General features: G+C 44.9%; 140 protein-coding genes, 4 tRNA genes, 57 pseudogenes and 2 riboswitches (1 of these 203 only partly in view). Of the genes and pseudogenes, 87 read left to right on the plus strand and 114 right to left on the minus strand.

Annotated elements, in window-relative coordinates:
• Positions 1-405 precede the first annotated feature (405 nt).
• The 8 genes and pseudogenes from AC0L66_RS11930 to AC0L66_RS11965 all read right to left on the minus strand — a co-directional run bounded on the left by AC0L66_RS11930 (position 406) and on the right by AC0L66_RS11965 (position 8273).
• Entirely contained in the window at positions 406-969 is a 564-nt protein-coding gene (locus AC0L66_RS11930) for a DUF3987 domain-containing protein (RefSeq protein WP_473569250.1), read from the minus strand.
• Positions 882-1868 carry a DUF3987 domain-containing protein gene (locus AC0L66_RS11935; RefSeq protein WP_473567467.1) on the minus strand — a complete coding sequence of 329 codons (987 nt, stop codon included), beginning with the start codon at positions 1866-1868 and terminating at the stop codon, positions 882-884. The genes AC0L66_RS11930 and AC0L66_RS11935 overlap by 88 nt, the downstream gene beginning before the upstream one ends.
• A gap of 75 nt (positions 1869-1943) precedes the next feature.
• Positions 1944-2159, minus strand: coding sequence for an AlpA family phage regulatory protein (locus tag AC0L66_RS11940; RefSeq protein WP_473567469.1), 216 nt, complete (start codon positions 2157-2159; stop codon positions 1944-1946).
• A gap of 126 nt (positions 2160-2285) precedes the next feature.
• Positions 2286-3356 (minus strand): hypothetical protein, encoded by a 1071-nt coding sequence (locus AC0L66_RS11945; protein WP_473567471.1) that lies wholly within the window; start codon positions 3354-3356, stop codon positions 2286-2288.
• A gap of 134 nt (positions 3357-3490) precedes the next feature.
• A pseudogene (locus AC0L66_RS11950) lies at positions 3491-4731 on the minus strand (integrase domain-containing protein).
• 208 nt (positions 4732-4939) lie between these two features.
• A tRNA-Ser gene (locus tag AC0L66_RS11955) sits at positions 4940-5027 on the minus strand.
• A gap of 139 nt (positions 5028-5166) precedes the next feature.
• Complete coding sequence (locus AC0L66_RS11960) at positions 5167-5616, minus strand: L-alanine exporter AlaE (RefSeq protein ID WP_265675100.1); 450 nt, start codon at positions 5614-5616, stop codon at positions 5167-5169.
• 461 nt (positions 5617-6077) lie between these two features.
• The gene (locus tag AC0L66_RS11965; RefSeq protein ID WP_473567474.1) at positions 6078-8273 is read right to left on the minus strand and encodes a hybrid sensor histidine kinase/response regulator; all 2196 of its coding nucleotides are present in this window, start codon (positions 8271-8273) and stop codon (positions 6078-6080) included.
• A 197-nt stretch (positions 8274-8470) separates the two neighbouring features.
• Between AC0L66_RS11965 and AC0L66_RS11970 the strand changes: the two genes are divergently transcribed.
• The gene (locus tag AC0L66_RS11970) at positions 8471-9040 is read left to right on the plus strand and encodes a UPF0149 family protein (protein ID WP_265675099.1); all 570 of its coding nucleotides are present in this window, start codon (positions 8471-8473) and stop codon (positions 9038-9040) included.
• An 88-nt stretch (positions 9041-9128) separates the two neighbouring features.
• On the opposite strand, the gene AC0L66_RS11975 is transcribed toward AC0L66_RS11970, so the two are convergent.
• The 20 genes and pseudogenes from AC0L66_RS11975 to aspS form a co-directional block, all read right to left on the minus strand.
• Complete coding sequence (locus tag AC0L66_RS11975; protein ID WP_473567476.1) at positions 9129-9728, minus strand: hypothetical protein; 600 nt, start codon at positions 9726-9728, stop codon at positions 9129-9131.
• Positions 9729-10377: 649 nt separating this feature from the next.
• Positions 10378-11679 (minus strand): BamA/TamA family outer membrane protein, encoded by a 1302-nt coding sequence (locus tag AC0L66_RS11980; protein WP_473567478.1) that lies wholly within the window; start codon positions 11677-11679, stop codon positions 10378-10380.
• 337 nt (positions 11680-12016) lie between these two features.
• Complete coding sequence (locus AC0L66_RS11985; RefSeq protein WP_265675096.1) at positions 12017-13051, minus strand: potassium channel family protein; 1035 nt, start codon at positions 13049-13051, stop codon at positions 12017-12019.
• 188 nt (positions 13052-13239) lie between these two features.
• Positions 13240-14301 carry a quinolinate synthase NadA gene (gene nadA / locus AC0L66_RS11990; protein ID WP_265675095.1) on the minus strand — a complete coding sequence of 354 codons (1062 nt, stop codon included), beginning with the start codon at positions 14299-14301 and terminating at the stop codon, positions 13240-13242.
• 340 nt (positions 14302-14641) lie between these two features.
• Positions 14642-15429, minus strand: a pseudogene (ybgF, locus tag AC0L66_RS11995) (tol-pal system protein YbgF).
• Between the two features lie 29 nt (positions 15430-15458).
• A complete protein-coding gene (pal, locus tag AC0L66_RS12000; protein WP_265675093.1) occupies positions 15459-15980 on the minus strand; it encodes a peptidoglycan-associated lipoprotein Pal in 522 nt (173 codons plus the stop codon).
• Between the two features lie 30 nt (positions 15981-16010).
• Positions 16011-17340, minus strand: a pseudogene (gene tolB / locus AC0L66_RS12005) (Tol-Pal system beta propeller repeat protein TolB).
• A 36-nt stretch (positions 17341-17376) separates the two neighbouring features.
• A pseudogene (tolA, locus tag AC0L66_RS12010) lies at positions 17377-18403 on the minus strand (cell envelope integrity protein TolA).
• Positions 18404-18416: 13 nt separating this feature from the next.
• Positions 18417-18860, minus strand: coding sequence for a protein TolR (gene tolR / locus AC0L66_RS12015; protein WP_250617072.1), 444 nt, complete (start codon positions 18858-18860; stop codon positions 18417-18419).
• A pseudogene (gene tolQ, locus AC0L66_RS12020) lies at positions 18860-19547 on the minus strand (protein TolQ). The gene tolR and the pseudogene tolQ overlap by 1 nt, the downstream one beginning before the upstream one ends.
• A complete protein-coding gene (ybgC, locus tag AC0L66_RS12025) occupies positions 19537-19953 on the minus strand; it encodes a tol-pal system-associated acyl-CoA thioesterase (protein ID WP_279348259.1) in 417 nt (138 codons plus the stop codon). Before ybgC ends, tolQ begins: the two are co-directional and overlap by 11 nt.
• Before the next feature lie 315 nt (positions 19954-20268).
• Positions 20269-20571 (minus strand): cyd operon protein YbgE, encoded by a 303-nt coding sequence (gene ybgE / locus AC0L66_RS12030; RefSeq protein ID WP_265675089.1) that lies wholly within the window; start codon positions 20569-20571, stop codon positions 20269-20271.
• A gap of 52 nt (positions 20572-20623) precedes the next feature.
• Positions 20624-20722, minus strand: a pseudogene (cydX, locus tag AC0L66_RS12035) (cytochrome bd-I oxidase subunit CydX); the annotation flags it as partial.
• Between the two features lie 12 nt (positions 20723-20734).
• Positions 20735-21873 (minus strand): annotated as a pseudogene (cydB, locus tag AC0L66_RS12040) (cytochrome d ubiquinol oxidase subunit II).
• Positions 21874-21888: 15 nt separating this feature from the next.
• Positions 21889-23478 (minus strand): annotated as a pseudogene (cydA, locus tag AC0L66_RS12045) (cytochrome ubiquinol oxidase subunit I).
• 508 nt (positions 23479-23986) lie between these two features.
• Positions 23987-24996: pseudogene (gene ruvB, locus AC0L66_RS12050) on the minus strand (Holliday junction branch migration DNA helicase RuvB).
• A 30-nt stretch (positions 24997-25026) separates the two neighbouring features.
• Positions 25027-25647, minus strand: coding sequence for a Holliday junction branch migration protein RuvA (ruvA, locus tag AC0L66_RS12055; protein WP_265675085.1), 621 nt, complete (start codon positions 25645-25647; stop codon positions 25027-25029).
• A gap of 113 nt (positions 25648-25760) precedes the next feature.
• Positions 25761-27203, minus strand: a complete 1443-nt coding sequence (locus AC0L66_RS12060; protein ID WP_473567480.1) for a methyl-accepting chemotaxis protein — start codon at positions 27201-27203, stop codon at positions 25761-25763.
• A 195-nt stretch (positions 27204-27398) separates the two neighbouring features.
• Positions 27399-27920, minus strand: a complete 522-nt coding sequence (gene ruvC, locus AC0L66_RS12065) for a crossover junction endodeoxyribonuclease RuvC (protein WP_250617064.1) — start codon at positions 27918-27920, stop codon at positions 27399-27401.
• 204 nt (positions 27921-28124) lie between these two features.
• Positions 28125-29900, minus strand: a complete 1776-nt coding sequence (gene aspS / locus AC0L66_RS12070; RefSeq protein WP_265675083.1) for an aspartate--tRNA ligase — start codon at positions 29898-29900, stop codon at positions 28125-28127.
• 222 nt (positions 29901-30122) lie between these two features.
• On the opposite strand from aspS, the pseudogene AC0L66_RS12075 reads away from it, so the two are divergent.
• From AC0L66_RS12075 to AC0L66_RS12110, 8 genes and pseudogenes are all read left to right on the plus strand, one after another.
• Positions 30123-31037, plus strand: a pseudogene (locus AC0L66_RS12075) (DUF72 domain-containing protein).
• Between the two features lie 171 nt (positions 31038-31208).
• The gene (cmoA, locus tag AC0L66_RS12080) at positions 31209-31937 is read left to right on the plus strand and encodes a carboxy-S-adenosyl-L-methionine synthase CmoA (protein ID WP_265675081.1); all 729 of its coding nucleotides are present in this window, start codon (positions 31209-31211) and stop codon (positions 31935-31937) included.
• Positions 31938-31957: 20 nt separating this feature from the next.
• On the plus strand, positions 31958-32935 hold the full coding sequence (cmoB, locus tag AC0L66_RS12085; RefSeq protein WP_265675080.1) for a tRNA 5-methoxyuridine(34)/uridine 5-oxyacetic acid(34) synthase CmoB: 978 nt from the start codon (positions 31958-31960) through the stop codon (positions 32933-32935).
• Between the two features lie 149 nt (positions 32936-33084).
• The gene (locus tag AC0L66_RS12090; RefSeq protein WP_265675079.1) at positions 33085-33819 is read left to right on the plus strand and encodes an ATP-dependent zinc protease family protein; all 735 of its coding nucleotides are present in this window, start codon (positions 33085-33087) and stop codon (positions 33817-33819) included.
• A gap of 54 nt (positions 33820-33873) precedes the next feature.
• On the plus strand, positions 33874-35379 hold the full coding sequence (locus AC0L66_RS12095) for an inactive transglutaminase family protein (RefSeq protein WP_265675078.1): 1506 nt from the start codon (positions 33874-33876) through the stop codon (positions 35377-35379).
• A gap of 3 nt (positions 35380-35382) precedes the next feature.
• Complete coding sequence (locus AC0L66_RS12100; protein WP_265675077.1) at positions 35383-36354, plus strand: alpha-L-glutamate ligase-like protein; 972 nt, start codon at positions 35383-35385, stop codon at positions 36352-36354.
• 557 nt (positions 36355-36911) lie between these two features.
• A complete protein-coding gene (locus AC0L66_RS12105; protein ID WP_473567484.1) occupies positions 36912-38030 on the plus strand; it encodes an efflux RND transporter periplasmic adaptor subunit in 1119 nt (372 codons plus the stop codon).
• 5 nt (positions 38031-38035) lie between these two features.
• On the plus strand, positions 38036-41110 hold the full coding sequence (locus AC0L66_RS12110; RefSeq protein ID WP_473567486.1) for an efflux RND transporter permease subunit: 3075 nt from the start codon (positions 38036-38038) through the stop codon (positions 41108-41110).
• A 141-nt stretch (positions 41111-41251) separates the two neighbouring features.
• Here the strand turns inward: AC0L66_RS12110 and AC0L66_RS12115 are convergent, their stop codons facing one another.
• From AC0L66_RS12115 to cmoM, 5 genes and pseudogenes are all read right to left on the minus strand, one after another.
• Positions 41252-42277 carry an alpha/beta hydrolase gene (locus AC0L66_RS12115; RefSeq protein ID WP_265675074.1) on the minus strand — a complete coding sequence of 342 codons (1026 nt, stop codon included), beginning with the start codon at positions 42275-42277 and terminating at the stop codon, positions 41252-41254.
• Positions 42278-42431: 154 nt separating this feature from the next.
• Entirely contained in the window at positions 42432-46880 is a 4449-nt protein-coding gene (mukB, locus tag AC0L66_RS12120) for a chromosome partition protein MukB (protein ID WP_473567487.1), read from the minus strand.
• Complete coding sequence (gene mukE, locus AC0L66_RS12125; protein ID WP_265675072.1) at positions 46877-47623, minus strand: chromosome partition protein MukE; 747 nt, start codon at positions 47621-47623, stop codon at positions 46877-46879. The genes mukB and mukE overlap by 4 nt, the downstream gene beginning before the upstream one ends.
• Positions 47604-48943: pseudogene (gene mukF, locus AC0L66_RS12130) on the minus strand (chromosome partition protein MukF). The gene mukE and the pseudogene mukF overlap by 20 nt, the downstream one beginning before the upstream one ends.
• Positions 48936-49736, minus strand: a complete 801-nt coding sequence (cmoM, locus tag AC0L66_RS12135) for a tRNA uridine 5-oxyacetic acid(34) methyltransferase CmoM (protein ID WP_473567488.1) — start codon at positions 49734-49736, stop codon at positions 48936-48938. Before cmoM ends, mukF begins: the two are co-directional and overlap by 8 nt.
• A 114-nt stretch (positions 49737-49850) precedes the next feature.
• Between cmoM and elyC the strand changes: the two genes are divergently transcribed.
• Positions 49851-50741 (plus strand): envelope biogenesis factor ElyC, encoded by an 891-nt coding sequence (gene elyC, locus AC0L66_RS12140; protein ID WP_473567490.1) that lies wholly within the window; start codon positions 49851-49853, stop codon positions 50739-50741.
• A gap of 74 nt (positions 50742-50815) precedes the next feature.
• Here elyC and AC0L66_RS12145 read toward each other — a convergent pair whose 3' ends face one another.
• Both AC0L66_RS12145 and torR read right to left on the minus strand, forming a co-directional pair.
• Positions 50816-53404: an Ig-like domain-containing protein gene (locus AC0L66_RS12145; protein WP_473567491.1), complete on the minus strand. Its 2589-nt coding sequence runs from the start codon at positions 53402-53404 to the stop codon at positions 50816-50818.
• Positions 53405-53730: 326 nt separating this feature from the next.
• Positions 53731-54441 (minus strand): two-component system response regulator TorR, encoded by a 711-nt coding sequence (gene torR, locus AC0L66_RS12150; protein ID WP_265675067.1) that lies wholly within the window; start codon positions 54439-54441, stop codon positions 53731-53733.
• 305 nt (positions 54442-54746) lie between these two features.
• On the opposite strand from torR, the gene torD reads away from it, so the two are divergent.
• The 5 genes and pseudogenes from torD (at position 54747) to AC0L66_RS12175 (ending at position 58802) form a co-directional block, all read left to right on the plus strand.
• Positions 54747-55394 (plus strand): molecular chaperone TorD, encoded by a 648-nt coding sequence (gene torD / locus AC0L66_RS12155; protein WP_473567493.1) that lies wholly within the window; start codon positions 54747-54749, stop codon positions 55392-55394.
• A 320-nt stretch (positions 55395-55714) separates the two neighbouring features.
• Positions 55715-56723: pseudogene (purR, locus tag AC0L66_RS12160) on the plus strand (HTH-type transcriptional repressor PurR).
• A 174-nt stretch (positions 56724-56897) separates the two neighbouring features.
• A riboswitch (cyclic di-GMP riboswitch) is annotated at positions 56898-56981 on the plus strand.
• A 110-nt stretch (positions 56982-57091) separates the two neighbouring features.
• Positions 57092-57682 carry a TfoX/Sxy family DNA transformation protein gene (locus AC0L66_RS12165; protein ID WP_265675064.1) on the plus strand — a complete coding sequence of 197 codons (591 nt, stop codon included), beginning with the start codon at positions 57092-57094 and terminating at the stop codon, positions 57680-57682.
• 117 nt (positions 57683-57799) lie between these two features.
• Positions 57800-58488, plus strand: a pseudogene (locus AC0L66_RS12170) (TVP38/TMEM64 family protein).
• Positions 58485-58802, plus strand: a complete 318-nt coding sequence (locus AC0L66_RS12175) for a DUF2007 domain-containing protein (RefSeq protein WP_265675062.1) — start codon at positions 58485-58487, stop codon at positions 58800-58802. Before AC0L66_RS12170 ends, AC0L66_RS12175 begins: the two are co-directional and overlap by 4 nt.
• Before the next feature lie 47 nt (positions 58803-58849).
• Here the strand turns inward: AC0L66_RS12175 and AC0L66_RS12180 are convergent.
• The 4 genes and pseudogenes from AC0L66_RS12180 to topA all read right to left on the minus strand — a co-directional run bounded on the left by AC0L66_RS12180 (position 58850) and on the right by topA (position 65648).
• Positions 58850-59643: pseudogene (locus tag AC0L66_RS12180) on the minus strand (alpha/beta fold hydrolase).
• Positions 59644-59818: 175 nt separating this feature from the next.
• Positions 59819-61274, minus strand: a pseudogene (gene glgA / locus AC0L66_RS12185) (glycogen synthase GlgA).
• A gap of 1 nt (position 61275) precedes the next feature.
• Positions 61276-62496: pseudogene (glgC, locus tag AC0L66_RS12190) on the minus strand (glucose-1-phosphate adenylyltransferase).
• Positions 62497-63020: 524 nt separating this feature from the next.
• Entirely contained in the window at positions 63021-65648 is a 2628-nt protein-coding gene (gene topA, locus AC0L66_RS12195) for a type I DNA topoisomerase (RefSeq protein ID WP_265675059.1), read from the minus strand.
• Positions 65649-65981: 333 nt separating this feature from the next.
• Here topA and AC0L66_RS12200 point away from each other — a divergent pair, with 333 nt between their 5' ends.
• A complete protein-coding gene (locus tag AC0L66_RS12200; RefSeq protein WP_265675113.1) occupies positions 65982-66227 on the plus strand; it encodes a YciN family protein in 246 nt (81 codons plus the stop codon).
• A 107-nt stretch (positions 66228-66334) separates the two neighbouring features.
• Here AC0L66_RS12200 and aroA read toward each other — a convergent pair.
• Positions 66335-67616 (minus strand): annotated as a pseudogene (gene aroA, locus AC0L66_RS12205) (3-phosphoshikimate 1-carboxyvinyltransferase).
• Between the two features lie 223 nt (positions 67617-67839).
• Here aroA and aat point away from each other — a divergent pair.
• The 3 genes and pseudogenes from aat (at position 67840) to infA (ending at position 69564) form a co-directional block, all read left to right on the plus strand.
• Positions 67840-68568 (plus strand): leucyl/phenylalanyl-tRNA--protein transferase, encoded by a 729-nt coding sequence (gene aat, locus AC0L66_RS12210; RefSeq protein ID WP_473567495.1) that lies wholly within the window; start codon positions 67840-67842, stop codon positions 68566-68568.
• Positions 68565-69264 (plus strand): annotated as a pseudogene (locus AC0L66_RS12215) (arginyltransferase). Before aat ends, AC0L66_RS12215 begins: the two are co-directional and overlap by 4 nt.
• Before the next feature lie 81 nt (positions 69265-69345).
• On the plus strand, positions 69346-69564 hold the full coding sequence (infA, locus tag AC0L66_RS12220) for a translation initiation factor IF-1 (RefSeq protein ID WP_005600159.1): 219 nt from the start codon (positions 69346-69348) through the stop codon (positions 69562-69564).
• A 344-nt stretch (positions 69565-69908) separates the two neighbouring features.
• Here infA and clpA read toward each other — a convergent pair whose 3' ends face one another.
• Together clpA and clpS are read right to left on the minus strand one after the other, a co-directional pair.
• A complete protein-coding gene (gene clpA, locus AC0L66_RS12225) occupies positions 69909-72185 on the minus strand; it encodes an ATP-dependent Clp protease ATP-binding subunit ClpA (protein WP_473567498.1) in 2277 nt (758 codons plus the stop codon).
• 41 nt (positions 72186-72226) lie between these two features.
• Positions 72227-72547 (minus strand): ATP-dependent Clp protease adapter ClpS, encoded by a 321-nt coding sequence (clpS, locus tag AC0L66_RS12230; protein WP_265675054.1) that lies wholly within the window; start codon positions 72545-72547, stop codon positions 72227-72229.
• A 536-nt stretch (positions 72548-73083) separates the two neighbouring features.
• Here clpS and cspD point away from each other — a divergent pair.
• Entirely contained in the window at positions 73084-73305 is a 222-nt protein-coding gene (gene cspD / locus AC0L66_RS12235; protein WP_265675053.1) for a cold shock domain-containing protein CspD, read from the plus strand.
• A gap of 215 nt (positions 73306-73520) precedes the next feature.
• Here the strand turns inward: cspD and hisIE are convergent, their stop codons facing one another.
• The 4 genes from hisIE to AC0L66_RS12255 all read right to left on the minus strand — a co-directional run bounded on the left by hisIE (position 73521) and on the right by AC0L66_RS12255 (position 76789).
• Positions 73521-74147 (minus strand): bifunctional phosphoribosyl-AMP cyclohydrolase/phosphoribosyl-ATP diphosphatase HisIE, encoded by a 627-nt coding sequence (gene hisIE, locus AC0L66_RS12240; RefSeq protein WP_265675052.1) that lies wholly within the window; start codon positions 74145-74147, stop codon positions 73521-73523.
• Positions 74144-74917 (minus strand): imidazole glycerol phosphate synthase subunit HisF, encoded by a 774-nt coding sequence (hisF, locus tag AC0L66_RS12245; RefSeq protein ID WP_265675051.1) that lies wholly within the window; start codon positions 74915-74917, stop codon positions 74144-74146. Before hisF ends, hisIE begins: the two co-directional genes overlap by 4 nt.
• Positions 74918-75257: 340 nt before the next feature.
• Complete coding sequence (locus AC0L66_RS12250) at positions 75258-75917, minus strand: hypothetical protein (RefSeq protein WP_473567501.1); 660 nt, start codon at positions 75915-75917, stop codon at positions 75258-75260.
• 47 nt (positions 75918-75964) lie between these two features.
• Positions 75965-76789 carry a hypothetical protein gene (locus AC0L66_RS12255; RefSeq protein WP_473567503.1) on the minus strand — a complete coding sequence of 275 codons (825 nt, stop codon included), beginning with the start codon at positions 76787-76789 and terminating at the stop codon, positions 75965-75967.
• A 398-nt stretch (positions 76790-77187) separates the two neighbouring features.
• Here AC0L66_RS12255 and AC0L66_RS12260 point away from each other — a divergent pair.
• From AC0L66_RS12260 to AC0L66_RS12270, 3 genes and pseudogenes are all read left to right on the plus strand, one after another.
• Positions 77188-78739, plus strand: a pseudogene (locus AC0L66_RS12260) (DUF3360 family protein).
• Between the two features lie 265 nt (positions 78740-79004).
• Positions 79005-81281: a formate C-acetyltransferase gene (gene pflB, locus AC0L66_RS12265; RefSeq protein WP_265675048.1), complete on the plus strand. Its 2277-nt coding sequence runs from the start codon at positions 79005-79007 to the stop codon at positions 81279-81281.
• Between the two features lie 271 nt (positions 81282-81552).
• A pseudogene (locus AC0L66_RS12270) lies at positions 81553-82559 on the plus strand (lipid A deacylase LpxR family protein).
• Between the two features lie 78 nt (positions 82560-82637).
• Here AC0L66_RS12270 and AC0L66_RS12275 read toward each other — a convergent pair.
• Positions 82638-84518: a methyl-accepting chemotaxis protein gene (locus AC0L66_RS12275; RefSeq protein ID WP_473567505.1), complete on the minus strand. Its 1881-nt coding sequence runs from the start codon at positions 84516-84518 to the stop codon at positions 82638-82640.
• Between the two features lie 258 nt (positions 84519-84776).
• Between AC0L66_RS12275 and pflA the strand changes: the two genes are divergently transcribed.
• The 5 genes from pflA (at position 84777) to AC0L66_RS12300 (ending at position 91308) form a co-directional block, all read left to right on the plus strand.
• The gene (gene pflA, locus AC0L66_RS12280) at positions 84777-85517 is read left to right on the plus strand and encodes a pyruvate formate lyase 1-activating protein (RefSeq protein ID WP_265675046.1); all 741 of its coding nucleotides are present in this window, start codon (positions 84777-84779) and stop codon (positions 85515-85517) included.
• Between the two features lie 183 nt (positions 85518-85700).
• Positions 85701-86201, plus strand: coding sequence for a YfbU family protein (locus tag AC0L66_RS12285; protein ID WP_265675045.1), 501 nt, complete (start codon positions 85701-85703; stop codon positions 86199-86201).
• 276 nt (positions 86202-86477) lie between these two features.
• A complete protein-coding gene (locus tag AC0L66_RS12290; RefSeq protein WP_265675044.1) occupies positions 86478-88412 on the plus strand; it encodes a PrkA family serine protein kinase in 1935 nt (644 codons plus the stop codon).
• Positions 88413-88491: 79 nt separating this feature from the next.
• Entirely contained in the window at positions 88492-89763 is a 1272-nt protein-coding gene (locus tag AC0L66_RS12295) for a YeaH/YhbH family protein (protein ID WP_265675043.1), read from the plus strand.
• 12 nt (positions 89764-89775) lie between these two features.
• Positions 89776-91308, plus strand: coding sequence for a SpoVR family protein (locus tag AC0L66_RS12300; RefSeq protein WP_265675042.1), 1533 nt, complete (start codon positions 89776-89778; stop codon positions 91306-91308).
• A 98-nt stretch (positions 91309-91406) separates the two neighbouring features.
• On the opposite strand, the gene AC0L66_RS12305 is transcribed toward AC0L66_RS12300, so the two are convergent.
• Positions 91407-93629, minus strand: a complete 2223-nt coding sequence (locus AC0L66_RS12305; protein ID WP_473567508.1) for an NADP-dependent isocitrate dehydrogenase — start codon at positions 93627-93629, stop codon at positions 91407-91409.
• 309 nt (positions 93630-93938) lie between these two features.
• Between AC0L66_RS12305 and AC0L66_RS12310 the strand changes: the two are divergent.
• Positions 93939-94654 (plus strand): annotated as a pseudogene (locus AC0L66_RS12310) (pseudouridine synthase).
• Positions 94655-94697: 43 nt separating this feature from the next.
• On the opposite strand, the gene kdsB reads toward AC0L66_RS12310, so the two are convergent.
• From kdsB to AC0L66_RS12345, 7 genes and pseudogenes are all read right to left on the minus strand, one after another.
• A complete protein-coding gene (kdsB, locus tag AC0L66_RS12315) occupies positions 94698-95471 on the minus strand; it encodes a 3-deoxy-manno-octulosonate cytidylyltransferase (RefSeq protein WP_265675039.1) in 774 nt (257 codons plus the stop codon).
• Entirely contained in the window at positions 95471-95650 is a 180-nt protein-coding gene (locus AC0L66_RS12320) for a Trm112 family protein (RefSeq protein WP_250617016.1), read from the minus strand. The genes kdsB and AC0L66_RS12320 overlap by 1 nt, the downstream gene beginning before the upstream one ends.
• On the minus strand, positions 95640-96641 hold the full coding sequence (lpxK, locus tag AC0L66_RS12325; protein ID WP_473567510.1) for a tetraacyldisaccharide 4'-kinase: 1002 nt from the start codon (positions 96639-96641) through the stop codon (positions 95640-95642). The genes AC0L66_RS12320 and lpxK overlap by 11 nt, the downstream gene beginning before the upstream one ends.
• Positions 96638-98394, minus strand: a pseudogene (gene msbA / locus AC0L66_RS12330) (lipid A ABC transporter ATP-binding protein/permease MsbA). The gene lpxK and the pseudogene msbA overlap by 4 nt, the downstream one beginning before the upstream one ends.
• A 32-nt stretch (positions 98395-98426) precedes the next feature.
• Positions 98427-98801: a ComEC/Rec2 family competence protein gene (locus AC0L66_RS12335; RefSeq protein ID WP_473567512.1), complete on the minus strand. Its 375-nt coding sequence runs from the start codon at positions 98799-98801 to the stop codon at positions 98427-98429.
• Positions 98773-99198, minus strand: a complete 426-nt coding sequence (locus AC0L66_RS12340) for an MBL fold metallo-hydrolase (protein ID WP_473567514.1) — start codon at positions 99196-99198, stop codon at positions 98773-98775. The genes AC0L66_RS12335 and AC0L66_RS12340 overlap by 29 nt, the downstream gene beginning before the upstream one ends.
• Positions 99149-100708 (minus strand): ComEC/Rec2 family competence protein, encoded by a 1560-nt coding sequence (locus tag AC0L66_RS12345; RefSeq protein ID WP_473567515.1) that lies wholly within the window; start codon positions 100706-100708, stop codon positions 99149-99151. The genes AC0L66_RS12340 and AC0L66_RS12345 overlap by 50 nt, the downstream gene beginning before the upstream one ends.
• Before the next feature lie 83 nt (positions 100709-100791).
• Between AC0L66_RS12345 and AC0L66_RS12350 the strand changes: the two genes are divergently transcribed.
• Positions 100792-101301 carry a DUF2062 domain-containing protein gene (locus tag AC0L66_RS12350; protein ID WP_428753637.1) on the plus strand — a complete coding sequence of 170 codons (510 nt, stop codon included), beginning with the start codon at positions 100792-100794 and terminating at the stop codon, positions 101299-101301.
• 167 nt (positions 101302-101468) lie between these two features.
• Here AC0L66_RS12350 and lolE read toward each other — a convergent pair whose 3' ends face one another.
• The 3 genes from lolE to lolC are packed head-to-tail and all read right to left on the minus strand — an operon-like array spanning position 101469 to position 104607.
• Positions 101469-102713 carry a lipoprotein-releasing ABC transporter permease subunit LolE gene (gene lolE, locus AC0L66_RS12355; RefSeq protein ID WP_265675110.1) on the minus strand — a complete coding sequence of 415 codons (1245 nt, stop codon included), beginning with the start codon at positions 102711-102713 and terminating at the stop codon, positions 101469-101471.
• A 3-nt stretch (positions 102714-102716) separates the two neighbouring features.
• The gene (gene lolD / locus AC0L66_RS12360; RefSeq protein ID WP_265675034.1) at positions 102717-103406 is read right to left on the minus strand and encodes a lipoprotein-releasing ABC transporter ATP-binding protein LolD; all 690 of its coding nucleotides are present in this window, start codon (positions 103404-103406) and stop codon (positions 102717-102719) included.
• Positions 103399-104607 carry a lipoprotein-releasing ABC transporter permease subunit LolC gene (gene lolC, locus AC0L66_RS12365; protein WP_473567518.1) on the minus strand — a complete coding sequence of 403 codons (1209 nt, stop codon included), beginning with the start codon at positions 104605-104607 and terminating at the stop codon, positions 103399-103401. Before lolC ends, lolD begins: the two co-directional genes overlap by 8 nt.
• Before the next feature lie 173 nt (positions 104608-104780).
• On the opposite strand from lolC, the gene AC0L66_RS12370 reads away from it, so the two are divergent.
• The 4 genes and pseudogenes from AC0L66_RS12370 (at position 104781) to AC0L66_RS12385 (ending at position 110445) form a co-directional block, all read left to right on the plus strand.
• Complete coding sequence (locus AC0L66_RS12370; RefSeq protein WP_265675032.1) at positions 104781-105365, plus strand: PilZ domain-containing protein; 585 nt, start codon at positions 104781-104783, stop codon at positions 105363-105365.
• Positions 105366-105370: 5 nt separating this feature from the next.
• Positions 105371-108879, plus strand: a pseudogene (gene mfd, locus AC0L66_RS12375) (transcription-repair coupling factor).
• Positions 108880-108979: 100 nt separating this feature from the next.
• Positions 108980-109822 (plus strand): peptidoglycan binding protein CsiV, encoded by an 843-nt coding sequence (locus AC0L66_RS12380; RefSeq protein ID WP_265675030.1) that lies wholly within the window; start codon positions 108980-108982, stop codon positions 109820-109822.
• 53 nt (positions 109823-109875) lie between these two features.
• Positions 109876-110445, plus strand: a complete 570-nt coding sequence (locus tag AC0L66_RS12385) for a GNAT family N-acetyltransferase (RefSeq protein WP_473567520.1) — start codon at positions 109876-109878, stop codon at positions 110443-110445.
• Positions 110446-110523: 78 nt separating this feature from the next.
• Here AC0L66_RS12385 and AC0L66_RS12390 read toward each other — a convergent pair.
• The 7 genes and pseudogenes from AC0L66_RS12390 to hinT all read right to left on the minus strand — a co-directional run bounded on the left by AC0L66_RS12390 (position 110524) and on the right by hinT (position 116768).
• Positions 110524-111815 (minus strand): annotated as a pseudogene (locus AC0L66_RS12390) (NAD(P)/FAD-dependent oxidoreductase).
• 456 nt (positions 111816-112271) lie between these two features.
• Complete coding sequence (gene ycfP / locus AC0L66_RS12395; RefSeq protein WP_265675027.1) at positions 112272-112811, minus strand: alpha/beta hydrolase YcfP; 540 nt, start codon at positions 112809-112811, stop codon at positions 112272-112274.
• 97 nt (positions 112812-112908) lie between these two features.
• Positions 112909-113709 (minus strand): annotated as a pseudogene (locus tag AC0L66_RS12400) (phosphotransferase); the annotation flags it as partial.
• Positions 113710-113822: 113 nt separating this feature from the next.
• Positions 113823-114414, minus strand: a pseudogene (gene lpoB, locus AC0L66_RS12405) (penicillin-binding protein activator LpoB).
• A 123-nt stretch (positions 114415-114537) separates the two neighbouring features.
• Positions 114538-114930 (minus strand): YcfL family putative periplasmic lipoprotein, encoded by a 393-nt coding sequence (locus AC0L66_RS12410; protein WP_265675026.1) that lies wholly within the window; start codon positions 114928-114930, stop codon positions 114538-114540.
• Positions 114930-116327 carry a COG3014 family protein gene (locus AC0L66_RS12415; protein WP_473569251.1) on the minus strand — a complete coding sequence of 466 codons (1398 nt, stop codon included), beginning with the start codon at positions 116325-116327 and terminating at the stop codon, positions 114930-114932. The genes AC0L66_RS12410 and AC0L66_RS12415 overlap by 1 nt, the downstream gene beginning before the upstream one ends.
• 91 nt (positions 116328-116418) lie before the next feature.
• Positions 116419-116768, minus strand: a pseudogene (gene hinT / locus AC0L66_RS12420) (purine nucleoside phosphoramidase).
• Between the two features lie 389 nt (positions 116769-117157).
• Between hinT and AC0L66_RS12425 the strand changes: the two are divergent.
• Positions 117158-119148, plus strand: a pseudogene (locus AC0L66_RS12425) (methyl-accepting chemotaxis protein).
• 262 nt (positions 119149-119410) lie between these two features.
• Positions 119411-120583: a DUF1887 family protein gene (locus tag AC0L66_RS12430; protein WP_265675022.1), complete on the plus strand. Its 1173-nt coding sequence runs from the start codon at positions 119411-119413 to the stop codon at positions 120581-120583.
• A gap of 111 nt (positions 120584-120694) precedes the next feature.
• Here AC0L66_RS12430 and AC0L66_RS12435 read toward each other — a convergent pair whose 3' ends face one another.
• Together AC0L66_RS12435 and AC0L66_RS12440 are read right to left on the minus strand one after the other, a co-directional pair.
• Entirely contained in the window at positions 120695-121927 is a 1233-nt protein-coding gene (locus AC0L66_RS12435) for an MFS transporter (protein WP_265675021.1), read from the minus strand.
• 387 nt (positions 121928-122314) lie between these two features.
• Positions 122315-123568: an MFS transporter gene (locus tag AC0L66_RS12440; protein ID WP_473567523.1), complete on the minus strand. Its 1254-nt coding sequence runs from the start codon at positions 123566-123568 to the stop codon at positions 122315-122317.
• A 346-nt stretch (positions 123569-123914) separates the two neighbouring features.
• On the opposite strand from AC0L66_RS12440, the gene AC0L66_RS12445 reads away from it, so the two are divergent.
• Positions 123915-124730, plus strand: coding sequence for a LysR family transcriptional regulator (locus tag AC0L66_RS12445; RefSeq protein ID WP_473567525.1), 816 nt, complete (start codon positions 123915-123917; stop codon positions 124728-124730).
• Between the two features lie 209 nt (positions 124731-124939).
• On the opposite strand, the gene AC0L66_RS12450 is transcribed toward AC0L66_RS12445, so the two are convergent.
• The 4 genes from AC0L66_RS12450 to AC0L66_RS12465 all read right to left on the minus strand — a co-directional run bounded on the left by AC0L66_RS12450 (position 124940) and on the right by AC0L66_RS12465 (position 128489).
• On the minus strand, positions 124940-126316 hold the full coding sequence (locus tag AC0L66_RS12450) for an aldehyde dehydrogenase (RefSeq protein ID WP_265675018.1): 1377 nt from the start codon (positions 126314-126316) through the stop codon (positions 124940-124942).
• A gap of 133 nt (positions 126317-126449) precedes the next feature.
• Entirely contained in the window at positions 126450-127514 is a 1065-nt protein-coding gene (gene buk, locus AC0L66_RS12455) for a butyrate kinase (protein ID WP_265675017.1), read from the minus strand.
• A gap of 38 nt (positions 127515-127552) precedes the next feature.
• Positions 127553-127795, minus strand: a complete 243-nt coding sequence (locus tag AC0L66_RS12460) for a phosphate acyltransferase (RefSeq protein ID WP_473567526.1) — start codon at positions 127793-127795, stop codon at positions 127553-127555.
• Complete coding sequence (locus AC0L66_RS12465) at positions 127773-128489, minus strand: phosphate acyltransferase (protein WP_473567528.1); 717 nt, start codon at positions 128487-128489, stop codon at positions 127773-127775. Before AC0L66_RS12465 ends, AC0L66_RS12460 begins: the two co-directional genes overlap by 23 nt.
• Before the next feature lie 709 nt (positions 128490-129198).
• Here AC0L66_RS12465 and AC0L66_RS12470 point away from each other — a divergent pair.
• Positions 129199-130740, plus strand: a complete 1542-nt coding sequence (locus AC0L66_RS12470; RefSeq protein WP_473567530.1) for a diaminopimelate decarboxylase family protein — start codon at positions 129199-129201, stop codon at positions 130738-130740.
• Between the two features lie 107 nt (positions 130741-130847).
• Here the strand turns inward: AC0L66_RS12470 and udp are convergent, their stop codons facing one another.
• The 4 genes and pseudogenes from udp to AC0L66_RS12490 form a co-directional block, all read right to left on the minus strand.
• Entirely contained in the window at positions 130848-131606 is a 759-nt protein-coding gene (gene udp / locus AC0L66_RS12475; protein WP_265675225.1) for a uridine phosphorylase, read from the minus strand.
• Between the two features lie 216 nt (positions 131607-131822).
• Positions 131823-134160 (minus strand): annotated as a pseudogene (locus AC0L66_RS12480) (zinc/cadmium/mercury/lead-transporting ATPase).
• An 81-nt stretch (positions 134161-134241) separates the two neighbouring features.
• Positions 134242-135705: an MATE family efflux transporter gene (locus AC0L66_RS12485; protein ID WP_473567532.1), complete on the minus strand. Its 1464-nt coding sequence runs from the start codon at positions 135703-135705 to the stop codon at positions 134242-134244.
• A gap of 83 nt (positions 135706-135788) precedes the next feature.
• The gene (locus AC0L66_RS12490; protein WP_265675230.1) at positions 135789-136205 is read right to left on the minus strand and encodes a CBS domain-containing protein; all 417 of its coding nucleotides are present in this window, start codon (positions 136203-136205) and stop codon (positions 135789-135791) included.
• Between the two features lie 237 nt (positions 136206-136442).
• Between AC0L66_RS12490 and AC0L66_RS12495 the strand changes: the two genes are divergently transcribed.
• Positions 136443-136700: a hypothetical protein gene (locus tag AC0L66_RS12495; RefSeq protein ID WP_265675231.1), complete on the plus strand. Its 258-nt coding sequence runs from the start codon at positions 136443-136445 to the stop codon at positions 136698-136700.
• A 45-nt stretch (positions 136701-136745) separates the two neighbouring features.
• On the opposite strand, the gene AC0L66_RS12500 is transcribed toward AC0L66_RS12495, so the two are convergent.
• The 5 genes and pseudogenes from AC0L66_RS12500 to cobA form a co-directional block, all read right to left on the minus strand.
• Complete coding sequence (locus tag AC0L66_RS12500) at positions 136746-138518, minus strand: bifunctional protein-serine/threonine kinase/phosphatase (RefSeq protein ID WP_473567534.1); 1773 nt, start codon at positions 138516-138518, stop codon at positions 136746-136748.
• A 175-nt stretch (positions 138519-138693) separates the two neighbouring features.
• The gene (locus tag AC0L66_RS12505; RefSeq protein WP_265675233.1) at positions 138694-140163 is read right to left on the minus strand and encodes a NarK family nitrate/nitrite MFS transporter; all 1470 of its coding nucleotides are present in this window, start codon (positions 140161-140163) and stop codon (positions 138694-138696) included.
• Positions 140164-140344: 181 nt separating this feature from the next.
• Positions 140345-140685: pseudogene (gene nirD / locus AC0L66_RS12510) on the minus strand (nitrite reductase small subunit NirD).
• 52 nt (positions 140686-140737) lie between these two features.
• Positions 140738-143295, minus strand: a pseudogene (gene nirB, locus AC0L66_RS12515) (nitrite reductase large subunit NirB).
• A 67-nt stretch (positions 143296-143362) separates the two neighbouring features.
• Complete coding sequence (cobA, locus tag AC0L66_RS12520) at positions 143363-144139, minus strand: uroporphyrinogen-III C-methyltransferase (RefSeq protein WP_473567536.1); 777 nt, start codon at positions 144137-144139, stop codon at positions 143363-143365.
• Between the two features lie 416 nt (positions 144140-144555).
• Here cobA and AC0L66_RS12525 point away from each other — a divergent pair, with 416 nt between their 5' ends.
• A complete protein-coding gene (locus AC0L66_RS12525; protein WP_473567538.1) occupies positions 144556-147069 on the plus strand; it encodes a molybdopterin oxidoreductase family protein in 2514 nt (837 codons plus the stop codon).
• A 620-nt stretch (positions 147070-147689) separates the two neighbouring features.
• Here AC0L66_RS12525 and AC0L66_RS12530 read toward each other — a convergent pair.
• Positions 147690-148626: pseudogene (locus tag AC0L66_RS12530) on the minus strand (reverse transcriptase N-terminal domain-containing protein); the annotation flags it as partial.
• Positions 148627-149358: 732 nt separating this feature from the next.
• Positions 149359-150843 (minus strand): ricin-type beta-trefoil lectin domain protein, encoded by a 1485-nt coding sequence (locus AC0L66_RS12535; protein ID WP_473567540.1) that lies wholly within the window; start codon positions 150841-150843, stop codon positions 149359-149361.
• A 297-nt stretch (positions 150844-151140) separates the two neighbouring features.
• Here AC0L66_RS12535 and AC0L66_RS12540 point away from each other — a divergent pair, with 297 nt between their 5' ends.
• From AC0L66_RS12540 to AC0L66_RS12575, 8 genes are all read left to right on the plus strand, one after another.
• Positions 151141-152361, plus strand: coding sequence for an extracellular solute-binding protein (locus tag AC0L66_RS12540; RefSeq protein WP_473567542.1), 1221 nt, complete (start codon positions 151141-151143; stop codon positions 152359-152361).
• 69 nt (positions 152362-152430) lie between these two features.
• Entirely contained in the window at positions 152431-153297 is an 867-nt protein-coding gene (locus AC0L66_RS12545) for a carbohydrate ABC transporter permease (protein ID WP_473567544.1), read from the plus strand.
• A gap of 69 nt (positions 153298-153366) precedes the next feature.
• Complete coding sequence (locus AC0L66_RS12550; RefSeq protein ID WP_473567545.1) at positions 153367-154110, plus strand: carbohydrate ABC transporter permease; 744 nt, start codon at positions 153367-153369, stop codon at positions 154108-154110.
• Positions 154111-154120: 10 nt separating this feature from the next.
• Positions 154121-155161 carry an ABC transporter ATP-binding protein gene (locus AC0L66_RS12555; RefSeq protein WP_473567547.1) on the plus strand — a complete coding sequence of 347 codons (1041 nt, stop codon included), beginning with the start codon at positions 154121-154123 and terminating at the stop codon, positions 155159-155161.
• Positions 155151-155915 carry an MBL fold metallo-hydrolase gene (locus tag AC0L66_RS12560; RefSeq protein WP_473567549.1) on the plus strand — a complete coding sequence of 255 codons (765 nt, stop codon included), beginning with the start codon at positions 155151-155153 and terminating at the stop codon, positions 155913-155915. The genes AC0L66_RS12555 and AC0L66_RS12560 overlap by 11 nt, the downstream gene beginning before the upstream one ends.
• Positions 155905-156744, plus strand: coding sequence for an inositol monophosphatase family protein (locus AC0L66_RS12565; RefSeq protein ID WP_473567551.1), 840 nt, complete (start codon positions 155905-155907; stop codon positions 156742-156744). Before AC0L66_RS12560 ends, AC0L66_RS12565 begins: the two co-directional genes overlap by 11 nt.
• Positions 156745-156771: 27 nt before the next feature.
• Positions 156772-156984: a LacI family DNA-binding transcriptional regulator gene (locus AC0L66_RS12570; protein ID WP_473569253.1), complete on the plus strand. Its 213-nt coding sequence runs from the start codon at positions 156772-156774 to the stop codon at positions 156982-156984.
• A 44-nt stretch (positions 156985-157028) separates the two neighbouring features.
• Positions 157029-157784: a substrate-binding domain-containing protein gene (locus AC0L66_RS12575; protein ID WP_473567553.1), complete on the plus strand. Its 756-nt coding sequence runs from the start codon at positions 157029-157031 to the stop codon at positions 157782-157784.
• Positions 157785-157830: 46 nt separating this feature from the next.
• Here AC0L66_RS12575 and AC0L66_RS12580 read toward each other — a convergent pair.
• From AC0L66_RS12580 to AC0L66_RS12590, 3 genes and pseudogenes are all read right to left on the minus strand, one after another.
• Positions 157831-158045: pseudogene (locus AC0L66_RS12580) on the minus strand (CcdB family protein); the annotation flags it as partial.
• Positions 158046-158207: 162 nt separating this feature from the next.
• The gene (locus AC0L66_RS12585; protein ID WP_473567555.1) at positions 158208-158633 is read right to left on the minus strand and encodes a GNAT family N-acetyltransferase; all 426 of its coding nucleotides are present in this window, start codon (positions 158631-158633) and stop codon (positions 158208-158210) included.
• 154 nt (positions 158634-158787) lie between these two features.
• Positions 158788-159798: a glycosyl transferase family protein gene (locus AC0L66_RS12590; protein ID WP_265675238.1), complete on the minus strand. Its 1011-nt coding sequence runs from the start codon at positions 159796-159798 to the stop codon at positions 158788-158790.
• A gap of 307 nt (positions 159799-160105) precedes the next feature.
• On the opposite strand from AC0L66_RS12590, the gene AC0L66_RS12595 reads away from it, so the two are divergent.
• From AC0L66_RS12595 to AC0L66_RS12605, 3 genes are all read left to right on the plus strand, one after another.
• Positions 160106-160432 (plus strand): LamG domain-containing protein, encoded by a 327-nt coding sequence (locus tag AC0L66_RS12595; protein ID WP_473567557.1) that lies wholly within the window; start codon positions 160106-160108, stop codon positions 160430-160432.
• A complete protein-coding gene (locus AC0L66_RS12600) occupies positions 160401-160847 on the plus strand; it encodes a family 16 glycosylhydrolase (protein WP_473567558.1) in 447 nt (148 codons plus the stop codon). The genes AC0L66_RS12595 and AC0L66_RS12600 overlap by 32 nt, the downstream gene beginning before the upstream one ends.
• Positions 160848-160930: 83 nt before the next feature.
• The gene (locus tag AC0L66_RS12605) at positions 160931-161737 is read left to right on the plus strand and encodes a Cof-type HAD-IIB family hydrolase (RefSeq protein ID WP_265675240.1); all 807 of its coding nucleotides are present in this window, start codon (positions 160931-160933) and stop codon (positions 161735-161737) included.
• A 137-nt stretch (positions 161738-161874) separates the two neighbouring features.
• Here the strand turns inward: AC0L66_RS12605 and moaE are convergent, their stop codons facing one another.
• From moaE to moaA, 5 genes and pseudogenes are all read right to left on the minus strand, one after another.
• Entirely contained in the window at positions 161875-162336 is a 462-nt protein-coding gene (gene moaE / locus AC0L66_RS12610) for a molybdopterin synthase catalytic subunit MoaE (protein WP_265675241.1), read from the minus strand.
• Position 162337: 1 nt separating this feature from the next.
• Positions 162338-162582 (minus strand): annotated as a pseudogene (gene moaD, locus AC0L66_RS12615) (molybdopterin synthase sulfur carrier subunit).
• Positions 162579-163059 (minus strand): annotated as a pseudogene (gene moaC / locus AC0L66_RS12620) (cyclic pyranopterin monophosphate synthase MoaC). Before moaC ends, moaD begins: the two co-directional pseudogenes overlap by 4 nt.
• 10 nt (positions 163060-163069) lie before the next feature.
• Complete coding sequence (gene moaB / locus AC0L66_RS12625; RefSeq protein ID WP_250616973.1) at positions 163070-163582, minus strand: molybdenum cofactor biosynthesis protein B; 513 nt, start codon at positions 163580-163582, stop codon at positions 163070-163072.
• 51 nt (positions 163583-163633) lie between these two features.
• Positions 163634-164628, minus strand: a pseudogene (gene moaA / locus AC0L66_RS12630) (GTP 3',8-cyclase MoaA).
• Positions 164617-164765: riboswitch (molybdenum cofactor riboswitch) on the minus strand. It overlaps the preceding pseudogene by 12 nt.
• 173 nt (positions 164766-164938) lie before the next feature.
• On the opposite strand from moaA, the pseudogene yvcK reads away from it, so the two are divergent.
• Positions 164939-165871, plus strand: a pseudogene (yvcK, locus tag AC0L66_RS12635) (uridine diphosphate-N-acetylglucosamine-binding protein YvcK).
• 43 nt (positions 165872-165914) lie between these two features.
• Here the strand turns inward: yvcK and AC0L66_RS12640 are convergent.
• From AC0L66_RS12640 to uvrB, 3 genes and pseudogenes are all read right to left on the minus strand, one after another.
• Entirely contained in the window at positions 165915-166262 is a 348-nt protein-coding gene (locus AC0L66_RS12640) for an Hpt domain-containing protein (protein WP_473567561.1), read from the minus strand.
• A pseudogene (gene luxO, locus AC0L66_RS12645) lies at positions 166259-167658 on the minus strand (quorum-sensing sigma-54 dependent transcriptional regulator LuxO). The gene AC0L66_RS12640 and the pseudogene luxO overlap by 4 nt, the downstream one beginning before the upstream one ends.
• Positions 167659-167782: 124 nt before the next feature.
• Positions 167783-169803, minus strand: a pseudogene (gene uvrB / locus AC0L66_RS12650) (excinuclease ABC subunit UvrB).
• A 485-nt stretch (positions 169804-170288) separates the two neighbouring features.
• On the opposite strand from uvrB, the gene AC0L66_RS12655 reads away from it, so the two are divergent.
• The 9 genes and pseudogenes from AC0L66_RS12655 to gloA all read left to right on the plus strand — a co-directional run bounded on the left by AC0L66_RS12655 (position 170289) and on the right by gloA (position 178119).
• Positions 170289-170364: transfer RNA gene (locus tag AC0L66_RS12655), tRNA-Asn, on the plus strand.
• Positions 170365-170678: 314 nt separating this feature from the next.
• Positions 170679-171262 (plus strand): annotated as a pseudogene (gene rsxA, locus AC0L66_RS12660) (electron transport complex subunit RsxA).
• Positions 171262-171845 (plus strand): annotated as a pseudogene (rsxB, locus tag AC0L66_RS12665) (electron transport complex subunit RsxB). Before rsxA ends, rsxB begins: the two co-directional pseudogenes overlap by 1 nt.
• Before the next feature lie 7 nt (positions 171846-171852).
• Positions 171853-174477, plus strand: a pseudogene (gene rsxC / locus AC0L66_RS12670) (electron transport complex subunit RsxC).
• A pseudogene (gene rsxD / locus AC0L66_RS12675) lies at positions 174477-175523 on the plus strand (electron transport complex subunit RsxD). Before rsxC ends, rsxD begins: the two co-directional pseudogenes overlap by 1 nt.
• Before the next feature lie 5 nt (positions 175524-175528).
• Entirely contained in the window at positions 175529-176161 is a 633-nt protein-coding gene (rsxG, locus tag AC0L66_RS12680) for an electron transport complex subunit RsxG (protein WP_473569255.1), read from the plus strand.
• On the plus strand, positions 176158-176847 hold the full coding sequence (locus AC0L66_RS12685) for an electron transport complex subunit E (RefSeq protein WP_250616963.1): 690 nt from the start codon (positions 176158-176160) through the stop codon (positions 176845-176847). The genes rsxG and AC0L66_RS12685 overlap by 4 nt, the downstream gene beginning before the upstream one ends.
• A 145-nt stretch (positions 176848-176992) precedes the next feature.
• Complete coding sequence (gene nth / locus AC0L66_RS12690; protein WP_473567563.1) at positions 176993-177628, plus strand: endonuclease III; 636 nt, start codon at positions 176993-176995, stop codon at positions 177626-177628.
• 74 nt (positions 177629-177702) lie between these two features.
• Positions 177703-178119 (plus strand): lactoylglutathione lyase, encoded by a 417-nt coding sequence (gene gloA / locus AC0L66_RS12695; RefSeq protein WP_265675252.1) that lies wholly within the window; start codon positions 177703-177705, stop codon positions 178117-178119.
• Between the two features lie 102 nt (positions 178120-178221).
• Here gloA and motY read toward each other — a convergent pair whose 3' ends face one another.
• A complete protein-coding gene (motY, locus tag AC0L66_RS12700; RefSeq protein WP_265675253.1) occupies positions 178222-179106 on the minus strand; it encodes a flagellar protein MotY in 885 nt (294 codons plus the stop codon).
• Positions 179107-179448: 342 nt separating this feature from the next.
• Here motY and rnt point away from each other — a divergent pair, with 342 nt between their 5' ends.
• Positions 179449-180099, plus strand: a complete 651-nt coding sequence (gene rnt / locus AC0L66_RS12705) for a ribonuclease T (RefSeq protein ID WP_265675254.1) — start codon at positions 179449-179451, stop codon at positions 180097-180099.
• Positions 180100-180125: 26 nt separating this feature from the next.
• A pseudogene (locus AC0L66_RS12710) lies at positions 180126-181452 on the plus strand (Na+/H+ antiporter family protein).
• A 138-nt stretch (positions 181453-181590) separates the two neighbouring features.
• Here the strand turns inward: AC0L66_RS12710 and AC0L66_RS12715 are convergent.
• Complete coding sequence (locus AC0L66_RS12715; RefSeq protein ID WP_265675256.1) at positions 181591-181926, minus strand: Grx4 family monothiol glutaredoxin; 336 nt, start codon at positions 181924-181926, stop codon at positions 181591-181593.
• Positions 181927-182239: 313 nt separating this feature from the next.
• Here AC0L66_RS12715 and sodB point away from each other — a divergent pair, with 313 nt between their 5' ends.
• The 3 genes from sodB (at position 182240) to AC0L66_RS12730 (ending at position 184350) form a co-directional block, all read left to right on the plus strand.
• Positions 182240-182824 (plus strand): superoxide dismutase [Fe], encoded by a 585-nt coding sequence (gene sodB / locus AC0L66_RS12720; RefSeq protein WP_265675257.1) that lies wholly within the window; start codon positions 182240-182242, stop codon positions 182822-182824.
• A 141-nt stretch (positions 182825-182965) separates the two neighbouring features.
• Positions 182966-183469 (plus strand): VC2046/SO_2500 family protein, encoded by a 504-nt coding sequence (locus tag AC0L66_RS12725; protein WP_265675258.1) that lies wholly within the window; start codon positions 182966-182968, stop codon positions 183467-183469.
• Between the two features lie 263 nt (positions 183470-183732).
• Complete coding sequence (locus AC0L66_RS12730; protein ID WP_473567565.1) at positions 183733-184350, plus strand: SDR family oxidoreductase; 618 nt, start codon at positions 183733-183735, stop codon at positions 184348-184350.
• Positions 184351-184532: 182 nt separating this feature from the next.
• On the opposite strand, the gene adhE is transcribed toward AC0L66_RS12730, so the two are convergent.
• Positions 184533-187235, minus strand: a complete 2703-nt coding sequence (adhE, locus tag AC0L66_RS12735) for a bifunctional acetaldehyde-CoA/alcohol dehydrogenase (RefSeq protein WP_265675260.1) — start codon at positions 187233-187235, stop codon at positions 184533-184535.
• Between the two features lie 661 nt (positions 187236-187896).
• Here adhE and AC0L66_RS12740 point away from each other — a divergent pair.
• Both AC0L66_RS12740 and AC0L66_RS12745 read left to right on the plus strand, forming a co-directional pair.
• Positions 187897-188535, plus strand: coding sequence for a YchE family NAAT transporter (locus AC0L66_RS12740; RefSeq protein ID WP_473567568.1), 639 nt, complete (start codon positions 187897-187899; stop codon positions 188533-188535).
• 102 nt (positions 188536-188637) lie between these two features.
• A pseudogene (locus AC0L66_RS12745) lies at positions 188638-189479 on the plus strand (ion transporter).
• Positions 189480-189558: 79 nt separating this feature from the next.
• Here the strand turns inward: AC0L66_RS12745 and asd are convergent.
• From asd to yejK, 4 genes and pseudogenes are all read right to left on the minus strand, one after another.
• Positions 189559-190671, minus strand: a complete 1113-nt coding sequence (asd, locus tag AC0L66_RS12750; RefSeq protein WP_473567570.1) for an aspartate-semialdehyde dehydrogenase — start codon at positions 190669-190671, stop codon at positions 189559-189561.
• Between the two features lie 193 nt (positions 190672-190864).
• Positions 190865-192068 (minus strand): annotated as a pseudogene (locus AC0L66_RS12755) (chemotaxis protein).
• A gap of 117 nt (positions 192069-192185) precedes the next feature.
• Positions 192186-193673 carry an Hpt domain-containing protein gene (locus AC0L66_RS12760; RefSeq protein WP_265675265.1) on the minus strand — a complete coding sequence of 496 codons (1488 nt, stop codon included), beginning with the start codon at positions 193671-193673 and terminating at the stop codon, positions 192186-192188.
• 77 nt (positions 193674-193750) lie between these two features.
• Positions 193751-194751, minus strand: a pseudogene (gene yejK / locus AC0L66_RS12765) (nucleoid-associated protein YejK).
• Positions 194752-194835: 84 nt separating this feature from the next.
• On the opposite strand from yejK, the gene AC0L66_RS12770 reads away from it, so the two are divergent.
• The 4 genes from AC0L66_RS12770 (at position 194836) to AC0L66_RS12785 (ending at position 197310) form a co-directional block, all read left to right on the plus strand.
• Complete coding sequence (locus AC0L66_RS12770; RefSeq protein ID WP_250616947.1) at positions 194836-195051, plus strand: YejL family protein; 216 nt, start codon at positions 194836-194838, stop codon at positions 195049-195051.
• Between the two features lie 38 nt (positions 195052-195089).
• Positions 195090-196913 carry a DUF3413 domain-containing protein gene (locus tag AC0L66_RS12775; protein WP_473567572.1) on the plus strand — a complete coding sequence of 608 codons (1824 nt, stop codon included), beginning with the start codon at positions 195090-195092 and terminating at the stop codon, positions 196911-196913.
• A gap of 64 nt (positions 196914-196977) precedes the next feature.
• Positions 196978-197054, plus strand: a tRNA-Pro gene (locus AC0L66_RS12780).
• A 160-nt stretch (positions 197055-197214) separates the two neighbouring features.
• Positions 197215-197310: transfer RNA gene (locus tag AC0L66_RS12785), tRNA-Ser, on the plus strand.
• A gap of 94 nt (positions 197311-197404) precedes the next feature.
• On the opposite strand, the gene AC0L66_RS12790 is transcribed toward AC0L66_RS12785, so the two are convergent.
• Both AC0L66_RS12790 and AC0L66_RS12795 read right to left on the minus strand, forming a co-directional pair.
• Complete coding sequence (locus tag AC0L66_RS12790) at positions 197405-198394, minus strand: PKD domain-containing protein (RefSeq protein WP_473567574.1); 990 nt, start codon at positions 198392-198394, stop codon at positions 197405-197407.
• 7 nt (positions 198395-198401) lie between these two features.
• Positions 198402-199085, minus strand: coding sequence for a hypothetical protein (locus tag AC0L66_RS12795; RefSeq protein ID WP_473567576.1), 684 nt, complete (start codon positions 199083-199085; stop codon positions 198402-198404).
• A 213-nt stretch (positions 199086-199298) separates the two neighbouring features.
• On the opposite strand from AC0L66_RS12795, the gene AC0L66_RS12800 reads away from it, so the two are divergent.
• Genes AC0L66_RS12800 through AC0L66_RS12810 form a run of 3 tightly spaced genes read left to right on the plus strand, consistent with a single transcriptional unit; the run spans position 199299 to position 200210 of the window.
• Positions 199299-199556: a hypothetical protein gene (locus AC0L66_RS12800; RefSeq protein WP_473567577.1), complete on the plus strand. Its 258-nt coding sequence runs from the start codon at positions 199299-199301 to the stop codon at positions 199554-199556.
• Between the two features lie 11 nt (positions 199557-199567).
• On the plus strand, positions 199568-199969 hold the full coding sequence (locus AC0L66_RS12805) for a hypothetical protein (protein WP_473567579.1): 402 nt from the start codon (positions 199568-199570) through the stop codon (positions 199967-199969).
• Between the two features lie 4 nt (positions 199970-199973).
• Positions 199974-200210, plus strand: coding sequence for a hypothetical protein (locus AC0L66_RS12810; RefSeq protein WP_473567581.1), 237 nt, complete (start codon positions 199974-199976; stop codon positions 200208-200210).
• A 244-nt stretch (positions 200211-200454) separates the two neighbouring features.
• Here AC0L66_RS12810 and AC0L66_RS12815 read toward each other — a convergent pair whose 3' ends face one another.
• From AC0L66_RS12815 to AC0L66_RS12825, 3 genes and pseudogenes are all read right to left on the minus strand, one after another.
• Complete coding sequence (locus tag AC0L66_RS12815) at positions 200455-200682, minus strand: DUF2986 domain-containing protein (protein ID WP_265675270.1); 228 nt, start codon at positions 200680-200682, stop codon at positions 200455-200457.
• Between the two features lie 56 nt (positions 200683-200738).
• Positions 200739-201227 carry an NUDIX domain-containing protein gene (locus AC0L66_RS12820; RefSeq protein ID WP_265675271.1) on the minus strand — a complete coding sequence of 163 codons (489 nt, stop codon included), beginning with the start codon at positions 201225-201227 and terminating at the stop codon, positions 200739-200741.
• A pseudogene (locus tag AC0L66_RS12825) lies at positions 201224-202148 on the minus strand (histone deacetylase family protein). The gene AC0L66_RS12820 and the pseudogene AC0L66_RS12825 overlap by 4 nt, the downstream one beginning before the upstream one ends.
• Before the next feature lie 59 nt (positions 202149-202207).
• On the opposite strand from AC0L66_RS12825, the pseudogene AC0L66_RS12830 reads away from it, so the two are divergent.
• Positions 202208-202908, plus strand: a pseudogene (locus AC0L66_RS12830) (SDR family oxidoreductase).
• A gap of 30 nt (positions 202909-202938) precedes the next feature.
• On the opposite strand, the pseudogene AC0L66_RS12835 reads toward AC0L66_RS12830, so the two are convergent.
• The 3 pseudogenes from AC0L66_RS12835 to AC0L66_RS12845 form a co-directional block, all read right to left on the minus strand.
• Positions 202939-204911: pseudogene (locus AC0L66_RS12835) on the minus strand (DNA topoisomerase III).
• A gap of 80 nt (positions 204912-204991) precedes the next feature.
• Positions 204992-205542: pseudogene (locus AC0L66_RS12840) on the minus strand (NAD(P)H nitroreductase).
• 101 nt (positions 205543-205643) lie between these two features.
• Positions 205644-207647, minus strand: a pseudogene (locus AC0L66_RS12845) (2,4-dienoyl-CoA reductase FMN-binding domain-containing protein).
• Between the two features lie 294 nt (positions 207648-207941).
• Between AC0L66_RS12845 and sppA the strand changes: the two are divergent.
• Complete coding sequence (gene sppA, locus AC0L66_RS12850; RefSeq protein WP_473569256.1) at positions 207942-209792, plus strand: signal peptide peptidase SppA; 1851 nt, start codon at positions 207942-207944, stop codon at positions 209790-209792.
• A 120-nt stretch (positions 209793-209912) separates the two neighbouring features.
• A pseudogene (gene ansA, locus AC0L66_RS12855) lies at positions 209913-210927 on the plus strand (asparaginase).
• Between the two features lie 140 nt (positions 210928-211067).
• Here the strand turns inward: ansA and AC0L66_RS12860 are convergent.
• Complete coding sequence (locus tag AC0L66_RS12860; RefSeq protein WP_473567583.1) at positions 211068-211526, minus strand: low molecular weight protein-tyrosine-phosphatase; 459 nt, start codon at positions 211524-211526, stop codon at positions 211068-211070.
• A 419-nt stretch (positions 211527-211945) separates the two neighbouring features.
• On the opposite strand from AC0L66_RS12860, the pseudogene AC0L66_RS12865 reads away from it, so the two are divergent.
• The 5 genes and pseudogenes from AC0L66_RS12865 (at position 211946) to AC0L66_RS12885 (ending at position 218655) form a co-directional block, all read left to right on the plus strand.
• Positions 211946-214607: pseudogene (locus AC0L66_RS12865) on the plus strand (beta-N-acetylhexosaminidase).
• 73 nt (positions 214608-214680) lie between these two features.
• Positions 214681-215829 (plus strand): porin, encoded by a 1149-nt coding sequence (locus AC0L66_RS12870; protein ID WP_265675279.1) that lies wholly within the window; start codon positions 214681-214683, stop codon positions 215827-215829.
• A gap of 46 nt (positions 215830-215875) precedes the next feature.
• The gene (locus tag AC0L66_RS12875; RefSeq protein WP_265675280.1) at positions 215876-216355 is read left to right on the plus strand and encodes a DUF2057 family protein; all 480 of its coding nucleotides are present in this window, start codon (positions 215876-215878) and stop codon (positions 216353-216355) included.
• A gap of 173 nt (positions 216356-216528) precedes the next feature.
• Positions 216529-217137, plus strand: coding sequence for a cob(I)yrinic acid a,c-diamide adenosyltransferase (gene cobO / locus AC0L66_RS12880; RefSeq protein ID WP_265675281.1), 609 nt, complete (start codon positions 216529-216531; stop codon positions 217135-217137).
• Between the two features lie 304 nt (positions 217138-217441).
• Positions 217442-218655 (plus strand): annotated as a pseudogene (locus tag AC0L66_RS12885) (NupC/NupG family nucleoside CNT transporter).
• A 112-nt stretch (positions 218656-218767) separates the two neighbouring features.
• Here the strand turns inward: AC0L66_RS12885 and AC0L66_RS12890 are convergent.
• From AC0L66_RS12890 to apbC, 3 genes and pseudogenes are all read right to left on the minus strand, one after another.
• Positions 218768-220887: pseudogene (locus AC0L66_RS12890) on the minus strand (AsmA family protein).
• A gap of 158 nt (positions 220888-221045) precedes the next feature.
• Positions 221046-221687: a uridine kinase gene (udk, locus tag AC0L66_RS12895; protein ID WP_265675284.1), complete on the minus strand. Its 642-nt coding sequence runs from the start codon at positions 221685-221687 to the stop codon at positions 221046-221048.
• A 178-nt stretch (positions 221688-221865) separates the two neighbouring features.
• Positions 221866-222942: an iron-sulfur cluster carrier protein ApbC gene (gene apbC / locus AC0L66_RS12900; RefSeq protein ID WP_473567586.1), complete on the minus strand. Its 1077-nt coding sequence runs from the start codon at positions 222940-222942 to the stop codon at positions 221866-221868.
• 165 nt (positions 222943-223107) lie between these two features.
• Here apbC and metG point away from each other — a divergent pair, with 165 nt between their 5' ends.
• Together metG and AC0L66_RS12910 are read left to right on the plus strand one after the other, a co-directional pair.
• The gene (gene metG / locus AC0L66_RS12905) at positions 223108-225183 is read left to right on the plus strand and encodes a methionine--tRNA ligase (RefSeq protein ID WP_265675286.1); all 2076 of its coding nucleotides are present in this window, start codon (positions 223108-223110) and stop codon (positions 225181-225183) included.
• A 216-nt stretch (positions 225184-225399) separates the two neighbouring features.
• Positions 225400-226209: a hypothetical protein gene (locus tag AC0L66_RS12910; RefSeq protein WP_473567588.1), complete on the plus strand. Its 810-nt coding sequence runs from the start codon at positions 225400-225402 to the stop codon at positions 226207-226209.
• A 93-nt stretch (positions 226210-226302) separates the two neighbouring features.
• Here AC0L66_RS12910 and fadR read toward each other — a convergent pair.
• Positions 226303-227145 (minus strand): annotated as a pseudogene (fadR, locus tag AC0L66_RS12915) (fatty acid metabolism transcriptional regulator FadR).
• Positions 227146-227823: 678 nt separating this feature from the next.
• Here fadR and nhaB point away from each other — a divergent pair.
• Positions 227824-229416 (plus strand): Na(+)/H(+) antiporter NhaB, encoded by a 1593-nt coding sequence (nhaB, locus tag AC0L66_RS12920; protein ID WP_265675289.1) that lies wholly within the window; start codon positions 227824-227826, stop codon positions 229414-229416.
• Between the two features lie 78 nt (positions 229417-229494).
• Positions 229495-230037 carry a disulfide bond formation protein DsbB gene (gene dsbB / locus AC0L66_RS12925; RefSeq protein ID WP_265675290.1) on the plus strand — a complete coding sequence of 181 codons (543 nt, stop codon included), beginning with the start codon at positions 229495-229497 and terminating at the stop codon, positions 230035-230037.
• A gap of 79 nt (positions 230038-230116) precedes the next feature.
• On the opposite strand, the gene AC0L66_RS12930 is transcribed toward dsbB, so the two are convergent.
• Positions 230117-230686: the 3' portion of an SEC-C metal-binding domain-containing protein gene (locus AC0L66_RS12930; RefSeq protein ID WP_265675291.1), read on the minus strand. The gene runs 36 nt beyond the window's last position; only the last 570 of its 606 coding nucleotides appear in the window; its start codon lies off the right edge, out of view — the gene reads right to left on this strand; its stop codon occupies positions 230117-230119.

The raw sequence follows: 230686 nt of genomic DNA on the forward strand, positions 1-230686 counted from the left end.
TTAGTTCATTCGCCATTAATATTCTTTGTATTAATGGACCATGTTTATATATCACACGGTAACCATTGAACACTCCTATTTTAATTAAATTCATTTCAACTTAACACCTATTATTTAAAACAAGCAATAACAACATCTACTTCACTTCATTCTTAAGGAATGAATAATAAAACATCCATAATAACAAAAGATATATATATTACTATAACCGACAAGAAAATCTGGCTTAACCAACAGCTAAACTAGGGAATAGATAGATACCTATTTATTGTTTTTAGGTTTAACTTAGTGGTTTTTACTAACTTATTACTCTGGACTTATGCAAAAACTGCCCTACTTATATTTCTATATTTTTCACTTATTAACCCGGCATTATTACGTCGGTAATTAGCAAGATAATGTAAATCAAGAATATGATTTCAATCCCAAATCAAGAATAAGTTTAGCCTCATCATATTGATAGTTAGGAAAGAGATCGACGACCCTTGTCTTTGGTTTAATCATAATTTCACTTAATATATAATTGGGTTTTAGATACTCTAATGCTTGTTCTAGATTTTTTTTGTTTCTTGTCCCATATGGCCCAAATTGAAAAATATCATTTCGTTTAATATATCTAATACCTGAATTTGAAAGCGTCATAAACCATTGCATTAAATTATGGGCATCTACTGCACACTTCGGAGGCGCAGAAAAAACTTTCACAAACTGACCAGAGAAATAACTTATTAAATTAATTGATTCGATGAGTGTCGTCGAAGAAATTTCATCATTTAAGTCGCCATCAAAGCAATGAATTAAAGCCGCTAACCTTGCAATATTTTCTGGTAACTTTGAGGCATGATCTGCAACTTGCTGAAAGATACCGTTAGGTCTCATCTTTACTTCAATATCGTTGTAAACATCCTGCCATATTTTTTTAGCTTCATTGGAGAATCGAACGATTTTTCTATTGGTGTAATCAGAAATATCTTGGGATTCCGATAGCCAATGATAAAGCTTATCGTTAGAAAGCCTGTATACGCATACCGTGAGTAACCTATCCCTGTAGACTGTCTAAAGCCGATATTGGATGATGGCGCACAAACAAGAAGACGAGCCAAGAATCCGTTACCACGCACACTATCCTTTGATTTTTTTATAAAGCGATCTAGCGCACTTGATTGAGTCATTATATGAACGGTTAACCGAGCGCTTTCTACCGTATATGATCCTGTTGTTTTCCTATTGACAGTAACATCATCACCACTCCAAATTGCATTTAGGCTAGCCGTTTGCGACATCGCTCGGCTGTTAAGTAACACTCCCCCTTCACTAGACCCAAGAAAAGCATTCGGAACATTCTCACTGAGACCACTCAGCAATGCTTCAATAGTACTATCTTCATATGTGAGCAAATTGAGTTTTGGTTTAATTGGTTTTTTTTCTTCAAGTTCGAGTAACTGCTTTGCCATTGACTCACATTCAAGTTCATCATCTAAATTGACTAACTTTTTTATACGAGCGACTTTTTTTTCATGTAACTCAAGTTGAATCTGGTACCTATCTAATTGTGTTTGGTAACATTCAATATTTTCTTTTTGAAACGATTTGATTCCTTTTGTGAATAGATTCTCTACCGATGATTTACGCTCTCCTGATTCTGCAATCGTTAACCCCATTAGTGAGACAGGGCTTATTTTCCCCGTTGGTATTTCTACATCAATAACGCCTTGCAATGCAAGTGACACGGAACTGATAGCTGTCATATAGACAATCGAATCAGGCGCTTGCGTGATAAATTTAGCCTCCATATAGGCTTTAGTGATTAATGATGACGGAGAAACAATGGGAAAGATCTCCGACGAAATTGGAAATTGATTTAACATGCACACTCCTATCGATAACGACATTAAATGATCAAATATTGATACCCGCCTCTCTAATCACGCCCTGCGATAGAGTTATTTCTCATCAAATTTAACCAAGTTTGCATATCCCATCAACCAACCTACCGCTCTTGCGCCTAGTTTGATTTTCTGAGGAAATGAAGGGTCAAAACGTTTTGATGAAGGGTTTTGTTTGTCATAGATAGTCGATCGCGAAAGGCCCGTCATCAACATGACATCTTTGAGTCGAAGAATTTGGTTTGAACGAAGTTCTGAGTGAGTAGATAACATTTATAGCTCCTTAGCTGATTTAAGGTGCCATTAAACATTAAGGGACGAAGTTACCAAAAGGAGTGGCGTTGAATTTTGAGCATAAAAACTCATCCTAGCCCTTTATACAAAAGGGCTGTGACTCTTTTAACATTTTACATGTTTGTACTTATCTGGCCTGATAATCAATTCTATTGAACGAATATACGCGTCATTTGTTTCAATAGCGTCATGTAGTTCGTCTAAAACATTTTCCGTTATTGCTTTTACTTTTGCCTTGCTTAGCTTAGTTTCTGGTAGCCAGTGGTGGCTATAAACTTCTTTTACACGATTAAAGTTCTTCCCGTCTCTGTCTTTAATCAAAAAGGCACCAGCCTCATACCATCCTTTCGCTTTAAAGCTTTTGGAATGGCCTGATAGATAGCTTGCACGACCTCCTGAACCAGCGGGTAAGTTTTTAACACACAGATCATACCCACACCTCGACAGTTCTAATAGTGCGGTAGATGCATGATATTCTGGTTCCAGGTGATATGCACTTAGTTGGTAATCTTCCTCGTTGAACACCAGCGTTGAAGCGTCACTTTCTCTAATAACGACTTCTAACACGCTCACTGATAAATCGAGTTCACTTCCTATTGGAAAGTTAAAATCATTGTTACTACGTGTTGCTTTATCACAAAGTACAAAATGCGAATTACTCATCCTACTTTTGATTTTCTGCATTATGGGATGATCATTATTGTTCCCAAGCTTAAAGTCATAAGGAGGAACAGGTATTGACTCATTTAAGGCAAAGTGTTGCTCTTTTTCATCAAAAGCAACTACACCTTTGAATTGATCAGTCGTAATATTTTCAGAAGCTAAAAGCTTTTTCGTATCGCTTTCTGTTACTTGTAGATATTCAACACCGTCAACTAATGTCGATGCACCTAAAAGAAGTGTATTAATTTTGGGTTGATTTACGCGCGAGAGATATTCACCTTCCAAAAGATGATGCATGAGCATGATTTTTCTAGAGTAATCACTTTCGCTTAAAACAACATCTTGCCTTGTCAGTCTATCCAGTTCCTTGTCGATGGCCCATACGTTGTAACCATCAGGTACTTTAACTAACAGCGGAATACCAATATCAAGACACTTTTGCAGCTTAACTTTCATTGACACTTTTGTGTCAATGTCACTTAACTTATAGAAAATTTTGTTGCTCAATCTCAAACCATCATCCTTGTGAGCTAGCGATAAAGAGGGCTATTAATGCTATTAATAGCAAAAATAGCAGGGTAAATAACCCAACATTTGAACATGACTCATTCCACCCTATCTATCAAGTTAAACTTTCTCGCTGCAAACTAACCTAGATTGATAATGTTATTGGTAATGCTCAAACTACCTTTGGATGCATTCTCTATATGATTCGACCACCAGGTCATCAGTTCTGATCGATGTTTTAGGTACTCTGATCGGTTATACGCTTTACGTACAGCATTTTTGTCAACATGGGCTAATGCAGCTTCAATAACATCTGGATTAAATTCTTGTTCATTAAGCGTTGTACTTGCTAATGCTCTAAAGCCGTGAGCAACCAACTTATTTTGATACCCAATACGGCGAAGTACTTTATTTACAGTCTCAGTATGAATATGTTTTTTGGGATCGCGATTGGAAGGGAATAAATATGTGCTATAAGGTCGTTTAAATCGTTCTAAGATGCTCAGTATCGCGAATGACTGCTCTGTAAGTGGAACTGTATGTTCACGTTTCATTTTCATACGCTCTGCTGGAATAACCCATAGTTTTTTATCTAGATCAATCTCAGACCATTCAGCTTTAGCCGCTTCATTTGAACGTGTCATCGTATGTAATTGCCATTCAATTAAAGCACGTGTCACTACTTGTAAGTTGGAAGCATTCAATGTGCGCATCAGCTCGGGTAGTTCATCAGGCTTTATAGTCGCCATATGTTTAACTACAGGCTTTTCAAATGCTGCTCTAATACCACTCAATGGGTTTGCATGAATAAGACTTAGGTATTGACCGCAAAAGTCATGACTTCATTTAAACGCTGGGCTAAACGCCTAACTGTCTCTAGATTTCCTGATTTTGCGACATTTTTCAAAACTGCAATTACGATTGGTGCTGTCAGGCTAGATATTGGATACTTACCTAGTGAAGGAAAGATATGTAGATTTAAAGATCTCCAGATGTCCTTAGCGTAACCCTCCGTGATCGATGACTTCTTGATAGTAAACCAATTTTCAGTCACAGCCTGTAGAGTGTTACTGTATTGATCTTGTTGTTTAAGCCTTTGTTCATCTTTATAAACTTTGGGGTCAACGTGTTGCGCAAGTAGCTCTCTGGCTTGTTTTCTTTTCTCTCTTGCTTGAGCCAAAGAAACTTCAGGATAAACACCAAAACCAAGGTTTGTACGATTCTTCGTGAAAGGCTTAATGTATTTAAAGACCCACGTTTTCGAACCAGAGGGCTTGATTTTAAGCTGTAAGCCATCACCATCAGATAAAGTATATTCTTTCTCTGAAGCCTTAGCCTGCTTGACTTGAGTGTTAGTTAAGGGTGCTATTTTCTTTGCCATGATGTACCACCGAAAAAGCCAGCCGTGGCACAAGCCGATGTACCACTGATTCATTAATGGTACATTAGAAAAGACTGGTGGTACATTAGGTAGTACAAAAAGTGTCGGATGAAAAAGAGCGATATTGGACTTTAAAACACCCTAACTCATTGATTTCCTATATTTCAGATAAGAAAAAGACGCTCTAGAGCGTCTTTAAACTTGAATGTGGCGGTGAGTGAGAGATTCGAACTCTCGGTACGTTGCCGTACACACACTTTCCAGGCGTGCTCCTTCAGCCACTCGGACAACTCACCGTTTTGTTTGTCAGCCTTGCTGGCCAACGAGCGCTAATTTAATGATTATCCGTGCCTTGGTCAACCCTAAACTTGGAAAAAAGCGCTCTTTTTTAATTGTTTGCCTACTTTCTGTTTAATTCGATCAAATGTTCGGCGATTACGCGCCGTGGTAGTAACCCGGTACGCGGAACCAACGTCGGCAGTAATCTAAGAAGTAACCGTACAGTACGCCCATTCCACAAGACACCAACGCATTACTCGATACCGCGGTAATGATTTGCTCGGTGGATGCGCCAACTGTCAACAAAATCGCGGCGTACACTGGCGATTGGAATGCCACGTAAGCGATAAGGTCAGCGGTGGCTTTCATAAAGCCTGAATTCGATACTTTGGCACCTTGCTTTAATGCCCAATCGCGAAACAAGCCGTATGGCATGGCGATGGCAATATTAACGGGGATAGACAGTAAACGCGATGCTAGCGATTGTTCAAACGTCATACCCGACACAAGCACTTCAATAAGCATGCCCGACACAAAACAAAATACAACCATAGCAAACGTATCTGCTGCTGCGTTGCGAAGACAAAATGGAGCTTTAGGTTTCACCGCTTCTTTCCTACAGAATAATTACCTAATAAATTCAGGCACAACCAAACCAATAAACTAGACATAAATAGCATACTAGCAATTCACGCTATTAAACCACCAATTTATTAGTTTTACATTCCGTATTTAAAGTTAAATGGTAAATTAATCACCAATAACTAAGGGTTAGTCAGATTAAAGCACTAGATTACGTAATTTTACTACATAATAGTGGTTTCCAACCTACAATCAGGCAGTTGGCGCGATGGTTTGGTAACTTAAATACCAGAAAGGGCGTTGCTTCCCGTATGATATTTGTGTGTTATCTCGTCATCAGCGGCTAGCAGCACGTCATTTATGTTTATGACGCGTTATCTATAAAAAGAGAAAGGAATAGCAAGCGCACATATAAGCCTAGGAGCACCGCTAGAGGTTCGCCCTCTAGCGGATAATGGTTAGTTTGAAGTTTGGGAGGTTTGAGTTCAGGAGGCTGGTGAGTGCGTCGTGCTCTGGTATTGAAATAGCTTACCAGCGTACTGATACAGCGCATCATCTAATACGCGCTCGTCGATAGGTTTTGCCACGATAAAGTCTGCGCCTGCCGCTAACATGCGCTCTCGGGTTTCTTTAAAGACGTCTGCGGTACAGCCAAAGATGGGTATGTCTTTTTCTGGGCCATCCATATGGCGGATCTCAGAAATAGAGGCCACACCATCCATTACTGGCATGTGGTTATCCATTAACACTAAATCATACTGGCGTTCGGTAATGGCCGACAGTGCCAGCTCTCCGTTCTCTACGCTATGGGTGGTAAAGCCTTTTCTGCGCATGAAAGTCTCGATAATGATGGTATTGGTGCGGTTGTCTTCCACTATCAACACATTCAACCCGCGGTAATCGAGCTTTCTTTCAACATGAATGGCTGAAGCTTGTGGCTCGCAGCAATCCAGCTGCAAGGTAATATCAAATTGTGTTCCCTGCCCCTCTTGGCTGGTGAGGACGATATCACCATCCATACCGCCAACAATTTCCCGAACAATTGCCAGCCCAAGCCCTGTACCACCAAATCGGCGTGTCGTACTGGATTCTGCTTGTTCAAAGGGTTTGAATATTCGCGATTGCGCGTGATCTGAAATACCAATGCCTGTATCTTTGACTCTAATTTTGAGTTGGTTTTTGTCGTTTTTAGTCACTTCACTAAAGTACACGTCCACCTGGCCTTCGGATGTAAACTTCACAGCATTATTTAAAAGGTTAAACAGCACTTGTCTTAAGCGCGCTTTATCACCTTCATACCAACGTGATTCATCGACGTCAGAATGTACATTAAATATCAGCCCTTTTTCATTACACAAGGTGTGGTACACACTGTGAATGCTGCCAATGATAGAACTAAGCGGAAACGGGCTTTTCTCTAGCTCAAGATGGCCTTGTTCAATTTTGGAGTAGTCGAGTATTTCATTCAGCAGCGCCATCATATGCTCGCCAGAGCCATAAAGTGTTTTTAAGTGCTTACGTTGTTCTATGGTGAGATCGGATTTAAGTAGCAGCTGAGCGGTGCCCAGTACGCCATTCATTGGCGTGCGAATTTCATGTGATAGAGTCGCAAGAAACGCGGTTTTCGCTTTGGTAGATGCTTGGGCTTTAATACGCTCTTGTTCAAGATAGACCGTCTTTTGGTTAAAGGAATCAATCAGGTAGCGAATTTCATCCGGGCTGTCATATTGCATGTCTATATTGCCGCCTTGACGTGATGCATCGGCTTTTTTGGCGATAATGGCGATAGGCTTTATTAAGTACTGATTAATTAGGTAATAGCCAAACATGACACAAATCAGTAGCACCGGAATGATGCCGCGTTCTACGCCCATTACGATATCAAACACTTGATCTGCCACTAGGCGGCGAGCGTTAACAACTTCCAAGTGCCAATTAAAATCCCCAAAACTACGTGAGCTGGTGTAGACGTCTCGGCTAACACGAAAGTTATATTCGGTAATGACCTGGTTGCTGGCGTCTCGCACCACAATGCCGAGATCTTGCTCTTGGGCCTTCCGTTTCACAAAGCGAATTAGATTATTTAAGGAGAGATCAACGGTGGCTACCCCAGCAAAGCTGCCATCAACATAGTACGGGGAAGAGGCCGTAATCATTTGCACATGCGTGTAGGGGTCAATGTACACTTCAGACCACGCTACGGTGTTGACTGGCTTTCCAGAAACCGAGGTGTACCACGGTTCTATATGGTAACCCTGCGCCTCGGGATTGTTCCAAAGGTCGATTTTATCCACATCACCATTGGCCGTTCGGTTATAAAATAAACTGGAGAAGCGCTCGTTCGCGCTAACAGAGAAAGGTTCTGGCCACAAACCGCCACTGACAACAATACCATCATTAAGCTTGAAAATTTGCCGCAGAGACGAATCTAAAGCGCGGGTATCTTGAATGGCCTGCCCTAACCCAACCACACTTTTGAGCACCCCAACCGAACTGTGCATCGGAGCAGACATTTCAGATGCAAGGAGCTCGTTTTTAAGATCGAGATTTTCTTCCAGCTTCTGTCTTACTGGCGACTCTACTACCCAATAAGTAATGCTACCGAAGACAGCAATAAAGATGGCCAGATAGATCGTTAGCGCAATGATGCTTTTCTTCTTCAACGATTTTCGGATCAACATAACGAGCGAAACAGTCCTTTGTTGTAGAGCGGGCGAGTAACAGTTAACAACGTCGATCACCAACGGATGGGTAGGTCTGTGCGTCTTGGTTATGCTGTTACCACTAATAATATGACGATCACGATATTGACCTATAGCTTTATCAACCGATAGCTTGTTACTATTAACTATCATTTACATCTTAACGGTAAATCATTTTGGCATTAAAAGACATCCTTTCCCTTCCTGAACTCGATGGAAAACTATTGAACGAAGCACAAACTCAAGGTTTTGTCGCATCTATGGCTTCTGCCCCTCATACCTTACCTCCAGAAGAATGGCTACCGTTCTTGTGGGGCGGTGAAGAAGTGGCGCCGTTCACGTCTGGTGAACAGCTGGAAAGCTACGCGCACGCCGTCATTGCGTTGTGGAACACGTACCGCCCTGCACTGCTTGATGGCGAGTGGGTTTGGCCAGAAGGCTGCCAATTAGACGAAGCAGAGATTGTGTCTCAACAGACGAAAGATTTCTGTGAAGGAGTATTGCAAGGCTGGCAGTTAGCGCGTGATGACTGGGAAACGCTAATGCCAGAGAACAGCGAAGACAATGCGCTATTGGGCGGTGTTTTGTTGTCACTGAGTATGCTGTTTGATCCTGAAACCTCCATTGCCACGCTTCAAGCCCAAGGTATTGAAGGGTTAGAGCAGTTCGAAGAGATCTTTAATGCCATGCCTATCATGCTGTGTGGCATCACGCAGAAAGGCGCGGTCTTGGCAGAGCAACAATAGTCTCGCTGCCGCAGCTTTAATCAAAAATAAGCGCGTAATATAACGCGCTTGTTTTATTTACGACATTCTACGCCCTAGAAGCCACACTCTAAAACCGATACCCTACTGCCACAATCAGCTGATTCCAATTGAGAAAGCTGTATTCCGCCATTAAATTCCATTCTTTTTCATAGCCAAAATCATACACCGCCGCCAGTGACATATTGGAGGTTTCTTTGCTTTTTAAGTCCACGTCGAACTGCAATTCATCGGCAAGGTTAATCCCGCCGACTTGCAAGTTGGTTAAGCTACCCGTCACGTTTTGCTCGATACTTTGATACTGATAACCCAATAACAATGCCAGTTTTCCATACGGGACATCATAACGTTGTCCAACTCGCAGCGAACCAATTTTAGTCAAAATAGTACTGTCGGTAGTGGTTGTCCAAGCGTTTGTCACTGCGCCCGCTGCGGTGATAATAATGGGGTTGATGCCCTCAATTACGTCGATTTGTGTGGCAATTACGGCACCAATACCAAGGTTGTAGGCTTGATATTCGATATTAATTGGAATCGTCGCGGGCACGCCAAACGGTTTGCCATTGCGAGTCGCGTTCGATAAGTCAGCACTGATCTCTTTATTGCCTTCTGTATAACCCGCCAAGCCATATATGTTGAGAAATGGAAATACCCAAGCATCGGCTCGCAATTGAACGCTCTTATCGGTTCCTTTGATAGCAACATCATCAGTGCCAGCACCACGTAATGAGCAGGCTTACCAAAGCCGCCCAGCACGCCACCTGTCGCGTCAATTTTAAAGTCATCGGTCGCGATGTATTCCACATCCTGCGAGTTCATGTACACGCCAAAACCAACAGGAATAGGTAACTCATAGCCCATTTCACGAACTTGCTCCCCCCAAATCGGTAAGCCGCTCCAATGCGCTTGGTTTTTTTCTCTTTCGACTTATTCTATTAACTCACTGCCTGCGGCCTTAACGGTATTAAATACGGTATGAGCACAAAGCACTATCATAATGGTTAGTAATCTAATCAAAATAGGTGTTCCAGTTTTAGGGGTTAAATATTGGTGGTAAGAAGCCATAAGCACTTCACTTAACGAAGGGCTTGATTGGCAATCATTGTAAATTAATTAGGTATGTACATGAGTAAGGCACTTAAACGAATAAAAGAGTAAGTGCCCCTATCATGCTTAACAACTCATTAGGCATGACTCATGAGCGGTTTAAACGCATCTGTAACGTTAAGACGCTTCCGTAACGTTAAGATGCTTCCGTAACGTTAAAACGCTTCTGTAAAGTTAAAACGCTTCCGTAACGTTAAAACGCTTCTGTAAAGTTAAAACGCTTCTGTAAAGTTAAAATAAAATGCCGCGCCATGCTTACCCATACCTAAGTCGAGTCGGATGTTCATTCTAGGTTGCAGCTCGTAACGATAGCCTGCACCGTAAGATAGAATGGCGTGCCCGGCTAAGTCTTCCGCAGAATTACCCACCGCACCTACCCCACTCCACAGCGTCATACCATGAGCAGACAAGCCGCCGCCACTGCGACGGAAGGTATGGCGATACTCAGCGGTAACTTCGGCCGTCACACGGTCACGATACTGGCCTTGATGGTAGCCACGCATAGAGCTAGCGCCACCAAGCTCTGGCATATCATAGTAAGGTACATCACCAAAAGCCTGCTGGTATTGGCTGAGAAGGGCGATCACACGACCTTCTTCAACGCTATAGAAATGTCGAAATTCCAAGTCCAACTTTTGATAGTCCGCCTGGCTACCCAAGGCTTCGCTGTATGTCAGTGCCTCAGTACGGAAAAGTGACCCACTCCACGCATTCACAGCCACATCGCGACTGTCATATTGCAAGGTGGCGCCCACCCCCCAAGTAAATGGCTTGTCTTTAAACTCGGCAAAATTTTCATCAAGCAGCGCCGAATCGGGCACGGTTGTAGGGTTGAAGTAGTTGACTCGCAGTGCGGGCCCAGCAAACCAGTTATCATGCACTCGGAACGTTAAGGTCCCTTCATAGTTGGTCACAGTGGCTTTGTACTGGGTCACATCACCAGATTCAAAGTTTTGCGCCGCATCATAGCCAACACCCCAATAGTGCTTACTTTGTGTCCCCGCATTCCACGCCCCTTCGAACTGGATATCGTTGTTGTTCCAAAACAAAGAGTGTTTGGCACGAAGTCCATAACCGACTTCTGAATCGACATAATTGCCAATGACAAACATGGAGACACTTGAACGTTGCAACTGCTCTTGCTCACGAGTGGTTTTGAAAGAGTACAATCCCCCAGCGGCAACCAACAACCCCTGCTCGGGTGTATAAGCCGGGCCACCCAAAAAGCTAAACATCGGCATACCATTGATTTCTTGATAATGTTTTTTGCCGTATTTTAAATCGGTGATAGTGTCGTCATAGCGGTCACTGTCTGGTTCGTCCTTTAGGCGATCCACGGCTTGATCATAAGATTCGACGGTTTTCTCAGCGGTCGCGAGATCCGGTTCAAACTCCATCGACGCTTTATCGATAGCCAGTTGTGCATAAGAAGGAATGGCGACTGTCTCTTCTGCCTGGGCGGAAATTGCGCCAGTAAGCAAAGTAACAGAAACAATCGAAGAAAGTACGCGCATAGATTTAATGATTCCAGAAGCAAATGAATGAACGTTCATTCATTATTAAAAACGGGCGCATAATAAACAGAATGGGTATTTGTATCAAGTTATATTTTGGGTTTTTACATTGGCCATGGTTATCACTATCATGCAATGAGGGTTTATGATTAGTGCATATATTCCACCTTTTTCACTCCGCCGTCTATCCAACGCCCTGCTTCGAAATTGTCGCTTCCTGCGAAAAGAATACCAAAGAAAAATAACGGCTACCTTCACAGGCTGCCCCACCGCCAATTACGAGTAGAATTGGAAAGGGCTAAGGGGTGAAACCACAATTCAAAGCAGGCTCTTAGCGTCAGCGAATCGACGACCAAGAAAAGTCCTCAATACGTTCGTCGGCAATATAAAATAGCTTGCAACCTGCGTGTACTGCTTGAGTAAGGTCGGGGTTTAACGCAATTCCGGCGCCGTCATCAATGGCAATCAATGTGGCTTGGTAGTCTCGCTTCATCCATTGGAACAGCACTTCTACACTGGTTTCTGTAGCGCTGTCTGGGTAGCGGGTGGAATACTGTGTCATACCGCGAGTCGAGCTCAACAGTTCTTGATGTAATGCACTTGAGCCGGGATCAACAGCAGCCTTTGCTAACATCTCCGCCCCCACAGCCGGGATACATTCAGAATTAGGACAATGCTGGCTAAGTAGCTCGCTCAGCGCTTCATCTTTAAAGTACACCAATAAATGCGCGGTTGGGTTGCGATTGGCGCAATACAACGCCGCAGACAACGTGATGTCGTCTTCCGGGTTGTCAATCAAAATGCAGCTCGCCTGCTCAATGTTAGTCTTCTCCATTTCGCGACCGTCGGTATAGCTATTTACTTTAACAAACTCTATCTCTCCGGGTAACGGGTTCTCTATATCAGAACGACTACACAAGACAATGGGCCTGCGTCCCGTCTCTTCGTGTTGAAGCATTCGAATAAGGTGCATGGTCCGCTGTCCATTCCAGCCCAAAATTAAAATGTGTTGATCCACTTTTACTGTCCTTCTACCGAGTTGTCCTGAGCGCCAATAATCAAGCCCTAATGCCGCTAATCGTCCGAGTAAAGCGGCGAACAAGCTAAGACCACCAGGGATAATAAAAAGGACGGTTACCCAGCGACCAGGCTCGGTACTTGGCGACAGATCGCCGTACCCCACTGTCGAGGCCGTCACAATCATAAAATATACAAACTGGGAAATAGGTACGGTGAGGTCGGTTTCTCCACTCAACCACAACAGCCCCCAGGAAAGCAGCACATACAGCCCTAATAGGGTCGCAAGGCTTCTCAGCTTGAGTTCAAATAAATGAGAATGAAACCATTTTCTTAGTTGCAACCAAATGACCACAGTGTTCCTTACTTGTGTCGGAAAGCTATTCTTAACGTAACCGTTATTAATGTACTTCTATTAACTTAACTGCGATTAAACTCGCCATTAGCATAACCATGCTGAATGGCGTTCTTATAAGCATATATGAAAAAACCAGCCAAATGGCTGGTTTATTTAAAATTCGATCACAAATTACTGATGAAAGGCTACGCGTTGCCTTTCACCTGCAATTGCAGCTGCTCTGCAAAATCAAGCATGCGGTTAAGCGGGATCAGTGATTTCACGCGAACGGCTTCATCAACAAAGATTTCGTGTTCTTCGCCGCCTTCGGTTAATGCACTTTCAATCGCTTTTAAGCCATTCATTGCCATCCAAGGGCAATGCGCACAGCTGCGACACGTGGCGCCAGCGCCAGCGGTTGGTGCTTCAATCAGCTCTTTCTCTGGCACCAATTGTTGCATCTTAAAGAAAATGCCTTTATCAGTCGCGACGATCAGTTGCTTATTGGGTAGCGCTTTTGCCGCTTTAATTAACTGGCTGGTAGAGCCTACACAATCCGCAAGTTCAACCACGCTGGCTGGTGATTCTGGGTGCACCAAAATTGCCGCTTCTGGGTAAACCGACTTCATGTCTTTTAGTGCTTTTGCCGAGAATTCATCGTGAACAATACACTCGCCTTGCCACAACAGCATATCCGCACCGGTTTGGTTGGCGATGTAAGAGCCTAGGTGACGGTCTGGTCCCCAAATGATTGGCTTGTCTTCCGCGTCTAGGTGCTCAACAATTTCCAAAGCAATACTGGATGTGACAACCCAATCTGCGCGAGCTTTTACCGCAGCGGAGGTATTGGCATAAACCACAACCGTATGGTCTGGGTGCGCGTCACAAAACGCAGAAAACTTGTCTTCAGGACAACCTAAATCTAATGAACATTCCGCTTCTAAGGTCGGCATTAGAATGCGTTTTTCTGGGGTGAGAATTTTTGCAGATTCGCCCATAAAACGAACGCCAGCAATAATCAGCGTAGAGGCTGAATGGCGGTTGCCAAACTTGGCCATTTCTAGAGAGTCACCCACAAATCCGCCTGTTTCCTCAGCTAACGCTTGGATTTCCGGATCGGTATAGTAGTGGGCAATAAGGACAGCATCCTTTTCCTGCAACAACGTTTTAATTGTTGCAATATGCTGTGCTTTCTCCTTGTCCGTCAATACAACAGGCTTTGGAGGGAATGGGTAGATTGTATCAATTGAGTCTAAGATGTGGCTCATAGCGGGTGCTCTATGCTACTTGCAAATAATCCGAGTATTGTACACGGATATGCGCCAGAGGACAAAATTATGCTAGGAATATCAATGGTGGCTTCGATAGTTCACAAAGCGTTCAACGCATTTCTAAGATAGATGCAAAAAGAGAGCCCAGTTGAGCTCTCTTTTTCGTTCCTAACGGCACCAATTGACTTAATCGTGCCCATAGACTCAGTGATACCGATTAACTCAGTGATACCTATTAACTTAGTAATACCTATTAACTTAGTAATACCTATTAACTCAGTAATACCCATTAACTTAGTACTCCCCATTAACTTAGAGGCACTAAGGCAGGCAGCGTCTATTTCAAATTAGACTTGGCGACTTTAGCTGAAGAGCTGGCTGGATATTCATCCACTACCTGTTGGTAGTATTGTTTCGCTTGTGTGGCATTGTTGCCGCGCTTGGCTAAATCACCTAACTTCACTAACGCATCTGCACGCTTGTTGGAGTCCTTAAACGCCAGTACGGCTTTAAAACTCGCTTCAGCTTCGCTGTCTTGGCGCTTGGCAAAATACAGCTGGCCTAGCCAGTAATGGGTATTAGGTGCGAAGGTAGACTCAGGATAGTCTTTTTGAAACTGTTTGAAAGCGGCAATCGCGCCCGCGTAGTCGCGTTTTTTCAAAATCAGATCAACCGCGTTTTGGTAAGCCGTTTGCTCATCAACATTGGTACTAAATTTACCCGTTGATTCTGCCGCCTTAGCCGCAGGTGCGACCGCAGCTACGCTCGCTTGGGAACGAAGTTTATCAATTTCGATAAACAGCTCTCGCTGACGCTGAACCATTTGGTCCATATTGTAGCTGTTTCGTTCCAATTCACCGCGAAGTGTGGAGATCTCTTGTGTCATTTCATCGAGTTGCTGCTGCATTTGCGCCTGCACTCGATTTCGGTTTTGAAGCAAACGCTCCAAACGTTGAATATCGGTTTCGTTGGTCGCCGCGTGTGCTGATGCAACAGACGCAACCGTCGCTGAAGATGATGTTGCAGTGCTCAAGTCGGTAACCGGTGCTTTCGCAGCGAGCACTGAGCTCGCTGCGCCGTCATTAGTAACGTAAGCGTAACTGCTCGCTTAATGTTACTTGTCATAAAGGTGAATACCTCTGTGGCCGTTTAAATTAGTAAACTAGAACAGCGCGACGGTTTTTCGCGTAAGCGTCGTCAGACTGACCTAGAACTAATGGTTTCTCTTCGCCGTAGCTCACGATAGAGATTTGATCTGCTTGAACACCCAGTGCTTGGATGTATTTAGCAACCGCTTGTGCACGACGCTCGCCAAGTGCGATGTTGTACTCTGGAGTACCGCGCTCGTCAGCGTGACCTTCGATAGTCACTTTAAGTGCTGCGTCTTTGCTTAGGTATGCGGCGTGTGCTGCAAGCATATCTTCGTAGTCACCTGCGATTGTTGAGTTATCAAACGCAAAGTAAATAGTTTGGTTTTCACGCAACGCTTTCTCTTTCATTTCTTGCTCAGAAAGTTGTGCGTTTTGATCAATTGGAGTCACAACGGTTGTTTCTTGTTGTTGATTCGTTGTTTCTGCGCCAGTTGAAGATGCTGCGTCGTCACTTGAACTACAAGCTGTCATAGCAAGAACTGGTAGTGCGATTAGCAAACCCTTAAAAACTTTGTTTAGTTGCATTGTTTTTTCCTTAACCTAAAATTTTAGTTGCTACAAAAACGGGGACCATGCAGGCGCTCGAACACGCCCGTTTGTTGCTAGTAGTCTAGCTTTAAATCGTCCATCAATAGAAACCATTGAAAGAACGTTAGTCTTGTTATAGATAGAGCTATATATCACCATGCCACCATTTGGTGCGATGCTTGGTGACTCATCCAGCAGTGTTTTCGTGAGGATCTGTACCGATCCTGTCTCTAAGTCTTGTTTTGCAAGATTAAATCCAGAATTAGAACGATTAACCATCACTAGGTAACGACCATCGGGGGTGATCTGCCCACCAAGGTTCTGACTACCCTGCCATGTGATTCGTTTTGTTTTGCCGTCAGACAAATTTACTTCATAAATCTGAGGGTTACCACCCCTATCCGACGTAAAAATAAGGGAATTTCCACCTGGTTTCCAGTACGGTTCTGTATTATTTGACCGACCACTAGTTATTTGGCGTAATTTTCTTGTTTCAAGATTCAGTGTATATACATGCAGTTGCCCAGTCTTCGACAGAGTGATTGCAAGAGATTTTCCGTCAGGGGAGAATCTTGGCGCACCATTGTGACGAGGGAATGACGTAATCTTTTCACGTTTACTCGGTGTAGATATTCATGATGAAGATTTCAGCTTGACCGTTTTGGAAGCTCACGTAAGCAAGACGCTTTCCATCCGGTGACCACGCTGGAGACATAAGCGGCTGCTTTGAGCGAAGCACAAGCTTTTCATTATAGCCGTCATAGTCGGCGATACGCATTTGGTACGGATACTGATCTTTATCGTTCACGACCACATAGGCAATGCGAGTTAAAAATGCACCACGCTCACCCGTCAGCTCTTCATACACCAGATCAGAGATTCGGTGCGCATACTCACGAAGGCGATTCGCAGGAACCGTCGCTTTCTTCTTAAAGAGCACATGGTCGTTAGACAACACTAACTGGCCATCATCGCTAAGTGCTTTTGATTGACCACCGGTTAACTGACCGCGTACCACATCCACTAATTGATAGCTAATTTCGTAGTTACCATCGGCTTTCTTCACAATGGTGCCCGTCAGCAATGAATCCACACCAATCGGTGTCCACGATTCAAAATCGATATCTGCTGCGTCATAGGGCGTTTGTGGCATTTTACTGGTGGCGACGGGGCTAAATTTACCACTGCGCTGGAGGTCAGAAGATATAACCGCAGAGACATCTTGTGGCAACTTCCCCTCACCCGTCCATTTAAACGGCACAATGGCGATTGGGCGTGCTGAATCAATACCGTCAGTAATGACCAGTTCTAAAGCGGCATTCGCGGTTTGCGTCGTAACGCTAAACAAAAATGCCATTCCTATTAATATTCGCTTAATCACAAGCTCTTCCTTTTACTCTGGAACTACAGTCAAATTAATGTTTTTTAATTTCGCGTTTACGTCGGCTTCTTTTGTCAGCGGGAAAGTACCCACTTGTGTAATCGCTCGTCTCGTTGCAGCGCACAACCTAGCTATCACCATCGAGCACTTTTACCTCACCAGCAATCGCACCATTGCCAGCTGGAATTAAGCGTAAATTAACTCGACATTGCTTTCCCCGAAAACTGTCCTCTAGCAACAGTTTTTGTTGAATCAACTGGGTGTAAATTGCCCCCATTCGCTGCAGCTCAGACGTCACATGGTTAGAACGCGCCGATGTATTTTGCTCCGACTCACTTTCCAACCCGGCAAAAATGTCATTCATCGCCGCTTCTTGCTCTTGTCTTTCACGCTCAAGCTGCTTTAAGCGCTCTTGCTCTTTGCGTGCTTTCTCTGCTGCTGCTTTCGCGGCTTGTTCTTTCTCTATGCGCTGGCGCTCGGCCTTTTCAGCCGCTTCTTTTTCAAGACGCGCTTTTTCTTGCGCTGCCTTCGCGGCTTTCTCTCGTTCAACGCGCTCTTGCTCAGCTTTTACAATCGCCGCTTCTTTCACTAAGCGCTCTTGTTCGGCTTTACGTACTGCGGCTTCTTGAGTTTTTCGTTCCGCTTCCGCTTTTGCCGCGCGTTCTTTTTCACGTTTCGCTCGTTTTTCCGCTTCTCGTGTTGCTTGAGCCTCTTTGGCTTGCTGCACTTTAAGCTTACGAATTCGTTCCTCTTCCGCTTTACGGTTTCGCTCTAATTGCTCACTCTCACGGCGCAGTTTGTCCAATCGGTCTTGCTCTTTTTTCGCCGCAGTTTCGCGCTGTTTTCTAATTTCTTGCGCTTGTTGGCGAACGCGAGCAGGATCAATAACAACAGCCTGAACCATACCTGTTGGTTCAGCCTCTTTCATGGTGAAATCCGTGCCCCAGAGCAAAGCCACGATCAACACCACGTGTGCCAATAAAGAAATGGTTATTGGCTTTCCGTAGCGCGCGGCTTGCTTTTTATTATTTTTCTTCATACTGCTGCGATGACTATTCCCTGATATCGGTCAGTAGGCCAACTTTTGGTATCCCTGCCTGACTCAATTCATCTAATAATAAAACCACTTCTGCATAGGGTGTTGCGGCATCGCCGCCCACAGCTACAGGTGAATTAGGGTTAATGGAAAGCTCGGCGCGTACTCTGACAATAATGTCTTGTAGGCTTAACCCACGTTGAACATCTTCGTTGTTCACACTCAGTCCAAAATTCCCATCGCGATCGACTTCAACGATGATAAAGCTGGATTCTGTATCTCCAGCTAAATCAGAAGCAGGCTTCGCGGTTGACGTTTTCGGTAATTCAACATCAACCCCTTGTGTCACAAAAGGTGACGTCACCATAAAGATGATCAGCAGCACCAACATCACATCGATGTATGGCACTACGTTTATCTCTGCGGTCAGCTTTCTCTTTTTAGGTTGATAGCCTGCCATTACTGTTCCTTACAGGCCATTGCTTGGCGGTGCAGGATAGAGTGGAACTCTTCAGAGAATGTGGCGTAGTTATGCTCTAATTTACCCACTTTCGTGCTGAGTCGGTTATACGCCATTACCGCTGGAATCGCAGCAAATAGACCCATCGCCGTTGCAATCAACGCTTCGGCAATACCAGGGGCGACCATGGCTAGTGTCGCTTGCTTCACTTCACCGAGTGCGATAAAGGCATGCATAATACCCCATACCGTACCGAACAAGCCGATATATGGACTGATAGAGCCCACGGTCGCTAAGAATGGCAGGTTCACTTCCAAATCATCGACTTCACGCGCAACGGCAACGCGCATAGAACGCCCTGTTCCTTCCATGATAAACGCAGGGGAGTCAGCATTCGATTTACGTAGACGTAAAAACTCCGTAAAGCCGCTGTAGAAAATCTCTTCCGTACCAGAGAGGTCATCTTTGCGCTTCTTTTACATCTTGGTAAATAACAGAAAGATCGGCACCTGACCAAAATCGGTCTTCAAAGCTATCCGAGTCTTTCGTTGCCTGAGTCAACACCTTGCTACGCTTAATGATCATTGCCCATGATACGACTGACATACCAAGCAAAATCAGCATGACGAGCTTAACAAGCAAACTCGCTTGTAGAAAAAGGTCCAGAAACGAAATTTCAGCGTTCACGTTTTAACTCCAATAAGATTGACGAAGGTATGCCCTTCGGCTTCATTTTTACATTATCAATACATGCCACTTTAACCAGTGCTTTCGCGAATGTCACACCTTCCGCGTCGACTATTTCTTGTTGAAAGGTTAATGAAGCACGCTTAAATTCCGAAACGGCGGTTTTTACCGTGAGATGAGCATCTAGCCGAGCACCTTGAACAAAGTCGATATCCATATGGCGCACAACAAATCCGGTATGCTCAGCTAACAGCAAATTCTGGCTAACTCCAACGCTGCGAAGTAACTCTGTCCGAGCACGCTCAAAAAACTTAAGGTAGTTGGAATGGTAAACCACGCCCCCCGCATCGGTATCTTCGTAATACACGGTGACAGGGAACTCAAAATAAGAAGGTAAGTCAATCAAACTAATAATTTCCTAGAAACAACAACGCCCTACTATAGCGTAAGTGCCTTAATATAGCGCAAGTGCCTAAATATAACGTAAGTGCCTTAATATAACGTAAGAAGATCGAATTGTTATTACTGCTGACAATAATTTTTGAATAAAGTGCGAAAATTTACACTTAACTGAAGAAGTTGTGAGTAGATTTGTCGTTTCACTTGCGTTTATAAAATAAAACTGCCCTATTCGAAAGTACCGCAAGGGGAAAACATCCATTACTTACTTAAGTGAGCTTCCATTCACGCAAAAGCCCGAGCATTAGCTCGGGCTTTATCTTTATAAGACGTACATTACCGTTAAGTAACTCAGCACAGTTAACGAGATGTAAGGGCTAAATAGAATTTGCCAGACCCAAAGCCTTGGCTTAAACCCTACGCCGTACACCATGCTCGAACATAAGGACAGGACAAAAGCCAGCCCAAGGAGTGGCGTGAAGCCACCAATTTGTTCTGCATAGGCGTCCGGCCGCCACATAAATAGTCCAACATGTGCAAATCCCATTAGCAATGCTATGGCCTTTAACCACGTTTTATCTAGCCACTTATGTGCATTCGTAAACGTCTCGTTGAGATTACTCACTGTCTTTGTCCGTATCTTTCTTTATCTGTTTACCATTTTGGTCGACAGCTTCATCTTCATCCATCATTTCGCGATGTTCTAACCACAAAGCGTTGATGATGCCAAAAGCACACGCGAGAAGCACACCTAAAATCCAAGCAAAATACCACATTCTATGTGCTCCTTAATAAAGTGAGTTTTTGTTTTCTTCGATGAACTTGTCATCAAGACGACCAAACATTTTGTAGTAAGTCCAAGCTGTGTAGCTAAGGATCACTGGCACCATAACAAACGCAACACCCGTCATCAGGTTCAACGTCAATTCACTTGATGTTGAATCCCACATAGTCAGGCTTTGATTTGGGTTTAGGCTGCTTGGCATAACAAATGGGAACATAGCAAAACCTGCAGTAAAAATAATACCGCCGTTCGCTAGGCTCGATGAAACAAACGCTAATGCACATTTTTCAAAACGTGACGCAAGCACCGCAAGCAGTGGCATCACAATACCCAGAGCTGGAGCGATCCAAAGCAGCGGGTAAGTTTCGAAGTTGTTCATCCAAGCGCCCGCTTCACGGATCACTTCTTTATTAAGAGGGTTCGACGCCGCTGCAGTGTCGATAGCACTGACAATAACGTAACCTTCAAGGGTTTGAATCCAGAAGCCTGCGGCAACAAACGCTGCAACAACCAATAGACCCATCATTTGAGCCACATTACGCGCTCGCATGTGAACATCATCAGAGTGGTTTTCATTTGCAACCATGTTGAGCCTTGCAAAATGATCATAAACACACTGACCAAGCCACAAAGCAACGCAAACGGGTTGAGCAATCCAAAGAACGAACCATGATAGGTAGACATCATGAAGTCGTTAAGTTGGAACGGCACCCCTTGTAGCAAGTTACCAAACGCCACACCAAAGATAAGCGGAGGAACGAAGCCGCTAATTGAGATCGCGATGTCCCAAGTGTTACGCCAGCGTGGATCTTCAATTTTTGAACGGTAATCAAGACCCAGTGGGCGCAGCCATAACGCCGCTAGCGTTAAGATCATTGCCAAGTAGAAACCTGAAAATGACGTTGCGTAAACAAGAGGCCAAGCAGCAAATAGAGCGCCACCAGCGGTAATTAGCCAAACTTGGTTGCCGTCCCAGTGTGGTGCAATAGAGTTAATCATGACACGACGCTGTGTATCCGTTTTACCGATCACAGGTACTAGGGCACCCACACCCATATCGAAACCATCGGTGATAGCAAAACCAGCAAATAACACGCCAATTAATACCCACCAGATAAATCGTAAGATTTCGTAATCAAACATTCTTTTTCTCCCTGCTTACGCTTCTACTTGACGGCTAACTTTATCTTCAACCGAATTTGCATTCTGTTCGAAGTGGTAACGACCCGTCTTTAAGCTACTTGGTCCTTTACGAGCGAATTTCACCATTAGATAAACTTCGGCAATTAAGAACACGGTGTAGAGCGCGATAATGGCAAACAATGATGTCCATAGTTGGCTCATGGTTAACGCGGAAGCGGCAACATGAGTAGGCAGTATTTCACCCACCGCCCATGGCTGACGACCGTATTCGGCGACAAACCAACCAGCTTCAATAGCAATCCAAGGTAGTGGCATACCAAATAACGCGGCTTTAAGAAGCCATGGTTTTTGGTTGATTTTCTGACGGCAAGTTTGAACAAACGCAGCACCGAAGATGAATAGCATGATGAAACCACACGCTACCATGATACGGAACGACCAGAATAGTGGCCAAACTGTCGGGATTGAGTCATCAGCCGCCGCTTGAATTTGATCTTCAGTGGCATCAACAACATTGTCGGTATAGCGCTTAAGCAATAAGCCGTAACCGAGGTCTTGTTTCACTTCATCAAATGCTGCAAGGTTTTCGTCAGAACGATCAACAAGCACGAAGTTTTTCAAGTAGGTCGTAGGCGTACATGCTAGGTACGAATGCGGTCGACGTGCTCTTCACGGAGATCACGTAGGCCTGTTACTTCCGTATCAATAGAACGCGTCGCAATAATACCCATCACGTAGGGGATCTTAACGGCAAAGTCGGTGTGCATTTTTTCTTGGTTTGGTAGTCCAAACAAGGTGAATACCGCTAGGTGCTGGTTCAGTGTGCCATTCCGCTTCAATTGCAGCCAATTTCACTTTTTGAACATCACCAAGCTCGTAGCCAGACTCATCACCCAGTACGATTACAGACAAAATTGAAGCCATACCAAAAGAGGCAGCAATGGCAAAAGAACGACGAGCGAATGCCATGTCGCGACCTTTTAGCATGTAGTATGAACTGATACCAAGGACGAACATTGCGCCTGCGGTATAACCCGATGCAACGGTATGAACAAACTTCACTTGCGCAACTGGGTTAAGAACCACTTCTGCGAAGCTAACCATTTCCATACGCATGGTTTCAAAGTTAAACTCTGCGCCAACAGGGTGTTGCATCCAGCCATTAGCGACCAGAATCCACAATGCAGAAAAGTTTGAACCCAACGCCACTAGCCAAGTTACTGCTAAGTGTTGACGTTTAGATAGCCTATCCCAGCCAAAGAAGAAAAGACCGACAAAAGTGGACTCTAGGAAGAAGGCAACCAGTGCTTCTATGGCAAGTGGCGCACCGAAGATATCCCCCACATAGTGAGAATAGTACGACCAGTTTGTTCCAAATTGGAACTCCATGGTTAAGCCGGTGGCAACACCAAGTGCAAAGTTAATACCGAATAGCTTACCCCAGAACTTTGTCATGTCCTTGTAGATTTGCTTGTCGGTCATTACATAAAGAGACTCCATTATAGCGAGAAGAAACGCCATACCGAGTGTCAATGGAACGAATAAGAAGTGATACATCGCCGTGAGTGCAAATTGCAATCGCGACAGCTCCACTACATCTATCATGGTAACTCCTTTTGTGTCGGCTGAAAGACACGTTTTATATTAAGCGGCAAGGATGACTGTTTAATTCACATTAAACTTGTTGAGACTTGGCATCATCCTTGTTGCGAATATGTACCCTAATGGTTAGTTATTTGTTAAGCTTGCGCTAATATAGCTGCCGCTAATATTACTGCTAAATTAAATCAGTTTCAAAAGGTTTATTTAGTAACGTGCTTTGATTTACATCAATAAAGACAAGGAGTTGATTGTACAATCTTTAATCACAATGACACAGATCAATTTTGGTCGGCATTTGTAACGAGATTGGGGAGCAGCGAGAAAGCGCAGATTACGAGAAGCAACCCTTTAGTAGTAAGGGGTTATAGTAAAATCAATAGAGCAAGATGATGGTAGGTAGCGCACCTATAATGCGCCATTAGCATGCAGTGTTATATTAACTGCATGCTAATGAGTAGTAACAAAAACAAAAAATGATTTTGTAATTATCGATTGTTGCAATGAATGAGCGTTATGGCTTATCGATACCAAAATGCAGATACGCGCGATCTGACGCAATTCTTCCACGTGGAGTACGCTGCAAGTAGCCTTGTTGAATGAGATAAGGCTCAATGACATCTTCAATGGTGTCTTTTTCTTCACCAATCGCCGCGGCAAGGTTGTCTAAACCAACCTGGTCCCCAGAAAACTTCTCCATAATGGCGAGCAATAGCTTACGGTCCATATAGTCAAAGCCTTGGTGATCGACATCCAGCATGTTAAGGGCTTTATCAGCAATATCCGAACAAATGTGCCCATCACCTTTTACTTCGGCGTAGTCTCTAACTCGGCGAAGCAATAGGATTAGCGATACGAGGCGTACCACGCGCACGACGTGCTATTTCTAACGCGCCTTCCGGCTCCATTGATAAGTTAAGACAAGCGGCGCTTCTTTGCACGATGCGCTGCAAATCGGCAATTTTGTAGTACTCAAGACGCTGCACAATACCAAAACGGTCACGTAACGGTGACGTTAGGGACCCTGCTCGGGTCGTCGCGCCGATGAGAGTAAAAGGTGGGAGATCAATTTTAATCGAACGCGCCGCAGGACCTTCGCCTATCATGATGTCTAGCTGATAGTCTTCCATCGCTGGGTACAAGATCTCTTCAACCATTGGGCTTAATCGATGTATTTCATCAATAAATAACACATCATTTTCTTCAAGGTTGGTCAACAACGCGGCCAAGTCACATAGCTTTTTCTAACACCGGACCAGACGTGGTGCGAATATTAACGTCCATCTCATTGGCAACGATATTAGCAAGAGTTGTTTTACCCAAACCCGGCGGACCAAAGATCAATAAGTGATCCAACGGTTCATTTCGCAGCTGCGCTGCTTTAATGAAGATCTCCATTTGGTCACTAACATGCTGCTGACCTTCGTAGTCGGCTAACTTTTTTGGTCTAATTGCCCTATCAATGACATCCTCGTCTTTAAAAACGGGATTTTCTGGGGCTATAAGGCGATCGGCTTCAATCATATTTTTATCTCTATTGAATCGCTACTAAGCTTACACCATTGAGCGCAATGCATCACGAATAAGCGCTTCACTGCTCATTCCTGGTTTCGCTACTTGCGAGACAACTTTTGTTGCTTGTGCTGACTTGTAGCCAAGAGCAAGCAAAGCGCCGACTGCTTCATCTTCTGCGCTGTTTGCTGAGCGCAACGACTCCATCCCATCCATTGGTGCAGCATCGGTTGCAGGCGTAAACAGATCCCCTGCGCCCCACCCTTTCAAACGGTCCTTCATTTCAACCACTAAACGTTCTGCGGTCTTTTTACCGACACCAGGAAGCTTCACTAGCGTAGAAATGTCTTCACGTTCAACACAAGAAACAAACTGGCTCGCTGACATGCCAGACAGAATACCTAAACCAAGTTTAGGGCCCACGCCATTGGCTTTAATCACTTCTCTAAATAGGGCTCTTTCGCTGACAGAATTAAAACCGTATAGCAACTGAGCATCTTCACGAACAACAAAATGTGTGTAAATGATGGCTTCTTCGCCGACTTCTGGTAATTCATAAAAACAGCTCATTGGCATTTGAATTTCATAGCCTACGCCCCCGACTTCAATTAAGAGCTCAGGTGGCTGCTTTTCTACTAGAATTCCGCGTAATCGTCCTATCACAGTTTAATTTCTCATGCTATTTGTAATAGGACTTAGGATATAGAATAACTGGATGGGTATCCAGTTATTTTAGAAGGGAGCTGATGAGCCAATAACAGTATTTTTGTTGGTGTTTAAGCGAGTACCGTACGTAACCGCTCTGACAATTCTGTTCCTTCATTAATCTGCTGATTGAGCTGCTCGGTAATAATTTGAATATCATCGGCAACCGACTTGCTGTCCGCCACCGAATGAGCCACTTCACTGCTTGCTTGATCCAGTTCGCCAATGGCCTGATTCTGCTGGCTGACCAGTTGACTCAGGTCGCTTATTTCCGTTGAGATCACTTGCACCTGTTGGATCATTTGACTCAATTCCGTCACTGTCGTTTGGATCGTCTGCTGACCAGAATTAATCTCACGCTGGCTATCCCCAATTAACGCACGAATTTCTTCTACTGAATTACTGGTTTTAGAAGACAGTTCCCTCACTTGTTCGGCAACCACGGCAAAGCCCCGGCCGTGCTCCCCCGCTCGCGCAGCTTCAATTGCGGCATTTAACGCGAGTAGATTGGTTTGATCCGCCACGGTCGTAATAAGCTCCATCACCGAGACGACTTTTTGGTTACTTTTATCGATATTAGTGATCGCTTGCGTTGATGCGTTGAGCATTTCGCTGCTGCTTTCCGCTTGCGTTTTTATCGCTTCGGTTTGTTGCATGACTTGCGACATGAACACCACCGAGTCTTGCGTAAAGGCTGAGAGTTGTTCTAGCTGTTGGCTCATCTCTTCTGCCGCACTTGCTTGCGAGGCACTGTTTAGCCCGAGTGACTGCACGTTGTCTTTAAGCTGAGACGATTGCGTGTTTACGTGGTGTATCACGCCATCGAGCTCTTCTACGCTTTCATTAACAACCACGAAGGTAGCATCTAATTTCGCTTGTCCTTGCGTGGCTTTCTCTCCTTGTAACTCACTATTTTGTAGCGCTTTTTCTGCACGAGTAATGGCGCTTTCTTTCTGTTTTGAGGTAAAGCTTTGTGCAAAACAAATCACCAATAACGGTAGAATCATCCCTGACCAGATTTCAATGTTGTGCTTGCTGGCAGAAAGTTGTATTTGCGGGAAGCTATAACCGCTAGTGTGCAGATACGTCAACGTGCTTATGATCAATACAATCCCTACGCTCCAAGTTAACGCCATAATGCGTGATGCGGACAGGTAAAAAGCAACAATAAGCAACGGTGCCCAAAATGCTTGGGTAGAATCAACAATGCCACCGCTCTGATAAATGATGTTGAGTGCATGGCTTGTCATACCGAGAAAACCCACATTCAGCGCTATGGTGATTCCGTGAGTCCAACGAAGCAACGCTAGTGACACACACTCGAGGAAAATTAATAGCAAAGATGTGGCAAACAACGCAGCATGACCATTGCCATGCCATTTAATCGCGCTATATAGGCCAACGACCAGTGCAACAATGGCAAATACCGCGGTGATCTCTGCTTTTCTGAGTTGAATATGCGCTAGGCGATCAGAATCTAAAATAAAGTAGTGCCATATGACGTTGTTTTTCATTGTTATTTGGTCCTTTGACTTAACTCATCGGACCAATTATAGAAGTTAACAATAATTTAACAATGGCTTTTTCTGATTTGACGCGAAACTGTGGGCTAGCTATCGTTAAGCTTGTTAATATCAGCGATGCAAATGCTAAGGTTAGAATAATGGCTACCGCCAGAGTGATAGCTAACGCTAACCATCGTACGCTGACTAACGATAACGCCCTCGTTTGGCTCCGGTGGCTTTGCCCGCTAATGCAATCAGTGTTTTGTTAGTGTTCGCATGACAAATCGCCACTCCCAGCGCATCTGCCGCATCCGCTTGGGGTTTTGCTGCCAACTTTAACATGCTCATCACCATATGCTGAACTTGTACCTTGTCGGCACCACCCGAGCCCGTCACCGCTTGTTTAATCAGTCGAGCGGCGTATTCGTGAACTGGCAAATCGTGATTAACGGCAGCAACAATTGCGCTGCCTCTCGCCTGCCCAAGTTTGAGTGCTGAGTCGGCGTTTTTCGACATGAACACTTGTTCAATCGCAAATACGTCCGGCTGGAACTGAGTGATAATTTCACTCACCCCTGCGTAAATTTGTTTCAAGCGTCCGGGCAGCTCTTTTTCGGACATACGAATGCAGCCACTGCCAAGATAATACAAGTGTCGGCCCTGTTGCCGAATAACACCATAGCCCGTAATACGCGATCCGGGATCAATACCAAGAATAATTGACATAAATTACAACGCTGTCGCTCCTAAGCTTTGTTTCACTATACCTAAACTTCATTTTACTATCCGTAAATCAGATAAAAAAATCCCGCCTTAGCGGGATCTTTTTACTCACTATCATCGATGTTGCCAAAAGAGCAACAGACGAAAGTCAGTCATCAAAAGCGAGCAACCTTGGTCATGTTCGTTTACCAACGTTGCTAAGACTTTCTATTCTGCGTCTTTCTTTGCTGCTTTCACTGCAATCGCCAGTTCATCTAACGATGCTGGGTTAGCCAGGCTAGGTGCGTCCGTTAATAGACACGCCGCCGCGGTTGTTTTAGGGAAAGCAATCACATCACGGATGTTTTCTGTGCCACATAACAGCATCACTAGACGGTCTAGACCGAATGCAAGACCGGCATGAGGTGGTGTACCGTACTTAAGCGCATCAAGTAAGAAACCAAATTTCTCACGTTGCTCAACATCGTCAATACCTAAGATACCAAATACCGCTGACTGCATCTCTGCATTGTGAATACGGACAGAACCGCCACCCACTTCGTAGCCATTGATAACCATATCGTAAGCATTTGAATTTGCCGCCGCTGGATTTGCTTTTAGCTCTTCCGCTGTCATGCCTAGAGGCGATGTGAATGGGTGGTGCATCGCGTGCAGATTCCCTTCATCATCTTCTTCAAACATTGGGAAGTCGATAACCCAAAGTGGTTTCCACGCTGCGTTGTCGGTTAGCTCTAGATCTTTACCAAGCTTAAGACGTAGTGCACCCATGGCTTCTGCCACGATGTTTGCTTTGTCTGCGCCAAACAAGATGATGTCACCAGATTCTGCACCAGTGCGCTCTAGAATACCGTTGATTACATCTTCGCTTAGGAATTTAGCCACTGGCGATTGAACCCCTTCTGCGCCCGCAGCACGATCGTTCACTTTCATCCACGCTAGGCCTTTCGCGCCGTAGATGCCAACAAACTCACCGTAGCCATCAATGAGCTTACGAGTCAGTGATGCGCCACCTGGTACACGGATAACCGCAACACGGCCTTTCTCGTCATTTGCTGGACCAGAGAAGACTTTAAATTCAACATCTTTTACTAGATCTGCAATATCAACAAGTTCAAGCGGGTTACGCAAATCAGGCTTATCTGAACCAAAACGACGAATCGCTTCAGAGAACGGCATGATAGGGAAATCACCTAGGTCAACGTTAAGCAGCTCTTGCCACATGTCGCGAACCATTTTTTCTGTTGTCTCACGAACTTGCTCAGCCGACATGAATGAGGTTTCGATATCGATTTGAGTAAATTCAGGTTGACGGTCAGCACGCAAGTCTTCATCACGGAAACACTTAACGATTTGGTAGTAACGGTCAAAACCAGACATCATTAGCAGCTGTTTGAACAACTGTGGTGATTGCGGTAATGCGTAGAATGACCCTTTATGAACACGACTTGGTACTAGGTAATCACGTGCGCCTTCTGGCGTCGCTTTGGTCAGTACTGGTGTTTCGATATCAAGGAAGCCATTTTCATCTAGGAAACGACGAACAAAGCTTGATGCCTTAGCACGTAACTTAATACGGTCACTCATCTCTGGGCGACGAAGATCGATATAACGGTACTTAAGACGCTGTTCTTCTGTATTCGTTTGGTTGAAATCAAGAGGTAGCACGTCAGAACGGTTGATGATTTCTAGGCCAGACGCCAAAATTTCAACTTCACCCGTTGCCATGTCTTTATTCACTTGGCTGTCTGGACGAACGCGAACTTCGCCCGTTAGCTTGATGCAGAATTCGTTACGAAGTTGGCTTGCCAATTCGAACACATCCGCCATATCTGGATCGACAACTACCTGAACGATACCTTCACGATCTCGCATATCAATAAAGATAAGACCGCCTAAATCACGGCGACGATTAACCCAGCCGCACAAATCTACAGTTTGTCCTGCAAGGGACTTGTTCAGGTGACCACAGTAATGGCTACGCATAATGAATTTCCCAATTTCCAATTATTAATTAAAATCAAATTGTACGAGAAGCGGCGATGGAAACAACCACAATACCCACATACAAAATTAAAGGTTCATTTATACTCGGAAAATCGTCTAAAATCGACCTAATTTGACAGTTTTATTGTGTTTAATTGCCGTCAGACTTAGTCTGATTAGTTAAACGGACAAAATATCAACAAAAGCGCAGTAGAAGGTAATATGAGTGAGCTAAGTTTACGGTTGGGCCTGACGATGTGGTCACATAATGATTGGCTTCATTCGTTTTATGGCTCTGGCACGAAATCGAGCCAAAGGCTCGAGCGTTACGCGTCGGTATTCCATACTGTAGAAGGCAACACGACATTCTATGCGACCCCAAGCGACAACACGGTGAATAATTGGAATAAAGCGACACCCGAACACTTTCGCTTTACGTTTAAACTGCCAAAATCCATTACCCATGAGCAACAACTAAGACATTGCCAAGCGCCACTCCACGATTTTTAGCCACGATGTCACCGCTAAGAGAAAAGCTGGGCATGCTGACCATTCAGCTCCCACGCCGCTTTGGCCCTAACGATCTCCCTGCTCTGCAATCATTTTGCCAGTATTTCCCTAACGATATGCCATTAGGTGTGGAAGTTCGCCACCCGGCCTTTTTTCAAAAGGGCCCGCACGAGAAAGCGCTCAATCAATGGCTACTTGAGCATGGCATTGATCGAATCATCATGGATAGCCGCCCAGTATTTGCCGCTGAACCCAACTCACCAGCAGTGATAGACGCTCACAATAACAAGCCCAAAGTACTAGGTTCATGCCATTTCTACTGGGCAACACCCCATGATTCGGTTTATTGGTCATCCCGATCTCGAAGCAAACAATCCATTTTTCAAACCCTGGCTGAGCAAACTGCCAGAATGGATTGCCCAAGGCAAACAGCCCTATCTCATGATTCACACTCCGGATAATCAGTACGCTCCAGAATTGGCGCTGCAATTATATACGCAGTTACAACAGCATATAGGACAAGTACCTGGTATCAATCAAGTACCTGGTGCCAATCACCCGATATCTTTGCCCTCTTTAGCGTCTTTTCCTCCTAACGCTGATGAACATCAGATTGCGATGTTTTAAGTACTCATTGCGATGTCATAAGTACTAACGGTTACCTTTATCGATAAGAGCAACCTACTCACACCACCTGTAGCCACGGTGAGTAAAGAATGGCTTCATATAATGACAAGTACACTTGAATAGCGTAAAATGCGCGCCTTTTTATTACGTCTACAGAATGAGAGAGACGACATGGAAAACAAAGATACGATATTCTCTGCCCCTATCGCGAAAATTGGCGATTTTACGTTTGATGAAAGGGTGGCTGAAGTCTTCCCAGACATGATTCAACGTTCCGTACCGGGCTATAGCAATATCATTTCTGCTATCGGTATGTTGGCGGAGCGTTTTGCCAAACCTCATTCTGTTGTCTACGATCTTGGCTGCTCTCTTGGTGCCGCAACGCTTTCTATGCGTCGCCATATCCAGCAAGAAGGCTGCAAAATTATTGCCGTCGACAACTCTTCAGCAATGGTCGAGCGCTGCAAGTTGCACATTAACGCCTATCGTTCCGATACGCCTGTCGATGTGATTGAGGCGGATATCCGCAACATCGAGATTAAGAATGCATCGGTGGTTGTACTCAATTTTACTTTGCAATTCTTATCGCCTGAAGACAGGCAGACCCTACTAGAAAAGATTTATGAAGGTCTGCGCCCGGGTGGCATTCTAATTTTGTCAGAAAAGTACATCTTTGAAGATGACACCGCGCATGAGTTATTAATCGACCTTCACCATGACTTCAAACGAGCCAACGGTTATAGCGAGCTCGAAATCAGTCAAAAGCGCAGCGCTATTGAAAACGTGATGCGCCCTGATTCTATCGCCACGCATAAGCAACGCTTTAATGACATTGGTTTTAGTAGCTCTGAAGTCTGGTTCCAGTGTTTCAATTTTGGTTCTATGTTCGCCATCAAATAAGTCAATATATCGAGAGTCCCATGTTTAACTTTGCAAATTTTTATCAACTCATTGCCCAAGACACGCGTTTACAACCATGGCTAACGGTTCTTCCTCAACAATTGACAGACTGGCAAAATGCCCAACATGGCGATTTCGACCGCTGGCTACGAGCTTTGGCGAAAATCCAAACGGGTACTCCGGATAACATTGACCTAAAAACCAGCGTCACGCTTTCCAATTCAGACGCACTGCCCGTCGGTGAAATGAAGAAGCTAGAAAGCCTACTTCGTACATTCCACCCTTGGCGCAAAGGGCCTTATACTGTCCATGATATTCACATTGACACTGAGTGGCGCTCAGATTGGAAATGGGATCGTGTATTACCCCACATCACGCCACTCAAAGATCGCTCAGTTTTAGATGTTGGCTGTGGTAATGGCTACCATATGTGGCGCATGCTAGGCGAAGGTGCACGCCTTTGTGTGGGTATCGACCCATCGCACCTGTTTCTGGTCCAGTTTGAAGCCATTCGCAAGCTGATGGGCGATGACCAGCGAGCGCACTTATTGCCGTTAGGAATTGAGCAGCTACCAGAGCTTGAAGCCTTTGATACGGTTTTTAGCATGGGTGTGCTCTATCACCGTCGCTCTCCACTTGACCACCTGATCCAGCTCAAAAACCAGTTAGTTCCCGGTGGCGAGTTAATTCTTGAGACTCTCGTGATTGATGGCGATGAAAACGCCGTACTTGTCCCGTTTGACCGTTATGCACAAATGCGCAACGTTTACTTCTTCCCATCTGCGCCTGCGCTAAAAGTGTGGTTAGAAAAAGTAGGCTTTGAGAATGTACGCATTGTGGACGAAAACGTGACGTCAGTCGGCGAGCAACGCACGACTGAGTGGATGACGCATAACTCTTTACCTGATTATCTGGATCCCAATGATCCAACAAAGACGATTGAAGGCTACCCAGCCCCACGAAGAGCGATCCTCGTCGCTGACAATCCAAGCAACTAAATTCACTTGGCTTCTCATTTCTTATGATATTTACCAAAGGCTTATAAGTCTGACGCAGCTCTGACAATAGGGAGTATCGCACTCCCTATTCGATGCGTTAAAATCCGCCTCAATTCATTCCAATTTACCACAACTGTTTAGGATTTAAGATGTACAAACGCTTGGTACCGCTTGTCGCCATCACTCTTCTCGCTGGCTGCGCTTCTGTAAACCACCAAGAACTTCACCAAAGTACCTTAAATGCGATCAAGAACTCCGAACAACACCTTGATAATCGCCTTACGAATTTGGATCTACAACTAAGCAATCAAAGCGACTATATTGATAGCCTTGAATCTGAAGTGATTGCGCTGACTAAGCGCATCGAAACACTGCAAAACAACCAAGACTCAGCCGTAGAAAAGTTGGCTGAGCCGAAAAAACAAACCACCCCTGCTCGCAATATAAGTCCATCTAAGCCTGTCGTTTTAGGTTCGGTTGAAAAGGTCGACCTTGATATTCTTAATCGCCGATTCGATGCTCGCGTTGATACGGGTGCTGTCACCTCATCTCTTAATGCTATCGACATTCAAGTTTTTGAGCGCGATGGCAAACAGTGGGTAAAATTCCACCTCCTCGATGACAAAGCGAAAACACAAGACAAGCGTTGGATTGAGGCGCCCGTTATTCGTTATGTTAAAATTCGTCAATCTACGAATGAAAAGGCCGAACGTCGCGCCGTTATCGAATTGTGGATCCGTGTTGGAAATATCCATGAAAAAGCGCAATTTACACTGGCAGATCGCTCTCAAATGACCCACCCTATATTACTAGGAAGAGAATTCATCAAAGATATTGCTTTAGTTGACGTTAGTCAGCAATATATACTTTCTTCTAACGAATGAATCTCTTTTGAATAACACTCTCAGGGACAGTAAATTACAATAATAAGGTTGTTTATGACTTCACGTATTCCATTTTTTCTATCAGTTGGTGTGCTGATTGCAATAGGTATCGCGCTTAGTGTCCTTCGACATGAAACCTACGGCGTACCTTGGACCCCAGGCGAAGCTCGTCAAGTTTGGGACATTGAATCCCGAGTCGAGTTTAACGCGACTGGCCAACCCGCTAAAGTCTCTTTAGCCGCGCCATACACGCAAGAAGGCTTTACACTCATTAGTGAGTCGGCGTCTTCGCCAGGTTACGGCATTTCTTACGTTGAAACAGACGCAGGTCGACGAGCAGAATGGTCTATTCGTGAAGCTCATGGACCGCAAACTATCTACTACAAAACTCAATTCCTTGTCGATGACCAAGCCGTCGCCAACTCAGAACCACCAACGGGTGACATCGTTATTCCAACATTCGATGGGCCTGAAGAAGCCGCTGCAACCGCGCTTATCGAGCGAGCAAACAGTCGTTCATCGGACAACATCACGTTTACCCGTGAGCTCATCAAAACCCTCAATGACGTAGATAGTCAAAACTCTGCCCTCATTCTTAATACGATGAACAAGACTCAAGCAGCGGCAAAATTGTTAGCGTACGCTGAGATTCCTAGCAAAGTGGTTGGTGTCATCGAGCTGGAAGATGGTCGCCGTCGTCAATCCATCCAACAAATGATCCAAGTCTGGGATGGCGCTAAGTGGCAGATTTTCGCACCAGAAGCCAATGAAGGCGAGAAGAAGAAAAACCTTCTCGTCTGGGATGAGTCTAACGTTTCATTACTTGATGTGGTCGGTGGTAAAGACAGTAAAGTACACTTTACGATGATTGCTCAAGAAGTCAGTGCTCAAGAAGCCACCGACAGTAAGGTCGATTCTGACAACCTACTTAACTTCTCGATTCACAGCCTACCGCTGGAAGAGCAAGCAATGTTTAAGACCATCATGCTTATCCCAATTGGTGCGCTTATCGTTGTTTTGTTGCGAGTGTTGGTTGGCTTGAAAACATCAGGCACCTTTATGCCGGTATTGATTGCGGTGGCGTTTGTACAAACACAACTGGTCACGGGTATTGTCGGTTTCTTGCTTATTGTTGGTACTGGCTTGGTGATTCGAAGTTACCTGTCCAAACTTAACTTGCTGCTCGTTGCCCGAATATCGGCGGTAATCATCACCGTTATATTGATTATCTCCGTCTTTACTGTAGTGGCCTTTAAGATCGGCCTTACCGAAGGGCTATCCATTACCTTCTTCCCTATGATTATCCTTTCTTGGACAATCGAACGTATGTCTATTTTGTGGGAAGAAGAAGGCGTAAAAGAGGTTGTGCTACAAGGTGGCGGTTCTCTGCTAACGGCAGTGATGGTTTATGTTGCGATGACCAATCCATACATTCAGCATCTCACGTTCAACTTTATCGGGCTGCAACTGGTTATCCTTGGCACCATTCTTTTGGTCGGTACTTACACTGGTTACCGTCTAACAGAGCTACGTCGATTCAAACCTCTGACGGAGGACTAATCTATGTTGAATAAGATTACCAGTCCGTTCAAGCTACGCGAACGTGGCATTATGGGAATGAACAAGCGCAATCATAGCTACATTAGTAAGTACAATGATCGCTCTAAGTATCCGCTGGTTGATGACAAGCTGCAAACGAAGATCATCGCTGAAAAAGCAGGCGCAACAACGCCTGCCCTTATCGGCGTCATTCGTAGCCAAGCTGAAGTTAAAAAAGTTCACAAGATGGTGAAAGACTGGCCTGGCTTTGTGATTAAGCCCGCTCAAGGTAGTGGTGGTAAAGGCATATTGGTCGTCACTGAGCACAAAGATGGTGTTTACACTAAACCCTCTGGTGCAACGATTAACGAAGTCGATGTAGAGCGCCACATCAGTAACGCTCTTGCTGGTTTGTTCTCTCTTGGTGGCAAGAACGACGTAGCCGTCGTTGAAAACCTTATCAAATTTGATGACTGTTTTGACGGCTTCAGTTATGAGGGTGTGCCTGATGTACGAATCATTGTATTCCAAGGCTACCCCGTTATGGCCATGATGCGACTCTCTACCTCAATGTCTGACGGTAAAGCCAACTTGCACCAAGGCGCGGTAGGGGTAGGTATTGACATCGCAACCGGTAAAGCGGTTCGTGCGGTGCAATATGACCAACCCGTGACATTGCATCCTGATACCGGTAAAGAACTGGCAACGTTGGTGGTGCCTCACTGGAAGCGTCTGCTGACACTTGCCTCTAGCGCGTATGAAATGACAACGCTTGGTTACATGGGTACCGATATGGTGCTTGACCGTGAAGAAGGTCCGATGGTATTAGAGCTTAACGCACGTCCTGGCTTAGCCATTCAGATTGCTAACGGGTGTGGCTTACTCCCTCGCCTACAGCATATTGAATCACTTGGGACACCAAACCCGTTTGACTACCCAACACCGGAAGAACGTGTTGAGTATGCGGCAAAAATGTTTGGCCACCATAACGAGTAGCCAGTAAAACAGAACAAAAACGGTGGGTTATTGCCCACCGTTTTTTTGATAAAAGTACTGGCAAACCGATTACACCACATCATGTTTGCGCTAGATCTCACTTTTCGATTTCTTTCCTCTAGAATCATTAAAAAATCACACATCAAGTAAATTATTAAGTATCAGTCACTTATCTGCAAAACATCAAAAATACCAAACCATTTAGCATTCACCCAGACAATAGCACGCCATCCATAACCTTCCTGGCAATCAAGCATTAATCTATCAAAACAATCCGTTAGCGTGTTAACAACCCTCACCCCACGAGCTCAAACCCTTAACACCACACTAAAAGCCTGATCTATAGGTAAATTTATATTTGCATTAATTCACTGCGCCTTCGACTTCTCACCCTTTATATTTGCCGCGCCTAATAATGTGCGACCAACACTGCGTTTCTTAGCATGAACAGTCTCACAGCTCGTCGTCAATCACGACCCTGAAATATTAGGTCTACACATATAAAGTAATGGTAATTGCTTTAATGACTCTTTGGATTTTGTGGCTTGGAGATTTAAATGACCAAATCCGTTCTATATGCAGCCTTAACATTTTCGTTAACCTTTCTCTTTGGCTGTGATACTGACAACGCAACTGTTGCTTCTGTGTCTCCTGTCAGCGTGAATACTATCGCCGTATCACAAAGTGACACTTTCCCCATCACCGAATATGTCGGTCGAACTCGTGCTCCCGAAGATGTGCAAATTAGACCACTGGTATCCGGGCGCCTTATTCACAAAGCGGTGTCTGAAGGCGCGGATGTGGAAAAAGGCGAGCTATTGTATGAGCTGGATCCAAAGCCATTTCAGGTTAGATTGAACGCCGCTAAAGCCGAGCGAGCCAAAACCAAGGCACAACTCGCCCAAGCCAAGCGTACCCTGACAAGAGCAAGCAAACTTCACAGTGAAGGCTCATTAAGCCCACTAGAGTTCGAAGAAATTCAACTTGAGCACACCACCGCGTTGGCCAGTTATGAAATCGCGAATTCTGAATTTGATAAAGCCCAGCTCGAGCTCGACTGGACACAAATCACTAGCCCAATTAAGGGCCGCGTGAGTAACTCTGAATACAGCTTAGGTGACATCGTCACACCTGAAGGACAGCCGCTAACAACCGTGGTCAAACTCGACACCACTTGGGTCAATATTTCGGTCAATGAAACCTCTGGATTAGCCGAATTTCAAAAAGCAATGATCTTGAATCAAAGCCATGCCAGCGACTTTGATGTCAATCTAAAATTAGCGAACGGAATTCGCTACCCTCACGCAGGCCAAGTCGGTTTTGTCGATAACCGCGTGGATGTTGAAACGGGTACGATCACCGTTCGTCTTAACTTCCCTAACCCACAGCTCCTTTTATTACCGGGACAATATGTCACCGTTGAAGTGGTTGATGATTCCATTGCTTCTTTGTCAGTACCGAGCAAAGCCGTTCAATATGATCAAGGTGGACACTTTGTCTATGCCGTGGATTCGCAAGCCACCGTGCAAAAAAAGTACTTTAAGTGGTATCAGCAATTGAGCGATATCTTTTTAGTTGAGTCAGGCCTGACGCTGGGCGAACATATTGTTGTCGATGGGCTGCAAAAGGTGAAACCGGGAACCATCGTGTATGCTGCCATGACGGAAGAAGGATAACTCAAATGGTTGAATTTTTTATCCGTCGTCCCAAGTTCTCCATCGTACTGAGTATCTTGATGACCATCATCGGTCTGGTTGCACTACTTAATGCCCCCGTCGAACAGTACCCAAATGTCGCGCCACCTGAAATTGAAGTGACCACGGAATTTACTGGCGCAAACGCCGAAGTGCTGCGAGATACCGTTGCAACCGAAATAGAGAAAGAGGTTAACGGTGTCGAAGGCATGATTTACATGAAATCTAAATCCGCTGGCGACGGCAACTACTTGCTGACCGTAGCCTTTGAAGTCGGTTTTGATGCTGACAAGGCACAAATATTAGTACAAAACCGAGTCAACCGTGCAATGGCGAAGTTACCTGAAGAAGTGAAACGTTCAGGAGTCAAAGTTGAAAAGACCGCGTCCAACATTATGATGGCCGTTTTGGTGCACTCGCCAGATCAAAGCCAAGACGGGCTATTTCTCAACAACTACGCCAACATGAACATTAAAGACGAGCTCGCGCGGGTGGCTGGGGTTTCAAAGGTACGTAATATCGGCGACATGGAATACGCGATGCGTATTTGGCTTGATCCGCTCAAAATGGCAAGCCTTGGTATTGTACCTGAAGATGTGGCTGCCGCCATTGGCGAGCAGAATGTCATCCGCCCTGCTGGTATGGTGGGTGCTGCGCCCTATGCTGAGCAATCTTCACCGTTTCAAATGGTGGTACGCACTGAAGGACGATTAAGTAACGCCGAACAGTTTGACGACATCGTGGTCAAATCTGACAAGCAAGGTAAATTAGTTCGCATTTCGGACGTGGGCAAGGTGGAGCTAGGTTCTCAACAGTACATCGTCAAAGCGATGTATAACCAATCAGATGCCGCGTTACTTGCGATTTACCAAGCGCCAGGAGCCAACGCGTTGGATATATCCTCTGGCATTGATAACAAAATGGAAGAGCTCAAGTCACGCTTTCCGCAAGGTATTGACTACTCAATTCCATACAACCAGACCGAGTTTGTTAAAGTCTCTATCGCAGAGGTGTTCGAAACCCTCATCATTGCGGTTCTACTCGTCACGGCGGTAACGTACGTTTTCCTTCAAGATTGGCGCACCACCATCATTCCGGTGATTGCGATTCCTGTCTCTGTCATTGCCACTTTTTCTGCCATGAAAGTGATGGGGATGTCGATGAACATGCTGACACTGCTTGGTCTCGTATTGTCGATTGGCGCTGTTGTCGACGCCGCTATTATTGTGGTTGAGAACGTTGAACGTTTAATGGCAGAAGAGCATCTTTCACCAATGGATGCCACACTAAAAGCCATGCGAGAAGTGACCGCGCCTATTCTTGCTTCTGCTTTAGTGCTGTTTGCAGTATTTGGTCCCGTTACCATGATGCCCGGACTGACAGGTCAGCTGTATCAGCAATTTGGTATTACGCTATCGGTTTCTATCGCCATTTCAACGATAAATGCCTTAACCCTTACCCCTGCCCTTGCCGCCATTTTAATGCGCCCCGGCGGCCCTAAGCCCGGCAAATGGTTGCAAGCATTCAATCACGGATTAGAAAAAGCCACAACAGGGCTTGGCGTGACGGTATCGCTGATGATCAGACGCTTGGCGCTAAGCATAGCGTGCTTTGGCGTCATGATTGCGGCCATCGTAATGATGGGCTATCACATGCCAAGTGGCTTCCTACCCGATGAAGATTCTGGCAGCTTTTTCATTAACGTAGAACTGCCACAAGCGGCGTCGCTTGCACGTACCGAGCAGATTACCCGTGATGCAATTGACATTGTGCAATCGGAAGAAGGGGTGTCCAGTGTCGTGTCGGCTCCCGGTTTTAGCTTACTTGGTAATGCCGCTGCTTCTAACTCTGCAATGATGATTGTTAACCTTGACCATTGGCAACAGCGTAAAGACACAACCATGCACATGAAAGCCATCATGGAGCGCGTTCAAACCAAACTTGATTCCATCAAGCATGCTGAGATCATTAGCTTCTTTTCTCCCGCTATTCCTGCGCTTGGAATGAACTCAGGGTTTGAAATGCGCCTTGAAGATACCATGGGACGCTCATCTCAATCATTAGCTGAAGTCGGCGACAATTTGATGCAACAAGCGATGGCGCATCCAGCCATTGACTTGGCTTACACCATGTTTCGCGCCAATACACCTCAAGTAGAAGTAAAGCTCAATAGAGACAAAATCAAAGCCACTAATGTAAGCCTTGAGTCTGTCTATATGACATTGCAAACCTACCTCGGCGGTCTTTATGTCAATGACTTCACAGAGTTTGGTCGAAACTACAAAGTATTCTTGCAGTCCGAATGCGGCAGTCGCGCCAAAAGCAGCGACATTTCAAGTTTTTACGTTCGTTCTCTTGATGGAAAGATGGTGCCTCTTAACTCACTGATTACAGTAAATAATACGCTGGGCCCAGAAGCGGTTGAACGCTTTAATCTGTATAGTTCACTGATGATTAATGGTGTCGCAGCTCCGGGATACAGCTCAGGAGAAGCGGTAGCAGCCATGGCAAAAATCGCCGATGAAAGCTTACCTGCAGGCTACAAATACGATTGGTCAGGGCTAACCTACCAAGAGCAAAAAGCAGGCAATGCGGCACCGATTATGTTCGCCATGGCTATGTTGTTTACCTTTTTGTTCCTTGTGGCGCAGTACGAATCTTGGGTGACACCACTGGCGATTATTATGTGTGTGCCAACGGCCATTTTCGGTGCCCTGCTCCACACTTGGCTAATGGATGGCGATATTAATATCTACACGCAAGTGGGCTTGGTATTGATGGTCGGAATGGCAAGTCGTAATGCCATACTCATTGTCGAATTTGCCAAAGAGTTACGTGAAACTAAAGGGCTGTCAATTGTCGATGCTGCTATTGCGGCAACAAAATTGCGCTTTAGAGCCGTATTAATGACTGCGTTCTCCTTTATCCTAGGTGTCATTCCGCTCGTCATTGCCACAGGTGCTGGTGACGGTGCCCGACGCGCGGTTGGTTATAGTACGTTCGGCGGCATGCTCGCCGCAACCGTGCTGGGGTGTTTAATCGTGCCTAGGTTATCTGGGTGATGCTACAACGCCTAAGGGAGCGCCATGGTAAAGCCGCACCTCTTACTGTTAATTCCGAAGTTCGCTAGTACTGAAGCGCTTGCATAGCAAATCACGTCAAAGCGTCCAAAAGGGTTGACTATCAAGTCAACCCTTTTTCCATTAGGTTTGCTTGGGTTTAGCCGCGCCATTGAGAAGCGCTGCAACAATCGATTTCTCTGGTATTTGGTATTGCCCAGCACAATACGTCATATGACCATACCCTTCCGCCTCATGCTTATAGTCTGCTGACAAATGTGTGGCTAACCATTTACCTTGTTCAAATGGAATCGCAGAATCATCATCAGAATGCCATACGCACGCATTAGTACATTGGAGATTCTTAACATCAAAACCCCAGTCAAAGCAGGTGTCTTGCGCTGATTCCCATGTCGCCCCGGTTGTTCCCCTTACAACAGAACGACGCATCGAACTTTCAAAGCGTTCAATAAGCGCTTTATCGGCGTTAACTTTAGGGAACCCCTTACGAATTGGCATACTGGCGAGGCTGGCTGGTAGCACACCAAACACAATGCGGAACACTGAAAAATACCAGCCCATCGTCACCTGTTTTAACTTTGACGATGTTGGCGTCCCTCCCGTTCCTATGGTCGCCCCTGTGCCAAGTTCTTCACAAAGTACCGTGGGTAATAGTGGTGCATTAAGGCCTAAACCAATACAACGCTCCTGAAAATGTAAAGCCGCCGCCATCGCATGAGGCGTCCCTTGCGAATGACCCGTAATATGAAACTCACCAATACGTTCCGCGGTTAACACCGCGTCTAAATCTTCAGCAGGCCAATCTACCACTCTGCGACCGGGTTTTTCGTCACTAAACCCGCAACCGGGTAAGCTTATCGCGATCCCTCGACACTCTAGCGCCTCACAAACCGCCTCATACGTTGCTCGCTCAAAACCCGCTTCTAACCCGGAACCGTGCATATTAATAACAACTGGCGCGTTTGGGTCATCACTGCCGTAAACACAATAAGCGACCTGACGACCGTCCTGTGTTATCACAATGCGTTGTTGAGCGGCTTCGAACTTATCTCTTGGAATGGGTTGCATACCTTGATGACGAATTCTGACGCCCCAAAAATTGAATAACACCACCAAGACGATGAGTGACACTATACTAAATACGACCATACAGACTCCTACATGCTAACGCCGATAACATACTGTAGATAATGATATTTTATTCAAATACGAAACCATTCAAGATACAAGGTGGCTATCAAAAAAAGAGCGTGACCCTTACCGTGTCACGCCTCTTTCTAGCTCTATTTTATCCGATTAGATCTTAGCCTAATATCTGCTCTTCAAGCTCTTTTATCTGTTCTGCTTGTTTCGTCTCACCAAAACCGCGTAGACCAACGACGTGTACATGCTCGTGGTCTTTAAACACTTTACGTACAAGCTTATACGTGGTGCCTTTTTCTGGGCTGATGTTTTCTGGCGCGGCAATTAATAGCTGCATTCCTTGGCGATCACAAAGCTCGAACAGCGTCGCAATAGATTTCGCATCCAAACGGGCCGCTTCATCTAAGAACAGGAGACGACATGGCACAATATCTTTACTGCGTAATCGTCTTGATTCCTCTTCCCAGCTCTGAACCACCATCAATAAGATAGATTGACCCGTACCGATCGCTTCACCTGTGGAGAGCGCACCAGACTCGGCTTGTAACCAACCATCAGAGCCACGGTTCACTTCTACGCTAAGCTCTAGGTAATTACGATAATCAAGTAGCTCTTCGCCTAATACTTGTGGTGAGCGTTGCCCCATATCAATATGTGGGTTAACGCGTTGGAACAACTTCGCCATCGCTTCAGAGAAGGTGTAGCGCATGGTTTCAAACAAGTCCGAGTGCTCTCTCGTCAGCGCTTCAAGAAGCTGCTCATGACTTTCACGAACTTTAACGTTAAGACGTACGCCTTTCACCTGTCCAAAGTGGATATTAGACAACCCTTGGTTGAGCATGCGGATGCGGTTCTGCTCACGTTGAATGGTCTTTTTAATGATGCTTGAAACAGACTCAGAACTTAATGCAAGGCGGTTTTCACGCTGCGTCAGCTCTTCGGTTAAACGAGCCAGCTCCACTTCCATTTCTTCGATAGCTTCAACCGGATCATCGGTACGAATAATATCTTGGCGAATACGCTCTCGAAGGTGTTGGTATACGGCAATATAGAACAATACCTTGCGCTCAGGTTTGGCATTGTCTTCCGATAAACGTAATGCATCACGAAGATTCTCATTATCCGCGACAGCTAAACGCAGCGCCCCTAATGATTTATCCGACATTGAACGCAGCTCATTGGCGCTTAAATACGCCAGCTCACGACGATGCAATCGACGCTCTACGTCATTTTCTTTTGCCAAACGCAGGACACTACACCAGTAGGCTTTCGCAGCCACCACATAGGTACGCAATTCTACGTACTCTTTTTGAGCTTTTTTCAGACGCTTAGCGAGCCCCTTCATCTCCAGCTCTGTGGCGGTAATGGTTTTCTCGTATTCGCTCTTACGAGTACGAGACGTTTGCAATGCTAAATGCAGCTCATCACGGCGCTTTTCAGCACGTTCAAAGGCGGTGTCATCGGCAACAACACCGTAGTCTTGCAATTCAATCTTAAACTCTTGAACCGTCTCTAATTTCGCTTGATATGAACTCTTAAGCGATGCCATAACTTGGTTGTACTGGTTTGATTGCTCTTGAGCTTGTTTCAAGCCATCACGTAAACGACGACGAGCGTCTTCAGCTTGCACCAACTTGGTCTTTAATTGCTCACTCAGCTCACTGCTTTTACTCAGCATCTCAACAGAGTCGGCATAAGCAAAGTGCGGACGACGCTCGGCTAAATCAGCCACAGCAAAGATTTGTCCTTTTAGCGACTGTAAAGCGCTATCCAACGATTGATATTCACTTTCCAGCGCTTCAAATTGCTCTGGATCGCTCTCTAGCGCGTTAGCAACATTGCTTAATTGCGTCACAGTTTGACCGTGCGCTGAAATAAACTGCTTCGCGGTATTTAACTCTTCGATGCGCGTACGTAATGCATCGAATCGTTCTGTCAGAGTCTCATCAAACAAAATGCTCGCCGACATCATCAGGCGATCTAACAAAACCACCGTCTGCTTTGCTTGCTTAAACTGTGAGGCAACCTGCTGCTCTTGTTGTTTAAAATCATTCAGCTGGCGATTACATACACTTAACTGCTCTCGAGATTGAGCAATAGCTTGCTCAGGATCCGCGTCAAATGCCAACTGCATGTGCTCGGCAACAAAGGCATTAAATGCTTGATACAAACGTTGCAGCTTTTGTGCATCAAATGCCGCTTTCGCGTGCTGTTCAACGGTCTCTTCTTTTTGGTCTCGAAGCAGCTCTAAACGTTGCTCACGAGCGGCACGCCCGAACAATGGAATGGTTGGGAAGCGAGAATAACGCAACTGACGATCATTTAACTGAACGCATACTGCGCCGCCTAGCTCATCGGCATCAAAGGTGCTGTCATCAAACGCGTCTATGTCGCCTTCAATGATGTACAAATCTTCTGGGCAGTCATCAAGCTCAACCAGTTTCTCTTTAATACCATCGAGGTTAGAAACGACGATCGCATGACGAGCCGGACCATACATTGCACTGAAATACGGCGCATCATCCAACGTGATGTCATCGTAGATTTCAGACAACAATACGCCGCCTAAGGTATCCGCTAACCCTTTTAAACGAGGATCATTAGAGCCGCCAGGCGATGCAAGGCGCTCAATTTCACGCTCTAGTTCATCACGCTTAATGGCTAGCGTATCTCTTGTTGTCGCGGTTTGGCGCTCAGACTCATTGATATGTTGCATTGAGGCAATCACATCCGCACGATCTACTAACTCAAGTGCTGATTGCTCACGCAATGCTTCTAAAGCGTTGAATGAACGTATCCATTGTGGCGCGTGAGCTTCCAAACGAGCGATGTCAGCATTGTGTCCTTGCGCTTGCTGTTTAACATCACGCTGCTGCTCTTTTAACGTTTCTAACTTAAGCTCGGTTTCGAGTACACGTTCACGCTGACTTTCTGCTTCTAGCTCAATATCCATTTCAGTCTTGATTTGGATACCTTGCTGCTCGATGTCAGTGCGAAGTTGTTGCGCCTGCGCTTGTCGCTCAAGTGCTTTTTCTACATCTCGATATTGAGCGCGCAGCTGAGTCTCATCGTTCAGTACTTGTTGGTACGCCTGAGCATTATTCAGCAGATCTTTCGCCACATCGGATGCTTGGTCACGACGGACGTCACCGACCACTTTTTTCACCAGTGATAGTGCAAGTTCAAACTGTTTTGCCGCTGCCGAAGACATGTCAACGCGGTGTTTAAGCTCTAGCAATTTCGTGGTGCTTGTCGCTTCTTGCGTTTTAAGACGGTTAAGTTGCGCCGCTGCGTTACTTTCATCCAGCTCGTTGCTGCCTAATAACTGGCGAGCCTTTTCTAATGCTTGTACCGCTTGTTGATACTGAAGCGTTCGCGTTTGTTGTACATCCAACGCCTGTTGATAATCAGCCAGTTGTGTTTTGAGGCTATCCACTTCTTCTTCAGATTGCGATGCCTGCTCTTCAGCAATGAATTTACGCTCTTGTGCTTCTTCAACCACCATCACTTGTTCTTCTAGACGCTCATTCAGCTCTTCTAGATCTTCTTGGTAGCGGGCGATTTTTTCTTGTTGGCGCAGGGCATTTTGCACCAACTGCAAATGATCTTGTGCCGCTTGATGATCTTGCTCTAAACCCGCTTCACTTTCCACCAGCATGGACAGTGACTGCTGGACATTATTCAGCAGATCATTTTGTGATATTAAGCTCTGACGAGAGCCAAACAACTCACCACGCAAGGCTAATGTCTGCTCTAGCTTATTGCGCCTTTCGTTGGCATGACGCATGTAATCCGCGGCAACGTAGTGGGTTGATTCGGTGATCAAATGCTTGAATAGATCACGATCTGCTTGCGTTGTTTTGATGGCTTCCAATGTCATGCGGTTTTCGCGCAGCGCCGATTCCATATCTTGGAAGGCTTTTTTCACTCCGCCGTTTTGCGGTAACAAGTAGTCACGCAATGAACGGGTAATCGCACTAGAAATACCGCCGTATAATGATGCTTCGATCAAACGGTAGAATTTAGAACGATCGCTGTTATTACGCAGCTTCTTCGGTAATACACCAAATTCAAACATCTGTGAATGGTATTCAACAATCGAGCTGAAGGCTTTAAATTGCACTCCTTCCATATCGCCGATGACATCTTTGACTTCGTTGATCTGACGAACACGGGCATGGTTGTCTGACACATTTTCAATTAAGACATCTGTCGGTTTAACATGACTTGGTAAACCTTGAATAATGAAAGGTTTAATGTCGACTTTTTTGTCGCGACCCGCCACCTGCTGCAATTTAACCACAAACAAAATGCGTTGGTTACGAGAGTTGACCACATCAAGCGCAGAGTAACAGGTACCCGGTTGTAACTTACCGTACAAGCCTTTATCACGCGATGCTTGCGAACTACCCGCTTCGGTGGTGTTTCTAAAGTGCAGTAGACTCTGATCTGGAATTAGAGCCGTGATAAATGACGCCATTGCTGTCGATTTGCCCGCACCATTACCGCCAGACAAGGTGGTTACCAGACCATCAATATCAAAGGTACGCGCAAAGAAGCCGTTCCAGTTGATCATGGTCATTGATTGATACTTACCTCTTTCAATCATAAGTCTGCCTCGTCTTTTCCTTGCTCTGTTTCAGTGCTTGTTGGTCGTTCTGCTGTTGGCGTTTCTTCTGCTGGAATTAGGCTTTGTTGTTCTGGTTCTTTAGCATGAACCACTACCGCTTCCCCATCTCGTATCAAACGAAGTTGAGCGTCGCGCATATCATCGCCAAGTCTAACGTCCGCACCGAAGCGAAATACTGCTTCGCTGATGCGAAATTTACCAGTATCGCCGATCGAAATGGTCATACCTAAACGACGTAGTCTTCTGAGTGAGGTTTTCACCTTATCAAACAACTTTTCTTTATCAAGATCAGAACCTGTTGCTCGGTTGGTGACTAAGCGCATCAGCTTAGACTCATCCGCTAATGACAACAGTTCTTCATAAAGCTCTTGATTGGTAAAAATGCCTTCATGGGCTAAACGCTCAGGACTCAGGTAAAGAAAACACAACACTTTACCGACGAGCATATCAAGTTCAGATAATACGCTACGTCCAATTAACGTGGTTGAACGTGGTCGCAGGTAAAAGAAGCCTTCAGCAGCTTTGACAAGTTCGGTATTGTAACGTTGATAGAATGAAGCAAGCTCCACCTCAAAGTCGCACAATAACGCATGATTATCCAAATCTTCAGACGAGATATGGCGACCTGCACGAAGCGCGCTGTCTAGCGCCGGAAATAATGGGTTTGTAATTGCTTTTGCCAGTTTTTCTGACATGTATTCGTCAATATTTGTCGATGACATTTGCTTGTACCTTTGCGCCAAAATCGTTAATCGCTTGCCAATCGGGTTGGATGGCAGAGTAGTCAGACTGGGAATAGCCCAACCTCACCGCTTGGTCGACAACAATTCTTGCTAAATCAAAATGATGAGTCTGAGGGTGTGAGCTTAGGTAATCGCGTAGGACTTGCCCTAAGTCGATCGCCGCTCCGCGCTCTTTATGCGCTTTCAGCATGTCTGCAATGCGCTCGGCAAGTTCATCATTCACTTGCTCGAATTCTTCATACTCTACGTCCAGTGGCACGGCGCCCGTCACTTCTTCATTACGAAGGACCAAAGCGTCATCACGCAAGTCGGACAACTTCTCTGCATCGGCGTAGGTTAAATACCAAGGTGCATCAAAGTAGTCTGTGACCGACTGACGCAGCCTTTGGCTGAAGGCACGGTTTTGGTCCATATCAATGGCGGTACGTATGAATTTGTGGACATGGCGATCGTAGCCAATCCAGAGATCGATAGCTTGCTGGCCCCAACTGATAATGCGATCCAGCTTCATCTGCAGTCCAAATAGTGCTTCACCAACAAATTCAAGCTCATCATCACCATAAACGATTTCTTGTATATCTAGGATCTGAGTTTGCAATTCATCATACGCATGGCTTGCAAGGTATCTTGCAGCTCACGCAAATTAGCCGACGTCTCTGATAACAAGGATTCACAGTTATTGATGGCTTCACGCCAATCTTTATTCAGTAGCTCGGCGATTTGTTGCTTCACTAACTGTTGCTGCTCGTCCATGACTCGTTGGTTAAGATCGATTTGATCAAATATCTCTCCCACCGAATATTTAAGTACACCAAAGACGTTTTTACGCCAATGCCCCACCGTTCCGCCGTCTCTAGCCGCAACGATCGCTTTCGCCATTTCGTCAGCAACCATAGACAGTTGAATCGATAAACGCAGTTTTGAAAACTCGCGGTGCCTAACGTAGTAATCTGTAATGCCTATTGCTAATGGACTTAAGCGATAAATACTCGCACCATCGGTCACTTCACTGGTAAATCGGCTCATGAGCTTCTGTTTTACCAGTTCGTTGATGGCGTTGTTTGCTCGAAACGCGGATGCGTCTCCTGTTTCATCAAATTGCTGGGTTACGATCTTGAACGCGTCGTGCAGTTCGCCTTCGCCCAGTTCTTCATCAAATCTTTCATTACTCAGAACTGCAATAGAAATGAGAAATGCCAACCGTTCTGTTGACAGGTTTAATGAAAAGTCATGCTGTTTCACCCATCCGACAAGTTCGTCGATAGGTTGCTCTCCAGCAGGCAGAGTGTTCTCACTCATTATCTTTCCTGTTCTTCTTTTTTTGTGCCCATACGTGAATGTATCGACCCATTGAGAGATAGGGCTCTTGGCGGCACAGCTGTTGTTCCAGTTTCAGAACCTCTTCAGCTGTGTAGTCTCCCATATATTGCATGTTGCCGATGTAATCACTGAATGAGCGAATCCCGGATTTGCCTTGTATCACAAATCCTGCTTCTTCAATCCACTGATACACCTCTTCTGGCTTAAGTCCCTGTTGGGGCTGAAGCTTGAATCTTTTACGATGCGGCATTCCATTAAGTACATGCGGAATATTGCCACAAATGACGTTCTTAAACACCAATCCATGATGGTTATAAAACATAATCGATGCGATACCACCCGGCTTGATTTGCCTTAACACGGTTTCTAATGCAGATTTAGGGTCAGCCAACCATTCCATTACCGCGTGGAACAACGCCAAATCAACAGGCTGTGGTAAATGGTCATCGATTTGTTGAATCGCGCTATGGATCCAGCGATATTGCGAAAGTAGTCCCTTTTTTTCAACATCAGATTTCGCTAGCTTGAGCATCTCTGAAGAGAGGTCACAAAGTGTGACGTTATGTCCTCTTGCTGCAATCCTTTGGGAAACTTGTCCCAATCCGCCACCTGCATCTAATATTTCTAGTGTTTTTCTAGTATCATCCAGTACGGCAAGTGCTTGAGTTAAGTCTTCCCAAACAATAGTTTGGCGGATTTCACCCTTCTCTGAGCCGTAAATATTTTTTGCAAATTTGTGGGCGATATCGTCGAAATTACGGTCTTGCATCACAGTTTATTGAGTTAAGATAGCCAATCGGACTGCTATTCTGTCATATAAGTGACAGGAATAAAGGGGCAAGCCTCTTTTTTAGCGTTAAGTGGTGTTTTTTCGGACTATTAGTTTATGTTTGAGCTGAAAAAAATCGTGTCATCCCTACTAATGCCTTTACCAGCCATGCTGATCTTAGGTTTTCTCGGGCTAGCACTTATTATGTTTACTGCTAGGCGCAGAATCGGATGCATGGTTATTCTTGTATCACTGTGTGGGATTTTTCTCATCGCCTTCCAGCCTCTGTCTAGCCGCTTACTGATGCCATTAGAGCGTCAGTACAAACCTTTTTTACCCGTAAACGAGACCATTGACTATGTCATGGTGCTGGGCAGTGGTCACGTGGTCGACAGCGATCTCCCGCCAACGTCAGAGCTTAGCCGAACGGCCCTAGTACGCCTTAGTGAAGGCATTCGCGTGATGCGCATGTACCCAGGGGCGAAGCTGATATTGTCTGGCTACAATGGCGGCACTGACGTGAGTCAAGCTCGTATGATGGCAAAAGTCGCGTTAGCGCTAGGCGTCTCTAAACCCGACATTATTTTACTTGAAAGCGCCAAGGACACATGGGAAGAGGCAAGACAGGCAACGTCATTCGTTAAAAATAAAAAAATGGTGCTTGTTACGTCAGCCAGTCACATGCAACGTGCTATGTACGAGTTTGAGTCTGCGGGATTAGTTCCCTATCCTGCCCCGACTAACTTTTTGGCGCAAAAAAATATTGAGCAAGCGTGGCAAAAATACACGCCAAAAGCGCAATATCTTGAGCAAACAGAACGCTATTGGCATGAGACGATGGGGCTAACGTGGCAGCGTCTTCGTGATTGGGCTGCAAACGAGGGTACACCATCTGCCGATCCCACCGTCTTAGAATCTGATGCTGTAGACGATGCTCTTGCTGTCGAAGACGAGACTCACTCTGAAGTAGATAATGCGCCTAAAACCGAACAAGCCAACGGTAAATAAGCGACGGCGTAATCCTTAGTAAGATAAAAAAAGACCTCATCATAACGATGAGGTCTTTTTGTTTTCGAGAGCGTTTATCTATTATTTAACTGGTTAAGCTTGGCTTTCACCGGAGCGGAGAAGTTGAAGCCATCATGTTGATCCCAGTTGATAGACCATGTCATTACTCCACCAAAATTAGGCGATAACTTCGTTGGTTGCACGCTACCACATCGCTGCAGTAAAACCATACAATCAAGCGCTGCTTCAATATTGGCGATGGGCGCTTGCCCAGAGTTCGCTGAACTAGGACCCGATGGAAGCCCTATAGCCACTTGGTCACCTCTCAATGGCTGGAACATCGACCCATCCGCGAGTTCAAACCCTTCGGTAAGCATTTTGGATGCGGCAACCATCATGTCAACCGATCCTTCTGCCGCCGCTCCTGTCGTGTAAGGGTTGGCGAGGCCGCCATTGTTATACAACTGGACATGGAGCAAATTCAGCATGTCCCTTACCTGATCGATAACAGGAATATACGCGCCCCAAATACCCGAGTAAGCGACCATTCCCCCTTGCACATATGGATGCTCCGGTGCCATGGTTAGGTACATGTCTCGACCCATATTTTGTTGAATTTTTCGCAACGCCGTTGGCAATCGAGCTTGAATTTGACTACCGTGAACAAGATTCGAGCCACTTTCTAGATCGATATCTAAACCATCAAAGCCCCATTCTTGAATAATAGCCGTTAAGCTACTAACAAAGGCCGCTTCATCCGCTGCTGTATTCAAGGTGATAGTGCCTTCTGCACCACCCAACGATAATACAAAAACTTTACCCTCTGATTGCAGCGAGGCAAGATCTTGCTTAAATTTCACCGGGTCAATCGGTAGACAGTCAGAGCGGATGTCACCGTTATAAAGGTTAAAATGTACGGTGCCATTACTGTTACGATCGTTATCAGCGAAGGCAATATCGATAATGTTCCAATCTTTTGACATCTCACTCAATGGCATTGGACAACCGGAGCCATTAACAAAGTTGTGCCAATAGCCGATCAATTTATGCTTAGGCAACGTGATGGATTTCGCTTCGATCGAGACACTGTTCGACACCACCTGATTACCTTGAGTATCGGATACTAAGGCCGTTAACTGATAGCCTCCGATAGCTGCTGGCTGCCATGAAAACTCATAAGGTGCTGCGCTATCTGTTGCCACTAACTGTCCGTTGACATAGAGCTCTGCTTTAGCAATGTCACTTTGCAGGGATTGCGCCGACACTGTTACATATACCGGTTTATCTAACGGGACAATACTACCAGACGTAGGCTGTATGATTTCGCTGGTTAGCACTTGGTCAGTAACATTAACGGTTGTTGAAGCCAGAGTTTCACGCTGCTGATCATCCGTCGCAACAATGCTGATTGTCGCTGACGTTAACGTGTTCACGTTCCACAACCAGGTATAAGGTGCTTGTGTCAGCGCACCTAACGACATGCCATCCACACTGGCCTCTACAGAGACGACGCTGCCATCGCTATCCGTTGCGTCGGCTTGAATGGTAACATCACTACCCAGTAAGACCGCTTGTCCTGCCGACGGTGACAAAATACTGACGACGGGAGACGATCCGCAACTGCCTAAACTATCCCACGCGTCTTGCCAATATTGACCGACACCCGGTTCATATGCCCATGCAGAACTTGATGAACACCAGCCTGCCACTTTACACTGGTATACTTCATCATTATTTTTAACTTGCTCATTACTCGAGTATTGACTGCCCGCCACATAACTCGGCAGTGTCGTACATTGCCCGCCAGATGTTGCACTCGAAACGTTAATATCAATAAGTTGTGACTGAGTACTTAGCCCACCATCATCAGTAGCAATAGCTTGTATCGCAAACTGACCCACAGCCGCTGGCGTCCAAGTCGTTGTCCATGGTGGTGTGGTTAATGTGCTGAGCGTAACGCCATCCACGACATAACGAACACTGGTTACGCTACCATCAACATCATCTGCGGCCGCTGAGAGTGTCACTGGCTGATCAACCGTCACTGATAGCGAGTCTGCCGATAAGGTGATGGATGGCGGTTGATTTTCTGTCACCGAAACTGAAAACAATCTCGACTGCGTGGCTTTCGCGCCGCGCTCATCCGTGGCAATAACGTCAAGGGTGTAGCTCCCAACCGTAGCAAGCCAATCTACGCTATAAGGCGGTGACGTTACTGTTGCTACAACTTGACCATTGACAACAAAAGCGACAGTGGCAATCGCATCATCAACATCGCTTGCATCAGCCTGAAAAGTAATCGTATTACCAGACGCTATATTGGCACCTTCTACAGGGGAAAGAATTGATAGCGTCGGTAATTGGTTTCCTCCACTCGCGTCACACGCCCCGAGCAGTGTCCACTCTTGGAAACTACCCGATTTTTCGCTTGGATTTGCATTTTGGCTCCACCAGTTCGCTTGATAAGCATTCGATTGGAATTTTACCTCAGCACCGCCGTTATACGCTGTCTCTGCATTCCATACCGGTAAGTTGTCACACTGATAAGCGAATGCGGTGGGCGAAAATAAAACAAGTAGCGATAATGAAGTTGCAGTGTAGTGATTCAACGCTGCCTTTGGAGACAGTAATTTATTTTGGGCTATCGGGTTCGTCCTATCCATTTACTTGTCCTTGTATTAAATGAACTTAACTATGATAAATCGCTGTTAATCGTTAGTTTTTCTCTTTTAATACCCAACCTGGGCGACTAAATTTTTCATAACAGCCTATTCAAGCTAGCGCACTCACGAGCGAGTAAATGAATCTGTAGGCATTCCAGAACCTGATTACGAGTCACTTAACAAAAGTAATACTTGTGTTGCATATCAATTTCATCATTTATCTAGATTACTCGCATTAAAAAGCCCGGACGAAATACAACGTCCGGGCCTACATAAGGAATACTTGATAAGTCAGCGCATCTGTAGCGCTTAATCAGCTGCAGTGTCTAATCACCAGCAAACATGTAACCTTCACCGTGAACGGTAATGAAAATCTGTGGATTCTTAGGATCCATTTCCATTTTCGTTCGCATGCGGCGAATTAACACATCAATGGTACGATCATTTGGTGCGTCAACGCGGTGACTGATCATGTTAAGGATACGTTCTCGACTTAGCACCTGATTAGGGTACGTCGATAAGGCGACCAATAGTTCATATTCCGCTTTTGTCAGTTTTACTGGCTCGCCACTGCACGTTAACGAGCGTCGCTGTTTATCAAACAACCAATCGCCGAAATGCACGATATGTTCATTTTCAACACTTTGAGGCTCTTGTGGTGGCTTTCTTGCTTGGGAAATTCGCCACAGTAAGTTCTTAACTCTAACTAGCAGCTCTCTTAACTCAAACGGTTTGGTGACGTAGTCATCGGCTCCCATCTCTAAGCCAACTATTTTATCAATGCTGTCAGTGCGTCCGGTCACCAGTATAATACCAATGTCAGATTGACTGCGTAATTCACGAGTCAGCATGAGTCCATCTTCACCCGGTAAGTTGATATCAAGCATCACAAGATCGACACTGGATGATTGCAGCACTTGGCGCATCTCTTCCCCGCTTTCCGCTTCGCTTACTAAGTAGCCTTCACTTTCAAAGTAACCAGACAACTTGCTACGTGTAACGATATCGTCTTCAACGACTAATACGTGATAACTCATAGGCACCGTTTCTTTTGTTAATGTGTTATGACCAAGACCATTCTATTCATAATTAGTCACAATTCTAGTCGACATCATCTTAAATTGTCGAAAGTCGTGTTTTTATTGATTAAAGACAAGAACTATTCTCGATTAAGATATGCAACGCCACTAATCGAGTCGCCTTTGGGCTAAAAACCAATTTTCTCGTGCCACAATCGACACATTCATTTATCTTCACAAGTTCCTATATTTTTTCACCAATTAGCTTACTGCTGTTCATTTTTATTGGCTAAAATGAGGATAAGACTTTTGGAGACTATAAAATGCAAGAAATCAAAGCATTTAACGAACAACGTGCTGAAATTTATTGGTGGCTATCAAGCCTATTTGCTAAAGAGCTAACACAAGAAGAGCTAGAAAAATATCACAGTGTAGAGATACGCGCTTTCCTTGCTGGATTGGGTGAGAATGCGTCTTTAACCACGGCTATTGCCAATCTGGTCGACACGCTCAATCGTTTACAAACCCGCGAAGATGCTCAACTTGAGCTCTCTGCTGACTTTTGTGATCTGTTTTTAAAAACAGATAAACATGGTGCGCTCCCCTACGCGTCGATGTATATCGGTGAATCCGGTTTACTAAATGACACGCCTGCACATGATATGGCAGCTCTTCTCAAACAACATAATATCGGCGTGTCCGAAAACCTGAATGAACCTGCCGATCACTTAGCGATAGAATTGGATTTTCTCGGCAATCTCATTATTCGCTCCAATGAGCTTGAGTCTGATGCACACATCAATAGCGCTCTGCTTGAGCAAGCTGACTTTATTGACCAGCATCTAATGACGTGGCTACCTAAATTTGAATTACGATGTAAAGAATTCGATGAATTTGGCTTTTATGCGTCTGTTGCCCATTTACTCGTCGCATTTTGTCAGCTAGACCTCACATATTTGCGTATTGAGTAATCACCGTTACTGCGCGCTAAAGTAGTAATAATCAACAAGCCAAATATAAATTTGGCTTTTATAGACAAAATTGTCGGTTCAGACGTTGCTAGGGTCTGCCACTAAGACTACAATTCGCCGTTTAAATGCGAAAGCTAGGCTTTAGTACGATGTGGTTTCCACTTAAATGTACTGATTGAAACCTCCATTTCACAAAGTGTATTGGTGTCCGGTACGCATTCGTTACAACAAAGCGCTTATTTTTCGTAAATAATGCTTCATGACCGCAACGACTTTTATGCAATTAAAACCACGAAAGCCGTTACTAACAGGAAAAAGCTATGGCAACAATTAAAGACGTCGCCCGCCTAGCTGGCGTTTCGACTACCACCGTATCTCACGTCATCAACAAAACGCGTTTTGTTGCCGAGGCCACACAAGAAAAAGTTAATGCTGCAGTTGAAGAGCTCAATTACGCGCCAAGTGCGGTGGCAAGAAGCTTAAAGTGTAACTCGACAAAGACAATTGGTATGTTGGTCACTCAATCAACCAACCTCTTTTTCTCTGAGGTGATTGATGGGGTTGAGAGTTATTGCTATCGACAAGGTTATACCTTGATACTGTGTAACACTAGGTGGCGTGTATGAAAAACAACGCGACTACATCCGTATGCTGGCAGAAAAACGTGTAGATGGCATCTTAGTGATGTGTTCAGACCTAACTGAAGAACTTCTTACTATGCTTGACCGCCACGCAGATATCCCGAAAGTGATTATGGACTGGGGTCCGGAAAGCTCGCAAGCAGATAAGATTATCGACAACTCGGAAGAAGGTGGTTACCTAGCGACAAAATACCTTATCGAGAAAGGGCATACTGATATTGCCTGCTTAAGCGGTCACTTAGAAAAAGCGGTTTGCCAAGAGCGCATTGTCGGTTATCAACGCGCTTTAACAGAAGCAGGCTTAACGATGAAAGAAGACCGTATTTTTGAAGGTAACTTCGAATGTGATACTGCTGTCATCGCTGCAAACCGAATCGCAGCGATGGAGGATCGCCCAAGCGCTGTTTTCTGTTTTAACGATACCATGGCGTTAGGCTTAATGAGTCGCTTACAGCAGCTTGGATTAAACGTCCCTGGCGATATATCTGTAATTGGTTACGACAATATCGAACTGGCCGAGTACTTTTCACCGCCATTGACCACCGTTCACCAACCAAAACGTCGTGTTGGTAAGAATGCATTTGAGATTCTACTTGAACGAATCAAAGATAAAGGTCACGACAAGCGTATATTCGAGATGCACCCAGAGATAATCGAACGCAGCTCTGTCAAAGACATGACAGAATGATGACAAAAGCGCTCTATTGAGCGCTTTTTTTGATCTTCTTCCCATAAATTCCAATCTGCATTGTTACTTCGTGCTACTTCACAAGCACAAATACCCCTCTAATTTTTGAAGCAACATCACACTTCAACCAATAACCCATGCAGGTTAATGGTTTTTTTCTTTATGCTATTTGAGTCACGCACAGGGCAAACCATCTGAAAAGGTGGGACGCAAAGCCTCCGGCCTAAACCAAACTTGGTAGGTAGCGGGGTTACCGATGGCAAAGGTATTAAATCTTGTTATTGACCTAACAAGGATTTGACACCTGTTTGCTATACTCTCGGACCTGATTTTGGTGACACAATCAATAACACCGAGAAAAGATAAGCATGGACAATCCAGTATTAAAAAATTCAATGCAATTGTTCGCTCAACTAGGAAAAGTAAAATCTCGCTCCATGTTCGGTGGATTTGGGATCTTTGTTGACGAAACAATGTTTGCATTAGCAGTGAACAACAAATTACACATCCGAACCAACCCAAAAACAGTCGCGTCTTTTAAACAGTTGGGCTATACACCCTATGTATATAAAAAACGTGGATTCCCTGTCGTTACTAAGTACTTTGCACTTCCAGAAGATTGCTGGGACGATACAGATGTTATTCTGTCATACGCCCGTGCAGCCTTGGATTTTGCCAAAGATGAGAAAGTAAAGCAGTCTGATACTAAACCAAATCGCTTAAAGGACCTACCGAACCTCCGCCTTGCTACAGAGCGTATGCTCAAGAAAGCTGGTATCGAATCGGTTAATTCGCTACAAGAGCATGGCTCTGTGGAAGCCTTCAAAGCTATCCAGAAAACGCATTCAACGAGTGTTGGCCTAGAGTTACTTTGGGCGTTAGAAGGGGCGATTAACGGTACGCATTGGTCTGTTATTCCACAAGCAAAACGAGACGAACTCGCTAACCACATCAACTAGCGTTATTAGACTTATAAATAAAATCAGCTTAACGCTGATTTTTTTATAAGTCTTTGAAAGTAAATTCGCTCTACTCCTGTCTTATACTAAAGATGCATTGTTTACATGGAGTAAGTCATGAGTAAAAAATTATTATTGGGATTCGCCTTCGTTGCCATCATTCTATTCTTAGGGTCGCAATTCGGTCAGTACTTAACATTAGAAAACGCGAAGGCACAGCAAGCTGAGCTCGCGAGTTACATTGACGCGAATTTCGTCGCAGCTGCGCTCACCTATTTCTTCCTATACATTGCGATTACAGCATTTTCAGTGCCCGGCGCTGCGGTTGTCACACTTTTAGGCGCTGCGTTATTTGGATTTTGGAGCAGCCTTTTGCTCGTGTCCTTTGCAAGTACTATCGGGGCAACGCTAGCCTTCCTTAGCAGTCGGTTTCTATTACGAGATTGGGTTCAACGCCAGTTCGGTGCAAAGCTTACGACGATTAATGATGGCGTCGAGAAAGATGGGGCATTCTACCTTTTCTCTTTGCGGCTTATCCCTGTATTTCCATTCTTTTTAATCAACCTACTCATGGGTTTAACCCCTATTCGTGTCTCCAAGTACTACTTGGTCAGTCAGCTAGGGATGCTACCAGGCACCGCCGTATATTTAAATGCTTAGATACGCAACTTGCGAATATTGATAGCTTGTCTGGAATTGTGTCCCCTACCGTCCTTGCTTCATTTGCTTTGTTAGGGCTGTTTCCACTTATCGCAAAGTGGTTCATGGCAAAATTAAACAAAACGCCCCAGGTAGAGACTAAATGAAGATTTATGTCGGCAACACCCCAACCGAAACACACATTATTCAACAGCAACTTTCTGCTGAAGGTGTTCAATGTGAAGTGAGAGGTGAAGGCGTCTTTGGATTAAGAGGTGAGATCCCATTTGATGAAAGCTCATTGCCCTTTATTTGGTTGATGGATCTAACGCAAGAGTCTCAAGCTAAGCTCCTCATAGACGCCTTACAACAAGCCAGCAAACACGTGGGGGCAAGCTGGCTCTGTCCAACCTGCCATGAACTTAATGAGGCTCAATTCGGCTCTTGTTGGAATTGCCAGCACCTAGCACCTAGCACCTAGCACCTAGCACCTAGCACCTAGCACCTAGCACCTAGCAGGAGAAATTATTAACTGACCGATTGAATAAAGGCAATGGAATGCTTATTAAACTCGTCGGGTTTTTCTACGTTACAAACATGTCCACAGTCTGCAATCTCTAATAAACGACTCGATTTATGCTCTGCCACCATCTCTTTGACCGGGTGGATAAACATATAATCTTTGTCCCCCATTAAGTAGAGCGTGGGAATTGGCAGTTCTTTGTCTTTAAAATAACGATGTAAAGGATTCACTTCCGTCGTTAGGGTATACCAGCGCTTAAATTCTTTTTGGCATAATTTTTTGGCTTCACGAACAAACAGATGACGAGACTCTTTTTGTCCACGCTGTGGCATCACAATATAGGCAAACAAGCGATATAACCACATGTACGGGATAATGTGCTTGCTCCAGTTACCTATGTTGACCAACAGCTGCGAACGCGTGTTAAAACGCGTTACAGCGCCTCCTAGTACCATAGAGCGAACTCGATGTGCAGATAACTCCGCGATATTTCGAACAATGATAGTTCCTAGAGACATGCCAACAAAGTGCGCGGATTGGATTTTAAGATGATCCAGCACTTTGAGTATATCGACGGTGACGCTTTTAAAAGTGTAACCGCTCGCCATGATTCCTTTGATTAGCTGATTTGATTTACCGTGACCACGTAGGTCGACAAAAAGTAGGTTGAAATGTTCTTTGTAGGCTCGAATTTGTTTAAACCAAATTGACGAGCTTCCCCTGCACCATGCACAAACACTACCCACTCTTTACTGGTGGGATGCGGATACGTTTTATGAAAAAGTAGATTCTCAGACATAGGCTCTTAGAGGGTGATATTAGTGTGCGTTACGTTACCACAATTCTTGTAAATGCAGGTAAAAAGTCCGCACTTTTTCATTTAAAATCATTTCCAAGTGTTAACTCATCATCGATTTCTATCATTAAAAAAGGCGACATAACGTCGCCTTTTTACATTTAAGTAATTGTAATAATTAACCTTGATTCAACGCAATATCATACATTTTGCTGTAATCCTTTGCAGACTCAAGCCAACTAAAATCACGCCCCATTGCACGTAGTTGCATCTTATGCATCTCTTCTGGTTGCTGCAAATAGAACAATAATGCTCTTTGCAACGTAATCAACAATGCATCATGGCACGGTTCATCGAAACCAAAGCCTGTGGCTTCTGACGGATTATCGTCAAAATCAATCACCGTGTCTTTTAGTCCACCCACTTTACGAATAATCGGCAACGTTCCGTAAGCCATACTATAAAGCTGATTAAGGCCACAAGCTTCAAACTCTGATGGCATTAAGAAGAACTCCGAGCCCGCTTCGACTAAGTGAGCAAAACGGTTGCTATAAGCCTCTACAAATGCCAATTTATCCGGATGCGCTAATGCTACATCACGTAGGTGGGCGGCTATTTGAGATTCGCCTGTTCCAATAATGACTATTTGCACATCATTCTTAAGAAACTTCTCTAAAATTGGCAAAATGTAATGAAAGCCTTTTTGGTGTGTCAGACGACATACCATCCCCACCATTGGCGTATCAACTTGTGGTAGGTTCAACTCTTGTTGCAACAACGTTTTAGACGCTAACTTTCCTTTTAACATACTAGAAAGCTTCGCTTCATAACGCTCAGGCAAAAATTCATCGTTTCGTGGATCCCACTCAGAGTAATCACAACCGTTAACGATACCGTGTAGATCTTTCGCACGATGCACAAAGTCATCAACTAACCCATGCGATCCCAACGGCGTCACCAGCTCCGCGGCATAATTCGGACTTACCGCATTGATCTTGTCAGCAAAAGCGATACCCGCTCGCAACATGCTCACCCAGCCTTCACCATACTGCAAGAATTCCATTCCAGACAGGTTTAGCTCAGGGATAATTTCAAGCTGACTATAAGAGAAAATACCCTTAAAGATCGCGTTGTGTACCGTTAGGACAGATTTTACATCACGAAAGCGCTCATCATCCCCGTAGCGAGTTTTCAGCAAAAACGGGACTAAGCTCGTGTGCCAATCATTCGCATGTACTACGGCGGGTTTAATGCCAAGCTTTGGTAAAACATCTAAGCTAGCAGCCGCAAAAACCAAACCGCTCGCCGTTATCGGCATACGCTCGGTTGTGCTCAGCATAAAGTTCAGGTCGGTCAAAGTATTTATCACACTCGATAACGTAAACATCCACACCATCAAGTTCGGTTTTTTTAACTTGGTAAGCCGTATGTGGCCAGTGTTCTAGCTCTGTAGAGAGGATACACTCGTAATCGTGTTTATTCGGTAAGGTTTGGTAGCCAGGTAATGTAATTGCTACCGATTTTCCGAGCTCTTGCAATGCTTTAGGCAGAGCCTTGGCAACATCTGCCAAGCCTCCACTTTTTACAAGTCCTTGAGCTTCTGAAACTGGAAACCATACATCTATGTTTCTCATTTTAGAATCCAACTTTTGTCCCTTTTTTGATGACTACTACGCCACCTGGAGAAACATGAAAACGCTTCGCGTCCAACTCTAAATCTTCACCGATCACTGTTCCAGGGGCAATTTCTACATTTTTGTCAATAATCGTACGCTTGATAGTACAACCCGCACCAATTTTAACATCGCCTAGGATAACAGATTCGCTGACAATAGAACCAGCAGCAATGTTACTCCTGAAGCCGAGTACTGACTCGATAAATAGATGAACCTCGGACATAACTACCACCTGCCACTAGGCTATCGGTAATTTTAATTTTTTGATGCTCAGCATCAACAAACGTTGCTGGCGGCAGTGGCGGGTAATAGGTGTGTAACGGCCATGTACGGTTGTACAATGAAAACTGAGCGTCCTCTTGTAGCAAGTCCATATGTGCCGCCCAATAAGAGTCAATCGTACCCACATCACGCCAATACGTGGTGTCTTTTTCAGCTAGTAATCTTGTTCGTGGAGAAATCGTAGACATACACGTCCCCTTCAGGGAACATTTTAGGGATAATATCTTTACCAAAGTCGTGGCTTGATGCTTCATTCTCCGCATCAATACGTAACTCATGGTATAGACTCTGAGCTTCAAAGATGTAGTTACCCATTGATACCAAGGCCATGTCTGGATGACCAGGAATCGATTTTGGATTTTCTGGCTTTTCTTCAAAGCCAATCATTTTGCCGTTTTCATCCACTTCAATCACACCAAACTCAGAAGCTTCAGCTAAAGGCATGCGCAAAGCCGAGACCGTTAACTTAGCTTCAGTGCGCTTGTGGAAGTCTAACATCTGACGAATGTCCATTTTGTAAATATGGTCAGAACCAAAAATACAAACATGCTCAGGATTTGCCAACTCGATAAAACGAACATTCTGATAAATGGCATCCGCCGTCCCTTCATACCACCGCTTACCATCACGCATTTGCGCTGGGATAGGGTCAATAAATCGGTCGGTGATGCTCGGTTAGGTTCCATCCCTTTCTCATATGTTGGTACAGGGATTGAGATTTAAACTGTGTCAGTACATAAACACGCATTAAGTCTGCATTGATAAAGTTGTTAAGGGCGAAATCGATAAGACGATAACTCCCTCCAAAAGGCACTGCAGGCTTACTGCGAGACTCAGTTAAAGGACGAAGGCGAGACCCTTCGCCACCAGCAAGAATCATTCCTAATACACCAGCCATTATATTCTCCGTTTTTACAGCTTTGTCATTATTGTCAGGCTTTTCTTTGTTATTCAGCCTGACGTCATTATTAACGGATGACGATGTCGATGTTGGCATCAGACAATCAAACGTTGAATATCGTATATAAAGTGAAATACCATTTATAAATAAGTAATTCGCACCACCAATATTCCTTAGAACGGGGCACGGTTCGACCATAATCTTCGTATGGTTTTCATCTAAATTATCGTGTTGAAAAAAGATTACAACTAGTAAGATCTCAATATCGGTCATTGTACGGTATTGCATTGCAACTCGTGGCGTACATCACAACTATCCATAGCGGCGCAACATTAAAATCACACTTAACTAACACTTCAGTCACCCAGACACCAACCGATTGTGATCTAAATCGTATTAACACTTTCTACATAGATGCTTTACAAATACATAAAAGTTATAAAACGTTTTGTGATACCGCTCTTTTCAGGCAAAAAAAACAGCACCTAATAGGTGCTGTTTTCAATCCGTAAGATGAGAAGCTATTTCTTTGGCTTTTTACGCTTATCGGTAATTTCCCATTTACCATCAACAAACATACCCGTCCAACCTGAAGGCTTACCTTCTACTTCTGAACGAACATAATTCTCTTTGGTCTTACGGCTAAAACGAACCACTGTTGGACGACCATCTGGGTCTTCTACTGGTGCATCAGCCAAGTAATGAAACTTAGGTGAAATTCGCTCTTTATATTTCGCGAGTTCACTCACCAATGGAGCACGTGTTTCACGTGATTTAGGGAAGTTACTCGCTGCCATAAACAGACCAGACGCACCGTCCCGAAGCACAAAGTAGGCATCTGAGTTTTCGCACGGTAATTCAGGGAAGTGAACTGGATCTTCTTTAGGCGGCGCTATTTCGCCGTTCTTAAGGATCTTACGAGTATTCTTACATTCCTCGTTAGTACAACCCATGTACTTTCCAAAACGGCCATTTTTTAGCACCATTTCAGCGTTACATTTATCACATTCAACCGTTGGGCCGTCATAACCTTTAACTTTAAACTCGCCATGCTCAACAACGTAGCCTTCACAGTTCGGGTTATTACCACAAACGTGAAGCTTGCGCTTATCGTCGATAAGATACGCGTCCATTGCTGTTTCACAGATAGGACAACGTTTTTTGGCACGTAACGCTGCCGTTTCAACATCCTCTTCTAAGACATTGATTATGCCTTCTTCATCACCAAGGTTGATGGTCGTTTTACAACGTTCTTTCGGTGGTAAAGCGTAACCTGAACAACCTAAGAATACGCCTGTTGATGCCGTACGGATACCCATTGTACGAGAACATGTCGGGCACTCAATATTGGTCTCAACGATATGGTTCGGCTTCATGCCTCCTGTCTCTTCGTCGAGTTCGGCTTTTTCTAGGTCCGTGGTAAATTCGTTGAAGAAGTCGTTAAGAACGCCTTTCCAATTCGTTTCACCTTCCGCTATTTGATCGAGCTTTTGCTCCATACGAGCGGTGAAGTCATAGTTCATCAGGTCGTCAAAGCTATAGTTGAGACGGTCAGTAACGATCTCACCCATTTTTTCAGCGTAGAAACGACGCTGTTCTACTTTCACGTAGCCACGGTCTTGGATTGTCGAAATGATAGAGGCATACGTCGACGGTCGGCCAATACCCTTCTTCTCAAGTTCCTTAACCAGTGCCGCTTCTGTAAAACGTGCTGGCGGTTTCGTAAAGTGTTGCTTTGGATCTAAAGCGACTAAATCCAATGTGTCACCAACTTGTACCGCAGGCAAAATTGCATCTTCGTTTTTGCCCATAGGGCGTTGAACGCGAGTCCAACCATCAAACTTAAGAATGCGACCTTTTGCTTTTAGCGTAAAGTCATCCGCTTTAACACTCACCGTCGTTGAATCATATTTAGCTGGTGTCATTTGACACGCAACGAACTGATTCCAAATCAATGAGTACAGTTTATGGGCGTCCGCTTCCATACCCTGTAAGTCATCAACTTTAACGGTGACGTCAGAAGGTCGAATCGCTTCGTGCGCTTCTTGTGCACCCTCTTTGCTGCCGTAACGCAGTGGATTTTCAGGCAGATACTCACCGCCAAACTCACTATCAATATAGCTTCGCACTGTCTCTACCGCTTCCGAGCTTAAGTTCGTCGAATCGGTACGCATATAGGTAATGTAGCCGCCTTCATAAAGACGCTGGGCCAACATCATTGTCTTTTTAACACCGTAACCAAGACGAGTACTCGCAGCTTGTTGCAGTGTTGACGTGATATACGGCGCTGATGGCTTGCTCTGCGTCGGTCTGTCTTCACGCTTGCACACTTCATACGTGGCGTTGGCTAGAACTGCTGTCGCTGAGCTTGCTTCTGTTTCGTTGGTTGGTTTGAATGCCTTACCGCCCTTTTGAGCGACAAGCAATCTGAAGTCTGTCTTATTGGCGGTTTTAGTATCGGCATGAATATCCCAAAACTCTTCTGGAATAAACGCGTTAATTTCACGCTCCCTTTCTACCAATAACTTAACCGCAACCGACTGTACACGGCCTGCAGACAAGCCACGTGCGACTTTCTTCCACAGTAATGGCGATACCATAAAGCCAACAACACGGTCGAGGAAACGACGCGCCTGTTGTGCATTAACACCATCCATGTTCAGCTCTCCAGGTGCCTCAAAGGCCTGCTGGATAGCATTTTTAGTAATCTCGTTAAAGACGACTCGTTTATATCGCTCTTCATCGCCACCGATGATCTCACGAAGGTGCCATGCGATAGCCTCTCCCTCGCGGTCCAAATCGGTTGCGAGGTAGACGTAATCGGCGTCTTTCGCTAATTTCTGTAGTTCTGCAACGACCTTTTCTTTTCCAGGTAGGATCTGATAATTAGCATCCCAGTCGCTGTATGGGTCGATGCCCATCTTTTTAATCAGTGCTTTTTGGTCTTTTGCTTTTTTAATTCGTGCTTTTTCTTCAACACTTAAACCTTTGGTCGAGACTGCCGCTGCTTTTTTACCAGTACTTTGACCTGCAGTTGGTAAATCACGTACGTGACCCACACTCGACTTCACGACGAAGTCTTTACCCAGGTATTTGTTGATGGTTTTAGCCTTAGCGGGTGACTCCACTATAACCAGTGACTTTCCCATAATGACACTAACGTCCTATATCACATTGCGAGTGTTAATCGCACGATGTTCGAAATTTATGCTTCTTTTTACTATTGAGCGAGAACAAAAGAAGATCAACCTGTTTTTTGCAATTACATTCTAATCGCTCGACAAATGTCCGATCTCACTTCGTCTACCCATTGAAACGAAGGCGCCATAGTAAACGTCAAACCCTTATTGTGCCTAGCTTTGATAATCAAAATTTGTTTCTTATCACAAAACATCCGCCATTGTAGGCAACAACTTAGCACTTGCAAACCCGCTGCGCGTCCATACACTATCGGAAATTGCCTAATGATTGAGAGCATTGATATGTCAGAAAAACAACGTATTTCCGAATTTGATTTATTGCTAATTGCAAACCAAATAATTCAAGAGCATGACGACTATTTAGACGGTATGCGTGCAGACAGTGTAGATGAAAAAGATGAAGTGCTCGTTTTTAAAGGAAATTATTTTCTCGACGAACAAGGCTTACCGACTGCCAATACGACAGCAGTATTTAACATGTTCAAGTATCTTGCCCATCACCTTTCTAAAGAATTCACGCTAAAATAATCATTAGCTCAAATCATCGTTAACCTAGATCATCGTTAACACTAAATCATCGTTAACACTAAACGTTATTAAGCGCCCTTCAGGGCGCTTAATAACGTTTCAATCTACTATTGGCTTAATTCTGCCAGCTTATCAAAATAATCCGGGAACGTTTTTGAGGTACATTTAGGATCATTAATTGTCACTGGGGTGTCGCTTAACGCGACAAGTGAGAAACACATAGCCATTCGATGATCGTCATAAGTATCAATCTCAGCATGAGTTAATTTCGAAACCGTACTCGACAATGATATAGTCTTCCCCTTCTTCGACTTTTGCGCCCACTTTTTTAAGCTCTGTCGCCATGGCTGCCAGACGGTCCGTTTCTTTGACACGCCAGTTATACACATTGCGGATCACCGTTTTGCCCGTTGCAAATAATGCGGTTGTTGCAATGGTCATCGCAGCATCAGGAATATGATTGTAATCCATATCGATGCCAACTAGTTCACCTTTGCGACACGTAATATAGTCCTCGCCCCACTCTATCTCTGCGCCCATTTTTTCTAACGCGTCAGCAAAGTGGATATCACCTTGTATACTGTTTTTTCCAATCCCCGTAACCTTGATTTCTCCGCCCTTTATCGCTGCAGCGGCAAGGAAATAGGAAGCCGATGAAGCGTCACCTTCAACTAAAAATTGGCCTGGCGATTGGTACTGCTGTCCACAACGAATGATAAAGGTTTGGTAGTTGTCGTTTTCAACCACGACGCCAAACTGTTTCATGATGTGAAGCGTAATGTCTATGTAAGGTTTCGAGACCAACTCCCCCACAATTTCAATCGTCACATCAGATTTTGCAAATGGCGCTGACATTAAAAATGCCGTCAAGAACTGGCTAGAAATAGACCCATCAATGGTGACTTTTCCGCCTTCTAAGCCTGTGCCATAGATTTTCAGAGGAGGGTAATTGACGTTTTCAAGGTATTCGACCTTTGCACCGACTTGTGCGAGCGCATCAACAAGATGACCGATTGGACGCTCTTTCATTCTTGGTTCGCCAGTCAGTAGGTATTCACCTTGACCAAGGCACAGCGCTGCTGCCAAAGGACGCATTGCTGTCCCTGCATTTCCCAAGAATAGCTCCGTCATTTGATCAACCGAAAAAGGACGACCTAAGCCTTGCACTACGCATTGTTTTTTATCTTCTGACAAGTCATAGCTCACCCCTAACGCTGTTAAGGCATTGAGCATATGCTTAATGTCATCACTATCAAGAAGGTTAGTGAGTGTCGTTGTCCCTTGTGCTAAAGCCGCTAAAAGTAGCGCGCGGTTTGAAACACTTTTAGAACCTGGAAGGTTAACCGTTCCGGAGACTTTTTTGATGGGTTGGAGTGTTAAGCTTTCCATTAATTGAATCTAATCCTTTACTGGCATCCACTGTCCTACAACGAATGCCATTGCTATTCTTCGTAAAAGCAGCCTAACCAAATTATGCCTCAAACACCAGCTTTTATCCGTGAGTTTTGCTTACCTTTTATGCAATCAGTACTAGCAAGCTAGTACTGATTCAATCGGCATATTCATCCTTAAATAGCGTATAATTAACGCAAGAACGGCTAAGCTAATTATCATGACTATTTATTTACCAGAACTCAGTAGCACTAACTTTGATTTCCCCTCTCCTTTTGAGGCCCTCGATGATCCTAACGGTTTGCTCGCTTTTGGTGGCGATCTTAACCCTGAAAGGATCTTAAATGGCTATCATCATGGCGTCTTTCCTTGGTTTGGACCTAATGAGCCCCTACTATGGTGGAGCCCGGCCCCTAGGGCAGTTTTTATCCCTGAACGATTTAAACCTTCACGTAGCTTAAGAAAATACCAGAATAAAGCGCAATATCGGGTGACTCTGAATAGGGCGACTGATCAAGTCATTAAATATTGCTCGAATACTCGTCCCGCACAGGAAACCTGGCTCAATCAAGACATGTGCGATGCTTACATTGCCCTATCTGAACGAGGATACTGCCACTCCGTCGAAGTATGGCAAGACGATACATTAATTGGTGGGCTGTATGGGTTGTCTATTGGTACTGTGTTTTGCGGTGAGTCTATGTTTTCATTGCAGCCCAATGCGTCAAAAATCGCGTTATGGTATTTTTGCCAGCATTTTGTCGAACACGGGGGGACACTGATTGATTGTCAAGTCATGAACCCACATTTGGAATCACTTGGTGCGATAGAGTTAACTCGCGAGGAATTTATCGATAGTTTGCATCAACGCAGAGAAGCGTCCATGCTTAAGGAATGTTACGCACAACAGGACATTACGCTAAATAGAGCCAAGGTGACCAACAGATGAACATGGCCTCACAACAAATTCGAATTGGCTTGACCACCAATCAGCCATGCAGCTACATCAAAGAACAAGAAGAGCGAGTTGCCATTGTTCTAGAAAAGTACTGCCATGACGAAGAACACTTTGAGATGCTGCTTGCCAACGGCTTTCGACGCAGTGGCGACGTTATTTATAAACCACAATGCGATCATTGTCAGTCATGTCAGGCACTCAGAATTGCGATCCCCGAATTTAAAACCAGTCGTAGTCAAAAGCGCCTTTTATCAAAATCTACGCATATTTCGTGGACGATCAAAACCGAACTTGATGACGGATGGTTTGAGCTTTACGCTAAGTATATCAACGCACGTCATACAACCAGGTAGTATGTACCCGCCTAAAAAGGAGCAATTTTTTGATTTTGCTAAATGTGGCTGGATGACCATGCACTTTCTCCATATTTATGATGGCGAAACCCTCATTGGCATTGCAATTACTGACATCTTAGAAAATAGTGCCAGTGCGTTTTACACTTTTTTTGACCCAGACGTCCCCTTATCTTTGGGAACACTGGCGGTGCTTTTTCAAGCGCAATATTGCCAACTTTACCGCAAACAATGGTTATATTTAGGCTATCAAATCGACCAATGCTCTGCTATGAACTATAAAACACGCTTCCAACGTCATCAAAGGCTAGTAAATCAGCGGTGGCAAGGGTAGAATACGCGACAACTTTACTTATAAAGATTTTAACGGCACAATGCAGACCGTTAAAAGCGCCACATTTCGAAAGAGGATTCAATGGCTAAAGAAGACGTAATTGAGCTACAAGGCACTGTTCTTGATACTCTACCAAACACAATGTTCCGTGTTGAACTAGAAAACGGTCACGTAGTTACAGCCCACATCTCTGGTAAGATGCGTAAAAACTACATCCGTATCCTTACTGGTGACAAAGTAACTGTAGAGATGACTCCATACGACCTATCTAAAGGTCGCATCGTCTTCCGTGCTCGTTAATCTCTACGTTTAACAGAACACAAAAAAACGGAGCTTAGGCTCCGTTTTTTGTGGCTATTTGCTTGCCAATAGTGACATCAAAACCAACATTTCGGCCACGTTATACCTCACGCACATTTATCACTCGCGAGCTACTGCATAAGCCTTAACACCCGCAGAGAAGTCAGCTTATGCCTCCTTACCGCTGTCACAACTACCACTGTCTTCGGTATTATTGCTCACCATAGACCACCACTTTAAATAATCACTAATCGCTATCCGTAGGCAATAAAAAAGCGTGCGAGAAATCGCACGCTTTATCACTACAGTTTCATCCTATATCAGGAAGAATCAGTACCTTATGGCTAATGAAGCACTTCTTCCTTAGAGCCAATATACTCGAACGTTAGGTCGTCATCTTTCAAGCCAACCTTAACCGTACCACCATCAACCAGTGAACCAAAGAGCAATTCATTTGCTAACGGTTTCTTCAGCTTGTCTTGGACAACACGGCCCATTGGACGTGCGCCCATTGTCTTGTCGTAACCTTTCAGCGCAAGCCAATCACGAGCCTCAGCGGAGACTTCTAACGATACGCCACGAGAATCAAGCTGCGCTTGAAGCTCAACAATGAACTTGTCGACGACTTGGTGAATCACGGTATCATCCAAGCTATTGAACCAGATAATGCCATCAAGACGGTTTCGGAACTCCGGCGTAAAGACGCGTTTGATAGCGCCCATCGCATCTGGTTTGTGATCTTGCTGAATCAAACCAATGGATTTCTTTTCAGTCTCAGAGACACCGACATTACTGGTCATAACCAAAATGACATTACGGAAGTCGGCTTTACGACCATTGTTATCGGTCAGCGTACCATTATCCATAACCTGTAATAGCAAGTTAAAAATATCTGGATGGGCTTTTTCAATCTCATCAAGCAAGACAACCGAATGTGGGTGCTTAATCACCGCATCCGTCAATAGCCCGCCTTGATCATAGCCCACGTAACCTGGAGGGGCTCCGATTAAGCGACTCACAGAATGGCGCTCGCCGTATTCTGACATATCAAATCTAAGTAATTCAATGCCTAGAAGTTTAGACAACTGCACCGTGACTTCTGTTTTACCGACCCCTGTCGGACCAGCAAACAAGAAAGAACCGACAGGCCGTTCATCGTTCCCCAATCCAGCACGCGTCATCTTAATGGCTTCTGACAATACATCGATGGCTTTATCTTGACCAAATACCAGCATCTTCATTTTTTCATCAAGGTTTTGCAGAATATCTTTGTCTGACGATGACACGGATTTTTCCGGAATACGCGCCATTTTAGCAACCATCGACTCAATATCAGCAACGCCAACCGTTTTCTTACGGCGGCTCGCAGGGACAAGTCGGCTACGGGCACCAGCCTCATCGATAACATCAATGGCTTTATCTGGTAAATGACGTTCATTAATGTATTTCGCCGAAAGTTCTACCGCCGCGCGAAGCGCCTTATTGGTATAACGAACTTCGTGGTGGGCTTCATACTTAGGTTTCAAACCAATAAGAATTTTAGTGGTGTCGTCTAGAGAAGGCTCAACCACATCAATTTTTTGGAAGCGACGGGACAAGGCACGCTCTTTATCAAAAATATTGCTGTACTCTTGGTACGTCGTTGACCCAATACAACGCAATTTTCCGCTGCTCAGCAACGGCTTAATCAGGTTAGCCGCGTCAACTTGACCGCCCGACGCAGCGCCAGCACCAATGATAGTATGAATTTCATCGATAAAGAGAATGGCGTCGTCTTCTTTTTCAAGCTGTTTCAAAATGGCTTTAAAACGCTTTTCAAAATCACCACGATATTTCGTGCCCGCCAATAATGAACCGATATCGAGCGAGTAAATCACACAGTTTTCAATAACATCCGGCACCAGACCTTCAACAATGCGCCATGCAAGGCCTTCTGCAATAGCGGTTTTACCTACTCCGGCCTCACCTACAAGTAATGGGTTGTTCTTACGACGACGACAAAGTACTTGAACGGTACGTTCTAGCTCTTTATCACGACCAATAAGAGGATCGATGTTGCCGTCTTTGGCAACTTGATTCAAATTAGTTGCAAAATTTTCTAGGCGATCTTCGCCATTTGCATCTTCAACAGGCTCACTTCCACCACCTAATGAACCGCTTGATGGTTCATTGTCTGAAGCGCCAGAATTTTTAGTAATGCCGTGAGAAATGAAGTTAACGATATCTAGGCGACTGATATCATTTTTCTTCAATAAATAGGCGGCGTGAGATTCTTGCTCACTAAAAATAGCGACTAATACGTTTGCCCCTGTTACTTCGCTGCGACCAGAAGACTGAACGTGAAAGACTGCGCGCTGTAATACCCTCTGGAAACTCAATGTTGGTTGAGTTTCACGAGTATCGTCGTTGTCAGGGATGAGTGGCGTTGTTTGGTCAATGAATGCGTCAAGCTCTTCACGCAAGGTATCAAGATTTGCGCTGCAAGCCGTTAAAGCCTCTTTAGCCGAGTCATTTTCCAACAAAGCTAAAAGGAGATGCTCTACGGTCATGAATTCATGTCTTTTATCACGGGCACGAGCAAATGCGCCGTTGAGACTCGATTCTAATTCTTTGTTAAGCATAAGTACCTCCTAAGGAATGACAGCTGCCATTCATTCGAAAATTAGGCTTTTTCCATGGTACACAAAAGTGGATGTTCATTTTCCCTTGAATACATGGTCACTTGAGCAACTTTCGTTTCGGCGACTTCGGATGTATACGTTCCACAGACGGCCTTACCGTCATAATGTACCTGTAACATCACCTGCGTCGCTTTATCTTCGTTGAGTGAAAAAAAGCGTTCCAAGATTTCTACAACAAAGTCCATCGGGGTGTAATCATCGTTATTAAGTACAACATGGTACATACCCGGTGGCTTAACCTTAGTTTTTTCTTTCTCCAGTAAGTCTGAGTCTGGAGTCACCCATTCAAAATTTTTACTCATGGCCAGAATGTTTGAGAGTTTTCGTTAATATTCAAAAGACTGTATAAACCCAAAATTACCCAGTATCGTTAAGGCGTTTTATGCTTACACTCGAAAAGCATCTCTATATTAGAGACTAATGCACCAATTGTATCGCTGCAAACAAAACAATGCTATTAATGTGTGTCACATATGAGCCAAGTAGCAAAAACAATTCCTCCTCTATTAAGAATACAGCATCAAAATCTAAACAAAAGCACCAGTTTGCGAGATTGTTAAAACCAAAGTGCATATGTTTAGAATATGTGGTTATTTATGCGACATTCTTATTGACTAAGTTTAATGATTGACTAAAGTGGTTAATTAGTGACTAAAATTTAACAAGTTTGTCTCGTCTCAACCTTGCTCATAGGAAAAGGCTTACAGGGTTTTATAACCGCCTAGAGCAAGATTTGTGGATGAGGAAGGATTTGGGTCACATACAAAGAAGCGTCGACGGTGAAGTGGTGAACCGTGTCTTCGAATGACTTCAGTAAAATGCATGAGGGATGTATAGCATGGCTACAGGTACAGTAAAATGGTTTAACAATGCCAAGGGATTTGGATTCATTTGTCCAGAAGGCGGCGACAACGATATATTTGCACACTATTCAACGATTCACATGGACGGGTACCGAACCCTTAAAGCAGGACAACAAGTCACCTACGAAGTAGAAGAAGGCCCAAAGGGCTATCACGCCAGTTCCGTCACTCCTGTAGACGGTGACGTGGCAAAATAGCGCACTAGACGCGCCGACATTAATTTCTCGAAGACACATACACACCACCCCCCTTCTTATAAGGTATAGCGACTGATATTCATTCTTCTGGATGAAACTAGCTAAGACGCAACGTAACCCATTAAAAAAGCCCTCTTCAGAGGGCTTTTTTAATGGGTTACGTTGCTAATGATATTGACTCGCCCATCACGACTTATTGAGAAACATCACACCTGTTACTTATGTCGTTCTTTTAACTTATTAATAACATCGTTCATTGATAGGCCTTGGTCTTGAAGCAGAACCATTAGATGATAAATCAAATCCGCAGATTCACAGACTAACTCCGCCTTGTCACCCGACGTTGCCGCAAGCGCGACTTCAACGCCTTCTTCGCCAACTTTTTGCGAAATACGCTTGGTACCACTAGCATAGAGGCTTGCGGTATAAGAGGAGTCAGGATCGGCATGTTTTCGTTCAGCGAGCAACTGCTCAAGTTGATGAAGCCACACCATTTGTGACTCTTCTTGCTGATCAGCATCGAAACACGTTGTGGTTCCTGTATGACAAGTGGGACCGATAGGATCAACTTTCACCAATAAGGTGTCATTGTCACAGTCTAAAGACATCGATTTGAGCTGTAATACGTTACCCGACGTTTCACCTTTAGTCCAAAGACGAGACTTGGTGCGCGAGAAAAAGGTTACCTGTTGCGTTTGTAGCGTTTTATCCAATGCCTCTGGGTTCATATAACCCATCATCAATACCTGACTTGACTGAAAATCCTGAACAATCGCAGGTACCATTCCGTCGATCTTTTCCCAGTCAATACGCTCGTTTAGCGTGGCTGTTGTTTCGCTCATAATCGGATCTCCACACCTTGGCCAACTAAATACTGTTTTAGCTCACCAATATTAATAATTTGCTTGTGGAAAACGGAAGCGGCCAGCGCACCATCCACGTTAGTTTGTTGATAGACTTCAGCAAAGTGCGCCATTGCACCCGCACCGCCCGAGGCAATCAGTGGAACCTTACACACTTCACGAACCATATTAAGTTGCGTAATATCATAGCCACTGCGTACGCCGTCTTGGTTCATCATGTTCAGTACAATTTCACCTGCACCACGTTTTTGAACTTCTTGCACCCAATCGCGTGTTTCCCATTGAGTGGCTTTGGTACGAGACTCATCTCCGGTAAACTGATAGACCTGATATTTCCCCGTCTCTTTATCAAAATACGAATCAATACCCACAACAATACACTGCACACCGAACTTATCGGCGAGCTCAGTTATCAAACCAGGGTTTGCCAACGCAGGAGAGTTGATTGACACTTTGTCCGCACCAAACTCCAAAATACGCGCCGCGTCTTCCGCGGACTTAATGCCACCAGCCACACAAAATGGAATATCGATGACTTCTGCAACTCGTGCCACCCAGCTTTTATCCACAACGCGACCGTCACTTGACGCGGTAATATCATAAAAAACCAGCTCATCAGCCCCCTCTTCGGCGTAACGCGCCGCCAGAGGAACAATGTCGCCGATGACTTCATGGTTGCGGAACTGAACGCCCTTTACCACCTGACCATCTCTGACATCCAAACAAGGAATTATTCTTTTTGCTAGCACCACTTACTCCCTACGGCATAAAACGGAGTTATTGTTCCCTTTACAACCTTCAAAACTTCACCTTCATGTGATTTAACACCGTCGCTTCACACCGACTAGAGCTCGCTCTAATGCGGGTGTATCCTTCCACCACAGCTGTGTCACTCAATCCTACATCAAACCACTATATAACAACCTTTTTTACATTTCATTGAAAAGTTCAATCAATACTAGCAACCATATTTCCACACAAACAAAGAGCGATAACGAAAACGCCATTATTCCCCGCTCAACGAAAAAAAGAGCCCGCATTTATCATACGAAGCTCTTTTACGTATTAGCTTTTAGATATCAGGAAATGCTAATTTTTTCGATTAGTGACAAACGAAAGCTTAGTTTTCATCATAGTGATATCTTCTAAGATCGCATCTGACTCAAGGACCACTCGGCCATTGAAGTCTGAATAACCCGCACTGCCATTGTTAATATTATCTTGCACATCCAGTGAGTTCTTCATCAAATAACGAGCAGAATAACTAAAGCTAACATCTGCCTCAGTCACTGCAACAAGCCCAATTTCGATAGCATCGGTTGCCGATGAAGGTAGCACGTGTTCAGTCGGGCTCTCTAAAATGACTTGAGACGCAGTGGCCAGCCCATAGATAGATTGATAAAAATTCTTATCTTCATTCGTTTTACTACGGATAGCCGTTCTTTGAATCGCAAAGTCGTTAGGACTAAAGGATGAGGACGTGACACAGTAACCAGAGTTACAAGCAGAAAGTGATGTTCCACTAAAATCAGTGACAGTCGGTGCAGAAACGGTTACCGCAGTTGCAGATAGTGGGAATAGTCCAACATAGTTCCAATCGACACCCGTTTTCCCATATACTTCTGCAGACCAATTAGACAATCGTTTTTCAGACGCTACATAGGAAAAAGTTTGTGTTTCATCATTGATTGGTTGCCAGCCATAAATCTCATTATTTAGTACTACTTTAGCCGAGCTAGAATCGCTCAAAGTAACATTTGAATTTATGAAAGGATATTGAACAACATCTGAACTCGTCATCTCACGAATTGGTTTTGGGGATGGGGGCTCTGCTTATCATACACATCTCCACCTTCTAGAATCGCGTAATGACTAAGGCTATTTAATTTTGTCCCTGTAGGGTTGAAGCCTGTCACTAACTTACGCTCCATACCAGGAAGTCCCGAAACAACAGGCAAGTCGATTAAGGTGCTCCCTTCTAAGACCTTCGCCCCTGAAGCACTTGTTTGAAACCTCGTTGCCCCAGAGCTATCGGGTGACACCGCAACTACGGCATCAGGGCTAACTGTATTTTCAAGAGCTAAACTACCCCTAAAGCACGCATTCCCACTCGGTTGTTCATTTCTCACTGCAATCGTCATGCTTTGCATCAATGACTTTTGTACGCCAAAAATATAGGACTCCCTCTCACCAGAAACTAAACCGCTAAGTTCCTCTAGAGCGACATAACCATTGTGTGGGATATCATCTTTTTTAATCGAGACGATGCCATTAGATGGAATATTGTCGATTATCTTATCATCCAGGACTTTGCCGTTTTCGTCATGAAATAAAATTCTAAAATTTCGGTCTGCCACTCTGGCAGCTATAACATTGCCATCAATGGCCTCATCATTGGCAAAAATTGCACAACCAGACTGAACTTTAGCACGTTCGACAGAATAAAGATCCACGATTTGCCATTGATAAACAATTGGTGCTGGCCCATTTGAGCCGCCACTATCACCGCCTCCACCGCCACACCCAACCATTGCTGTAGAAATCGCGGCAACAAGCGGCAACATTACTCTTTTTTCATCATTCTTTCCTAGCTGATTTTTTGTGCGGCAAAGCGCTGCCATGCCGTTCTATTACCTGATATAAAGCAAGGAATATGCCAAATGACGAGATTATTTTGCGTTTATTTTTACTTCGACTTAGTAAACCTGACTCATATTGTTAAGTTATGAAATTGACTTACGGTGAATGTTAACCAAGTGCGCAGATTCACACGCCGATTGTAATTTTCTTTCACATTATTTCTTAAAGTGATCAAGATCAATCAAGCTGTTAGCGTTGCTTGCTAGACTCAGCTCCATTGATATAGCACGAATAATTCGCCTATTACCAATGGATATCGTCTATTCTTAAGCACGCGAGTCGCGTGCAAGTATCCATTTTCATATTCAGCGAATGTATTCTTCTATCAAGCCAAACGACTAAAACACCAAACGACTAACTTTTTATATATGAGGAATCTATGTCAGACGCCGTCAATAAAGCGCATTCTGATTCAGATATTGAGACCAAAAGCTATCAAGAGCTTCATCGTCCTGCTTCTGAGTTTGCCAGCCGCTCTGAATACTTAGACCACGAACTTCAAATCATGAAGCCACGCCGCTATGGATTAAACCTTCCTGGCCGTGATTTCCGTTTTGAACTCGAAGATTTAGTACCTGCCTTGGCAGGTACTATTGGTATTATCGCAATGTATTCTGCGGTAATGATGTCTTGGGCTGATGGTTTAACCGCAGCATGGGACCACGTGAACCTTGGTAAAGAATTTGCCATCGAAGTCGCTCGTGTAGAGATGCTTATCCCTGCCTTGCTATTCTGTATTCTCGCTTCTGGCTTTTTTAACCCAAGAGCCAACTTAGCCAGTAACCACGGCCCAATGATTCCTTTGATTGGTTCAATTGCACTTGCGGGCGCTCACCCACTTGCGCTAGCAATCCTTCTTGGTGTGTTTGGTTTGCTCTTAAGCTATTTTAAGGGCGGGTCAAAACTGGTTAACCTCACCTCTCAAGGTACCACGGCGGTGGCTTGCTCATTTTCTTAGGTTTTACCGGAACCATGAGCCAAATTGGTTCAATTCAAGAATGGGCAGTCGGTCTTCAATCTGCAACGGTTGATGCGGGCAGCATGGGTTATGTTGGTCTGATTGTGCTTGGTATCAATATCGCCGTTTACGCTTACCTTGCTAAGATCAACATGCGTTGGTTAGCGATCCCAGTGTGTGCCGTTACCGGACTTCTAATTGCGCTTGGTCTAGGTGCTGGTTTCGACCTGACGTTTGAAACTGAAATGGGTCTTCCGAATCTAAACCCTGTTTACTGGTGGGGCAGCGAAACTGAAGGTTGGATGCTTGGTCTTCCAAATCTGCAGCACTTCATTGCATCTCTTCCATTTGCAATCCTAGCCGTTGCTATGTGGTCGCCTGACTTCCTAGGTCACCGTATCTTCCAAGAGCTTAACTACCCACGTAAGACTGAAAAAGTACTGATGGACGTTGATGACACAATGACTATGTGTTCGGTTCGTCAAATGGTCGGTACAGCGGTTGGTGGTGGTAACATCACATCATCGTGGGGTACTTATATGATCCCAGCAGCTATCGCTAAGCGTCCTATCCCAGCGGGTGCGATTCTACTTGGTTCTTTATGTATCATCGTAGCAATCCTTGGCTTCCCAATGGACGTTGCGGTATGGCCTCCTGTTATGCGGGTTGCGTTGTTGGTAGGTGTATTCCTTCCGCTACTTGAAGCCGGCATGCAGATGGTAAGAGAAACTAAAGACTCGCAAGCGGCCGAGATATCTGTATCTTTGCCGCTGTGGTTGCTAACCCTGTTCTAGCTTGGGCACTCACCATGTTCCTAGATAATAATGGACTCATTGGTGACAAAGAGCGTGCATCTCGTCTATCTTTTGTAGACAAAATCGTGATCCCTGTTGGCGTATTCGTCGTATGTTTGGTAGCAATGCTTGCTGTCGGTATGCTAGAAGGTCAGTACGGAATCCCTGCATTCTTGTAAAAATATAGTGATTTATTTGGGTAGTGAGCGTCACTACCCAAATTTTTATCAAACTTTTTTAAGTTTTATTGATTTAGTTTAAGTTTTACAATAAATTTTTAGTGTAGTCTTGATTTCAACGTGATGAATAACAATATCTATGATTAATCCGGTACTATGATTGACCATAAATATTTTTATTAATGTGTGTACTGGCTCTCCATTCGGAGAGCACTCGATATCCGAGAACAGTACGTGTTTTTTCTACTAACAAGGTAGGTATGTCATGGCAGAGCAATTTGCTAAAGCTTGGGAAGGTTTTGCGGCAGGTGAGTGGCAAAACGAAGTAAACGTTCGTGATTTCATCCAGAAGAACTATGCACCTTATGAAGGTGACGAAGAATTCCTAGTTTCTGAAGGTACTGAAGCAACTAACAAGCTTTGGGCTAAAGTAATGGAAGGTATCAAGCAGGAGAACGCAACTAAAGCGCCTGTAGATTTCGATACTTCTGTTATTTCTACCATCACTGCACACGATGCAGGCTACATTGAGCAAGATCTAGAAACTATCGTTGGTCTTCAAACTGAAGCGCCACTTAAGCGTGCAATCATCCCTAACGGTGGCGTACGCATGGTTGAAGGTTCTTGTAAAGCATACGGTCGTACTCTTGACCCTATGGTTTCAAAAATCTACTCTGAATACCGCAAAACACACAATGCTGGCGTTTTCGATATCTACACGCCTGATATCCTAAAATGTCGTAAGTCTGGTGTTCTGACTGGTCTTCCTGATGCATACGGTCGTGGTCGTATCATTGGTGACTACCGTCGTGTGGCACTTTACGGTATCAACTTCCTAATGAAAGACAAGCAAGCTCAATTTGCTTCTCTTCAAGAGCGTTTCGAAAACGGCGAAGACCTTGCGGCAACCATGCAACTTCGTGAAGAAATCTCTGAGCAACATCGCGCACTTGGCCAAATTAAAGTTATGGCTGAGAAATACGGTTTTGACATCTCTGAGCCAGCTCAAACTGCTCAAGAAGCTATCCAGTGGACTTACTTCGGCTACCTAGCTGCAGTTAAATCACAAAATGGCGCGGCAATGTCTCTAGGTCGTACTTCATCTTTCCTAGATATCTTCATCGAGCGTGATATTGCTGCTGGCAAAATCACTGAAGTTGAAGCTCAAGAAATGATTGACCACTTCGTAATGAAGCTACGTATGGTTCGTTTCCTACGTACGCCTGAATACGATGAGTTGTTCTCTGGTGACCCAATCTGGGCAACAGAATCAATGGGTGGTATGGGTATCGACGGTCGTACACTAGTAACACGTACTAACTTCCGTTTCCTAAACAGCCTATACACTATGGGTCCTTCTCCAGAGCCAAACATCACGGTTCTTTGGTCTGAGCAACTGCCTGTAGGCTTCAAGAAGTTCTGTGCGAAAGTATCTATCGATACGTCTTCTATCCAGTACGAAAATGATGACCTAATGCGTCCTGACCTAGGTTCTGACGATTACGCGATCGCTTGTTGTGTATCGCCAATGATCGTTGGTAAGCAAATGCAGTTCTTTGGTGCTCGTGCTAACCTTGCTAAAACAATGCTTTATGCAATCAACGGTGGTGTTGATGAGAAGCTGAAAATGCAAGTTGGTCCAGTTGGCGACAAGATCACTGACGAAGTACTTAACTACGATGACGTAATGGGTCGTCTAGACACATTCATGGATTGGCTAGCTAAGCAATACGTGACTGCGCTAAACAGCATCCACTACATGCACGATAAGTACAGCTACGAAGCGTCTCTAATGGCACTACATGACCGTGACGTTCGTCGTACTATGGCATGTGGTATCGCAGGTCTTTCTGTTGCTGCTGACTCTCTGTCTGCAATTAAATACGCAACAGTGAAACCAGTTCGTGACGAAGATGGTATTGCAATCGACTTCGAAATCGAAGGCGATTACCCTAAATTTGGTAACAACGATGCACGCGTTGATGACATCGCATGTGAGCTTGTTTCTACGTTTATGGGCAAAATTCGTTCACTTAAGATGTACCGTGACGCAATCCCGACTCAATCTATCCTAACTATCACTTCAAACGTGGTATACGGTAAGAAGACAGGTAACACTCCAGATGGTCGTCGTGCTGGCGCTCCTTTCGCTCCTGGTGCTAACCCAATGCACGGTCGCGACGAAAAAGGTGCGGTAGCGTCATTGACTTCTGTTGGTAAACTGCCGTTCGCTGACGCACAAGATGGTATCTCTTACACTTTCTCTATCGTTCCTAACGCGCTAGGTAAAGAAGAAGACAGCCAACGTGCTAACCTTGCAGGCCTAATGGATGGTTACTTCCACCACGAAGCTGGCATTGAAGGTGGTCAACACCTTAACGTGAACGTTCTTAACCGCGGTACTCTTGAAGACGCAGTTAAGCACCCTGAGAATTACCCTCAGCTAACCATCCGTGTATCTGGTTACGCCGTTCGCTTTAACTCTCTGACACCAGAGCAGCAAGCAGACGTAATCGCACGTACGTTTACTGAATCTCTATAACTACGTCTCTGTCTGTGCAGCTAAGCCTGTATAGATAAGTGTTATAGTAATTGAGATAAAAACCTCGCTTCGGCGAGGTTTTTTTATGCCCGTCGTCTCATCATGATCGATATGACCTGTCAATCTCATTGAGTAAGGATTGTTTACAATTTCCTCTATGTCATTGATAACGTTTTCACTACATGATCACTGACCGCCTCTTCACAAACGTGTCACTATCGTCTTAACTTATTACATCTCTACACGTCGTATTTGAAGAGAGTGACCGATGATGAACTACCTCAAAGCCATACCTTTTGCCTTGTTAACGACGAGCATTCCGTTATTAGTCAGCACTCATGCGCTATCTTCCGAACGCTCAACCGTTTCATTTTCTATCGACAACGACGGTGTCTTTGGCACCGATGAAGATTATACCAATGGTATTTTCCTCTCTTATACCTCTGGTTCCATTACGCCCTATTCAATTTTTCGCCCTCTTAGTATTAGCTATTGGGGGGCGTCATCACTAGACAAATTTGAAGTTCAACTCGGTCACAAAATGTGGACACCATCAGATATTAACGCCACAGAGCCCGTTGCAAATGATCGGCCGTATGCGGGCTATTTCCATACCGAATTTAACTACATCAGCCTTCACCCTCAGCAAGCACAACGCGTTAATCTCACAGTTGGTGCAACGGGTGAGAGTTCCTTTGCCGATCAAGCTCAACAACTCGTACATTCTATTGTGGGTTCCACTGAACCGCAGGGATGGGAGTATCAAATCGAGGACAGATTTGCTGGCAGTCTTGGTTACCTCACTCACCTAAATTGGAAGCGAGTCCCCGCCGTTGGTTTGACATCTTGGGAGATATCCAATGTAACCGAAGCCAATATTGGCAATTTTAGAAGTGATATTTCCGCCTGAGTGCGATGTTTCGTTGGGGAACCGACCTAGGCGGAAATTTTGGCTCAGCGAATATTCATTCAGAAAACCCGTTTAAAGCTGGCATGATTGGCGCTTCTAAGCGCGGCTGGTTTAGTTACTTTGGCATAAAAGCTCGATACCGTTTCAACGATATGACGATTCAAGGGAATCGCCCTGGCATTCCAGAGCCTAGTGAGGCATACGACATCACTCTACAACCATGGCAAGCAGAAGCGACGTTGGGTATCGCATGGTATAACCAATACGTTGGTGTAAGTACCTTTATCGCCTCTAAGTCAGCCGAATACAACGAAGCAAAAAAGTCGATTTACGGCAATGGTGGGGTGTCTCTGTTTGCTTTTTCCTAGCCCAAAAAAATGAGCTCGAACACATTTGTTCGCGCTCATTTTTTATAGTGACAATAGTCACCCATTTAAATGTTGTCACTACACCGTCTTAAAGCGCTCACAATCTTGATAGAGTTCAGTAGAACGTTTATCCACCACATCACTGGTTTGCTTCAGATGCTGATTGCTCTGCTCTAAGTCACTCATCGACTCGCTAATTTGCGACATATTGCTTGCCATCGACTGAGACGTCATCGCGAGCTCTTTCACGGACGAAAATATCACTTCCGTCTGGGCACTCGCCTCTTGCGCTTTGTTCATAATCTCTTCAAGTGCCGATTTGGCTTGGTTACCTTGTTCGCGCCCGGTCTGCATTGAAGTACCGGATTGCGCGATAAACTGAATGACCTCCGAGCTTTCACGTTTCATGGTGTTAATCGTGTCTGAAATTTCTTCGATCGCTTGAACGGTTCTCACCGCAAGGCTCCTTACTTCATCAGCCACTACCGCAAAACCCCGTCCTTGCTCACCCGCTCTTGCTGCTTCAATGGCTGCGTTAAGCGCCAATAAGTTGGTTTGCTCTGCAATCCCATTAATGATGTCCATCACGGAGTCGATTTTCTGCGACGCTTGCTCTAATTGGCCAATATGTGCCGCTGCCTCATCCAATATACTCGCCACCTGCTCAAACGAAGCGATCGTTTCCACAATCACTTCTCCACCAGCTTGTGCCGACTCTGCCGATGATTTACTGATCGAGGCGACATACTCTAAAGAGCCCGAGATCTCTTGAGTCGTGACACTTACCTCTTCAGTTGCCGATGCAAGTTGCTGAGTTTGCGCCATCACTTGAGACTGATGTTGCCCAAGCTGCGTGATGCTGCTATCAAGTAATTCTGAGCTGGCTGATAATGACTGACTATTCTCTTTCACCCCGTCCACCAATGTGCCGAGATTGTTGCAGCTAATATTGATTGCTTGTTTGAGCTGATTAAATTCATCGCGATGATTACGAGTGATCGTCAACCGAGTGGTTAAATCTCCCTGCTCAATTTGTTTAAGTGCTGATAAAGTTTGCTTAAGTGAGCGAGATAGAGAGATGTTTAGGGCGAGAAAGATCGCCGTTGTGAATAATGCTAATAACGCACAAGCGATACCAACAGACATGCGTGTCATGCCAGACACCTTATCAGCCTCACTGGCAAGACTGGTTGCTTGCTGCCCAAGCAGTTCAGCTGCATCTGAAAAAGCCGCTAGTGTTGCTACTTGAGCGACGCCTAACTGCCCTTCCAATTGATTCAAGCCCGCGGATAATTCCACAATACGTGTAAAGCCAAGCTCAAGTGCTTGAACTTCCTTTTCATACAACTCCAACATGGCGTAAGCATTCGATGCATTAATAAAGCTAGCCAGTGCTCGCTTGAAGCCTTTTTCATTCTCAGCATTAGACTCAATCAGAAAGTCCTGCATGCTGGTCACCACCTTTTGAAAGTCTGCCGTCAACGTTACCATGCCTGTTTCTTTAATCGCAGCATCAATCTTGGCATTATACTGATGCATCTGACCCAGTAAGCCGTCATCCATAGAAAAGCCAAATTCCGATTTGAGCGTAATCCACGGACCGAGATCTTTAATAAACCGCGCCAACGCGACCGTCATTAGCTGATTTTGGTCTCCAAATCCGTGACGCTGTAGAAAGTCGCGATCCACATCGGCGCTTTGTTCCAACATTGCTAAACTCGTTTCAAAAGCGCCTCTTCCCTCCGCTGTCAACGTAGCGCGCCTATTAACGGTATCGAGCAACAATATTTGTGTCGATGCCATGTGTGCACTTGCCCGCTCCATATCGGAGCGACTGTCATATTTATTGTTTAAGCTAGTAAGCGCATAAAAAATATAGCTCACCAATATGATGAACCCTGCCCAAAGGGTGAGCATTGCCAGCGACGTTTTTTGTTTTTGAGATAAAGCAACTTCCATGTTATTCCCCTTACAGCAACCGTTTCTAAAATGGTGGCGAACCGTATAACACTCGATAAATCCAGCATATTTTGTTCTTGTTGGAAAACGGCGACCACAACTGACACTTTCGTTAACAACGCTATAACATATTTATTCAATGAGCAACAAGCAGATCCATTCATCGCTCAAGAGTATGAATGTCATCGCCAGTTTTGCTGTTGTGAAAGTGGGTTTTGTAATAAAATAACGGGTAAAAATAGTTATTAGAGAGAGCATATGTCAACTACTGGTCGCATTCACTCATACGAATCCTGTGGCACGGTCGATGGACCGGGAATCCGTTTCATTGTCTTCTTACAAGGCTGTCTTATGCGCTGCATGTATTGCCACAATCGTGATACATGGGATACACATGGTGGTAAAGAAGTCTCAGTAGATGAATTGATTGCTGAAGCGAAGTCGTACCGTCACTTTATGAATGCTTCTGGCGGTGGTATCACCTGCTCTGGTGGTGAAGCAATGCTGCAACCAGAGTTTGTGCGTGACTTTTTTAAAGCAGCACAAGCAGAAGGTATTCATACATGCTTGGACACCAACGGTTATATTCGTAAGCACACTGATGTGGTTGACGAAGTACTCGATGCCACTGACCTTGTCATGCTCGACATCAAACATATGAAAGATGAGATACACCAAGACTTCATCGGTGTTTCCAACCGTCGCACGCTGGATTTTGCTCGTTACCTACACAAAATCAATCAAAAAACGTGGATTCGCTACGTTATCGTCCCTGGCTACACTGACGATCCTGAGTCAGCGCATCTGTTAGGCGAATTCATTAAGGATATGGATAATATCGAAAAAGTTGAGCTATTGCCGTACCACAAATTAGGTGCCCATAAATGGGAAGCACTTGGCTACGACTACCCTCTTGAAGGCACTCAGCCACCATCAAAAGAAGTCATGGACACTATCCAAAATATTCTTTTGCAATATACCGATGTGGTTAAGTACTAACGACAGACCTACCCCAATAAAAAACGCGCGTAAAGCGCGTTTTTTTATCTCAATTTCGTGCTCAGATCATGTTCCTCTTTGGGGGGAAACTGGTAATCTAACTATCATTCAAATGTGGCTATTCAGAGAACTAACCTTGTTCAGCCACCTATAATAAAGACAAATTCTAGTGAGGCTCCAAAGATGGAAATGACTAACGCTCAACGTCTAATTTTATCAAACCAATATTACTTGATGGCAAAACTGAGCCCTGAGAGTGAGAATAAGTACAAAAGACTGCAAACTATCGTCGAACGTGGCTACGCGCTGCAAATGCGTGAGATGGACAAAGAATTTGGCTGCTTAGTTGAAGATGAATGTCGTGAGATTATCGACATCCTAGAAATGTACCATGCGATGCAAGAATCCAATAAAATGTTGGCAGAGAACGAGCGTAAAGATGTTGACCAACGTCGCTTACAGTTCTTGGGCTTTGACATCGCAAGTGAAGCGCAGCTCGTTCATTATGTTCGATTTTTAGTCGACTCAGAAGGTCTATACCCACAATTTGATAAAGCCGACCATCACTTTAACAGCCAAATGCCGATGCTTGAAAAGTACCGTCGTATGCTTGTCACATGGAAAAATTGCCCTCGCCAATACCACCTGTCGAGTGCTGAATTTAAGCAGATTTTTAACGCCTAGCTCCATATTTAAATGACATAAGCTGTCGTTGCCAACGCCCAGAATGCTTATTTCTGGGCGTTTTACGTTCTCCTACCCTAGCTTCCGTTCCTACAATCAAGACCCATGTTCAAACTTGAGACTTTTATTCATTTCCTGCCTCCATCATCGAAGATTTACAAATAAACACATAATTGCAAAGCAAAAATCTGAAAAGCCTACTAGTCTTTAAATTGACATGGAGTCGCATTAATTATGTGTTATCGGTCAGTTTTGCAGGTTTAAGGGGAATCAGCTATGAGTATTTTCGACCATTATCAATCGCGGTATGAAGCCGCCAAAGATGAAGAGCTATCAATTCAGGAATTCTTAGGTCTATGTAAAGACGACAAAAGTGCTTATGCCAACGCTGCTGAACGTCTATTGCTTGCTATTGGAGAGCCTGAAATCATCGATACTGCTCAAGACCCACATTTAAGTCGCCTATTCTCTAATAGGATTATATCGCGGTACAAAACATTCGAAGACTTTTATGGCATGGAAGACGCCATAGAGCAAATCGTGTCTTACCTCAAGCATGCCGCCCAAGGCTTAGAAGAACGCAAACAAATCCTATATCTTCTTGGTCCCGTAGGTGGTGGTAAGTCTTCACTAGCAGAAAAGCTCAAAGCACTAATGCAAAAAATGCCTATTTATGTGTTATCTGCAAATGGTGAACGCAGCCCTGTCAACGATCATCCATTCTGCCTTTTTGATGTCAATGAAGACGGAGACTTACTCAAGAGCGAATACGGCATTGAAAAACGCTATGTCCGCTCGATCATGTCCCCGTGGGCCGCTAAGCGACTGCATGACTTCGGTGGCGATATTACCAAATTCAAAGTCGTCAAAGTCCGCCCTTCAATTCTCGATCAGGTCGCTATCGCTAAAACCGAACCAGGTGACGAGAATAACCAAGATATCTCATCACTTGTGGGTAAGGTTGATATTCGACAGCTTGAGCACTTTTCACAAGATGATCCCGATGCATACAGCTATTCAGGCGCTTTATGTCGAGCAAACCAAGGTCTGATGGAATTCGTAGAGATGTTCAAAGCGCCAATTAAGGTGCTTCATCCCTTACTAACCGCTACTCAAGAAGGCAATTATAACGGTACTGAGGGGCTATCAGCATTGCCTTTCGATGGCATGATTCTCGCCCACTCAAACGAATCAGAGTGGCAAACCTTTAGAAATAATAAAAATAACGAAGCCTTTTTAGATAGGGTTTATATCGTTAAGGTTCCGTACTGCTTAAGGGTTTCAGAAGAAGTAAAAATCTATCAAAAACTTCTGGAACACAGTGAGTTAACTAAAGCACCATGCTCACCAAGCACACTCGAATTGCTGGGTCAATTCAGTGTTCTCTCGCGACTAAAAGATCCTGAGAACTCTTCACTATTCTCTAAAATGCGCGTGTATGATGGTGAAACATTAAAAGACACCGATCCAAAAGCCAAAAGCTACCAAGAATATCGAGACTATGCTGGTGTCGATGAAGGGATGTCCGGACTGTCGACGCGATTTGCGTTTAAGATACTGTCCCGTGTATTTAACTTCGACCAGACTGAAGTGGCAGCAAACCCCGTTCACCTGTTCTACGTGATTGAGCAGCAAATTGAACGAGAGCAGTTCCCACAAGAAGTGGGAGAAAAATATCTCGAGTTCTTGAAAGGTTACTTGGTACCTCGTTACGTAGAATTTATCGGCAAAGAAATTCAAACCGCCTATTTAGAATCCTACTCTGAATATGGTCAAAATATCTTCGACCGCTATGTGACGTATGCTGACTTCTGGATTCAAGACCAAGAATACCGCGATCCAGAAACTGGCCAGCTATTTGACCGCTCTTCTCTTAATGAAGAGCTGGAAAAAATTGAGAAAACGGCGGGGATCAGTAATCCAAAAGACTTCCGGAACGAAATCGTTAATTTTGTACTACGTGCAAGAGCAAATAACAACGGCTCGAATCCGGTATGGACGAGTTACGAAAAATTACGCACTGTGATCGAGAAGAAAATGTTCTCCAATACTGAAGAACTCCTTCCCGTCATCTCTTTCAACGCCAAAACGTCATCAGATGACCAACGAAAACACGATGACTTCGTGAATCGTATGATGGAAAAAGGCTACACCGAGAAACAAGTAAGGTTACTATCTGAGTGGTACTTGCGCGTTCGTAAGTCCTCTTAAATACACCGAGCTTTATGACGCAGTCCCGAGCTAAAGCTCGGGTTCTGCTTGGTGAGAGGAATACAGGGAGTAACAGCTCATGTCGCAATTTATCGATAGACGCCTAAATGGTAAAAATAAAAGCGCGGTGAATCGACAACGATTCCTACGTAGACATAAACAAAAAATCAAAGAGTCCGTCACAGACGCGGTCAACCGCCGTTCTATCACTAACACTGAAACGGGTGAAGATGTCTCGATCCCCAATACTGATATCAATGAGCCAATTTTTCATCAAGGCCAAGGCGGCTTGAAGGAGCGGGTCCACCCTGGTAACGACCAATTTATTACCGGAGACAAAATAGAACGCCCACCGCAAGGCGGACAAGGAGGCGGTGCAGGTCAAGGCGACGCGAGCCAAGATGGTGAGGGTCAAGATGAGTTTATCTTCCAAATATCCAAAGATGAATATCTCGACATTCTCTTCGAGGATCTAGCGCTTCCAAACCTTAAAAAGAACCAAATTAACAAAATCAAAGAGTGGAAAACACACCGCTCGGGCTATCAAACTGCCGGGATGCCTTCTAATATTGCCATCGTGCGCTCATTACAGCAATCACTCGCAAGACGCACTGCAATGACGGCGGGTAAACGTCGCTTAATCGACGAATTAAACGAGCAACTCGATAGCATTAAAATGAGCGAACCCGCTCAGCCCATCGAAGAACGTCGTATCAAAGAAGAGATTGCTCAGCTTCGCAAGAAAATTGAAAGTGTTCCCTTTATTGATACCTTCGACTTGCGCTTTAAAAACTACGAGAAACGCCCAGTGCCCTCTAGCCAAGCCGTCATGTTCTGTTTGATGGATGTCTCAGGTTCGATGGATCAGGCCACAAAGGACATAGCTAAGCGCTTTTATGTGTTGCTCTATTTATTCCTTACTCGCACTTATGAAAACGTTGAAGTGGTATTCATCCGCCACCACACACAAGCCAAAGAAGTCGACGAGCATGAATTTTTCTACTCGCAAGAGACAGGTGGCACCATCGTATCCAGTGCACTTAAACTGATGCAACAAATCGTACAGGAGCGATTCCCTACTGAACAATGGAACATCTATGCCGCTCAAGCTTCTGATGGGGATAACTGGGCAGATGACTCGCCACGCTGTAAAGAATTGCTCGTCAATAGTCTACTACCCGCATGCCAGTACTACTCTTATATCGAGATCACTCGCCGCACGCATCAAACCTTGTGGCATGAATATGAAAAACTCGAAAATGACTTCGACAACTTCGCAATGAAAAATATTCGCTCTGTCGAAGATATCTTCCCAGTGTTTAGGGAATTGTTTCAGAAAGAGACAACATAGGGAGATGTATCTATGACAACTAAAGCCAAAACATCATCAAAAGTGTTGCCTGACGGTCCAGATTGGACGTTTGATTTGCTTGAACGCTATCACACCGAAATAAAGCGCGTCGCGGCCTTTTATAAACTTGATACCTACCCTAATCAAATAGAAGTCATCACATCTGAGCAAATGATGGATGCCTACTCGAGTATTGGTATGCCCATCAACTATAACCACTGGTCATTCGGTAAGAAGTTCATACAGACTGAGCAAGGTTACAAACATGGTCAAATGGGCTTAGCGTATGAAATCGTCATCAATTCTGATCCTTGTATTGCTTATTTGATGGAAGAAAACTCAGTGACCATGCAAGCGTTAGTCATGGCACACGCGTGTTACGGTCATAACTCATTCTTCAAAGGAAACTATCTATTTCAAACTTGGACGGATGCCAGTTCCATTATTGATTATTTACTATTTGCTAAAAACTACATTTCTGAATGCGAACAAAAGTATGGGGTTGAAGATGTAGAAAGAACGCTCGATTCTTGTCATGCATTAATGAACTATGGTGTTGATCGCTATAAGCGTCCTGAAAAGATTTCAATGGCGGAAGAAACCATTCGCCAGCAACAACGTGAGGCTTATTTACAATCTCAAGTGAACGAGCTGTGGCGCACTGTGCCGAAAAACCGCGAAAAAGAATCCGAACAAAAAGTTCTATTCCCAAGCGAGCCACAAGAAAACATCCTCTATTTCATTGAAAAAAATGCACCTTTGCTTGAGCCATGGCAACGTGAAATTGTTCGTATCGTCAGAAAGGTAAGTCAGTATTTCTATCCTCAAAAGCAAACTCAAGTTATGAATGAAGGCTGGGCAACGTTCTGGCACTACACGATTCTTAATCATCTCTATGATGAAGGCTTGGTCAGCGACAAATTTATTCTAGAATTTCTGCATAGTCACACCAGTGTGGTCGCACAACCTGCCTATAACAGCCCTTACTTTAGCGGTATCAATCCATACGCCCTTGGATTTGCCATGTTTAGAGACATAAAGCGCATCTGTGAAGAGCCAACAGATGAAGACAAAGAATGGTTCCCTGACTTGGCAGGCAGTGATTGGCTGGAGTCCTTACACTTCGCCATGCATAACTTTAAAGATGAAAGCTTCATAAGCCAGTATCTGTCACCAAAGTTAATGCGAGAGTTTAAACTGTTTTCTATTCTTGATGATGATAGAAAGAACTTTATTGAAATTTCGGCTATACACGATGAATCGGGTTACCGAAAAATACGTGAAAAGTTAGCGGCGCAATATAACCTCAGCAACTTAGAGCCCAACATCCAAGTCTATAATGTCGATGTTCGTGGTGATCGTTCTCTCACTCTACAACATGTCCCCCACAATCGAATTCCATTAGATAAAGGGTACGACGAAGTGCTTAAGCACCTCTATCGACTTTGGGGCTTTGATGTCATTTTAGAAGAAGTAAAAGAATCTGGACGACGAGAGATCCTGGCGACTTGTCCAAAACGCGAGGCTTACAATTCGAGTATTTGACCACCATTAATTACAGCAAAATAAAAAAGCGGCTCCTATAAAGGAGCCGCTTTTACTGCTGAACGTTAACTGTCTAAATCGTTAATGAACCTAAATGGTTACGAAACGATAGCATTCAACGTTGCGCTTGGTCGCATCAATGGTGCCACCAATGCATCATTAAGTAAGTAATACCCACCTAAATCGCCAACAACGCCTTGCGCGGCATTCAGTTCAGAAACAATCACACTTTCGTTAGAAGCCAGCTGCTCTGCAATTGGAGCAAATTCATTCGCCAGTGCTGCATCTTCAGTTTGTAGCGCCAGTGCTTGAGCCCAGTAAAGAGCCAAGTAGTAATGTGAACCACGGTTGTCCAACTCACCCACCTTACGTGACGGTGACTTGTTCATGTCTAAGAACTGCCCTGTCGCTTGATCCAGCGCTTTAGCCAGTACGTTCGCACGTTCGTTGCCACTGACTGTACTCAAGTGCTCTAGAGACGCTGCTAGCGCGAGGAACTCACCTAAAGAGTCCCAACGTAGGTGATTTTCTTTTTGAACCTGCTGTACGTGCTTAGGCGCGGAACCGCCAGCGCCAGTTTCAAATAAACCACCGCCATTCATTAATGGAACAATCGACAACATCTTCGCAGACGTGCCCAATTCTAAAATTGGGAACAAATCCGTCAGGTAATCACGTAACACGTTACCAGTTACTGAAATGGTGTCTTGGCCTAGTTTAATTCGGTCAAGAGAGAAAATGGTCGCTTCAAGAGGTGCAAGAATGCGAATATCCAAACCATTCGTATCGTAGTCAGGTAAATATTGGTTTACCTTTTTAATCAACTCTGCATCGTGAGCGCGCGCTTCATCTAGCCAAAATACGGCAGGTACACCTGTCGCACGAGCACGTGTCACAGCTAGCTTAACCCAATCTTGAATCGGAGCGTCTTTAACCTGACACATACGGAAGATATCGCCCGCTTCTACTGCTTGCTCAATCAATACTTGACCTTGTGCGTCAACAACAGACACAGTGCCTTCACCATCAAGAATAAACGTCTTGTCGTGCGAACCGTACTCTTCTGCTTTTTGCGCCATCAAACCAACGTTTGGCACACTACCCATGGTAGTAGGATCAAACGCACCGTTCTCTTTACAGAAGTCAATCACAGCTTGATAAATGCTTGCATAGCTGCGGTCAGGAATCAGTGCCTTGGTATCTTGCTGTTTACCATCCGGTCCCCACATTTGACCAGAAGATCGAAGCATTGCGGGCATAGAAGCATCAACGATGATGTCACTTGGCACATGAAGGTTCGTGATACCTCGATCAGAGTCAACCATCGCTAACGGGGGTTGTGTCTCGTAGACGGCGGCTAAATCGGCTTCAATTTCTGCTTTTTGCGCCGTTGGTAGTGACGCAATCTTAGCGTACACATCACCAATACCATTTCGAACATCGACACCTAACTCATTAAATAGAGCACCGTGCTTTGCGAATACTTCTTTGTAATACACTTCAACTGCATGACCGAAAATGACAGGGTCTGACACCTTCATCATTGTCGCTTTCAAGTGTAGAGAAAGTAAAACACCTTGCTGTTTTGCTTCTGCAATTTGCGCTTCAAAGAACGCGACCAGTGCCTTCTTATTTAACACCGACGCATCAATAATTTCACCAGAGAGTAATGATACTTTCTCTTTTAAAATCGACACTTCACCGTTAGCAGAGGTGAACTGGATTTTGACATCCGTTGCTTGATCAATCGTGACTGATTTTTCGCTACCGAAGAAATCTTTATCTGCCATGCTAGCAACATGGGATTTTGAATCTTTTGACCACGCCCCCATTGAATGCGGGTTTTTCTTGGCGTAGTTCTTTACTGATAATGGTGCGCGACGGTCTGAGTTACCCTCTCGGAGTACTGGGTTTACCGCACTGCCTTTAATCTTATCGTAGGTTGCTTTCACCGCTTCTTGCTCAGCTGAGCCAGGCTCTTCTGGGTAATCTGGTAGCGCATAACCATTGGCTTGTAGCTCTTGAATGGCTGCTTTTAATTGCGGAATAGAAGCTGAGATATTAGGCAGTTTGATAATGTTTGCTTCTGGCGTCGTCGCCAATTCACCTAACTCACTAAGCGCATCACCAATTCGCTGCTCTTCTTTCAAATTGTCAGGGAAGTTTGCAATAATGCGCCCTGCTAATGAGATATCTCTCGTTTCAACATCAATCCCAGAAGACGCTGTGAATGACTGAATAATCGGTAGTAGTGAGTACGTCGCAAGCGCTGGCGCTTCATCAGTAATCGTGTAAATAATGGTCGGCTTTTCTGTAGGCATGAAATTTCCCTATCGTTCTAATTGGGCAAGGTTACCCTTATCAATTAACGCATACCGAAAAAGGCAGCGTAAACGTTGTAACTGTACCAACAAGCCTCATACTGCACCCAATGTGGTGCATAAATAAGCAATCAGAGGCTTTTAGTTCAGTTAAACGAAATCCTAAGCAACTATAATTAAACAAAAATGAGCAATTAGTCTATTATCTTGTGCATTAATCCTGTTTTTGAGCGCGCTCATGATAGCTCAAAACAGCGGTAGACAAAACTAAAGCACACAGTTTGTTTACATTTTTGCAGGGTAGTTAACATGACATTTAAAACAACACGTGAACCATCTAAGTCACGTGCCGCGACTAAATCAACACGTTTCAAACAATCCACTGGGCAATCGACATCCTCTCATCGTCGACCATCGCGTCGCCGAAAAACGGAAGACGTGAAACCAAAAGTGTCTATTGCTGAGCGAAAGGTCATCATTTTTAACAAGCCTTTTGATACGCTCAGCCAGTTCACCGATGGTGATGGACGAAAAACACTGGCCGACTTTATCCCTATTAAAGATGTTTATGCAGCAGGAAGGCTGGACCGAGACAGTGAAGGACTGCTTATTTTAACTAACGACGGCATCTTGCAGGCTCGCTTAACTCAACCGAATTCGAAATCGGAAAAAACTTATTGGGTTCAGGTTGACGGGGCTCCGTCAGAAGATGATATTCAAAAACTAAGAGATGGCGTGACACTTAAAGATGGACCAACACTACCCGCTAAAGTGACACGTATGGATGCGCCCGATGTCTGGGAACGAAATCCGCGCAGGTAAGATTTAGAGCGAATATCCCAACAACATGGCTTTCGATTACCTTAATTGAAGGGCGAAACCGCCAAGTTCGTAGAATGACGGCTAATATTGGTTTTCCAACGCTTCGCCTAATTCGCGCTTCTATGGGGCAGTTTACGCTGAGTAATTTGCAGCCGGGTGAATGGGAATTACTTCCTGCCGATCACCCAGCGCTAATTCGTTAACTGCGTCGTAGAAAACGGCACGACGTCATAACGGTGTAAATGTTTAGTTTGAATCGCCCGCCGTTAACGAAGCCACTAACTGACGAACATGCTCAAGGTCCTCCGGTGTGTCCACCCCTGCCGGAGGCGCTTGTAACGCCACATCAACATGAATTTTTTCACCGTACCAAAGTACTCTCAGCTGCTCTAAACATTCCACTTTCTCTAATACACTTGGTGCCCAAGACACATAAGTGTTAATGAACCCAGCACGATAGGCATAAATACCAATATGTCTAAGTAGAGGGTGAGCTGGTGATTGTTTAGGATCTTGGCTATAAGCGTCGCGATCCCACGGAATAGTGGCGCGACTAAAATACAGCGCATAGCCTTGTTCATCCGTGACAACCTTAACGGCATTAGGGTTGAACGCTTCTTGCTCGGTCTCAATACGAACACCTAACGTCGCCATTGGTGCCGTGCTTTGCTGCAAATTATTCGCAACTTGCGCAATAATTTCGGCTGGTATTAAAGGTTCATCCCCTTGCACATTAACAACAATATGCTCCGGTTCTATTGCCATTAATTCAACCACTTCAGCCAAACGCTCTGTCCCTGACTCATGGGTTGGAGAGGTCATACACACTTCTGCGCCAAAACTTTTTGCAGCTTGCTCAACACGCGGGTCATCGGTAGCAATAATGACTCGCTTGGCGCCCGACAACATCGCTTTTTCATAAACATGCTGAATCATCGGCTTACCCGCAATATCTGCCAGAGGCTTGCCCGGTAATCGCGACGACTCGTAACGCGCTGGAATAATGACTGTGAATGACATTATCGCCCCTCTTCCATCGCCATCGTTCGTGCTTCTGGCTCCAACAATACTGGAATGCCTTCCTTAATTGGGTACGCTAGTCGGTCTAACTTACAAACCAGTTCTTGTTTGTCTTTATCGAACGTCAGCTTACCTTTGCAAATAGGGCACGCTACAATTTCCAGAAGTCTATGATCCATAACTCTCTATAACCTTTCTAATTTTTATCAGTATTTCTTCGCTATCGTGGTTGGTAAAATTTGCAGATACTGGTAAGTACCACCAATTTTCATGAGCGAAGTGTCGACATTTTACTGCATCTTTTTCTGTCATAATGACATTATCAACACCTTGCTCTAATGCAACAAGCTGTTGTTTATCAAAATCTTTATGGTCGGCAAAGCCCTGTTCGCGCGCTAGATTTGCCCCCAATTGATTTAACGTAGCAAAGAACCGTGGTGGATGTCCAATACCGGCGAATGCCGCCAGAGTACCCAATTCATTCACTGCTACTTTCTTTCCAGATAGTAGATTCACCGCCAACGTTGGCTCTAAGGTAAAGACTTTCTCATTCGCCTGCTGTGAGCCCCCGCCATTGGTTACGATCAAATCGACATCTTGCAGTCGAGAAAGCGGTTCTCGCAAAGGACCCATGGGTAATAACGCCTCGTTACCAAAGCGACGCTGTCCATCAACGACAACAATTTCGAATGCTCTGTCTAATGCGTAATGCTGTAAACCATCGTCGGTAATCACCACATCCACACCCAAACGTTCTAATTCTTGCACGGCATGTGATCGAACAGGATCAACGATAACGGGTACACCAGTACGCTCAAAAATCAATTTTGGTTCGTCACCACAATGCTGTGTCAACGTCTGCTTATCAACGCGCAGAGGATACCGTGGGGACTTAGCACCGTAGCCACGCGACACGACGCCGGGTTTAAAACCAAGATTGGCGAGCTGCTCTACCAGCCAGATCACCATCGGTGTTTTACCATTCCCACCCGCGGTAATATTACCCACCACGATAACAGGTAAGGATGAACGGTAAACCGGTTTCTTGCCTTGATGATAAGCCCGCTTGCGCCTTGCCGTGATCACGCCATACAAGTGGCTCAATGGCCATAGCAACACCCACAAAACAAAACGCAGTGGGTGCTGTTCGAACCAAAGTTTTTCAATCACGAATGATCACCAAACTGAATACGGTGTAGCTGAGCATAAGCGCCTTGATGAGCGATCAATGTCGCGTGATTGCCGCGCTCTATGATTTCGCCTTCGTCGACAACTAAAATCTCATCCGCTTCCTCAATAGTTGAAAGACGGTGAGCAATGACCAAGACCGTTTTGTCCTTTTGCAATTCATCAAGAGCCGATTGAATCGCACGTTCAGATTCCGTATCGAGTGCAGACGTCGCCTCATCTAGAATCAGAACTGGCGCATCCCGTAACAATGCTCGTGCAATCGCGATTCGCTGACGCTGACCTCCAGAAAGGCTAGCACCATTTTCACCAATCACTGTATCCAAACCATGCTCTAAGCCATCGATAAATTCCATGGCATGGGCTTGTTTTGCGGCGTGCTCTATTTCTTCACGGCTATATTTCCCTTGCGCCGCATAAGCGATATTGTTAGCAATCGTGTCGTTAAATAAGTGGACGTTCTGCGAGACGAGCGCAAAATGTTGACGCAAATTAGTGAGCTTAATGTCATCGATTTTGTGACCATCGAGCGCAATATGTCCGCTATCAACATCGTAGAAACGAGTGAACAGATTGGCAATGGTACTTTTGCCTGATCCTGAACGCCCCACTAATGCGATAGTTTTACCTGCCGGTAAATCAAAACTGACATTGCGCAGCGCTGGCTTCTCGGTGCCTTGGTAGGTAAAGGTAATATCATTTACGCTAATGTCACCTTTAACAGATTGTAATTCTGTTGTGCCGTTATCTTTTTCAGTATCAAGATCAATCAACGCAAATAATGTTTGGCTCGCTGCCATGCCTCGTTGGAATTCAGCGGTCACGCCTGTTAACGCTTTTAGTGGGCGCATCAGTGAAAACATGGCCGAAAAAATAACCGTAAACGTACCTGGTGTTAATTCGCTGCGTACCGAATCAAAGCTCGCCAAATACAATACCGACACCAAAGCCAATGACGCGATCATTTGAATTACAGGGTTGGCAATCGCTGAGGCCGCCACCATTTTCATGGTCTGCTGACGCATTTGGTTGCTCATACTGTCAAAGCGTTGGCCTTCAACCTCTTGACCACCATAGGTCAAAACAACTTTATGCCCTTTTAACATTTGTTCTGCGGACGTGGTCATTTCTCCCATCGAGGTTTGCATGTTGCGGGAGATTTTTCTAAAGCGTTTCGATACAAATCCAATCGCCCAAGCGACAACTGGGGCAACAACAATCAGTACTAAGGATAACTGCCAGCTACTCCAAAACATCAGGAACAACAACCCAATAATACTGGCACCCTCTCGCACAATACTCACCAAAGAGCGGCTCGTTGCACCTGCGACTTGTTCTGAGTCATAAGTAATACGTGAAAGTAATCCACCCGTTGATTCCTTATCAAAAAAGGAAACCTAAGCATATGCATAAAATGACTGAATATCTTTCTACGTAACTGCATCACCACATTACCGGATACCCAGCTTAAACAGTACGTCGATACGAAGCCACTCAAACCCCGTATAAACATCATGCCAATAATGATCAGTGGTAATACTTTAAGAAAATTAGATTCAACATCACCAAACCCTTCATCTAGAAGTGGTTTCAGCAAAGAAAGCATGTAAGTATCTGCCGCCGCGTTGATCACAAGCGCGATAATGGCAACCGTCAACCCAGTCTTGTACTCACGGATATACAACCACAAACGCTTAAAGGTCTGCAGCGTGGTTTCATCTTGATTTAGTGACATAATTCTTCAATCATTTTCATCTTAATTTTCTTTTATTCTACTCCGCTTCTTAACATCTGCCTATACCAAGGGGCGAGCTTATCGCCTCTGAGAGTGAAAGCGCTCACTTCTTGTGCACTAAATGACAAATTCACTTGTCCCGCTGAACCCGTGTCGTACCATTTGGCGCCATTTTGTAAATATCGAGCCTTGACATCTGGATTGGGTAGATTCCATCGCCCAGCAAAACGCGTCGACGCTATAGCATGTTGAGTATTAATTCGATTTAACAGCCATTCCGACGACGATGTTTTACTGCCATGATGCGGAACCAGCATCGCATCTAGATGTAGCAAAGGCAGATTACGAGCGAGCAGGATTTCACTAATTTGATCAATATCACTGGCAGAATAGCACCTGGTGCTCACGAGATTGCCCCTTAGGTGCGTAAGTCATGAGCACAACACAAGAGTGTGGATTATAAGCACGTGATACCAGCTTAGGCGGCCAAAGCGCCTCAAACGTTACCTCCTCCCATTGCCACTTCTCGCCTGCGATACACGGTTGCTCCGTCGCATCAGCATCCGATTTTCGAACCCACTTTGGTTGCCATTGCCGTTGTAAATTTACGGTGCCACCAGCATGATCATTATCGGCATGACTCAAGATAATGCCTTCGAGTGCGTTCACCCCTAACTGAGCAAGTGTGGGGGTAATTAGACGCTGAGCAATGCTAAACCCCGCCATTTCTATACCAGTATCATAAACCACCGCGTCATTGCCTTGCTGAACAATGACGGCTAGCCCATGACCGACATCCAACACAACTACTCGAAAATGATGCTTTTTCTCTGCCTCTATCCATAAAAAAGAGCGCCATCACTGCAATGATGGCTACCCAACGCTCCGTTACCCATTGCCAGCATAAACCCGCTGCAATGACGAATAGAATAGGCAGTACATAATGAGGTTCCAACTCTACCCAGAACCAACTGGAATAAGACATCGCCTTAATCACCACGGATAATAATGGGTCCATCACCAAGTCATAGAGGCCAATATCGTCGATTCCCATCATTGCTGCGACTACGCTAAATACTGTCATTAGCAATAAGGCAGGCATAACAATAAAGCTGAACCAGGGCACAAAAATGAGGTTGTATAGCGCACTCCCCAGTGACGCGCCATTAAACACAATAATCAACAATGGCAAAAACAACACCGCCAGTCCGATATGAAATAACAAACCACTGCGTATCTTCCCTGCTTCAATATACTGAGGTTGTCTTAAGTAAGCCGCTAACACCACTAACGCACTCACCGCATAATACGACAACCAAAAACTCATACTTGCGGATGAAAATGGCAACACTGTCAGGACCAGACCCGCGCTAAAAAGTAACATGGCGACGGCATCGGCTTTGATGCTTCGAGAGCAAATAATATAGAGCACCAACAACATCAGCAGCGCTCTAACCGTCGGAATGGGGAAATGCGCTAACGCCCCATAGAAACCAGCAAAAATAAAACCACTGACAACCGCTAGCCAAGGTTCTGAGGCAATGAATAACGCTATTTGTTCAAACCATCGCTTCTTGCCACTTCGACGCTCAATTTGGCTTTGCCGTGATAGCACACCACATAACAGTACAACGGCCCGGCCAACGAAGACGCCAATGGAAAAAATAATGGCGATATGAAGCCCAGATATCGCCATTAGGTGCGACAGTCCACTTTCGCGCAAACTGGCCCAATCTTCGGCGGTTAATTTAGAACGGTCGCCAAATATCAACGCTAAGTAATAACCTTGATAATGACTCGTCGATGTTGCGCGGTATATATGGTTGTAAATGTTCGACTGCCAGTGACGCTTACTCGACACCATACTATGAGCCGAATCATCAACCCTCGCTTGGGCAAGCAAGCCATGAGCAAAATAGTACTTTTCTTTGTCAAATCCTACCCTGTTCTTAACACCAATAATACGCTTTAACCTCACTGGCGCCACCACCCAAGCGCCGACGTCTACTGGCATAGAAAACTTAAGTTTTATTTTCGGTCGATAAACCAAGTTAATCGACTCACCGTTGACGCTAAAAACCGTCACGTCCGCCTCATAACCTTGACTTATTTGTTTAAAATAGCTGTCAACTCGCGCTTTTATGGTAATATCTGTGCCGAATCGAAAAAGCGCCTCTGTTTGGCTCTTGAGAAGATTCCCTTGAATTAATGCCACGGATAGTGCGATGAATCCCGTCAACAATATAAATCGACGCTTTATCAGCAAGGCGAAACTGATTAAGGATACAGGAATCAACCAATAGATAGTCGGCATCACAGGCCAAAAAGTTGCACTTATTAAAGTTAGGGTGTAAACCAAAGGTACAGTGATGCTTGTAAAGAGAGTCATGTTTCCCTATGCCAAGAAAGTTCATCAAACGTTTCATGCCAAATCACGAAGTGATCAAGCGACAAAAGGCTTTGAAAATATTCGGCAATGTCCTCTATAACCCCAACCTGTGGTGTTTAAACCGCCGCTCTGCAGCGGGTGCTTTTGCCGTTGGTTTGTTTATGGCTTTCGTTCCATTGCCGAGCCAAATGATTATGGCTGCAGGCCTTGCAATTCTATTCGGTGTAAACCTACCGTTATCCGTCGCGCTGGTTTGGATTAGTAACCCAGTCACTATGCCTGTGCTATTTTATTTCGCGTATAAAGTCGGTGCATTTTGCTTAAGCACACCCACGCAGCCGTTTCATTTTGAATTGTCATGGCAGTACCTTTCTGAGCAAATGTCGACCATTGGACCTCCATTCCTTTTAGGGTGCCTACTTTGCGCAGCGCTCGCGTCAATTGCAGGGTATTTTGGTATCCGCGGTTTATGGCGTTATTCTGTCGTGAGAAGTTGGCAACAACGCTCATTACGCTAGTCTCTAAAGCGTGTTTATTTGGGCTAAATTAATGCGTTGCTCTCTAGGATGCAAAATCGTGGCGACAACCTATGAGCCAAATAGCAAAAACATGAAACTGTGAAGTACATCAGTTAGCAAAAAAGGACCCTTAGGTCCTTTTTTATTCGCTACTCTATTCGCTGTTATTACTTGGCACTTAACACCGTCGCTGGATTTAGCTGGCTGGCTTTCGATGCTGGGTACCAGGTTGCCACAAGGCTCAACGCAATCGCGGTTCCTGATACTAATGCCACATCACTCCAAACTAACTGCGATGGTAAGAAATCAACAAAGTAGATATCACCAGACAAGAATTGATGGCCAACGAGCGTCTCGAGAGCAGATACGATTGGCGTTAGATTTACCGCGAGTAAGGCGCCCGCCATTCCCCCGACAATGCTCCCCACCACACCTGAAAACACGCCCTGCCAAATAAAAATTCGTCTTATCAAACTGTCGCTTGCGCCCATAGTTCGTAAAATCGCGATTTCTCCAGAGCGATCTTTTACTGCCATCATCAGCGTTGAAACAATATTAAAACAAGCCACGCCAATCACTAATACCATGACTAAATACATGATGGTTCGCACCAACTCGATATCACGATAAAGAAAGCCATATTTTTGCTTCCAACTTCGTAAATACACATATTCAGACAAAGAGTTTCCGACTTGTCTAACAATCAATGGCGCATCAAAAACATCATCGACTTTTATCGATACCCCAGTGACTTTATCCCCCATTCGGACGTACTTTTGGGCATCTTGCAACGGTACTATCACCAAGCTGTGATCAATTTGACCGTTAAGCTCCAGTAAGCCTGTCACTTTTACCCGCACGCGCCTTGGTGACTGCACTTTGGTTGCATCACTCGTCGACGGGATCATTAACGTCACAAAGTCCCCCACCTTAGCGTTGACTTGCTCTGCTACCCCTTTACCTAAAATAGCTTGCTGCTCTCCGGCACGAAACGCTTGCCAGCTTTCCTGGTTCACAAAGCTCGGTAATGAAGACACGGTTTGCTCTAATTTAGGATCGACCCCACGTACCTCAACGGCTTTTAGTTGACTGCCTTTTTCAACGAGAGCCGTAACACGAATATACGGGGCTGCGGCTTCAACACGCTCATGCTTACTTGAAGCGGCGACCATCTTTTGCCAATCTTCAATCGGTTGGTTGACGCCTTCAAACTCACCATGAGAGATGACTGACAGTACTCGGTTTTTTAATTCTCGTTCAAAGCCGTTCATCGCTGATAAACCAACAATAATCACCGCGACACCCACAGCAATACCCACAATTGACGATATCGAAATAAAAGACACCATTCTATTGCGCTGCTTGGCTTGGCTAAAACGTTTACCAATAAAAAAGGATAATGACACGTCTATTCCTTACTTCTGCGCGATATCAATTAATAAACCATCTTGCATGTGAAGCTGTTTATCCATTTTTTCCGCTAATTCGTTATCATGGGTGACCACTAAGAAGGCCGTGCCGTATTCCTTATTTAAAGTACGCATCAAATCATAAATAGCGAGCGCTGTTTTATGATCTAAGTTACCCGTAGGTTCATCAGCTAGCACCAGCGAAGGTTTGTTGACCAATGCTCGTGCAATCGCCACACGTTGTCGCTCACCACCAGACAGTTCCGAAGGGCGGTGCGTCACACGATGACCTAAACCAACACGCTCCAATAAGTCATGAGCTTCTGCTTTTGCATGTTTCACATTCATGCCACCAATTAACAATGGCATCGCCACATTCTCTAGGGCAGTAAAGTCACTCAATAGATGATGAAACTGGTAAACGAAACCCAAATGCTGATTGCGGATCTTCGCTTGTTGATTACTACTAAGCGTCAACAAGGATTGACCTAAGAATTCAACCTCACCCTGCGAAGCATCATCCAGCGCCCCTAGCACATGAAGCAAGGTTGACTTACCCGATCCCGATGAACCGATAATGGATACCAGCTCCCCTTTAGCAATCTCAAAACTGACCCCTTTCAAGACTTCGGTATCCACCGCTCCATCGTGATAAGTTTTGCGAATATTCTGGCAAGCGATTAAAGGACTACTCATATCTTAAAGCCTCAGCTGGTTTTACGGATGACGCACGGTAAGAAGGAAATAAAGTGGCAGCCAAGCTTAATAGCACGGCGCCAACAACAACGATAATAATTTGGTTCGGGTTAATCATGATGGGTAACTGGCCGCCAAAGCTAAACAGAGCAACGCCCATCGCATCTAATAACGCGTTTAGATTCTGAGCCATCAATACGCCTAAAACCCCTCCCACGACCGCACCAATGGCGCCACTACTTGCACCCTGCACCATAAAAATCGCCAGCACTTGTCTATCTGACATGCCTTGGGTTTTAAGTATCGCTACCTCAGCTTGTTTTTCCATGACGACCATGATCAAAGCAGAAATAATATTGAAAGCAGCCACACCGATAATCAGCCCTAGCATCAATCCCATCATATTTTTTTCCATTTTTACCGCTTGGAATAACTCTCCGCGCTGCTCACGCCAATCGCTCCAATGCCATGATTCCGGAAGTTCGTTTTGACTTAAACGTGAAACGACGAATGGGTCTTGGAAAAAGAGTCGCCAGCCACTGGCTTCTCCCGGCTTAAAACGCATAAGTTTCGCCGCGTCCGATATATGAGTGACCACCAATGAACTATCAATGTCTGACCCTGTGCTATACAAGCCCGCGATGGTGAACATTCGCTGACTCGGTATTCGACCTAGTGGCGTATACTGACTGGCACTCGTCACCATCAATCGAATTTTGTCACCAACTTGGACATCAAGCTCTCGTGCCAACGTGTGACCAAGTAACACCCGATAATCTCCGGCCTTAAGTTGATTGACACTGCCACTCACCATTCGGTGCCGAATGGGATCATTACTCTCAGGTTCAATACCCAGCATCATCACCGCCGCCAAACCTTGATGACTTTGAACCACGGCCTCACTTCGTACAATAGGAACGGGAGGCTGGCTCGTTGGGTAGTCACCAAGAAAGGCTGGAGGTGCCTGGTCTGAAGCTATCGTACCACTTGAATGGGTGATAACCGTCTGAGGAAGCACGCCTAAGATACGCCCCTTGAGTTGCGCCTCAAAACCATTCATCACGGATAGCACTGTCACCAAAGACAGCACCCCGATGGTAATTCCGGCGGTTGATATATAAGACACGAAGCGGCTAAAACGGTCACCAGACCGACCTCGTAAGTAGCGTAATCCGATAAAAACGGGTAATGGGTGAAACATAGACACAACCAAAGAATGAAATCTAAGGCTAATGTAACGAGAAACGCGCTGAGGTTGTAGCCCTGAATGTGATTTTCGTTTTAAATGACAGACTTTTAACGATTTGATAGGGCAATTTCTTGATAACTCAGTGATACACAGAGATAATTAAGGCTATTAATCAGGGATTACCTATGTCACAGAATGACTTCTTTACCGTAAACGGCGCAATTCGAGCCAACATCGAACCGATGGAAATCGGCGCAACACTACCTGAGTTAGACAGTTATCTGGCACAGATCCCTGCGCCGTTTGTGGCTTCTTGTGAATTTAGCCAGCTCAATCAGCAACGAGAAGCCGCAAAACATGAGCTGCAGCAGCAAAACCTTAAACACGTTGCAGAGCTCATAGACCAGCAAAATACCAAACTCAATCTGCTGCTTAATTACATGATAGCCCAACAAGATGAGCCTGCTTTCCGTCAAGTCACGACGCGATTTGGCGCCGGAGAAGTCGCCTACTGCAGTCATACGCCCCTCACCATTGGGCAGTTAGCAATAGTAAAACTATTTTTAGACGCACCACCCGCCGGTATTTATTGCTACGGTGAAGTCACTGACGTACAACGCTCAGATTCAGAACGTCCGGAATCAGATTACACTATCACTCTGTCCTTCGTTCGCATTCTTGAAGAGCATCAAGACATGCTCATTAAAGCCGCGTTGTACCATCAACAAAAACTCTTAAGACAGCGCTCGCTTGATCGAGACAAAAGCTAATCACTATGACCAAAACTCCTATACTTCCCCTAAATATGCCGTCAGGTGCTGGCGACAAAAAAATACTCGGTAACCTTCGTGGTGCATCTCTTGCCCTCGCGATCAGCGAACATGCGCAAGCGCATAGCAGCCATACGTTACTGGTGGTTCCCGACCCTCAGCTTGCCATTAAATTGCAAGGCGAAATCGAACAGTTTTACTCGGGAAGTGTGGGGTTATTTCCCGACTGGGAAACCTTGCCTTACGACAACTTTTCTCCGCATCAAGATATTATTTCGGATCGTATTGCCAAGCTTTACACCCTGCCACAACAAAGCGCAAGTATCACTATCGTTCCTGTAAGTACATTACTACAACGACAAACGCCGCGAGACTTTCTACTTCAGTACACACTGATGGTCAAAGTCGGTGACTTGTTCTCTTTACAGAAGCTTCGCCTACAACTTGAAAGCTCAGGCTACCGCCAAGTTGACCAAGTCTTTGGCCCCGGAGAGTACGCCAGCCGAGGATCCATCCTCGACCTCTATCCAATGGGAAGTACTGCCCCATATCGGATAGACTTCTTTGATGATGAGATCGATACGATCCGTACCTTTGATCCAGAAAATCAACGCTCTATCGATGATATCGATGAAATACGCCTGTTGCCTGCTCATGAGTTTCCTACCACAAAAGAGGCAATAGAAGCGTTTAGAGTGAGGTGGCGTCAACAATTTGAAGCACGAAGAGAGCCGGAGTCGGTCTATAGTCAAGTCTCTAAAGGCGTTTGGCCTGCTGGTATCGAGTATTGGCAACCGCTGTTTTTTGATCATACTGAAACCCTATTTGACTACATCAATGAAGACTCCCAACTTATTATGGTTGGTGACATTGACGCCTCCATCGACCATTTCCTTGCAGATGTTGAACAGCGCTATGAGCAGAGAAAAGTCGACCCATTACGCCCTCTATTGCCGCCTGTTGCGCTATGGCAACAAAAGGATGAGTTCTATTCTCACCTCAAGCAGCATCCTCAACTTATTTGTTGTAACGACGCAATCAGTGCCAAAGCGGGACGCCAAAATGCGGACATTACACCACTACCAGACATTAGCGTTCAACACCAACTAAAAGAACCCATGGCGCAAGTGCGTCAATTTACTGAACAATACGCGGGTAAGGTCGTGTTCTCTGTCGAGTCCGAGGGACGCCGAGAAGCGCTTAACGAATTATTGCATCGCATTAAACTGCGCCCTCAAGAGCACGATAGCCTCCAGTCAGCATTGACCAGCAGTGATAAATTCAGCCTAATCATTGGTCATTGTGAATACGGCTTTGTGCAAGGTCAGCGATTCGCTTTCGTTTGCGAAAGCGACATGCTGGGTGACCGTGTAGTACAGCGCCGTAAAAAAGAAAAACGCTCGGTCAACAGCGACACCATCATACGTAATCTTGCCGAACTAAAACCGGGTCAACCTGTCGTGCACGTTGATCATGGCATTGGCCGCTACCTTGGACTGCAAACGCTTGAAGCCGGTGGTATAACAACCGAATACGTGACCTTAGAGTATCAAAATGAAGCAAAACTCTATGTGCCAGTAGCGTCACTAAACCTCATTGGACGCTACTCAGGTGGAGCAGAAGACAGCGCCCCGCTTCACAAGTTGGGTGGCGAAGCTTGGACAAAAGCGCGACGTAAAGCGGCTGAGCGAGTTCGTGACGTCGCCGCCGAGCTGCTTGATGTTTATGCCAAACGCGAACTTAAACCGGGCTATAAATTCCGCCTCGATAGAGGCCAATACGCAACATTCAAAGCAGGCTTCCCATTCGAGGAAACTGAAGACCAGGCGCAGGCGATTAATGCGGTGATGTCTGACATGTGCCAACCTAAAGCAATGGACCGATTAGTATGTGGTGACGTCGGCTTTGGTAAAACGGAAGTTGCGATGCGCGCGGCGTTTGTTTGTACCGACAACAATAAGCAAGTCGCCGTGTTGGTGCCTACTACGTTGCTTGCCCAGCAGCATTTTGAAAACTTCCGTGACCGATTCGCCAACCAACCAATTCGTGTTGAGGTGTTATCTCGATTCAAAACGGCGAAAGAACAAAAAGTGATTCTAGAAGATGTCAAAGAAGGCAAAATTGATATCCTTGTCGGCACTCATAAACTGTTGTCTAATGACATTAAGTTTAATGATCTTGGACTATTAGTCGTCGATGAAGAACACCGCTTTGGGGTACGCCAAAAAGAAAAAGTCAAAGCCATGCGTGCCGATGTCGACATTCTTACTCTAACGGCAACACCGATACCAAGAACCCTCAATATGGCAATGAGTGGCATGCGTGATCTTTCAATTATTGCCACGCCACCAGCACGACGTTTGGCTATCAAAACCTTTGTTCGTGAAAAAGATGACAGTATTGTGCGCGAAGCCGCCTTGCGTGAAATCATGCGTGGTGGGCAAGTCTATTTCCTTCACAACCAAGTCGAAACCATCGATAAAGTCGCTGAAGATTTAGCAAAACTGATCCCAGAGGCGCGCATTACTGTCGCTCACGGTCAGATGCGCGAACGTGAACTTGAGCGCATCATGAACGACTTTTACCACCAACGCTTTAACCTGTTGGTGTGTACGACGATCATTGAAACGGGTATTGATGTTCCAACCGCCAACACCATTATTATGGATAGGGCTGACAACTTAGGGCTCGCTCAATTGCACCAACTGCGTGGCCGTGTTGGGCGCTCTCATCATCAAGCTTACGCATACCTGCTAACCCCGCATCCAAAAGCCGTCACTAAAGACGCGATTAAGCGCTTAGATGCCATTGCATCACTAGAAGATTTGGGGGCTGGCTTTACCCTTGCCACCCACGATTTAGAAATCCGAGGGGCGGGTGAACTACTTGGCGATGAACAAAGTGGGCAGATTCAATCGGTGGGTTTCTCGCTTTATATGGAAATGCTTGAACAAGCCGTAGAAGCGCTGAAAGAAGGTAAAGAGCCTTCACTGGACGATTTACTGCGTGAACAGACAGAGGTCGAAATTCGTATCCCAGCTCTACTACCTGATGACTACATTCCTGATGTCAACATGCGCCTTTCCATGTACAAGCGTATTGCCAGCGTCTCTGATGCTGAAGAGCTAAGTGAACTGAAAGTTGAACTGATTGACCGTTTCGGCTTACTACCAGACGCTGCAAAACATCTTCTGGCTATCTCAGCAATGAAATTACGCGCCGCTTCGGTCTCAAAGTCAGAAAACTGGAAGCGCACGATAAAGGAGGATACATTGAATTTTATCCTGATGCTGACATAGATCCGACCTTCTTAGTTAAACTGCTACAAGCACAGCCTAATAAGTTTGCCATGGAAGGGCCAACCAAGTTCAAGTTCATAGAAAGCTTGACGGATCGTCGTAAGCGACTTAATTTCCTAAATAATATGTTGGAAGAGTTTGAAAAAATCAGGCCCCAAGTCGCTAGTACTAAAGCGCCAACTAGATTGATACGTAAGCCGATCGCTAGAGCCTAATGGGTGTATGCAAACAAGCCATGAATTGTCTCGGCAACACCCGACATTAGTTGATATAATGTGATTAAACGCAATGATAGCGTTAATCAATGGAGAAAGAATGAAAAAGTTGATACCACTGCTGCTCCTATTAGTCTCTATGCCGAGCTTGGCACAGCGACAATTTGATATTGAAGTGATCATTTTCAAGCGCGCCGTGAATCCTGAAAAAGTAAACGAATCTTGGCCTAATGACATTGCCCAAATCGACTTTAAGCGCAGTGGTGCAATTAGTGACGCTAATTATCGTGCATCAAAAGGCGTCAAAATGTTGCCTTATTCGGCTTATGAGCTGACAGGTGAAGTGGAAAAACTTAAAAAGCACGCAGGTTACTCAGTGCTTTTCCATAAAGCATGGCGTCAAGGCGACCAAAGTAAAGCCTATGCCCCCACCTTCCACATTCGTGCTGGTAAAGACTATTCTTCAACCTTTAATGTTGATGGCAGCGAAAAAGGCAGTAACGACAGTTATTCCTCTCCTGTGGACGGTGTAACAGAAGTTGCGATTGATAAACCGCTGTATGAGCTTGATGGTAAGCTACAAGTCTATGTTCAGCATTACTTATACGCTGAAACTCAACTTGACTTAAAAGCGCCTAGCAGCAAAGAAGTTATTATTGCCGCGCCGACACAAATCGCCGAATCTAGCACAGGTAATCGTGACATTGTTGCATCTGAGACAAATGCCGTCGCAGGATCTACTGCTGAAACAAACGACGCGAATGCTGATGAAAGCAATGTCATTGCAGGTAACTTACAAGACGTTGCTGTACAAACAGAAGTGCAAACCTTCTTGAAAGACTACCGCCTTGATCAAAAACGACGCATGCGCAGTAACGAAACTCACTACTTGGATCACCCACTATTGGGCATGATTATCCAAGTAAGAAGAGTCACCAATTAACGAAATAAAAGGCCCAATAACTGGGCCTTTTATTATTTGTGACGTGCCTAATTATGAACACAAACTACGCCATTTATACCCCTCGCCTCGCCTTACGTTTACTCACCCTAAGTGATGCTGCTGAGTTTGCCCACGTCGTTCGCCGCTCCCCTTCTCTACATCAATGGATAGACTGGTGCCACAGTGAGTTTAGTGATATCGACGCTCACGACTTTATTGCCGCGACAAGACTCAACTGGGTAAAAGCCAACGCATTTGGTTTTGCTCTCTTTGAAAGAGAAACGGATACATTTGTGGGGATGGTGGCGCTTAACGAGTTTTACCATACCTTTAATATGGGTAGCTTAGGTTACTGGTTAGCGGATGCAGCGCACTCTAAAGGGTATGCAAAAGAAGGCCTTGAAGCGTTAATTGAATTTAGTTTTGCAACCTTATTACTGACGCGGTTAGAAATTGTCTGCGACCCTTATAATGAACCGAGCCAAGCATTAGCAACAAGAGTCGGCGCAACCTACGAGTGCCTCGCCGACAACCGTTTTATTTTTAATGGTCAACCAAGGCAAGGTAAGGTCTACTCCATTATTCCGCCCAAAAATAAGGCAGCCAATGCATCAGGTGCATGAACTGCCTTATCAAGGTTATCGTATTGCTGCATGTCTAATGTAAATAGACACGCGGTACATTTTTATGCCACGACAACTCTAGTGTAACTTGAGATTAGGTCTAAGCACGCGGTTAATACGACCGACTAGCATCATCAAGCTTGTCTTGATTACACCATGTAGCGCCACCTGATGCATACGATACAATGAAATATAAACCACACGAGCGATACGACCTTCAACCATCATCGAGCCTTTGGTCAGGTTACCCATCAAGCTACCCACGGTAGAGAAACGGCTCAGAGACACTAACGAGCCATGATCGCTATACTGATAAGCTTTTAATTCGCGACTAGAAAGCTTAGCCACAATGTTACCAAACGCTCGACTGGCCATTTGATGTGCCGCTTGTGCACGAGGCGGGACAAACGAACCATCAGCTTGAGTGCACTGCGCCAAATCACCGATCACAAAAATATCATCGTCACGGGTGGTTTGTAATGTATCTTTCACCACTAGCTGGTTAATTCGGTTCGTTTCAAGACCCGCGATATCTTTCATAAAATCTGGTGCTTTAATACCCGCAGCCCAAACCATAATTTGTGCAGGGATATGCTCGCCATCTTTTGTTGTCAGGCCCGTTTCGTCTGCCTGTGTCACCATAGTGGTGGTGCGAACGGTAACACCAAGCTTGGTCAATTCCGAGTGCGCAGCCGATGAAATTCGTGGTGGTAGAGCAGGTAGAATACGTTCACCCGCTTCAATAAGGTTAACATTGAGCTTACTCGAATCTAAATCACCAAAACCGTACGTACGCAGCTCTTTCACCGCATTGTGAAGCTCTGCTGATAGCTCCACGCCTGTTGCACCCGCACCAACAATCGCGATATCCACGGTACCGTGACCATTCTTGGCGTGCAGCTTCAGAAATTCGTTATTCATTTCCGTACGGAAACGATGTGCTTGCTCTGGGCTATCGAGGAAAATACAATTATCACGTACACCTGGCGTGTTGAAATCATTGGATTTAGAACCAATTGCAAGTACTAGAATGTCGTAGTCAATCTCACGAGCTTAGGCATCAATAACGCACCATGTTCGTCTTTTAGCTCATCTAACTCAATACGCTTTTGCTCACGATCGATGGCCTTTAAACTCCCCATTTGAAAGTCAAAGTGGTGGTTTTTGGCATGCGCTCGGTAACTCAACGCATCCACACCTTCATCTAGTGAGCCCGTTGCCACTTCGTGTAAAAGCGGCTTCCACAAGTGGCTCGCTTTGCGATCCACTAACGTGATATTCGCTCGTCGCTTTCTGCCTAGTGTGCGGCCTAATTTAGTCGCAAGCTCTAATCCGCCTGCGCCTCCGCCTACAACAACAATATTTGTCAAAATGGCTATCCTCTAAAAAGTGAAAAATGGGGCGAGTCGCCCGAGTCACTCGAACGACTAAAAATTCTTTCATTATGAGCGAATTGCTCATGGTCTTCAGCGACCCTAATTCGGTACAACAGCCGTTTCACTTCACGTTTTTGGCTAAAATTCCAACAAAACTGGTTTTTACGGGCAAGTTTTCTTCTTGCTCTAAACTTTTTTTGACATTTATCAACAAATGTAGAGTGAATTTATTATATAGAGCAAATTAATGTCCGCAACTATTGAATGGAATTATTTTTCAATTCCACTTCCATTCGCTGAGTTATTAGTCATTTGGGTGTCGCTGTGAACTTTATCAGCGGTTATCGATGCAACGGGCACAAAAAAAGCAGCGAATATCGCTGCTTTTTAATTGTAAACACCAGGTTGTTGTTAAGCTCTAATCTTCTTAAGACACAAGTTTTTGAAGTATTATGCCTCTTTAAATGCCTTCATTGCCTGTAAGTGCTGTGATATTTTCTTAAACTTATGGGGCTCGTTTTCATCCCAAATCACATCGTAGTAACTTTGGAGTTCATCTGCCGACTTTTGATTATCATGAATGTCATCATTTCTAGAAAGAATCACTAAACATTGACCACGGTTTTTAGTGCGGAACTCTTCTACACATTTCGTCGCAATGTCTTCATATTCTTCTGGGCGGTCAATGCGCCCCTGCATGTTAATTTCTGGACGTAAATTGGGATTAAAAATGACTTGCTTAATGCCACATAAAAAACCAATACGCTCAGACCAAAAGCCACCAAGCCCAACACCACAGATCAATGGCGTACTGTCATCAGACTGCTCAACCAATTTATGCACTTCTTTTAGTAAGTGCTGCATATCATGCTTAGGATGCAAAGTACTGTAATTGACGAACCGTACGTCATCATCGATAAATTGCAGTTGCAACACTTTTTCGTGGTTGCCCGGGCTACTTGAATCATAGCCATGAAGATAAATAATCATAGTACCTCTCAATCATTCCTTACTGGTACGCTTTCCTTAAATCTACCACTTCCATCCTAATTTAAAAGTGAATTTCCGTTGTTTAAGAAAAGAGAAATTACAAACAGTGATCACTTCTGCATAATCGTTGATAAATCGACTCGGCATCGATTAGAAAGTCATCATTACCCCAAAGCTGAGCAGCTAATACGTACCAAAGCAATGCCATCATCTGAGCGTGAGCCGACCAGGCCTTCATATCACTTAACCATTGCTCACGGTCGATCACCGCATTTTGGTCACTAAGACCATACGCCTGTAAGTAACAGTTAAGCCCTTGGGGATAATCCATATCCAGCATATCAAGCGTCAATACGAGGTCGAGCCTTGGGTCTGCTATTGCTGAATACTCCCAATCAATCACGCCGATTGATTGATCGGTATGTATGAGATTGTGGTGAGCAAAATCAAAGTGGCATAACGCACTGTAATTGCAATGGAACGTGGGAGGAATTCGTAACTTAACGTATAGCTCTTGATAACGTGACTTATAGATACTTGGATTGAGTTGCTGCCAATAGTGATCAACCTTCTCCGTGTAATCAAATCGCCGGATACCGATGGTGTCACCATCTATGCTATCACCACTAAAAGTGTGAATATGAGCCAATAGCGAGATAACCCTCTCCGCAGACAATTCTGCACAGGAAATCGGCCTCCCCTCTAACCACGACAACAACACTCCGTGCGCATTGTCACCAAGGACTTGGCTAGTGGGTAGCAACGTTTGTACAGCCTGCAGGACGTTTCGCTCATTGACTCGGCAGATATCAAATGCAGCACTTATGCTTGTATGACCACGCCAAACCGTCCAACCATGCGTTTTGGTCGCTATCTTCCATGTCCGGTTGGTTAACCCGCCAGAAAGCTGAAGTGCCCTAAGGGCACTTCATTAAGCACAGTTTGCGCATGGGCAAGTTCTGGCTGTTGTTGTAAAGCCTGCTGCCAATCTAACATCGACAAGAGCGCGACTTAGAAGCCAAGTACAGAGCGGGATTCTTGTTTACGAATCTCTGTTTCATCCGCCCACTCAATAAGACCCGTTTCCAAATCCATTAGACGCATTGTCATCTTGTAGTAAACATCTTTGTCGCTACCCGCTTCTTTTACGATACTGCTTAAATTTCCGTAAAGCATGTATTGCGCGCCGACCATTTTACCAAATTGAATCGCAGTGCTTTGATTCACTAATTCGTCATTATTTTGGAAGTTCAGCTGTTCGCGAACTGATTCTACGCGGTCCATATCCACAAAACGGAACTTACCTGAATTCAACATTTTGGTACTAATGCTATCGGTAATAGATTCTGTATCAATGTGCTCAGTCGTTTTGTTTTTAATTCTTTCTACAAATACAATCGGACGTGAATCTCTTGTGATTGCGGATACAGAGCCGGACATCAACATGCTATCGACCATATCACCTACCAATCTTTTGCAGATCCGTCGAGCCAAAATCAATCGTTGTTGTTTCTGTTGCCTGTGAGTCACCATAGCTTACTTTATTTGAACAACCGCCTAGAATCACGGCTAAACCCAACAAAGCAATAATACTTTTTTTCATGTTTTTTCCTTAGTCTTGCTACTTTTACAACGTTTACCTATTCGTTGCCGAACTCGTCATTCATGAGCTATTCATCAATAACCTATTCACCAATAACCTATTCACCAACAAACTAGAGTGACGTTATTTGTCTGCTCCGCGCAATTGTACGCGGAAATCTTTGCCATTTGGATTAATAGACACCTCAGACAGGGTAATGGTTTCATCACCGCGTAAGATTGCCCGCTTCCAAGGTGCCTGCTTGGTATTCACTTCTAAACCTTGTTCATCGTACCAATAAAAACGATATTGAATGATCTGGTCAGTCGATGTTTTATTGGCAAGCTTAACGATACCGCGAGCATGCCCATTAGTATCGATCGTTGAAATATCATCAATAGAAAACTTGCTACCCATCGCTTCATCACCATAGAGCACAGCTTGAGTCTGTCCTTCGATTTTGATGCCCGCAGTCTTACTTGATGAGCAGCCTACCAATACCAGCAGAATACCCATGCTCAATAGCCATTTTTTCATTACAACCTTCCTAATTGTTTATGCCAAATGGTGGCATTCCCACCTTGGCGCGACACCCAAACAAGTGTGGTTTGTTTATCTCGTACATCAAAAGTATAGTCTTGACCATCGACAACGATGGTATGCGCTCCTGCTTTAACAAAGCGACTATGACTATTCACAGTATTCGGCAACGTTTGCCAACTTCTTGTATCAGGCTGTTCAGTTAGCGTATTCCATACATTAAACAACAAATTACCCACATCGTCATCTTTAGCTGTGTTCTTACGAATCTGGTCTTTGGCATACACACGCAAAGCTTGGCGCAACAAGATACTCGGCATATTTTCTGTCAGCTGCTGCTGAGCCATCAGGTTTACATCAACCAATTGATCACCATTAATCGCTTGACCATCCAGACTCATTGCCGAATATTTAGCCCGCACCGCTGGAACATAATGAGGCAACGCAATACTGTATATTGCTGTGTTACCTTGACTGTCATAAACAGGCAAAGACAAGTTCCAAGCTCGCATTGCTGCCACAACGCCACGCTCTTCAAGTACCACAATTCGGCCCTCTCCATTTTTCATGGTCGCTTGTTTGCCGTACTGTTTTTCCAGTTTTGCTAATGCTTGATTTCTTCCGGCGCGCTTTGCCACACGCATCACGGCGTCAACGACCGCTTGGTTATCCGGTGCAACCGCTAAGGCTCGCGTATAATCTATGTACGCGCCATTTAAGTCATTCGACGCTTCGTATAAAAGGCCAGAGAGAAACAGTAGATATCCATTCTGTACGGCTTGCAGTTTACTGCCCGCATCGGGATAACGAGAAAGCACTGAACCAAGGTTTGGCGATAACCCTTTATTTTTCAGTTCGCTTTCAGCCGATCTCAGATCTTTTTCTCTGGACTGCCTAGCCCGCTCTTGCACCTGATTTGCACGGCGAACTTCAACTAAAGCACCTTCTAAATCATTCTTTTTAATATAGTTTAAACCCAAGTAAAGATGCAAAAAGCCGAGTTCATAGTCTGATGGCACATATTCAGTGATATTGTCATTAACCGCTAACGCCCCAACACTTGTCGCCGCATCAGAAATAGAAATCAATGCCTTGTCTTGCTGTACACGTGCCGCTTTATCACTGAGCTCCAATGCAGACTTACTTTGCGGGTACGCTTCATTTAAAAACTCGACACGGCCTTTTTCAAAATTATCAAGAATATCGCCAGCAACAATATCTTGTGGTAATGCCGCTTGGGCATCTTGATATTGCCCGGCTTTTATCGACTGATACACCACCGAATTTTGCTGGGAGTAGTGGCTAAATAGGTTACCAGCACTAAGGCCAGCACAGGCAGTTAGACTAATAGAGAGGAGAGCAACCAAAGTGTGTTTAACACGACGTTTTAGCATAGACACGTTCAAATGAAGTTTAGATTTCAACAAGTGCTTGCTATCTTGATCATTAAGTTAACAAGCACCACAACCTTTTAGCCTAAAAGAATTAACTCAGTAGCAGCGGGCCTAGCGGGCGGCCACCCACTAAATGCATGTGAATATGGTAAACCTCTTGCCCACCATGAGCATTGCAGTTAACGATAAGACGGTAACCATCTTCCGCAATCCCTTCATCTTGTGCAATTTTTTCGCCACCGTAAACATTCGCCCCATCATCGCTTCATCATCAGCTTCAACGTCATTCACCGTTGGAATAAGCTTATTTGGGATGATCAATACGTGACTTGGAGCACGAGGATTGATGTCTCTGAAGGCGGTAACGAGGTCATCTTGATAAACAACATCTGCCGGAATTTCTTTGCGAATTATTTTACTAAAAATCGTTTCTTCAGCCATGAAGACGCTCCAAATTGATTACTGATTATGCCGCTTCGGCTTATCGTTTTTACCGTTACAACGAAGTATGCACTAAGGGCGGTAGAATCACAATTTTAAGCGAATCGATAGGGAATTGTTTTTACTGTATTTCATTCGCTTCTAAAGCACTTATTTATTGGCTAAATCGCCAAACAAACGTAAACAAAACGGCACTTTGTTATATTTTTGCAATGTGCGTCATAAAACGTAGCACCGCATCTCATTTATATTTCAGTATTTGTTATTTCTAACGATAAAGATATCAGAGACAGAGAGACAAGTACCTTTCTGTTCGGGAATCGAACATCAGGTAACGCGTCCAAGGTTGTTTATTTTAACTTGCTGCAAGACACTAAGAGGGAACAGGTATGCAGGGTTCAGTTGTTAGGCGGATGTACGCTGGGTTTACACTCATCGTCATTCTTTTTGTTATAACTATCGCAATAATGCTCAATGGAATGAGTCAAATACACCAATACTTTGGCACCGTATCCAAAACATCTTTACCTTTGGTATCCCTTTCCAACCAAACCAGCGTTCAGCTGCTTTCTGCCGATAAGTCGTTTAAAGACTTTCTCACCACACAAAATGAAGAGCGCATGGCAATGCGACGTAGCGAGTTTTCTGAATCCATGGAAGTCTTTGGCTCTGTACTAGAGCAACTCGCACAAGCCAGTGCTAACGTGCCCGAGCTAGAAACGCGAATTGATGAATTACGTGATGTACAAACCCGCTATGGACAAGAAGCGCAAGAAGCCATGGATAACTATCAATCCATGTTTATCGCTCAGGAGCAGGTTCAGCAATCAACCCGTCGCTTCCAAAAACTTCATTCTGATTTGTCCGTTGGCATGAAAGAGTACGTAGACGACGTTTCAAGTATCTCAGTCAAAGTCATGGCAAAAAGCTACTTTATTAAATTAAAAGACGCCGAGTTGATTACGTCCGATGCACTAGCAAGCAGTGATACTGAATTTGTTCAGCAAGCCGTTGATAAAAACCGCAAAGCGGTCACGCACCTAAACTACGCTTATCGCGGACTCGTGACGCAAATGCCAGAACTAAAAAAAGTGTTTGATGAATCTGTCGAGCAGTTTAGTAAGGATGTGGGTAAAAAGGGGGCGTACTTGACCAGCATAACAGCTACCTGATTGCGCGCGCCGCTCTATATCAAAATATTGAGAACCTCGCCCTAGAAGTGGACGGCGCTATGGTCACACTCAACGGTTTTAGCGATACCGCCACCGCCAACCTCAACTATTCACTGTCTGAAGCTGGGACGGTATACGACGAAGGCGTTATTAAAGCAATCGGCATTGGCTTGCTGGTATCTCTCATCGCAATTGGCATTGGGTACCATATTGCACAAAGCGTTCGCCAACCGCTCAACAGTACATTGAAAGCACTGGAGAGCCTGACCGAAGGTGACATGACCCAGCGCATAGATGTGAAATATAACAACGAGTTTCGCCGTTTAGGTAACCACATCAATACACTGGCGGATAGCCTACATAATGTGTTGGTTAAACTAAACGACGCCTCAGATAACCTTACCGTGACAGCAAGTGACAATCAAAGCACCTCGAGTAACGCACAAAATAAATTAAGTGCCCAACGGGAACAAACCGCGAATGTCGCGACCGCGATGACTGAAATGTCCCATTCGGTACAAGAGGTCGCAAACAGCGCACAAAGTTCATTAGAAAAAGTACACCAAGTTGAAACAGCATCTGAATCTGGTCGCCAGATTATGAGCACCAACATCAGCACCATTAACCAACTTGAAGTCAGACTGAACGAGTCGGTGGAAGCGGTTGGCGAATTACAAAAAATGAGCAGCCACATTGGCAGCATCTTAGATGTCATTCGTAATATTGCCGAACAGACCAACCTGCTCGCACTTAACGCAGCAATAGAAGCGGCACGAGCAGGAGAGCAAGGTCGTGGCTTTGCCGTTGTCGCAGATGAAGTCCGTGTGCTTGCGCAAAAAACCACCGAATCTACCAGTGAAATCGAAACCATGATTAGCAACTTGCAGAGTAGCTCAAAAAGTGCTGGAAAGGTGATCGAAAGTTGTATGCAAGATATGGAGCTTTCAGTTGAACAAGCTTCTAGCGCCAATGGTGCAATGGAAGAAATTCAGGCGCTGATTATGGAAATTAGCCAAATGAGCACGCACATTTCTCAGGCTGCCGCGGAGCAAAGTGAAACAACAGCAGACATTGCGCAAAACATTGAACAAATCAATCATATCGCCGATGAAAGCTATCAAGCCATGTCGCAAATTGCGTCGACAAGCGAAAGCCTGACAAGCCTTGCAAACCAACAAGGAGAGCTTGTTCATCGCTTTAAGCTTTAAACTTTTAGCTTTAAACGATACGACCAAAGTGAGGTTAAACACACAACAGCGCACCAGGTTTGCGCCGTTTTAATCGAGAACGACACTTATTTTGGTAAGAAACACGTTAAATATTGTTCTAGGGCATGCTTTCCGACAAGCCTGCCCCTTGTTTTTTGCATCAAGCGACGTTATATCTTGGGTATGGCTTGCTCCACTTTTTAATGACTTAGGCGTCATTCTCTCCTACTTCTTCAGCAAGCCAAACGTTGAAGGAATTATTATGGCTGTTCATGTTGGCATCATTGACCAAGACCCTATCCGTCTTGTCACCCCACTTTTAGATGATAGAACGGTAAGTCGGCACATCATATTTATTGGTGATAAGTCGCAGTTTGACATGTTTGAGCGGCTGCATTCCGTACTAGCACAACGCGAAATTACCTCTGAGTTTTTCGAAATACCGAATGTTGCCAACACCTCTGCAATCAAGCAGTCAGTACTTGAACTCGCGAGAACACTGAAAGAAAAAAACGTAGAAGTAAAACTCAATGCCAGTTGTGGGCTAAGGCACCGACTGCTGTCTGTTTACGAAGTATTCCGAACTTACCATTGGCCAATTTTTGTTGTTGAGCCGAGTAGCGACCGCATGTGTTGGCTATACCCGGAAGGCGCGGAAGACGCACAAGTTCAAGACCATATCACTATCAAAGATTACCTCACCGTGTTTGGTGCTCGCGGTGAGTTCACCGAATACGATATTCCACCTCAGCTGGATAAAAAACTGTATGCCCTTGGCGAACGTTGGGCAGGCAACGCGCTTGAGTTAGGCCCGGGCTTAGCCACCCTTAACTACCTAGCGACGACATGTCGCAAAGAACAAAAACTGGATGTCGAACTGTCTGATAAACAACAAGGGTATCGCGAACTCAACATGCTCATCAGTGATCTGGTTGATCTGGAAATCGCCTCTTACGAGAATGGTGTACTCACGTTTATCAGTGAAGATGCAAGACGTTTTTCTAACGGGGAATGGCTAGAAAACTTGGTTCATAGCACCGTGAGGCAGATCCAAGATGACATGCCAACCATCCAAGACCGTTCGCTCAACGTTCAAGTTTATCGTCAACTGGGCGAGCGAGAAGTGCGTAATGAGCTTGATGTCGCCTCGGTGGTCAACAACAAGTTACACATCATTGAATGTAAAACCAAAGGCATGCGCGATGATGGTGATGACACCTTGTATAAACTTGAATCTTTACGAGATCTATTAGGCGGGTTGCAAGCACGAGCAATGCTGGTGAGCTTCCGCCCGTTGCGACACAACGACATTACTCGAGCAGAAGATCTTGGTTTGGCGCTTATTGGCCCTGACGAACTCAAGTCACTTAAACACCATTTAAGCCTATGGTTTAAAGGCGCGGGTGGTGCAGACGAACAAACAGCGTTGTCGTAATGTTTTCATCTATTACCAAATAAAAAAGCTCCAAATAAAAAAGCTTGGTGATATCACCAAGCTTTTTCACTTTTAAGCATCGATTCTCGGCTAAGCCTTAAATAGATTACCTTAAGATTCTACTTTTGCGGTCGCTTTGTGCTTAATGCCAACAATAAGAATACACACATAAGCGGCAACCGTAAGCGCAAGAATGGCGAAAGGTAACGCCGACCATCCCCAACCGTCGATGGCAATACCACTTACGACACTACCTAAACCAAAGCCAAGCGAGATGAAGAACATCATCAACCCTTGAGTAAATCCGCCTCCAACAAACGTCAGTCGAGCGGCAATAGCTGGCGAAATCATATCCGTCACAGTAATACCTTGCAGGTACACTAAAACGAGACCCAGTGGTATAATAAAACCAATAGACAATCCAGCTTCCGCAATAAAGTACAGACCTGCGATCACAACAATCGATACTACGCAGCTAAGCTTAAACAGGCTCAACGCCCCAAACTTGGTGACGTATTTTTCTGCACCGACTAAAACGATTAGACCAAGCACAGATGCAATTGAAAGGTTCGCAGCCGACATTGATTGTGCAACGCTGTATGCATTTTCCATCAAATTCGGATACTGGGCTTGGAAGGCCCCTTGACCTGCACATAGCAGTCCAACCGCCAATAAAAACAAACCAAAGTTAGAAAATAGTACTTTAGAGAAACCGACCTTTTCAGCCTCATCTTCACGATTTTGCTGAGCAACTAATTCCGCGTTATCAACAATACGCTGAGCGGCTTGCTTATTGCTCATCATTGTTACAACCAACAATACCGCGACAAGAACCATCATCGCAATGAAACGTAATTCAAAACTCCAACCCATTCCCGTAACCGCAGCCAACGCAACTCCAGAAATCAGAGAACCAAAAATAAGCGTTTGCGCCATTCGGCCCAATTTCATCGCTTCCGTTTTTTCATCGTAGCCAGCAAACGTGATAAACACAGGATTCAGCATCAACAAAATCGCAGAGCCTGTACCAAATAGCACCGAACCCACCGCCATAAATGCGAAATTTTCACCTGCTGCCAGAAAAGCTGCACCTGCCAGTAGGTAGGACACTAGGCCTAAACCTTGCGCTAAACGATGTGCTTTGAATTTGTCGGCGAGAATTCCGATAAGAGGAGCGAATAGACCCGCAAGACCAAACAAGCCCATAGCAAGACCAGCTTGGGTGGCGCTACCTGTCCGGGCCAGAATAAATGATGGAACCATCATAGGAATAAATACGATTTGAACAATACCGTATGCAAAATGGGCAGAAAACCACCCTTCTAGACCGAGTTTTTTCAACATGTTACGACCTCTAATGTCATTGTCCACTTTAGGTAACGGCGAATAAACCGCACAACAAAAATGACGAACAATACTAATTCAGACCCACTATCAAAGCGGTCCATCTTCTATATGATCGCGATTATAATTGTCTTTATTATCCATAGAAGTAACACGAGGGAAGCGCGCTAGTACGATTAGTATGTTACCTACATAACCCACAACCCCGACACAACACAATCCAACGATAAATTAACACTAACTGCACACCAAAAACACTTTGCTAACCTAAAGGTGTGCATATGCCTTCGTTAGATCAAAAAAAGCGTGGTCATAAGACCACGCTTTTCTCTCACAAGCTACTTAGCTATTAAGCTATTAAGCTATTAAGCTATTAAGTATTAAGTATTAAGCCGTAGCTTGGTGACTTGCTTGCTCATCAGCCAATTGCTTTTTTTGCTTACTAGCAACGATCAAGATGCAAATATAAGAAATGACCGTCAATCCTAATATAGCAAGAGGAAGCGCTGACCAACCGTAACCATCAACGGCTACACCACTTACTACACTCCCTAAGCCAAAACCTAGTGAGATAAAGAACATCATCAAACCTTGAGTGTAACCACCGCCAACAAGTGTTAAACGAGCTGCGATTGCAGGAGAAATCATATCTGTAATAGTAATGCCTTGTAAGTACACTAACACCAAAGCCAGTGGAATGAGGTACGGTAGAACCATAGCGGCTTCAGCAATGAAGTAAAGCGCACCAATCACCGCGATAGAAATTACAGCACACAGCTTAAACAAGCTAATAGAGCCATATTTGGCAACAAATTTTTCAGCAAGTACTAGAACGAACAAACCAAGTACAGCGGCAACAGACAAGGTTGCTGCAGATAGAGACTGTGCTACACCGTAGCCATTTTCCATCAAGTTTGGATATTGAGCCTGAAATGCCCCTTGGCCAGCACATAAAATACCAACCGCAACTAAAAACAGACCGAAGTTAGAAAATAGGACTTTAAATAAGCTCACTTTCGGTGCGTCTTCTTTCGCCGCCTCTGCTGCCATCGCATCTGCATTATCAATAATGCGTTGAGCGGCGGCCTTGTTAGTCGCAATGGTGATGACGAAAAGTACCGCTACCGCAATAATCATCGCAATGAAACGTGCTTCGTACGTCCAGCCTGCGTCAGTGACTGCTGCAAGCCCGATACCAGAAAGCAAAGAGCCAACAATCAGAACCTGAGACATACGCCCCAGCTTCATAGCTTCTGTTTTCGCATCATGACCAGCAAAGGTAATAAATACTGGGTTAAGCATCAGCATAATCGCAGAGCCAGCACCAAAAAGTACAGAACCTACCGCCATGAACGTGAAGTTTTCGCCAGCAATGACAAAACAACCACCCGCTAGCATATAAGCAATCAAGCCTAATGCCTGTGTGAGTCGGTGTGCTTTAAATTTATCAGCCATTAAACCAATTAACGGCGCTAATAACCCCGCAATACCAAATAACCCCATTGCAAGGCTGGCTTGAGTCGCACTCCCCGTGCGCGCAAGAATAAAAGACGGCACCATCATTGGTATAAATACGATTTGAACTATGCCATAAGCAAAATGCGCTGAGAACCAGCCTTCTAAGCCAAGTTTTTTCAACATATTACAGACCTCGTAGGTAAATCACTATGTAGTGTGAATAGACAAAAATAAACCGCAAAAAAAATCCATTTTTTACACTTTATAAGTAAGCTTAACAATTTCGTTTTTTGAACTTATAATCCGGCGCTTATCGTTATCATCAAAGCCAAATTAATAGCCATTTAATTGGTAAGCTTATTAATCAAATTCATCATAGTGACTCTACCTATAAAGTGATATAGGGTCCGGACGCCACTGTCAACATAACGCTTCACTCAGTGCCAATATTGCTATACTCTAAAAAGAGATGATAAAAATAATAGTAGCGGATCAGAATATCGCTACATTTAAGGCTGGAGCCTACCTTATGAACCTAACTAAACTGCGCGTATTTGCATTAACTGCCGAACATGGCTCGTTAACCAAAGTTGCCACCATGATGGGCAAGACCCGCACTTCACTAAGCATGGCTCTATCTAGTCTAGAAGATGAGCTTGGTGTTGAACTATTTGAAAGAACCCGTAATAGGCTCGTGCTCAACGACGCCGGACAAGCCTTACTTCCCGACTGCCGTAATATATTAAACATGGCGGAAAGCCTATATTCCAAAGCAGAACAGTTTCGCCAAGGGGACAGCGACAAAATACGTATTGCCTATGACGATACGCTACCCTCTACCTTTTGGCGTCAGCAGCTCGTTGCCCTATCGGACAACTTTCCCCATTTATCACTAACGGCCATCAAAGCGTCAAGCGCGGATATTCCAACGCTAGTAAAAGATGGGCATGTCGAACTTGGCTACGGGTTAGTCTTTAGCTCTGGTGATGATCCTCAAATCAAAGTTCGCTCGTTACATCGAATTCGAATGATGGCGGTCTGCTCTCCTAAGCACCCCTTAGCGCAATTAAATAACGTCACGTCTACTGACATTAGTGCTCATCGCCAAATCGTTTTGTCGCATTTATTTGAAGAGATCCACGAGGACTTCCGACCAATTTCAAGTAGCACAATTAGCTTTTCTAACCACCAAGAGGTATTAGAAGCCGTTGTTGATAACTTAGGATGGGCGATTATTCCTGAAACATTGGTAAAGCATCAATTAAGGCAAGAACACTTAGTTGTGGTGAAACACCCCAACGGAATGTATGTTCGAAAGTTTTGGCGAGATGTCGCGCCCGAATGATCACACAGTTGAGACACGCCAATCACTGATCGACGGAATAGAAGAAGGCATTTACGATTTGTTCTAGATGACACCACCTAGGAACCAGGCACCACTCTGTCCTAGGACCTAGAACCTAGAACCATAGAACCGCTCTTCCCCTCTTAAACGATAAAAGCCGAAGCAAAATGCTTCGGCTTTTTTCGTTGTCATCAATCGGGGTAAATTGATTAAACGATGCGTAGACCGCCTTGAGCGATAGCAAAACGACGTGCACGAGTGTAAGACAGTGCGTTCGTGATGCCTTCGCCAGTTGGACCAGCGATAGTGAACGTTGACGTACCTTCAGCGTTGTAACCTACACCAGATAGTGTTGGGCCGTTGTGAGCGAAGATAGTTGTGTTGATTGCACGACCAAACTTAGTCACGTTCTCAATGTTACCAGAGTAGATGCAAGAAGAGTGCTTGTTGCCACGCTCTGCCGCTACTGCGCGCTCGATAGCTTCGTCGATGTTTGCACAACGAACCACTGGAAGTACTGGCATCATTTGCTCAACGTGTACTAGTGGGTGATCGTTCTCAACAACCATTACCGCTAGACGTGTATCAGATTCAACACCGATAGACTTAAGGATTTCACCAGCGTCTTGACCTACGTGTTGCTTAACTGGGTGCCATACGCGAGCGATTTCTTGAGCAGTACAAGGCTTAGCACCGTCAATTTCGTCCATAGTCAGGATTTGTGCCGTTAGCTTCTCAGCTTCTTCAGCAGAAAGTACGTATGCGCCCGTCGCTTCTAGCTTAGCTAGGAACTCGTCAGCCACTGCGTCTTCAACGAATACTTCTTTCTCACCGATACAAAGTAGGTTGTTATCGAAAGATGCGCCGCCGTATACGCCAGCAGCTGCTAGGTCTAGGTTAGCAGAAGCATCAACGATTACTGGTGGGTTACCAGCGCCAGCGCCGATGCCTTTTTTACCAGATTGTAGGATAGCTTTCACTAGACCAGGGCCACCTGTACCAACAAGCATGTTGATTAGTGGAGATTTAGCGATTTCGTTAAGCGTTTCTAGAGTCGGCTCTTTAACCATAGTGATTAGGTTAGCAGGGCCGCCAGCTTCAACGATAGTTTTGTTTAGCATGTCGATCATAACCGCTGAAACAACTTTTGAAGATGGGTGAACGTTGAACGTTACTGCGTTACCAGATGCTAGCATAGAGATAGCGTTGTTAACGATAGTTTCAGTTGGGTTAGTTACTGGAGTAACCGCGCCAATCACACCGTATGGTGCGCGCTCTTCTAGAGAAATACCGTTGTCGCCAGACCATACTTTAGTTTCTAGAACTTCAGTACCTGGAGTCTTAGCAGCAGTCAGTTGGTGCTTAGCGATTTTGTCTTCAACACGGCCAAGTTTCGTTTCTTCACGAACCATTTTTGCGAAGTCTTCAGCTTTAGCTAGAACCGCGCCACGCATAGCAGTCAGGATTGCTTCACGACCTTCTTTAGTTGAAGTTGCGTAGAATTCTACTTGAGCTTTGTGAGTTGCAGCGATTGCAGCTTCAACAGTTGTGAATACACCTTGTGCATTATCGATATCAAAAGACATGTTTATTACCTCTGTAAAGTATTAAGTGGTTGTCCACTTTCGCAGAGCAGGCACTAGAGCCTGCTCTAATCTTTATTTAGTTAGGCGTCGCTCAATCATTAAGCGCTGCCATTTTATTAAGCGTCAGTTTTTATTACGCGTAAGTTTGAGCAGCTTCTTCGCCGTTTACTACACGCAATGTACCTAGTACAAGCGCTTCTAGCTCTACTTCACCTGGGTACGTTTTCACTGGTGCTACGAAAGCAACACGCTTAGCGATTTCAGCCGTAATGTACTTGCTGTAAGCAATGCCGCCCGTTAGCAAAATACCGTCGATAGCTTCGCCACCGAACACTGCACCCATAGAAGCGATTTGCTTAGACACTTGGTAAGCCATTGCGTCAGTAACAAGCTTGAATTCAGCATCGCCAGCTTCTGCTTTCTCTTCGATTTCACGCATGTCGATGCTACCTGTGTAGCTAAATGCGCCGCCTTTACCTTGGATGAATGCTTTCATGTCTGCGTGCGAGTACTCGCCGCTGAAACAAAGGTCGATAAGCTCACGAGTAGGAAGGTCACCACAACGCTCTGGAGTGAAAGGACCTTCAGAAACTGCGTCGTTTACATCAACAGTTTGGCCGCCCATGTGAGCCCCAACAGTGATACCACCACCCATGTGACATACGATGACGTTTACGTCTTCATACTTTTTGCCTTGCTCTTCAGCGAACTGGCGAGCGATAGCTTTTTGGTTAAGTGCGTGGAAACGACCCTTACGCTTAATCGCTTTGTGGCCAGAGAAAGATGCAAGCTCAGATAGCTCGTAAGTAACAGGCGCATCAGTGAAGAACGCGTCGATACCGTTCTCGTCTGCAATCTCTTTACCAATGATCGCAGCTAGGCTAGCTGGATGTTGGATTTGAGCTTCTAGAAGGTCTGCGATTACAGCATCTTCAACTTTGTAAGTACCACCAGCGATTGGCTTAAGTACGCCACCACGACATGCTACCGCTGCAAGCTCAGACGCTTTAACGCCAGCTTCTTCAAGTGCCGCTAGAATTGCTTCTTTACGGAACGCTTTTTGGTGTGCAACAACCGCACCAAATGGCGCTAATTCTTCAGCGCTGTGACGTAGCGTTTTTTCGAAAAGCTCAGTAGTGCCTTCGAAAACACCGATTTTTGTAGAGGTAGAACCTGGGTTGATAGCTAGAATTTTCATTTCTTCGTTAACCTGAATTAGTGACTTTCTATTTGTAATTACGCAGAGACTTCTGCAGCTTCTTTCTGTTGGCTTAGAGCAGCAACAGAACACGCAAGCGCGATAGAAACGGTTTTCTCAGCTTCGCCGTCTGCACGCGAAACGAGAACAACTGGGATACGAGCACCAAGTAAAACACCCGCCATGCTGAAACCAGCCATGTACTGAAGTGCTTTAGCAAACACGTTGCCTACTTCGATGTTTGGAACCATTAGAATGTCAGCTTGAGTAAGCAGCCGCATCGGTACAACCTTTGAGGTTTGCTGCATACTGAGATACGGCGATATCTAGAGAGATAGGACCTGAAACGATACAGCCTTCAATTTCACCATTCTGGTTCATTTTTTGAAGTTCAGCGGCGTCCATCGTTGCTGGCATTTTGTCGTACGGCTTTTCTTTCGCACATAGGTTCGCTACTTTTGGCTCTTCGATGCCAACAGAGTGTGCAAGTTGAACGGCGTTTTTAATGATGCCTTTCTTTTGCTCAAGTGTTGGAGCAATGTTCATTGCTGCATCAGTAAATACGTGGAAGCTATCGCCGCCTTCTTTGAAAAGTACGCCTGCGTGGCTAAGAACATTGCCAGTACGTAGACCGTGTTCCTTTTTAAGTACTTCTTTAAGAAGGATTGAAGTGTCAATTAGACCCTTCATTAGTAAGTCGCCTTTACCTTCAGCAATTGCTGTTACAGCTGCTGCTGCAGTTGCTTCAAGGCCGTCAGCTTCAATGATTTCGAAATTAGCCAAGTCAACGTTCGCTTTCTCAGCCGCTGCATTGATTAGCGCACGCTCACCAACAAGGATGACGTCAGCCATACCTTCTTTAAATGCATTATTCGCTGCATCTAATGTTGCATCATCGTGAGCTGCTGCAACAACCATGCGTTGCTTTTTACCGAATTTCTGAGCTTGCTTAATAAAGAAGTCTTTATTGTACATAGGGGCGATACCTTTTAATTAGATAGACGAGCTCAATATGTAGCTCTCTATTTATCTATTTCGATAGATTCTTATCAGGAATAAAGCGCTTAATACTGTGGAGCAATATATCGGCTTAATTTTCATTCCTTTCAAAGGATGGAATTAATTTAGCCCACTTGGTATCGGTTTTAACTTCACTGAGAGTCAATTTTTTTGAACGTTTTACCGTAACTTCACTTGAACCGTTATAATTCAGGTGAATCAACATTGATCACTGTTATATATCGTTATTCAAGTCACACTTTCACTGAATTAAAGCGATATGACGTCATTAATATTAAAACAAGAATTAACGTGGTTCGATCCAGTAACAGCAATAGCACTGGTGGTAAGTTACTTATAAATAAAGGTAACACGCTAGTAACTTTATTAGAGTATTTAACCCCTGTGCTATTTACCTCGCCACTTTTACCGCCAATACCTATTACGCTCACCACTTTTATTAGCACCACCTCAGTGTTAGGCGACACAAGCATTCACCCCGTGAATGACCCACCTCTTGTTTGCAACTCTAATCCCCCTTTTAGCGTAAGATTTATTGACGCTCAGTGAAGTGCTTTAAACGCGACTTTCTCTAGACTGAATATCAACGAAACAATAAAGAGCGTTCGGCCTTAAGTGCCTGAATCTCATTACATATAAAGTTGACTACCAATAAGGGTCGAAGATGAAATATCAAAACCGCCTAGAAGAAAGCGTTAATCGCCTTAGCACTGTTCTTGACGAGCAAAAACAGTTACTTGCAGAACACAAAGCAACGATGAACTACGCTGAGCGTCTAGAGAACATCCTTACTCCTACAGACGAGCTAAGCACTCAAGGCGACGACCTACTAATCGGAGGCTGTAAAGCCACTGACCTTATCGAGCAATACGGTAGCCCGCTTTTCGTGCTAAGCGAAGACACACTGCGTAACAACCTACGTCGTGTTAAAAACGCTTTCGGCAACTACTGGCCAAAGCTGGTAAACGTTATGTTTGCTATCAAATCAAACACTAACTTCGCGGTTCGTGCTATTTGTAACGAAGAAGGCGTAGGCGGTGACTGTTTTGGTCCTGGTGAAGTGGAAGCGACTCACTACGCTGGTGCCGATCCAAAAACGATTGCACTTAACGGTACGGTTAAGCCTGAGCTTGCTATCCGTAAAGCCATTGAATACGGCTACGCGGTTCACCTAGACTCTTATGAAGAAATTGAAATCGTTGAGCGCATCGCTCGCGAAGTGAAGCCAACTGAAAAAGTTCGCATCGCCGTTCGTCTAAAAGTGATCCCTGACGATTTCTTCAACGACTTCGAACCAGATGCTTACCCGTTCCCTAACTTCATCGGTGCAATGAAGTGGATTAAATTCGGCCTTCTTAAAGAAGAAGCGAAGAAAATTGTTAACCGCGTGAAAGAAATCGATGTATTTGAATTCTACGGTTTCCACACTCACCTAGGTCGTTTCTCTAAGCAACCTGAAGGTTGGGATGCGCTTTACCGCGAATACGCACGCAACGTTATCGAAATCTCTCGTGAGTGTGGCGTACAACCTTTCCAAGTTGATCTAGGCGGCGGTTGGCCACGTGAACGTGAGCCAGAGTGTCGTAGCAAAGAGCACATGATGAACTCAAACACTATCGAAGACTACGCGAAAATCGTATGTACTGGTATGTTAGAAGAGTTCAACAAAGAAGGTTTCGAGATCCCACAATTGTGGCTAGAACCTGGCCGTTACATTGCAGGTAACATCGGTACGCTACTGACTTCTGTTTACGTAGTGAAAGATGACCAAGAGATGGATTACACGTACACCATGGTGGACGCGTCTACTTACCTAGCAACGCTAGTGGAATCTCAAGAGTCTAAGAACCCGGTACTTCCTGCGAACAAGATGACTCAACCTCTCGTTGGTAAAACCACTGAAATCGCGGGTCCTATCTGTATCCCATCAATCTGGGAAAGCGGCGCAACTATGCCAGCTCTAGTACCTAACGACGTACTAGCTATCATGGATGTGGGTCACTACGCAGAATCTCAAGCGAGCCAGTTCAACTCTCTTCCACGTCCTGCAACGGTACTCGTTAAAGACGGCGAAGCTGAACTAATCAAGCGTGCTGAAACGGTTGAAGATGTATTTGCTACGCAAATCCTTCCTGAGCGTTTCAAGAAAGCAAAAGCTGAAATCGAGAAAAGAACACAGCGAAAGCTTAATCTTCTAACTCTCTGATTGATAAAAGCCTCTCAAATGAGAGGCTTTTTTATACCTAGTATTTCTGACCAAAAAAACCTCCACAGCGGAGGTTCTTTATTAATATTTTTTCTTTAACTCAAGTACTAAATCAGCTTACGCGCCGCTTCAACCACAATCTTAATTGAACGCGTTTCGGCTTTCTTCAACGTGTCATGGTCTGGCGTTTCTTTTTGCGTACGATTGATGATCACACCTGCCACACAACCCGCTTTCAGACCTGAGCTTGCACACATGGTCAACAAGGTTGCCGACTCCATTTCAAAGTTAAGCACACCCATTTGTTGCCATTCATCCATAGAGCCCTGGAAACGACGAACAACACGTCCAGAAAACGTATCATAGCGCTCTTGACCTGGGTAGAACGTATCACTTGAAGCCGTGACACCAGTATGTACCGTAGAGCCAGCTTCAATAGCGGCTTGTTTCATTGCCGTCGCTACATCAAAATCAGCAACCGCAGGGAATTCCATTGGGGCAAAATGTAAGCTTGCGCCATCAAGACGAACTGACCCTGTTGTTACGATCATATCACCCACATTCACATCTGGTTGAATCGCGCCTGTTGTCCCTACGCGAAGGAAAGTACGCACACCAAGTTGCGCTAATTCTTCAACCGCAATAGACGTCGAAGGACCACCGATACCAGTAGAGCATACGACCACTGTCTTACCGTCTAACTTAGCACGATACACCGTGTACTCACGTTGGCTGGCCAAAAATTCAGGCTCATCCATCAACTCTGCGATTTTTTGTACGCGAGCAGGATCGCCAGGGATAATCGCTAAAGTTGCACCTTGAAGATCATCTTGGTTTACGCCTAAATGGAAAACAGCTTGGGACATAGGGTGGTTCCTCTTATTTCTTAGTTATGGGATCAAGCTTATAAGATAACCGTGAGCCTTTCTGCCCACAGATCACACTTTAGGAAAGGTAATTGCATTGAATTACAAATTAAATCGTTTGGCATCACACTTTTTAGAGCGCCAACCGATAATTAGCATAAAAACTAAACGCCCACCTCACAATAAGATGGGCATCACCCTAATTATCTACTTAGCTTAGTCTAATTTAGATTTATGTCTAAGTAGACGTAATGCGTTTAAGGTCACGATGGCTGTCGCACCACTGTCAGCAAGCACTGCAACCCAAAGACCCGTCATCCCAAGCAAGGTTGTCACCAAAAACACCGCTTTTAGCCCTAATGCTAATGTCACGTTCTGTTTGATGTTATTAAGCGTGGCTCTTGACAGCTCAACCATCACTGGAAGTTCCGCTAAACGATTGTGAGTCAACGCCGCATCCGCTGTTTCTAATGCGACATCAGTTCCCCCTCCCATCGCAATACCTATGTTTGCCGCTTTCATCGCCGGGGCGTCATTAATGCCGTCGCCGACCATGGCAACTCGTTGGTGCTGAGCCAGCTCATTGACATAGGCGACTTTATCGGCAGGTAACAAACTCGCTTTGTAGTCCATACCCAATGGCGTGGCAATCGCGTGGGCGCTGCGAGCATTGTCACCCGTTAGCATGATGGTATTAATACCCAGTTTAGCCAACTTTTCTACTGCTTCAGCCGCGTCAGCCCTTACTTCATCTCGCCAAGCAATAAGACCAAGTTCCTGTCCTTCATTCATTGAAGTCGTGCTTTGGTTGGTGAGTACTACCACTGTTTTGCCTTGATCTTCCAGCAGGGCGATCTGTGACTGCGTATCAGCGGTAAGTTCGAACGTCACTTTACTTGGCGCAAGCAACGCGTAATGCCGCTCATGAACAATCCCTTCAATACCAACCCCCACCAATGCTCTCTTTTCCGTGGCTTCTGGAATCGATAGACCTTTGTCTTCAACATAACGTACCAACGACGTCGCGAGTGGATGGTTAGAACCCGATTCAATAGCAGCGGCAACCTTAAGTAGCTCGTCCTGCGTAAAGTTCTTCAGTGCTATCGTATCCGTTACATGAGGTCGACCAAGCGTCAATGTGCCCGTCTTATCAAAGGCGATAGCTTTTACATTCCCCAGTTGCTCTAACGCGGCACCACCTTTAATGAGAGCGCCACGTCGCGTTGCCGCGGCTAAACCAGACGTAATGGCAGCAGGGGTGGAGATCACCAGAGCACATGGACAAGCAATCAATAACAGCGCCAATCCACGGTATACCCACGTTTCCCATGGCTGGGCAAACAACAACGGTGGCGTAATGATGACGGCAAGAGACACTAACATCATAAGCGGCGTATACCAGCGGCTAAATTTATCTAAAAATCGTTCAATTGGCGCTTTACGAGATTCCGCTTCTTCAATGAGATGTAAGATCCGGTCAATCGCATTTTCACCTTGTTTCGAGGTGACTTTTAATATGACCACCTTGTCAGTCAACACAGCACCTAAGCCATCACATTGTCGCCAATTAGGCGTTCAACAGGCAAAGACTCATCAGGTTAATGCACTTTCATCGAAGCTAGCACTAGTCGAAACCAATTCACCATCAGCTGGTAACCTGTCACCCGGTGCGACTTCAATCATATCGCCAGGCTGTAACTCTGAGGCACTTTTCTTTGAACGTACCCCATCTATCACAACGGTCGCATCTTCGGGCACTAATGACATTAAGGCCTGTACGCCACTTCTTGCTTTCGATGCTGCAAATGATTCAAGACGTTCGCCAATCAAGAACAGTAACAAAACCATGCCTAGCTTCTACTGTCTCTCCCAAATACAGTGCCCCTATGGCAGCTACGCTCATGAGTGTTTCAATCGCAAAGGGAGTGCCTGACTTTGCTAGCTGAAACGCTTTCTTCGTAATAGGCATTAACCCTAACAAGCAGGTGAGAACAAACAGCCATTCACTCAATTGAGGAAAAGAAGATCGACTTAACGCCGCAATGAGCATTCCAGATGAAATGGCTAAAATATGGGCATTTTCTGATACGGTTTTACGCCAGCCTGACGGCATAGGTTGTTGAACGGTATGGGATGATGAGCCACCATTGAGCGACTGTAATGTAAAACCGACTTTCAGTACCGCAGATTCAACTTCTGACACCAACGCTGGGTCATTGACTCGAACCACCAGCTTCTCTGTGGCAAAAAGCACCTTTGCACTCACAATTCCTGGAATTTTACTCATTGCCGATTCCACCTTGCGAGCACAAGATGGGCAATCCATTCCAATCACTTTCCAAGAATGCATAGACGGATTTGTTTCTAGATTTCCCTCACTAACATGAGGTTCCTCTGGTTCACTCGCGCTGCACTCACCTTGTGTCGAGCAACAACCTGATGAGATCTCTTCATTAGCTGAAATCGCCGCGATTGTCGGCGCGCTGCAACTTGTCCCCACTGGGCGAATGGCATTAATTTTTTGAGTACGGCATGCATCATGTTTATTACACATGAGGATCTCCTTGATTGACATAAACCTGTATCTGTTAATACCAGTTTAAACCTTGGAGCTAACTCCAAGGTCAAGGATTAATTAGTCGATCATCGAAACCGGTGACGTGCCTTGTTTATTTTTCGCTACATCTTCAATTAAGACCGCATCATGAGTACAGAAAGGCTGGGAGTTAACACTGGTCAAACTCGGATCTTTGTCTTGTTGGCATTGTCCCGTTCTTCTCAGTTCCACAATATGATACTTAAGAACAATCAGCCCTAACACGCCAAACACGATGTTACCAATGGCTTGCCCATAGAGAACGCCCAATGCACCAAACCAATGTGCCCCGAGATAAACAAACGGTAAAGTACCCGCTGTCGCTTTACCTAAATTTAGCGCGGTTGAATAGAGTGGTCGACCCAGGTTATTAAAAGAAGTATTCGCCACAAATAACGCACCATTAAAAATAAACGTGATCGCGACATAAGTGGCAAACGTCACCACGATTAGGGCAGCGTCCCCCGTCAAAGAGAAAGCCGCGATGACATAATCTTTGACAAGGTAAAGAATGAGGCAGACCACGATCGTGTAAGTAGTGGTAACAATCAATGAGTTACGTAGGGTTTCTTCTACCCTATCAATTCTAAGCGCGCCAAAGTTTTGTCCGATAATTGGACCTACCGCACCAGATAAAGCAAAAATAACCGCAAAACAAACCGGCATCAGACGACCAATTACCGCATAACCTACGACAAAGTCTTCACCAAATTGTGCGATAGACGTAGTCACAATCGCATTACCTATAGGGGTTGCCGTATTGGCAATGATCGCTGGTAACGCGATGGCTAATATGACTCGGCTGTTTTTGATTACTTGATTAATTTGCGGCGCGGAGAGCAATTTATGCACTTGCAGTAAAGGCATGAACGAGAAATAGAACACCGTAAAACGTGCAATCACCGATGCAATCGCTGCACCTTCAACGTTCCAACCAAAACCAAAAATGAACAATGGATCTAAAATTGCATTGACGATTCCACCATAGAGCGTTGCCCACATGGAACGCTTAGCGTCACCCGCAGCGCGCAGACCCGCACCACTTGCCATACCAAGCGCAATCAAAGGGCTACTTGGCATGATGATCCATAAATACGCTTCTGCCCTTTCATGGGCGCGCCCTTCCGCCCCTATAGCAGTCAGTAGTTCGGGAATATACGCACACATTATCGCCGTAATAATGGCACTAATGACAAAAGCAATGACTAAGACACTACTGCCTATTTGCTTAGCATAAGCGGTATTTTTAGCACCAATCGCTTTCGACATCAGTGCGCCCATGGCTATTGACGTGCCGATAGAGACGGATGTGGCGAAAAACGTTAACGTGCCAGCGAACCCCACCGCGGCGGCGAGCTCAACTTGTCCCAACATACTAATGAATAACATATCGAGCAGGTCAACAACAAATAACGACATTAACCCAATAGAACCTGCACCCGACATCACTAAGATATGGCGCATGGTCGATCCTTCGAGAAACTTGGCTGATGGCTCTGTCATTACAATCCTTTGTATCCCGTTACCAAAAAATAAGGCGCTCTCGCGCCTACTAAACCAATTTATTCATTTGAAAACAAGATGATCTACACCGGATGCTTAAAGCACTCTTTCAGATTCTTACCAATCGCCTGAAGCACATCACGACGAGAAATCATGCCAACTAAACGCCCCTGATCAATAACTGGGTATACTTTAGGCTTTCCTACTTTCATCATATCAGCGAGTTCAATGATCGACATCTCAGGTGTCACGGATAGCACTTCTTTGTACATACAATCCCCCACCGTATGCGTATCTTGACAGTGATACGTGACCTTTACCAACTTCTCTAGAAGATCCTGCTCCGAAATAAAGCCAATGACTTTTTCGTTTTCATCAATGACAGGTCCACCTAAATGCTTTGATTCCATCACCTTATCTAAAGCGGCACTCAATGGCATATCAACGGTAAACGTAATTGCTCTTTGAGTCATATAATCTCTTACTTTTAAAGATTCCATGATGTTCTCCTTAATCCCCAATAACTTACTTTGTTATTTTCATTGTCGTCTAGTTTATCGATTTTGCTAAATCGGAATGAGTGATTTTATTCATAGGCGATACCTATGTGGCCTCACTAAACGTCACTCCTTTTCCCTAAGCGTAAGACGAAAACGACAGCTTTGCCTATCTTCCCTTTAAGAAATTTGTAACAATCTCAAAGCTGTGCCTCTGTTTCACGTTTAGGATTATTGTCATTGTTTAAGAAAATACTCGCTGTACTTGCCGATGCCGTTGAGTACCGCTCACGAATTTGGGTGGTTCACGTGTCTGAATCGCTATTAAAAGATCAGTCTTACGTGGTTAATGAAGATGGCTTCAACACCTCCTTAGAGTGGATGAAACGCAAAGGGTATTCGTCCACAATGCTCGAGCAAGTGGAAGGTATGAAACGTTCTCAAGTTCTTGTGTTTGAACTTGGTCATACTCAGCACCAGCTGATGCGAGTAAAATGAAATAACGATGTTTACTCGCTCTCGTTATCGCGTGATGGCGCGCGATTAATCTTTTATGAGTATCAAAAACTCAACAAAAGCGATAAGCGCAAACAGCACCGCGATACCTTTCCAAAACAGTACCGGACTTTTTTTCATTAAGGGTCTGGATTCTACGGCCTTCAAAAGCGCAGCGTTTGGCAAAGTAATATCGGTGACAAACTCTCCAAGCACTTGGTAGCGGGATGTGGCTTGCGGGTGGCAGGCTTTCTGTATTGCTAACTCGAACCATAACGGAACATCCTCTCTTAGTTCTGCCATGCTTCTATATTGCCACTTTTGATGCCTGGCTTGCTGCACGGACAGCGCCGTTACTTCTTTATATGGCAGTACGCCACATAGCATTTCATAGCTGATCACTCCTACGGAAAACAAATCCGATACGGTTGTTGCAGGCTCTCCAGATAAGTATTCTGGAGCGATATAATTCGCCGCCCCCAGAGGATTTTCAACACTCTGTTTTGGTTGACTTTCTTCCAGCCCTTTGACCGATACTGCCCCTAAATCGATAATTTTTATCGTACCATCAGCACTTATCATCACATTCTCAGGTTTGAGGTCTCGGTGAACCATATCTAGACGCTGCAGCACCCGCACGGCTTTGATCAGTTCATCAATAATCGTCCTCACTTGTTGCAATGTTGGCTGTGGATTGTCATACATCCACTGTCGCAGTGTTATTCCATCTATCCACTCACATAGATGATAGAGATAAGGGGAGGACTCAGTATGAGGATAAATTTTCATAATTCGATGATTATTCACCCGACTTCCCACCCAGTATTCATTACTAAAACACACCAGCGTATCGGTATCATCGGCGTAATGTTGGGAGGGCGCTTTAAGCACATAACGTTGCTCGGTGGCCTCTTCTATGACTTCATAGACGTGACTGCGACTGCCCGAATGTATGACTCGAGTCACTCGGTAATCGTCTATGCGATTATTTACCTTCAGCGCAGGCGGTAATACACGGTTAAGAGTTTGCTGTTGAAATTCTAAAAACGTTAATTGCGGCAACGCCTCTACCGACACAAACAAACACGTTGCGTTATCTTGTCCCCCCGCTTTGATTGCTTGCTGGCACAGCTGATTCGCCTGGTGCTCCAAATCCGTCACAAACCCTGAAGCGGGCTGAGCCTCCTGCATCACCTTACAGAGTGCGCTGTCATCAAGTACATCATGCACCCCATCGGTGGTGAACAAGAACTGGTCACCCGTGTGTAATTCTATCGTTTGGTAGTCAACTTCAAGCGCTGTATCCATGCCCAAGGCACGGGTCAAGTACGCATTTTTTCCGCCATTTATTCTTTGGTGGTCACGAGTCAGCAAGCGTAATCCCCCCGCGCGAAATAGGTACACGCGGCTATCACCAACATGAAAAATATGGGCGGTATTGGACTTAAAGATCGCACTGCTAAATGTCGTCACCAAACCGTTGTGCCTAAGTGCCTCTTTCGCGCCAGACTCATACAACCAAGCATTGAGTGATTTCAGCACTTGGCTGGCACAATGCTGGACGCTCCAGCTGTCTGGCGTCGCATAGTAATCAGACACAAATTGCATCACACTGGTATGGCTAGCCTTTTGTCCATGAGAACTGCAACTCACACCGTCAGCGATACAGGCAATGGTCCCCTTAAGTTCTTGCTCTGATTTTTCCTCAGGATGACGCACGACAAATGCATCTTGGTTTTCTTGCCGCTTCCCCGTTAAAGATGCGCCACCATAACTCAGTGATAGCGACTTTTTATGTTCCATATCGGGCTTCTCCATCATTTTCGCGCCGTATCGAGAACCTTATTTGCTTAAGGATATTATTTGGCTAAAGATATTGTTTGAATAAGGATATAAAATTGCAATACGAACAAAAGCCTCGTGCTAGCGAGGCCTTTGAACGAGAGGACATGATTTCATAAACTCATGAGCCAATGCCCTCTCTCCCGATATCGAATTAATGAGAGACATTAATCAGTGTCACACTGCCATCCTCATTCACTTCAGCGATTTGTCCACTTGGCTCTTCCATAAACATGAGCGTGACAAAACCAAGAACCGCGGTTCCGGCAATGACATAAAAGAACGTCTGGTAATCAACAAATGACAATACCGTCAAATACACTACTGCGCCGACGTTGCCATACGCGCCAGTCATACCTGCAATCTGTCCAGTCATACGACGCTTGATAAGTGGCACCGTAGCAAACACTGCCCCCTCACCCGCCTGAACAAAGAACGAACATGCCATCGCCGCACATACCGCTAACCATAGTGGCCATTCGCTGTCGACTTGCCCCATCATGAAGTAACCACCCGCCAGCCCTGCCGTAAGAATAAGTAGCGTCGATTTACGACCAAATTTATCTGAAATCCAGCCGCCACCAGGTCGAGACATCAAATTCATGAAAGCATAAGCCGATGCGACCATCCCGGCTAGAACAGGCGTTAATTCAAACGTTTCCAAGAAAAATAACGGCAGCATAGAGACCACAGCAAGTTCAGAACCAAATGTGGCAAAGTAGAGCACATTTAAAACGGCAACTTGTTTAAACTTGTATTGGTGCATCTCTGGAACTGGCTTGGAAAATATCGACTTATTCACTTTCCATACTTGAGATACTTCGTACACATACAGAGCGAACAAGCCAAGATAGAACGCGTTCACTACGGTTTCACTCAACATGCCGATGTTTGATGGCGACAGTTTCCACGCGAGTAAAGCCAGTGCCGCATACATAGGGATCTTCATAATCAACAGAAAGAAGAAATCCCCTTTCGACGTCACTTCCATCGCGGTTAAGTGCTTGGGTCTAAAGTAAGTCGAGCCTTTCGGAGTATCTTGCACGCTGCGGTAGAAAACCACAGAGAACAACAAGCTCATCAGACCTGTAATTGCCACCGCGTAACGCCAGCCATCTTCACCACCAAACATCAAAGCAAGCGTCGGGAGCGTAAATGCTGCCGCTGCCGAACCAAAGTTACCCCAGCCACCGTAGATACCTTCTGCGGTACCCAGCTCATCATGAGGGAACCATTCCGACACCAATCGGATGCCAATAACAAACCCTGCACCAATAAAGCCCAACAAGAAACGGGCTATCGCGGCTTGAATAAACGAATCTGACAGCGCGAAGACAAAACACGGAATGGAGCACACCGCGAGTAAAGTGGAGTAAACCAGCCTTGGGCCATACTTATCCGTCAGCATGCCAATGACCACCCTAGCTGGAATGGTAAGCGCGACGTTTAAAATCAATAACGTCTTTATTTCTTGAGTCGATAACCCCAGTGACGTTTTCACCATTTGCAGCAATGGTGCAAAGTTAAACCACACCACAAAGGTAATAAAGAAGGCCATCCAACTCAGATGGAGCGTTTTCATTTTTCCAGAAAATGAAAACAGATTGAACTTAGTGTTTTCCATAATAAAATCCTTTTTACTGGTCAGCGAACTAACCAGAGTTCCTTGATAAATAGTCGATTACGTCGCCTGATGCTGTGATAGCTAGCTTAAGCGGTGATGGATAACTTAAGCGGCTATTAATAACTTAAGCTGCCATCGATAACTTAAGCCGCTATAGGTAACTTAAGCCGCCATAGGTAACTTAAGCCGCCATAGGTAATTTCAGTTGAACCTCGCTACCACTTACTCTCACATCAAAGCGCGTGAGCGTAACCGTTGGCTCCTCAATACAAACATCAGAGTATGCAAATTAAAATGTTGCTTATAAAGGGGCGATGCCACACAAGGTTGCCCCTCAAATGACCCCATAATGCCGCGAGACATCACATAGGCGTGACCAAAAGGATCGTAATTACACAGCGCATACAGCTCATCACTACGCTGGCAATAAAAAATCGCGACTTGTTTATCTTCCACTCTGGCGCACACCCCCGTGTGCGGGACCAGATCGTCTGTTGAGCAGACGGTTAACCACTGACTCATCGTGTTCTCCTTAACTATCAAAATCGCTTCGCTAATGACGTAATAATCATGGTTACACTTCAACCACATCAATACGCTGCTCTAGAATGAGCGCTTGTTTCTTGTTATTCGTTGGGAATCTTTGTTGACGAATATTGACAAACTGCAAGGTACTATCTAGCTCATCAGTATTGATAAAGTGTTGGAATCGTTTTAGTTTTTCTGGATTCTCAAGCGTGGTTTTCCATTCACATTGATATTTTCCAACGTTGGTGGCCATATCGGCTTCAAGTTCTTCGGCGAGGTTAAGCTTATCGTCGACGATAATTTGTTTGAGGTACTCGATGCCTCCTTCTAAATTTTCTAACCACACCGAAGTACGTTGCAAACGATCTGCGGTGCGAATATAGAACATCAACACACGATCGATATACCGTATCAAGGTTTCTTCATCGAGATCCGTTGCCAATAAATCGGCGTGACGAGGGCGCATACCACCGTTACCACATACGTATAAGTTCCAGCCTTTATCTGAGGCAATCACACCAATATCTTTTGACTGAGCTTCTGCACATTCGCGCGTACAACCTGAGACTGCGAACTTAAGCTTATGGGGTGAACGCAACCCCTTATAACGATTCTCAAGGTCAATGGCGAAACCCACACTGTCTGCCACGCCGTATCGACACCATGTACTCCCCACACACGATTTAACGGTTCTCACGGATTTGCCGTAAGCATGACCTGTTTCAAAGCCAGCATCGACCAATCGCTTCCAAATCAGCGGCAACTCGTTTAATTGAGCACCAAACAGGTCCACACGCTGGCCGCCGGTTATCTTGGTATACAAATCAAAGTCTTTTGCCACTTGCCCCAGTACAATTAGCTTATCTGGCGTAATTTCCCCCCAGCAATACGGGGAACAACCGAATAAGTGCCATCTTTTTGCATGTTGCCAAGATAAATATCATTGGTGTCTTGCAGCTCCATATGCTGCTCTTCCAAAATGTAGTCATTCCAGAATGACGCCAATATTGAGCCAACAGTCGGCTTACAAATCTCGCAGCCAAGCCCACTGCCGTGCGTTTCCAGTAAATCATCAAACGTTTTGATTTGGTTGACGCGCACAATGTCGCTCAATTCTTGGCGAGAATAAGCAAAGTGCTCACAAATATCGTTATTGACTTCTACACCGAGGTTAAGTAACTCGCTGTCTAGGACTTGTTTGGCAAGAGCGGAACAACCGCCACAACCCGTAGACGCATTCGTTGTCTCTTTTAGCGCGGCCATCGTATTACAACCACTTGCCACCGCTTGTTTGATGTCCCCTTTAGTCACATCAAAACAAGAACAGATTACGGCCGAATCTGGCAATGCATCCACGCCAACTCCTGTCGCGCTATCGTCTGCGACATTTGGTAGAATCAGCACGGATGGGTTTTCTGGTAATGGCATATCATTTTGTTTAAGCTGCAACAGCGTCCCATAGGCGTCCGCGTCGCCAACTAATACCGCCCCAACGATTCTACTGCCATCTTCAGAGACGATTAACCGTTTATAGACCTGTTCAATTTCGTCATTGTAAGTGTAAGACTGCGCGCCTGGCGTTTGACCATGCACCTCACCAATACTTGCCACATCCACACCTAACAACTTGAGCTTGGTGCTCATGTCTGCGCCAGTAAATAACGAATCCGATTCACCATCACTCAAAATTTGTGACGCGGCCACTTTTGCCATTTGATAACCGGGTGCCACCAAACCAAAAATTTTGTTATCCCATAATGCACATTCACCCACGGCGTAAACATCTTTGATGTTGGTTTGGCAACTATCGTCGATCACGATACCGCCACGTTCACCGATCATGATATTCGACTGCCTTGCCAATTCATCTTGTGGGCGGATGCCTGCGGAAAAAACAATCACATCCGTTTCAAGGTGAGTACCATCTGCAAAGTTCATGCGATAGCGAGAATGGCTACCAGCAACAATCTCTGTGGTCGCTTTTTGGGTATGAACGGTGACGCCAAGATCTTCAATCTTTCGCTTCAGTAACGCACCGCCACCATCATCTAATTGCACCGCCATTAAACGAGGGGCAAATTCAACAACATGAGTTTCTAAACCTAAATTTTTAACGGCATTTGCCGCCTCTAAACCTAGCAACCCACCACCAATCACTACGCCACTTTTTCCCGTCTTGCTTGATGCCTCAATGGCATCCAAATCTTCAATGGTTCGATAAACGTGGCAATGTGCCTGATCATTACCAGGGATCGGTGGCACAAACGGAAATGACCCTGTTGCTAATACCAGCTTGTCATAAACTTCACGTCGACCACTTTGCGTGACAACGGTTTTAGCGTCGGTATCCAGTGATACTACTTTGTCATTGAGTACGAACTGAATGCCGTTTTCTTCGTAGTAATTGCCATCGGTTAGTGCCAGATCACTGTCCCCTTTGCCTTCATCAAAATAACTCGTGAGCTGCACTCGGTCGTAAGCCAAACGTGGCTCTTCTGAAAATGTAATAACCTGAAACTCTGCCGTTTCAGACGAAATAATTGAATCAATAAACTTGTGGCCAACCATTCCATTGCCGACAACAACTATTCTCTGCTTACTCATCATCCATTCCTTTTAATAATATTAAGCGGTCAGTTTTAATTTTCGCAGTTCCTGCTCGACTGCTGACTCATTCGATACCGCATTGATTGAGCGCTGTGCCAACCACTGCATTTTTTCTGCTACCGTCACTACCTGACCAATCACTATCAAGGTTGAGCGACTGCACCTGATGCTGTCGCTTAAGTGAGTCCAATTCGCCCAATTTTCCGATAAGCGTGCGCTGTTCAGGACAGCAACCTTTTTCAATCAATGCCACTGGCGTATTTGGGTCCATGCCAGCGTCAATAAGCGCCGTGGATATCAGCCGCGTCTTAGTCAATCCCATATAAATCACCAGCGTTTGATTTAATTTGGCTAAGGCATCCCAATGCACGTCTAAATCATGTTCAGCATGCGCGGTGATGAATGTACATCCCTGCGCTAAGCCACGATGGGTAAGTGGGATTTGCGAATACGTTGTGCAACCCGACGCCGCCGTAATGCCGGGAATGACCTCAACGTCAATACCATGTTGACGAAGCCACAACATCTCTTCACCACCGCGACCAAACACAAACGAATCTCCTCCTTTAACTCTGCAGATTCGCTCACCACTATTCACTCGCTCTAATAATGTTTGGTTGATCTCATCTTGAGTCGAACTGTGACAACCTTTTTGCTTGCCGACAAAAATTAACGTTGCGGTACTCGGGAATAGCGCTCGAATCGGCTCGCTGACCAAATTATCAAATATGATCGTGTCTGCGGCTTGTATCGCTTTCATTGCTTTAATGGTTAGTAGGTCGGGATCTCCCGGACCTGCACCAATCAGCGAAACAGTGGCGTGATGGCTGAATCCTTTCATATAACACTCCATGATCATTCAATGACTCACTGTCATTTTGTCTACTATGGCTGGAGCAAAGACAGTGCCAACATCATAAAAAAGAGGGAAAGTAATTTAAAAAAACATTAATAAACAGCAATTTAAAATACAAAACACGCAAAACCACCAATAAGAAACATGTCACCAAAAATACAACCAACATCGATTTTTGAGCACTTTTAGTGCATTTACCTCCAAAACAGTGCATCTACTCAACTTTATCCCAACAATTCACCTAAAACACCCATATACCACTTTAGTGGTATATGGGTTACTATATGATTTATATGACGTTTATTTTAAAAAATGCTTAGAGAAGCACTTTTAAGTGATATGGCGCGGAACTTGCTCTCTTATACATATAGTGGATTAACTCTGAACTGAGAGGGAAAGTTATGGATGATGGTAGTTGGACTAAATCAACATGCCCGTATTGTGGCGTCGGATGTGGAATAGAAGCACGACCTACCGCGAAAGGATTGCTAGAAATAAGAGGGGATAAGTCTCATCCATCAAACTATGGCAAGCTTTGTAGCAAAGGTATTGCGCTAGGTGAAACGGTGATTCAAGATGGACGAGCACGTTACCCACTCTTCCGTTCACAGACGAAAGTAGCCACGAATCGCAACGAGATCGCTAATCAGACACACGTAGACACGATCAGTGATTGGGAGACCATCACCGAACATGTCGCGACACAGTTTACCCGCACCATTGATCAATACGGCCCAGACTCCGTCGCCTTCTATGTGTCAGGACAACTGCTTACCGAAGATTACTACGTGGCAAACAAGCTGATGAAAGGCTTCATAGGCAGCGGTAATATCGACAGTAACTCGCGGCTATGTATGGCATCGAGTGTTGTAGGCCATAAACGGGCATTTGGCTCCGATACGGTTCCCATCTGTTACGACGATCTAGAGCAGGCTGAACTGGTGATCATCACGGGCTCAAATCTCGCGTGGTGTCATCCTGTGTTATTTCAGCGTCTTCGCCTCGCAAAACAGCAAAACCCAGCCATGAACATTGTCGTTATTGACCCAAGAGAAACGGCCACCTGTGAGATCGCCGATCTGCACCTAGCCCTTAACTCTGGCTCCGATGTGGCGTTGTTCAATGGTTTATTGGCGTATCTTTATACTCATCAAAGCCTTAATTATGACTATATCGATGCGTATACCGACGGTTTTGATGCCGCGCTGAAGATGGCTAACACGGAGAAAAACACCCAAGAGATAACAGGGCTTGATTTAGAAAAGCTTGAGCGTTTCTATACATTATTTGCCAAGACTGAAAAGGTCGTCACCGTCTACTCTCAAGGCGTGAATCAATCCAGCCAAGGCTCTGACAAAGTGAATGCCATACTTAACTGCCACTTAGCGACGGGGAAAATTGGCAAACCTGGCGCAGGACCCTTTTCTGTTACTGGTCAGCCAAATGCAATGGGCGGTCGAGAAGTGGGCGGCCTTGCTAATACACTCGCCAGTCACATGGAGTTTGATAACCCGCAGCACCAATCTCTTATCCAAGATTATTGGCAAACCAGCCAACTGGCCACCAAGCCCGGATTAAAAGCCATTGATCTGTTTGATGCTATTGAGTCTGGAAAAATCAAAGCGGTGTGGATCATGGCGACGAATCCCGTAGTGAGCCTTCCTGATAGCCAAAAGATCCAAGCAGCACTGCGTCAGTGTCCGTTTGTCGTCGTGTCGGACTGCATCCAAGATACGGAAACGACCCAGTTCGCTGATGTCATCCTCCCCTCCCAAGGTTGGAGTGAAAAATCAGGTACCGTAACGAATTCAGAGCGACGGATTTCACGCCAACGTCGCCTCCTGCCAAGCCCAGGGCTGGCAAAACCAGATTGGTGGGTCATGAGTCAGGTGGCGAAAAAAATGGGCTTTGCCTCAGCGTTTAATTATTTGCATGAAGGACAAATTTTCAGCGAATACGCCACAATGACAACACTCGGCAATGATGCAGGCCAACGCGACCTCAACCTGATTGGTCTCACGTCGCTTGATGATAAAGGCTATAGCCGATTGTCCCCCCAGCAATGGCCTGTCACGGAGCGACAATCTGAGATCGTCAACCAACGTTTATTTAGCGATAATCAATTTTTTACACCCAACAAGCGGGCGCAATTTATTGCCGTTCGCCACCAGGCACCAAAAAGTAGCCCCTCTGTTGACTTACCGCTGATCCTTAATAGTGGGCGAGCTCGCGATCATTGGCACACCATGAGCCGTACCGGATTGTCCACCAGCCTAGCAAGCCACTCACCTGAGCCGTATGTCACGGTTCATCCCGATACCGCGCAACGCTTCGGCGTTAAGCATGGGCACATCGCCAGCATAAACAACAACCAAACAGCCATTCAAGCCCGTGTTCATTGTTCTACCGCGATGACACCAAACCAGCTGTTTATGCCGATACATTGGAATAACTCAACCGCCAGCAACGGTAAACCTTGTTCGCTCATTGAGCCAAACTCAGACGTTAACTCTGGTCAACCTGAATTCAAACACACGCCAGTATCCCTATCTGCATGGCCACAACGGTGTGAAGCTCTGCTCTTTAGCCAACACGCTTTGAACCTGAGTAATATCGACTATTGGGCGCAACAAAAGGTCGCCGATGGGTATTTGTACCGGATTGCGTCGCAGCAAAACCCAATGCAGTTGATCGTAGCACTCACGGATTACATGCATATAGAAGGAGAGAAAACACTATCGGTGGACGGGAGTGACGCTTCGCTTGGGTTTAGACAGGCACACCTGACATCACAATCGCTTCACTGCGCCTTCGTGGTAAAAACCACCCTTTCGGAGCTCGATATTGACTGGTTTATGACGCTACTTTCAGAAGCTAACAGTGAAGCCTTAGAAGAGCACTTTATGAAGGCATAGCGTAAGGTCACCAAGATGTTACGCAGGCGGTACAAGCAGCATCAGCATGATGCTGCTGCTGCCTATTGACTCGTGATGTTGGCGTGAGTCCACGTAACACCCTGATGTGGGTTGATACCGTTCACGCGTTAGGGGCCTTCCATAAACCATCATTAATCGAATTAAAATTCAAAGTAAAATAGATCACACAGACACATTTCTGGACATTTTCGAGTTACAAAACTCTGCCATATCATATTTTTGAGCTACGCGTAGTTGCCCCTCGTCTAACACAAAGAACTTGGGTAGTTATGCTCTAGAGTCTGAAAGCAACCGTTTCATGATTGCAAGGAAGATATAAATAATGAAAACCCAAAAAATAAGTGAATAAGAAAACCTAGACCAAAAAAAGTATAAGTATCAAACTTCCCATTATAAGAAACAAAATTAAACGGGTAGCCAATGATTCTCTCTGGACTAAAGAACGCACTAAACTGAGCAGCGATAGCGATAGTGCATAAACTTACTTTGGCGATAATACGCTTCATCTTTTGAGTCAAAACCATTCTATAGAGGCCCATAACTTTAAATGACAAGAGACTTCACTCTTAATCATGCAACTGATCATGTCAACTCACAAAGGTCGGGTGGACGACACTTGTTGCCAAGTGCCATAATGCATAGAATAGTTTATGCCCAACATATCCGTATACCTGTTTAGCAACGCAATGACGGTAATAGTTAGCCCAACCCCGTAATTTCGGATTTATCAGTTTGATAAGATCATTCACGGGGATTGTTGCGTGCTTTTTGATGAGTTCATGCAGGTTTCTCAAGAACAGCAAGAGTCACTACCATCAAGGTCGGGGATATAACCCCTCCTTGCGGCGTACCCTCGTCGGTGCGATAAAACAGCCCTTTATCCATAAAGCCAGACTTTAACCATTGTTCCAACATACGTTTATCAATGGCGATATTGTTTAAAAGCCATTGATGCCCAATTTTGTCGAAGCAGGATTTAATATCTCCTTCAAGAACCCATTTTGCAGATTTCTTCAGAGCTAAGCATTTGAAGCACTGATCGACGGCGTCAGCAGTGCTACGGTTAGGTCTAAATCCATAACTGTTTGAGTCGGCATGTGTTTCTGACACTGGCTCCAATGCAAGTAAATGGAGTGCTTGCTGCGCTCTGTCTATCATGCATGGGATCCCCAGCGGTCTGAGTTTGCCATTCTTTTTGGGGATGTAGATACGCTTGAGAGGTTTGGCTTGATAGGCCTTTCTACTCAATTGATTGACTGCTTTCATGCGGCGTGTATCTGTATTCCAGATGACACCGTCTATTCCAGCCGTTTTACTGCCTTTATTTTGTGATACTCGCTTCACAGCAAGAAGCTTTGCTGAACGAGAATGAGTCAGTGTCCACTGCAACGCTTTCACTTTGCCGTGTTTACTTTCTCGTGTTGCCTTTGCGATACGCATCTGAAGCTTTAACACATGCAACTCAATGGATTTCCAGTCGATTGACTGCCATTGAGTGCTGTCAGGAGAGGTACTAATCTCGGTTGAAATCATCATTTGCATTTCTCCTTGAATAAAGTTCTTCAAATTCTCTCGCAACGGGAGACCAGTTGGAAGTGGGCTCACTTTCGTGATCAGACACAAGTCTGTATCTGCATCGTTACAATACAGCTTCGCTTTTTCCAACCTCCTCTACCTGAACCACTATCGGCCACAGAGGTTTTCCCATAGGGAGTGATACAGGCTTACCCTGTTCCGTATGTTAGGTAAATGTCAGCTTAGATGCCCACTCTAGTGCGGAGAGTACTCTGATCACGAAAGGGCAATGCCCAACTCCTTTCCGACTCTCATTGCCATTTTGGCCACAGCGTATTAACCACTTCCGCTGCTTCATCGTATAACGCACCTTAAATGGATTCACATACGTTCATCATACTGACTCCCTTGCACTTACCCGAATTGTGGTTTTCAGGAGGAACATTCTCTCACGATTCTGTTCCCACTAAGCCTAACGGCTAAGTTTCGTTACATTGTCGGATTCGCTACTTTATTCAGAATCCTAGGGTCATCTGGTGATACAGATGGTTCACTCTTTTCGTGGTGAACAACGCTTCATACGACTTCAGGTCGCACGGGCAATTTCAAGTTACGATCGTTTGTGCTCTTTGATTATTCAGATTTCTTGAATTATTGCATACAAGAGAACTGGCCAAATACCCTCATCAGTTACAAACCAAGTACAGCGTGCCACAGTTATATGTGACACGCCCAACTAATGATTAGGTAGTACTACTGATGAGTATCTGTCCACATAGGCTGTGGAATTAGTTCAAATCGAGTGTTGCTGTTATAGCCCATACATGAGTATATATGGTAAGGCGTCATACTACCTCCGCCTTTGGAATCCAGGCAGTAGCCATTCCCCCTGTCGCCCCCACTATAACTATGCCAATTGGTAAAACTCCCATTGGGTTTACTACTCCAACGTTCACTTGTTCCGCCATCACAATCCCAAATGTGCACATCTTTGGTATTCCCTGCTTTACCACCTTTAACATCAATGCAATATTTAGAGTGCCCTTTTGGCCTCAGTTGAGACTCTGCGGTATAAACAAACTGTTGATTATTCGAGTTTGTACAAGGATATGATACCACCCGAGTGCCATTTTTATAATTTGCCCCCTCCACATCTAAGCACAAACCGTTGCTCTTATTTTTAATTGAGAAGAAGCCTGGTAATGATCGCCTAACGCCTACAAATGGGATTGCACCACTCCACGTTTCTAGTTGGCTCGGGTAATCTTTTTGACGGTTTATGAATTGAACACCATGTGCAATGGCAATGTGATTATATTCAAACGTCTCTGAGTGTACGGGTGAATTACCCCAGATATGCATCATCTGGTTGTTATTTGCCACTTCATTGGCAACATTTTGATAATGCTTACTCTGGCTCATGTTGTTACAAATAAACCTTTGAGAGCCTACACTGCTTAAACCGTCTAACATCCCACCTACTTTCACATGACCCATCGAACTCCCTTCTGGGCACATAAAAGTTGACGGGTACACACCTTTATTATCAATAACCCAATTATACCCATACCAGAAGTTTTCATTCTTAGAGCCAATTTTACCTCCGGTCAGTACAACAATGATTTTCCCCGCCAAGTCGCGAACGAGTGGCCAATCGTAAGCCCTAGTCATCGCTCTTACATTACTCGAAGGGCTTGTTGCCCATTGTGGATTATGTTGTCTAGCCAATGGCAATAAGTGATGATTTAAGTAATCTGAAAAACGGTATTGATGACTGCCTAAATAATCCCCTATCCAATGATCAATCATCCCAACTTCATCCCAATTCCATGCCCCTGCAGGATCCCAACTCACTTTTAAATCAACCAAAATCACGATGGGATAGTCAGGGTTATTATCATTGACCCATTGAATAACATCATCGAAGCAATGTCCTAAGCGAGTGTCGCCAGTATTCGAACAGTTCTTATTACCCGGGTTCATACTGTGAGAAACGTAAGGCCCCTTAGCTTCATTTTCCCACTTTCCCCTATCAATAATATCGAGTTCAATTGCGCCCATACCAGCGTCTAACCAGTCGGTTAGTCTATCCCCATAATCTTGCGTATTGTGTTGCTGCATATAGTAGATATCACTAAATCTATCTTTATTAGGATCAATATGGTTTGCTCTAAGATCATTACCTAACGCCGTTGCTGATAACATCAATACTCCGACCCCTACAATCAAGTTACGCATAATTCCTCCTTTTGCACACGCATTCACTTACCAACGAAGATACTGCCTAATTATTAAGCATTCGTGGCACTTGCATGAAAGTTAACTCTAGACATTGAGATCTTCTAGGAAATCGTAAAACTGCTTAAAATTCAGGAGAATAACTATCTAACACTTACCTGTCTCGTCTATGTAACTAAAAATCAACATTCCGGTCATCTCACCGTCACGGGTTTGTCATGCTCATAGACTAACTTAACAACCAATCAAATGAACACGCGTGCAATCATGCATAACTTATTAAAAAAGGAGAACGTCATGTTCCGAAAAGCAATCATTGCCTCGGCAATTATCGCCATAACACCATTAGTCACTGCTAGTGAACTGGTAATTGCAAGTCGCGATAGCAGCTATGGCGAAGCCATGGAATTTGTCGTGAGTGAGTACAACAAGGTTGCGCCAGAGACGAAGGTAACCTTGGTTAAACGCCCAACCAAAGGGTTGTATGAAAGTACAGTTCTTTCCATGCGTGAACAAACTGGTCATTACGATGTGATCCTTATGGACGATACGTGGGCACCTGAATTTTTAACCAACCAATGGTTAGCACCACTGTCTAGCTCGGTAGAGGATACTGACTTTGTTCAAGCGTCATTTGACATTGGCCGCTATCCAGATGCTAGCGGCCCAGCTTATGCGATGCCTATGGTGGGGAATGTAGCGATGTTCGCATGGAATCGCGCAGAGTTTGCAAAGCATGATCTTTCAGAGCCAACATCATGGACAGACGTTCTCAATTCAGCAAAAACCATCAGTGAATCAAGTGACACTAACGGCGTGGTTTTTCGTGGGGTAAAAGGCAACCCTATCGTGACGGGTTTCCTACCAATACTATGGGGATATGGCGCTGATGTGGTCGACGAGAATGGCCGCTCAACTCTCGACTCTAAAGAGGCCGTTGAAGCTTTAGAAACCTTCCTTGCTATGAAGCAGTTTGCACCAAGAGGCGTCGATGTATACAACGCTGATGAAGTGCGTGATTCCTTACAAAAAGGCACTGCGGCAATGGCGATTGAAGTGTGGCCAGCGTGGGTGCCTAACCTAGATAACGCAAACGTTTCCAACGTTGTGGGCGACATGGAAATCATGGCACCGCCAGCAGAAGTCGGAAGCCCAGCTCCAATGCTTGGTATATGGCAGCTCGCCATTCCTTCGGACTCGAACAACAAGCAAGAGGCTGAGGCGTTCTTAAAATTTGCAACCAGCGCCGATATTCAAAAAGCACTAGCTCTCGACTACGGCATGCCTCCAACGCGTAACAGCATTTACTTTGATGACGATGTGGTGAGCAAGTATCGTTGGTATCCACAACAGGCCAAAGCACTCTCTACGGGTAAGGCGCGCCCTAGAATTCATAACTGGGCCGAAGTTGAAAGTATCTTAGGTGACTTCTTACAGTTAGCGATGATGGGGCAAATGACGGCAGAGCAAGCCCTTAAGCAAGCTCATACACGCATCAATCGTGTCGTTAAATCGTAATTACTCATAATGAATGTCATCGGTATTGACCAGTGTCGTTGATACCGCTGGCTGCTTTTAGGCTTTTATATGTTGTTTGAAAATCGTAACCAGCTCACTGTGTTGCTGCTCCCTGCAGTACTCGTGCTTGGTTTACTCACTGTCTACCCAATTTTATCGGTGCTTTACAATGCGTTCTTCAGCTTAAATAACGAACGTGGCGGCTATCAATTTATTGGTTTCGCGAACTTCAACGAACTCTTCGATGACTTCTTCTTTATCGCTGCGATAAAGAACACGTTCGTTTTTACATTAGTTGCCTCAACCGCTCAGGTTCTGCTTGGTTTGGCGTTAGCCTTGCTGTTTCATCGCCACTTTCCTGGCCGAAGGTTTGCCTTGCCCATCATCATCTACCCGATGATGATCTCCACCTTGGTTTGCTCGTCGATCTGGCGCTCTTGGTATCACTATGATTTCGGCCTGCTGAACGCCGTTTTGGTGTCAATCGGTTTGCCTGCACAAGAATGGCTGTTTAACCCAGACTTAGCTCTATTTGCCATTGCAATTGTTGATACTTGGCAATGGACACCAATGGCATTTCTTATTATTCTCGCTGGACTGCAATCAGTGCCGAAAGACATCAACGAAGCCGCAATGGTCGATGGTGCAAAAGGCTGGAGATCGACGTTCTACATCACCTTACCACTCATCCAAAAACAAATATTACTGGCCTTTCTTCTACGCTCTATCGACACCTTTAAGCTATTTGACAAGGTTTACGTGATGACAGGAGGAGGCCCAGGGAACGCCACCGAAACGCTATCTATGTTTGTCTACAAATATGGTTTCCGATTCTTTGACTTAGGAATGGCGAGCGCCTCATCGCTAGTCATGCTTGCTATCTCACTCTCTATGACTCTTATCTACGCCAAACACGTAATGAAAGGAGGAAAATAATGAATACACGCCTTCATACCTTTTCCGTCTGGTCTGCAACTAGGTCTGTTTTTACTTCCCATTATTTGGATGTTCGGCACCGCCTTTAAATCGCCTGCGGAAATCTTACATTCTGGTGCAGCGCTATTACCTTCCACACTGACTATCGAATCCTTTCTAAAGGTATGGAAAGGGGATCTATTTACCCTAATCAGTAACACGGTGTTGGTATCGCTATCTGCGACGGTCGTTTCCGTTATTGTGGCGTTCTTCGCTGCCTATACGTTGGTTCGATACCGTTTTCCAGCCAAACTGGATACCCTGTTTTTGTTGTCAGTTCTAATCATCAAGATGATGCCGCCGATAGTGGTTGCTATTCCGCTGTATTCATTAATGAACCAACTAGGATTGCTAAATAGCAAGCTCGGACTGGTACTGGCGTATCAGGTTTATACCCTGCCCTTTTGTATTTGGATGCTGTTGGGCTTCATTCGTGACGTCCCTCTAGAGATTGAAGAAGCAGGCTCAATGGATGGCGCTCATTTGTTCAAGCGTCTTCAATATATTGTATTTCCACTCTGTGCCCCAGGTCTGGTTGCGACGTCTATTTTTGCCATGATTTTGGGATGGAACGAGTTTTTATTCTCACTTCTTTTCGTGCACACACCGGACAAGTTTACCATCCCGCTGTTCATTTCTAACTTCATGACAGAAGACGGCACTGCGTGGGGCGAGCTTATGGTGATAGGCATTATCTCCTCTGTTCCTATGCTTTTTCTTGCCAGCTATATGCAAAAATATCTACTGCGCGGCTTTTCGATGGGCCTGAAATAAGGAATTAATCATGACGAAACTACAACTAAAAAATATCCATAAAACCTACGGTGACCATACCGTAATCCCTGAAGTCAACTTAACCATCAACGACGGTGAGTTTGTCGTGTTTGTCGGCCCATCAGGCTGCGGTAAATCGACACTTCTTCGTATGATTGCTGGTTTAGAAAGTATCACCAAGGGCACCATGATTCTCAACGAGCAGATTTTGAATCGCGTACACCCTTCTGAGCGTGAAGTGGCGATGGTATTTCAGTCCTACGCCCTCTACCCGCACATGACGGTGAAAAAAAACATTGGTTTTCCGCTAAAAATGGCAGGAGAGTCCAAAGAGAACATCGATTCTCAGGTGCAATCCACAGCCGAAAGTCTACAACTCACTTCGCTTCTCGAACGTTTACCAAGTGAGCTCTCTGGCGGGCAAAAACAAAGAGTAGCTATTGGCCGAGCCATTGTGAGAAATCCAGAGCTTTTCCTATTTGATGAGCCGCTGTCTAATCTAGATGCAAAATTGCGTAGTGAAATGCGCCTTTACTTGAAACAGTTACACCAAAAGCTCAAGTCAACTATGGTTTATGTAACCCATGATCAAGTTGAAGCCATGACGCTAGCGGACAAAATCGTGGTGCTCAACAAAGGAATGATTGAGCAAATAGGGACGCCTGAAGACCTGTATAACAGGCCACAGAACAAATTCGTTGCATCATTCATTGGTTCGCCAGTCATGAACTTCCTGCCAGCTGAAGCCTATGAAGTTCTCACTCATCAAGGCTTAGCACCTAAAGGGGCAACATCTGTCGGACTTCGCCCAAGCCAGGTTTGTGTCGATGCCAATAATCCAAGTTGCACAATGACCGTAGAAGTGATGGAGCCGCTTGGGTATGCCCGCCTCTATTATGGGCATTTAAACGGTTCAGCCTTCATTGTAGAAAGTGATGAGCGGTATGACGTGGGTGACGCTCTGCCTATCAATCTGCCTGATTCAGTGCAACATTGGTTTGACGACAACAAGCAACGAGTATTCGATGTAGAGGTTTCTCATGCCGCATGATTTTAAGGTACATACGCTTGGGGTTGGAGATGCCTATGATGGAGAGCACACCAACGCCAGTGTTATCGTCAAGCAAAGCGAATTCACACTATTAATCGACTGCGGCCCGACCGTGCCAGCCGCCCTATTTCGCTGCAATTTAAGTTGCCATGAACTCGATGCCATCTACATTACCCACTCGCACCCCGATCACTGCTTGGGGTTAACCACACTGCTGAATTGGATGGACTCAAAGCAGCGTTCACGACCAATCAAACTCATTGTTCAACGTGAACAAAAGGCGATTATCGAGCCTTTGGTTCATTTTGCACACTGGCCAGTCGATACCTTGGGTTATGAGATTGAATGGTGTGAGAGTGAAACATTAACGACGATTGGACCGTGGGATGCTCAAACCGCGCCAACGCAACATGCCGTCAGTAATTTGAGCCTGCATTTGACCTCTTCCCTAGGCCATCAACTACTCTACTCTGGTGATGGCCAATTGACAGGGAAGAGTCTACAGCTGGCCTGCGAGAGCGATCTAGTCTTTGCAGAGTGTGAGACGATCGCACCTCATATTAGTCACGGTTCATGGACACAACTCTCCGATGTTAAAGTTAAATCGGGTAGTCAGTGGAAGCTCTATCATATTGAACCTGCTGTGCGCTCGCCGCTTTCAATGGCAACCCAGCATAGTTCTGAGTTTGAACTGGCAAAAGAAGGTGAGATTCTGGTTGCTATCAATCATTGGAGAAACAGCAATGTCGCTTAATCAAATAGGTTCGAACTTCTCAAGCTCAAATCAAACTCAACCAAGTGATGATCTTCATACCATGTTAAACACCGTCATAGAGATTGCTAATGACGCCGCTACCATTGCAATGACATGGTTTAACAATCGACGTCATCTGTCAGTGGAATCAAAAGGGCACCACGACTGGGTATCGGAAGCTGACCGAGAGGTAGAACAGTTCATTCGCCAAGCTCTAAGCCAGGTTTATCCCACGCATCACTTCTTTGGCGAGGAACTTGGTGGGGAGTTAACCGCTCCTTGCTGGGTAATAGACCCCATTGATGGCACGACGAATTTTCTCTATGGGCATGGCGATTTTGTTATTAGTATCGCCTTCCTAGACCAAGACGGCGTATGTCTTGGCGTGATCGCTAACCCAATACAAAAGCGAGTAGTCGCAGCTAGTCGTGGGCAAGGAGCCTACGAAATTAAAAATGGAGAGACCCATCCCTTAAGGCCAAGGCCACTTTCACACAAAGAACTGGTTATTGGGCTCAATCTTAATTACAAACCAAAGGTTACCGAAGGCTACTTATTCAACACAGAATGGCTCATTGAGAACGGCGATCAGGTTCGTGTGAGTGGCTCTGCAGCTTGGTCAATGACACAAGTTGCCTGCGGAGAGCTAGACGGATGCTACATGGGACACGTGTATATTTGGGATGTACTCGCAGCCCAATTAATCTGCGCCGAAGTAGACTTAGCGGTAGCCCCGCCACTCACCACCACTTATACTGGCCCAATGTGGGCATGGCCCAAGGGTCTAGACTGGAACAATTGTGCCAGCCATTTGGTGGCCACGATATAAACCAGAAAATTCGAAAGGAGTCCGTTTATTAATAGCACGAATAAAGCCGTTACTGCGCTAGATGTTGCCGAGTATGTTGGCGTCTCTCGATCAGCCGTTTCAAGAGCATTTACCGAAGGTGCGAGCATTCAAGCTGACAAACGTGACCGAATTCTTGAGGCAGCAAAGACACTGGGCTACCAACCCAATTTCTTTGCTCGAACCTTGAGTACCCAGCACAAAAAAAACGGTCAAACTTAGTTGCCATACTGATCAGCGATTTTTCAAACCCGTATCAGTCGCATTTGTTTGAGGTCCTCTCCAACATACTTCAGAAAAATGGCAAGCAGCCTATGCTGCTCAACGTTAAGCACGAGCAAGATTTAGAGCAAGCCATATTACGCATCTCTGGTTATCAAGTTGATGGCGTAATTGCTGTCGCGGGATCTCTCCCAGTCGAGGGATTCGAGCAATGCCTAAGGCTCTCTTTGCCTCTTGTTACACTGGGACGAGCAGACGAACGAGGCATCATTCCCTCTGTTCAAACCGACAATATTCAAGCTGGTCGCCTCGCTGCTGAACACTTGATTCGCCTAGGCATAACAAAGCTAGGATTTATTGCGGGCCGACAAGACGGCTCAGCCTCAAATGAACGCTATCAAGGTTTTAAAAGCGTCGTAGAAGAGCAGCTTGGCTTTACCCCACAACGTTTGTGCGCACAAAGCTACGGTTATTCTGCAGGTTTTGAGTTAGCCATCCGAGAGATAGAAGTAATACGAGATCTTGACGGTATTTTTTGCGCATCAGATGCACTCGCCATGGGCGTCTTAGACAGCTGTCGCGATATTGCTCGTATCCCGGTGCCAGAACAGTTGCGAATCGTTGGTTGCGATAATGTTCCCCAAGCGGCGTGGCAAGGCTACCAACTCACAACCATTGTCCAACCAGTCAATGAAATAGCCAAAACCGTAATGGAAAAGCTCAATCAGATCTGGTCGAATCACCACGATACTCAAATCTACACCCGAGTTTCTCCCATATTAAAGGTGCGCAGAACCTGATCTGGTGCCTATTCCGACGTGTTTAAGAGAGACTCCTAACGCGACGTTATATGCCTGTGATCAAAAAGTCGATAGCAGCGATGATCTCATCTAAAAGTGCTTAAATCGTTTACTGGCTCACGCAGAAGTTTTTGTCGGTATGCTAGCCAACTGGTGGGTGAGAATTACGAAATCACCTTCATCAATATGAATGACTGGACAAAGATGACTTGGTGCCTTTTTCTCTAGTAAGTCGGACGGTGTCAACGGAATAACCAACTGTAGTGAATTATCAAATTTTGCCACATAGATAGAGTTTTTTGCATGAGAAAAAGTCACTTAAATTGCAGGGTTTGAAATTAGGCTCAATCCTACTCTGGCACACTATGGGGGAAAAATAATTTAGACCAACCACGCCTACCCGTTAAACCCGCAGTGAGAGTGTCAGGATATGCGCATGACTTTATGGTTTGGCTCCGACTCTGTATCAACCTCTGACCAACCCAGTGATTGATACAGGGCTGGAACATTTGTGTATGCATACAGACCAGATTTAGAGGGGTTGAGTTGTCTTTGAGCATATCGAATCAACTGGCTTGCTATTCCTTGCCCACGGAAGTCACACCTAACATAGACGGCGTTAAGCCAAACGACTTTATGAGTGCATCCCGGCTCTTCAAATAGCGAAAAAGCTAAGCCACCCACTAGCTGACCGTCTGATACTGCAGCAATGGGTAATGGCACTTCTGGATTTGAAATGCCTAAGTCACTCTCCTTAAAGTCAGACCATTTAGAGTGAAACATGAGCGCTAAGGCACTAATTAGCGGCGAGTTTTCATCAACTTGCAACAAGCTGATTTTAGGCATCATTCATTTAATTCCTTGGAAAATGAATAAAACGATGAACATGACGGCAGGCACAATAGCGAGTAACCAAAACGAGCGCTCTGGTTACTCAGAAGGCAGCCCGCTAGCGCCTAGATAGCCGTTTGCTCAAATAATACGGCAAACTGCTATTCATGACTTAGCACGTTTTCAAAGGCTGGCTTAAATCCGTCATATAAGTGTTACGACAATACGCTGACCAATACGATTCAGCTTTTGACACGGACAATGAATAATCGCCTGACATGGTGAACAGTGCCGCGGCTAGCGTTGCCACGACGGTATTAGCCATGAGTTGCCATTCTTCTTGCGGCGTCTCAAACGGACAATATTTCGGTACTTCTCTGTCCTGCATGGTCTCTTCAATATAGGTTGAATGCACCGAATCGCCTTCTACCCACCACACGGTTTGACTTACCTTAGGGTTAAACTCCGTTTCCCCTGACTGTCCTTTAAAAGACAACATACGCTTGTATTCATGTTCACTGCCCGCATGACGAACGAGTAAGTGCTCGATTTGTGCATGTAACTCTTGAAAACCTGGATGAAAGCTGCCTCTCATTCCATAGGGGGCATTTGCCGGGTTCAGTGCTCTTATCACTGTATTGATAGGCGTTCTTAATCCGTAACGATGCTTCCAATCTAGCATTCGCTTCGCTAATGGCGAAACGTGACTCAACGGTAAATAAGCGATATTTTGCTGCGCTAACATTTGCCCAGCATGCTCAATGTCGTCTGCTTTGGTGATATTGAGTGACGACAGGCAATCGCGAGCATGAATACGCTCACTTTCTTTATCCAAATCGCCATGGAGTAACACTTTTACGCCATTTTCAGCGAGAATACTTGCAGCCAATAAATGCCAAGGCTTACCAGACGTTTGGCCAACTCGCTTACCTGCGTATAGTGGCCAGTCGAAATCGGCTTGTACCTGATGATTCTTCGGCTTCAGTGCCTCCACAAAACCTGCGATTTCTTCGGCAGTTTCATCTCTCACTCGAATCAGCATTAACAACATCGCCACTTGATCATCGTCGATCTTACCCTCGACATATTGCTCCATAACCAATCTGGCTTGTTCCTGCGTTAGTGGGCCTCGACCTCGTGAGCCTCGTCCAACGGTTCTGATACATTCTTTAATAATCGACAAGTTCATTCCCTATCTTGCGTTTAGTGACACTGATAACCTGATTGTAATTCAGCAAACGCGACTCGTAACCCTAATTTTTGACTCACCGCTAAAAATGCCCATTTCGACAGTCACTTAGCAACCAAATATTGAAAATAGTAAGCTTGCGTTACGTCATCTTATTCGTTTTTCTCAAAAACTAGACGTCAAACACTCGGAAAAACCGTCACACTAATTAATGTTCACGGAAGAATAACGCCAACCAACTCAAGGAAATCGTCAATGAAAAAGCAATCCCTACTCCTCTTAACCTATAGGCCTCACTTCATTGTCTGCAACCGAGACATTCGGTGTTGAAGTGCCATTTTCTGACGACTTTCATCAACTCGACGATCAACGTTGGTTTCTCGCTCATGATTGGGAGAATGGCTTTCCGTTTCTCAACCGTTGGCAAAATAGCCAAATCGATTTTGGCCCTGAAGGGATGGCTATACATTTGGAAAACACCGAAGACAGTCATGGTTACTTAGATATCGTGTCCGGTGAAATACGAACGCTCGACTTTTATGGTAATGGTTGCTTTCAAGTCGACATGAAACCTGTCAAAGCGGATGGAGTGATCAGTGCCTTTTTCTTATTCAGTAAGCCCTCATGACCAACCTGACGGGGGCAATGGTTTACACAACGAAATTGATATTGAATTTCTCGGTTCTAATACCAACCTTGTTCAATTCAACTTCTGGACCAACGATGACAATTACCAACAGAAAAATGAATATATTCACTATCTAGATTTTGATGCCGCTGAAGACTTTCATACCTACGCTATTGAGTGGAATCGACGCGCAATCCGCTGGTTGATTGATGGTCAAGTCGTCTATAAAGTCAGACACTCAAAGCGACTGCCGATTCCGATGAAATCCGATACTAAACTCCGAGCCATGATGAACGTATGGGCCGTCAACCCAGAAATCAGTAATTGGGCTGGACAGTACAGCACTGAGATAGGCATCAAACACTCAGCCTACTATCGAAACTTTCTTTACAAAGCGTCTCGATGTCACCAATAGTATGGCGACGATTGATCCCACGCCCTATGCCATAAAAGTGAATCACTCTATAATGCGTGCGTACCCTTTATGAGAAAGCAAAAATGCCGACCAACGAAATAAAATTTATTGCCTCCGATATGGACGGGACCTTGCTTAACCCACAAGGAAAACTTGATACCGATTTCTTTAACCTACATCGTCAACTTAACGATAACGGCATCATATTTTGTGCGGCTTCAGGTCGTCAATACTACAGCCTATTAGAAACCTTTGCGCCAATCCAAGACCAGATGATGTTCATCGCTGAAAACGGCACACTGGTCATGCACCAAGGTAAAGAGCTTTACAGCTGTGAAATAGAGAAACACGCTATTCATCGTATTATTAGCGAAGTTCGCAAGATTCCTAATGCGCATATTGTACTTTGTGGCAAGCGAACGGCTTATATAGAAACACAGGATGAGCAGGCGCTTGAAGAAATGGCGAAATACTACCATCGCCGTGAATCTGTCTCCGATCTACTCAGTGTTGAAGACGACTTTATTAAGGTCGCTATTTGTCATTTTGACGGCACAGAACAACATGTATATCCCGCTATAAATCAAGAGTTTGGCCATGATCACCAAGTCGTGGTGAGTGCCAAAATCTGGCTTGATGTGATGAATGTCGAAGCCTCAAAAGGTACAGCGATTCGTCATCTCCAAAAAACGCTTGGCTTTACGCACGAACAAACCATGAGCTTTGGTGATTACTTTAATGACGTTGAAATGCTGCAAGCTAGCTATCATTCTTACGCCGTCGACAACGCCCATGAAAAAGTCAAAACGTTCGCAAAATTTAATGCACCAAGCAACGCCGAACAAGGTGTACAACAGGTGATTAGTGCGTACTTAGCCACGCTTAAATAGCGTGGCAGGCTCTACTATTGCGTATAAACACATTGCGCATAAAACTTGCGTATAAGAATGTTGCGTATAAGAATATCGCGCACAAAAAAGGCACGGTTAACCGTGCCTTTTTTGTCATGGATATTAATGCTTTTGGCTCAATCTTCTTGTTGCCATCTTGATGCTGCTTGGGCGTCTGACTCTCTTGAATCAACCCAGCGCGTCGACTGAGTCGTGCGTTCTTTTTTCCAAAAGGGTGCTTTGGTTTTCAGATAATCCATCACAAACTCGCACGCTTCAAACGCCGCACCACGATGCGCACTCGATACCCCAACAAACACGATTTGATCGCCTGCGTCCATATCACCAACACGATGAATCACACGGATTCCGTTGAGTAACCAACGGTTTTCAGCTTCATCACAGATCGCTTCCAGTGACTTTTCCGTCATACCTGGATAGTGCTCGAGTGACAGCCCCACGACATCGTCTCCCAGATTCATATCTCGAACCTTGCCGACAAACGTGACCACAGCGCCTGATGCGGTACCTTGAGCTAATGCATCATACTCTTCACCCACGTTAAAGTCGTCGGCTTGTACTGCTACTCTAGGATTCATATTAGCCACCCGTTACAGGAGGAAAAAGGCAATTTCATCACCATCCTTCACCGCTTCAGTCATCGCAACAATATCTTGATTACGCGCAGCCAGTAACTTGCCACTTTCAAGAGCAAGTGACCACTTACCTTCTTGATTGGCTAAATGGGCTCGTACCGCTTCGATGGATGAAAACTCACCTTCAAGCTCGACGCTGTCAGTACCTAGCAACTCGCGTGTTTGTGCAAAAAACAGTACTTTAATCATGATTCCACCTTGAAATGTCCCGACTTGCCACCTGTCTTTTCAAGTAAGCGAAGCGTTCTCGATCACCATATCTTTCTGCACAGCTTTACACATGTCATAGATCGTCAAAGCCGCCACAGACGCCGCAGTGAGGGCTTCCATTTCTACGCCAGTTTTACCCGCCAGCTTACACACAGACTCTATACGAACTTTGTTTTCGGCTTCGATTGCTTCTAGTTGAACTTCAACCTTGGATAGCAGCAACGGGTGACATAGCGGAATAAGATCCCATGTTTTCTTCGCTGCTTGAATACCCGCGATACGGGCAGTCGCAAACACGTCACCTTTGTGATGATTTCCAGAAGTAATCATCTTTAATGTTTCAGGTGCCATGTGAACAAACGCTTCTGCGCGAGCTTCGCGTACGGTTTCTGCTTTGGCAGAAACGTCCACCATATTGGCTTCGCCTGACGCATTAATATGAGTAAACTCTGACATTCCAGCTCCCTTAGATACTTAGATGTGGCATAAAGTTACAAGGGCGGTGGCTCGCGTCCATCTGCTGCTTAATAATTTTCGTCCAACCAGTACGGCAAGCACCTGTTGAACCTGGCATCGCAAAAATCACCGTGTGATTCGCAAAACCTGCAATAGCGCGAGATTGGATTGTTGAAGTCCCAATTTCTTCATAAGAAACTTGACGGAATAGCTCACCAAAACCTTCCACTTGCTTATCAAACAAAGGAACCAAGGCTTCTGGCGTGCTATCACGTGATGTAAACCCTGTACCACCCGTGATCATCACGGCCTGTACCGATTCGTCGGCAATCCACTGAGAAACAATGGCGCGAATTTGGTAGATATCATCGATAACAATTTTCTTGTCTGCAAGGGTATGACCTGCGTCTTGCAAGTTCTCAACTAAATAGCGACCCGATGTATCATTGTCTTCTGTACGTGTGTCAGAAACGGTTAACACTGCAATGTTAGCAGGCACAAATTTGCTTTCTGCGTGACCCATGATTTGTTCACCCTATCAAAATTTATTTATCATTTATGGAGCGGCTAGAGGCTAGCCGCCAATTGAGCTTAAGTGAGGTGTCATTCCAGAATTTCCATCCTGTAGAAAATGACTCACTGATTTCGTTTGCAGTTGCGCTTGAATGCGCTCGATCAATGCCTGTTCTTGAGTGTCTTGTTGCAACAAGTCGCGTAACTCTACGCCATGCTCGCCAAACAGACACAAATGCAGTTTGCCCATGGCAGATACTCTTAGGCGATTGCAGCTTTCACAAAAGTTCTTTTCATAAGGCATGATTAAACCAATCTCGCCACGATAGTCTGCGTGCACAAACACTTGAGCAGGACCATCGTTTTCACTTCTGGCTTTTAAAATCCAACCATTAGCAATGAGTTGATTTCGAATATCAACACCGGATACATGATGCTTTTGAAATAAGTCATCCATCTCACCCGTTTGCATCAGCTCAATGAATCGTAACTGAATAGGACGATCTTTGATCCAACGAAGGGAAAGCAGGAAGCTCTTTGGCATTGAGATCTTTCATCAAAACAACGTTTACCTTGACTTGGTTGTAGCCAATTTCAAGGGCACTGGTCGATACCTTGCATCACGTCGGTGAACTTATTTTCACCCGTTATTTGATAAAACATACGAGGGTCAAGACTATCTACGCTCACGTTAATGTGCGTTAGACCAGCACTCTGCCATTGATCGACCTGTTTAGCCATACGATAGCCATTCGTCGTCGTCGCAACCTTGACAATACCTGGCGTATTGGCAACGGTTTCGATAATCTCTGGAAAGTCTTTTCTTAAACTAGGCTCACCATAGAGTGATCCTCACTTTAGACGTACCACAGTCCGCAAACGCAGTGACTACGCGCTTGATTTCTGGAAGCGTCAGAAGAAATGCGGTCGTTTATGACCGGGCGGCTTATAGCCATCAGGGAGGCAATAAGTGCATTTAAAGTTACACACATCGGTAACAGACAAGCGCAAGTAATAAAACTTGCGATGGAATTTATCTTCAAATTGTTGCGCCACGGAACACCTTTCCAAATACGGGAGGCAAGATCATTTCCAATCCTGCCCTGGTGACAACTTGTCACTGGCTCTAGAGGCGTATCTTGGCTTATACCAGCGAAGACTTAGCGTGTAGAGGCTCGGAGTTATGGCAATCTTCGCTATTTTCACGAGGACAGCTTTACGAGTAAAATACTCAATTACAGTATGGTTTTCTACCTCTAATGTAAAAAAACCTTACATATTCATCATTTTTATTGTAGCTGAGTATATCAGTTGAACAAATTACCTTATCTTATATAGATAAAATAAATCATAAAAGAAGAATAAGATGAGCATATATTCATCAAACAAAGTCGTGGCAATTGGCGGCGGTCATGGGCTAGGACGTATGTTGGCAGCATTGGCTGATTTTGGTTCAAACGCAGCGGGAATTGTTGCTACAACCGATAATGGTGGCTCCACTGGTCGTATCCGTGACTGCCAAGGTGGCATAGCTTGGGGCGATACTCGCAACTGCATCAATCAGTTGATTACAGAGCCCTCTATTTAGCTCGATGATGTTTGAATACCGCTTTCGTGGTGCCGGAGAGCTTAACGGTCACAATCTGGGCAACCTCATGCTCACCGCTCTCGATAACTTGTCAGTTCCTTGTTAGAAGCCATCGACTTAATCCGAAGCATGCTGAAAGTTGACGTGAATATTATTCCCATGTCTGAACACCCTTCTGACCTTACCGCGCTATCGGTCGAAGGAAGCTGGGTCACTGGTGAAACCTCCGTCGATGAAATGGAGCAAGATTTACAACGCTTAGACTTAGACCCGATCGTGCCCGCAACAAAAGAAGCGGTGGAAGCCATATTGCAAGCGGATTGCATTATCCTTGGTCCAGGAAGCTTTTTAACCAGTATCATGCCGCCGTTGCTACTCGCGGACGTTAGCAAGGCAATGAATCAAAACAAGCATGCGAAAATTGTTTTTGTTGAGAACTTGTCACCAGAATACGGACCGGCAGGAAGAATGACGTTGAAGCAAAAACTAGAGTGGTGCGAGCGCGCATTACAAGGGCGCAAGCTAGATATTATTCTTGGCGAAGAAGCGCACCCTGAACTGATCGACGACTGGCCATGCATCACACGACCGCTTGCTTCACCCAATCGAGATTGGCGCCATGACCGTGAAAAGTTGAAACACGCTATCACCTCGCTGCTATCAACTGAGTCAAGCCGCGCTGGCGGAAGTGATTGCGAACGTGAGACCTAGATGCTTTTCATCTAGGTCTACCTTTGATTCAACCTAAACCGTTTCAATCTAAACCGTTCAAAAATTCGATATATTGCTCATGCGTTGCTTGTAAATGAGTGAGCATGACATCAATACGATGTTGATTGATCGCTAGTGCCTCTCCCTTTGCCTCGCTATCAATAGCGAGTGCGAAATCACATAACGCCTCTGCACCAAAACTCGCCGCACTGCTTTTTAACGCATGGGAAATGTCTTTCATGCACATCACTTTCTCACTCGGTGTCCCCGTCGTTAATTGGGTTTGATAAGTCACGAGCTCACCAGTAAAAATGCCAAGTAAAATAGGCAGATTATCCATACCTATTTCAGAACCTAGTTTTTTCACTTTATCGTGATTCATATAATTCATGTGTTTTTCTCGCTGGCATTCCATGCTTGAATTTTTCTATAAAGAGTGGACGGGCTAACACTTAAATAGCCCGCTGCTATTGGGATATTGCCGCCACAGGCTTCAATCGCTTGTTCAATGATCGCTCGTTCACTTTGATATAGCGGAACAATATCTTGCGGTCGAAAAGTCGTGCTAACGATAGGCTCAATGGCCTTCACTTTCACTTCTACGGGAATATTGAGCGGCGGAGGTAGCATACCCAATAAAATCTCCTTACCTTGATTGAGCACCACCACGTTACGCAGGACATTTTGCAACTGCCTCACGTTGCCCGGCCATTCATATTGAATAAACCGATCAATAACATCAGGAGAAAAACGAACAAAGCTCTTACCTTCCTCGTGCGACATGAAACCAAGCAATGAGTACGCGATTTCAATGACATCTTCACCCCGCTCCCGAAGCGGCGGCAAATGCAGCGGTATCACATATAACCGATAGTACAGATCTTCACGAAAACGCCCTTGTTCCACCTCCTTCCATGGATCTCGGTTTGTCGCAGAAACAAACCGGACGTCACTTTTTTCATTCGTGACGAGCCGACTTTTTGAAAAGTTCCGGTTTGAATAAAACGCAACAATTTAGTTTGAAGCTCTAAATCCATTTCACACAATTCATCAAGAAACAACGTGCCACCATCGGCCAGCTCAGCCGCACCTTGGCGATCGGTCGCCGCTCCGGTAAATGCACCTTTAACGTGACCAAATAACTCACTTTCTATCAGATCTTTAGGGATGGCAGCACAGTTAATCGCAATGAATGGTTTATCACCACGTCGACTGGCGGCGTGAATTGCTTCCGCGCACACTTCTTTGCCAGTGCCACTTTCACCAGTGATGAAGATACTGGCTTTGCTGGTCGCCGCGGAGTCGATAGTACGATACACCGCCTGCATTGTCTGACTACTTCCAATAAAGCCTTGGTAACTTGGACTACCGGTTTCATTCAGTTCGTCTCGTCTTTTTGACGCTTTACGAATCGCATTATTCACCGTGACACGCAATCGGTCTGCTTCACAAGGTTTGATTAAGAAGTCTTGCGCGCCATGTTGCATCGCATCCACAGCGATATCGATGGAACCATGGGCGGTCATAAAAATGACCGGCACGTTAGGGTTCACTTCGCGAACGGCATCAAGAACATCCATTCCGGTCATATCCGGTAGACGCAAATCGAGCAGTATTAAATCCGGAGTGCGGTGAGCAAGACTATGGATGGCATCTCGTCCATTGCCGACGATATTAATATCAATACCTAGCGGTGTCAGATATGAGCGATACAGCGCGGCGACGGAGGCGGTATCTTCTACCATTAAAAGATAACGAGATTTAGGCTCACTAATAATCTGCTGCATAATTCCTAACTAATATCGTGAAAGACGAGTACAGGCTAAGCACGACGTCTAGGGCTAATTTCAATCTATGACCAGTATTTATATGACTGATATTTAAGCACACTACCAAAGATAGTGAGCACTGTTAACTATTCGCAATAAAATGTGCTCTAAGTTTCTCTATTTCATCGCGTTTTTGGGCAGCCTGCTCAAATTCAAGGTTCTGAGCATGTCGATACATCTCCGCTTCCAACGCCAGAATTTTCTTTTCTATGTCTTGAGAGGACATCGCAACATAAGTCTGTGATGGTTCTGCGACTTTTGATAATGGCACTTGCTTAGACGGTTGCTTATTGCGCGCTTTTGTTGCGCTGCCCAGCTCCATAATATCTTTAACATTCCTTTTCAATGCCATTGGAACCAGTCCGTTGAGTTCATTGTAGGCGTGCTGTTTTTCACGACGTCGGCTGGTTTCGCTCATTGCTTTTTCCATCGACTTAGTGATCTTATCCGCGTACAAAATAGCACGCCCTTCTAAGTGCCTTGCCGCACGACCAATCGTCTGAATTAGCGAACGTTCAGAGCGTAAGAAACCTTCTTTATCCGCGTCCAAAATCGCGACCAATGAGACTTCTGGCATATCAAGCCCTTCTCGCAGCAAATTGATACCGACAAGCACATCAAACACACCTAAACGAAGATCGCGGATAATCTCAACGCGTTCTACGGTATCAATATCAGAGTGCAAATAACGAACGCGGACACCATGTTCCAGATACTCGGTCGTCTTCCGCCATACGCTTTGTTAACGTCGTCACCAGACTCTGTTCATCTTTCGCCGCTCGTTTTTTAGCTTCTGAAAGCAGATCATCCACTTGTGTTGCAACAGGCCTCACTTCAAGTTCTGGATCTAACAAACCAGTAGGACGAACAACTTGATCGGCCACTGCACCCACGGATTTTTCCATTTCATAATTGCCCGGCGTTGCAGACACGTAAATCGTTTGCGGTGCCAGCATTTCAAATTCGTCAAACTTCATCGGGCGATTATCCAGCGCCGATGGCAAACGAAAACCGTATTCGACTAGCGTTTCTTTGCGAGAGCGGTCGCCTTTATACATCGCCCCTATTTGCGGCACGGTCACGTGGGATTCGTCGATGATCAGTAAGCCATCAGCGGGTAAGTAATCGAATAGTGTTGGCGGCGGCTCGCACCACGACCACTCAAATAACGTGAATAGTTCTCAATGCCCGAGCAAAAACCTAACTCATTCATCATCTCAAGATCGAACTGAGTACGCTGCGAAATCCGCTGTTCTTCGAGCAATTTATTATTGTCCGTTAAATAAGCCTGGCGAGACTTCAGTTCTAGTTTTATCTCTTCGATCGCTTCAAGAATACGCTCTCTTGGGGTGACATAGTGGGTTTTAGGATAAATCGTATACCGTGCAAGGTCACGCTGAACGACAACGCCTGTGAGCGGGTCAAAAAGGCTAATACAGTCGATTTCATCATCGAACATCTCAATACGGACAGCTTCTTGATCAGATTCAGCGGGGAATACATCAATAACCTCACCACGAACTCGGAACTGACCACGTTCAAATGCGACATCATTACGTGAATACTGTAGCTCAGCCAGGCGGCGGATAATATCTCGCTGATCCAGCACATCCCGCGCGTCACGTGTAGCATCATTTTTAAGTACGACTGCGGATCACCAAGGCCATAAATGGCAGAAACAGACGCGACAATAATGGCGTCTTTACGTTCAAGTAATGCTTTGGTTGCAGACAAACGCATCTGCTCAATGTGTGCGTTAACAGACGAGTCTTTTTCAATAAAGGTGTCCGTTGTCGGCACATACGCTTCTGGTTGAGTAATAATCATAGTAAGAAACAAAGTACTCTACCGCGTTGTTCGGGAAAAAAGCCTTCATCTCACCATACAATTGCGCAGCCAGTGTTTTATTAGAGCAAGGATGATGGCAGGACGCTGAGCCGTTGCGACTACATTTGCCAGAGTAAACGTCTTACCCGACCCCGTGACCCCCAGTAAAGTTTGATGCGCAAGGCCAGAATCGAGACCTTCCAGCAACTGCTCAATGGCAGTAGGCTGATCGCCTGAGGGCTGATAGTCTGAAACTAATTCGAAGTGTTTTGCCATGATACCGGTCCTTTGTTTATCCCGCTCATATTGTCGCCGTTACTCCGCTACTTTTGCAACTCTTTTGCTCGCTTTTCTCCATGTTTAGGTATATTAATCGCCCTTCTGTTCCAAGCTACCATGTGCTGATACTAAATTTCATCCACGGTTTGTCCCCAAATTTTCATAACTCTCTCAACTATGAGAATTACTCAACTCTCTCAATTATTTTTTCAATCTAAAAACAAGCAATAGAATCAATAAATTACAACACACACCCTGTAAGTTATTCACATGCCTTATTTTCATTTATATCAGTTATCAACCTTTGTACCGGACAATTAACACTCTTATCCACAATTTTGGTGGATAACTAAAAACATCTCATAGCGGATAAGGCATTCAAGAAAGTAAAGATATTTCTAAGAATATTTTGTTTTTATTTTTTTGAAAAAACCATTGACTCAAAACCGTGCTATCGCTAATATTCGCCGCGCTAAAGCAATTCCCCCTTAGTTCAGTTGGTAGAACGGCGGACTGTTAATCCGTATGTCGCAAGTTCAAGTCTTGCAGGGGGAGCCAAATTCGAAAAGCCGCATCATTTGATGCGGCTTTTTTCGTTCTAGGTGCAATCAATTCGACTATCTTTGACACACGTCATCACATCTAAAGTGAGCAACCTCTCGTAAAACAAGTCAATATCGCTAAACGCTAACCATTTAAGGCAGAACCCATATTGCTCACAAGAGGCACACAATGTTGACCAGAAGCCCAGCAAATTGGCTAGAAACCAATAAATTTACGACAAACCAATAAAACCTTATCTTTCATTGGTTGTTATTAGCTACATCAAAAGCACGATAATAACCAGATCGGAGCTCTTTACACTTACTATTATGACCGAATATTTCCTATTGCTTGTGGGCACAGTCCTCGTCAATAACTTTGTACTGGTAAAATTTCTTGGTTTATGCCCTTTCATGGGTGTATCAAAAAAACTTGAAACCGCAATCGGCATGGGGTTAGCGACGACGTTCGTCCTCACCTTTGGCTTCTGTGTGTGCCTACCTTGTCGAAACTTACATACTCATTCCTCTTGGTATCCAGTACCTAAGAACCATGAGTTTTATCCTCGTCATTGCCGTTGTTGTGCAGTTTACTGAAATGGTCGTTCACAAAACCAGCCCTACCTTGTATCGTCTGCTGGGTATTTCTCCTGCCGCTTATCACGACTAACTGTGCCGTCTTAGGTGTTGCATTACTCAACATTAATGAAAATCACAACTTCATGGAATCCATTATTTATGGTTTTGGTGCCGCGGTCGGTTTTTCATTGGTATTAATTCTATTTGCCTCCATGCGTGAACGCATCACGGCTGCCGATGTTCCCGCCCCCTTTAAAGGCGCATCCATCGCCATGATCACCGCTGGGCTTATGTCTCTTGCCTTTATGGGCTTTACTGGCTTGGTGAAACTGTAATGACGACGATCATGATTGCAGTAGCGGCGATTGTCGTTCTCGCCGCCTTTTTTGGCGCTATCCTTGGTTTCGCCTCCATCAAATTTAAAGTAGAAGCGGATCCTATCGTCGAACAGATCGATGCCATTTTTGCCACAAACACAATGTGGTCAATGTGGTTACCCGGGGTGTAAGCCTTATGCAGAAGCTATCGCAAATGGCGATGCGATCAATAAATGCCCTCCGGGCGGTCAAGCAACCATTGAAAAGCTCGCGGATTTAATGGGGGTTGAAGTCGAAAACTCTGCTCACGATGATGAAAAGTCACTGAAGAAAGTCGCGTTTATTCATGAAGATATGTGCATTGGCTGTACTAAATGCATTCAAGCCTGTCCGGTTGATGCCATTGTCGGCGGCACAAAAGCGCTGCATACCGTGATAAAAGGATGAATGTACTGGATGTGACCTGTGTGTTGCGCCTTGCCCAACCGATTGTATTGAAATGATTCCTGTCCAGACCACCGTCGACTCTTGGAAATGGCAACTTAACGCCATTCCGGTGGTCAATGTCACCGCTCCAAACACTCAGCCAAGTAAGCAGTAGGTAGGGTATGTTGTCACTAATTGAACAAATTCAATCTGGCTCATTATGGGATTTCCCAGGTGGAGTCCATCCAGCTGAAAATAAAAAACAATCCAACAAGCAAGCGATCTCTAGAGCGTCAATTCCTGTTGAATTGATTATTCCTATTAAGCAACACATCGGTAAGCCCGGCGACTTACTCGTTGAGGTGGGTAGCCAGATATTAAAAGGTCAGCCACTGACCGAAGTGAACGCAGCGTTTATGCTGCCCGTACACGCACCAACATCTGGTAAAGTGGTCGCGATTGAGCCAAGAACGGTCGCCCACCCTTCTGGACTGACTGATTTATGCATCGTCATTCAACCCGACGGTCAAGATCAATGGATCGAGCGTGAGCCTTCAAGCGACTATCACTTATCGCAACCAGAGCAACTTATCGAAGCGCTGCGCCAAGCTGGCATCTCTGGTATGGGCGGAGCGGGCTTTCCCACGGCAAAGAAAAATTCAATCCGGTTTACAAAGAACAGACATCCTGATCTTAAACGCCGCTGAATGTGAACCTTACATCACCGCCGATGACCGACTCATGCAGGACTGTGCTGAGGATGATGATTGAAGGCATCCGAATCCTCAAACATATTTTAAAGCCAAAACTGACCGTCATTGGCATTGAGGATAACAAGCCAGATGCGATTAAAGCACTAGAAATTGCGGCCAAAAATGATGATATCGTCATTCGCGTGATCCCAACAAAATACCCGTCCGGTGGCGAAAAACAATTAATTAAGATACTGACCAACCTCGAAGTTCCTGTGGGTGGTATACCAGCAGACATTGGTCTTTTGGTGCAAAACATTGGCTCCGCGTATGCGATTAAGCGTGCTATCTGCAATGCAGAACCGCTTTTAGAACGAGTAGTCACTCTGACCGGAAAAGCCTTTAAACAGCCGCAAAATGTTTGGGTGAGAATCGGCACGCCCGTGCAATCTCTGCTTGACGAGTTTGGTTATAAAGCCGATAAAAAGCACCACGCTTGATTATGGGTGGTCCTATGATGGGATTCACTCTACCGCACGCAAATGTGCCAATAACTAAAACATCAAACTGTATCTTGGCACCAACCTCCCGTGAGATTGACCCACGCCAAGATGAAATGGCGTGCATACGTTGCAGCCAATGTGCCGAAGCTTGCCCGGCCTCGCTGTTACCGCAACAGCTGCAATGGTACGCAAAATCACAAGAATTCGATAAATGTGAAGAACTAAACCTCAGAAGACTGTATAGAGTGCGGAGCCTGCGCCTTTGTTTGCCCAAGCGAAATCCCACTGGTTCAGTACTATCGCCAAGCAAAAGCTGAGATCCGGACTAGGACAAAAGAAGCCGAAGCAGCAGAGCGTGCAAGAGTGCGTTTTGAGGAGCGAAAAGCTCGCTTAGAGCGAGATAAAGCTGAGCGAGAAGATCGCTTTAAGAAAGCCGCCGACGATCGTCGTAAACAAATGGCGACCTCGAGCGGCGATGACGCGGTTGCCGCAGCCATTGCCAGAGTTAAAGCACAAAAAGCTCAACCTAAAGATGACGAGGTAAAACCAGCCGTGGCAGCGGCCATTGCTCGCGCTAAAGCCAAGCAAGCAGCGGCGAAATCCTCCGATGCCGCAGAGCCGGATAACAGTGAGATGGCGAAGTTAAGGGAAGAGCGTAAACGCCTCGCTCGAGAACGAAAAGCAAGCCAATCTGCTGTAGATAATGCCGCTCAATCTGATGATAAAAAATCAGCGGTTGCCGACGCTATTGCTCGTGCAAAAGCCCGCAAGGCACAACAAGCATCTGAAGCAGAAATAAAACTATCACAACCAGAACAAACCATAGACTCAGACCCGAAAAAAGCCGCAGTCTCTGCGGCAATTGCTCGTGCAAAAGCACGCAAAGCGCAGCAAGCAGATAAGCCTACGCCGCCTGCCGCGCCAAGCGAAACTCAGCCTGAATCGGACAACGAAGAATCGGTCAGTCATGACCCGAAAAAAGCGGCCGTTGCTGCGGCAATTGCCCGAGCAAAAGCACGCAAAGCGCAGCAAGCAGATAAGCCTACGCAACCTGCCGCGCCAAGCGAAACTCAGCCTGAATCGGATCACGCAGAATCGGTCAGTCATGACCCGAAAAAAGCCGCGGTTGCTGCAGCCGTTGCTCGTGCAAAAGCACGCAAAGCGCAGCAAGCAGATAAGCCTACGCAGCCTGCCGCGCCAAGCGAAACTCAGCCTGAATCGGACAACGAAGAATCGGTCAGTCATGACCCGAAAAAAGCCGCTGTTGCCGCAGCCGTTGCTCGTGCAAAGGCACGTAAAGCGCAGCAAGCAGATAAGCCTACGCAGCCTGCCGCGCCAAGCGAAACTCAGCCTGAATCGGACCACGCAGAATCGGTCAGTCATGACCCGAAAAAAGCCGCTGTTGCTGCAGCCGTTGCTCGTGCAAAAGCACGCAAAGCGCAGCAAGCAGATAAGCCTACGCAGCCTGCCGCGCCAAGCGAAACTCAGCCTGAATCCGGACGACGTAGAATCGGTCAGTAATGACCCGAAAAAAGCCGCTGTTGCTGCAGCAATTGCTCGTGCAAAGGCACGTAAGATTAAAAATGAACAACAAGACAAGGAGAACAACTAGTGGCGTTCTTTATTGCTAGCTCTCCACATGCACACAATCGCAAGCGCACCCCTGATCTCATGAAAGGCGTGGCACTGTGTGCACTACCTGGCTTACTCACTCAAAGCTACTTCTTTGGCTGGGGCACTATTATCCAATTGTGTTTAGCCCTTATCATAGGCTTAACACTTGAAGCATTGGTGATGCTACTTCGTAAGCGTTCTCCAAAGCGCGCGCTTAACGATTATAGTGCGCTGGTCACGGCGTGGTTATTAGCGATAGCAATCCCCCCCATGTCGCCATGGTGGGTAGTCACTATTGGTTTGATTTTTGCGATTATCATCGCGAAACATCTTTACGGTGGATTAGGGCAAAACCCATTTAACCCCGCGATGGTCGCCTATGTCGTGCTCCTTATTTCATTCCCTGTAGAAATGACCAGCTGGATTACTCCACTCTCTCTAAGCGGTGAGTCAATCACGTTCCAAGATACGTTTTCGCTGATCTTTCTGGCTTTGACGTAGATGGCTACTCATTACAGCAAATTAGAAGCCGGTATTGATGGCATTACGATGGCTACACCACTGGATGCGCTAAAAACTGGATTTAAAAACAGCTACACTGCGACGGAAATTTTTCAGCAACCGATCTTTTCGGGTTTAGCGGGTATCGGTTGGGAGTGGGTAAATCTGGCGTATTTGGCTGGCGGACTGGTACTGCTTAAGCTACGTATTATCCAATGGCATATCCCAGTCGCCTTTCTCAGTGCGTTGGTAATAATCAGTGGTTTGTTTGCTCTGGTCTTCCCTGGCGAGTCGGCTTCACCATTAATGCACCTATTATCCGGTGCCACAATGCTAGGGGCGTTTTTCATTGCCACGGATCCTGTTTCAGCATCAACAACGGTCAAGGGAAGATTGATATTCGGCGCGTTTATTGGTGCGATGGTGTTTGTTATACGTACCTGGGGTGGTTTTCCAGATGGCGTCGCTTTCGCGGTACTGCTTGCCAACATGTGCGTGCCGCTTATTGATTACTACACCAAACCTAGAACTTACGGACATTAATGACTATGTTAAATTCGATTCGTAAAAATGGGCTAACACTGGCAATCTTCGCTTGTGCCTCTAGATGTGTGGTCGCGTTGACTCAGTATCTCACAAAAGACCAAATTTTAGCGCAAGAACGAGCGCAATTGCAGGCAACGTTAAATGAAGTTATTCCACATGACCTGCATGATAACGAGCTTTATGCTTCTTGTACGCTAGTACGGGATCCCTTACTTGGCAGTGACGCTATGCAGCCACTTTATATCGCAACCAAAGCGGGCGTCCCTACTGCAATGGCAATCGAAAGCGTCGCACCAGATGGATACAATGGCGCCATTCGTATTATTGTTGGTATTGATACAAATGGGGTAATCTTAGGGTCCCGCGTGTTGGCACATCAAGAAACTCCTGGACTTGGTGATAAGATCGACTTAAGGATCACCAACTGGATATTGGGCTTCGCTGGAAAGCAAGTCACCCAAGACAATGAGTCCGAGTGGGCAGTACGTAAAGATGGCGGACAATTTGACTCCTTCACTGGAGCGACGATTACGCCACGAGCTGTGGTCAAAGCGATTAAAAACACAGTGAGTTTTGTCAATGCCAACCAAGCTCGTCTATTAACACAGCCACTAAACTGTGGAGATGAATCATGAGTACATCAAAACAACTCGCTAAAAACGGCTTATGGGATAACAACCCAGCGTTAGTTCAGCTGTTAGGCTTATGCCCCCTATTAGCGGTCTCTTCGACCATAACCAATGCGCTTGGTTTAGGGCTTGCTACTCTTGCGGTATTAGTCGGCTCTAACGTCACGGTCTCGCTCATACGCGATTATGTGCCAAAAGAAGTCAGAATCCCGGTTTTTGTCATGATTATTGCGGCGCTCGTAACCTGTGTACAGCTACTCATGAATGCCTACGCGTATGGATTGTACTTGTCACTTGGCATCTTCATCCCGCTGATCGTGACCAACTGCATCATCATTGGACGCGCCGAAGCTTTTGCTTCGAAAAATGAAGTTCTGCCAGCCGCACTTGACGGGCTATGGATGGGGCTCGGCATGACTGCGGTTCTGGTTGTTTTAGGCGCAATGCGCGAAATCATAGGTAACGGTACCTTGTTTGATGGTGCAGACTTACTTCTGGGTGACTGGGCGTTAGCACTTAGAATTCAATTATTCCAATTCGATAGCCAATTCTTGCTCGCCCTGCTGCCACCAGGAGCGTTCATCGGCGTGGGTTTTCTTATTGCCCTTAAAAACGTCATCGATCGTAAAATAGCAATGCGTCAACCGACACAAGAAAAGCCAACGATTGAACGAGCAAGAGTCACCAACTAATCGCGCTTAATAATGCCCCAATTTTTGGGGCATTATTGTAAAGACTATGGATATAATTCAGCGTATATGTATGATTCAAAATATATGTATGATTCAAATATATAGTACAGAGCGTTTATTCACCGGAAGAAAAAGTTAGCAAGTCATGAACAATATAAAAAGAAGAGAAATCCTAGAAAGGCTTCGTGAGAATAACCCTAAACCTGAAACAGAGCTCAACTGGAGTAGCCCTTTTGAATTACTGATCGCAGTACTGTTGTCAGCGCAAGCCACCGACGTCAGTGTAAATAAGGCGACTGACAAGCTCTACCCTATCGCTAACACACCAGAAACGATATTGGCTTTAGGTGTCGACGGAGTAAAAGAGTACATAAAGACGATTGGCTTATTTAATTCAAAAGCAGAAAACGTCATTAAAACCTGCCGCATATTGATTGAGCAGCATGGCAGTGTGGTTCCTGAGAATCGAGAGGCCTTAGAGGCTCTACCGGGCGTGGGACGTAAAACCGCAAACGTGGTACTCAACACCGCTTTTGGCTGGCCTACTATCGCCGTTGATACTCATATTTACCGCGTTTCAAATCGCACTAAGTTGGCAATGGGTAAAACCGTTGATGACGTCGAGACCAAACTATTAAAAGTCGTACCGAAAGAATTCAAACTAGATGTTCACCACTGGTTAATTCTACACGGTCGCTATACCTGTGTAGCTCGAAAGCCACGCTGTGGCAGCTGCATCATCGAAGATTTATGCGAATTTAAAGACAAAACCGACGTATAGACCAAACGATGCGACAAACCATCGTGTTTACATAAACAAGTAGTGGCTATACAAAGACAATTAAGGAGCAATGCATGTCAAACGGTCGTATTTTACATACTATGCTACGCGTAGGAGATCTGGATAAATCGATTTCTTTCTATAGCGATGTGATTGGAATGAACTTACTACGTAAAAATGAAAATACCGAGTATAAATACACACTCGCATTTTTAGGTTTTGGTGATGAGTCTGAAGGTTCCGTTATTGAGCTCACCTATAACTGGGGTGTGACTGAGTACGAACTAGGCTCTGCTTATGGACACATTGCCATTGGTGTTGATGATATCTACTCTACGTGTGATGCAATTAAAGCAGCAGGCGGCAATGTGACTCGTGAGCCGGGCCCTGTCAAAGGTGGCACAACTCAGATCGCGTTTGTGAAAGATCCTGATGGCTACATGATTGAACTGATTCAAAACAAGCAGGCAAGTGCTGGCTTAGAAGGCTAACTCACTTACCAATCCTAAGCGATAATCAAGGCGTACTTCTCAGTGCGCCTTATTTATATCCTATCACCTGCACACCCTGTATCGGACAATGGAGGGCGACGGTTAAACCTCCGTTCGACCAAAAGAAATGACGACTCGCTGGTTTTTTGCTTTACCAATTGGTGACGCATTATCTGCAATTGGGCGGCGCTTTCCATAACCTTGAACCTGAATTCGATCCTTTGGCAAACCAAGTGATTGGAAGTAATCTTGCAGTATTGTGGCTCGCTTCTCCGACAATCGCTGACTCTCACTCTTTGTTTCTGATGCATCTGTATAAGTAGACACTAAAACCAAATCGATATTTTGATTGTAGCGAACGTATTCGGCTATTTGTTGCAAGCGATGTTGAGATGTTTTGTTTAGCTGTTCACTATTGGCATCATAATGGAGAATCGTAAACGAGATATCTTCAAAACTATATGGCAATAGGTTGGCGATACAGTCACTAAAGACATTGTACTTGGCTTGAAACAACACAGAGGACAGTGACACTTCGATACGCTCATCACGACTCTGCCAATCTTGATAACTGAACGTGGGATAACGCCCTTTCTCTAGTTCACTGAGTAAGCTCCATGCCGCTTGTCCACCCACATAGCCGTTAAATTGTCGGAAAAACTGCAAATTAGAAATACGGTCAGCACTATCACCTGGACGCCATGGTGGTGGCATAGAAACCAAGCTGACATTTCGAGTTTCTCCCATTGAACGTAACATTTTTAGTTCAAAGTCGAGATTCATTTTCTTACCTGCTTTAGCGGTAAACTGTGCATCTCCAAAATTCGGGATCGGGTGCACCAACTGACATTCCAGAGGCGTGTTCATCACCATTTCCCATTGAGATTGAGTCGGCGTGGCCACATAGCGCTTTTCAATTGCCGCTTCAACCTGAGGCGCCAGTACGCAAGATAACAATGGCAAGGTGAATAAGGCTTTTAATTTCATAAAGATAAATAACTCGACTTTTACAGCATAGCGGCACGGGATTGCCGCTATGCTGTATATTAATTCTAACTCTGTTTTACATTGCAAAAATCTAGCCAGTTTCACTGATGCCGCGCTTAAGTGGCAAGTGCTGATTAAATTACGCACTACTTGCATATTTTTACAGTATTGATATGCGCACATTAGCATCAATTAAATACACATAATGGGCATTAGCATTACTGTTGTCGAATAGATTCAATAAATAGCGACTAATATTGGCTAAATTAAATGCAGTAGCAGGTATGTTATAGGCGAATAATCTGCAATAATGCAACCTTCGTCACCATTGATAAATCTAAAATGACTGTAGAAAACGAAGCTCTCACCTTAAAAAAGCGATTCCGTGGCTATTTTCCTGTAGTTGTCGATGTAGAGACGGCTGGATTTAACGCCAAGACCGATGCTTTACTCGAGATCTGTGCCATCACATTAAAAATGGACGATGCCGGGGATCTTATCCCTGCGAGTGTTTTACACTACCACATTGAACCATTCGAAGGCGCCAACCTTGAAAAAGAAGCGTTAGAGTTTATAGGTATTCGTGACCCTTTTAGTCCACTTCGTGGTGCGGTTTCCGAGCAAGAAGCGCTAAAAGAAATCTACAAAGTCATTCGTAAAGAACAGAAGCTGCATGATTGTAGCCGCGCCATCATGGTCGCGCATAATGCTAACTTCGATCATAGTTTTGTCAGTGCCGCGAATGAACGTTCAAAATTAAAACGTGTCCCTTTTCACCCTTTTGCAACGTTTGATACCGCTACCTTAAGTGGTCTTGCTTTCGGTCAAACCGTTTTGGCGAAAGCTTGCAAAACAGCAGGGATGGAATTTGATAATAAAGAAGCCCACTCGGCACTCTACGATACTCAGAAAACCGCTGAGCTATTTTGCCGAATCGTTAACAAGTGGAAAGCACTAGGTGGCTGGCCGCTTATTGACGATGATAAACAATAATACAAACACAACTTTTAGAGTTTAATATGAATCCTGTTGTTATTTCCGTTTGCATCATGCTGCTGCTAGCACTAATGCGCGTCAACGTTGTCGTTGCGTTGACATTTAGTGCCATTGTTGGCGGTGTCGTTTCTGGTATGTCACTCACCGATGCGGTCAGTGCCTTTGAAGGCGGTTTGGGTGGCGGTGCCACCATCGCACTTAGCTACGCTATGCTTGGGACCTTTGCGGTTGCCATCTCAAAATCAGGCGTAACTGATCTATTAGCACAAAGCGTCATTAAAAGAATCCATGGTAAAGAAAATGCGGCTTCCGCTACTGGTTTAAAATATGTGGTGCTAATAGCCCTTATTTTAGTAACCGTATCGTCGCAAAATATCGTTCCTGTGCATATCGCCTTCATTCCAATTTTGATTCCACCTTTGTTGGGCGTGTTTGCTAAAATGAAACTTGACCGACGCCTTATTGCTTGTGTACTGACTTTTGGATTGGTCACGCCATACATGATCCTTCCTGTTGGATTTGGTGGGATCTTCTTAAACAATATTCTTTTGAAAAACTTGCATGACAATGGGCTTGAATCAATCACCGCTGCCCAAGTGCCGATGGCGATGGTTCTTCCTGCTATCGGGATGATTACTGGTTTGCTTGCCGCGGTGTTCTTTAGCTACCGTAAGCCTCGCCAATATCAAGAAACCGAGCTTACTCATGTGGATCCAGAACCTACACATATCAACAAGAAAAACATCTATGTTGCCTTGATTGGTATTGTCATGGCACTCGCGGTACAGCTCACGTCAGGATCAATGATTATTGGTGCGCTTGCTGGCTTCATGGTGTTCACTTTTGGTGGTGTAATTGCTTGGAAGGAAACACAAGATGTGTTTACAAAAGGCGTGCACATGATGGCAATGATCGGCTTTATTATGATTGCCGCTGCAGGCTTCGCCGCGGTCATGAAGCAAACCTAGTGGTGTTGAGTCTCTAGTAGAAGCGCTATCAACGAGCATTGGCGATAACAAGCCACTCGCGGCGCTACTTATGCTAATTGTTGGACTACTCGTCACAATGGGCATTGGTTCTTCATTCTCAACCATTCCAATCCTCGCAACGATTTATGTTCCGCTGGCGTTAGCATTTGGTTTCTCACCAATGGCAACAGTAGCGCTGGTCGGTACAGCTGCCGCACTAGGTGATGCAGGCTCGCCAGCATCGGACTCAACCTTAGGTCCAACATCGGGTCTAAATGCTGATGGCCAACACGAACATATTTGGGAAACGGTTGTTCCTACCTTTATTCACTACAACATTCCACTCATCATCTTTGGATGGATTGCGGCAATGGTGCTCTAAATGCAATGAGCGTGTGTGCAATCTAGACATGGGCACACCATTGTCTATCCGCACATAATGCAATAAAAAAGGCTTGGTCAATGACCAAGCCTTTTTACTATTTACCTTAAACATATTAAGTCTAAGACAAACTATAGATTACTCTGAATCACCAGCGTTGCGCGCGGCAGCTTCTTTAATTAAAGGTTGAAGCTCGCCCTTCTGGAACATTTCCATGATGATGTCACAACCACCAACTAACTCACCTTCAACCCATAATTGTGGGAATGTTGGCCATTGCGCGTAACTCGGCAATTCTGCGCGGATATCTGGGTTTTGCAGAATATCAACATAAGCAAACTTCTCACCACAACCCATTAGAGCTTGTGCTGCCTGTGAAGAAAAACCACAGCTTGGTAGTTTTGGTGAACCTTTCATGTAAAGAAGGATCGTGTTTTCTTCAATTTGCTGTTTGATTTTATCGATAGTTTCCATTGCTTCCTCGAAATACTAGTACTGCGGATGTGTTCACATTCTAGCGAATCGGCGCAGAATAAAAAGCACAATAATTATAAGGTTATAATGGCGTTCACAATTGTTAAGCTTGTGCCGCAAATTTTGGCGTTAAAAGAGGATTTCGAGCCTATTGACCCCGGTCACAATGCAAGAAAATCAGACATAACTCTTTTAATAAAGTAAAAACTTGCTAAAATAACAATCAGTCAGTCAATACCTTGACTCATATATAAAATAAATTGGAAGCAATCATAGGGTTAGCCCCTTACTACACTCAATGGAGAAGCGAGCAATGGCATTTGAATTACCAGCACTTCCGTACGCGAAAGACGCACTAGAACCACATATCTCAGCAGAGACTCTGGATTTCCACCACGGTAAACACCACAACACATATGTTGTTAAGCTTAATGGCCTTGTTCCTGGTACTGAGTTTGAAGGCAAAACACTAGAAGAAGTGGTTAAGACCTCTACTGGCGGTATCTTCAACAACGCTGCACAGATCTGGAACCACACATTCTACTGGCACTGTCTTGCTCCAAACGCAGGTGGTGAACCAACTGGTGCGGTTGCAGACGCAATCAACGCTGCATTCGGTTCTTTTGAAGAGTTCAAAGCTAAGTTCACAGATTCTGCGATCAACAACTTTGGTTCTTCATGGACATGGTTGGTGAAAAAAGCAGATGGCACGCTAGACATCGTAAACACGTCAAATGCTGCTACTCCGCTAACTGAAGACGGCGTGACACCACTATTGACGGTTGATTTGTGGGAACACGCTTACTACATCGACTACCGCAATGTTCGTCCTGACTACATGAACGGTTTCTGGGCACTTGTTAACTGGTCATTCGTTGAGAAAAACCTAGCTCAATAAGCGAGTATTTCCAACTAATGATATTAAGCCTGCTTTCGCAGGCTTTTTTGTGTCTTTAAGTAAGAAAACATTAACTTAGATAATAAAATACTAAAGTGCCCCCTCGACTCGCCGATAACTCTATTGACCATCGAGGATACTATGCAAATTCATACGTTAGACCAAGCACACTTAATCAACGAATTACAATGTGGAACATCACTTAGTCGTGCTGTTGTACAAGGTCGACGTGCCGATTTTGCTTTGCTGCTTTCTATGCTCAGCAATGACTCCCGAGAAACATCCGTGATCGAAGATGTTGACTCTGCCATTACCGATGAAGCGGTACTAAAGAAAAGATTTGATGTCCCTACCGCACAAAAGCTATCCGGAAGCCTGGACGACTATGATAACTCGGCTGCCATTGCTCATCAATTTCATCAAGGTGGTCTCGCCAGCGCCAAACTGCGCCATTATAGTTCCCCTGAACCACTAAGCTTCCAACCAACGCATACACAAGGCTTAACCGAAGAGGTATACCAAAACCTGTCCGGGCACACGCGCAGACAACTTACCCATGGCGCTCCTCATCAGCAACAAGTTGATGTGCTGTACAACACACTATCCACCGCCTACCGCAAAGATCAAATCTCCGTTCGCTTATAACCCTTTAAAAAATATGGATAACTACTGCAACACTCAACATTAGTACACTACGCAATGTGATTTGCTGCAAATTTAACCAAATTAAACCGTACGCATATACAAAACCTTGACGATATTCACAACTCACGCACAGTTTATATACCAAGTTATTAAATCACTGACCTCGCCAATTTGGGCTAACCGAAACCAATTTTCGGAGATTCTATGATCATTAAAGACTCGGTAGTACTGATTACCTCTGCTTGGTACTCACATTAGGTGCGATGCTAGCGATTCATTTTTCTCGTTTGGGAGCCCATGTCTTTCTGTGTGACACCGATGCTTCCAAGCTGCACAGTACCTATGTCCGCTGCAAAGATATGACACATCAAGTCGAAAAAGTCTTAATTAGTGACATTTCAATGCCTAATATCGAGCAGCTATTTAATGCTGTTGAACAGAAGTCAGGAAAGGTACCTGACGTACTCGTCAATCATTGGCTTTCACTACCAAGACAGTCTTTAACTGATACTATTTCTGGGCGACAGTTCATTACTCAATTCTCATTACTCGCATCCAGTTTATTTATGTTTGGACAAGTCGCCGCAGAAAGAATGTCTCAAGGACAGTCCGGTGTGATTGTGAATGTCGTCGCCCAAGAACCTAATCAGAACCTAAGCGATTTAGACAACACTATGTCAATGGTTTCTGGGTTTACTAAGAGTTGGGCGAAAGAACTCGAACCTCATAATGTACGCGTGGGTGGCGTCATTCCCATGAAAAGCCATAACTTTAATATTTCTGGGCATTGGGCAGAAATACAAGATGAGCTCACCCGCACCACCGAGTACATCGTCACCAACGATTACTTCAGCGGGAGAGTCGTCAGCACCGAGGCTTAGCCACCATTAAAGCCTTATCACGCCAAAGCTTAATCAGCACCGAAAAGGTGCGCCGCAACAATATCGAAGCCCCTTCCAACCAATAAAAAAAGGCCCCTCTTCTTACGAAGAGGGGCCTTTATCTTTTCCCGATGTTGCTTATTTTGATGCAGTATCCGTGCTAGCGAAAACTACGTTCGAAATTAAGCTTCAGCTTTTTGTTTCTTTGCTTTTGCTACAGGTTTAGCCGCCACTTGGTCTTCTGTTTTTTTAATAACAGTCGTACCTTCGAAGGTTTCGCCTTCAACAAATGCTTTACCGTAGTAAGAAGCCGTTAGTACTTCTTTCAACTCACTGATTAGTGGGTAACGTGGGTTAGCACCTGTACATTGGTCATCGAACGCTTCAACAGATAGTTGGTCTAGTTTCGCTAGGAAATCTGCTTCTGGTACACCAGCAGCTTGAATAGATAGCGGGATATCTAGAGCAATTTTCAGTTCTTCCAACCATGCTAGTAGACGTTCAATCTTCTGAGCAGTACGGTCACCAACTTGGCTTAGACCTAGGTGGTCTGCCACTTCAGCGTAACGACGACGAGCTTGTGGGCTAGCGTACTGAGAGAATGCCGTTTGCTTAGTTGGGTTATCGTTCGCGTTGTAACGTACAACGTTAGAGATAAGCAGTGCGTTAGCTAAACCGTGCGGTACGTGGAACTCTGCACCCACTTTGTGAGCCATAGAGTGACATACACCTAGGAAAGCGTTCGCAAACGCAATACCAGCGATAGTTGCCGCGTTATGTACTTTCTCACGAGCGATTGGGTCAGCTGCACCGTTTGCGTAGCTTGATGGTAGGTATTCCTTAAGCATCTTAAGTGCTTGAAGAGCTTGACCATCTGAGTATTCGTTCGCTAGAACAGACACGTAAGCTTCTAGAGCGTGAGTCACTGCATCGTAACCACCAAATGCTGTTAGAGACTTAGGCATGTTCATCACTAGGTTCGCATCAACGATAGCCATGTTTGGCGTTAGCTCGTAATCCGCTAGTGGGTACTTAGCCCCTGTTTTGTCGTCAGTAACAACGGCAAATGGCGTTACTTCAGAACCTGTACCAGACGTTGTTGTGATACATACTAGTTCAGCTTTTTCACCCATTTTAGGGAACTTGTAGATACGTTTACGGATGTCCATAAAGCGCATTGCGAGTTCTTCGAAGTGAGTTTCTGGGTGCTCGTACATTACCCACATGATCTTCGCAGCATCCATTGGAGAACCGCCACCTAGTGCTAGGATAACGTCAGGTTGGAAGCTCTTCATTGCTTCAGCACCTTTCTCAACAACAGATAGTGTTGGATCCGCTTCTACATCAAAGAACGTTTGAACTTCAATGCCTTGAGCTTTAAGTAGCTTAACGATTTCGTCTGCGTAACCGTTATTGAATAGGAAACGGTCAGTGACTAGGAATGCACGTTTCTTACCTTCTAGATCGCTCATTGCGATTGGAAGGCTACCACGACGGAAGTAGATTGACTTAGGTAGTTTGTGCCACAACATATTTTCAGCTCGCTTCGCTACAGTTTTCTTGTTGATAAGGTGCTTAGGACCTACGTTCTCAGAGATAGAGTTACCACCCCATGAACCACAACCAAGAGTAAGAGAAGGTGCTACGTTAAAGTTGTAAAGGTCACCGATACCACCGTGAGTAGTTGGGATGTTTACAAGAATACGTGCAGTCTTCATCTTGTCACCGAAGTAACGAATACGGTCTGCGTTAGTGTCTTGGTTAGTGTAAAGACCAGATGTGTGGCCGATACCGCCAATTTCTACCATAGTCACAGCTTGTGCTACTGCGTTTTCAAAAGAAGACGCACGGAACATACCTAGCGTTGGAGACAGTTTTTCGTGAGCAAACTCGTCATCGTAAGATACTTCGCCAATGCCTTCACCAACAAGAATCTTAGTATCTGCAGGAACGCTAACGCCAGCCATTTCAGCAATCGCCGTTGCAGGTTGACCTACAATCTTCGCGTTTAGGTTGCCATCGATAAGCAGTACTTTACGAACTTTGTCCGCATCAGTTTTACTTAGTACGTGAGCTTTGTGAGTAGCAAAACGCTCTTTCACTTCGTCATAGACTTCGTCCATTACGATAACTGCTTGCTCAGAAGCACAAACTACGCCGTTATCAAATGTCTTAGACATAAGAACAGAAGCAACAGCACGCTTGATGTCAGCCGTTTCGTCGATAACAACAGGAACGTTACCTGCACCAACACCGATTGCTGGTTTACCAGAAGAGTATGCTGCTTTAACCATGCCTGGACCACCAGTTGCAAGGATAAGTGCGATGCCATCATGCTTCATTAGCGCGTTAGAAAGCTCAACTGAAGGCTGGTCAATCCAACCAATGATGTCTTTTGGAGCACCCGCTGCTACTGCTGCGTCTAGTACTAGCTTAGCCGCATCATTTGTTGAGTTCTTAGCGCGTGGGTGTGGTGAGAAGATGATGCCGTTACGAGTCTTCAAAGAGATAAGAGATTTGAAGATAGCCGTTGACGTTGGGTTCGTTGTTGGAACGATACCACAGATGATACCAACAGGTTCAGCGATAGTCATTGTGCCGAATTCTTCGTTCTCTTCAAGAATGCCACATGTCTTTTCATCTTTGTATTTGTTGTAGATAAACTCAGAAGCAAAGTGGTTTTTAATTACTTTGTCTTCAACAATACCCATGCCAGATTCTGCTACAGCTTGTTGAGCTAGAGGGATACGCGCTTGGTTCGCCGCTAGTGATGCTGCGCGAAAGATTGCGTCAACTTTCTCTTGAGAGTAAGTTGCGAACTCTTTTTGTGCTGCTTCAACACGTGCTACTAGCGCATCTAGTTCAGCCAAATTAGTTACAGGCATAATGAATCTCCTAAAAATAAAAATATAAAATTAAAAACTTTTTAGTAAGTTAGCTGGTTTGACTAATGAATCACTCATCGTTAGCTCAACTCGACTTAGTAAATTGCTTTCATGGCTGAGTATAATATTTCACGACGTGAAAAAATTGACTCAGATCAGTTCTGAAAAGTAATTTACCTACTTAGTAGTAACCATTAAGTATAACCAGACGTAACTACCTGTTTTACAACAAAATAAACCACAAAAACAGAGCGATTAAAAAAGTAGCAATCAGACAACTTTTTTAAAAGTTCTTCGTAAAAATGTAAAAAAGTTTCATTTTCGTACGATTTTTCCAAGTAAACCACTCGATCCGTGCTACAGATAGTATATACACACCAAGCACTCCATTCATCACATATTGATTTTTTATTAAAATTTGAGCTTTCCTTAACACTTTTCCAACACCTCCATCCTGAACCAGCCTAAAAATAGACATAAATCTTCACAAGTATTCATAACTTATACGCAGCAGAAATGAATACGATTGTTGCCGTTTTTTTATGCGATCTGTTAGTTTTTTTCATTCGCCAAAAAGCATATCTTGACGTACATTAGCGCGTGCTGAATTGGTGCTGAGTCAAGCGCTAGGTTTAAATCTCTTTCGTCGAAGAACATCCACATGAATAACATCGAACTTGCTATCTACTTACAGTTTTTCCTTGGCCTTGTCGCTGCGGTTAACCCTGTTGGCATCATGCCTGTTTTTGTCTCTCTTTCAGGGCATATGTCGCCAGAAGACAAAAATAAAACCGCGGCTACAGCAAATATTGCCGTGGCGATTATCCTCATTGTTTCTCTACTCGCGGGACAAGTGCTGCTGGATATGTTCAGCATTTCACTCGATTCATTTCGAGTCGCTGGCGGCCTACTATTACTCAGCATTGCATTTTCGATGATGTCGGGGAAATTAGGGGAAGATAAACAGAACAAGCAAGAAAAGTCTGAGTATGTGAGTAAAGAGCAGATCGGCGTTGTGCCACTAGCAATGCCATTGATGGCTTGCCCTGGTGCAATCAGCTCCACCATTGTTTACGGCTCTCGCTACCCAAACATGCTAGAGACTGTCGGCATCATTATAACCATTGCTCTATTTGCACTCTGTTCATGGCTATTATTTCGTTCGGCTCCTTTAATTGTACGCTTCTTAGGCCAGACTGGTATCAACGTCATCACTCGTATCATGGGCTTGATCCTTGGCGCTCTTGGCATCGAGTTTATGGCAAATGGTCTACGTGCTCTTTTCCCTGGGTTAGCCTAATCAAAATGGCTCACTAATTACTCCCGATTGGTGAGCCAAATACCCTTTACTGTCAGAGCGGTATATAATAGTAAGTAATCTTTTCAGCCTGTTACACAGCTAATGACCGACCATAAATTCAAACACAAGCTCTACATCATCATATTTGGTACCCATACTAAAGCAGGGTGGGCATTTGATGTCGCCCTGATCATTGCCATTTTGATGTCGCTTACCGTATTAGTCGTGCACTCCCTTCCTAACGTTGCGGTAGAATGGGGAGGAACATTAGAAAAATTAGAGTATGCTTTTACGGCTCTTTTTACTATTGAATACCTATTAAGACTCTATTGCTCCCCGAAACCGAAAGCTTATGCCAAAAGTTTCTATGGCGTCGTAGACCTACTCTCCATCTTACCCACGTATCTCGCGTTGCTATTCCCTAGTGCTTCCTTCATGGGCGTATTACGTTTACTTCGTGTCATGCGTATTTTCCGAGTCCTGAAACTGGTTCGCTACCTCAAAGATTCCAATATTTTATTGCGCTCACTTTTAATGGCGAAACGCAAGATATTGGTCTTTTTAGCTGTGTCGCCATCCTAGTCACCATTTTTGGCTCATTGATTTTTGTCATTGAAGGTCCTGAAAATGGTTTTACCAGCATACCGCAAAGTATCTACTGGGCCATTGTGACCATCACTACCGTCGGCTACGGCGACTTAGTACCCGCTACCCCATTGGGTAAAGCCATCGCATCACTCACGATGCTACTTGGTTATTCTATTCTTGCCGTCCCGACTGGTATAATTACGGCGGAGCTCAATAACGAAATGCACGCGCATCGAAACCTTGTTAAGTGTCCTAACTGTTCACAGTCAGGCCATGAAAGCGACGCGTTGTTTTGCAAACACTGTGGCAGTGAACTCGCAGAGCCTGATAAACGGATCATTAATCCTGATGAGTAATGCGTTGCTTTCTAAATTATGAGCATAAAAAAAGCGCCGTAAGGCGCTTTTTTTATGCGTAATGTGTATCCGATAGAGATTATCGTTGAGATAGGATAATACGCAGTGTACGTCTTAGAGGCTCAGCCGCTCCCCATAACAGTTGGTCACCCACTGTGAACGCGTTTAAGAAATCATTACCCATTGCCATCTTACGAAGACGACCAACAGGAATAGACATCGTCCCTGTTACTTTCGCTGGCGTTAACTCTTGAGCCGTAATATCGCGCTCATTTGGAATGACTTTAACCCAATCGTTATGAGTAGCGATAATCTCTTCAACTTCATCCATTGGGACATCTTGCTTGAGTTTGATCGTCAATGCTTGCGCGTGACAGCGCATCGCACCGATTCGCACGCACGTACCATCAATGGCGACCGGATTATCTTGCAAACCTAAGATTTTGTTCGCTTCAACACCTGCTTTCCATTCCTCTTTGCTCTGTCCATTTTCACGTTTCACATCAATCCATGGGATTAATGAACCAGCAAGCGGCACACCAAACTGATCTGTTGGGAATGAAGAAGAACGAATGGTGTCAGCCACTTTGCGGTCAATATCTAAAATAGAGCTTGCAGGGTTAGCCAGTTCAGAAGTCACGGCGTCATTAACAACACCCATTTGACCAATCAACTCGCGCATGTTCTTTGCACCTGCGCCAGAAGCGGCTTGATAGGTCATGGCACTCGTCCACTCAACTAGGCCCTTCTCAAATAGCCCACCAAGACCTAGCAGCATCAGACTTACGGTACAGTTACCGCCCACGAAAGTGTTCAAACCTTTATGGATGCCTTCTTGAATTTGTGTCAAGTTAACTGGATCTAAGGTGATAATAGCGTCGCTTTCCATACGAAGTGTTGAAGCGGCATCAATCCAGTAGCCTTTCCAACCTACCTGCTTAAGCGCAGGGTATACTTTTTCAGTGTAGCTACCGCCTTGGCAGGTAATGATAGCGTCAAGCTGTTTGAGGCTATCAATATTATAGGCATCTTGAAGTAGTCCTGCATCCTTACCGAAATTAGGCGCAGGGATACCAATTTGAGAAGTGCTGTAAAATACTGGTTCGATTACATCAAAGTCTTTTTCTTCGACCATGCGCTGCATCAATACCGATCCAACCATGCCACGCCAACCAACTAAACCAACTCTCATCCAATTACTCTCCATGTGATATTTAAAATGCTTCCCCCATCTATAAAATTTTCGAGACAAGAAAACAAGCGCAATTTCAAATATCCGAGTAATTTTTTAACAAACCCAACCAGTTTACTGTCGATTCTATAAAAATTACTGCGATGTTAGCAAAATCGACGGTCAACGTATGAGCGGGCTAGCGGCTCTGCGTTTAAGAATCTAAACTTATATTCTTCTTCTGTTGTGCCTTTTTGCCTAGGAAATAACCCAAGCCCAACGGTGCAAAGAAAATAACTAATATGAATAAAATAAAATAGAGAATCGTACTCTTAATCAACTGAATTAACTTATCGACGGCAAGCGTGACGACATCTTGAGAGATCTTATCTAAATCGTCGGCAAACAGGCGACGCTCAGTATTAACCAATACCGCTAACTCTTTACGTTCGCGTTCGACCATTTTTATCAATTCATCCCTTTCTCGAGCCACCATCATGTCTAGCGCTTGGCGCTCTGCACTTAGCTGCGTCAGCTTATCTTGGGTCTTAGCATCGAAATCATTTAATAAGGGCTGAAGTTCAATCGCCATCTTCTGCGCGAGATCTTGCATATACTCTGGGTTATTGCTCACAAAATCCTGAAACGCATCCGCACTCATCTGGAAACTTTGTAATGCACCACGAATATCATTGCCGCTCACATTGCTGTTTAGGGCAATCAGTTGCGCTTTCCACGTCATTAGCTTAGGTGTTTGCTCAGACATCAGCGCCAGCCTATCTGACACATCGGCTAATGCCTCCGGCATAGTACCCAACGTTGAAGCCACTTCACTTTCGTCAATACCTTGTGCTTTAAGCCATTCACGATACGCTCGGTGTTCTGGCAAAAGTCAGATTCTCAAAGGGATGCAAGCGAGCAAATTTCTCAACAAATGTTTTACTCGTTTGATAACTGTCGCCCTTAAACAATGATTGAGCTAGCTGATCAATATTTTTGCTAAGCGCTTGTGATGTGGCCTTGGCATCCTGGCTGGCAAAAAGCGACTGACCTTCACCATAGGTAAAAAAGTTCGCCATCTGCGTGGTAAATACCCAAGAGTCAATTAAACCCGCGGTTGGCGATACTTGAAATGCTGCCTGTTGCAACCCTTCTTCCGCGTGTATTTTCCATAAGAGAACATAAGACTGGTTAATCACGTCAGATTCTGGGTACAAGGTGGTTAAGGTATCGGCGGTGGTCTCTACTTGGGTGAAAAACTCGCGACTGTACTCTCGAGTCATCAGCCTCATATTAAGCTCTTGCTTAGTTAACGGTGTGGTTTGACTGTCTAACTTCACTTCTAAAAGTGAGCATCCCGCTAACAAAACAAGCGTGATATAAAGCCCTACATTGCGAATAAGCCGCACAATGTCCATGAATCAACCTCAACAATAAAACATATATAAAAGAGAATGAATTATAACTCAGCACCGTCAGATTGACGTTAGCTATTGATACTTATAGTCGATTATTTGAGTATTGCGACGACATTATTATGATTGTTCTCGCTTAATGTAAGCTTCTGCTGACTCGACCGCTCGACTGAGTTTTTCGGATAATGTTTCGATGAGTTCGTTTGGGACCACCTCCGCTTGCTTAAGCTTTTTCTCAACCTCTGACGATACTTGATGCAAAGCCCCTGCATAGATACTCCCGGAGACACCTTTTAGGGTATGAGCAATGCGTGTTGCAGACTCGTGGTCCTTATCTAAGAGCGCTTGTAACCGTTTAACGTCATCACGGTGCTCACTAATAAATACCTCTAGAAGCATCAAGACTGACTCTTTATCACCATCTAATGTATTCAACATCATGGCAAAATTGATAACGGCAGTATTTACAATTTCTTCCGACGTCGCTTTATTCAATGCTTGTTCTGTTAATGCTTCCGTTGCTACTTGTTCAGCTCTTAGCGTTTCAGGCGCTACCAATTCGTTATCACTTTCAGTAAATGACGTAGAATTACTGTCGGTCTCAGACGTACACTCTGCTGTCGTGCTATTGTTCTTAGCACGAGTCACATCGTGGCCATTAGAAACCTCGCTCAATAGTGCGGTATCGTGAGTCGCCGCTTTAGGTGTGAGAGCTTCAGGTATGAGGGCTTTACTGCTTCCTTCAACATGCCCACTTAAAGGCTCCTTAACCGTACGCTCTTCAGCAAGCGATTCACTTCCACCTCGCTTACTAGATCGTAAGCTTAATAAGTCTAACTTTCCAATCCTCACCATCCTGGCGCTAATAAACACTAAGATCAGCAACGCCAACAAACTCGAGACCGATATAATGACTAACTGGTGGCCTAAATACGTCTCTGATTGCAGTCTTCGCTGAGCCAACTCATTCACTACAGGGTGATTCACAACACGGTCAAGCAAAAATGCTGTATTCGCAGACTGAGCCAATAATACCGAAGCCTTCGAGTTTAATAACAACAAAGCTTGTTGATCCTGAAGGGGAAGCTTGTAAGCACTTTGCTGGATGCTTTCCAACTTCAGATACACCTGACGCGCTTCCATGGCATCGTTAAATAGAGTTTCTAATACAATAGAAGACAATTTATGGCTAAGACGTTGCCCTTCCGGTGTGAGTGCTGGTAGTCCTACACTCATATTGGAGACAAACGCCTGAAGGCGTGTCTCATCATGAGAAAGCTGCTCCGATTGTTCGACAAATCGCTCTAGAAGATAAACCATATGAGTGAAATCTGACGACATATCAGATTGCGTTAACGCCTTTAACTGCATGGTCTGTGCGTAAATTATCTGCAGGTCTAATTCAATCTGTTGAGTCACTTTAGAGCGATAGGGTTGGGGAATAAATAGAACTTGGCGAAGTTTGTCGATACTAATGGATATTTCATCCACTAACTTCGTTGCTTGGTCTTCTTTAAACGATACTCGAAGCACCACTGCGACAACAATGGCCCACACGAACAACGTAAAAATAGTGGCACGAAATAAAGACTTACGATATTTCAACAACGACAGCCCTTCCTTGGTATGACGAAGACTAAAAGCGCTACCTAAACGTAACGCTTTATAAAGACAATGTTAGGACGTTAACGATTACGACTCAACTGGTCTCGCAAATTAGGTGGTGTGCCTTTGATGGTCAATGTGTCTGTTTCAGGATCATAAAAGACGCGCTCACCTAATAACAAGCTATCAAAGCTGAGATTCAAACCACCGCCCGCACCAACAAACTTAGTGAGTTTACGCACCGTTGAGCGATCGGCAGGAAAACTTTCTTCCAATTCATAGCCCTGCTCTTGCGTGTAATCAAGAAATGAAGAGCCCTCATTGGCAGGTAGCTCTCCAGACAGTTCTCGAACCTGAACCTCATCACCCGTTTTAAGCTGTTCGTTACAGTACTCGTAAACTTGCTTTTTATAACTAACGGTCTCTTCTTTATCAAGTTGCGCATCAGCACAGAAGTCTTCCACCGCCTGCATCAAAATTGTATTTTGCTGTTTGGTATCTAATCCAACTTCAGCCTGCAGGAAATCTAAGAAGAAATCAGCAACCTTACGACCGACTCGACCCTTAATGTACGTCAAATAACGATTCGAGTTTTTATCAACGTCATAGCTGGTCAAATCGATACGAGCAACGATATCCATTTTACCGATATCTAAATAATCAATAGCGCCAATGTTCAAACCTTCGGTGATTTGCAAGCTGTTATACGACGGTAATAAACCAATGAACAAGTACTCAGTAGCAAGCGACTGATATTGTGCCATTACTAATGTGCCTAGGCATCCGCAAAGGGGTACTTGGCAAGCTCGGTTTTAAGACGTTGGGCGCTATCTTGAGAGAACGAATAAAAATCTTTCTCACCATTTTTTAGCTCGTTAAGCCATACCTGAAAATCACTGTCATTTTTAAATGCACCAAAGCCCTTACCCGCCTTTGCATTAAAGACTCGATGCAGTTCAGCCACAAGGTTTTCTGTTGCGCTATCATTAGGAAGTAGTTCATCGCGATAGTGGACGGTTAGCTCTTCCTGCTCATTTATCGCTAACTGGTGTAAAATAACGTTAGATAGGTTCAAACTCATAGTGAAATTATTATCGTTGCTGTTTCGTTTGTGATGCAGAGTAGGGTATCATAAGCCGCTTTCATTATCATTAGCAGAGTCTTTATGCCAATTACATCGAAATATACCGACCAACAAGTAGAACAAATTTTAACCGAAATCGCAGCAGTGCTTGACAAACACGGCGCTGGCGCCGAACTTTCACTAATGATTGCAGGAAATATCGCAACCAATGTCTTAAATAACGATGTTGCGCCTTCACAACGAGCAGCAATTGCGGAAAAATTCTCTAAAGCTCTGATTTCTTCTGTAGAAGCGTGAGAACAATACTAATTTAGGCACGGAATCAATAACGGCAAATGGTAGATAGCGGAAATTCATACGGTGAGCGCGTCTCCCGACTCGTAGGTTGGGGACACTGGTTCGCGTTCTTCAATATCATTGCAGCGATGCTAGTAGGTACTCGCTATATTTCCGCGTCTCCGTGGCCGGACACCCTATTTGGTCAGATTTATCTTCTGACCTCATGGGTTGGTCACTTTGGGTTTCTCGTATTTGCACTCTATTTGCTCATACTGTTCCCGCTGACGTTTATTATTCCATCTCGAAAACTGTTCCGGTTAATTGCCGTTTGTTTTGCCACTTTCGGCTTAACGGTTCTGCTCATTGATACTCAAGCTTATCAAACCATCAATCTACACTTGTCTCCCGTAGTTTGGGAGCTGTTGTTTGGCGATGAAAGTAGTCCTGTCAGTAGCGACCTACAGCACCTATTTATTGTGTTACCCCCTATTTTCCTCGCGCAACTTGCGCTGTCGGAATGGGTATGGCGTAAACAACGCAAACTATCGCACACTCACATCGGTCGCCCTATTTCGGCGCTGTTTTTCCTATGCTTTATATCTAGTCATTTGATTTTCATTTGGGCAGATGCCTATTTTTACAATCCAATTACTGTGCAAAAGGCAAACTTCCCACTTTCTTATCCTATGACTGCCAAGTCATTTATGGAAAAGCATGGCCTGCTTGATCGCGAAGAGTACTTACAAAAATTAAAAGATAATGAAGGTTCGGTCGATCTCGTCTCTTACCCACTGTCTGAAATTGAGTTCAACCGCCGCTCTGAAAACCTCAATGTGCTGATCGTTAGTATCAATAATTTACGAAGTGACATGTTGTCGCCGGACGTGATGCCTGTTAGCTATGGTTTTTCGCTAAATAACCAAAACTTCTTGAATCATTACAGCTCAAGTAACGACGATTTTGGTGTGTTTGGCCTAATGTATGGTATTCCAACCAGCTATGCGAGTAGCATTAAATCGCAAGGTACGCCGCCGTTATTTTTATCGACACTGCGAAAACAAGGGTATGCCTTTAAGCTCTTTAGCGGTGACAACTTCGAAGATGACCTTTACCGAGATACCATTTTTAGGAATTACCCGTGGGTTGATATATCGAAAAATACCGATAGCACCCCCTCGGAAATCCCCATCAGTGATAACGCAGCAATTGAACGCTGGCAACAATCCCTTATTAGCGATGGAAGTGAGCCTTGGTTTAGTTATATAGAACTGACTACGGTTGATAGTTTTGACAACTATCAACCCGTGAAAGCAAACCTTTCACCTGAGCAACAATTCATTGCCGCCTATTCGGCCGCTGCAAGCGCTGCCGATTTTGAATTCGGAAAAATACTGCAAACACTTGTCGACCAAAAGTTGCTGGACAATACCATTGTAATTCTCACCTCCAACCATGGTACAGAATTTAATGAAACAAAAAGCCGCAGTTGGGGTTCAAATACTAATTACAGCCAATACCAATTAAAGGTTCCTTTAGTGATACATTGGCCTGGTAAGTTGGCGGCGGATTATACTCATATAACTAGCCACCTCGATGTCCCCGTTACCATCATGCAGGATTTAAGTGGTGTTTCGACCAACGCTAAAAACTACAGCAGTGGACGTAACCTGTTTGATGAAAGAAAGCGCAAGTGGATCATTGCAGGAGATACAAAAGAGCTGGCGTTGATCACCGACAATGACACCACGGTCGTCGACAAATTTGGTAACTACAGCCTTTATGATCGAGATTACCAGAAACTTGACGATAAAAACCCTCGCTTACCGATACTGATGCAAGGCTTTACCGAGTTACAGCGTTTCTACTCCAAAAGTCAGTAAAACAAAGGTTTATATCTATAATAGTGTTGACCAACGCATAATTGATCGTTTAAATTATTCCCATCGGATATTAGCGCAGCTTGGTAGCGCACCACTCTGGGGGAGTGGGGGTCACTGGTTCGAATCCAGTATATCCGACCATTATTTAGCCCCAAGTAGCAATACTTGGGGTTTTTAGATAGTTTTGTATAAGTAATAGACATCTAAGCTCACTTTTTAACCCAACAGCGATTAATCGTATTTTTTGGATTAAAAAGGGTTTACAAAGAGTAAGATGGGCATTAATATACGCTGCAACAACGGAGGGATGGCTGAGTGGTCGAAAGCACTCTAGGTCTTGAAAACCTAAGCAAGGGTTAATAGCCCTTCTAGGGTTCAAATCCCTATCCCTCCGCCACATTAAAAAAGCCTGCTGATTATCAGCAGGCTTTTTGCTTTCTAGCGTATTATGAATTTAGACAACCACCGTAAAATCATCAAAACCACCTCATTTAGATACAAGCATCTATTTTCTTCCATACACTCCATTGAGATGAATGTGTCTCAGGATCGTCGCCTTTTGTCCACCACTTCGCTTCATACTGATGCCCAGCATACTGTACTCGATCACCACCAAGGTACACCTCACTACTGCTCCAAACTTGCAAGTTAGAGCAACTGCCGCCACCAGTATTCGTCTGTACCGCTATGGTCTGCGTCACGGCATCCGATAGACCACTATTATCGATCACCGTGAGCGTTACCGCGTACTGTCCATCAATCGCGTAGCTGTGCGACGTTGTAGGCGATGATGCAGTGGAACCATCGCCAAACTTCCAGCTGTAAGTTACGATGCTCCCATCGCTATCCAATGACTGAGAGGCATCAAAACGACACTGACGCTGCTCACATTGGATATCAGCCTTAGCGAAAGGCGCTTGCTGAGTACCACCGCTATTCACTTGGCTATCTGGGATCCCTGCTGGGAAATGGCTGGCGATTTTTGGCCATATTTTACTAATGTGCGCCCCTTTGTTATAGCATCCACCTAAATGATGCAGCGCAATGACTTTGTTACTGCGTAATGCGACAACTGGAGAGCCAGATGAACCTCCTTCAGTATCACATAAATACCCAGCATCCGTGCCAGCGCCTCGTCCATCAATGACAGGTTGGTCTACTTGGCATCGTGTTCCAGACGTATCCATTACCACGCCCAGCTCTTTCAAACGTCCTCCGGGATGCTGTGGTATGTAGATAGTCTCTGATTGCGAAGGAATACGAGGATCTAAACCTAAATATCCGAATGACTGAATCGCCGCAAAGTTGTTCACATTAAACAAGGTGTAGTCTAACGTTGTGCCAGTTTCCAACAGTTGATTAGCTTGCACTTTCACTGTTGACGCTTTCGCACCGTTGCAACTTGCTAGCTGATAGTTAAACCATACCTCTGTATTCGCAGCTTCTGCCGCTGACTCAATACAGTGATTATTTGTCATCATGGTGTTATCAGGTCCAACTCGCCATGCGGTGCCACAAACTTCGCCCGCCAATCAACAAGCGTGCAACTGGCTTTGAGTGTTGATACTCATTACTATAGCTATTGGCATAACACGCTGCTGGTTGTTTATTATCCGAGCCACAGATAGACTCCTCACCAGCCGGACCCAAATTGATGACCTGCTCTACTTGCTCAACGGGCAAGCCCACTTGTAGATAGTCAACCGTAACGCTAGCTTGCTCTTTGACATTACTTGCCACTAAACGAATTTCAACGGCATCCCCTTCTATCGACATCGCATAGAATTGATGAATACCATCGTCTCCTCGGTTGCTATCCCATGTTCTAGGAGTATTGTGAGTGCGACTATACTGGTAGACCTCATCTCTTTCTGGATCCGAAATCTCGAGTACGGCACCATCAGGCAGTGATACTTGGCTAAAGTGAACCTTTATAAAGCTCGCGCCAGGTTCAGAGAAAGACAGCGTGTTGGTTTCCCCTTCCAATTGTTGCTGCTCTACGAGGCCACTCGCTATCAGTTGAGTATTCATACTAATGGTATTCGATATAACGGGTAGTTCAGTCTGATCGTTCACTAGCGCCAAAGCAGAAAAGCTCAGACCATATGTGACGACTAGCGTGCTAGATACGCTCAAGGCTTTTCGCATCATGGCCGATAATTGTTTAACCATAGTTCTTCCTTTAAATAGATAAAACACAACACTGTGTTACTCATTCAAAGTAGCCTCGAGGAAGATCACGGGCGCAACGGTTTGCTATCGAGGTTAAAATTTTCGAGAGAGATAAATACAATCTGTAATTGATATGTTTGTTGTCTTTCCGGTCTATACTACGGTGATCTGATTAGTCTGAGGTTGGACTATTATCAACAAGGAACAAGCTTTATGTCTTTCATTCAAAAAATCTTCGCAGGTATCTTTTTCTTGGTATCAATGATGGCAATACGCGCTATCGCATCTGACCATTTCCCATCACCACCCAATAAAATTCAGCACCCCTACCCCGATGTTGCGGTGACGACATTAAAATCAGCCCAAACGCTGCTCAAAGAATTCGAGCAATATGACTATACATTGGCTGGCCTTGCTCAGTCTCACACGCTACTGAATCCATCTATGTTGAGACGCTTCCTCATGACTTAAACTCGCTTCCAGTGAAACAAAAAACGTCTGGTTTCATCCGCCTATTGCTGCCAACAATTAGCGAGGTAAATCAGCACATTCTCGACGTTAGGCAAACGTTACTTACAATTGAGAAACGTCCTCAAACGAATTGGAGCAAAGCGGAACGACAATGGGTAGATAGCCTTCTTAAAGACTACGACGTCAAGTCAGGGAAAATTGAAGACTTACTACTTCAGGTGGACATCATTCCGGTAGGGATGGCGCTAGCGCAAGGCATTGATGAAAGCGGTTGGGGAACCAGTCATTTCGCAATTGAAGGCAGTAACCTCTACGGTGAACATCTATCTTCACGCGGGGGCAAGTATCTCACCACACCTGGAGGGCACGTCAAAGTGGCTGCTTTTGATAACTTGTTCAGCCGGTGCGGCTAGCTATATGCATAATCTCAATACGACGGACGCGTACAAAGACATGTGGCTTCTTCGAAAGCAGTTGAGAAGCGAAAACAACTTAACGGGTCGTCAATTGATACAGGCATTATCACACTACTCAACCCGAGGACAAGCTTATGTCGATAATCTAGCGGCCCTGATCAAGCATCATAATCTTGATTCATTCGACCATTTACAATTAGAGTCCGATAAGCCGACACGCATCCGCTTATCTAACTAGATTGATATAAGTGCGTTGATAAAAGTGCATTGATAAAAGTGCGTTTATATAACTGAACGGATATAACCAGACAGCGAAAATAGACCTCGGTCATTATTGCTCAGCTAAGAGCTGAGCAATAATGCGATAGTATTGACGAGATTGACGACTAAAGAGAGTTGCTGCAAACAAATTACGTGTAATAGATAACAAGCTTGCTATTACACATGGATGTGAGTCTTGCCAGCAAGGTGCACATTGTGCGTTACGACTCGATAGTGTTGTCCTGAGGAACAGAGGTTGCGTCTTGTTCAGCCGCGTCTTGCTCTTGAGTGTTTTCTGCTTGCGCCGAATCTAGTGCCGCTTGCTCCGCTTCCATTTTTGCGCGGTCAGCTTTAGAAATATAACGAGGCTTATTGCTCGTATGCTTCTTTGCGTTGGCTTTTTTCATTCTAGCTTTATGTATTTGATTGATCTTTTTCTTACGGTTCATCGCAGCGGTTACTCGTCTATATTATGAAGCGGAGCATAATAGCGCCCTCTTCTCACTTAATCCAGTCGATTCACTTCATCATCACAGCCTTGGACAAAACTACCAAGATGATAAGAGTGCAGCTGTTGTTCAATCAAAGGCAAAATTTTCTCATGTATGTCACTCGGAAAAGTTTTCATCGACGCTAATTGAGATAATGGTACCCATTCAACCGCATGAATATAGGATTGGTCATTGAGACCATCTAAGTTTGACAAACTCAGCTCACCCTCCCAACGGCTAATCTGATAAAACAACTCGACATGATACGTATCACGTGAAGTTTCAAGAAATTCACGAATGAAAAGCAACTCACCTACGTCGACATCCAACCCGGTTTCTTCTTTATACTCTCTAATGAGGGCATGCTTACTGCTTTGGTCCGAGCTTTCCAAACCGCCTCCAGGCGGTATCCAATACTCCCCTGAATAGGGATCTTTTACTCGTAGTAGCAAAATCTCATCGCCATTGATGGCAATGCCTGCCGCGCGAATACGGTGTTTCATACCTTATGTCCCCAAAGTTTATTAGCGGCATTGATCAAGTTCATATGTACTGGAATGAGATCGCTATGTTGGCTCCGATAGCCACCACCAATCACACAGGCTATAGGTATGTGCGCTTCGAGGCAGCGAGCCAATATCCACTCGTCGCGTTTCGCAATACCCTCTGTCGTGATATTCAAATACCCGAGTTCATCGTCAATATGAATATCGACTCCTGCATCGTAAATGACCAAATCTGGATTGTGGAGCCGCAATGCAAGGTCGACCACCTCTTTGAAAGTCGCTAAAAATGCCTGATCACCAAGACCCTTTACCAAGGGAACATCTAAATCTGAGGCGGGTTTACGTGCTGGGAAATTTTTCTCACAATGAAAAGACAAGGTCACCACCTGAGGGTTATCAGCCATCAGCGTCGCGGTGCTTAGCTCCTTGATGAACATCACTATCAATAATCAGTACTTTTTCTACTCCCGACGTTAAAGCATGCTGCGCCGCCAATGCTAAGTCATTAACCAAGCAAAATCCGCTGCCATAATCATAGTGTGCATGATGATATCCGCCACTAAGGTGAATCGCGACACCATGTCCCAACGCTTTTTCAACCGCTAGGCATGTTCCACCAGCAGACGTTAAAGTACGTTCAATCAGAGCCTGGCTCCAAGGAAAGCCAATACGACGCATTTTTGCCGCAGGAAGCGTACCTTGTAGTAACGCGTCAATGTAATCAGGACAATGTACTTGGGTTAGCTGAGTCGCATTAATAGCAATGGGCTCGAATAGCTCAAAGGGCGGTAGTTCTGTCTGTAAATATTGAGAGTCAATCGCCTGATATAACAAGCGATATTTATTAATGGGATATCGATGCCCTTCTGGCAGTGGTAAGTCAGAATAGATATGATGATAAATTAAGGGAACTGGCATGTCCGGCATCGTTAGTTAACTACAAAGTGATAGTCATATCTTAACGCTAGGAGAAGCAGATGAAAACCGTACTCATTACAGGTGCAAATAGAGGAATAGGCTTGGCGCTAACCAAACAATTTCTCGCACAAGACTACCAAGTACACGCCACCTACCGTTCCGTATCAACATCACAAGAGCTATTGACCCTTGAGCAAGAGCATCAACGCTTGCAACTGTATCGGTTAGATGTCACCCAATACGACGACGTTGCAACATTTGCAAAGGGGCTCCCAACGATAGATATCGTCATCAACAACGCAGGCTATTATGGCCCCAAAAAGGATCAGTCAAACCACATTGGACTTGGGCATACTGATCCCGAAGAGTGGCGCCGTGTTTTTGAAGTCAACACCATCGCCCCTCTTAAGCTCGTCGAGATGCTCTACCCCAAGCTGCAAGCTTCGTCGGTTAAAAAAATCATTTGTTTATCATCCAAAGTAGGCAGCATGACGGAAAATACGTCAGGGGTGGCTATATCTATCGCTCATCGAAAGCGGCACTCAACTCGGTCGTAAAGAGCCTAAGTAACGATTTAACCAACCAGGGCTTTACGGTATTAGCATTGCATCCCGGCTGGGTACAAACCGCAATGGGTGGGCCTAATGCGCTGATTTCAACACAAACGTCAGCTCAAGGGTTATTTTCTGTTATTCAATCCGCTCAAACCGAAGACTCTGGACGATTTCTCAATTTTGATGGCAAAGCACTGCCTTGGTAGCCTACATCTAGCCCTTCAAACAACGTCATGTCACGTTCCAATTAACAACAGGACTAAGCGAAGCACACCATTACTTCGCTTTTTTCTCGTCGTAGGCTTTCGGCGCTTCTTATAAGCGGGTCTTTCAACTTTAGGTAAGTTTCTTAGTGACTCCGGCATCAGGTCCTTCTTTTACTCGTAGCATTAACTGATCCATTTTTTCAGTCAAACCCGACATAAACGGTGAATAGGAATGTGTTCGTTCTGCCATACCTTGTAGCTGATGCTCCCAATGTGCGGTCATATCAGGGTAAGTCGACTCATCCGGTAGCGCATAAACCAACCCCCTACCAGCAGGAGAGCCAAGTACCGACTTGCCTTCACGCTTTAATAGCTGCCGTTTGAATAGCGTGTCCAAAATACCCGCCCGCGTCGCTTCCGTACCGATACCATCGGTTTCTTTAAGTATTTTCTTTAAAGAAGGATCGACGACAAACCTTCCGATGCCTGTCATCGCTTGTAGCAGTGTAGCTTCAGTAAAGTGTCTAGGGGGTTCGGTTTTTCTCTAAAATCAGTCCTTCTCGGCAGACAAGCTCTGTACCTACAGGTAATGGTGGTACCGCATCGACGCCGTCCTCTTTGTCATCCGATTGCTTGCCAAGTAATGCCCGCCATCCCGGCTCTTGAAGTCGCTTTCCTTTAGAAACAAAGTGACCACCTTGGATATCAAATTCAAGCATTGCTTCTGCGTATACGGCTGGTGGATAAAACTGCATCACATATTGGCGCGCAATCAAGCCATAAACATTCTCTTCATAGCTCGAAAGTACGCTACTGGTTTTTTTAGGGGTCGGGATAATGGCATGGTGCGCATCCACTTTGCTGTTATTCCAAGCTTTGGATTTTCGACTACTGTCCGCGCTATCAACACTGGCAGCATAAGCTTTGCTGTTATTTTTAATCGCGGCTAACACATCGTTAGCTTGATAGAAGTGATCGTTAGGCAAGTAACGACAGTCAGAGCGTGGATAGGTAATCAACTTATGTTTTTCATACAATGCCTGACAGACATCCAGCACCTGCTGAGCGCTCATGTTATAGCGTTTTGCCGCATCAATTTGCAATGCCGATAAAGAATACGGTAACGGTGCATTTTGCTTAGTGGATTTATGTTCAGACTTCACCACTTTTGCTGGCTGGCCTTGAATACGATTCGCCACGTTTTCAACCAATTTACGGTTCAATACGCGCCCTTCTTCATCTTGCCATGGCTTACACGCTTCACTTGGTTTCCAGCGAGCACGAATATCAAACGAGTCTTGGCTATCTTGAAATGGGATTAATGCATGCAGAGTAAAGTAGTCCTTAGGGATAAAATTGGCAATTTCGTCATCACGACGAACCACCAGCCCCAATACTGGCGTTTGCACTCGCCCAACAGACAACACACCCTGATAGCCAGCTTTTTGCCCGAGTAAAGTATACGCTCGGGACATATTCATCCCATACAGCCAGTCTGCTCTTGAACGCGCTAATGCCGACACTGACAACGGCACAAACTCTTTATTCATGCGCATGGCACCAATAGCTTTCTTAACAGCAGGTAGGTTTAGATCGCTAATCAACAGTCTCTGTGCAGCGTCTTTTTTCGCTTTGCTGACTTTGCAATAATCGATAACTTCATCAACAAGCAATTGCCCTTCTCTATCTGGGTCGCCAGCATTCACTAAAGAATCCGCTTGCTTGACCAGTTTTTTAACGACGGAAAGTTGTTTGGCTGCGGACTTTCTTGGCCGCAATTGCCACTGGTCTGGGATAATAGGGAGATCGAGTATGTTCCATTTCTTATATCGGTCATCGTAAACATCGGGCTCAACTTGCTCGAGTAGATGTCCGATACACCAAGTCACCACATCACCATTACCACACTGAATAAAGCCCTCTCCCTTTTTCTGAGGATTAGGCAAAGCCGCCGCAATTGCGCGACCTAAACTGGGTTTCTCTGCAATAAATAGACGTGTCATAAGAAATATACTGATAAAAGAAAAGGTAAGCTTAACCAAGCTTACCTTTATTAATCAAGAAAAACTGTATAAATAGACAGTTAAAGAAATTCAACAAACTTAGATAGATCGCGTTCTGGGACTTTCATTGGCGTACAGCCAGGTGTACCAACATATAGAAACCCAACAATCTGGTCCTGTCCTTTGACATTGAACGCCTGACGAACATGATCATCAAACATCCATTTTCCCGAACGCCAAAATGCCTGGAACCCCTGCGCCACTGCCGCCATCTGCATGGCTTGCACCGCACAGCCTGAGCAGAGAGATGCTGTTCAAACGCGGGGACTTTCTCATGTTCGGTTACGTTGGCGATCACAGTAATGACGAGCGGAGCTCGAAACGGCGCTTTTTTCGCCTTCTCAATCACTACCTCTTCACGACCTGCGTTGACCGCCGCTTCCTCTAAAATTTTTGCCAGTTTAGCCCTGCTTTCTCCTTGCGCGAGAACAAAGCGCCAAGGCGTTAACCCACCATGATCTGGTGCTCGAAGCCCCGCTTTGATGATGTTCTCTAATGCCGCCCCTTCTGGAGCCGGATCGCTTAGTCGAGCAATCGAGCGTCGGTTAAGCAGCAGTTCTAAAGCGTCCATAAACCATCCTTGATGTTATTATTCATCTCATATTGATTAATAATAACAAATAGTCAACGAGTTAACATCACTATTGATAACGATTATCAAATGCTTCGCCGTTACAGTTTTGCCGCTAATTCCACCCCTTGTCGAATGGCTCGTACCGCATCTAACTCACCTGCGTAATCGGCGCCACCAATCACATGAAGTTTATCGCCAAAATCCGGCCACTGTTCTTCAAACGGCTTAACTGATTCTTGACCCGCACATACAATCACTTTATCGGCTGGAATCAACTTGTGTTCACCTTTGACGCTAATGTGTAATCCTTCATCGTCAATTTTTTCATAAGTGACACTTGCCAGCAGATTAACGCCACGCTTCTCTAGCGTTTTCTTATGGATCCAACCCGTGGTTTTTCCAGGGCCTTTACCAACACGGCCTGGCTTACGCTGCATGACCCAAACATTAGTGTCAGATACAGTATCAGGGAAAGGATACAAGCCGCCGGGATGTTCCACTTGAGTATCGACACCCCATTCATGCAACCAGTCATCCAGTGTATGGCCAACAGGCTCAGTCAACATCGAAGCGACATCAACACCAATACCACCAGCGCCCATAATCGCCACGTTTTCCCCTGCATACACTTTGTCACGGATCAGAGTTTGATAATCAATAACTTTTTCTGGATGATCAATGCCTTCCAGTTTTGGCATTCTTGGTTTTACCCCTGAGGCCATGACAACTTCGTCGTATTCTTTGAGTAAATCAGCATTGGCTTCGGTTTCCAAGTGCAGTTTGACACCTGTTTCATCGATACGATTAGCGAAGTAACGGATGGTTTCACGAAATTCTTCTTTGCCCGGAATCTGCATCGCTAAGCGGAACTGCCCACCAATACGATCGCTCTTTTCAAACAAATCAACAGAATGACCTTTCTCGGCTAACATCGTGGCACAAGCAAGGCCAGCAGGCCCCGCGCCCACAACGGCGATGTTTTTAGATTGAGCCGCATTGCCAATCACCAATTCGGTTTCGTAACACGCTTGTGGGTTAACCAAACACGTCGCGCGTTTGCCTTTAAAGGCATTATCCAAACAGGCTTGGTTACAACCAATACAGGTATTGATTAGCTGCGATTGGTTCTGCTCAGCCTTTTTAACAAAATTAGGATCCGCCAAAAACGGTCTGGCCATCGATACCATATCCGCATGCCCTGCAGCTAACACGCGTTCTGCTTCTTCTGGCGTATTAATGCGGTTTGTCGTGATGACTGGCACTTTTAAGTGAGGACGTACTTTCTCTGTCACCCAAGTAAACGCGGCTCTTGGAACCTGAGTGGCAATAGTAGGTACTTTTGCTTCATGCCAACCAATACCACTATTGATAATGGTAACGCCAGCCTCTTCGAGTGCTTTCCCGAGCTGAATAACTTCATCAAATGTACTGCCTTGCTCAACCAAATCGAGCATCGACAAGCGGAAAATGATAATAAACTCTTCACCCACGGCAGCTCGCACAGCCTTAACCACTTCTACTGCTAAGCGGATACGATTTTCATAGCTGCCCCCCATTCGTCATAGCGCACGTTAGTACGTTTGCAGATGAACTGGTTAATGAAATAGCCTTCAGAGCCCATAATTTCCACACCATCGTAGCTAAGCACTTTGCGCTAAAGCGGCGCTGTTTGCGTAAGCGTCGATGGTTTTCCAAATTTGACGACTGCTGATTTCACTTGGTGTAAAAGGAGAAATAGGGGATTTTATTTTCGAGGCACTTTGCGTAAAAGGATGGTAACCATAGCGACCTGCATGCAGAATTTGCAACGCAATCTTGCCGCCATGTTTATGTACCGCTTCTGTCACGACTTTGTGAGCTTTTGCATGCTTAGGCTTACTAAATTCAGCGGCAAATGGCGCAAGGCGACCACGTAAATTCGGAGAAAACCCGCCCGTGACTATCAGTCCAACCCCACCTTTAGCACGCTCTTCGTAGAACGCAGCGAGTTTTTGCAAGCCTTCTTTATGCTCTTCGAGGCCCGTGTGCATAGAGCCCATCAAGACGCGATTTCGCAGTTGAGTGAATCCTAAGTCGAGCGGTTTTAATAGATTTGGGTACATGGCAGACTTCACTTTGCTTTTATAATTGTGGTCTGACCAGATTATTACACTGAGGTTAATAAATCAAACTGCCGTTTACATTTTTACAACATTGCGCAAAATAATTTTTGATTATTTGAACTTCATCGATGATGATAAGTCTTTAGTTTTTATGACGATGCGTTTTGATTGGGTGAAAGTCGTCACATTCACGTACAATTACAATATTCATACAGCTTATTCATGGTCGTAACACTAGACTAAGAGTTGATATTTAGGGATACAAGCACTCACCTCGTGTGATGTGGAGAGATGATGAAAAAAATAGTGCGCTTTATTGGTTTAATCTTCAAGGGGATCTGGAAAGTCATTAACTTTACCAGATTAGCGATTGTGAACCTGATCTTCTTTGCCGTCATTGCAATGCTGTACTTCGGCTTTACGCAAGTTGATTCCAGTACACCAGCCGTAAAAAAAGAGTCTGCGTTAGTACTTAACATTGCTGGCCCTATCGTCGAGCAAAGCAGTTACGTCAATCCAATGGACTCCGTAACTGGCTCCTTGTTTGGCAAAGACATGCCGAAAGAGAACGTGTTATTTGATATTGTCGATACTATTCGACATGCCTCTACCGATGATCATGTCACTGGACTGGTTCTCTCTTTGCGCGACATGCCTGAAACTAGCCTAACTAAATTGCGCTACATCGCTAAAGCCATTAACGAGTTTAAAGCGACAGGTAAGCCCGTACTCGCCTACGGATCGTTTTACAATCAGAGCCAATATTACCTAGCCAGCTATGCCGATAAAGTTTACCTCGCCCCCGATGGTGCAGTTCTTATCAAAGGTTATAGCGCTTACTCTATGTACTATAAAACCTTACTTGAAAAACTTGATGTCACCACACATGTTTTCCGTGTAGGTACCTACAAGTCAGCCGTTGAACCCTTTTTACGCGACGACATGTCTCCCGCTGCAAAAGAGTCAGCCACTCGCTGGGTTTCTCAGTTGTGGGAAGCGTATGTCGACGACGTCGCGACCAACCGAGAACTCGCTCCAAATGTATTAACGCCCACAATGGATGCCTTCCTAGCCGAGTTAAAGTCGGTCGATGGTGATTTGGCAGCACTTTCCAAAAAACTTGGTCTCGTAGATGAACTTGCCACTAAGCAACAAGTTAACCAAGCCATGATCGATGCCTTCGGTAGTGATGGTGATGGCAGCTTTAATGCCATTGGCTACTATGACTACCAAATGACGATTCCGTTTGATGTTCAAGCGCCACAAGACAGCGTCGCAGTTGTCGTTGCGAGCGGAACCATTATGGATGGTGAACAGCCTAGAGGAACCGTTGGCGGAGATACCGTTGCTGGCTTGCTTAAACAAGCAAGAGAAGACGACACAGTGAAGTCAGTGGTATTACGAGTGGATAGCCCTGGTGGCAGCGCCTTTGCTTCAGAAGTCATTCGTAACGAAGTCGAGGCCCTACAGCAGGCTGGCAAACCCGTTGTTGTCTCTATGTCTAGCCTAGCCGCTTCTGGTGGCTACTGGATTTCAATGAGTGCCGACAAAATCATTGCACAACCAACAACGATCACAGGCTCTATTGGTATCTTTAGTGTCATTACTACCTTTGAAAAAGGACTCAATAACATCGGAATCAATACCGATGGCGTGGGGACATCGCCATTTTCTGGTGTTGGTGTGACCACGGGGCTCACCGAAGGCGCGTCAGCCGCGTTCCAAATGGGCATAGAGAATGGTTATAAACGCTTCATCACCTTAGTTGCCGATAACCGTGACATGACCGTCGACGGCGTGGATAACATTGCTCAAGGTCGAGTTTGGACAGGGCAAGACGCATTAGACCGTGGTCTTATCGACCAAATCGGTGATTTTGACGATGCGGTCGCGGTCGCAGCCGAGCTGGGTAATTTAGAAACCTATGATGTGTATTGGGTTGAAGAGCCACTTAGTCCTGCTCAACAATTTATGCAAGAAATGATGCAGCAAGTGAAAGTATCACTTGGCTACGATGTCTCAAGTTGGATCCCGGCTAGCTTACAGCCAGCCGCTGCACAAATTCAGCAACAAGCCTCGCTAGTGGAAAGCTTCAATGATCCGAAAGGTCATTATGTATTATGCTTAACTTGTAATGTTGAATAGAACTAAATAAGTAGATTTAACCACTCAATTAAGCTGTAAAGAGCCGCCATTTCGGTGGCTCTTTTGTTTGTTTCCGCTATAATCCCGCTACCTGTCCAAATCATAAAAGTAATGTCTGTCATGACAAGAAAGCACATCTACATTGCCTATACTGGCGGAACCATCGGAATGAAAAAGTCCAGCCATGGTTACATCCCAGTCGCAGGCTTCATGGAAAAGCAATTAGCCAGCATGCCTGAATTTCACCGTTCAGAAATGCCTGAATTTACCATCCATGAATACGATCCTTTGATTGACTCTTCAGACATGACACCAGCGGATTGGCAGCAGATTGCTGACGATATTCGTGACAATTACGACAAGTACGATGGCTTTGTTATTCTGCACGGCACCGATACCATGGCGTATACCGCGTCAGCGCTGTCATTTATGCTAGAAAACCTTGGTAAGCCAGTCATCGTTACTACGCTCACAGATCCCTCTAGCAGAGCTTCGTTCAGATGGTCAAGCCAACTTACTGAATGCACTGCATATTGCTGCCAACTACCCAATTAATGAAGTGACGCTATTCTTCAACAACCAGCTAATGCGTGGTAACCGTAGCACGAAATCACACGCTGACGGTTTTAATGCGTTTACTTCGCCTAACTTGCCTTCTTTACTTGAAGCAGGGATCAATATTCAGCTAAGTAATGGCGTAGAAATCAATAAGCCTGCAGACGGCGAGTTCCGCGTTCATGACATCACACCCCAACCTATCGGTGTGATCACTATGTACCCTGGCATTTCACATGAAGTGATTCGAAACACACTGCTCCAGCCAGTAAACGCCATGATCTTGTTGACGTTTGGTGTGGGTAACGCGCCGCAAAACCCGACGCTTTTAGCGCACTTAAAAGAAGCATCAGAACGCGGCGTCATCGTCGTCAACTTAACGCAATGCTTGGCAGGTAAGGTGAATATGGGCGGCTACGCGACAGGGTGTGCACTAGCAGATTCTGGAGTGATCAGCGGATACGATATGACGCCAGAGGCCGCACTTGCCAAACTGCATTACTTATTAAGCCAAAACTTGTCTTATGAGCAGATCAAAACGCAAATGTCGGAAGTTCTGCGTGGTGAAATGAGTAAGTAGTCAACGCACAATTACAAGCAAACACGCTACCACAAACAAGTACACATCGAGTTGCTGTTCACCACGCTATGCGCGAGTTGGCTATACGCAAGTTAGCTATACGCAAGTTAGAGTGAGCAGCACCTTCATTCACCCTGTTTCTATTTTTCAAGTTTATCCAATACCCGCTCCGCCGCCTCTTCGATTAAATCTAACACCCGTTCAAAGCCCTGCTCTCCACCATAATAGGGATCAGGTATCTCTGTCTCACCAGTGCAGCCATGGCTCAAGAAAAGCGAAACCTTGCTTTGAAGGTGATTAGGACACCTTAGCTTTAAGTCACTGAGGTTATCTTTATCAGCAGCTAAAATCATATCAAAGTGATAAAAATCCTCATCGGTGACCTGTCTCGCTGACATACCAGCGAAACTATAACCTCGCGCCTCAGCCGCTACTTTTGCTCTTGAATCAGGCGCTGCGCCTTCATGAAACCCAATCGTGCCAGCAGAATCCACTTCCACCGCTATACCTCGCCTTTTAGCACAAGCTTTCAGTACCGCTTCCCCCGTTGGAGAGCGACAAATGTTGCCCATGCATACAACTAGAATTGATGGTTTCATAGCATTCCTCTTTATTTTAAAGTGCACCCATAGGTTACTCCGGAAATTCTGCTTACTCTATGAACAAAATCCTTTCGTTAATATCGTTAAAATAGCACTAATTTAAAATTTAACGTCGCGCAGCTTTGCTACCTACGTCACATTTATTTCACTCATAGAAATCAGAACTTACCAAACCCTCTCAATGCGCCCCGCCCTAACCTAAGTAAACCTAAAACCACCCCAGAGAACTACGCCAAACTTACGAAAATCTAGCGTGACTTTTACGACACAAACAAATAAATCATTGTTATTAAAGGTTTTGTTATTTTTTTTACTTTGTAACAACGATTGATGTCACACAAAATTAATAGTCAATTTAAATCTGTTCCGTGAGCCGTTACTTTTGCGCCGTCTTAATTCCCCAACTTGGAGATAGCATGCCTCGTCGCAGTATGATTACCATCGCTTTAATGAGCATTAGCTTTGCTAGTTCAGCACAGAGCCACCTTGCCGCTCAGCCTCTTGTCGATACCCTATCGGAAAACCTATCGATTCAATATCAAGTCGATAGCAACTTGACCGACAGTAATGGATTACCTTGCCAGGAGCTTGGTGCGGATTGGGCGCTTTGTAATCAAAGTACGATGACCCTAACCAACGGCGGTACTGCCATTAAATCCAAAGACTGGTCACTCTATATTCATAGTGTGCGTATTATCTTAAAGCTGGATACAGATCAGTTCTCAATACAACGTATTACAGGCGATCTCTACGAAATCAAACCTACCTCTTCATTCAAAGGCATCGAATCTGGTGAGAGTTTAGATATTCCTGTTATCGGTGAATACTGGCAGCTATTTGAATCTGATTTCATGCCTCGTGCGTTTGTTAGCGCTGACAATGCAACGCCTAAAGTTCTCACTCAAATGGACACGGAAGATTTGAGCCAATTTGTTGCCCCGATTGAAGCGAAAAAACTAAAACGTGTATCGACGGACAACAATACACTTGTCACGCCAGAAGTTCGTTACCAAAACAATGCTGACTTATCTTTAACGCCAGTTAATCAACAAATTATCCCGACCCCTCACCAACTTATTGAAGGCAATGGAAGCCTTGATATACGAGCTGGTATTGATTTCACGTCGCTACCAATAGACCAAGCAACACTGAGCGCGATTGAGTCAAGAGCTCTAGCACTCGGTCTATCAAAATCGGGCAGTGTTGGTGTGTATGGTGAAGTGGATAAAACGGCGCTTGCTAAAGAAATTCAAGTAAGCGGTGGCTATAAACTGACTATTAATGAAAATGGTATTCACGTATTTGGCTATGACGACGCCGTGTTTGTATTATGCTATGCAGTCTCTATTTTCCCTGATCGATCTTGATGACCCAAGCCAAATCCCTTACTTAGAAATAAGCGATGCACCCCGTTATCAATACCGTGGTGTGATGGTCGATGTTGCCCGTAATTTCCACTCTAAGCAGGCTATTATCAAAACGCTCGACCAAATGAGCGCCTATAAACTCAATAAACTTCATTTACATCTTACTGACGATGAAGGATGGCGTTTAGAGATCCCTGGGTTGCCGGAGTTAACCGATATTGGTGCTAAACGCTGCTTCGATAAAACCGAAACCGAATGCCTATTGCCACAGCTCGGCTCTGGACCGGACAGCAACAATATGGGATCGGGTCACTTTAGCCGCGCGGATTATATTGAAATCCTTCGCTACGCTGCCGCTCGTCATATTGAAGTCATACCCGAAATCGACATGCCAGCTCACGCCCGAGCTGCGGTTGTCGCCATGGAAGCTCGTTACAATGACTTTAAAGCACAAGGAAAGGTAGAGCTTGCGGAAGAATACCGCCTCATTGATCCAAAAGATGACTCAAACGTCACAACGGTGCAGTTCTATGATCGAAAAAGCTTTATTAATCCCTGCTTAGCATCATCACATCATTTCGTCACAAAAGTGATATCTGAAGTACAAGCCATGCACAGTGAAGCTGGCGTACCATTAACTACTTGGCATTTCGGTGGTGATGAAGCGAAAAATATCAAACTACTCGGTGGACACCAAGACCGTCAGGCCGATCAAAAGGTGGCTGGAAAAGGTGAGATCGACCTTAGTAATGAACATCACCCATTTGAAAAGTCACCAAAATGCCAACAGCTGCTAGCCGATACCGCTCTAAAGTCCGTTAAAGAGCTGCCTAGCTATTTTGCTAAAAACGTAGCGCAAATTGCCAAAGATAAAGGTGTAGGGCAATTTCAAGCGTGGCAAGATGGCTTGAAAACAGCAACAGATTCAGGCGATTTTGCAACAGAAACAACACGAGTTAATTTCTGGGATACCTTGTATTGGGGCGGCACCGCCTCTGCGTACGAATGGGCTAAGAAAGGCTACCAAGTTATTATCTCTAACCCTGACTACCTATATATGGATTTCCCTTACGAATTCGATCCAAAAGAGCGTGGCTACTACTGGGCAACGCGCTCAACCAACACTCGTAAGATGTTCTCTTTTGCGCCGGAAAACCTACCTCAAAATGCAGAGACATCACTTGATAGAGATGGCAATGGGTTTGAAGGCAAAGGCACAATCGAGGCGCCCGCGTTTTATGGCATGTCAGCTCAGTTATGGTCTGAGACCGTAAGAACGGATGACCAATACGAATATATGGTTTTCCCTCGCGTTTTGGCAGCAGCTGAGCGTGCATGGCACAAAGGCAGCTGGGAAACCCCGTATACCGTCGGTAGAACATACTCCCAAGACACACAGTGGGTTAATAAAGAGGCGCTTGCTGCTGACTTCAATCGTTTTGCAAACATCTTAGGTCAACGAGAGTTAGCTAAGCTCGCAAAAGTCGGTATTCAATACCGCCTTCCAGTTCCAGGAGCAACCCTAAACAACGGCAAATTAGAGATGAACAGCGCTTTCCCTGGAATCCAACTTCAGTACTCGCTAAACCAAGGACAAAATTGGCTGAATTACGATAGCGATACACTACCAACTATTCATACTGATGTGTGGCTACGCAGTATCGATCGCCAAGGTCAGCGAAGCAGCAGAATCACCATTCTAAAACTCTAATATTTCAACACCTATCCATCAATGTTGCCCAAAGATGACTTTGGGCAACAACTTATAAAAAAGATAATCAACAATGAAAAAGCTAGCAGTAACAATGCTGACCTGTGTTTCAGTAGGCGCAATCGCATCCGATAACATCGATATTGACGCTATTAAAGCAGGCATGAAATATGAGGTGTACGGTAAGATCGCCCTACAAGCTCACTTTCGGGAGTACGCGAACTCCCCCAATTTAACTGGGTTTCAAACCAACAATGAAAGTCGTATCGGCTTTCGTGGCAGTAAACAATTCGCTAAATTTAAGCCACTATTTATCTGGCAAATCGAGTCGGGTTACGTCGACCCTTCTTATAAAAATCATGAAGCTAGCGGCGGATTGGGTGAGCGAGACACGTTTGTAGGTTTTGAGGACTGGGACTCATTTGGGCAGATTCGTTTGGGCCGAGTGCTCACACCCATGTACGAAATTGTCGACTGGCCAGGTGCTAACCCGGGAATGGGCGATGTTTGGGACTGGGGTGGTATGATTGGCGGTGCCAAATTTCAAGATCGCTCATCCAATAGCATCCGATGGGACTCGCCTGAATGGCGTGGCGCATCTGTTGACGTGGGCTATGGCCGAACAAAAGCAGCGGCGACTGGCGCGGACCAAGGGTGGTGGCAAGGTAGTGCAGCGCACTACAAAGCGGGGCCTTTCTTAATTTCTGGTGCGTACGAAATTAACCGCAACACCAAAGAAACCGTCAATTATGAAAAACCGGGAAGCACGCCCGCGAAGACCTCTGATAGTCGTATTTGGGACAACAATACCTACCTTGCAAGTTTACAAGGCTGGTTCGACAACGGTATTTCATTCTTTACCCAATACCGTTGGCAAGATGCGTTGGTTACATCTGGTCTCGATACGGGGCGAAAAGAAAAGCAAAATGCCTTCTCAACCGCATTTATGTATGATATTTCAGATTGGCAGTTCAAACTTGGCTACGCGAAAAATGAGGAACTCAGCGTCAACGGTCAGACATTATCAGGAACGGATGACGATGTAATTTCTTTCCAGACTATGTATTACGTTGACCCAACTGCCGTCCTATATTTTCGAGCAAAAGACGTAAGAATGGGTGACAACAAACTGCCAGTATCTGGCTCGCAGGACTTATCTTATCGTCGTTGGAAGTCAGACTCGTACGACGAAGTATCGGTTGGTGTCGAATACGTATTTTAACCACTGAATATTTAGGGAGGTCTTCCTCCCTATTAATGAGGTAACCATGAAAAAAATAATTAGCAGCCTACTTCTGTTGTTTACGTGCTTTAATTTACACGCACAAGAAACCACACACCTTCTTGAACTTGGGCGCGGTATTGTGGTCCACGTCGTCAACGGTGAAGCAGTCGAAAACGGGTTTTTCAATGACAATAATCAGTTGATTTTAAACCAAGCAGAAAACCAACTGCTTTTAACACTAGAGCAGCCGATCCCTTACAACACGATGAAAGAAAAGTATCGTTCAAATTTGATCGTGTTAACGTTTGAATTAACCTCTTCCAACGCAACGCTATCTTATCCTTTATTTAGAGATAAAGCCGATGCTCGAGCCTTTGAGCAAGAACTCAATTTTGAGTTCATAGACACAGAAAACTCATCTATTCGTTTTGTCGCGGACACCATTGCGACGACGGGCTTTGTCGGGTTTGAAGACTTCGTCGGGATTCTTAAAGAATATAACCGCAAGCAACAAGAACAATGAAAAACGCCAACGAGCTCAATTTAACTAATACCCACTTTGCAGTGGGTATTAGTTTTTAAGTGATTCCAGCCTAACCGTGCGCCGATATCCCTATTTATTCTCTTGTTTTTTTCTTTTCATATTCCTTTATCATGGAATAAACGTTAGCTGCCGCTTAATAAAGGGAATCAATCATGTCACTGTCAGATGAACAAAAACAGTTAAAACACAAAGCTCGTCAACAAAAAGTTAAAGAAAATGTTGATGAGAAAATTGCCAATGCCCAAGAAGAAAAAGGGCTACTACTTATCATTACTGGCAATGGTAAAGGCAAATCAACCTCAGGCTTTGGCACTGTAGCTCGAGCAGTAGGTCACGATAAAAAAGCTGCGGTGGCGCAGTTCATCAAAGGCACATGGGCAAACGGCGAGAGAAACCTTCTAGAAAAACTCGGTGTTGAGTTTCAAGTCATGGCGACAGGCTTTACCTGGGAAACACAAAATAAAGAAGCAGATACGATTGCTGCACAGTTGGTGTGGCAAGAGTGCAAACGTATGCTCAAAGACGACACTATTGATGTGGTGTTATTTGACGAACTCACCTACATGGTCAGCTATGGTTATATTGACTTAGATGAAGTGGTTGAAGCGCTAACCGAACGCCCTAAGATGCAATCGGTCATCATCACGGGCCGTGGCGCTCACCGCACTCTCATCGAACTTGCTGATACGGTTTCTGAAGTTAAGAATGTCAAACACGCTTTTGAATCTGGCGTTAAAGCACTAAAAGGCGTCGATTGGTGATTAATTAACCAAACGGCCTTCCCCATCACAAAAATGAGATGCAAGTCTCATTTTTTTCTATATACTGCCCCACCGTTTGCTGCGCACTCGCGTCAGTTATACACCAATACAAGCCGTCACCAAGGAACTGTGAACGACCCCAAGGAATTGGACCAGCTGCAATTTTAAAAGCTTGTAAAGGTATAAAAATGGTCAAATATTTCTTTTCCTATCGTCAAGATTGGTTTCCGCAACCCTCGACGCTAACGTCTTGGTCTTCTTCTCCAATGCTGTTTACACTCACTGCTCGTGAGGTATACCCACTATGACCGCTATCCTTTTCGGGTTATTTGGCATCGCTTCCCTTATCGCTATTGGTTTTATCTTCTCAGAGAACCGAAAAGCAATTAACTGGAATACCGTGCTACGCGCACTATTACTGCAAGTTCTGTTTGCCGCTTTTGTCTTGTACATCCCTTTTGGTCAACACATCCTTGGTGCGATGAGCAATGGCGTAGCAAAAGTCCTGAGTTTCTCTGACGTGGGTATCCAATTTTTATTTGGTGATCTCGCCACTGAAGGGTTTATCTTTGCCGTTCGCGTTCTACCAATTATCATTGTGATCAGCGCCCTTATCTCCGCTTTGTATTACCTTGGTATTATGCAAATCGTGATTCGTGTTTTAGGGGGCCTTATCCAACGCTTCTTAGGTACCAGCAAAGCCGAATCTCTGGTCGCAACAGGTAACATCTTCCTATCTCAAGGTGAGTCACCGTTACTTATCCGTCCATTTCTTGCGACGATGACTCGCTCAGAACTATTCGCGGTGATGGCAGGTGGCATGGCGTCGGTTGCTGGCAGTGTATTAGGCGGTTATGCCGGACTAGGCGTGGAACTGCGATATCTGATTGCCGCCAGCTTTATGGCTGCACCTGGTTCTCTTATGATGGCGAAGCTCATTGTTCCTGAACAACACACCCCAGCGGACCACCAATCAATAGACTTAGACACCTGACGATCAAAGCAACGTCATTGATGCGCTTGCATCTGGTGCAATGAATGGCGTTAAGGTCGCCGTTGCCGTGGGTACAATGCTGGTGGCATTTGTCAGCGTGGTCGCAATGGCGAATGCCGCTATTGAATCGATCGCAGAGCTATTTGGTGCCGACGGCATTACTTTGCAACTGCTGTTTGGGTACGTGTTTGCCCCCATTGCGTGGCTGATTGGCGTCGACCAAAGTGAGATGATGCTAGCTAGGTTCATTTATTGGTCAAAAAGTGGTCATGAATGAGTTTGTCGCGTTCATCGACTTTATTAAGTACCAAGCAACACTGTCTGAACACAGCCAAATTATTATTACTTTTGCGCTCTGCGGCTTCGCAAATATTGGCTCGATTGCCATTCAACTGGGCTCCATTGGTGTCATGTCGCCAGAGCGTCGCTCTGATGTGGCAAGTTTAGGGTTTAAAGCAGTATTGGCAGGTACCCTTGCAAACTTAATGAGTGCTTGTTTAGCTGGGATATTCTTTTCGCTCTAAATGCTTAGCAATTGGTTAATCTAGCACTTGTCAGAAGCAAAAAGCGGTGTCCAAGGACACCGCTTTTTAATAACCATTCAACGCTATACTGCGTATGGTTAGCCTTATCACTCTAGTTAAATAGCCCCTTCAGAAGACCATCAACGGCTTTCTTCGTTTTTTCATCTTTGATGCCAAGACGCTCTGTCGCGCGTTCCACTTCTTTTTGTGCTTTTTGCTTAAGCACATCATCAAAGACCAATGCAAACTGCGGTTGTGTCCAGGCACCAGTGACTTTAATCGGAATAGTGACATCACGCAGTTCAGTAATACTTTGTCCGCCTTGTCCTTCTAACGTTCCGACTACAGAGGTGCGAACTAAAAAGTCGACCGTCTCATCAATGTAATTCGCCGACCCTTCGCCATTAATACGTAATAGCGGTGACTCGGCCTTCATATTGTTGGTCGATACCACGCCCTTATTCAAAGTTAATGTTGCCGTCATGGCACTAAAGTCCGTTTTCTGAGGACCTTGTTTGCCATCTGGTGACTGCCCCTTAAATCGAGCGTAATTATCACGAATCATCTGAGCAACGTTGATGCCATTTACCGCACCATCTTCAAAGTTGATCTTGATGGTTCCCTTCAAATTTTTCTTAATGCCCGTCTGAGTTAAGCTTTTGCCGAGTAATATTGACATCAATATTACCCGTTCCTTCCAGCTTATCATTACCCGCAACGTCTTTAAGTAAAGGCTGAACTTTCACTCCTTTGATTTTTTTCACTGCGCTATAGCTTGTTAGGCGACTTTCTCGCATCAAGCTTCGCTTTAGCAGTAATCGAACCCTGGTACAGGTTTGAACTAAATGATGTTAACTCCGCCACACCACGGTTAACATAAAATTGCGTCTTAACTGCCTGCATGTGTGCATTGGCGGCTTTAAATTTATCGATGGTAATTGAGCCTTTAACATCCAAGCCTTTTAAGGCACTAAGATCCGGCTCAACTTCTACCGCGTTAGCAGGCTTTTCGCTACCACTGCCCGCTGCAGTTTTATCTTCCTGTTTAGCGGCTTCCTGTGACTGAGCCAGACCTAAAAATTCGTCTAGATCAATATTTGGGCTATGCAGTGAAAAACGCACTTGAGGAATATCAGCAAGCTGAACCGTCGCTTTCCCATCCAACGCAATGTTATTCACCGTCAACTTTTGCAAGACAAAGTCGAGAAATTGCTTCTTCAAATCAAACTCTAAATTTGATGCCATACCCACTTTCATTGGTGACTGGGGCAAAGCTTCCCCCTCTACCGCAGCATCCAGTGTTAACGCATTCAAGGTTAACCTTGTCATCGCTTTATCGATTTCAAATGCGGTACTACCTGATGCATTCAACGCCATGTCCGCCACGATACCTTGAAGCGCAAAGCTAATGTTATTCACTTTATCAAATTCAAACGTATCAAGTTTTAATTGAGCACTATCAATCTTGTTCACACCATCATTGAAAGTGGCATCAAATTCAATATTTCTCAGCGCGTAACGACTGAAGTCTTGGCTTAACGTAAAATCTGCCGTACCGTTGGCAGTAAACTGCTGAGTTGCGGCTTGCCCTTTTGCTTCCATTGCACCTTTGACTGAAAATTTCGCCGTCGTCCATTGGTCTGCGGCAAACTCAGAGACGGTTAGACCAACATCATAAAGCTTAGTCAAGGCTCCCGTTTGGGCGTCTGAAATTTCGAGTAATGCATTGGAAACCGTCACACCAGAAAGAGAAATCTTCCAGCCATCAGCCGATGTAGCACTTACATCTTGTGTTTGAGTTGCCACGTCTTGAGTGGTGGTTTCTGGCGTCGCCTCTTTGGCTGCCGTTATCGCATCTAAATTAGAGCGGCCGTCGGCAAGCGTCTCTAGGTACACTTGCGCACCATCTAATGTTACTGAACCAATCTCTAATGTCTTATCAAGTATTGGCATCACGGCAATACTTACACCCACTTGGGTTACGCTAAATAAGTTTGGGTTGTTAAAGCCTTGCGGGTTTTTTAGTTTCGTCTCGCCCAATTCAAAGCCAAGAGACGGGAAGAACTGCCAACTGATGTCACCGTTAATTTCCAACTCAAGTCCAGTTTGTGTTTGAACTTGTTCAGTGATCATTGGTTTAAACTGATTTGGATTAACAAACACAACCAGTGCAGTGATGGCGACGATTATCACCAAAATTGGAATGGCGAGAATAAGGAGTAGTTTTTTCATTGGCAACTTCCTTGCAAGGCTAAAAAACAAAAAGTGGCACATAAAGTGCCACTAATTTATTAAAAAATAAAGCAATTTAAACGTTACGAGCACACCCATTCAGTATAGAACAAATTGCAACACCGTAACGTAAGAATTCAAATGCCTGACGGTAAGAATTACGCTCTAAGCAACTTCGCAATATGTGCCTTAAGTACGTCGATCGCTATACGGTTTTTACCACCGCGAGGAACGATAATATCGGCATACTGCTTCGACGGTTCAATGAACTGCATGAACATAGGGCGAACGGTCTTTTGATATTGTTGTAGAACAGACTCCATTGTACGGCCACGCTCTTCAACATCACGAGTCACACGACGCAACAAGCAAATATCTAACGGTGTATCCATAAAGACAGTCGCATGCATCAGCTTACGTAGTCTTGGATCCGTTAGCAGCAAGATACCTTCAAGAATGATCACTTTTTTCGGCGTTAATGCCGTCGTTGTGCTCGTACGTGTATGATCAGAATAGCTATATTCCGGCACTTCAACCGCTTCACCGCGAATCAACGCCTCTAGATGGTCACACAATAAGTCGTGATCAAGCGCACTTGGGTGGTCGTAGTTGGTTTTAACACGCTCATCCATGCTCAGATGGCTTTGGTCGTTGTAGTAACAATCTTCCGTGATCACACCAATTTGATGATCGCCCACTTTTTCGCGCAGTTCGTTATAGATAGTGCTCGCAATGAGACTTTTTCCAGAAGCAGAAGCGCCAGCGATACCGACGATGACACATTGATTATTATCAGACATTCTTTGCACCTAGTACATATATGGTGGTGAGGACAAAACCGGGTAATTATAGGGATTTCACCCCTTAGATACTAGACGATTGCGCAGTTATTTGGTGTTCAATATTACCTTTCGTCACCAATTTTCACTTTGCAATCGATTACTTTTTTCACCCTTACCGCAATCACCTAGAAATACGCTACTCAACCATGGTAAATTGAATCGAATCAGGTTTGGCTTGACCGCTCCAATAAAGGTCGGCGCACACTCTTTCAGCTAACGTTTGATAAATGGCGGCATGCTCACCTTGAGGACTGGCCACTACCGTTGGCGCACCATTATCCACTGACTCACGAATATCAATATGCAGCGGCACCTGAGCTAATAGATTAATACCAAATTTGGACGCCATCCATTCTGCGCCACCAGAGCCAAAAATATGCTCTTTCGAGCCACACTGGCTACAGATGTGATAACTCATGTTTTCAATCACGCCCAGCACTGGCACCGATACTTTATCAAACATCGCCACCCCTTTTATGGCATCGGCTAACGCTAAGTCTTGAGGCGTCGTTACGATTAATGCTGCCGTCACGGGAATTTGCTGTGACAGGGTCAATTGAATGTCACCAGTACCTGGTGGCATATCAAGGACCAGATAATCCAACTCAGGCCATTCTGTTTCATTTAATAACTGTGCGAGAGCTTTTGATGCCATTGGACCGCGCCAAATCGCTGCATCATCAGAACTAATTAAATAACCAATCGACTGGGTATAGATGCCGTGTGCTTCAACGGGTTGCATCCATTTGCCATCACGAACCTCAGGGTGGGCATCCATTTTACCAAGCATCAGTGGTACCGACGGCCCATAGACATCGGCATCCAAAATCCCCACTTTCGCCCCTAACTTGCTAATGGCAAGCGCAAGATTGACCGCCGTCGTTGATTTACCTACACCACCTTTTGCCGACGTCACTGCGATAATATTCTTCACGCCCTTTACTTCAGCCGCCACAGTCGTAACTAGGGGTTTAGTTGAACAACAAACTGAGAAATTGAACGGCGCAACCTGTTGGCTTTCTTGCGCTGTATTGATCCATGCTTCTAACTCATTTAAAAGTGTTTGGTTAGCAAAGGGCAGCGTAATAATAAACTCACCTGTCGCTAGCACCTTTACTACTTCCGGCACTTCGCTCCAGCCAACTTTTAAATTATCCGCTGTAAATTCTCCTAGCCATTGACAAAATTCTTGTTTCGACTCAAACGTGCGCATTAGGGGGTTCCTTGTATTTGCTATTACTGTAAGACTAGCACTGAGTTGCCAGAACCAGAACCCCAAAAAAGTTAAGGGGATTGACTCGGGATACCTTGGAGTCACGACGAGCATCATGTAGTATTAGCCAATATTTTACACTGAATAAGAAAGCGATAATTAAGTATGGCAACCGATCCGAGAAATCTTTCCGCAAGGAAACTGTTGGTAACCTGCGCGCTACCGTACGCTAATGGCTCAATCCACCTAGGTCACATGCTTGAACACATTCAAGCCGACATCTGGGTACGCTATCAGCGTCTACGTGGCAACGTAGTTAACTTCATTTGTGCTGATGACGCTCACGGCACACCAATCATGCTGAAAGCTCAGCAGATGGGGATCTCGCCAGAAGAAATGATCGCAGCGGTTAGCGAAGAGCACCAAAAAGATTTCGCTGGCTTTGACATTAGCTTTGATAACTATCACAGCACGCACAGTGACGAGAACCGCGAGCTTGCTTCTCATATTTATCTAGAGCTTAAGAAAAACGGGTTTATTTCTAGCCGTACCATTTCTCAACTGTTCGATCCTGAAAAAGAAATGTTCTTACCGGATCGTTTTGTTAAAGGCACGTGCCCTAAGTGTAAGTCTGAAGACCAATACGGTGACAACTGTGACAACTGTGGCGAAACCTACAGCCCTACAGAGCTGATTAACCCGAAATCAGCAGTCTCTGGTGCCACACCTGTAATGAAAGACTCAGAGCACTTCTTCTTTGACCTGCCTCAATTCGAAAGCATGCTAAAAGAATGGACACGTTCTGGCTCTCTACAGAACGAAACTGCAAACAAAATGCAGGAGTGGTTTGAGTCTGGCTTGCAACAATGGGACATCTCTCGTGATGCGCCTTACTTTGGTTTTGAAATCCCAGGCGAAAAAGATAAATTCTTCTACGTGTGGCTTGATGCCCCTATCGGCTACATGGGTTCATTTAAAAACCTTTGTGACAAGCGCGACGACCTAGACTTCGATGAGTACTGGAAAAAAGACAGCACGACTGAGCTTTACCACTTCATCGGTAAAGATATTGTTTATTTCCACAGCCTATTCTGGCCTGCAATGCTTGAAGGTTCCGGCTTCCGTAAACCAAATAATGTGTTTGTTCACGGTTATGTCACCGTAAATGGCGCAAAGATGTCGAAATCAAAAGGTACCTTTGTTAAGGCGAGTACTTACCTTAACCATTTGGACCCTGAGTGCTTGCGTTACTACTATGCAGCCAAATTAAACAGCCGTATTGATGACTTAGATCTTAACCTTGAAGACTTCACCCAGCGCGTTAACGCTGACGTTGTTAACAAGATTGTTAACCTAGCATCTCGTAATGCTGGTTTCATCACTAAGCGTTTTGATGGCAAGCTATCTGACAATTTTGCCGAACCTGAGCTTTATAACGAATTTGTCGCAGCGGCTGACCGTATCGGAGCATTCTATGAGTCTCGTGAATTTGGTCGCGCGATTCGTGAAATCACCGCTCTTGCTGACAAAGCTAACCAATATGTCGATGAGAAAGCCCCATGGGTAGTCGCTAAAGAAGAAGGTAAAGACCAAGAGCTGCAAGATATCTGCTCTGTTGGTATCAACCTTTTCCGAGTGCTTATCGCCTACTTGAAGCCAGTGATGCCAGAACTTGCTTCTAGAACTGAAGCGTTCTTAAATGAAGAGTTAACGTGGGAGAGCATTGAAACTCCGTTGACCGCTCATGACATTACTAAGTTCAAAGCTTTATTCAACCGCATTGACCCGAAAAAGGTTGAAGCCATGGTAGAAGCCTCGAAAGAAGATGCAGCGATTGAAATGGCTGCAAAGGAAAAAGCGGAAGCGGAAAAAGAACAAGCCAGTCAAACTGAACTTGATAAAGAGCCAATCGCTGAAGAGATTGAATTCGATGACTTTGCAAAAGTCGACATGCGAATTGCACGTATCATCTCTTGCGAAGAAGTGCCAAAAGCAAACAAGCTACTTAAATTCCAATTGGATATTGGCGGCGAAACTCGTCAGGTATTCTCTGGTATTAAATCGGCGTATAAACCAGAAGAACTGGAAGGGAAGCTAACCGTGATGGTCGCTAACCTAAAACCACGTAAAATGAAATTTGGTATGTCTGAAGGCATGATTCTAGCGGCTGGCCCTGGTGGCAGCGACCTATGGATTCTAGAACCGCACGAAGGCGCACAGCCGGGTATGCGAGTCATGTAAGCCATCTTCAACACGTAAAAACAAAAAGCCAACTTTCGAGTTGGCTTTTTTATATGACAAAGTCAGCAGTTTTAGTGCAACTGCACCATAAGCATACAGCCTCCTTGGCCGATTGGAAGTAAGGGCAATATAAATATTTGATTTTGTTGACAAAAAAATTTGGCATTACGATTGCAATCATTAACTAAGTGATACACCGACTATCAGGAGATTGTTATGTTTATCTTAGTTTCTATTCTTATCTCACTTTGTCTACTTGCGTTAATCTATCGTTATTCATATCGGCATAACCACAAGCTAGAACGTCGATACCAACTCATTGTTCACCTAAGAGATCTGGTCAACCTAATCCAGCGACACCGCTCAGGAAGTCATTATTCACTGGCGTTTGATCAGAAAAAAGCTAAACAACTGCGCAAGGTGGAGCAGGCCATCGACGTACACTGCCAGGCGCTTATTCAACTATCCCATATCAATAACAAGCCAATGTACCGCGTGCTACACAACAATATTGCGTTAATGATTCGCTCGTGGACGCATTTTAGTGTGAGTAAAAACCAAATCGTACACGGCAAAATGGTTCGTCACCTATTATTGCTCATTGATGACCTTATGGTGGTATGGCTTATCGATATTGAAAAAGAGGAGCTTGAGAAGGAATATAGTACAAAATGGCATTGCGTCATAGATTGCCTAGACTGCCTGACTCAGCTACGACTGTGTATTCAAAAATCCGATTCTACATTAGGTAAGCAGCAACTATTACACTACTGCCAGATTATGCGTAAGAAACTGCATCGACTGACTGTCACTCACTCACACACTCTCGCACCTTTGCCAATATATGGCGTCGCGATGGTTGACCTTGATGCCATACTCGCTAACCCTCCAGAACTCATCGACAAAGAAAGCATGTATCAACTTAGCTCGGCGCTCTCTGATTCCATTTTGAATATTTATGATGAACTCATCGGCGAACTCGCAGAAACTCTCTATCAACCTTTACCTAAACTCGCCGTTATTTAATGCACCGTTTCGCCATAATAAAAAAACCGCCGATTGGCGGTTTTTTTATTGTCAGCATTACATCACGTAAAAATCACTCACGCTGACTAAAAACTAACTGTCATCTTCCGTAAAACTCGTCGGTAGTGTGGTTTTCATCTGATTCCATACTTGGCCACTTGCCAAGCCATACTGACGAATCACAATACGAGTAGCCGATCACGATCACCTGACTCACAAATCACGAGTAAATCTTTATAAAAGTTCAGTGCTAACATTCTCGCCTCTGGGTTGGAGAAGTAGTACGTTCCTACACGATCGTAGAGCTTTTTCAAACCGTTAAAGATAAGCCCGTAAATTTGGTTACCAGAATGGAAAGCCAAACGTTGGAACAACATGTAATCGTAAAAATTAAAAGTACGAGCGATCAATGCGATCTGGCGCTTCTCTTCATCTTTCTCGGTTTCGTCTTTCACATGTTGACGAATTTTATCTTCGTATGGTGATGTTTCTACGAAGGCATCCCAAGATTCAGCGTTTAGCAAGCTTTCACAAGACTCAATAATGCCTTCAATGGTTCTTTCCGAGTTCTCTTTATTCGCTTTAAACGCGTAACGCATAAATATTGGGCTAATATTTGTGCGTGCTGCTAATAAGTCTTCAACAATAGAGGTCGCGTTGCCAGCATCCAATGTCATTAACGTATCAAGAATGTGTAGACCTGACGTCTCCATAAATTGGTTAACTTTGGTTGGCTTACCATGTTGAATTGTTAACCATCCATCGCGAGCAAGCCGCTGTAGCACTTCACGCAAGGTTGTCCTTGTCACCCCAATTAGTTCTGATAACTCTCGCTCAGCTAGGTAGAATTGAACCAGGGGGAAAGCGACCATTCCAGATACTTTCGATAATATATTTTTCAGCGAACCCTGCAGGGCTCTTCGCCTTAATCACCATTATGGGGTTTATCCAATTATTTAATTCATTTGACTATAGAACTCATCATACCACTACTTCAAGAAATTGGTAAACCTACACTACTTATATCTGTAACATTAAAAATATAGAGTATTGACTCTATATTGACATTTCTTTAGCGGTTAGCATTCATTACTCGCAAATATCATTAAGCACCCCGTGTTAATCACTCCATCACATACTCATGACCCACGAGATATAGCAGGCGGCACTACTATGCACCGTGGTTATTATTACGTTATATCCGAAGTAAATGCGGCTTTACCCAAGAATAACTTTCTTTTTTAAGCAATTCGTTTCAACTACTATCGTTGAGCCCTGTTTTTTACAATTGCTTGCATCGTATAACACCATGCTAGGGCACCATAAAACCATGTTTTACTTATATTGCATGGATCGCGTTTTTGGAAAAAACTAGAATAATCAACCCCTGAAATTGTAATTTTTGTTGACTATATCCAATCAAAGAGTAGAGTTGCGGTCGAAGCAAGGAGCGCTTAAAAACTGAGAGACTTGGCAAGTGAACAAAGGCCTTCGCCCACGTGTAACGACGTTTGTTTTCTAAGTTTTTATAGTTTAATTTTGTTTGGAACCTCCTCTCAAATACTCTAACGCCTTCTTGTAATTTTCGATTAATAACTACATAAGAGTATTACTATGCCGATGTCTATAGGAAAGGCTTTCATCAAGAACTTCCTTGGTAAAGCTCCGGATTGGTATAAATTAGCGATCATTGCTTTCCTAATTATCAACCCTATTGTTTTTTTCCTGATTGATCCGTTTGTAGCTGGCTGGCTACTTGTTGTTGAGTTCATCTTCACCCTTGCAATGGCGCTCAAGTGCTATCCATTGCAACCCGGCGGATTACTCGCAATTGAAGCCGTTGCTATGGGGATGACCAGCCCCGCCATGGTGAAACACGAAATAGTAAACAACATCGAAGTACTGCTACTCCTTGTATTTATGGTGGCAGGTATCTACTTCATGAAACAACTGTTGTTGTTCATGTTTACCAAAATCTTACTGGGTATCCAGTCTAAGACGATCCTTTCTTTGGCGTTTTGTTTTACCGCAGCCTTCCTATCAGCCTTCCTTGACGCGCTAACGGTAATCGCCGTTGTTATCAGTGTTGCCATTGGCTTTTACTCTATTTATCATAAGGTTGCATCTGGAAAAGGCTCAGGCTCTTCCCATGACCATACGCATGATGATGAGCTGTCAGAACTCACTCGTGATGATCTTGAAGATTATCGTGCCTTCTTGCGCTCTTTACTCATGCACGCAGGTGTAGGTACAGCATTAGGCGGCGTAATGACAATGGTTGGCGAACCACAAAACCTAATTATTGCCGATCAGGCAGGTTGGTTATTTGGTGAGTTCATTATTCGCATGCTACCTGTCACCGCGCCGGTCTTTGTACTTGGTCTGGTAACATGTGCGCTTGTTGAAAAATTCAAAGTCTTTGGCTACGGCGCGCAGCTTCCTGATAACGTTCGTCAAATCTTAGTCGACTTTGATCGTGAAGAACGTAAGACCAGAACAAAACAAGACGTAGCAAAACTATGGATTCAGGGTGCTATCGCCGTTTGGTTGATTGTCGCACTGGCTATGCACCTTGCTGCAGTGGGTCTTATCGGTCTATCGGTTATTATCCTCGCTACTGCGTTTACTGGCGTCATTGAAGAGCATTCCATGGGTAAAGCTTTTGAAGAAGCCTTACCGTTTACGGCGCTGCTTGCAGTATTCTTCTCTATTGTTGCCGTTATTATCGACCAAGGCCTATTCAAGCCGATCATCGATGCCGTGCTCCATGTCGAAGACAAAGGTACGCAATTGGCGCTGTTCTACGTCGCCAACGGTATTCTATCCATGGTTTCGGACAACGTATTTGTAGGAACCGTTTACATCAACGAAGTAAAAGCCGCTCTGAACGATGGACTGATTACTCGCGACCAGTTCGACTTACTGGCTGTCGCTATCAACACCGGTACTAACCTACCTTCTGTTGCGACACCAAATGGTCAGGCAGCATTCTTGTTCCTATTAACCTCAGCACTGGCACCACTTATCCGCCTGTCGTATGGCAAAATGGTCATCATGGCACTGCCTTATACTGTCGTTCTGGCATTAGTGGGTCTGTTTGGCATCGTGTATTTACTCGAGCCTATGACGGCTTGGTTTTACGACGCAGGTTGGATTGTAGAGAATTCAAGTAAGGTTATTGAGGCCGCCATCTCATCTGGTCATTAATTTTTAGTTGCTTGTGAAACTAATCCACGTTAAAAAGCTCTGAGTATTCAGAGCTTTTTTTATTTCAAGGACGACTCCGTGACGATTCTTTCCAACATCAAAGCATTTTCCAAGACACGCCTATCATGGGCATTATTATTTGCGTGCACGTTAATTTTTGAACTGTGCGCGTTATTCTTCCAGCATGTGTTAATGCTAGGTCCGTGTGTCATGTGCATTTATGAGCGTGTTGCCATGTTTGGCATCTTAGGTGCAGCGACGATCGGTCTCATCAACCCAAACAATACGGTATTACGCTGGACCGGGCTGATTGCATGGGGAGCTGCTGCCGTTAAGGGATTAACATTGTCACTTGAGCATGTGGATTATCAGTTTAACCCGTCACCGTTTAAAACTTGTGACCTCTTTGTCACCTTTCCAGATTGGGCGCCACTTAACGAATGGGCCCCATGGATGTTTGAAGCCTATGGCGATTGTTCGAAAGTTGTGTGGCAATTTTTAACGCTTTCAATGCCGCAATGGTTAGTCATTATTTTTGCAGGTAACCTGGTCGCATTGGCCATTATTGTATTGGCTCAAGGTGCAAAACAGTCCCGCTCGCGCACTCGCGGTTTTCAGTAACGGCTGAGCATGTACTCCCAAATAAAAGCCCCCTGTCGCGGTATCACGACAGGGGGCTTTTCGATTTCTCAAGTCGCCGTTACTTTCCACAACACTTTTTGTATTTTTTACTACTGCCACAAGGACAAGGGTCATTACGGCCTGTGTCTTTAAATGGATTAACCGACTGAGATTGATGACCAATCATCATTTCATCAGCCGCCAACGCGATCTCATTAATCATGTGATCGAGCTGCGGAGCTAAGTCATTAAGCTGAGGTAGCGTTTCATAGCCTGCCTGCGTCATTTCTGCATGTGTTTGGCTTTCATCAATCGCCAACATTAGCGTGGTTAGAAACGCTTGTAGCATTCGGATCGTGCCATCACTTGGCGATTTTTCAAACCACAACGGCTCAACATGTTGCCACGCTGCCATGAAGCCTTCAGCAAAGTCTGCCAGACGCTCACGATTATCATCCAAATCCGGTAGTACATTGTATTGATTGGCTTTTAGATACGCATACTGGGCGTTCAGATGCGCGACCACCCACTCTTCTTGTTGCTTATCATAGTCAGCAATAACCGTCGCTAACCACTCTGAAGGTGCTAATGGTGAAACGGTGAAGTTTGCGGCAAGAATAGCCCCTTCCAAGTAGTCTGCCGACTCGCC

The organism is Vibrio sp. GJ43-1 (assembly GCF_055808835.1).

Bases quoted from the DNA above. Each gene is read 5' to 3' on its own strand.
- AC0L66_RS11935 (WP_473567467.1), bottom strand. From the start codon at position 1,868: ATGTTAAATCAATTTCCAATTTCGTCGGAGATCTTTCCCATTGTTTCT.
- AC0L66_RS11940 (WP_473567469.1), bottom strand. From the start codon at position 2,159: ATGTTATCTACTCACTCAGAACTTCGTTCAAACCAAATTCTTCGACTC.
- AC0L66_RS11965 (WP_473567474.1), bottom strand. From the start codon at position 8,273: ATGTTGATCCGAAAATCGTTGAAGAAGAAAAGCATCATTGCGCTAACG.
- AC0L66_RS11980 (WP_473567478.1), bottom strand. From the start codon at position 11,679: ATGCGCGTACTTTCTTCGATTGTTTCTGTTACTTTGCTTACTGGCGCA.
- nadA (WP_265675095.1), bottom strand. From the start codon at position 14,301: ATGAGCCACATCTTAGACTCAATTGATACAATCTACCCATTCCCTCCA.
- pal (WP_265675093.1), bottom strand. From the start codon at position 15,980: ATGCAACTAAACAAAGTTTTTAAGGGTTTGCTAATCGCACTACCAGTT.
- tolR (WP_250617072.1), bottom strand. From the start codon at position 18,860: ATGGCAGGCTATCAACCTAAAAAGAGAAAGCTGACCGCAGAGATAAAC.
- AC0L66_RS12060 (WP_473567480.1), bottom strand. From the start codon at position 27,203: ATGAAAAACAACGTCATATGGCACTACTTTATTTTAGATTCTGATCGC.
- ruvC (WP_250617064.1), bottom strand. From the start codon at position 27,920: ATGTCAATTATTCTTGGTATTGATCCCGGATCGCGTATTACGGGCTAT.
- aspS (WP_265675083.1), bottom strand. From the start codon at position 29,900: ATGCGTAGCCATTACTGTGGTCACCTGAACAAGTCCCTTGCAGGACAA.
- cmoA (WP_265675081.1), top strand. From the start codon at position 31,209: ATGGAAAACAAAGATACGATATTCTCTGCCCCTATCGCGAAAATTGGC.
- cmoB (WP_265675080.1), top strand. From the start codon at position 31,958: ATGTTTAACTTTGCAAATTTTTATCAACTCATTGCCCAAGACACGCGT.
- AC0L66_RS12090 (WP_265675079.1), top strand. From the start codon at position 33,085: ATGTACAAACGCTTGGTACCGCTTGTCGCCATCACTCTTCTCGCTGGC.
- AC0L66_RS12095 (WP_265675078.1), top strand. From the start codon at position 33,874: ATGACTTCACGTATTCCATTTTTTCTATCAGTTGGTGTGCTGATTGCA.
- AC0L66_RS12100 (WP_265675077.1), top strand. From the start codon at position 35,383: ATGTTGAATAAGATTACCAGTCCGTTCAAGCTACGCGAACGTGGCATT.
- AC0L66_RS12105 (WP_473567484.1), top strand. From the start codon at position 36,912: ATGACCAAATCCGTTCTATATGCAGCCTTAACATTTTCGTTAACCTTT.
- AC0L66_RS12110 (WP_473567486.1), top strand. From the start codon at position 38,036: ATGGTTGAATTTTTTATCCGTCGTCCCAAGTTCTCCATCGTACTGAGT.
- AC0L66_RS12115 (WP_265675074.1), bottom strand. From the start codon at position 42,277: ATGGTCGTATTTAGTATAGTGTCACTCATCGTCTTGGTGGTGTTATTC.
- mukB (WP_473567487.1), bottom strand. From the start codon at position 46,880: ATGATTGAAAGAGGTAAGTATCAATCAATGACCATGATCAACTGGAAC.
- mukE (WP_265675072.1), bottom strand. From the start codon at position 47,623: ATGTCATCGACAAATATTGACGAATACATGTCAGAAAAACTGGCAAAA.
- elyC (WP_473567490.1), top strand. From the start codon at position 49,851: ATGTTTGAGCTGAAAAAAATCGTGTCATCCCTACTAATGCCTTTACCA.
- AC0L66_RS12145 (WP_473567491.1), bottom strand. From the start codon at position 53,404: ATGGATAGGACGAACCCGATAGCCCAAAATAAATTACTGTCTCCAAAG.
- torR (WP_265675067.1), bottom strand. From the start codon at position 54,441: ATGAGTTATCACGTATTAGTCGTTGAAGACGATATCGTTACACGTAGC.
- torD (WP_473567493.1), top strand. From the start codon at position 54,747: ATGCAAGAAATCAAAGCATTTAACGAACAACGTGCTGAAATTTATTGG.
- AC0L66_RS12165 (WP_265675064.1), top strand. From the start codon at position 57,092: ATGGACAATCCAGTATTAAAAAATTCAATGCAATTGTTCGCTCAACTA.
- AC0L66_RS12175 (WP_265675062.1), top strand. From the start codon at position 58,485: ATGAAGATTTATGTCGGCAACACCCCAACCGAAACACACATTATTCAA.
- topA (WP_265675059.1), bottom strand. From the start codon at position 65,648: ATGGGAAAGTCACTGGTTATAGTGGAGTCACCCGCTAAGGCTAAAACC.
- AC0L66_RS12200 (WP_265675113.1), top strand. From the start codon at position 65,982: ATGTCAGAAAAACAACGTATTTCCGAATTTGATTTATTGCTAATTGCA.
- aat (WP_473567495.1), top strand. From the start codon at position 67,840: ATGACTATTTATTTACCAGAACTCAGTAGCACTAACTTTGATTTCCCC.
- infA (WP_005600159.1), top strand. From the start codon at position 69,346: ATGGCTAAAGAAGACGTAATTGAGCTACAAGGCACTGTTCTTGATACT.
- clpA (WP_473567498.1), bottom strand. From the start codon at position 72,185: ATGCTTAACAAAGAATTAGAATCGAGTCTCAACGGCGCATTTGCTCGT.
- clpS (WP_265675054.1), bottom strand. From the start codon at position 72,547: ATGAGTAAAAATTTTGAATGGGTGACTCCAGACTCAGACTTACTGGAG.
- cspD (WP_265675053.1), top strand. From the start codon at position 73,084: ATGGCTACAGGTACAGTAAAATGGTTTAACAATGCCAAGGGATTTGGA.
- hisIE (WP_265675052.1), bottom strand. From the start codon at position 74,147: ATGAGCGAAACAACAGCCACGCTAAACGAGCGTATTGACTGGGAAAAG.
- AC0L66_RS12255 (WP_473567503.1), bottom strand. From the start codon at position 76,789: ATGGCAGCGCTTTGCCGCACAAAAAATCAGCTAGGAAAGAATGATGAA.
- pflB (WP_265675048.1), top strand. From the start codon at position 79,005: ATGGCAGAGCAATTTGCTAAAGCTTGGGAAGGTTTTGCGGCAGGTGAG.
- AC0L66_RS12275 (WP_473567505.1), bottom strand. From the start codon at position 84,518: ATGGAAGTTGCTTTATCTCAAAAACAAAAAACGTCGCTGGCAATGCTC.
- pflA (WP_265675046.1), top strand. From the start codon at position 84,777: ATGTCAACTACTGGTCGCATTCACTCATACGAATCCTGTGGCACGGTC.
- AC0L66_RS12285 (WP_265675045.1), top strand. From the start codon at position 85,701: ATGGAAATGACTAACGCTCAACGTCTAATTTTATCAAACCAATATTAC.
- AC0L66_RS12290 (WP_265675044.1), top strand. From the start codon at position 86,478: ATGAGTATTTTCGACCATTATCAATCGCGGTATGAAGCCGCCAAAGAT.
- AC0L66_RS12295 (WP_265675043.1), top strand. From the start codon at position 88,492: ATGTCGCAATTTATCGATAGACGCCTAAATGGTAAAAATAAAAGCGCG.
- AC0L66_RS12300 (WP_265675042.1), top strand. From the start codon at position 89,776: ATGACAACTAAAGCCAAAACATCATCAAAAGTGTTGCCTGACGGTCCA.
- AC0L66_RS12305 (WP_473567508.1), bottom strand. From the start codon at position 93,629: ATGCCTACAGAAAAGCCGACCATTATTTACACGATTACTGATGAAGCG.
- kdsB (WP_265675039.1), bottom strand. From the start codon at position 95,471: ATGTCATTCACAGTCATTATTCCAGCGCGTTACGAGTCGTCGCGATTA.
- AC0L66_RS12320 (WP_250617016.1), bottom strand. From the start codon at position 95,650: ATGGATCATAGACTTCTGGAAATTGTAGCGTGCCCTATTTGCAAAGGT.
- AC0L66_RS12345 (WP_473567515.1), bottom strand. From the start codon at position 100,708: ATGCCGACTATCTATTGGTTGATTCCTGTATCCTTAATCAGTTTCGCC.
- AC0L66_RS12350 (WP_428753637.1), top strand. From the start codon at position 100,792: ATGCCAAGAAAGTTCATCAAACGTTTCATGCCAAATCACGAAGTGATC.
- lolD (WP_265675034.1), bottom strand. From the start codon at position 103,406: ATGAGTAGTCCTTTAATCGCTTGCCAGAATATTCGCAAAACTTATCAC.
- lolC (WP_473567518.1), bottom strand. From the start codon at position 104,607: ATGTTTCACCCATTACCCGTTTTTATCGGATTACGCTACTTACGAGGT.
- AC0L66_RS12370 (WP_265675032.1), top strand. From the start codon at position 104,781: ATGTCACAGAATGACTTCTTTACCGTAAACGGCGCAATTCGAGCCAAC.
- AC0L66_RS12380 (WP_265675030.1), top strand. From the start codon at position 108,980: ATGAAAAAGTTGATACCACTGCTGCTCCTATTAGTCTCTATGCCGAGC.
- AC0L66_RS12385 (WP_473567520.1), top strand. From the start codon at position 109,876: ATGAACACAAACTACGCCATTTATACCCCTCGCCTCGCCTTACGTTTA.
- ycfP (WP_265675027.1), bottom strand. From the start codon at position 112,811: ATGATTATTTATCTTCATGGCTATGATTCAAGTAGCCCGGGCAACCAC.
- AC0L66_RS12410 (WP_265675026.1), bottom strand. From the start codon at position 114,930: ATGAAAAAATGGCTATTGAGCATGGGTATTCTGCTGGTATTGGTAGGC.
- AC0L66_RS12415 (WP_473569251.1), bottom strand. From the start codon at position 116,327: ATGCTAAAACGTCGTGTTAAACACACTTTGGTTGCTCTCCTCTCTATT.
- AC0L66_RS12430 (WP_265675022.1), top strand. From the start codon at position 119,411: ATGGCTGTTCATGTTGGCATCATTGACCAAGACCCTATCCGTCTTGTC.
- AC0L66_RS12435 (WP_265675021.1), bottom strand. From the start codon at position 121,927: ATGTTGAAAAAACTCGGTCTAGAAGGGTGGTTTTCTGCCCATTTTGCA.
- AC0L66_RS12440 (WP_473567523.1), bottom strand. From the start codon at position 123,568: ATGTTGAAAAAACTTGGCTTAGAAGGCTGGTTCTCAGCGCATTTTGCT.
- AC0L66_RS12445 (WP_473567525.1), top strand. From the start codon at position 123,915: ATGAACCTAACTAAACTGCGCGTATTTGCATTAACTGCCGAACATGGC.
- AC0L66_RS12450 (WP_265675018.1), bottom strand. From the start codon at position 126,316: ATGTCTTTTGATATCGATAATGCACAAGGTGTATTCACAACTGTTGAA.
- buk (WP_265675017.1), bottom strand. From the start codon at position 127,514: ATGAAAATTCTAGCTATCAACCCAGGTTCTACCTCTACAAAAATCGGT.
- AC0L66_RS12460 (WP_473567526.1), bottom strand. From the start codon at position 127,795: ATGCGGCTGCTTACTCAAGCTGACATTCTAATGGTTCCAAACATCGAA.
- AC0L66_RS12465 (WP_473567528.1), bottom strand. From the start codon at position 128,489: ATGTACAATAAAGACTTCTTTATTAAGCAAGCTCAGAAATTCGGTAAA.
- AC0L66_RS12470 (WP_473567530.1), top strand. From the start codon at position 129,199: ATGAAATATCAAAACCGCCTAGAAGAAAGCGTTAATCGCCTTAGCACT.
- udp (WP_265675225.1), bottom strand. From the start codon at position 131,606: ATGTCCCAAGCTGTTTTCCATTTAGGCGTAAACCAAGATGATCTTCAA.
- AC0L66_RS12485 (WP_473567532.1), bottom strand. From the start codon at position 135,705: ATGACAGAGCCATCAGCCAAGTTTCTCGAAGGATCGACCATGCGCCAT.
- AC0L66_RS12490 (WP_265675230.1), bottom strand. From the start codon at position 136,205: ATGGAATCTTTAAAAGTAAGAGATTATATGACTCAAAGAGCAATTACG.
- AC0L66_RS12500 (WP_473567534.1), bottom strand. From the start codon at position 138,518: ATGATGGAGAAGCCCGATATGGAACATAAAAAGTCGCTATCACTGAGT.
- AC0L66_RS12505 (WP_265675233.1), bottom strand. From the start codon at position 140,163: ATGGAAAACACTAAGTTCAATCTGTTTTCATTTTCTGGAAAAATGAAA.
- cobA (WP_473567536.1), bottom strand. From the start codon at position 144,139: ATGAAAGGATTCAGCCATCACGCCACTGTTTCGCTGATTGGTGCAGGT.
- AC0L66_RS12525 (WP_473567538.1), top strand. From the start codon at position 144,556: ATGGATGATGGTAGTTGGACTAAATCAACATGCCCGTATTGTGGCGTC.
- AC0L66_RS12535 (WP_473567540.1), bottom strand. From the start codon at position 150,843: ATGCGTAACTTGATTGTAGGGGTCGGAGTATTGATGTTATCAGCAACG.
- AC0L66_RS12540 (WP_473567542.1), top strand. From the start codon at position 151,141: ATGTTCCGAAAAGCAATCATTGCCTCGGCAATTATCGCCATAACACCA.
- AC0L66_RS12545 (WP_473567544.1), top strand. From the start codon at position 152,431: ATGTTGTTTGAAAATCGTAACCAGCTCACTGTGTTGCTGCTCCCTGCA.
- AC0L66_RS12550 (WP_473567545.1), top strand. From the start codon at position 153,367: ATGTTCGGCACCGCCTTTAAATCGCCTGCGGAAATCTTACATTCTGGT.
- AC0L66_RS12555 (WP_473567547.1), top strand. From the start codon at position 154,121: ATGACGAAACTACAACTAAAAAATATCCATAAAACCTACGGTGACCAT.
- AC0L66_RS12560 (WP_473567549.1), top strand. From the start codon at position 155,151: ATGCCGCATGATTTTAAGGTACATACGCTTGGGGTTGGAGATGCCTAT.
- AC0L66_RS12565 (WP_473567551.1), top strand. From the start codon at position 155,905: ATGTCGCTTAATCAAATAGGTTCGAACTTCTCAAGCTCAAATCAAACT.
- AC0L66_RS12585 (WP_473567555.1), bottom strand. From the start codon at position 158,633: ATGATGCCTAAAATCAGCTTGTTGCAAGTTGATGAAAACTCGCCGCTA.
- AC0L66_RS12605 (WP_265675240.1), top strand. From the start codon at position 160,931: ATGCCGACCAACGAAATAAAATTTATTGCCTCCGATATGGACGGGACC.
- moaE (WP_265675241.1), bottom strand. From the start codon at position 162,336: ATGAATCCTAGAGTAGCAGTACAAGCCGACGACTTTAACGTGGGTGAA.
- moaB (WP_250616973.1), bottom strand. From the start codon at position 163,582: ATGGGTCACGCAGAAAGCAAATTTGTGCCTGCTAACATTGCAGTGTTA.
- AC0L66_RS12640 (WP_473567561.1), bottom strand. From the start codon at position 166,262: ATGAATTATATGAATCACGATAAAGTGAAAAAACTAGGTTCTGAAATA.
- rsxG (WP_473569255.1), top strand. From the start codon at position 175,529: ATGTTAAATTCGATTCGTAAAAATGGGCTAACACTGGCAATCTTCGCT.
- AC0L66_RS12685 (WP_250616963.1), top strand. From the start codon at position 176,158: ATGAGTACATCAAAACAACTCGCTAAAAACGGCTTATGGGATAACAAC.
- nth (WP_473567563.1), top strand. From the start codon at position 176,993: ATGAACAATATAAAAAGAAGAGAAATCCTAGAAAGGCTTCGTGAGAAT.
- gloA (WP_265675252.1), top strand. From the start codon at position 177,703: ATGTCAAACGGTCGTATTTTACATACTATGCTACGCGTAGGAGATCTG.
- motY (WP_265675253.1), bottom strand. From the start codon at position 179,106: ATGAAATTAAAAGCCTTATTCACCTTGCCATTGTTATCTTGCGTACTG.
- rnt (WP_265675254.1), top strand. From the start codon at position 179,449: ATGACTGTAGAAAACGAAGCTCTCACCTTAAAAAAGCGATTCCGTGGC.
- AC0L66_RS12715 (WP_265675256.1), bottom strand. From the start codon at position 181,926: ATGGAAACTATCGATAAAATCAAACAGCAAATTGAAGAAAACACGATC.
- sodB (WP_265675257.1), top strand. From the start codon at position 182,240: ATGGCATTTGAATTACCAGCACTTCCGTACGCGAAAGACGCACTAGAA.
- AC0L66_RS12725 (WP_265675258.1), top strand. From the start codon at position 182,966: ATGCAAATTCATACGTTAGACCAAGCACACTTAATCAACGAATTACAA.
- AC0L66_RS12730 (WP_473567565.1), top strand. From the start codon at position 183,733: ATGCTAGCGATTCATTTTTCTCGTTTGGGAGCCCATGTCTTTCTGTGT.
- adhE (WP_265675260.1), bottom strand. From the start codon at position 187,235: ATGCCTGTAACTAATTTGGCTGAACTAGATGCGCTAGTAGCACGTGTT.
- AC0L66_RS12740 (WP_473567568.1), top strand. From the start codon at position 187,897: ATGAATAACATCGAACTTGCTATCTACTTACAGTTTTTCCTTGGCCTT.
- asd (WP_473567570.1), bottom strand. From the start codon at position 190,671: ATGAGAGTTGGTTTAGTTGGTTGGCGTGGCATGGTTGGATCGGTATTG.
- AC0L66_RS12770 (WP_250616947.1), top strand. From the start codon at position 194,836: ATGCCAATTACATCGAAATATACCGACCAACAAGTAGAACAAATTTTA.
- AC0L66_RS12775 (WP_473567572.1), top strand. From the start codon at position 195,090: ATGGTAGATAGCGGAAATTCATACGGTGAGCGCGTCTCCCGACTCGTA.
- AC0L66_RS12790 (WP_473567574.1), bottom strand. From the start codon at position 198,394: ATGATGACAAATAATCACTGTATTGAGTCAGCGGCAGAAGCTGCGAAT.
- AC0L66_RS12795 (WP_473567576.1), bottom strand. From the start codon at position 199,085: ATGGTTAAACAATTATCGGCCATGATGCGAAAAGCCTTGAGCGTATCT.
- AC0L66_RS12800 (WP_473567577.1), top strand. From the start codon at position 199,299: ATGTCTTTCATTCAAAAAATCTTCGCAGGTATCTTTTTCTTGGTATCA.
- AC0L66_RS12810 (WP_473567581.1), top strand. From the start codon at position 199,974: ATGCATAATCTCAATACGACGGACGCGTACAAAGACATGTGGCTTCTT.
- AC0L66_RS12815 (WP_265675270.1), bottom strand. From the start codon at position 200,682: ATGAACCGTAAGAAAAAGATCAATCAAATACATAAAGCTAGAATGAAA.
- AC0L66_RS12820 (WP_265675271.1), bottom strand. From the start codon at position 201,227: ATGAAACACCGTATTCGCGCGGCAGGCATTGCCATCAATGGCGATGAG.
- sppA (WP_473569256.1), top strand. From the start codon at position 207,942: ATGAAAAAAATAGTGCGCTTTATTGGTTTAATCTTCAAGGGGATCTGG.
- AC0L66_RS12860 (WP_473567583.1), bottom strand. From the start codon at position 211,526: ATGAAACCATCAATTCTAGTTGTATGCATGGGCAACATTTGTCGCTCT.
- AC0L66_RS12870 (WP_265675279.1), top strand. From the start codon at position 214,681: ATGAAAAAGCTAGCAGTAACAATGCTGACCTGTGTTTCAGTAGGCGCA.
- AC0L66_RS12875 (WP_265675280.1), top strand. From the start codon at position 215,876: ATGAAAAAAATAATTAGCAGCCTACTTCTGTTGTTTACGTGCTTTAAT.
- cobO (WP_265675281.1), top strand. From the start codon at position 216,529: ATGTCACTGTCAGATGAACAAAAACAGTTAAAACACAAAGCTCGTCAA.
- udk (WP_265675284.1), bottom strand. From the start codon at position 221,687: ATGTCTGATAATAATCAATGTGTCATCGTCGGTATCGCTGGCGCTTCT.
- apbC (WP_473567586.1), bottom strand. From the start codon at position 222,942: ATGCGCACGTTTGAGTCGAAACAAGAATTTTGTCAATGGCTAGGAGAA.
- metG (WP_265675286.1), top strand. From the start codon at position 223,108: ATGGCAACCGATCCGAGAAATCTTTCCGCAAGGAAACTGTTGGTAACC.
- AC0L66_RS12910 (WP_473567588.1), top strand. From the start codon at position 225,400: ATGTTTATCTTAGTTTCTATTCTTATCTCACTTTGTCTACTTGCGTTA.
- nhaB (WP_265675289.1), top strand. From the start codon at position 227,824: ATGCCGATGTCTATAGGAAAGGCTTTCATCAAGAACTTCCTTGGTAAA.